Source organism: Undibacterium sp. Ren11W (assembly GCF_049340485.1).
Lineage (GTDB): Bacteria > Pseudomonadota > Gammaproteobacteria > Burkholderiales > Burkholderiaceae_D > Undibacterium.
This window is the reverse complement of sequence record NZ_JBMPPB010000003.1, coordinates 113524-344209: the sequence shown is the minus strand read 5'-3', so window position 1 is coordinate 344209 and position 230686 is coordinate 113524. Positions and strand designations below refer to the sequence as shown.

At 50.0% G+C, this 230686-nt stretch carries 208 protein-coding genes and 2 pseudogenes (1 of these 210 cut by a window edge); 111 read left to right on the top strand and 99 right to left on the bottom strand.

The annotated features are described in order from the left end of the window. The first annotated feature begins 276 nt into the window (after window positions 1-276). The gene (locus ACO0K8_RS10325; RefSeq protein WP_422946637.1) at window positions 277-1578 is read left to right on the top strand and encodes an NCS2 family permease; all 1302 of its coding nucleotides are present in this window, start codon (window positions 277-279) and stop codon (window positions 1576-1578) included. 244 nt (window positions 1579-1822) lie between these two features. Beyond that, window positions 1823-3868, top strand: coding sequence for a methyl-accepting chemotaxis protein (locus ACO0K8_RS10320; protein ID WP_422946560.1), 2046 nt, complete (start codon window positions 1823-1825; stop codon window positions 3866-3868). A gap of 140 nt (window positions 3869-4008) precedes the next feature. Here the strand turns inward: ACO0K8_RS10320 and ACO0K8_RS10315 are convergent, their stop codons facing one another. The 5 genes from ACO0K8_RS10315 to ACO0K8_RS10295 form a co-directional block, all read right to left on the bottom strand. After that, window positions 4009-4920, bottom strand: a complete 912-nt coding sequence (locus ACO0K8_RS10315; protein ID WP_422946559.1) for a Gfo/Idh/MocA family protein — start codon at window positions 4918-4920, stop codon at window positions 4009-4011. A 116-nt stretch (window positions 4921-5036) separates the two neighbouring features. Then, window positions 5037-5813 (bottom strand): hypothetical protein, encoded by a 777-nt coding sequence (locus ACO0K8_RS10310; RefSeq protein ID WP_422946558.1) that lies wholly within the window; start codon window positions 5811-5813, stop codon window positions 5037-5039. 93 nt (window positions 5814-5906) lie between these two features. Next, window positions 5907-6707: a hypothetical protein gene (locus tag ACO0K8_RS10305; protein WP_422946557.1), complete on the bottom strand. Its 801-nt coding sequence runs from the start codon at window positions 6705-6707 to the stop codon at window positions 5907-5909. A 1-nt stretch (window position 6708) separates the two neighbouring features. Then, window positions 6709-7596 carry a hypothetical protein gene (locus tag ACO0K8_RS10300; RefSeq protein WP_422946556.1) on the bottom strand — a complete coding sequence of 296 codons (888 nt, stop codon included), beginning with the start codon at window positions 7594-7596 and terminating at the stop codon, window positions 6709-6711. A 68-nt stretch (window positions 7597-7664) separates the two neighbouring features. Beyond that, window positions 7665-8084 (bottom strand): hypothetical protein, encoded by a 420-nt coding sequence (locus ACO0K8_RS10295; protein WP_422946555.1) that lies wholly within the window; start codon window positions 8082-8084, stop codon window positions 7665-7667. A 578-nt stretch (window positions 8085-8662) separates the two neighbouring features. On the opposite strand from ACO0K8_RS10295, the gene ACO0K8_RS10290 reads away from it, so the two are divergent. From ACO0K8_RS10290 to ACO0K8_RS10260, 7 genes are all read left to right on the top strand, one after another. Further along, the gene (locus ACO0K8_RS10290) at window positions 8663-9076 is read left to right on the top strand and encodes a hypothetical protein (protein ID WP_422946554.1); all 414 of its coding nucleotides are present in this window, start codon (window positions 8663-8665) and stop codon (window positions 9074-9076) included. An 86-nt stretch (window positions 9077-9162) separates the two neighbouring features. Continuing rightward, on the top strand, window positions 9163-9672 hold the full coding sequence (locus tag ACO0K8_RS10285; RefSeq protein WP_422946553.1) for a hypothetical protein: 510 nt from the start codon (window positions 9163-9165) through the stop codon (window positions 9670-9672). A 127-nt stretch (window positions 9673-9799) separates the two neighbouring features. Beyond that, window positions 9800-10057, top strand: a complete 258-nt coding sequence (locus ACO0K8_RS10280; protein ID WP_422946552.1) for a hypothetical protein — start codon at window positions 9800-9802, stop codon at window positions 10055-10057. A gap of 111 nt (window positions 10058-10168) precedes the next feature. Further along, a complete protein-coding gene (locus ACO0K8_RS10275) occupies window positions 10169-10468 on the top strand; it encodes a hypothetical protein (RefSeq protein ID WP_422946551.1) in 300 nt (99 codons plus the stop codon). A gap of 146 nt (window positions 10469-10614) precedes the next feature. After that, complete coding sequence (locus tag ACO0K8_RS10270) at window positions 10615-11034, top strand: DUF4288 domain-containing protein (RefSeq protein ID WP_422946550.1); 420 nt, start codon at window positions 10615-10617, stop codon at window positions 11032-11034. 271 nt (window positions 11035-11305) lie between these two features. Further along, the gene (locus tag ACO0K8_RS10265) at window positions 11306-11731 is read left to right on the top strand and encodes a pentapeptide repeat-containing protein (protein ID WP_422946549.1); all 426 of its coding nucleotides are present in this window, start codon (window positions 11306-11308) and stop codon (window positions 11729-11731) included. 396 nt (window positions 11732-12127) lie between these two features. Further along, window positions 12128-12784, top strand: coding sequence for a hypothetical protein (locus ACO0K8_RS10260; protein ID WP_422946548.1), 657 nt, complete (start codon window positions 12128-12130; stop codon window positions 12782-12784). Between the two features lie 177 nt (window positions 12785-12961). Here the strand turns inward: ACO0K8_RS10260 and ACO0K8_RS10255 are convergent, their stop codons facing one another. From ACO0K8_RS10255 to ACO0K8_RS10235, 5 genes are all read right to left on the bottom strand, one after another. Then, window positions 12962-14470, bottom strand: a complete 1509-nt coding sequence (locus ACO0K8_RS10255; RefSeq protein WP_422946547.1) for a peptide MFS transporter — start codon at window positions 14468-14470, stop codon at window positions 12962-12964. 491 nt (window positions 14471-14961) lie between these two features. Continuing rightward, complete coding sequence (locus ACO0K8_RS10250; protein WP_422946546.1) at window positions 14962-15696, bottom strand: suppressor of fused domain protein; 735 nt, start codon at window positions 15694-15696, stop codon at window positions 14962-14964. Between the two features lie 388 nt (window positions 15697-16084). Then, window positions 16085-16528 (bottom strand): SRPBCC family protein, encoded by a 444-nt coding sequence (locus ACO0K8_RS10245; protein WP_422946545.1) that lies wholly within the window; start codon window positions 16526-16528, stop codon window positions 16085-16087. 316 nt (window positions 16529-16844) lie between these two features. After that, window positions 16845-17699: an enoyl-CoA hydratase-related protein gene (locus ACO0K8_RS10240; RefSeq protein WP_422946544.1), complete on the bottom strand. Its 855-nt coding sequence runs from the start codon at window positions 17697-17699 to the stop codon at window positions 16845-16847. A 34-nt stretch (window positions 17700-17733) separates the two neighbouring features. Beyond that, window positions 17734-18432 carry a TetR/AcrR family transcriptional regulator gene (locus ACO0K8_RS10235; RefSeq protein ID WP_422946543.1) on the bottom strand — a complete coding sequence of 233 codons (699 nt, stop codon included), beginning with the start codon at window positions 18430-18432 and terminating at the stop codon, window positions 17734-17736. Window positions 18433-18542: 110 nt separating this feature from the next. Here ACO0K8_RS10235 and ACO0K8_RS10230 point away from each other — a divergent pair, with 110 nt between their 5' ends. Together ACO0K8_RS10230 and ACO0K8_RS10225 are read left to right on the top strand one after the other, a co-directional pair. Then, window positions 18543-19517 carry an NAD(P)H-dependent flavin oxidoreductase gene (locus tag ACO0K8_RS10230; RefSeq protein ID WP_422946542.1) on the top strand — a complete coding sequence of 325 codons (975 nt, stop codon included), beginning with the start codon at window positions 18543-18545 and terminating at the stop codon, window positions 19515-19517. Window positions 19518-19677: 160 nt separating this feature from the next. Next, window positions 19678-20787: a carbonic anhydrase gene (locus tag ACO0K8_RS10225; protein ID WP_422946541.1), complete on the top strand. Its 1110-nt coding sequence runs from the start codon at window positions 19678-19680 to the stop codon at window positions 20785-20787. A 135-nt stretch (window positions 20788-20922) separates the two neighbouring features. On the opposite strand, the gene ACO0K8_RS10220 is transcribed toward ACO0K8_RS10225, so the two are convergent. The 9 genes from ACO0K8_RS10220 to ACO0K8_RS10180 all read right to left on the bottom strand — a co-directional run bounded on the left by ACO0K8_RS10220 (window position 20923) and on the right by ACO0K8_RS10180 (window position 30401). Next, complete coding sequence (locus ACO0K8_RS10220; RefSeq protein WP_422946540.1) at window positions 20923-21333, bottom strand: cache domain-containing protein; 411 nt, start codon at window positions 21331-21333, stop codon at window positions 20923-20925. A 161-nt stretch (window positions 21334-21494) separates the two neighbouring features. Further along, window positions 21495-22754, bottom strand: a complete 1260-nt coding sequence (locus ACO0K8_RS10215; RefSeq protein WP_422946539.1) for a phenylacetate--CoA ligase family protein — start codon at window positions 22752-22754, stop codon at window positions 21495-21497. Next, on the bottom strand, window positions 22747-23100 hold the full coding sequence (locus ACO0K8_RS10210) for an MmcQ/YjbR family DNA-binding protein (protein WP_422946538.1): 354 nt from the start codon (window positions 23098-23100) through the stop codon (window positions 22747-22749). The genes ACO0K8_RS10215 and ACO0K8_RS10210 overlap by 8 nt, the downstream gene beginning before the upstream one ends. A gap of 15 nt (window positions 23101-23115) precedes the next feature. Further along, complete coding sequence (locus ACO0K8_RS10205; RefSeq protein WP_422946537.1) at window positions 23116-23973, bottom strand: ABC transporter ATP-binding protein; 858 nt, start codon at window positions 23971-23973, stop codon at window positions 23116-23118. A gap of 177 nt (window positions 23974-24150) precedes the next feature. Then, window positions 24151-25467, bottom strand: a complete 1317-nt coding sequence (locus tag ACO0K8_RS10200) for an ABC transporter substrate-binding protein (RefSeq protein ID WP_422946536.1) — start codon at window positions 25465-25467, stop codon at window positions 24151-24153. Between the two features lie 104 nt (window positions 25468-25571). Beyond that, window positions 25572-26630: a branched-chain amino acid ABC transporter permease gene (locus tag ACO0K8_RS10195; protein ID WP_422946535.1), complete on the bottom strand. Its 1059-nt coding sequence runs from the start codon at window positions 26628-26630 to the stop codon at window positions 25572-25574. A 103-nt stretch (window positions 26631-26733) separates the two neighbouring features. Further along, window positions 26734-27630 (bottom strand): branched-chain amino acid ABC transporter permease, encoded by an 897-nt coding sequence (locus ACO0K8_RS10190; protein ID WP_422946636.1) that lies wholly within the window; start codon window positions 27628-27630, stop codon window positions 26734-26736. A gap of 21 nt (window positions 27631-27651) precedes the next feature. Then, window positions 27652-28440: an ABC transporter ATP-binding protein gene (locus ACO0K8_RS10185; protein ID WP_422946534.1), complete on the bottom strand. Its 789-nt coding sequence runs from the start codon at window positions 28438-28440 to the stop codon at window positions 27652-27654. An 8-nt stretch (window positions 28441-28448) separates the two neighbouring features. Next, window positions 28449-30401 (bottom strand): AMP-dependent synthetase/ligase, encoded by a 1953-nt coding sequence (locus tag ACO0K8_RS10180; RefSeq protein ID WP_422946533.1) that lies wholly within the window; start codon window positions 30399-30401, stop codon window positions 28449-28451. 295 nt (window positions 30402-30696) lie between these two features. On the opposite strand from ACO0K8_RS10180, the gene ACO0K8_RS10175 reads away from it, so the two are divergent. Together ACO0K8_RS10175 and ACO0K8_RS10170 are read left to right on the top strand one after the other, a co-directional pair. Further along, window positions 30697-31419 carry a Crp/Fnr family transcriptional regulator gene (locus tag ACO0K8_RS10175; protein WP_422946532.1) on the top strand — a complete coding sequence of 241 codons (723 nt, stop codon included), beginning with the start codon at window positions 30697-30699 and terminating at the stop codon, window positions 31417-31419. A gap of 19 nt (window positions 31420-31438) precedes the next feature. Then, entirely contained in the window at window positions 31439-32290 is an 852-nt protein-coding gene (locus ACO0K8_RS10170) for a Rossmann-like and DUF2520 domain-containing protein (protein ID WP_422946531.1), read from the top strand. Window positions 32291-32293: 3 nt separating this feature from the next. Here ACO0K8_RS10170 and ACO0K8_RS10165 read toward each other — a convergent pair whose 3' ends face one another. Together ACO0K8_RS10165 and ACO0K8_RS10160 are read right to left on the bottom strand one after the other, a co-directional pair. Next, window positions 32294-33763, bottom strand: coding sequence for a sensor domain-containing diguanylate cyclase (locus tag ACO0K8_RS10165; protein WP_422946530.1), 1470 nt, complete (start codon window positions 33761-33763; stop codon window positions 32294-32296). Window positions 33764-33954: 191 nt separating this feature from the next. Then, window positions 33955-34503 carry a glycine zipper 2TM domain-containing protein gene (locus ACO0K8_RS10160; protein WP_422946529.1) on the bottom strand — a complete coding sequence of 183 codons (549 nt, stop codon included), beginning with the start codon at window positions 34501-34503 and terminating at the stop codon, window positions 33955-33957. Window positions 34504-34665: 162 nt separating this feature from the next. Between ACO0K8_RS10160 and ACO0K8_RS10155 the strand changes: the two genes are divergently transcribed. From ACO0K8_RS10155 to ptsP, 8 genes are all read left to right on the top strand, one after another. After that, the gene (locus ACO0K8_RS10155) at window positions 34666-35046 is read left to right on the top strand and encodes an MAPEG family protein (RefSeq protein WP_422946528.1); all 381 of its coding nucleotides are present in this window, start codon (window positions 34666-34668) and stop codon (window positions 35044-35046) included. An 18-nt stretch (window positions 35047-35064) separates the two neighbouring features. Next, window positions 35065-36078 carry an AI-2E family transporter gene (locus ACO0K8_RS10150; RefSeq protein ID WP_422946527.1) on the top strand — a complete coding sequence of 338 codons (1014 nt, stop codon included), beginning with the start codon at window positions 35065-35067 and terminating at the stop codon, window positions 36076-36078. 53 nt (window positions 36079-36131) lie between these two features. After that, window positions 36132-36434: an antibiotic biosynthesis monooxygenase family protein gene (locus ACO0K8_RS10145; protein WP_422946526.1), complete on the top strand. Its 303-nt coding sequence runs from the start codon at window positions 36132-36134 to the stop codon at window positions 36432-36434. A gap of 143 nt (window positions 36435-36577) precedes the next feature. Then, a complete protein-coding gene (gene gshA / locus ACO0K8_RS10140) occupies window positions 36578-37876 on the top strand; it encodes a glutamate--cysteine ligase (protein ID WP_422946525.1) in 1299 nt (432 codons plus the stop codon). Window positions 37877-37949: 73 nt separating this feature from the next. After that, a complete protein-coding gene (gene gshB, locus ACO0K8_RS10135) occupies window positions 37950-38885 on the top strand; it encodes a glutathione synthase (protein ID WP_422946524.1) in 936 nt (311 codons plus the stop codon). A 98-nt stretch (window positions 38886-38983) separates the two neighbouring features. Next, window positions 38984-39388, top strand: coding sequence for a PTS sugar transporter subunit IIA (locus ACO0K8_RS10130; RefSeq protein WP_422946523.1), 405 nt, complete (start codon window positions 38984-38986; stop codon window positions 39386-39388). 60 nt (window positions 39389-39448) lie between these two features. Further along, window positions 39449-39718, top strand: coding sequence for an HPr family phosphocarrier protein (locus ACO0K8_RS10125; RefSeq protein WP_126127135.1), 270 nt, complete (start codon window positions 39449-39451; stop codon window positions 39716-39718). Between the two features lie 243 nt (window positions 39719-39961). Beyond that, window positions 39962-41728: a phosphoenolpyruvate--protein phosphotransferase gene (ptsP, locus tag ACO0K8_RS10120; protein WP_422946522.1), complete on the top strand. Its 1767-nt coding sequence runs from the start codon at window positions 39962-39964 to the stop codon at window positions 41726-41728. 118 nt (window positions 41729-41846) lie between these two features. Here the strand turns inward: ptsP and ACO0K8_RS10115 are convergent, their stop codons facing one another. Then, complete coding sequence (locus tag ACO0K8_RS10115; RefSeq protein WP_422946521.1) at window positions 41847-42584, bottom strand: DNA/RNA non-specific endonuclease; 738 nt, start codon at window positions 42582-42584, stop codon at window positions 41847-41849. Between the two features lie 374 nt (window positions 42585-42958). Here ACO0K8_RS10115 and metX point away from each other — a divergent pair, with 374 nt between their 5' ends. The 6 genes from metX to ACO0K8_RS10085 all read left to right on the top strand — a co-directional run bounded on the left by metX (window position 42959) and on the right by ACO0K8_RS10085 (window position 52837). After that, window positions 42959-44086: a homoserine O-succinyltransferase MetX gene (gene metX / locus ACO0K8_RS10110; protein WP_422946520.1), complete on the top strand. Its 1128-nt coding sequence runs from the start codon at window positions 42959-42961 to the stop codon at window positions 44084-44086. After that, on the top strand, window positions 44083-44685 hold the full coding sequence (metW, locus tag ACO0K8_RS10105) for a methionine biosynthesis protein MetW (protein ID WP_422946519.1): 603 nt from the start codon (window positions 44083-44085) through the stop codon (window positions 44683-44685). The genes metX and metW overlap by 4 nt, the downstream gene beginning before the upstream one ends. 18 nt (window positions 44686-44703) lie before the next feature. Then, window positions 44704-45975: an AmpG family muropeptide MFS transporter gene (locus ACO0K8_RS10100; protein WP_422946518.1), complete on the top strand. Its 1272-nt coding sequence runs from the start codon at window positions 44704-44706 to the stop codon at window positions 45973-45975. A gap of 81 nt (window positions 45976-46056) precedes the next feature. After that, window positions 46057-46947, top strand: a complete 891-nt coding sequence (locus tag ACO0K8_RS10095) for a M48 family metallopeptidase (RefSeq protein WP_422946517.1) — start codon at window positions 46057-46059, stop codon at window positions 46945-46947. A 693-nt stretch (window positions 46948-47640) separates the two neighbouring features. Next, window positions 47641-51063 (top strand): carboxypeptidase regulatory-like domain-containing protein, encoded by a 3423-nt coding sequence (locus ACO0K8_RS10090; RefSeq protein ID WP_422946516.1) that lies wholly within the window; start codon window positions 47641-47643, stop codon window positions 51061-51063. A gap of 85 nt (window positions 51064-51148) precedes the next feature. Next, entirely contained in the window at window positions 51149-52837 is a 1689-nt protein-coding gene (locus ACO0K8_RS10085) for a bifunctional metallophosphatase/5'-nucleotidase (protein ID WP_422946515.1), read from the top strand. 131 nt (window positions 52838-52968) lie between these two features. On the opposite strand, the gene ACO0K8_RS10080 is transcribed toward ACO0K8_RS10085, so the two are convergent. Continuing rightward, entirely contained in the window at window positions 52969-53742 is a 774-nt protein-coding gene (locus ACO0K8_RS10080) for an exodeoxyribonuclease III (RefSeq protein ID WP_422946514.1), read from the bottom strand. 73 nt (window positions 53743-53815) lie between these two features. Continuing rightward, window positions 53816-54820, bottom strand: coding sequence for a glycosyltransferase family 2 protein (locus ACO0K8_RS10075; RefSeq protein ID WP_422946513.1), 1005 nt, complete (start codon window positions 54818-54820; stop codon window positions 53816-53818). Window positions 54821-55415: 595 nt separating this feature from the next. Between ACO0K8_RS10075 and ACO0K8_RS10070 the strand changes: the two genes are divergently transcribed. The 5 genes from ACO0K8_RS10070 to ACO0K8_RS10050 all read left to right on the top strand — a co-directional run bounded on the left by ACO0K8_RS10070 (window position 55416) and on the right by ACO0K8_RS10050 (window position 62922). After that, the gene (locus ACO0K8_RS10070; protein WP_422946512.1) at window positions 55416-56234 is read left to right on the top strand and encodes an ABC transporter permease; all 819 of its coding nucleotides are present in this window, start codon (window positions 55416-55418) and stop codon (window positions 56232-56234) included. Next, window positions 56224-57615 carry an ABC transporter ATP-binding protein gene (locus tag ACO0K8_RS10065; RefSeq protein ID WP_422946511.1) on the top strand — a complete coding sequence of 464 codons (1392 nt, stop codon included), beginning with the start codon at window positions 56224-56226 and terminating at the stop codon, window positions 57613-57615. Before ACO0K8_RS10070 ends, ACO0K8_RS10065 begins: the two co-directional genes overlap by 11 nt. 24 nt (window positions 57616-57639) lie before the next feature. Continuing rightward, window positions 57640-58719: an acyltransferase family protein gene (locus tag ACO0K8_RS10060; RefSeq protein WP_422946510.1), complete on the top strand. Its 1080-nt coding sequence runs from the start codon at window positions 57640-57642 to the stop codon at window positions 58717-58719. 121 nt (window positions 58720-58840) lie between these two features. After that, the gene (locus ACO0K8_RS10055) at window positions 58841-61921 is read left to right on the top strand and encodes a rhamnan synthesis F family protein (RefSeq protein WP_422946509.1); all 3081 of its coding nucleotides are present in this window, start codon (window positions 58841-58843) and stop codon (window positions 61919-61921) included. Between the two features lie 131 nt (window positions 61922-62052). After that, window positions 62053-62922, top strand: coding sequence for a glycosyltransferase (locus ACO0K8_RS10050; protein WP_422946508.1), 870 nt, complete (start codon window positions 62053-62055; stop codon window positions 62920-62922). A 129-nt stretch (window positions 62923-63051) separates the two neighbouring features. Here ACO0K8_RS10050 and ACO0K8_RS10045 read toward each other — a convergent pair whose 3' ends face one another. From ACO0K8_RS10045 to ACO0K8_RS10035, 3 genes are all read right to left on the bottom strand, one after another. Then, window positions 63052-64746, bottom strand: a complete 1695-nt coding sequence (locus tag ACO0K8_RS10045) for a GspE/PulE family protein (protein ID WP_422946507.1) — start codon at window positions 64744-64746, stop codon at window positions 63052-63054. 44 nt (window positions 64747-64790) lie between these two features. After that, window positions 64791-65297: a hypothetical protein gene (locus ACO0K8_RS10040; protein WP_422946506.1), complete on the bottom strand. Its 507-nt coding sequence runs from the start codon at window positions 65295-65297 to the stop codon at window positions 64791-64793. Between the two features lie 239 nt (window positions 65298-65536). Then, window positions 65537-67282, bottom strand: coding sequence for a hypothetical protein (locus tag ACO0K8_RS10035; RefSeq protein WP_422946505.1), 1746 nt, complete (start codon window positions 67280-67282; stop codon window positions 65537-65539). Between the two features lie 1189 nt (window positions 67283-68471). Here ACO0K8_RS10035 and ACO0K8_RS10030 point away from each other — a divergent pair. The 10 genes from ACO0K8_RS10030 to ACO0K8_RS09985 all read left to right on the top strand — a co-directional run bounded on the left by ACO0K8_RS10030 (window position 68472) and on the right by ACO0K8_RS09985 (window position 77660). After that, window positions 68472-69674, top strand: coding sequence for a type II secretion system F family protein (locus tag ACO0K8_RS10030; protein WP_422946504.1), 1203 nt, complete (start codon window positions 68472-68474; stop codon window positions 69672-69674). A gap of 133 nt (window positions 69675-69807) precedes the next feature. Further along, complete coding sequence (gene gspG / locus ACO0K8_RS10025; RefSeq protein ID WP_422946503.1) at window positions 69808-70269, top strand: type II secretion system major pseudopilin GspG; 462 nt, start codon at window positions 69808-69810, stop codon at window positions 70267-70269. Between the two features lie 7 nt (window positions 70270-70276). Further along, on the top strand, window positions 70277-70717 hold the full coding sequence (locus ACO0K8_RS10020) for a pilus assembly FimT family protein (RefSeq protein ID WP_422946502.1): 441 nt from the start codon (window positions 70277-70279) through the stop codon (window positions 70715-70717). Continuing rightward, window positions 70717-71157: a type II secretion system protein gene (locus tag ACO0K8_RS10015; protein ID WP_422946501.1), complete on the top strand. Its 441-nt coding sequence runs from the start codon at window positions 70717-70719 to the stop codon at window positions 71155-71157. Before ACO0K8_RS10020 ends, ACO0K8_RS10015 begins: the two co-directional genes overlap by 1 nt. Before the next feature lie 3 nt (window positions 71158-71160). Further along, window positions 71161-71826 (top strand): type II secretion system protein, encoded by a 666-nt coding sequence (locus ACO0K8_RS10010; RefSeq protein WP_422946500.1) that lies wholly within the window; start codon window positions 71161-71163, stop codon window positions 71824-71826. Then, a complete protein-coding gene (locus tag ACO0K8_RS10005) occupies window positions 71823-72845 on the top strand; it encodes a hypothetical protein (protein ID WP_422946499.1) in 1023 nt (340 codons plus the stop codon). The genes ACO0K8_RS10010 and ACO0K8_RS10005 overlap by 4 nt, the downstream gene beginning before the upstream one ends. Beyond that, window positions 72814-74049 carry a hypothetical protein gene (locus ACO0K8_RS10000; protein WP_422946498.1) on the top strand — a complete coding sequence of 412 codons (1236 nt, stop codon included), beginning with the start codon at window positions 72814-72816 and terminating at the stop codon, window positions 74047-74049. Before ACO0K8_RS10005 ends, ACO0K8_RS10000 begins: the two co-directional genes overlap by 32 nt. 1 nt (window position 74050) lies before the next feature. Next, on the top strand, window positions 74051-74701 hold the full coding sequence (locus tag ACO0K8_RS09995) for a hypothetical protein (RefSeq protein WP_422946497.1): 651 nt from the start codon (window positions 74051-74053) through the stop codon (window positions 74699-74701). A gap of 131 nt (window positions 74702-74832) precedes the next feature. Next, window positions 74833-75213 (top strand): hypothetical protein, encoded by a 381-nt coding sequence (locus tag ACO0K8_RS09990; RefSeq protein ID WP_422946496.1) that lies wholly within the window; start codon window positions 74833-74835, stop codon window positions 75211-75213. Further along, window positions 75210-77660, top strand: coding sequence for a secretin N-terminal domain-containing protein (locus ACO0K8_RS09985; protein WP_422946495.1), 2451 nt, complete (start codon window positions 75210-75212; stop codon window positions 77658-77660). Before ACO0K8_RS09990 ends, ACO0K8_RS09985 begins: the two co-directional genes overlap by 4 nt. A gap of 146 nt (window positions 77661-77806) precedes the next feature. Here ACO0K8_RS09985 and rfbC read toward each other — a convergent pair whose 3' ends face one another. From rfbC to ACO0K8_RS09960, 5 genes are all read right to left on the bottom strand, one after another. Next, entirely contained in the window at window positions 77807-78352 is a 546-nt protein-coding gene (gene rfbC / locus ACO0K8_RS09980) for a dTDP-4-dehydrorhamnose 3,5-epimerase (RefSeq protein WP_422946494.1), read from the bottom strand. Beyond that, entirely contained in the window at window positions 78349-79236 is an 888-nt protein-coding gene (gene rfbA, locus ACO0K8_RS09975; RefSeq protein WP_422946493.1) for a glucose-1-phosphate thymidylyltransferase RfbA, read from the bottom strand. The genes rfbC and rfbA overlap by 4 nt, the downstream gene beginning before the upstream one ends. 9 nt (window positions 79237-79245) lie before the next feature. After that, window positions 79246-80160 (bottom strand): dTDP-4-dehydrorhamnose reductase, encoded by a 915-nt coding sequence (gene rfbD / locus ACO0K8_RS09970; RefSeq protein ID WP_422946492.1) that lies wholly within the window; start codon window positions 80158-80160, stop codon window positions 79246-79248. Continuing rightward, window positions 80157-81224: a dTDP-glucose 4,6-dehydratase gene (rfbB, locus tag ACO0K8_RS09965; protein WP_422946491.1), complete on the bottom strand. Its 1068-nt coding sequence runs from the start codon at window positions 81222-81224 to the stop codon at window positions 80157-80159. Before rfbB ends, rfbD begins: the two co-directional genes overlap by 4 nt. Before the next feature lie 412 nt (window positions 81225-81636). Further along, window positions 81637-82413 (bottom strand): L-asparaginase, encoded by a 777-nt coding sequence (locus ACO0K8_RS09960; RefSeq protein ID WP_422946490.1) that lies wholly within the window; start codon window positions 82411-82413, stop codon window positions 81637-81639. Between the two features lie 233 nt (window positions 82414-82646). Between ACO0K8_RS09960 and ACO0K8_RS09955 the strand changes: the two genes are divergently transcribed. The 4 genes from ACO0K8_RS09955 to ACO0K8_RS09940 all read left to right on the top strand — a co-directional run bounded on the left by ACO0K8_RS09955 (window position 82647) and on the right by ACO0K8_RS09940 (window position 86059). Beyond that, the gene (locus ACO0K8_RS09955; protein WP_422946489.1) at window positions 82647-83144 is read left to right on the top strand and encodes an asparaginase domain-containing protein; all 498 of its coding nucleotides are present in this window, start codon (window positions 82647-82649) and stop codon (window positions 83142-83144) included. Window positions 83145-83172: 28 nt separating this feature from the next. Then, complete coding sequence (locus ACO0K8_RS09950) at window positions 83173-83670, top strand: hypothetical protein (RefSeq protein ID WP_422946488.1); 498 nt, start codon at window positions 83173-83175, stop codon at window positions 83668-83670. Window positions 83671-83684: 14 nt separating this feature from the next. Beyond that, window positions 83685-84575, top strand: a complete 891-nt coding sequence (locus ACO0K8_RS09945) for a Dyp-type peroxidase (RefSeq protein ID WP_422946487.1) — start codon at window positions 83685-83687, stop codon at window positions 84573-84575. Between the two features lie 191 nt (window positions 84576-84766). After that, window positions 84767-86059, top strand: coding sequence for a glycosyltransferase (locus ACO0K8_RS09940; protein WP_422946486.1), 1293 nt, complete (start codon window positions 84767-84769; stop codon window positions 86057-86059). Here ACO0K8_RS09940 and ACO0K8_RS09935 read toward each other — a convergent pair whose 3' ends face one another. Beyond that, window positions 86060-89077: an EAL domain-containing protein gene (locus ACO0K8_RS09935; protein ID WP_422946485.1), complete on the bottom strand. Its 3018-nt coding sequence runs from the start codon at window positions 89075-89077 to the stop codon at window positions 86060-86062. A gap of 97 nt (window positions 89078-89174) precedes the next feature. Next, entirely contained in the window at window positions 89175-89993 is an 819-nt protein-coding gene (locus tag ACO0K8_RS09930) for a substrate-binding periplasmic protein (RefSeq protein ID WP_422946484.1), read from the bottom strand. 254 nt (window positions 89994-90247) lie between these two features. Here ACO0K8_RS09930 and ACO0K8_RS09925 point away from each other — a divergent pair, with 254 nt between their 5' ends. Continuing rightward, complete coding sequence (locus tag ACO0K8_RS09925; protein ID WP_422946483.1) at window positions 90248-90562, top strand: metal-sensitive transcriptional regulator; 315 nt, start codon at window positions 90248-90250, stop codon at window positions 90560-90562. Between the two features lie 48 nt (window positions 90563-90610). Here the strand turns inward: ACO0K8_RS09925 and ACO0K8_RS09920 are convergent, their stop codons facing one another. Continuing rightward, window positions 90611-92161: a DUF4080 domain-containing protein gene (locus tag ACO0K8_RS09920; protein WP_422946482.1), complete on the bottom strand. Its 1551-nt coding sequence runs from the start codon at window positions 92159-92161 to the stop codon at window positions 90611-90613. A gap of 135 nt (window positions 92162-92296) precedes the next feature. Next, the gene (locus ACO0K8_RS09915) at window positions 92297-94024 is read right to left on the bottom strand and encodes a methyl-accepting chemotaxis protein (RefSeq protein ID WP_422946481.1); all 1728 of its coding nucleotides are present in this window, start codon (window positions 94022-94024) and stop codon (window positions 92297-92299) included. Window positions 94025-94503: 479 nt separating this feature from the next. Here ACO0K8_RS09915 and ACO0K8_RS09910 point away from each other — a divergent pair, with 479 nt between their 5' ends. Beyond that, complete coding sequence (locus tag ACO0K8_RS09910) at window positions 94504-94842, top strand: hypothetical protein (protein ID WP_422946480.1); 339 nt, start codon at window positions 94504-94506, stop codon at window positions 94840-94842. Between the two features lie 207 nt (window positions 94843-95049). On the opposite strand, the gene pyrE is transcribed toward ACO0K8_RS09910, so the two are convergent. The 5 genes from pyrE to gatC form a co-directional block, all read right to left on the bottom strand. Beyond that, a complete protein-coding gene (gene pyrE / locus ACO0K8_RS09905) occupies window positions 95050-95721 on the bottom strand; it encodes an orotate phosphoribosyltransferase (RefSeq protein ID WP_422946479.1) in 672 nt (223 codons plus the stop codon). Window positions 95722-95765: 44 nt separating this feature from the next. Beyond that, window positions 95766-97277, bottom strand: coding sequence for an Asp-tRNA(Asn)/Glu-tRNA(Gln) amidotransferase subunit GatB (gene gatB, locus ACO0K8_RS09900; RefSeq protein ID WP_422946635.1), 1512 nt, complete (start codon window positions 97275-97277; stop codon window positions 95766-95768). 118 nt (window positions 97278-97395) lie between these two features. Next, window positions 97396-97914 carry a hypothetical protein gene (locus ACO0K8_RS09895; protein ID WP_422946478.1) on the bottom strand — a complete coding sequence of 173 codons (519 nt, stop codon included), beginning with the start codon at window positions 97912-97914 and terminating at the stop codon, window positions 97396-97398. A 17-nt stretch (window positions 97915-97931) separates the two neighbouring features. Beyond that, entirely contained in the window at window positions 97932-99386 is a 1455-nt protein-coding gene (gene gatA / locus ACO0K8_RS09890) for an Asp-tRNA(Asn)/Glu-tRNA(Gln) amidotransferase subunit GatA (RefSeq protein ID WP_422946477.1), read from the bottom strand. Between the two features lie 10 nt (window positions 99387-99396). Then, window positions 99397-99699 (bottom strand): Asp-tRNA(Asn)/Glu-tRNA(Gln) amidotransferase subunit GatC, encoded by a 303-nt coding sequence (gene gatC / locus ACO0K8_RS09885; RefSeq protein ID WP_422946476.1) that lies wholly within the window; start codon window positions 99697-99699, stop codon window positions 99397-99399. A gap of 457 nt (window positions 99700-100156) precedes the next feature. Here gatC and ACO0K8_RS09880 point away from each other — a divergent pair, with 457 nt between their 5' ends. From ACO0K8_RS09880 to ACO0K8_RS09855, 6 genes are all read left to right on the top strand, one after another. Continuing rightward, on the top strand, window positions 100157-101200 hold the full coding sequence (locus tag ACO0K8_RS09880) for a rod shape-determining protein (protein WP_126127089.1): 1044 nt from the start codon (window positions 100157-100159) through the stop codon (window positions 101198-101200). A 204-nt stretch (window positions 101201-101404) separates the two neighbouring features. Beyond that, the gene (gene mreC / locus ACO0K8_RS09875; protein ID WP_422946475.1) at window positions 101405-102508 is read left to right on the top strand and encodes a rod shape-determining protein MreC; all 1104 of its coding nucleotides are present in this window, start codon (window positions 101405-101407) and stop codon (window positions 102506-102508) included. Further along, on the top strand, window positions 102505-103023 hold the full coding sequence (mreD, locus tag ACO0K8_RS09870) for a rod shape-determining protein MreD (protein WP_422946474.1): 519 nt from the start codon (window positions 102505-102507) through the stop codon (window positions 103021-103023). The genes mreC and mreD overlap by 4 nt, the downstream gene beginning before the upstream one ends. Window positions 103024-103077: 54 nt before the next feature. Next, a complete protein-coding gene (gene mrdA / locus ACO0K8_RS09865) occupies window positions 103078-105060 on the top strand; it encodes a penicillin-binding protein 2 (protein ID WP_422946473.1) in 1983 nt (660 codons plus the stop codon). 11 nt (window positions 105061-105071) lie between these two features. Continuing rightward, the gene (gene rodA / locus ACO0K8_RS09860) at window positions 105072-106178 is read left to right on the top strand and encodes a rod shape-determining protein RodA (RefSeq protein ID WP_422946472.1); all 1107 of its coding nucleotides are present in this window, start codon (window positions 105072-105074) and stop codon (window positions 106176-106178) included. Then, the gene (locus ACO0K8_RS09855) at window positions 106175-107305 is read left to right on the top strand and encodes a septal ring lytic transglycosylase RlpA family protein (RefSeq protein WP_422946471.1); all 1131 of its coding nucleotides are present in this window, start codon (window positions 106175-106177) and stop codon (window positions 107303-107305) included. The genes rodA and ACO0K8_RS09855 overlap by 4 nt, the downstream gene beginning before the upstream one ends. Before the next feature lie 123 nt (window positions 107306-107428). Here the strand turns inward: ACO0K8_RS09855 and rsmI are convergent, their stop codons facing one another. After that, window positions 107429-108361: a 16S rRNA (cytidine(1402)-2'-O)-methyltransferase gene (gene rsmI, locus ACO0K8_RS09850; protein WP_422946470.1), complete on the bottom strand. Its 933-nt coding sequence runs from the start codon at window positions 108359-108361 to the stop codon at window positions 107429-107431. A 41-nt stretch (window positions 108362-108402) separates the two neighbouring features. Here rsmI and ACO0K8_RS09845 point away from each other — a divergent pair, with 41 nt between their 5' ends. The 3 genes from ACO0K8_RS09845 (at window position 108403) to ACO0K8_RS09835 (ending at window position 110183) form a co-directional block, all read left to right on the top strand. Beyond that, window positions 108403-108789, top strand: coding sequence for a YraN family protein (locus tag ACO0K8_RS09845; RefSeq protein WP_422946469.1), 387 nt, complete (start codon window positions 108403-108405; stop codon window positions 108787-108789). Between the two features lie 109 nt (window positions 108790-108898). Further along, window positions 108899-109495: a phosphoheptose isomerase gene (locus ACO0K8_RS09840; RefSeq protein WP_126127082.1), complete on the top strand. Its 597-nt coding sequence runs from the start codon at window positions 108899-108901 to the stop codon at window positions 109493-109495. Continuing rightward, window positions 109488-110183 carry a BON domain-containing protein gene (locus ACO0K8_RS09835; RefSeq protein WP_422946468.1) on the top strand — a complete coding sequence of 232 codons (696 nt, stop codon included), beginning with the start codon at window positions 109488-109490 and terminating at the stop codon, window positions 110181-110183. The genes ACO0K8_RS09840 and ACO0K8_RS09835 overlap by 8 nt, the downstream gene beginning before the upstream one ends. Window positions 110184-110284: 101 nt before the next feature. Here ACO0K8_RS09835 and ACO0K8_RS09830 read toward each other — a convergent pair whose 3' ends face one another. The 4 genes from ACO0K8_RS09830 to ACO0K8_RS09815 all read right to left on the bottom strand — a co-directional run bounded on the left by ACO0K8_RS09830 (window position 110285) and on the right by ACO0K8_RS09815 (window position 112372). Beyond that, window positions 110285-110710 (bottom strand): BLUF domain-containing protein, encoded by a 426-nt coding sequence (locus ACO0K8_RS09830; protein ID WP_422946467.1) that lies wholly within the window; start codon window positions 110708-110710, stop codon window positions 110285-110287. A gap of 16 nt (window positions 110711-110726) precedes the next feature. Next, window positions 110727-111422 (bottom strand): GTP cyclohydrolase I, encoded by a 696-nt coding sequence (gene folE / locus ACO0K8_RS09825; RefSeq protein ID WP_422946466.1) that lies wholly within the window; start codon window positions 111420-111422, stop codon window positions 110727-110729. 125 nt (window positions 111423-111547) lie between these two features. After that, window positions 111548-111757, bottom strand: coding sequence for a zf-HC2 domain-containing protein (locus ACO0K8_RS09820; protein ID WP_422946465.1), 210 nt, complete (start codon window positions 111755-111757; stop codon window positions 111548-111550). Window positions 111758-111802: 45 nt separating this feature from the next. Next, window positions 111803-112372, bottom strand: a complete 570-nt coding sequence (locus ACO0K8_RS09815) for a sigma-70 family RNA polymerase sigma factor (protein WP_422946464.1) — start codon at window positions 112370-112372, stop codon at window positions 111803-111805. Between the two features lie 127 nt (window positions 112373-112499). On the opposite strand from ACO0K8_RS09815, the gene argB reads away from it, so the two are divergent. The 3 genes from argB (at window position 112500) to slmA (ending at window position 114850) form a co-directional block, all read left to right on the top strand. Next, a complete protein-coding gene (gene argB / locus ACO0K8_RS09810; protein ID WP_422946463.1) occupies window positions 112500-113423 on the top strand; it encodes an acetylglutamate kinase in 924 nt (307 codons plus the stop codon). A 73-nt stretch (window positions 113424-113496) separates the two neighbouring features. Further along, window positions 113497-114195: a pyrimidine 5'-nucleotidase gene (locus ACO0K8_RS09805; protein WP_422946462.1), complete on the top strand. Its 699-nt coding sequence runs from the start codon at window positions 113497-113499 to the stop codon at window positions 114193-114195. A gap of 79 nt (window positions 114196-114274) precedes the next feature. Beyond that, window positions 114275-114850, top strand: coding sequence for a nucleoid occlusion factor SlmA (slmA, locus tag ACO0K8_RS09800; RefSeq protein WP_422946461.1), 576 nt, complete (start codon window positions 114275-114277; stop codon window positions 114848-114850). Here the strand turns inward: slmA and ACO0K8_RS09795 are convergent. Beyond that, window positions 114824-116140, bottom strand: a complete 1317-nt coding sequence (locus tag ACO0K8_RS09795) for a diguanylate cyclase domain-containing protein (protein ID WP_422946460.1) — start codon at window positions 116138-116140, stop codon at window positions 114824-114826. The two genes, slmA and ACO0K8_RS09795, sit on opposite strands and share 27 nt — an antisense overlap. Window positions 116141-116321: 181 nt before the next feature. On the opposite strand from ACO0K8_RS09795, the gene pabB reads away from it, so the two are divergent. The 4 genes from pabB (at window position 116322) to ACO0K8_RS09775 (ending at window position 122987) form a co-directional block, all read left to right on the top strand. After that, window positions 116322-118193, top strand: coding sequence for an aminodeoxychorismate synthase component I (gene pabB, locus ACO0K8_RS09790; RefSeq protein ID WP_422946459.1), 1872 nt, complete (start codon window positions 116322-116324; stop codon window positions 118191-118193). A gap of 85 nt (window positions 118194-118278) precedes the next feature. After that, a complete protein-coding gene (locus ACO0K8_RS09785; RefSeq protein ID WP_422946458.1) occupies window positions 118279-120324 on the top strand; it encodes a TonB-dependent receptor plug domain-containing protein in 2046 nt (681 codons plus the stop codon). Then, window positions 120314-120850: a YfiR family protein gene (locus ACO0K8_RS09780; protein WP_422946457.1), complete on the top strand. Its 537-nt coding sequence runs from the start codon at window positions 120314-120316 to the stop codon at window positions 120848-120850. The genes ACO0K8_RS09785 and ACO0K8_RS09780 overlap by 11 nt, the downstream gene beginning before the upstream one ends. Then, window positions 120840-122987: a bifunctional diguanylate cyclase/phosphodiesterase gene (locus ACO0K8_RS09775; protein WP_422946456.1), complete on the top strand. Its 2148-nt coding sequence runs from the start codon at window positions 120840-120842 to the stop codon at window positions 122985-122987. The genes ACO0K8_RS09780 and ACO0K8_RS09775 overlap by 11 nt, the downstream gene beginning before the upstream one ends. Before the next feature lie 255 nt (window positions 122988-123242). On the opposite strand, the gene ACO0K8_RS09770 is transcribed toward ACO0K8_RS09775, so the two are convergent. The 4 genes from ACO0K8_RS09770 to gpmA form a co-directional block, all read right to left on the bottom strand. Next, a complete protein-coding gene (locus tag ACO0K8_RS09770; protein WP_422946455.1) occupies window positions 123243-124001 on the bottom strand; it encodes a HesA/MoeB/ThiF family protein in 759 nt (252 codons plus the stop codon). A 53-nt stretch (window positions 124002-124054) separates the two neighbouring features. Continuing rightward, on the bottom strand, window positions 124055-125557 hold the full coding sequence (locus tag ACO0K8_RS09765; RefSeq protein WP_422946454.1) for a S41 family peptidase: 1503 nt from the start codon (window positions 125555-125557) through the stop codon (window positions 124055-124057). Between the two features lie 88 nt (window positions 125558-125645). Beyond that, window positions 125646-127034, bottom strand: coding sequence for a murein hydrolase activator EnvC family protein (locus tag ACO0K8_RS09760; protein WP_422946453.1), 1389 nt, complete (start codon window positions 127032-127034; stop codon window positions 125646-125648). A 17-nt stretch (window positions 127035-127051) separates the two neighbouring features. Further along, window positions 127052-127798, bottom strand: coding sequence for a 2,3-diphosphoglycerate-dependent phosphoglycerate mutase (gene gpmA, locus ACO0K8_RS09755; protein ID WP_422946452.1), 747 nt, complete (start codon window positions 127796-127798; stop codon window positions 127052-127054). A 139-nt stretch (window positions 127799-127937) separates the two neighbouring features. Between gpmA and ACO0K8_RS09750 the strand changes: the two genes are divergently transcribed. The 5 genes from ACO0K8_RS09750 to ACO0K8_RS09730 all read left to right on the top strand — a co-directional run bounded on the left by ACO0K8_RS09750 (window position 127938) and on the right by ACO0K8_RS09730 (window position 131154). Then, window positions 127938-128339, top strand: coding sequence for a rhodanese-like domain-containing protein (locus ACO0K8_RS09750; protein WP_422946451.1), 402 nt, complete (start codon window positions 127938-127940; stop codon window positions 128337-128339). 13 nt (window positions 128340-128352) lie between these two features. Further along, a complete protein-coding gene (grxC, locus tag ACO0K8_RS09745) occupies window positions 128353-128616 on the top strand; it encodes a glutaredoxin 3 (protein ID WP_126127065.1) in 264 nt (87 codons plus the stop codon). Between the two features lie 219 nt (window positions 128617-128835). Then, window positions 128836-129330 carry a protein-export chaperone SecB gene (secB, locus tag ACO0K8_RS09740; protein WP_126127064.1) on the top strand — a complete coding sequence of 165 codons (495 nt, stop codon included), beginning with the start codon at window positions 128836-128838 and terminating at the stop codon, window positions 129328-129330. 88 nt (window positions 129331-129418) lie between these two features. Next, the gene (locus ACO0K8_RS09735) at window positions 129419-129865 is read left to right on the top strand and encodes an SH3 domain-containing protein (protein ID WP_422946450.1); all 447 of its coding nucleotides are present in this window, start codon (window positions 129419-129421) and stop codon (window positions 129863-129865) included. A gap of 302 nt (window positions 129866-130167) precedes the next feature. Then, entirely contained in the window at window positions 130168-131154 is a 987-nt protein-coding gene (locus tag ACO0K8_RS09730) for an NAD(P)H-dependent glycerol-3-phosphate dehydrogenase (RefSeq protein ID WP_422946449.1), read from the top strand. 43 nt (window positions 131155-131197) lie between these two features. On the opposite strand, the gene ACO0K8_RS09725 is transcribed toward ACO0K8_RS09730, so the two are convergent. The 12 genes from ACO0K8_RS09725 to ACO0K8_RS09670 all read right to left on the bottom strand — a co-directional run bounded on the left by ACO0K8_RS09725 (window position 131198) and on the right by ACO0K8_RS09670 (window position 143066). Next, window positions 131198-131428 (bottom strand): hypothetical protein, encoded by a 231-nt coding sequence (locus tag ACO0K8_RS09725; RefSeq protein WP_422946448.1) that lies wholly within the window; start codon window positions 131426-131428, stop codon window positions 131198-131200. Between the two features lie 38 nt (window positions 131429-131466). Continuing rightward, window positions 131467-131661, bottom strand: coding sequence for a hypothetical protein (locus tag ACO0K8_RS09720; RefSeq protein ID WP_126127060.1), 195 nt, complete (start codon window positions 131659-131661; stop codon window positions 131467-131469). A 27-nt stretch (window positions 131662-131688) separates the two neighbouring features. Then, window positions 131689-133047 carry an ATP-dependent protease ATPase subunit HslU gene (gene hslU / locus ACO0K8_RS09715; RefSeq protein ID WP_422946447.1) on the bottom strand — a complete coding sequence of 453 codons (1359 nt, stop codon included), beginning with the start codon at window positions 133045-133047 and terminating at the stop codon, window positions 131689-131691. 120 nt (window positions 133048-133167) lie between these two features. Beyond that, window positions 133168-133704, bottom strand: a complete 537-nt coding sequence (hslV, locus tag ACO0K8_RS09710; protein ID WP_126127058.1) for an ATP-dependent protease subunit HslV — start codon at window positions 133702-133704, stop codon at window positions 133168-133170. Between the two features lie 139 nt (window positions 133705-133843). After that, a complete protein-coding gene (locus ACO0K8_RS09705) occupies window positions 133844-135253 on the bottom strand; it encodes a hypothetical protein (protein ID WP_422946446.1) in 1410 nt (469 codons plus the stop codon). Window positions 135254-135815: 562 nt separating this feature from the next. After that, a complete protein-coding gene (dksA, locus tag ACO0K8_RS09700) occupies window positions 135816-136271 on the bottom strand; it encodes an RNA polymerase-binding protein DksA (RefSeq protein ID WP_170174882.1) in 456 nt (151 codons plus the stop codon). 177 nt (window positions 136272-136448) lie between these two features. Continuing rightward, window positions 136449-137516, bottom strand: a complete 1068-nt coding sequence (locus ACO0K8_RS09695) for a CobW family GTP-binding protein (protein ID WP_422946445.1) — start codon at window positions 137514-137516, stop codon at window positions 136449-136451. Between the two features lie 30 nt (window positions 137517-137546). Next, window positions 137547-138053, bottom strand: a complete 507-nt coding sequence (locus ACO0K8_RS09690; RefSeq protein WP_422946444.1) for a Fur family transcriptional regulator — start codon at window positions 138051-138053, stop codon at window positions 137547-137549. 76 nt (window positions 138054-138129) lie between these two features. Then, on the bottom strand, window positions 138130-139056 hold the full coding sequence (locus tag ACO0K8_RS09685) for a tyrosine recombinase XerC (RefSeq protein WP_422946443.1): 927 nt from the start codon (window positions 139054-139056) through the stop codon (window positions 138130-138132). A 1-nt stretch (window position 139057) separates the two neighbouring features. Beyond that, window positions 139058-139726 (bottom strand): DUF484 family protein, encoded by a 669-nt coding sequence (locus tag ACO0K8_RS09680; protein ID WP_422946634.1) that lies wholly within the window; start codon window positions 139724-139726, stop codon window positions 139058-139060. Window positions 139727-139745: 19 nt separating this feature from the next. Then, a complete protein-coding gene (gene dapF / locus ACO0K8_RS09675; RefSeq protein WP_422946442.1) occupies window positions 139746-140597 on the bottom strand; it encodes a diaminopimelate epimerase in 852 nt (283 codons plus the stop codon). A gap of 90 nt (window positions 140598-140687) precedes the next feature. After that, window positions 140688-143066, bottom strand: a complete 2379-nt coding sequence (locus ACO0K8_RS09670; protein ID WP_422946441.1) for a methyl-accepting chemotaxis protein — start codon at window positions 143064-143066, stop codon at window positions 140688-140690. A 309-nt stretch (window positions 143067-143375) separates the two neighbouring features. On the opposite strand from ACO0K8_RS09670, the gene ACO0K8_RS09665 reads away from it, so the two are divergent. From ACO0K8_RS09665 to ACO0K8_RS09650, 4 genes are all read left to right on the top strand, one after another. Continuing rightward, the gene (locus tag ACO0K8_RS09665) at window positions 143376-146957 is read left to right on the top strand and encodes an indolepyruvate ferredoxin oxidoreductase family protein (protein ID WP_422946440.1); all 3582 of its coding nucleotides are present in this window, start codon (window positions 143376-143378) and stop codon (window positions 146955-146957) included. 172 nt (window positions 146958-147129) lie between these two features. After that, window positions 147130-147516, top strand: coding sequence for a DUF423 domain-containing protein (locus ACO0K8_RS09660; RefSeq protein WP_422946439.1), 387 nt, complete (start codon window positions 147130-147132; stop codon window positions 147514-147516). Between the two features lie 246 nt (window positions 147517-147762). Then, window positions 147763-148350, top strand: a complete 588-nt coding sequence (locus ACO0K8_RS09655) for a hypothetical protein (protein WP_422946438.1) — start codon at window positions 147763-147765, stop codon at window positions 148348-148350. Window positions 148351-148571: 221 nt separating this feature from the next. Continuing rightward, window positions 148572-149210, top strand: a complete 639-nt coding sequence (locus ACO0K8_RS09650) for an esterase/lipase family protein (protein ID WP_422946437.1) — start codon at window positions 148572-148574, stop codon at window positions 149208-149210. A gap of 426 nt (window positions 149211-149636) precedes the next feature. On the opposite strand, the gene ACO0K8_RS09645 is transcribed toward ACO0K8_RS09650, so the two are convergent. Continuing rightward, entirely contained in the window at window positions 149637-150740 is a 1104-nt protein-coding gene (locus ACO0K8_RS09645) for a PepSY-associated TM helix domain-containing protein (protein ID WP_422946436.1), read from the bottom strand. A gap of 324 nt (window positions 150741-151064) precedes the next feature. Between ACO0K8_RS09645 and ACO0K8_RS09640 the strand changes: the two genes are divergently transcribed. Further along, entirely contained in the window at window positions 151065-151877 is an 813-nt protein-coding gene (locus tag ACO0K8_RS09640; protein WP_422946435.1) for a MipA/OmpV family protein, read from the top strand. A gap of 264 nt (window positions 151878-152141) precedes the next feature. On the opposite strand, the gene ACO0K8_RS09635 is transcribed toward ACO0K8_RS09640, so the two are convergent. After that, window positions 152142-152753, bottom strand: coding sequence for a glutathione S-transferase family protein (locus ACO0K8_RS09635; RefSeq protein ID WP_422946434.1), 612 nt, complete (start codon window positions 152751-152753; stop codon window positions 152142-152144). A gap of 287 nt (window positions 152754-153040) precedes the next feature. Between ACO0K8_RS09635 and ACO0K8_RS09630 the strand changes: the two genes are divergently transcribed. The 15 genes and pseudogenes from ACO0K8_RS09630 to ACO0K8_RS09560 all read left to right on the top strand — a co-directional run bounded on the left by ACO0K8_RS09630 (window position 153041) and on the right by ACO0K8_RS09560 (window position 165558). Next, complete coding sequence (locus ACO0K8_RS09630; RefSeq protein ID WP_422946433.1) at window positions 153041-153604, top strand: hypothetical protein; 564 nt, start codon at window positions 153041-153043, stop codon at window positions 153602-153604. 30 nt (window positions 153605-153634) lie between these two features. Next, window positions 153635-154669, top strand: a complete 1035-nt coding sequence (locus ACO0K8_RS09625) for a hypothetical protein (RefSeq protein ID WP_422946432.1) — start codon at window positions 153635-153637, stop codon at window positions 154667-154669. A 252-nt stretch (window positions 154670-154921) separates the two neighbouring features. After that, window positions 154922-155329: an FKBP-type peptidyl-prolyl cis-trans isomerase gene (locus tag ACO0K8_RS09620; protein WP_422946431.1), complete on the top strand. Its 408-nt coding sequence runs from the start codon at window positions 154922-154924 to the stop codon at window positions 155327-155329. A gap of 69 nt (window positions 155330-155398) precedes the next feature. Next, window positions 155399-155605 carry a MerR family transcriptional regulator gene (locus tag ACO0K8_RS09615; protein WP_422946430.1) on the top strand — a complete coding sequence of 69 codons (207 nt, stop codon included), beginning with the start codon at window positions 155399-155401 and terminating at the stop codon, window positions 155603-155605. A 288-nt stretch (window positions 155606-155893) separates the two neighbouring features. After that, a pseudogene (locus tag ACO0K8_RS09610) lies at window positions 155894-156472 on the top strand (NAD(P)H-dependent oxidoreductase). 117 nt (window positions 156473-156589) lie between these two features. Beyond that, on the top strand, window positions 156590-157885 hold the full coding sequence (locus ACO0K8_RS09605; RefSeq protein ID WP_422946429.1) for an acetyl-CoA hydrolase/transferase family protein: 1296 nt from the start codon (window positions 156590-156592) through the stop codon (window positions 157883-157885). 142 nt (window positions 157886-158027) lie between these two features. Then, window positions 158028-158780: a class I SAM-dependent methyltransferase gene (locus tag ACO0K8_RS09600; protein WP_422946428.1), complete on the top strand. Its 753-nt coding sequence runs from the start codon at window positions 158028-158030 to the stop codon at window positions 158778-158780. Window positions 158781-158982: 202 nt separating this feature from the next. Continuing rightward, window positions 158983-160380, top strand: a complete 1398-nt coding sequence (locus ACO0K8_RS09595) for a CoA transferase (RefSeq protein WP_422946427.1) — start codon at window positions 158983-158985, stop codon at window positions 160378-160380. A gap of 207 nt (window positions 160381-160587) precedes the next feature. Further along, on the top strand, window positions 160588-161274 hold the full coding sequence (locus ACO0K8_RS09590) for a DUF3313 family protein (RefSeq protein WP_422946426.1): 687 nt from the start codon (window positions 160588-160590) through the stop codon (window positions 161272-161274). Window positions 161275-161538: 264 nt separating this feature from the next. Then, window positions 161539-162027 (top strand): FKBP-type peptidyl-prolyl cis-trans isomerase, encoded by a 489-nt coding sequence (locus ACO0K8_RS09585; protein ID WP_422946425.1) that lies wholly within the window; start codon window positions 161539-161541, stop codon window positions 162025-162027. Window positions 162028-162035: 8 nt separating this feature from the next. Beyond that, window positions 162036-163541 carry a tetratricopeptide repeat protein gene (locus ACO0K8_RS09580; RefSeq protein WP_422946424.1) on the top strand — a complete coding sequence of 502 codons (1506 nt, stop codon included), beginning with the start codon at window positions 162036-162038 and terminating at the stop codon, window positions 163539-163541. Between the two features lie 56 nt (window positions 163542-163597). Beyond that, window positions 163598-163753 carry a hypothetical protein gene (locus ACO0K8_RS09575; protein WP_422946423.1) on the top strand — a complete coding sequence of 52 codons (156 nt, stop codon included), beginning with the start codon at window positions 163598-163600 and terminating at the stop codon, window positions 163751-163753. Between the two features lie 278 nt (window positions 163754-164031). Next, window positions 164032-164421 carry a DUF1924 domain-containing protein gene (locus ACO0K8_RS09570; RefSeq protein ID WP_422946422.1) on the top strand — a complete coding sequence of 130 codons (390 nt, stop codon included), beginning with the start codon at window positions 164032-164034 and terminating at the stop codon, window positions 164419-164421. Between the two features lie 13 nt (window positions 164422-164434). Continuing rightward, window positions 164435-164932 (top strand): diheme cytochrome c, encoded by a 498-nt coding sequence (locus tag ACO0K8_RS09565; RefSeq protein ID WP_422946421.1) that lies wholly within the window; start codon window positions 164435-164437, stop codon window positions 164930-164932. Continuing rightward, window positions 164929-165558 (top strand): cytochrome b/b6 domain-containing protein, encoded by a 630-nt coding sequence (locus tag ACO0K8_RS09560; protein WP_422946420.1) that lies wholly within the window; start codon window positions 164929-164931, stop codon window positions 165556-165558. Before ACO0K8_RS09565 ends, ACO0K8_RS09560 begins: the two co-directional genes overlap by 4 nt. Window positions 165559-165699: 141 nt before the next feature. Here the strand turns inward: ACO0K8_RS09560 and ACO0K8_RS09555 are convergent, their stop codons facing one another. Then, entirely contained in the window at window positions 165700-166158 is a 459-nt protein-coding gene (locus ACO0K8_RS09555; protein WP_422946419.1) for a hypothetical protein, read from the bottom strand. A 288-nt stretch (window positions 166159-166446) separates the two neighbouring features. Here ACO0K8_RS09555 and ACO0K8_RS09550 point away from each other — a divergent pair, with 288 nt between their 5' ends. Continuing rightward, complete coding sequence (locus ACO0K8_RS09550) at window positions 166447-168573, top strand: M36 family metallopeptidase (protein WP_422946418.1); 2127 nt, start codon at window positions 166447-166449, stop codon at window positions 168571-168573. A 164-nt stretch (window positions 168574-168737) separates the two neighbouring features. Here the strand turns inward: ACO0K8_RS09550 and ACO0K8_RS09545 are convergent, their stop codons facing one another. Together ACO0K8_RS09545 and ACO0K8_RS09540 are read right to left on the bottom strand one after the other, a co-directional pair. Continuing rightward, complete coding sequence (locus tag ACO0K8_RS09545; RefSeq protein ID WP_422946417.1) at window positions 168738-169607, bottom strand: AraC family transcriptional regulator; 870 nt, start codon at window positions 169605-169607, stop codon at window positions 168738-168740. A gap of 498 nt (window positions 169608-170105) precedes the next feature. Further along, window positions 170106-170621, bottom strand: coding sequence for a DUF6160 family protein (locus ACO0K8_RS09540; protein WP_422946416.1), 516 nt, complete (start codon window positions 170619-170621; stop codon window positions 170106-170108). A 525-nt stretch (window positions 170622-171146) separates the two neighbouring features. Here ACO0K8_RS09540 and ACO0K8_RS09535 point away from each other — a divergent pair. Both ACO0K8_RS09535 and ACO0K8_RS09530 read left to right on the top strand, forming a co-directional pair. Then, window positions 171147-171626 (top strand): thioesterase family protein, encoded by a 480-nt coding sequence (locus ACO0K8_RS09535; protein WP_422946415.1) that lies wholly within the window; start codon window positions 171147-171149, stop codon window positions 171624-171626. Window positions 171627-171630: 4 nt separating this feature from the next. Continuing rightward, a complete protein-coding gene (locus tag ACO0K8_RS09530; RefSeq protein WP_422946414.1) occupies window positions 171631-173127 on the top strand; it encodes a protein adenylyltransferase SelO in 1497 nt (498 codons plus the stop codon). A 45-nt stretch (window positions 173128-173172) separates the two neighbouring features. Here the strand turns inward: ACO0K8_RS09530 and ACO0K8_RS09525 are convergent, their stop codons facing one another. Together ACO0K8_RS09525 and ACO0K8_RS09520 are read right to left on the bottom strand one after the other, a co-directional pair. After that, window positions 173173-173469, bottom strand: a complete 297-nt coding sequence (locus ACO0K8_RS09525; protein ID WP_422946413.1) for a hypothetical protein — start codon at window positions 173467-173469, stop codon at window positions 173173-173175. 132 nt (window positions 173470-173601) lie between these two features. Next, entirely contained in the window at window positions 173602-175797 is a 2196-nt protein-coding gene (locus tag ACO0K8_RS09520) for a hypothetical protein (RefSeq protein WP_422946412.1), read from the bottom strand. 619 nt (window positions 175798-176416) lie between these two features. Between ACO0K8_RS09520 and ACO0K8_RS09515 the strand changes: the two genes are divergently transcribed. Next, window positions 176417-177019, top strand: coding sequence for a glutathione S-transferase family protein (locus tag ACO0K8_RS09515; RefSeq protein WP_422946411.1), 603 nt, complete (start codon window positions 176417-176419; stop codon window positions 177017-177019). Between the two features lie 280 nt (window positions 177020-177299). On the opposite strand, the gene ACO0K8_RS09510 is transcribed toward ACO0K8_RS09515, so the two are convergent. From ACO0K8_RS09510 to ACO0K8_RS09475, 8 genes are all read right to left on the bottom strand, one after another. Further along, window positions 177300-177776 (bottom strand): hypothetical protein, encoded by a 477-nt coding sequence (locus tag ACO0K8_RS09510; protein WP_422946410.1) that lies wholly within the window; start codon window positions 177774-177776, stop codon window positions 177300-177302. 349 nt (window positions 177777-178125) lie between these two features. Next, the gene (locus ACO0K8_RS09505; protein ID WP_422946409.1) at window positions 178126-180009 is read right to left on the bottom strand and encodes an alpha-amylase family glycosyl hydrolase; all 1884 of its coding nucleotides are present in this window, start codon (window positions 180007-180009) and stop codon (window positions 178126-178128) included. A gap of 861 nt (window positions 180010-180870) precedes the next feature. Then, on the bottom strand, window positions 180871-181929 hold the full coding sequence (locus tag ACO0K8_RS09500) for a hypothetical protein (protein WP_422946408.1): 1059 nt from the start codon (window positions 181927-181929) through the stop codon (window positions 180871-180873). Window positions 181930-182164: 235 nt separating this feature from the next. Beyond that, window positions 182165-183721 (bottom strand): glycosyl hydrolase family 18 protein, encoded by a 1557-nt coding sequence (locus ACO0K8_RS09495; protein ID WP_422946407.1) that lies wholly within the window; start codon window positions 183719-183721, stop codon window positions 182165-182167. 115 nt (window positions 183722-183836) lie between these two features. After that, window positions 183837-185276, bottom strand: coding sequence for a glycoside hydrolase family 19 protein (locus ACO0K8_RS09490; RefSeq protein WP_422946406.1), 1440 nt, complete (start codon window positions 185274-185276; stop codon window positions 183837-183839). Between the two features lie 88 nt (window positions 185277-185364). After that, window positions 185365-187737 carry a chitinase C-terminal domain-containing protein gene (locus ACO0K8_RS09485; protein ID WP_422946405.1) on the bottom strand — a complete coding sequence of 791 codons (2373 nt, stop codon included), beginning with the start codon at window positions 187735-187737 and terminating at the stop codon, window positions 185365-185367. 587 nt (window positions 187738-188324) lie between these two features. Then, window positions 188325-189017: a DUF1045 domain-containing protein gene (locus tag ACO0K8_RS09480; RefSeq protein WP_422946404.1), complete on the bottom strand. Its 693-nt coding sequence runs from the start codon at window positions 189015-189017 to the stop codon at window positions 188325-188327. Between the two features lie 432 nt (window positions 189018-189449). Further along, entirely contained in the window at window positions 189450-190388 is a 939-nt protein-coding gene (locus ACO0K8_RS09475) for an exopolyphosphatase (RefSeq protein ID WP_422946403.1), read from the bottom strand. A gap of 365 nt (window positions 190389-190753) precedes the next feature. Here ACO0K8_RS09475 and ACO0K8_RS09470 point away from each other — a divergent pair, with 365 nt between their 5' ends. Then, entirely contained in the window at window positions 190754-191821 is a 1068-nt protein-coding gene (locus tag ACO0K8_RS09470) for a phospholipase A (protein WP_422946402.1), read from the top strand. Between the two features lie 156 nt (window positions 191822-191977). On the opposite strand, the gene ACO0K8_RS09465 is transcribed toward ACO0K8_RS09470, so the two are convergent. The 3 genes from ACO0K8_RS09465 to queC all read right to left on the bottom strand — a co-directional run bounded on the left by ACO0K8_RS09465 (window position 191978) and on the right by queC (window position 194982). Next, window positions 191978-193411, bottom strand: a complete 1434-nt coding sequence (locus ACO0K8_RS09465) for a protein kinase domain-containing protein (protein WP_422946401.1) — start codon at window positions 193409-193411, stop codon at window positions 191978-191980. 1 nt (window position 193412) lies between these two features. Further along, window positions 193413-194201: a metallophosphoesterase family protein gene (locus tag ACO0K8_RS09460; RefSeq protein WP_422946400.1), complete on the bottom strand. Its 789-nt coding sequence runs from the start codon at window positions 194199-194201 to the stop codon at window positions 193413-193415. Between the two features lie 73 nt (window positions 194202-194274). Then, window positions 194275-194982 (bottom strand): 7-cyano-7-deazaguanine synthase QueC, encoded by a 708-nt coding sequence (queC, locus tag ACO0K8_RS09455; RefSeq protein WP_422946399.1) that lies wholly within the window; start codon window positions 194980-194982, stop codon window positions 194275-194277. 418 nt (window positions 194983-195400) lie between these two features. Here queC and ACO0K8_RS09450 point away from each other — a divergent pair, with 418 nt between their 5' ends. Both ACO0K8_RS09450 and ACO0K8_RS09445 read left to right on the top strand, forming a co-directional pair. Continuing rightward, window positions 195401-196633, top strand: coding sequence for a sulfite oxidase (locus ACO0K8_RS09450; protein ID WP_422946398.1), 1233 nt, complete (start codon window positions 195401-195403; stop codon window positions 196631-196633). Window positions 196634-196641: 8 nt separating this feature from the next. After that, window positions 196642-196974 carry a c-type cytochrome gene (locus tag ACO0K8_RS09445; protein ID WP_422946397.1) on the top strand — a complete coding sequence of 111 codons (333 nt, stop codon included), beginning with the start codon at window positions 196642-196644 and terminating at the stop codon, window positions 196972-196974. A 110-nt stretch (window positions 196975-197084) separates the two neighbouring features. Here the strand turns inward: ACO0K8_RS09445 and ACO0K8_RS09440 are convergent, their stop codons facing one another. The 3 genes from ACO0K8_RS09440 to ACO0K8_RS09430 all read right to left on the bottom strand — a co-directional run bounded on the left by ACO0K8_RS09440 (window position 197085) and on the right by ACO0K8_RS09430 (window position 200511). Continuing rightward, complete coding sequence (locus ACO0K8_RS09440; protein WP_422946396.1) at window positions 197085-198257, bottom strand: rhodanese-like domain-containing protein; 1173 nt, start codon at window positions 198255-198257, stop codon at window positions 197085-197087. 329 nt (window positions 198258-198586) lie between these two features. Continuing rightward, window positions 198587-199363, bottom strand: coding sequence for a DUF3108 domain-containing protein (locus ACO0K8_RS09435; RefSeq protein WP_422946395.1), 777 nt, complete (start codon window positions 199361-199363; stop codon window positions 198587-198589). 2 nt (window positions 199364-199365) lie between these two features. Beyond that, window positions 199366-200511, bottom strand: a complete 1146-nt coding sequence (locus ACO0K8_RS09430) for a DUF3108 domain-containing protein (RefSeq protein ID WP_422946394.1) — start codon at window positions 200509-200511, stop codon at window positions 199366-199368. 177 nt (window positions 200512-200688) lie between these two features. Here ACO0K8_RS09430 and ACO0K8_RS09425 point away from each other — a divergent pair, with 177 nt between their 5' ends. Further along, window positions 200689-201480 (top strand): PhaM family polyhydroxyalkanoate granule multifunctional regulatory protein, encoded by a 792-nt coding sequence (locus tag ACO0K8_RS09425; protein WP_422946393.1) that lies wholly within the window; start codon window positions 200689-200691, stop codon window positions 201478-201480. A gap of 13 nt (window positions 201481-201493) precedes the next feature. Here ACO0K8_RS09425 and ACO0K8_RS09420 read toward each other — a convergent pair whose 3' ends face one another. Further along, window positions 201494-202033, bottom strand: a complete 540-nt coding sequence (locus tag ACO0K8_RS09420; protein ID WP_422946392.1) for a PadR family transcriptional regulator — start codon at window positions 202031-202033, stop codon at window positions 201494-201496. Between the two features lie 289 nt (window positions 202034-202322). On the opposite strand from ACO0K8_RS09420, the gene ACO0K8_RS09415 reads away from it, so the two are divergent. Next, complete coding sequence (locus ACO0K8_RS09415) at window positions 202323-204338, top strand: FAD-dependent oxidoreductase (protein WP_422946391.1); 2016 nt, start codon at window positions 202323-202325, stop codon at window positions 204336-204338. Window positions 204339-204351: 13 nt separating this feature from the next. Then, entirely contained in the window at window positions 204352-204777 is a 426-nt protein-coding gene (locus ACO0K8_RS09410; protein WP_422946390.1) for a nuclear transport factor 2 family protein, read from the top strand. 61 nt (window positions 204778-204838) lie between these two features. On the opposite strand, the gene ACO0K8_RS09405 is transcribed toward ACO0K8_RS09410, so the two are convergent. Next, window positions 204839-205402 (bottom strand): glutathione peroxidase, encoded by a 564-nt coding sequence (locus ACO0K8_RS09405; protein WP_422946389.1) that lies wholly within the window; start codon window positions 205400-205402, stop codon window positions 204839-204841. A gap of 269 nt (window positions 205403-205671) precedes the next feature. On the opposite strand from ACO0K8_RS09405, the gene ACO0K8_RS09400 reads away from it, so the two are divergent. Further along, on the top strand, window positions 205672-206523 hold the full coding sequence (locus ACO0K8_RS09400) for a ferritin-like domain-containing protein (RefSeq protein ID WP_422946388.1): 852 nt from the start codon (window positions 205672-205674) through the stop codon (window positions 206521-206523). A 78-nt stretch (window positions 206524-206601) separates the two neighbouring features. Further along, the gene (gene rfaE2 / locus ACO0K8_RS09395; protein WP_422946387.1) at window positions 206602-207078 is read left to right on the top strand and encodes a D-glycero-beta-D-manno-heptose 1-phosphate adenylyltransferase; all 477 of its coding nucleotides are present in this window, start codon (window positions 206602-206604) and stop codon (window positions 207076-207078) included. Between the two features lie 106 nt (window positions 207079-207184). On the opposite strand, the gene ACO0K8_RS09390 is transcribed toward rfaE2, so the two are convergent. Beyond that, a complete protein-coding gene (locus ACO0K8_RS09390) occupies window positions 207185-209674 on the bottom strand; it encodes a sensor domain-containing protein (RefSeq protein ID WP_422946386.1) in 2490 nt (829 codons plus the stop codon). A gap of 364 nt (window positions 209675-210038) precedes the next feature. On the opposite strand from ACO0K8_RS09390, the gene ACO0K8_RS09385 reads away from it, so the two are divergent. Continuing rightward, window positions 210039-210791 carry an Hpt domain-containing protein gene (locus ACO0K8_RS09385; protein ID WP_422946385.1) on the top strand — a complete coding sequence of 251 codons (753 nt, stop codon included), beginning with the start codon at window positions 210039-210041 and terminating at the stop codon, window positions 210789-210791. Window positions 210792-211022: 231 nt separating this feature from the next. Here the strand turns inward: ACO0K8_RS09385 and ACO0K8_RS09380 are convergent, their stop codons facing one another. The 9 genes and pseudogenes from ACO0K8_RS09380 to ACO0K8_RS09340 form a co-directional block, all read right to left on the bottom strand. Next, window positions 211023-212123: a protein-glutamate methylesterase/protein-glutamine glutaminase gene (locus tag ACO0K8_RS09380; RefSeq protein WP_422946384.1), complete on the bottom strand. Its 1101-nt coding sequence runs from the start codon at window positions 212121-212123 to the stop codon at window positions 211023-211025. Beyond that, a complete protein-coding gene (locus ACO0K8_RS09375; protein WP_422946383.1) occupies window positions 212120-212614 on the bottom strand; it encodes a chemotaxis protein CheD in 495 nt (164 codons plus the stop codon). Before ACO0K8_RS09375 ends, ACO0K8_RS09380 begins: the two co-directional genes overlap by 4 nt. Window positions 212615-212636: 22 nt before the next feature. After that, entirely contained in the window at window positions 212637-213473 is an 837-nt protein-coding gene (locus tag ACO0K8_RS09370; RefSeq protein ID WP_422946382.1) for a CheR family methyltransferase, read from the bottom strand. Further along, window positions 213463-214062 carry a chemotaxis protein CheW gene (locus tag ACO0K8_RS09365; RefSeq protein ID WP_422946381.1) on the bottom strand — a complete coding sequence of 200 codons (600 nt, stop codon included), beginning with the start codon at window positions 214060-214062 and terminating at the stop codon, window positions 213463-213465. The genes ACO0K8_RS09370 and ACO0K8_RS09365 overlap by 11 nt, the downstream gene beginning before the upstream one ends. Window positions 214063-214991: 929 nt before the next feature. After that, window positions 214992-217169: pseudogene (locus ACO0K8_RS09360) on the bottom strand (MCP four helix bundle domain-containing protein); the annotation flags it as partial. A gap of 88 nt (window positions 217170-217257) precedes the next feature. Then, on the bottom strand, window positions 217258-219465 hold the full coding sequence (locus tag ACO0K8_RS09355) for a chemotaxis protein CheW (protein ID WP_422946380.1): 2208 nt from the start codon (window positions 219463-219465) through the stop codon (window positions 217258-217260). A gap of 101 nt (window positions 219466-219566) precedes the next feature. Continuing rightward, window positions 219567-219848, bottom strand: coding sequence for an STAS domain-containing protein (locus ACO0K8_RS09350; protein WP_422946379.1), 282 nt, complete (start codon window positions 219846-219848; stop codon window positions 219567-219569). 12 nt (window positions 219849-219860) lie between these two features. Then, window positions 219861-220229, bottom strand: a complete 369-nt coding sequence (locus tag ACO0K8_RS09345; protein WP_126128020.1) for a response regulator — start codon at window positions 220227-220229, stop codon at window positions 219861-219863. A 248-nt stretch (window positions 220230-220477) separates the two neighbouring features. Beyond that, window positions 220478-221689 carry a methyl-accepting chemotaxis protein gene (locus ACO0K8_RS09340; RefSeq protein WP_422946378.1) on the bottom strand — a complete coding sequence of 404 codons (1212 nt, stop codon included), beginning with the start codon at window positions 221687-221689 and terminating at the stop codon, window positions 220478-220480. A 407-nt stretch (window positions 221690-222096) separates the two neighbouring features. Between ACO0K8_RS09340 and ACO0K8_RS09335 the strand changes: the two genes are divergently transcribed. Beyond that, complete coding sequence (locus ACO0K8_RS09335; protein ID WP_422946377.1) at window positions 222097-222501, top strand: response regulator; 405 nt, start codon at window positions 222097-222099, stop codon at window positions 222499-222501. A gap of 98 nt (window positions 222502-222599) precedes the next feature. Here the strand turns inward: ACO0K8_RS09335 and trmL are convergent, their stop codons facing one another. Both trmL and ACO0K8_RS09325 read right to left on the bottom strand, forming a co-directional pair. Continuing rightward, window positions 222600-223070, bottom strand: coding sequence for a tRNA (uridine(34)/cytosine(34)/5-carboxymethylaminomethyluridine(34)-2'-O)-methyltransferase TrmL (gene trmL, locus ACO0K8_RS09330; RefSeq protein WP_422946376.1), 471 nt, complete (start codon window positions 223068-223070; stop codon window positions 222600-222602). Between the two features lie 150 nt (window positions 223071-223220). Then, the gene (locus tag ACO0K8_RS09325; RefSeq protein WP_422946375.1) at window positions 223221-223961 is read right to left on the bottom strand and encodes a phosphoribosyltransferase family protein; all 741 of its coding nucleotides are present in this window, start codon (window positions 223959-223961) and stop codon (window positions 223221-223223) included. A 100-nt stretch (window positions 223962-224061) separates the two neighbouring features. Between ACO0K8_RS09325 and ACO0K8_RS09320 the strand changes: the two genes are divergently transcribed. The 7 genes from ACO0K8_RS09320 (at window position 224062) to ACO0K8_RS09290 (ending at window position 229858) form a co-directional block, all read left to right on the top strand. Continuing rightward, complete coding sequence (locus tag ACO0K8_RS09320) at window positions 224062-224976, top strand: methyltransferase domain-containing protein (protein ID WP_422946374.1); 915 nt, start codon at window positions 224062-224064, stop codon at window positions 224974-224976. A gap of 209 nt (window positions 224977-225185) precedes the next feature. After that, window positions 225186-226361 carry a cytochrome c oxidase subunit II gene (coxB, locus tag ACO0K8_RS09315; RefSeq protein WP_422946633.1) on the top strand — a complete coding sequence of 392 codons (1176 nt, stop codon included), beginning with the start codon at window positions 225186-225188 and terminating at the stop codon, window positions 226359-226361. Window positions 226362-226378: 17 nt separating this feature from the next. Continuing rightward, window positions 226379-227983: a cytochrome c oxidase subunit I gene (gene ctaD, locus ACO0K8_RS09310; RefSeq protein ID WP_422946373.1), complete on the top strand. Its 1605-nt coding sequence runs from the start codon at window positions 226379-226381 to the stop codon at window positions 227981-227983. A 44-nt stretch (window positions 227984-228027) separates the two neighbouring features. Beyond that, window positions 228028-228135 (top strand): cytochrome oxidase small assembly protein, encoded by a 108-nt coding sequence (locus ACO0K8_RS09305; protein WP_422946372.1) that lies wholly within the window; start codon window positions 228028-228030, stop codon window positions 228133-228135. Between the two features lie 16 nt (window positions 228136-228151). Beyond that, a complete protein-coding gene (locus tag ACO0K8_RS09300) occupies window positions 228152-228742 on the top strand; it encodes a cytochrome c oxidase assembly protein (protein WP_422946371.1) in 591 nt (196 codons plus the stop codon). A gap of 3 nt (window positions 228743-228745) precedes the next feature. Continuing rightward, on the top strand, window positions 228746-228961 hold the full coding sequence (locus tag ACO0K8_RS09295) for a DUF2970 domain-containing protein (protein WP_422946370.1): 216 nt from the start codon (window positions 228746-228748) through the stop codon (window positions 228959-228961). Between the two features lie 36 nt (window positions 228962-228997). Continuing rightward, entirely contained in the window at window positions 228998-229858 is an 861-nt protein-coding gene (locus ACO0K8_RS09290) for a cytochrome c oxidase subunit 3 (RefSeq protein WP_422946369.1), read from the top strand. Window positions 229859-229956: 98 nt separating this feature from the next. Here the strand turns inward: ACO0K8_RS09290 and ACO0K8_RS09285 are convergent, their stop codons facing one another. Beyond that, window positions 229957-230157, bottom strand: coding sequence for a twin transmembrane helix small protein (locus tag ACO0K8_RS09285; protein WP_422946368.1), 201 nt, complete (start codon window positions 230155-230157; stop codon window positions 229957-229959). A gap of 65 nt (window positions 230158-230222) precedes the next feature. Here ACO0K8_RS09285 and ACO0K8_RS09280 point away from each other — a divergent pair, with 65 nt between their 5' ends. Continuing rightward, a protein-coding gene (locus ACO0K8_RS09280; RefSeq protein WP_422946367.1) for an SURF1 family protein crosses the window boundary here: on the top strand, window positions 230223-230686 show its 5' portion. The gene runs 220 nt beyond the window's last position; only the first 464 of its 684 coding nucleotides appear in the window; its start codon is at window positions 230223-230225; its stop codon lies beyond the right edge, outside the window.

The following is a 230686-nucleotide window of genomic DNA, read 5'->3' as shown; positions in this document are numbered from 1 at the left end:
TATTATTTTTAAGGCCAGCGTGCAGACTAAATGACGCTAGATTTTTTTCGTCAAATATCGGACGTCATAAGCAATATCAGATATCACGTATTGAAATAGCGCAGACTTTTATGCGAAGTTTTTAGGCTATTGTCTGAACGCTGACAAATAACAAAGAAAGTCTGTATCGACGTTTCGATGCAGAACCAAGCATAAAACGAGGAGATAGAAATGTTGGTCGCTGAAGAATCAAAATCAATACAACAGGGTGTAGCAACAGGTACTGAGGAGAGTAAGGTGTCGCTGCTGGATAAATTTTTTAAACTGAAAGAAAACGGTACCAATGTGCGTACCGAATTGCTGGCCGGTCTCACCACATTTTTGACGATGGCGTATATCATCTTCGTCAATCCATCCATCCTCGGCGATGCAGGCATGCCTAAGGACTCGGTCTTTGTCGCGACCTGTCTGGCCGCCGCGATCGGCACCCTGATCATGGGTTTGTATGCCAATTATCCTATGGCGCTGGCACCGGGTATGGGTTTGAATGCTTACTTTACGTATGCAGTGGTTAAGGGCATGGGAATACCCTGGCAAGCGGCTTTGGGAGCAGTGTTTATTTCCGGTTGCCTGTTTGTCGCGGTCAGCGTATTTAAATTGCGTGAGATCATCGTCAACGGCATCCCGCAATCGATACGCACCGCCATTACGGTCGGTATCGGCCTATTTCTAGGCCTGATTTCGCTGAAAAGTGCCGGTATCGTGGTCGCTAATCCTGCCACCATGGTCGGTATCGGCGATCTGCATCAGGCTCCCGTGATCCTGGCTGCCATCGGCTTCTTTTTGATCGTGACGCTTGATAGATTGAAGATTAAGGGCGCAATTTTGATCGGTATTTTGGCCGTCACTGTCTTAAGTTTCTATTTCGGTGGCAATACTTTCCATGGCATCGTGTCTATGCCGCCTTCGCTAGAACCTACTCTGTTCAAACTCGATATCATGGGTGCCTTGTCAGTTGGTATCCTGAACGTGGTCCTGGTATTTTTTCTGGTGGAATTGTTTGATGCTACCGGTACCCTGATGGGTGTCGCCAGCCGCGCCGGCCTGTTGGTCAACGGTAAGATGGAACGCCTGAACAAGGCCTTGCTGGCCGACAGTACCGCGATCGTGGCCGGCGCTTTCCTCGGTACTTCCAGCACTACTGCGTATATAGAAAGCGCGGCCGGTGTGCAAGCCGGTGGCCGTACTGGTCTGACTGCAGTGGCGGTGGCGATCTTGTTTCTGGCCTGCCTGTTTATTGCTCCTTTGGCCGGTGTCGTGCCTGCGTACGCAACCGCGCCAGCCTTATTTTATGTGGCTTGCCTGATGCTCAGCGAACTTAGTCATATAGACTGGAGCGATACCACAGAAAGCGTGCCAGCCGCGATCACCGCCCTGTTCATGCCTTTCACTTACTCAATCGCACAAGGTGTCGCTTTCGGTTTTATTTCTTACGCTGCGCTCAAACTGTTTACCGGGCGCGCCAGGGAAGTGAAGTTGATAGTCTGGGTGATTGCTGCGGTATTCCTGTTTAAATTTATCTATCTGGGCGCCGGCTAAAGGCTTAGATCCGGATTGCATCGTGAATGAAGCAATCCGGAGCGCAAGCTGGGAAAGAACCAGCCGGCTCGGTGAGTATCGGCGACGCAAGATACGCCTGTTTTAAGTAAAACAAGGCAAAAGCCTAAAGATGGGCTACAGTATTCGCTGTAGCCTATTTTTTTAAACTTCTATTTCTCAGAAAATGCGTCATCTCTAGTCAATTTGCGACCCTCGTGTCGTCCACCATATCCAGGAGATTCTTGTGAACCTTTTGCGTCGCTTTTCCATACAAAAAAAGCTCATGCTCAGCATGACACTGTGCCTGTTGTTGTTTGTGGCGATTTCTTCCAGCTTAAGTATCATGATGACCGGCCAGGGCATACGCGAACGTGTCGTTAGCCAGGAATTACCGGCCGTGGTGGGCGAGATTCGCAATGATATTTTGCGCCAAATCGGCGAACCGCTGGCCACCTCGCTGAGTATCGCGAATAACAGTTACTTGCTCGATTGGGAAAGCGAAGGATTAGCCGACGCCGGTGCCGCCAACTGGCAGCGTTATGCGACCCAGATCAAAACAAAATTCAAAGCCGCCACGGTGTTTTGGGTGTCCGGCGAGACCGGTAAATATTATACCGATGCCGGCCTCAATCGCACGCTCAGCAAAGCGAGTGCCGGCGACCGCTGGTTCTATGATTTTCTGACTAGCGGCAAACCCTACACGCTGGATATAGACAAAGATGCTGGCTCCAGTGCCTACATGTTATTCATCAATACGCGCTTCGATGCGCAAGGTAAATTGGGCGCGGCCGGTCTGGGGCTGTCGGTCGATGCTTTAGCCAATACCGTACGTTCTTATCACGTAGGCAGTTCCGGTTTTGTGTATCTGGTGCGCGCCAACGGCACTTTGCTGATCCATAAAGATCCCGCCCTGGTTGACGGTAAACATTTTCTTAAGGATCTGCCCGGCTTCAATCAGGAATTAAGCAATAAATTGCTGAGCGGCGAAAAGTTTGTCAGTTCCAGTTACGCCGGCTTAGGTGGCAAGCAAATCGTCGCCTCTTCTTTTGTGCCTGAACTCAATCTGTATGTGATTGCCGAGGTACCGGAGGCCGAAGTGCTGGGCAATGTGATGCGCAGCACCACGATCGCCGCGCTGGTGGCCGCTTTAGTCGGCGGCGGTGTCGGCCTGTTGCTGATATTGCTGGTTAGCCGTGCGATCGCCGCGCCGGTAGCACGCGCCGCCCACATGCTGGGCGAGATCGCGGATGGTGACGGCGATCTGAGTCGCAGCATGCCGGTCGAATCGCAGGATGAGATAGGCGCACTGGCCAATTCCTTTAATCGTTTTGTCGCCTCACTCAACAAGACGGTAGGTGAAATTCGCGTCAGTACTGATACCATCGCGCTGGCCTCTAGCGAGATCGCAGCCGGTAATCTTGATCTGTCCTCACGCACCGAGACCCAGGCCTCGAATCTGGAACAAACCGCCGCCACCATGGAAGAATTGACCGCTACCGTCAAGCAAAATGCCGATAACGCCAGACAGGCCAATCAACTGGTGGTGAGCGCTTCGGACGCCGCCACCAAAGGCGGCGACGTGGTCGGGCAAGTGATCTTGACCATGGGCTCGATCAAGGACAGCTCGCGTAAGATCGTCGATATCATTAGCGTCATCGACGGCATCGCTTTTCAAACGAATATCCTGGCCCTGAATGCGGCGGTGGAGGCGGCGCGTGCCGGGGAGCAGGGACGCGGCTTTGCCGTGGTTGCCAGTGAGGTGCGTAATCTCGCACAACGTTCGGCCGGTGCGGCCAAAGAAATCAAGGATCTGATCGGCGATTCTGTCGATAAAGTCGAGATCGGTAGCAAGCTGGTCGATGAAGCTGGCTCTACCATGGACAAGATCGTCACTTCGGTCAAGCAGGTGGCCGATATCATGAGTGAGATCGCTGCCGCCAGCCACGAACAGAGCGAAAGCATCGATCAGGTGAATCAAGCCGTCACCGAGATGGACGATACCACGCAAAAAAATGCCGCTCTGGTAGAGCAAGCCGCCGCCGCCGCTCAGTCTATGCAAGATCAGGCGGATCATCTGGCCAAAGTGGTCGGTGTGTTTAAGCTAGATAGCGCAACAACGGTGCAGACCGCCAAGCCGGCTGCGCAACGTCATACTAGCGCTGCGCGACCTGCCGTCGCGAGCGGCAGAGCGCAACTAGGGCATAGCGCCGCTGCGCGCAAACCTACTCCCGCCAAATCCGCACCAGTTAAGCCATCGAGCGAGTCCAAGGATGATTGGGAAGAATTTTAAGGTATAGGCCAACACGCATATTCTATGCGGGTCTCCAGCCTAGGTGCCGGCAAACCCGCATGGGATATGCGTGAGCGGGTAGGTGCTAGTGAATATCCGAGTAGCCTGGATTGCGGTAGACGTCTCTGCACTTGCGATGTCTACTCCAATGCCTTGACGATGCGCTCACACATCAAGTGAGTGGCCAGATCGCTATCGGCGGTCTCGCTTGTGAGCGTTGCTGGTGTCGTGCGCGCGCTGACGCGGCTTAAAAAATGCTGAATGATTTGCGGAAAACCGCGCCTATACAGCGCGCTATCCCAGTCTTTTAATGCCTGTTGAGTCTCTAAGCCTTGCGCATAATGGCTGGTGTTTTGCATCCCCGTGACGCGCCATTTTTGCCCCGGGCTCAGCACTTCCAGCACTTCTTCTGTGATCCCGCTATCTCTATGCATGATGCCGCTGGCACTGAAATTTTCGCCGCTTAAATGTAAGACGATATGACGCGTTAATCCGTCCACGATGTTGGCGCTCACTTGCATTTCACTTACCGCGGCAGGTGCCAGAAACAACAGGGTATCGACCACATGGATGAAATCGTCGAACACAAATTGGCGCAAAGGCGCAGGCTGAAACCTACGGTTCTTTTGCATCAAGATTACTTGCCGTTGCGGCTGGCTGGCTAGCGCCTGATACATGGGCGCATAACGACGATTAAAACCTGTCATTAGCAGGCGTCCACAGGCCTGGGCTAAGGCCAGTAATTGTTCGGTGTCGGCGGCATTGTCGGCGATAGGCTTGTCGACATACACGTCTATCCCTTGCTGTAACAGATAGGCCACGATCTCACGGTGGGAAGCGGTGGCGGTATGGACAAAGGCCGCTTGTACGCCTTGTTCTGCCAGTTTTCTGTAGTCGGTCTCGGTGGCAGCGATGCGGTATTTTTGTGCCAGTTGCTGCAACTGCTCAGCATTGCGGGTACACAAAACCAGCTGTACATTATCCAGACTAGTGAGTATCGGGAGGTAGGCTTTTTGGGCAATGTCGCCCAAACCTATGACGGCTATACGCATGCTGATTACGCTAAAGAGCGCCTGAGTCTGTGAATTAGCGTCATCATACGCAAAAAAGCCGGGACGGATCCCGGCTTTTGCTGATACTTAAAAAAATGCCTGAAACTATTGCCTGCTTAGGCTGCGCTAATGTCAGCCGGTTTTGCCGATAAACGGCGCAGTCTGTCCATGGTGCTTTCGCCGCTGGTGTCGCCCAGTGCCACAGATTTTCTGATGGCATCAATCTCTGCGGCCTGGTCTAGTGGCTTCTGGCCGATGTCGGCCACGATCTTCATGCCGGCTGCTTCATTGCTGACAGTTTGGGCGCGCTTGGTTAAGGCATTCAAGGCGCTGGAATGGCCTTGCAAACCGGACAGCCCGGCCAACTGGCTCTGGCGTTCTGCACGCAGCGCTTGCAAATCTTTTTGGGCATTCGCTGAGGCCAGAGTCTGCAAGGCTTTTTTGGCCGCTGCATCAAAATCAGCCAATTGCTTGGAGAACGCATCGACGATTTTTTGCAGTTCGTTCATGTAGTCTTGCGCATCCTGCTCTTCTTGCAGTTCTACCGGCAAGCGTGATTTATTCGCTTCCAGTTCGTCGCAGAACATGGTGACAGTCGCTTCCGAAATTTTGCCGGTGGCGAGGCGATCGGCCAATACTTCCAGCGCTTTTTCATCGGTGGCGATCAGATTACGCAGCTTGACCACATCCTCGTGTTCTTTGTCGAAAGAGGCACGCGCGGCCGCCAGCTTTTGCGCGGTTTGGCGCAGCGTATCGGCCAAACGGTCTCTATCTGCTTCGGTCGCAGTTTCCGGATCAAAATTGGCGATGGCTTCAGAAATTTTGTCGCCCAAAACACCGAAATGTTTAGAAATCAAACGCGCTGTCAGGCCCCAACCATTTAAATTACTCATTTTTACTTCCTCAAGAATTAGAAAATTATCCAGCTACTACATTTATCGGTGCAAAAATTTTTACCTGCTTACTGCTCGTGCTGCTGCTTTTTACTATTGAATCACGACACGGTCTTGCGCTAAAGGCAGGCCTATCATGAAGTCGACATGGATACCACGGCGTGTCGCATCGCCATCCTGATCCGCCACAATCTCGGTGCTGATCAATAAATATTCCGGCGTGCCGGCCACATCGCGGCTATATGGCATGAAGATGATTTGCTGCTTCAAGCCATGTTCGCCAGCCGCATCATCGATACGGGTTTCCGTGCCTTTAAACGGCGGCACAAATTCAGCCGCCGGGTTGCCAGCATCGCGCTGGTAAGTGAGGCTATCGGCATCGCCAAACACCGCGCCCAGATCGGCCTCATCCCAACCCAGCCCGGCTAGTTGTTCGCGCCACAGCGTATAGGTTTTATCGCCCAGACCATAGCCGGCGCTTCCCATGAAGGCCTCCTGATCTTCGGCGCTTTCCGGGATCATCCGGGTTAAGCGGGTGCAGTACATCAGTTCGCTAACCTTGCCTTCGCTATCCTGGTACAGCTGCAAAAACTTTTCCTGCGCCTGATCCGCAGCGCTGTCATCGTCACCGGTGGACAGGTAATAGCGATACAGCATGCCCTTCATATCCAGATCGACGCGGCTCACGGCCTTGATCAAATTGTCTGCCAATGCCGGTATCTGCATCAGCGAGCCACTGGTGTTGGCGTGAATAAACGGTGTCATTTGCATACTCAGTATGCCGCCTATGCGCGCGCCCAGAGGCAGGCTCTGGTCTTCGCGTTTTTCGCCTTCGGCGATACCGTGTCGTGCCGCTATCCCACGTACGTATTTGTAGGCATCGTTCCAAGCCATGTCAGACCTTTCCTAGTGAATAATTGGGGGATTTTTTCATACTCTTGCCGCGATTTAAAAAGCGATACAGGCCCCAGCCCAAGCCACCCAACACCGCAGTCCAAAATAAAATGCGCAGCATATGCATAAAACCGGATGGTTCATCTTGCTTGACGCTGGCCGGCAGTCGCGCTGCGCCCGCGGCCGCATTGACATCGGATTTATCATACGCAATCACGTCGCTACCATCGCTGCCGGCATTTGCATTGCGATTGTCGATCGGCTCCAGCCCGCCGTTGTGGCTAGTGTTGTTGCTCGGTGCCGGAGCCCGGCTATGCATGGATTGGCCTAACAAAAACCACATCCAGCCATTGCTAGAGCCGCCGCTATTGTTATTGATGATGATGGGCTGTTGCGCTATCGGAGGCGCAACCGGCGGTGAATACTGGCCGCCGTTAGCCGAACGTCCAAACTGCGTGTCGTTGCCGCGACCGCCGCTGCCCGCATTGTCGTAACCGCGATTGGCGTTGGCTGCGTTGCTGGCATTGGCGGCATTTCTGGCATCCATGGTTTTCAGCGCATTCGCGTTGGCCGAGTTGCGATCCAGATCCTTATTCAATGCCGAACCAGATTTTTGATCGCTGCCACTGCCAGAGCTAGCGCTGTCGCTACGTTTACCAAACGAACCAAACGAGGTATTTTTACTGCCACTGCTATCAGAGCTTGTGCTCGATGATTTACCCGCGCTACTGCCAGAGCTGCTGCGCTGCGACGAGAAGCCGCCCTTGAAAGAAGACGAGCTGCTAGATTTGCCCGAGCTGCTGCTCTTGGCCTCGGCCACGCTGGCAGCTGGCATCGCCAGCGCCAGGCTTAAGCTCAATAAGCTCAGGATAGTACGTAATTGCGTCATGGCGTTTCCAATGCGTTGGCAAGATTCATTGCGGTAGATCAGGCTGTTTTTGAGTCAGGACTAGCTGTTTAGTTCACACCGGCTTTGCCCTGGCTGCGCATAGAGCTTAAAAACAAGGCCAGACCGCCAAAAGCTAAAATCAAAATCACCAGCAATTCAAATAGCGACATATTGCGTAAATTAAAGTGCAGCGAGGCGATCACGCCAAACAACAAAGCCCCCAGCGAGCCTAGTGCTAACACCCAGCCGAGCAAACTCTTGACGTTGTAAAACACCATGGCGATGCCGAGTATGAAGGGAATCATGATCATGCCGCTGGTAATGCTGATGCTGCCACCGAAGGCTTGCACCCCGTACATGCCATAACCCATGCCAAAACTCGATTGCACCATGACTGCATTAAACAGCATATAAAAGCCGCCGCACATCATGAACAGGCCAATAAAAAATTTGCCTACGCCGCCTTCTGTTCCGCCTGCACCTTGCATTGTTTGCTCCCGATAAAAATATTATTCGATGTTTTATGCCAGCCTATGCTGCTAGCTGACCGAATTGTAGGCGAGATCATAGAAATCGCGTATGGTAATAGAAGCGAGAAATTACCATAGATAGGTAACTTATTGCCAACTTAATGGTAAGTACTTGTATCGATGGGATAAATTTTATAAAAATAGGGCGGGTGCAACCCGCAAGGCTAGAGCGGTAGGTGCGATTAGCAACGCGTAATCGCACGTATGTAGCTGCGCCGTAGCGGTTTTAGAAAACGACCTTGCCAACGCGCATATTCCATGCGCTTCTTCAAGCATGCTGGCCTGCGAGCCGCATTGGATATGCGTGCTGGCGCTGCCTGTATTTGGAATTTTATACGGCGGAATAGATGAAGCAAATTACGCCTTACAAAGTCGATTGTTAAATTACTAGCAATACCGCAAACGCATCGTTTACAATCCCCAGTGTGACCGCCACGGAGGCAGTTCATTCCTATAAGTGTGAAGCTGGCAGATTTTTTTTCGTTGCGGTGGGGCCGATACACGCTATTTGTTCGCAGTCAAGAGAGGCTCCATCAATGAGCAGTATTTTACGAATTTCCGGTGAGGCATTGGAGGTAGACGAGCTGCTATCGCAGTATCCGCTACCTGCCTATCGCATTTGGAAAAAAGGCGAACCTCGTATTATTAAAGGGAAATTCCATTGTGATTCTGGAGCCTGTTTTTTGGTCAGTGATGCTGATTTTGATGATTTTTCTCGACAGGTCGCAGATGCAATTGAATTTTTAAATATTCATGCATCATCGATCGCCCAAATGAGTTCGTTCTCGGGTGTACAAGATGCTGATCTTGATTTTGGTGTATCGATTTATCAAGGACACTATACCCAATTTTCTTATTTGCCTCCAAAGCTGATTCAGCTTGCCGCGAGTGCAGGTATAGGCTTAGAAGTTTCACATTACGGCTGCAGCAATGAGGATGAAGAAAGTTAACATGACATTCGAAAATGAGGCGCAAATCGACGTAACTCCAAAAAACACTGATCGGTGCGTGCGCCTTTCAATTCAATGTTGAGGCCATGAAAGCAATCGTTCTTGCGTCTATCGCCGCCATTTTTGTCCAGCCGCTGTGCTTCTTGGTGGTGTTTTTTGTTCCTACGCTTTTCAACGGTGCCGATATTCTGAGCATGGACGTACTCCGCATGTCTTTGTTTGCCTCCGTTATCGCCACTCCGTTTGTTATTCTGGTGGGTATTCCTTCTTTGCTTATCCTGCGCCGCTTAAATCGATTATCCAGCTTCATTTTCGCTGTAATTGGTTTTGTTGTTTCATCAGCCGCTGTCGCGCTATTGGGGTGGCCCGGCTTTACTTACAGCGGCTATTCCTCCGGTGGCAATTGGCACGGACGGTATGTCCATTTTGTAGTCGATGGCGTCACAACTACCTACGGCTGGCTCAACTACATTGAAGGTGTTTTAATGTTTGGATTGCACGGCTTGGTGGGTGCAATTGTGCTTCACTTTGTTTGGCGTTGCAGCATTGAGGGTAACAATTCATTCATGTTGTTACCGTTTCGCGGTGCGGCTTAATTTTGGCGCTATGCATCAAGCGATGGTTAGTAGCGTGCTATCCAATGAGATGGGATTTTCTTTTCGATACCGACACAATAGACTGCCGATCAACTCAGCGTCAAACATCAATAAGGAATAAGGGGTCATGATAAACAAGGAAGCCAATCCTGTTGAATGGGCGGGGTTAATGTACGAACTGGAAGACGCCCGCGAGCATTTAGCTGCGTTAATAGTCGATATTGAAAAAAATCCGGAATTCGACGAGACTGACTTAAGAATTCAGTTGGGACATGTTTTTTCTCATTTAAATCGTGTTTGGCATCGACGCGATCTGAATCGTGAGTTTTCTGAAAAAGAATGGACGCTCGCAAGCAAATTTCCAAATGACCTGGATCCAATATGAAGAGGCCTAACATAGCGTATTTAGGTATATCTATGCGCGCCAATTTTTCAAGGGCTCACTCTCCAGCTTCGACGCGTTGTGCGCATTACCGTGCCCAACGCGTTAACTAGCATGAGATACGTACTGCGTCCTGCCATCTGGTTGCTTGTCGTCGCGGCAGTTGCCGCAGGCATCTCCGCCGCTGCAGGGTGGCGCTTTTGGTGGGTCTTCGGCATCGTCGCTTTTATCATACTTGCCAATGGCTTGTTCGCCGCACTTGAAGATGACTTGCCTGGCGGTTTTAACAATCCAGACGGTAAATCCACGCCAAAATACGCGGTCATTGTGGGCTGGGTTGTTCGCGGGGGCGGTCTGTTAATTGGCGTCTTAATCGTCGCCATGCTTGGCCTACATTTCTACGGGGCGCGGTGAGTCGCATGCAAGCTAACCAATCTATCGAGCCGACTGGCGTCGGCAAAGCGGCGCTGCAAAAAGGTTCGGGAGTATTTTTTCGGAATGTTCCGCGACAAATGTCCGATTCGCCCGTCACGGTGAAGGGTATAAGGAGTTAGAAATCTATGAAGAATGGCATACCACATCGCAACCATACGCCTTACGGCTGGTGGATCGCCTCGTATATTGAACGTGCAGCTTGGGATGATGAGCCGAATCCTGCGCCGAATAGCCGCTGCCTCGCTTGGGAAAACACCATCATTTTGCAGGCACCAGATCGTGAGGCCGCTTATGAAAAAGCAGTTTCTTTGGCGACGCAGATTTCTTCTGAGTTTGAAGATGGGACTCGGCATGGTAGAAAGAGATCTTGGGTATTTGAAGGCCTTACAAGTTTGTTAGCGATTCACGATGAATTAAAGGATGGCGCGGAAATTCTTTGGATCGAACATAAAAATAGAACGGTTAAAAAAATACGTTCATTAGTCAAGAAAAAGGAAGAGCTTGAAGTATTTGACGACACGCCATCTGTCGGCGATGGCCTTTAACATATCATTCGAAAATGATACGCAAATAAACGTAACTCCAAAGAACACTGATCGGTGCGTGCGTCTTTCAATTCAACCTTAGCCACAACACATCAATGCCAATTAAGCGAGTAGGAAAATTTCTAGAAACCGAGGACTTAGGGTTTGTTCACTCATTGGGCATTGAGAGTGGGCAATTAGACGAATGTGTTTCTGAGATGGCGGCGATTCCCACAGCCCTGAATTGAGGTCTATTTATATTTATTGTTGTGACTGTTAGCCGGGAGTGAGCGTGGAATCGAATACCTATTTTCAAGGTTGTAATTTTAATGGCTGTGAATTGCGTGGTGCAATAATGCGGCATGCTTCTTTTGAAGCTACTGGCTTTGATGACGCCGATTTTTCTAAAGCAGATTTGTCGGGAGGCGACTTTTATTTAGTTCATTCATATTTTGGAAATTTTGAAGGTGCAATTTTACGTAACGCCAAATTTTCCGGGGGGAGTTTTAACGATACCAGTTTCGTCGGTGCGGACTTGACTGGTGCGTCATTCTTGGAAGATAACATGGGTGGGGCTGTGAATCTTTGTGATGTAGATTTCACCAACGCCAATTTGACAGGGGTTATATTTGGAGCCGCGTTTTACAACGACAATACAAAATTTCCAGAGGGATTTGTGTTTGATAAACCTGGTTTAACCAAGGGACCCAGACGGTGAACAAACGTAGGTACGATTAGCGTAACATTTGCCAGAACCCGGTAGTGCGGGTGAAACCCGCAACGCTAGAGCGGTAGGGGCGATTAGCTACGCGTAATCGCCCACTTATCTTTGCTCCCTAGAATATCTAAAACCGACCTCGGCCATCACGCATATTCCATGCGACTCGTAGGCCTATGTGCTTGAAGAAGCGCATAGAATATGCGCAGTGGCGCTGCAGATATTTGGAATTTCATACGGAGTATTAGATGAAGCCAAATAGGTCTCACTGATTTACCCAGGCTAGGCTTACTCGCAATACGGCAATGCATCGCTTACAATCTCCAGTGTGACCGCCGCGGAGGCGGTTTAGTCCAACAAGGTTTATCCGTCGCAAGTAGTCCGCGGATCTTATTTTTGCGTTCCGGTGCGGCGGATAAACGCTATTCGTTAACTGTCACAACAATTATGCGTAGCTTCGATTCATCATCCAATGCTGAAATAATGCTTGGCGTTAAGCTCAGGGGACAAGTTCACCTGGAAGTAAAGAGTGATATTGAGCACGCTTATACGTTAGCGAAATCCATTAAACATCCCTGGTACAGATGTCAAGCATTAGCACAAGTTGCTGATCACTCACCCCCTTCAACTACTCATTCTATTTTGGAAGAGTCTTTTAAAAGCGCTATGGAATGCCATGACGAAAATAGAAGGGTTTCAGTTGGATGTTTTCCGTTAGAGGCAGCTTTAAGACATAATTTCATGGATCTTGTGACTGTTTTTTTACAGGGGTGTATCTCTCAGATTAGTCATGAGATGGATCCAATAAGTAAATGGTGCTGCGTCGACGTGGTTCACATAATAAAAACAAACACTAGTCTTTTGGATGAATTCTATAAGACGTTTGTTAATGCAACATCGCAAGGTCATGGTTGGCGAGTCGAAAGGGACATAGAATATTTACTATCGGATCCCGATGTTAAGAAAAATCAGAAGTACATTGAATATTTATCAGCGCGAAAAAATAGTATTCATGAGTGGAAAAGAGATAATGCAAAAACAAAAAACAGTTAACATGACATTCGAAAATGGCGCGCAAATAAGTGTAATGTCAGATTCTGCTGATTTTCGTGCGCGCATTTCAATTCGGCGTCAATTGCGATTGGTATAGGGGAATCACACACCCGCCGCAGCATCTGAACATAAAAAAAGCGACCCGCAGGTCGCTTTTTTGTTTTCAAACGTATGCGCCTACTTCACGCCATGCATTAACTTCTGCACCAGTGGTGCGATCAATAGCAGTAATACGCCTGCGCCTAGCAGAGAATAAAAGCCCAGCGTGTAGCCGGCTAGTGCCGATTGTACTGACAGGCCAGAGTCGCCGCTAACGTGGCTGGCGAAGATGCCTGAGAGGTTGTTGCCGATGCCGGTAGAGAGAAACCAGCCGCCCATGCCTAGCCCGACCAGACGGCTTGGGGCCAGCTTGGTGACCATCGACAAGCCTATCGGCGACAGACAAAGTTCGCCTACCGATTGGATCACGTAGACCATGATCAGGGTCCAGAACGGGATCTTGTTGTTGGCGTCTACCAGCGACGAGAGGGCAAACATCAGCAGCGCAAACGCCATCGCGTTAAAGATCAGGCCGAGGCCGAATTTACGTGGTATCGATGGGTTGGCATTGCGCCGCCCCAGCATCACCCAGATGGTGGCGATCACCGGTGCCAGAGCGATCACGGCGATAGAATTGACGCTCTGAAACCATGCGGTAGGATAGATGAAGCCACCCAGATCACGGTTGACGATATGTTCGGCCAGGAAGGTAAACGAGCTACCGGCTTGCTCTAAAAATACCCAGAACAAGATATTGAAGGCGAAGATGATCAGCATCGCAATCGCCTTGTCGCGCGCCACTTTGCCGTCGCGTATCCCTTCCAGCAACAGCATTACCGACAAACCGACGAATAAAACGGTGAGCAGCATTTGTAATTTTTGGGCACCGACGGCGAGTAAAAAATACATCAGCGGTATCACGCACAGCGCGCCGAGCGCCACATACGCGACCCGCGCCAGGCTTTGCGCGCCAGCCGGTGGTGCGCCTATGCCTTTGAGCATCTTGCGTCCTAGCGCAAACCAGATCAGGCTGATCAACATGCCGATCCCGGCCGCGATGAAGACGATTTTGTAAGCAGGTGTGTCGCCGGTATTGAAGACTTTTTGCGCCAGTAATTGGGTCAGGATAGGGGCGAAGAAGGCACCGACATTAATGCCCATGTAAAAAATCGTGAAGCCGGAATCGCGCCGTGTGTCGTTCAGGCTATACAGCTTGCCGACCATGGTAGAGATATTCGGTTTGAACATGCCATTGCCGACGATGATGGTGGCCAGACCTAGCTTAAACACATCGGGATCGGGGAAGGAAATCGCGAACAAGCCGCAGGCCATGAACACCGCGCCGAGTAAAATCGAGCGTTGATAGCCGAGGTAGCGATCCGCGATATAGCCGCCAAAAAGAGCGCCGGCATACACCAGCGCCAGGTAAGATCCGTAAGTCAGATTGGCGACCGCCTGGCCGCTGGAATCGCCGCTGTAAAACTGGCTGACGATGTACAGCACCAGCGCCCAGCGTATTCCGTAGAAGGCAAAGCGCTCCCAGAATTCGGCCATGAATAACATCCACAGGGGCGCCGGATGCCCCAAAATTTGCTTAAATTCCGGTATTGCCACCTCGCGTTGCGGTGCGCTTGCAGTACTGCTCATGCCATACTCCTGTAGGTAGTCGATGAAGGGTTTTCATGAGAAAGCGGCAGTACACCCGCTGCGCATGGTATGCGCATGGATAAGAGAGATTCAGCCAGCGTTTCTATGGAGCGCATTTTAAGCTAGAAAAGCGGGCTCACTCTGGATGTGTGTGGCTATTTCTAAAAAAACCTGAACAAGGGCAAGCCAGAGACGTATATTCCATGCGGCTCGCAGACCAACATGCTTGAAGAAGCGCATGGGATATGCGTAGTGGCGGGGTGTGAATTGTTCTTTATTACCAGTTACTGTTCAGCCCGCTAGGAAAACTCCCTCGCCCGCTAGCGGGAGAGGGCAGGGGTGAGGGTGCTTGAGCAAGGTTTGCTTCCAAATAGCTGATGCGCTTAACACCATGAAAAATCAAACATTGCGCTCAATTTGGACCACCCTCATCCCAACCCTTCTCCCGCAGGCGGGAGAAGGGCTTTGTATAGCGGGATGAACAGCAACCATTACCATAGCCAAAATCGCTTGCTTGTTACATCAGGGCGGGCAATATCGACGATCTCACTGATACCCTTACGATCTAAGCGCTCCAATAGTTTGTTGCTGCCCGAGCGCAATTTGAAATCCATTTCGCTGGCATACAGCGGTAGTACCGCATAGAAGTTAATTGATTTTACGCCAGCAATGTCAAGCACCTGAAAGTCTGTGCAGGCCGGGGGTAATAGGATGGCGCCGCACAACTCAGTGTTCGGTGCATAAGCTTCTGCTGGATCGCCGTTTGGAACGGTGTGCGCAAATCCCAGCCACGTCGCATGTTTATGCGGCAGTCGCGCCAAACCCTTGAGTAGACGTATCGGCCAATACCAGGCTTCGTCTGCAAACGAGGCTTGATCGGTTTTCCAATTGGCGGGTAGCGTGATCAGCAACTCTGCAAATCTAGGGACATCAATACCTTCCGGGGTGCTCATGGGCAGGTCGCTCATACCTGAAGTAACTAGTCTGGTATAGGGGAAATCTAGCGTTGGTTTGACGACGTGAATATCGATGTGAACGGTGTCCGAGACAATCTCATGAAAGACGAAATCGACAGGGCCGAGGTGCTTTTCTATATGTGCCGCAATCTCTGCAATAAACTCTTCCCCAGCGGGCGCAGACCAGGGCGTAGCTTCACCGTGTTGATAAATAGGACTGCCGCTCATGGATAAAATTTCTGCAGATTTTTTGTTTGAAGTGAGGCTCATGGCTGGATTTATTTGATTGGGCGGGGTCGCCATATTTTAAATAATTTCGCGAAATAGCTAGCAACAGCCTAGCGTATTCCGACTCTGCGATTTAATTCTAGTCAGATACTGCGCATTTCCTGGCTAGGATACTGCGCTTTCTACATCAGACAGTGTCAATGAAAATCAAAATGCCACCTCTGCTAACACGCATATTCCATGCGGCTTAGCAGCCAGTGTGCCAGAAGAAGCGCATGGGATATGCGTAGTGGCGTGGTGTGCATTTCAGATCAAAGCTAGGGTGCGCCATGCGCACCACGGATGCAAAATCAGGCGCGGGTAATTTTCGGTGAATATCAGGTCACATGGTGCGCATGGCGCACCCTACGGCGTAGGCACGCTAGGCTGCTTATTGAACCTCGGCTTCTACCAGTTTGGCTAGCGACAGCAGTGAATCCTGCCAGCCCAGATAGCACATTTCTACCGGTATGACTTCCGGGATGCCTTCCTGCACGATGCTCAGATCGGTGCCGCAGGAAACCGCTTTCAGGGTGATGGTCACTTGTATTGTGCCAGGGAGATTGGGGTCGTCAAACTGGTCGGTGTAGCGTAGTAACTGGTTGGGAATCAGCTCCAGATATTCACCGCTAAAAGACTGGCTGTGCTGGGTCGCGAAGTTAATGAAGGACATCCTGAAGCTGCCGCCCACCTGAGCATCCATGTGATGCACGCTAGCCGTATAGCCATTCGGCGGTAACCACTTGCTCATCGCCTCGGCATTGAGGAAGGCGCGATACACGCGTTCTGGTGGTGCGCGTAGGACGCGGTGCAGATGTATCGTATTTCCAGCCATGATTTGTCTCCTTGTTTACGTAACTATGTTGATGGATAAGTGGGCACAGCTTTGCAACCAGCAAATCGCAAAGGCGCAAGCTTGCGGCCCAATTTTACTTGGGAGTGGCAATAGTGTGAATAAATTTGTGGGGGCTTGGGGGGAGGCGCGCCGGCTGGCGGCAAAAACTAAATAGTCGTTGACTCACACGCATATTCCACGCGGCTTACCAGCCAATATGGCTTGAAGAAGCGCATGGAATATGCGTAGTATGCGGATTGCATGGGCCCGATTTCGCTGTGCTTAATCGGGCCTGCGCGGATATTTTTTGGTCGCTTTACTTCAATTGATACGGTGCATCGGCGAACGAGCTGGTGGCAGGCAGGTCGGGGTAGTTGGTCGGGCGTCCCTGCTGTTTGGCCATGAAGGCTTCCATCAGGTTGGCGCTTTGCCAGATGCCCGATTGCAGCCAGCCCATTTGTTGCAGCGCGTCGTGGGTGGAATGGTCACGGGCGTAGTGGATCGCCTGTTTGCTGCCCCAGATGGCTACCGGTGGTTTTTGTGCGATTTCTGCCGCCATCAGCATGGCCGCTTCCAGCATTGCTTCCTGAGTTTCGAAGACTTCATTGACCAGACCCACGGCCAGTGCACGTGCGGCAGGCAGGCGGCGGCCGGTATAGGCCATTTCGTGGACTATGCCTTCCGGAATCAGCTTAGGTAAGCGTTGCAGCGTGCCCAGATCGGCGGTCATGCCGATATTGATTTCCTGTATGCAGAAGAAGGCATCTTTGCTGGCCAGACGGATATCGGTAGCACAGATCAGATCGACCCCGCCGCCTATGCAGCCACCGTGGATGGCGGCAATCACTGGCATGCGCAGTTGCTCGATCAGGTTAAACGATTGGTGCATGTCTTGCAGCACCAAGGAGATATTCGCACGGCCGATGGCGCTGGTATCGTCCAGTGTCATGCCGCCGCCGGCAAAGACGTCCAGCGCCATACCGGCGGTGAAATGCTTGCCGGTGGACGAGATCACCAGAGCGCGGGCACTGGCGTCGCGCTGCAAGCCTTGCAAGATGCTGACCAGTTCGCGGAAAAATACCGGTTGCATGGTGTTCATGCTGTCTGGGCGGTTCAATTGCAGGTGGGCGATCTTGTTGCTGATGTTGAACTCAAAACATTGGTAAGTCATGGCGGCTCCTGGTGGTTGTTAGGATTAATTAGGATTAGTTTTCTGGATGGACGAGTGAATACAGGACGGCGCGCACTGCGGCGCGATACAGCTCGTCCGAATGTTCTTTTTTCAGGTAATAGCCTTTTAGTTCCAGGCTGATCACGCCGTGCATGGCCGACCACAGCAGGCGCGCCGCCATGCCGGGGTTGGAGGCGGGCAGGCTACCATCTTGCATGCATTGCTCAAATTCGGCGATCAGCGGCGTGAAGGATTCCCAGGCCGCGGTGCGCGATTCCAGCGGCGGCACGAAGCCCGCAATGGCATCGCCAAACATTACCATGTAGTAGCTGGGATTGCGGCGCGCGTAATCGTGATAGCTGGCCGCGTACAACCATAGCCGGTCTATGCCCTGAGTGGCGGTGCTGCTGAGGCTTAGGCCTGACTGGTTGGCGTCGAGATTTTTTGTACTGAGATTGCTGGCGCTGAGATTATTTTGAAACTCGGCAAAATCTTGCTTGAAGCGGGCGAAGCCTTCCAGATATAGGGCATTAGACAAGCCATCCTTGCCGCCGAAGATGGAATACAACAGTGTGGTCGAGCAATTGACCGCGTCTGCCACCTTGCGCACTGTCAGTGCGGCGGCACCTTCTTCTACCAGCAAGCGTGAGGCGGCGTCTAACATACCCTGACGCAGCGAGATGCGTAGCTCGTCCTGAGCCTGGCGGAAATCGACGACTTTTATTTTACTCATAAAAAAACCATCTCATATTCAAAGTGAAAAACAACGTTTTTTCTGATAACATCATATCAGCAACAATTAAAATTACCAACTTAACCGCGCCACCAGACAGGAAATTGATTATGAGCAGTACTTCGCATTTGCCAAAAGCACTACAAAATTTGAGTATGCCGGTGATCGCTTCACCGATGTTTATCGCTAGTGGTCCTAAGCTGGTGGCGGCGCAATGCAAGGCCGGTATCGTCGGCTCTTTCCCTGCCTTAAATGCGCGTCCGGCCGAATTATTGGATACTTGGCTGACTGACCTAAAAGCCGAACTGGCAGAATTTCAGGCTGCCAATCCGGATGCCAAGGTTGGCCCGATTGCGGTGAATCAGATCGTCCATCAATCGAATGACAGACTGGCGGCCGACGTCGCCATGTGCGTTAAACATCAGGTGCCTATCATAATCTCGTCACTGCGCGCACCGCCAAAAGAGATGATGGATGCGATCCACAGTTACGGCGGTATTGTTTTGCATGACGTGATCTCTATCCGTCATGCGCAAAAAGCCTTAGAAGCGGGCGTCGATGGCTTGATCCTGGTAGCGGCCGGTGCCGGCGGCCATGCCGGTGGTTTGTCGCCGTTCGCGCTGGTGGGTGAAGTGCGTAAATTCTTCAAAGGCCCGATCGCCTTGTCCGGCTCTATCGCCACTGGTGACGCGGTGTTGGCAGCTTTGGCCATGGGCGCCGATTTTGCCTACATAGGTTCGCGCTGGCTCGCTACCGAAGAAGCCAACGTCGATCAGGCTTATCGCGATGCCATCATAGAATCCGCTGCCGTCGACATCGTCTACACGAATTTATTTACCGGTGTGCATGGCAATTACCTGAAAAAATCCATCATCGCCGCCGGCCTCGATCCGGATGACTTGCCAGTCGCAGACAAAACCAAGATGAACTTCGGTTCCGGCTCAGGTAGCGCCAAAGCCTGGCGCGATATCTGGGGCGCAGGTCAGGGTGTAGGCTTGATGCACGATGCACCATCGGTAGCCGAAATTGTCAGTCGCCTTAAGGAAGAATTCGAAGCCGCCAAGGCGCGCGTGCTGTCCAGCTAATCGCAGACTAAGTGTGGCAAATAATGGCATCCAGGTGATGCCATTATTTTTTTGTGAGCGTGCGCAGCGAGATGCCTCAAAAAATATTGCTCCGAAGAATTCAAGTTTTTGACTAGGGAGCCGTAACCAGACCATCTCCTCTTTTTTGATTGACCATTTTATGCGCCGTCTATCTGCCGTGTTGGTATCACTGCTGATCTGTGGATCGGCCCTCGCCAACGATCCGCCTGCTAAGCCCATCAAACAAGCTTCCTCCAAGGAAGACATGCCTGATAAAGAGGAAAGCAAGTCCAGTAGCAAAGACAGCAAAGAAGGTAAATCGAGTAAAGCGAGCAAAGACAAAGAAGCAAAATCGGCCGAAGCTGCGCGCGCTAAAGAGGCGCTGGCGGCCGATGAGCTGGCGGTGAAGATAGCTGAAAGATTGTCGATACTGCGCAAAGAAAAAGACGATGCCGCCAAAATGGCCCCGCGCCCGGTAGTCAGAAGCTATGCACCGCCAGTCAAGCGTACTGAGCATGCTGAAGTAAAACCTAAAGCTGCAGCCGAAGGACATGCTGCCAACGCCGCAGCTCTGGCCGGTGCCAGCGCGCATAGCGCCATCCACTGGAGTTATGAAGGCGAAGGCGGCCCTTTAAGCTGGGGCAAACTCAACCCGTCCTATGCCACTTGTGACAGTGGCGAGCGCCAGTCACCGATAGACATCCGCGACGGCATCCATGTCGATCTCGATCCGCTCACTTTTGATTACAAACCCTCGCGTTTTAGCGTGATCGACAATGGTCACACCGTACAAGTGAATATGGGCGCAGGCAATTACATCAATGTCTCGGGTAAAAACTACGAGCTTTTGCAATTTCATTTCCATAAACCATCTGAAGAGCGTATCAACGGCAAGGGTTTTGAGATGGTGGTGCATCTGGTGCACAAAGGCGGCGACGGCAAACTGGCAGTAGTGGCGGTCTTGATAGAGCGCGGCAAGGCGCAAGCTCTGGTGCAAAGCGTCTGGAATAATCTACCATTAGAAAAAAACGAATCGGTACAGGCACTCAGTACCATGGATCTGAATCAGCTATTGCCAACCAAGCGTGATTACTATACCTACATGGGTTCACTCACCACGCCGCCTTGCAGCGAAGGTGTGCTGTGGCTAGTGATGAAAGAAAACATAGAGATCTCGCCAGAACAACTGGCGATCTTCAGCCGTCTGTATCCTATGAACGCCAGGCCGATACAAAAAACTTCGGGGCGTTTGATTAAGGAATCGAATTAGGCTGGCTAAGCAATCCGCGCTGGGCATTAGCTGCTGAGGATGGTTTAAGCAATCTAGTGTTGCAGGTCGAAAAAAAACGGCAACTCATGAACGAGTTGCCGTTTTTTCGTTGCAGCGGGTGCTAGCGCTAACTGCCTATTTGTAAATTCCGCAGCCTATGATAGTGCCGTTTTCCAGCTTTTCTATGTAGGTGGATTTGTGTTCTATGTCTTTACTGATGGGGTGTGGCCATTTGTAATCGACCCAGCCTTTGCCTTTTTTGTCGGCTAGGGATAAAAAATCCTTGATAAAGTATTTGCCATCGGCGTCTTTCAGCTCTAACAGGCTTTTACCGATAAGTTTTGAATTGGCACCGTGCGCCAGGGTTTTTCCAGTGGCATCAAAGACAAATAGATACAGATCCCGGTCGACAAACTGCCCCTTGCTATCGCTGATGGCGGCGTAGGCTGCTTCCGCTCCATTTGCTTTGATCGCGGCCATGCCTTTTTTGACGAGTGCCACCGCATCTTCGGCATTGCCGCGCTCATTAGCTGCGATAGTCTGCATAGACAAAATGCTGCTAAAAAGGAATGCCAGAGTACATAGATAGTTTTTCATTGGAACCTTAAAAGCGAGGAAAGGAAATTTCATCATAGGCCGAATATTTCCGATTTACAATCAAGACAGTGGCATGTGTTGTTGATTGGAGAGTCGCCACACCCCACCCGCTATTCATACTTGCGTACATCATCTATCACCTTGCCGTCATTGGCCAGGCTGCCTGCGGCGACAAAGCTTACCTCGCCGCGGAGCTTGGTGACCTCACGTATGCTCGCCACCAGCTTCGCTTGCAGGCTCTCGTTTTCGGCTACGCTCTGGTTCACTAGCTCGCACTGCAGGGTCATAGCGTCGTTCGCCATTTCACCTGTCACCACCAGTCTAGCCTTGCCGATTTCAGGATGGCGCTTGATGATGTCGGCCACTTGTGAAGGGTGGACGAACATACCTTTGACCTTGGTGGTCTGGTCGGCGCGCCCCATCCAGCCCTTGATGCGGGTATTGCTGCGGCCGCAGGGCGAGATGCCGGGCAGGATCGCAGACATGTCGCCGGTGCCGAAACGCAGCAAGGGATAATCCAGATTAAACGAGCTGATCACGACCTCGCCGACTTCGCCCTCTGCCACCAGGTCGCCAGTACCTGGTCTGACGATTTCTATGATCAGATCCTCGTCCAATACCATGCCGGGATTGATCTGGCCATCGGTCGTGGTTTCATAGGCGATATTGCCGATGTCGGCCGAGGCATACATTTGCAATACCAGCGGCACTCCATGCTGCTGCAACCACGTGCGCAAGGAAGGCGGCAGCGCTTCGGCACCGACCACGGCGCGCTGCAAGCTAGAAATGTCTGCACCCAGTTCCAGTGCTTTTTCTATGATAATTTTTAAGAAGCTAGGCGTGCCTATATACGCATCCGGACGCAACTCTGTGATGGCTTGCACCTGCATTTCGGTTTGCCCGCTACCTGCCGGAATAATCACGCAACCGAGTTTGGCGGCGCCACCTTCTGCCATATACGCAGCCGGTGTGAAATGATACGAGAAACAGTTTTGTATCAGGTGACCGCTACGCAATCCGGCGGCGTACATGGGCCGGGCGAAGCGCCACCAATCTTGTGCGCGGCCTTCCGGATCAAAGATAGGGCCGGGCGACATGAAGATGCGTTTTAACTGCTGCGGCGCAGTGCTGTTGAGTCCGCCAAACGGACGCTGCTGGCGCTGTAAGGCTTGCAGATCTGATTTGCGCGTGACCGGCAGTTGCGCTAACGCGCTACGGCTACGAATGTCGGCGGCGTTCACGCCTTGCAATATGCTAGCCCAACCGGCGGCGCTTTGCGCTTGCGTTATCAGCTGCGGCAGGCGTGTCATCAAGGCTTGCTCGCGGCTGTGCGGATTGCGAGTCTCCAGGGCATCCAGATATTCACTCATGTGCTATCTCTCGTTGCAGTTTTTTGGTTAATTTTGAAAAAATGAGTTGGTAAGAATGCTGCAATAGTTCTTCTGCTTCAGCGTCGCTCATCGCCGTGGCATCGACCACTTGTATCCATTTGGCGCGTGCCATATACGGTGCCGGAATGATGTGCTGCCTGTCGGTAAACTCCAAAAAACGCTGGTCTTCTACCTTGAAACTGAAATTGCGTAAGACATCGTCTCTTAACCAACTCACCGCAAACATTTTTTTTCCGACCGAAAACACCAGATCCGAACCCCACTTGGTCTCGACTACAGCCCCCGGAAGCCTGCTGCAAAAATCACGTGCTAAATTGAAGTCCATGCGCGCTCTCCCGTCTTAAGCCAGCCAGCGCTTACGGCGACGATAAAATTTCATTTCACGAAAACTCTTGCGACCGGCGCTGGAGACACCCAGATAAAACTCTTTAACGTCTTCATTGGCGGCCAAATCTTTGGCATCGCCTTCCATCACGACCCGGCCGTTTTCCAGAATGTAGCCAAAGTCGGCATAGCGCAAAGCGGTATTGGTATTTTGCTCGGCCAGCAAAAACGAGACGTTTTCTTTGACGTTGAGACTCTTGACGATTTCAAAAATTTCTTCCACTAGTTGCGGTGCGATACCCATAGACGGTTCATCCAGCAAGATCATGGAAGGTTTAGCCATCAGGGCGCGCCCGATCGCACACATCTGTTGTTCGCCACCCGAGGTGTAGCCGGCCAGCGAACTGCGGCGCTGGCGTAAGCGCGGAAAATAGTGATACACCATCTCCAGCGATTCTTTCAGTTCTGCACGTGAAATCTGGCGCGTGTAGGCGCCTGTCAGTAGATTTTCTTCTATGCTCAGATGGGCGAAGCAATGGCGGCCTTCCATTACCTGCGAGAGGCCGCGCTTGACCAGTTCATTCGGGGTCAGATGATCAACGCGCTGGCCTTTAAAACTGATGTCGCCCTTGGTGATGTCGCCGCGTTCATTGCGCAGTAGCGTAGAAATTGCCTTGAGTGTGGTCGATTTACCGGCACCATTTGCACCTAATAAGGCGACGATTTTTCCTTGCGGTACTTGTAGCGAAATACCTTTTAACACCAGTATCACATGGTCGTAAATTACTTCGATATTATTCACGCTCAAGTAAGCCGGGGCGGCCGGGGCTGGCGGGCTGGCATTGCTAACATTCGCTACGATGGGGCTGGTCATGGTGTTCTCATCTATCTTCAAAGACGGGTCTTCAATATTTCATTAGCGGGTTTTCGCGCTTACTTATGGCTAGTTTTTGCAAGCTCAAAAACCCCCACTTCCACGCGGATGAACAAATAAAATCCGCTGCGGAGGTGAGGAAAACCCACTGGAAAACCTATTAAAAACTAATTAAAACTATTTCATACAGCCTGGAGTAATCTTTTTCTCAGCCGCATATTTGGCCGAAGACTCTTCTAGCAGAGCACGCGTCAATGCCTTGTCGCCGACTACCCAGTTAGGCGTGATGGCTTTCCATTTGTCGCCGGTCCATTGCTGAACCTTGACTGCGCCGGAACCTTCGTGATCGTCGCAAGACGTTTTAACCGGTGGGAACATGCCGAGCGCCCCCAAGGTTTTTTGACGCGCTTCATTCACGTCGAGATTCTCAAAACCCCAACGTATTTGCTCACTAGTCATCAGCTTGCCTTTGCCAAATTTTTCTTGCGCTTTCAGTATCGCTTCCGTCCACAAGATAGCAGCGGTCACACCGCGCATGTGGTAGACCGAGCCTACCCGTGATTTATCGCTTAAATTACCTTTGCCAGCGGCATACACCTTGGTACGGATCTCATCGAGTACCGCATAGTTGCCTGGCGTGTTGAAGGTCATGGTGGTGTAACCTTTGGCGGCATCGCCAGCCGGTACCGTGTCTTCTTCTGAGCCGGCCCACCAGACGCCCAGTATCTTGTCGCGTGAAAAGCCATTACGCTGGGCAGTTTTAAGCGCCACCGCATTCATCACGCCCCAACCCCATAAAATCACGTAATCAGGATTGGCCTGGCGGATTTGCAGCCATTGCGATTGCTGTTCATTACCCGGGTGCGCCACCGGGATCTTGATCAGCTCAAAACCATATTGCTTAGCTTGTGCTTCCAGGACTGGCAGAGGTTCTTTGCCGAAGGCGGAATCGTGATACAGATGGACGATTTTTTTACCCTTGAGTTTCTCCATACCACCGGATTTGTCACCCAGATATTTAGTCATGGCCGCGGCTTGATTCCAGTAACTGGTAATCAAAGGGAAAATGTAAGGAAAAACCTTGCCGTTGGCGGCGTCAGAGCGGCCATAACCCAGTGTGGTCATAGGGATCTTGTCTTCTGCCACCCTATCCAAAATACCGTAGGCGATGCCGGTAGAGAGCGGCTCGACTAGTGAGGCACCACCATTATTTTTCTTGAGGCGCTCGTAACACTCGACGCCGCGTGAAGGGTTGTATTCGGTCTCACATTCTTCCCAGGAAATTTTGACGCCATTCAGACCGCCTTTGGCGTTGATCAGATTGAAGTAATCGATGGCGCCGCCGTAAAAACCGGAACCACCAGCCGCATACGGGCCAACGCGGTAAGACAGGATAGGGATGTATTGTTCTGAGGTCTGAGCTTGCGCTAGTGGTACGGAGCCGAAAGCGCCTAGTATCGCAGTGCTTAAAATGACGGATTTAATCAGTTTCATGGTGTCTCCTGGTGTTGTTAACAGCGGGTTGGTAGTACCTGGCGCTTGATGGCTAAAATTCCCATTGCGCCTTTTTATAAAATGCGTAGAACGACGAAAAAAATTTAATGCGGGAAAGGCCAGAGCCGCAGTTTCTCTTTGGTGATTTGCCACAGACGCGCCAGACCGTGGGGTTCGACGATCAGGAAAAAAATGATCAATGCGCCAAACACCATCAACTCTAAATTCGAAGCCACATTGGTTGGTAAGGACAGCGCGTGTGCCAGCAAATTGAGGCCAATAGGCAGCAAGATGATGAAGGCCGAACCCAGGAAGGAACCGAGAATAGAACCGACTCCGCCTATGATGATCATGAACAGGATGCGAAACGACAGATCGAGATTGTAGGCCTCAGGCTCGACCGTGCCGAGGTAGGCGTAGGCGTACAGCGCACCGGCAATGCCACAATAAAATGAGGAAACCGCAAAGGCCAGCAGCTTGGTGCGCATTAGCCGAAAGCCTATCACTTCGGCCGCCACGTCCATATCGCGCACCGCCATCCAGGAGCGGCCGACATTCGAGCGCACCATGTTTTTAGCCAGCACTGCCATCACGCAAACGATGCTTAAGGTGAGTAAATATTTTTTTACCGGAGTGTTGATGCTGTAACCCCAGATCAGCATTTCTTGAGCGGTAATCACGCCGGACGAGCTGTAATTGGTGAACCACTGTATCTTGGTCAGGCACCAGACTACAAAAAATTGGGTGGCCAGAGTAGCGGCGGCCAGATAAAAACCACGTATCCGCAGCGATGGCAGACCAAAGGCTATCCCCACCATGGCGGCCGATAAACCGCCCAACACAAAACCGAGTAACAGCGGTATGCCGGGGATGCGCAAGATAAAGTTATACGAGGCAAAGGCACCGACTGCCATAAACGCGGCCGAGCCTAGCGACAGTTGACCAGCGTAGCCAGTGAGAATATTCAAACCCAGCGCGGCCAGCGAAAAAATCAGGAAGGGAATCAAAATCGCCGAAAAAGTATACGGTGAGGCGATCAGTGGCACCACCAGAAACGCCAGCGCCAGTAGCACAGCCATCGCTATCCTGTCCTGCCGGATAGGGAAGATCTGATTGTCTTCGGCGTAGCTAGATTTAAATTGACCTGCTTCACGGTAGAACATGGAATTCCTCTATTTCAATTTCGATTGCGCAATAAACATGCGGGTTTCCAGCCATTTATGCCCTGCAAGGCGCATGCCTATTGCGTACTTAAAAGCTGTATTTTCAAATTCTGCGTATGATTTTTTCGCCAAACAGACCTTCCGGACGTACTAGCAAAAACAGTAAGGCCAATACATACGGGAACCAACCTTCTATGCCGCCGCCTACTAAGGGGCCGATATACACTTCCGCCAGTTTTTCGGATGCACCTATGATCAGGCCGCCGACGATCGCACCGGGGACCGAGGTAAATCCACCTAAGATCAAGACTGGCAGGGCTTTCAGGGCGACAAAGGTGAGTGCAAATTGCACCCCATTGCGCGCGCCCCACAGCAAGCCCGCCACCAGCGCGACAAAGCCGGCCACTGCCCAGACTATGCCCCAGATCTGTTGCAAGGGAATCCCCACCGCCAGCGCCGCCTGATGATCGTCGGCCACTGCGCGTAAAGCGCGCCCGATTTTTGTTTTAGAAAACAGTAGCGCCAATCCTGTCACCAGCAAGGCGCAGATCAGGGCGGCGATCACATCAAATTGTGAAACGATGATGTTGTACTTTTCCAGCAGCCATTCGATAGGCACGTCTTCTATCGGCAGTTTTAGCTGATGCGGTTGCGAGCCCCACAGCAATTGCGCCAGACCTTCGATGAAAAACGTCAGGCCTATGGTGGCCATGAATAAAGTGATCTCAGGCTGATTGACCAGGGGCCGCAAGACGATGCGTTCTATTGCCAGCCCGAGCGCCACCATGACTAACATGGTCAAGGGGATCGCCAGCCACAAGGACAGACCAAATTCTTCGGTCAGACCGACGCAAGTCAAGGCCGCGAAAAATACCATGGCACCCTGAGCAAAATTGAAGACGCCCGAGGCCTTGTATATCAGCACGAAACCCAGTGCCACTAGCGCATACATCACACCAGATAGCAGGCCACCGATCAGGACTTCAAAAAAGAAATTAATGTTCATATGTGTGCTTTTCTTTTAATGGGCTACGCCGAGATAGGCATTGATGACTTCCTGATTCGCCAGGACCTCGTCGGGTGTGCCGTCGCCGATTTTTTTGCCGTAATCGAGTACCACCACCCGGTCGGAAATATCCATCACCACTCCCATATCATGCTCGATCAAGACGATGGTGGTGCCGAGCTGATCATTGACGTCCAGGATGAAACGGCTCATGTCTTGTTTTTCTTCGACGTTCATACCAGCCATAGGTTCATCGAGCAAGAGTATCTCTGGCTCGGCAGCCAGGGCACGCCCCAGTTCTACCCGTTTTTGCAAGCCGTACGAGAGTCGGCCTACCGGCGTTTTACGGATGTGCTGTATCTCTAAAAAGTCGATGATCTCTTCGACTTTTTCGCGATGCGCTATTTCTTCTTTTTGCGCCGGGCCCCAGTACAGCGCCTGCATCAAAAAATTACTCTTCATCTTCAGATTGCGCCCGGTCATGATGTTATCGAGCACGCTCATCCCTTTAAATAGGGCGATGTTCTGGAAGGTACGCGCGATGCCGCTCTTGGCCGCGGCGTAGGTGTTCATATCCTTACGGTGCACGCCGCGATACGTGATCTCGCCTAGTTGTGGTCGATACACGCCATTGATAACGTTCAGCATCGAGCTTTTACCGGCACCGTTAGGGCCAATGATGGCGCGGATTTCATGTTCCTTGACGTTGAAGGAGATATTCGTGAGCGCCTTAACGCCGCCAAATGACAGGGAAATCCCCTGCAAATCGAGTATTACCTCACCAATTTTTCTAGTCTGTGTCATCGCTGTCTTTACGCTGCTTGCTGGGCTGGATCGAAAGTTTTGACATCGACGATGCGCAAATCCGCAGCCACGGTGCCTTGTCGTCCATCTTCAAACTTGACCAGAGTTTCTATGTATTGGGATTGCCGGCCACTGTAAAGTGCGTCTATCAGAACCCGGTATTTTTCTGCCACGAAGCGCCGTCTGACTTTGCGGGTGCGGGTCAGCTCGTCATCGTCAGGATCGAGTTCTTTGTGCAGTATCAGGAAACGATGGATCTGGGTGCCGCTCATCAGCTCTTCGCTGGCCAGATCGGCATTCACTTTTTGCAGGCATTCGGCGATTAGATCGTAAGTCTCTTTTTTGGCTGCCAGATCGGTGTAGCCGGAATACGCGATGCCGCGCCGCTCCGACCAGTTGCCGACCGCTTCCATATCGATATTGATAAACGCACAGACCATGTTGCGGTCCTGGCCGAAGGCCACCGCTTCTTTGATAAACGGAAAAAATTTCAGCTTGTTTTCTATGTAGTTGGGCGCAAACATATCGCCATGGCTCATCTTGCCCACATCGGCAGCGCGGTCGATGATTTTCAGATGACCTTCATGGTCAAACAGGCCGGCGTCACCGGTATGGAAATAGCCGTCGGCATCGATCACCTCGGCGGTGGCGTCGGGGCGTTTATAGTATTCCTTGAGCATAGCGCAAGATTTCACCAACACTTCGCCGTTCTCGGCCAGCTTCACTTCTACCCCGGGCGCGGCCAGACCAACGCTGTCGAACTTGATATTGCCATCCGGTTGCAGGCAGACATAGGCACAGGTTTCGGTTGCACCGTAAAGCTGCTTGAGATTGATGCCGATAGAACGGTAAAAGCGAAACAGATCCGGGCCGATCGCCGCACCGGCGGTGTAGGCGACCTTGACACGGCTCAGGCCTAATACATTTTTCAAGGGGCCGTACACCAGCACATTGCCGATTGCATAGCGCAGCTTGTCCAATAGCGTGACAGGCTTGCCATCAAGGATATCGGCGCCGACACCGCGCGCCACTTCCATGTAGTGATGAAATAGAGCGCGCTTGATGGCGCTGGCGTCTTCCATGCGTATCATGACCGTGGTCAGCATGTTTTCAAACACCCGTGGCGGTGCAAAATAATAGCTAGGCCCGACTTCGCGTAAATCGCTTAGCACGGTGTCACCGGACTCCGGACAATTCACGGTAAAACCCGCGACCATGGCCTGCGCATAAGAGAATAGATGATCACCGACCCAGGCCATAGGCAGATAAGACAAAATATTCTCGTGCGCGCTCAATTTGTCGAAACTGATGCCACCTATGGCCGCACTCATGAAGGCTCTATGGGTCTGGCACACGCCCTTAGGTTTGCCTGTGGTGCCCGAGGTGTATAGCATGACAGCGGTATCGTCAGGCTGGCCCAGATTGACTTGCTGCATGAAAAACTCAGGATGGGCGGCATCATATTCTCGCCCCAGATCTTGCAATTTTTGGTAAGACACTAGACCAGACTGATGATAGTGACGCATGCCCTTGTGGTCATCGTAGGTGATGTTGGCCAAGGCCGGATAGTCTTGTTTGATGGCGAGTAATTTATCCACCTGCTCTTGATCTTCCACCACGGCAAAGCTGATCTCGGCGTTCTCCAACACGAAAATCATATCGGCGGCGGGGGCATCCTGATATAAGGGGACCGCGATGCCGCCCAGACATTGGGCCGCCGCCATGGCCCAGTAAAGACGAGGACGATTGTCGCCGATGATGGCCAGGTTCATGCCGCGCTGAAAGCCCTGCGCCGCTAATCCGCACGCCAGTGCCCGCACTTCTGCGTTGACTTGTTGCCAGCTCCAGGTTTGCCATATGCCCAGGTGCTTTTCGCGAAAGGCCGGGTGTTGCGCGCGCACTTGCGCATGCTGCAGCAAGAGCTTGGGGAAAGTCGTGTTCGCTAGATCGTTTTGGTTCATGGTCTCCACCAAGGTTCTTTTTTGACACCAGTCTCTGCAGCTAGGCTTACGGGATACTTACGCACCGGTGAATCTGCTCGTATCTGTTACTGTGCTGTTGTCTTTTATCTGCGATTGATGAAAAGCATCGTAGAGCCGATCACTTGTACTAGCAGTCGTACATAGTGGCTTACAATGTCTCGGTATCAATTTATATTTTTTGTTGGAATGATAGTAGAGGCTCGTTATTTCGTGTGCTGTCATTTAACTGACAATCTATCTGTATTTATCAACTATCGGTGGTGCGCTGCACAATATGATTGAACACGCAATGAATGGCAAACCGCAGCAAAGCAGCTGCCCGCAGGACCGTTTTGCCAAAAGCATGTGGGCCAGTATGCTGGCACCGGAACATCTGCAAAGGGTAGAGAGCGAAGTTGTAGAACGTTTTGTACCGGCTGGTGCCTATGCCTGCCGCAAAGGCGATAGCGTCGATCATTGGATGGGGGTGATAGACGGTTTCCTGAAGATGAGCAGCATTTCACCCGAGGGTAAAACCATCACTTTCAGTTGCATGTTAGCGGGCGGCTGGTTTGGTGAAGGCTCTATGCTTAAAACCGAAAATCGTAAATACGATGTGGTGGCCTTGCGCGATACCCGGGTTGCGTATATGCCGCGCACTACCTTCAACTATCTGCTCGATAACAGCATCCCATTTAACCGGTTTTTATTACAGCAACTCAATGAGCGTCTCGGCCTGTTTATTTCTCTGGTTGAATTTGACCGCATGTTAGATACCGACACGCGTGTGGCGCGCTGCATCGCCGCCATGTTTAATCCGTATCTGAATCCGGGTGGCGGCTTGCAGTTGCAAATCTCGCAGGAAGAAATTGGCTATATCTCCAGCGTCTCGCGCCAGCGCGCCAATCAAGCCTTGCAGTTACTGGAAAAGAAAAAACTTTTGTCGGTCGATTACGGTGGCATCACCATTCTCGATCTGCCCGGCTTGCGCAGTTTTTCCAGCCAGTTTCCTGATTAAATGTGAACCTACTATTGCGATGAAGAGTTTGACTAAGAATTTGACTAAGAGTTTGACGATTATTGGTGCCGGTAAAGTCGGGCGCGTCCTGGGACGGCAATTTGCTCAGCATCAGGTGTTTACGCTAGGGCAGGTATGCAATCGCAGCCTGCTATCGGCGCAACAAGCGGTGGACTTCATGGGTGCCGGTGCGGCGGTCAACGATATGGCGCAATTGCAGCCCGCTGATATCACCATGCTGACGGTGCCGGATGATCAGATACAGGTCAGTTGTACCGCCTTATTAGAGCGTGGTTTGCTGTTGCCCGGTAGTGTGCTTTTTCATTGTAGTGGTGCAAAAGCCTCGACAGAATTGGCCGCCGCCAGCGTTCTGGGCGTGCATATTGCCAGCCTGCATCCGGTGCGAAGTTTTGCCGATCCGGCAGTACTGGCGGCCAATTTTTCTGGCAGTATTTGCAGTATCGAAGGCGATGCTGCTGCTCTCGTAATCCTCAGTACCGCGCTGGCCGCTATCGACGCCAAGGTGGTCGAAATACAAGCGGAGAATAAATTGCTGTATCACGCGGGCTCGGTGTTTGCCAGTAATTATCTGGTGACATTGATCGAGACCGCCTTGCAGGCCTATCAGGCGGCAGGCATCCCGCGCGAGACGGCCTTGGCGATGGCACAACCTCTGGCTACGCTAAGCCTGGAAAACGTGTTCAAGCTAGGTACTGCGGCGGCTCTGACCGGGCCAATCGCACGCGGGGATATGCAGACGGTGGGCTTGCAACAGCAAGTGGTAGAACACTGGGATAAAGCGGCCGGAGATTTATATCAGGCTTTCTTACCGCCAACAATAGAATTGGCAGCACGAAAAAAAAAGTTGTAAGGCTTATTCTGAAAAATACACGCTGTTACGGCCGTTTTCTTTGGCTTGATACAGCGCCACATCGGCGCGCTCAAACACGCTGTCTTCATCCTCTTTATCTTTGCACAGCGCTACACCCATGCTGACAGTGATGGTCAGACGTGTTCTGGCAAGATCGGTGGTGCGGGAAAAATCATTATTGGCGATGGTCAGACGCAGATTTTCTGCGATCGCCGTGGCTTTTTCCAGGGTGCAATTTTTTAGCAGGATGACGAATTCTTCACCGCCCCAGCGGCAAATCACATCGCTCTCGCGCAAAGAGCGTTTGGCGATCATGGCAATTTCTTTAAGCACATGGTCACCGACCAGATGGCCATGCTTATCATTTACTTTCTTGAAAAAGTCGATGTCTATGATAGCCACGCACAGTGGTTGGCGCGAGCGTTCGCTGTCTAACAAGGCGTTTTCAAACACAAAATCGAAAGCCTGACGATTTGGCAAAGAGGTGAGCTGATCAGTCGCCGCCGTTTTTTCTATACGATTTTGGTAGCGACGCACGGTGATCAAGACCAAACTTAAGACGATCAGCGTAATTAAGGCACTGATACCAGCTCCCATTAGCAGGACGTCCTGTAATGGTTTGAGTTGCTCGTTCATTTCTTGTTCGACTATTAAATGCCAGCCCAATTCAGGAATATAGCGTGCATTGAGCAAGATTTTTTCATCGTCAATGCTGTACTCTAAATGCTGGGACTCGTTCTTGGTATTCGCCAGTATCTGAGTTGCGATAGTACTGATGCCGGTGGCTTTAACGATGCTAGAACCGAGACGTTTGGCGGCGCTGCCAGCGAGTACCAGATTGCCCTTGGCGTCGACGAAATAGATGTTGCGGTGAAAACGTGTTTGATAACTGTCTATCACGCGCTTCATGCTATCAAGGGTCAGGCCTATGCCGGTAACGCCTATGAATTTTCCATTGTAATCGAGTATTTTATGATTGATGAAGATCGTCATATTGTCGTGATTCGCCATGTCGGCATCGACATTGGTTTCATATGCGGCTTTCAATTTGCGCACCCTGAAGTACCATGCATCACGTGGCTCGGTTTCTTTTACCGTTTTTAGTGTGCCATCCGGATGGTAATACTGATGACTCACATCGGAGACCAAGAAACTGGAGACTGCATTGTTCTTGGTTTTAATTTCTTTTAGATATTTGCTTATCAGCGTAGATTCTTCTTCCCCGTTGATGATCCAATCACGGACAAAAGTATCTTGTGCCATTTGGGCCGAGATAAATACGGGACGTAATATGTCTTTTTGAATTTCGGAATAAACGCTGTCACCGGTAATCGGTAAACTTTTTTCTGCTATGCCTTGCTGTATGGAATCTTTTGAGACGATATAACTGGTAACTAAAATGGCTAAAAATCCTGTAGTCAGGATAAAAGTAAGCCAGATTAACAGACTGTATTGTCTTAAAAATTTTCGCATGGACCCTGGGAAGGAAGTTGGGCGTGAAGCTTAAGCTTTCAGCATGTTAATCTTATTGAGGCACGATCATACTATAAAAGCAGGGTATTTCCCGTCAATTTCTGTAGGGCTAGCCTCTGAAAAATGCGGATTTGCATGAAAAAAATGCCGCAAATCGCGGCATTTTTTTCCTACTCGTAAACTCTAAAACCTTAAGGACGTGGCGTCAGGGATACATGTAATTTCAGGCGTGAGCCTGGATCATACGGCATGATACTGGTGTAGCTGCGATTATGGTATTCGTAAGTGACGGCATAACCGGTGGTACGGGTTTCCCAGTTATCGATATTGCGACAGATACGCACCGGACGGCTTTCAGTGGTGGCTTGGTTGTTGTAATTATTGCCGTTATTATTATTGTCCACACGATCGCCGACGATCGCACCAGTCAGCGCGCCAACTGCTGCTGCCGCAATTTTGCCGTTACCGCCGCCGACTTGGCTACCTAATAAACCGCCGGCGATACCGCCAATAATTGCACCTCCGGCGCTACGTTCTGGCTCACGCGTCGGATAACGTGTGGTGTTCTCATATTCTGTGCGGCAGTCTTGCCGTGGTACGTTTATCTGTTCCACTTGCGGGCTGACATTGGTGACACGCGCGTAATCTTCAAAATCTGCCGCATACGCCTGCTGAGTGAGGCCATTGAGACTGAATACTGATGCTAATACCGCGACAGTAAGAGCTGTTTTTTTAATCATATTAAACCTCGATTTTCTGATGTAAGTGACATATTTAGTGCTTAACGCGCCTGACGGGCAAAAGGTCTACAGACCTTTTGTAAAGTATTGTTGCAAATAATTCTTGATAGTTGGGCTTTCAAGACCATATCTGTATTTTAGAAGAATATCTGGGGACAAAATATGCAATTACTATGGACATCTTGGGTCACAGTCGCAACTTTATGCATGTATTTCTGGATTATCGTCAACGTTGGCAGGGCCAGAATAAAATATCAGGTGCTCGCACCTTCGGTTGATGGCCCGCCTGAGTTTTTACGCAGCTTACGTGTGCAAATGAATACTGTAGAGCAACTGATTTTCTTTTTTCCTGCCTTATGGTTATGTGCTTATTGCTTAAATGATAAATTTGCAGCTTTAGTCGGTGTGGTATGGATAATCGGCCGTATCTGGTATGCCTTAAGCTATTACCGGGAAGCCGCCAAACGTGCTGCTGGATTTAGTATTGCAACATTCGCCTCGATCACGCTGTTACTCGGCGCCGTAGTTGGTTTATTCCGTTAAGATCTGGTGGAAAATTCAATGAATACCTCCAACAAGATCAGTATCCCTGTTCTCGCCTCCTATGTACTGGCCGCTCTGGCCTTATTCGTTGTGCTGAAAGCAGGCTTATTAGTGGCCTTGTATTCCGGCTTACTGGTGTATTCCCTAGTACATTTATTGACTCCAACCATAGAGAAAAAGTTCAATAATAAGCAAGCTCGCATGATTGCGGTGATACTTTTATCTAGCTTAATTGTTACTGGTATCAGCGTGAGTATTTGGGCTTGTCTGGTGTTTTTTCGTAGCGATGCTGGCAGTATGCAGAGCATGCTGCAAAAAATGGCTGGCATTATCGAGGCTTCGCGCAGTCAGTTGCCCAGTTTATTAAGTTCTTACTTGCCGGAGGGGGTTGATCCCTTGAAAGGTGTACTCTCTAACTGGCTACGCGAACATGCCGGCGAAGCGAAGTTACTCAGTCAAGAGGCCGGACACCTGATCGTGCATCTTTTGTTAGGCATGATTATCGGCAGTATGGTGGCGCTGCAGGATGTCAGTAGCAATAAGCACTATCGCGTATTCGCCGCGGCCTTGCATCAAAGGCTGGCGATCCTGGCTGAGATGTTTCAAAAAGTGGTTTTTGCGCAAGTACGTATTTCTTTGATTAACACCGTGTTTACCGGGATTTATCTGGCGATAGTACTGCCATTGGCCGGGGTCCATTTGCCACTGACCAAGAGCATGATTGCGATCACCTTTTTGGCTGGCTTGATCCCAGTGGCCGGTAATATCATTTCCAATACAGTGATTGTGATTGTCAGCCTGTCGCATTCGCCTCAGATGGCGGGGATCTCGCTGGCGTATATGGTGATTATCCATAAACTCGAATATTTTCTGAATGCACGCATCATAGGCTCTCAGATCAATGCCAAAGCATGGGAATTGCTCACCGCGATCCTAGTCATGGAGGCCTTATTCGGGCTGGCAGGCGTAGCTGCCGCGCCTGTGTTCTACGCCTATATAAAGAAAGAGCTTAGTGATCGGGATTTAGTCTAAAAGATGGCATAATCTCTTATCCCCCAATATTGACATCTTTATTTTAGAAAAACATGATACTTGAACTCGCGGATATACGCATACATGCAGGTCAACAGGCAGAGTTTGACATTGCTATTCAACGCGGCTTAGACGATGTAATCTCCAAGGCGAACGGTTTTTGTGGCTATAAAATCAATAAAGGGATGGAGTCGCCAGAGCGCTATGTCCTAATGATTTTTTGGGAAACGCTGGAAAACCATACGATAGATTTTCGCGAGTCGCCAGCATTTTTGGAATGGCGTGCCATAGTTGGCTCCTACTTTGCCTCGCCTCCGCTAGTCGAGCATTTTACGCTGCTGGGTAAGTCGCTCTAATTGTCGCTTGGGTAAGGGGCAGATACTGGCTTGAAGTTTGCCGTTTCATCCCAAATTAAGTGGGTCTAAACGTCCGTTAGCGTGGCCAGCCTGATACTCCGCCTGTTCTGCGCTCACGTGCATGCACAACAACAAAGGCTACTATGGTTCCGCATCTGGTTACCGCCCTCAACGGGCCGCTACTTGATCTTGAAAAAAAAATATTGGAAGCAACGCCAGCAATTGAGCGCTGGTTCCGCCTCGAATGGCAAGAACATACGCCGCCTTTCTATTGCTCGGTCGATTTACGCAATGCCGGATTTAAGCTGGCACCGGTCGATACCAATCTGTTTCCCGGTGGTTTTAATAATCTTGCGCCAGAAATGCTGCCTTTGGCAGTGCAGGCGGCGATGGCCGCTATAGAAAAATATTGTCCCGATGCTAAAAACCTCTTGCTGATACCCGAGGTGCAAACGCGCAACGCCTTCTATCTGCAAAACATCGCAAGACAGATGCAAATTTTCCGCCAGACCGGTCTGAACGTGCGTCTTGGCACTCTCGATGCAAGCATCAAGGAGCCTACCAATATCAATTTGCCGGACGGCACCCAGTTGACCCTGGAGCCGCTGCTGCGCTCGGCCAATGGTCGTCGTCTGGGCCTGAAAAATTTTGATCCTTGCACGATCTTGCTTAACAACGATTTATCGGCGGGGATACCGGCGATCTTAGAAAATCTGAACGAGCAAACCCTATTGCCGCCTTTACATGCGGGTTGGGCCATGCGCCGCAAGAGCAATCACTTTTCGTCTTACGACGACGTGGTCAAAAAGTTTTCTAAGATGGTCGATATCGATCCCTGGTTGCTAAATCCTTTTTTTGCCAAATGCAGCGGCGTGAATTTTCATGAGCGCACTGGCGAAGATACTCTGGTGGCCACCATCGATACGCTGTTGGCCAAAATACGTAAGAAATATAAAGAATACGGCATTAAAGATAAGCCCTTCGTGATCGTCAAAGCCGATGCCGGCACCTATGGCATGGGGATACTCACGGTGCGTGATTCTAAAGAAGTGCGCAATCTGACTGAAGAACAACGCGATAAGATGGCTGTCACCAAAGACGGCAAGGCGATCCGCGACGTGATCGTGCAGGAAGGCGTCTACACTTTCGAGCAAATCAATGATGCGGTGGCGGAACCGGTGGTGTATATGATAGACCGCTATGTGGTCGGTGGTTTTTACCGTGTACATGAAGGTCGACGTGTGGACGAGAATTTGAATTCGCCCGGCATGCATTTTGTGCCGCTGGCGTTCGCGCATCAGCACGCGGTGCCGGACATGCGCGCTAAGCCAGGTACTGCGGCACCGAATCGTTTTTATTTGTACGGCGTGGTGGCGCGTCTGGCTTTACTAGCTGCTTCGCTGGAGTTGGAAAAAACCGATCCGGATCCAGAAATTTATTAAGATAGTGGAATCTGCCAGGCGTTGCTGGCCTTATGCCGCTACAAATTTTCGCTTACTTTAGATAGTCTCCATCATGAAAATCGCCTTTCTGACCGACCCCTTGTCGCAGTTCAAGATTTACAAAGACACCACCTATGCCATGATGCGCGAGGCCGCCAGGCGCGGTCACAGTATCTATGCTTTCGGTCCCGAACACCTGGCTTTGGAGTCGGGTGTGGTGGTAGCGCAGATCAGCCAGGTAATACTGACTGGCGACAGTGAGGCATGGTTTCGGCTGGAGCCAGCCAGCTCGGTGCGTCTGAGCGATTTTGATGCAGTGCTGCAGCGCAAAGATCCGCCGTTTGACATGGAATACATCTACGCTACCTATCTGCTGGAACTGGCGGAGCAGCAAGGTGCACGGGTCTATAATAAACCGGCGGCGATCCGCAACCACAATGAAAAACTCAGCATTGCGCAGTTTAGCCAATTCACCACGCCTACCCTGGTGACGCGTGACGAACAGCGCATACGCGGCTTTCATGAAGAGCATCAGGACATTATCCTGAAACCGCTGGACGGCATGGGCGGCGCAGGGATTTTCCGGATTCGTGAGGATGGTATGAATCTCGGTTCCGTAATTGAGACTCTGACCCTGAACGGGACGCGTACCATCATGGTGCAACGCTATATTCCTGAGATCGTGCATGGTGATAAGCGTATCTTGCTGATCGCAGGCAAGGTCGTGCCATTTGCTTTGGCACGGATACCGCAAAACGGCGAAGTACGCGGCAATCTGGCCGCTGGCGGTGTTGGTGTAGCGCAAGAATTAACAACAAGAGATCTTGAGATTGCACAGACTTTGGCTCCCATCTTGCACCAGCGCGGCCTGTTGCTGGTAGGATTAGATGTAATTGGGAATTGTTTGACGGAAGTGAATGTGACTAGTCCGACTTGTTTCCAAGAGATTACGCAGCAAAAGGGCTTTGATGTCGCCGCAATGTTTATCGATGCGCTCGAAGCTGCCTAAGATTATTTTGTGATACTGGGGTAGGGTATTTTATTGTGCGCACGTGTTTATTGCGCAAACACTAGTATATTTACCTATACTCCCTAGGAAATGAACATATGGTAGGCATATTATTGATGACACATGCGCCCTTGGGAGCGGCTTTTCTGCAAGCGGCGGCGCATGTATTTCGTGGCATGCCTGAGCATTTTGAAGCCATCGATGTCGTCGCCGATCAAAATATCGACGAGGTGCATAGACTGGCACGCGCCGCTGTTGCGCGCCTCAATCAGGGCTCGGGTGTGCTGGTGATTACTGATGTGATGGGGGGCACGCCGTCCAATTGCTGCCGTCAGTTAGGCGAGCCTGATCAAGTGGCGGTGATTGCCGGCATTAGTTTGCCGATGTTGCTAAGAGCCATTACCTATCGACAGGATACTTTGGATGTGGTGGTCGAAATGGCGCTGGCGGGCGGTCAGAATGGTGCCATGCGTGTCGATAACCGGGTACGCGTTGCCTCTTGAGGCCAGCTCTCGCCACATAACTCGCTACATGAATAAATTTGATAAAAAAGTGAACTTAGCATGATCCAGCAAGACATAGAAATCATTAACAAACTCGGCTTGCACGCGCGTGCCTCGGCCAAACTCACACAATTAGGCGGCAAGTTTAAATGCGAAGTCTGGCTGACACGCAATAGTCGCCGCGTCAACGGCAAATCCATTATGGGTGTGATGATGCTGGCGGCAGGTAAGGGCAGTAAGGTGTTGCTTGAGACCAATGGCGTCGACGAGCAAGAATGCTTCGACGCGATTCTCGCCTTGATCAATGACCGCTTTGGCGAAGGCGAATAAACCCGGCTAGCTGGCTGCGCAACCTGCCGGCATAGCTTAGGATCAAGGAATTGAAAGTAGTCATACAGTCATACAGTCATACAGTCGTACATAGGGTAAAAACGGCATTAAGATTGCCGTCTTAGACGCGATCGTGGTTTTGCTAGCTAAAAATAGAGGACTGACGAAAAATTGTTCCAGTTAGGCGAGTGCCAGGCCGCCGGGGCAGTTCTGCGTAAGCCCTACATACAATAGGGACACAGCATGGCTTCATTCACACTGCAAGGTATTCCCATCTCACGTGGCATCACCATAGGCCGCGCCCATCTGCTGCATCCTGCTGCATTAGACGTGCAGCATTATCTGATCGCACAAGAACAAGTCGAAGCCGAAGTGCAGCGACTCAAAGACGCGATCGCCAAGGTACATAAAGACTTGCAAGCCATCTGGTCCGATTTACCGCCAGACGCGCCTACCGAATTAGGCGCCTTCCTCGATGTGCATGCCCTGATTTTATCCGACCCGATGATCTGCGAAGAGCCGCTGGACATCATACGCAGTCGCCACTACAACGCCGAATGGGCGCTGGTGACGCAAATCGATGTGCTGTCGGCGCAGTTTGATGAGATCGAAGACGAGTACCTGCGTGAACGCAAAGCCGATATTCAACAGGTCGCCGATCGCGTCTTGAAGGTGTTGACTGGCAGTGCGCATGACTTACCGCGCGCAGTTGGAGTCGATGAAAGTAATGCCAATATGATCGTGGTGGCCAGAGATATTTCACCGGCCGACATGATGCAGTTCCGTAACGTTGCCTTTACCGGTTTTGTTACCGATGAAGGCGGCCAAAACTCGCATACCGCGATTGTTTCGCGCAGTCTCGGGATCCCTGCCGTGGTCGGTATGGGGAATGCCTCACGCCTGATTCTGCAAGACGATTGGCTGATCATCGATAGCGATGCCGGAGTGGTGATCGTGGCGCCATCGGCACTCGTCATCAGCCAATATCGAGATCGCCAGGCGGTGTTGTTAAAGGCGCGCAAAAAACTCAATCGTCTGAAAAAAACCCAGGCGGTGACACTCGATGGCATCTCTATCAGCCTGCTGGCGAATATCGAATTGCCGCAAGATGCGCATGCTGCACTGGAAGCCGGTGCCAACGGCGTCGGCCTGTTTCGTTCTGAATTCTTATTCATGGGGCGCACCGGGCACGAGCACAAACTCCCTAGTGAAGAAGAGCAATTCGTCGCCTACCGCGATGCGGTGGTGGCGATGAAAGGCCGTCCCGTGACGATACGCACGCTAGACGTCGGGGCCGATAAGCCTATGGATAGCAGCGAACACAATATTCTCAATCCCGCGCTGGGTTTGCGGGCGATACGCTATTGCCTGCAAGAGCCGCAGATTTTTCTGACGCAGCTTAAGGCTATTTTGCGTGCCTCGGCTTTTGGTGAGGTGCATATTTTGCTGCCCATGATCGCCCACTCGTTTGAAATCGATCAGTCGCTGACGATGATAGAGCAAGCTAAGTCTGAGCTGGCGCTGGCAGGTATAGGGTTTGATCGCAAGATCAAGATCGGTGCCATGATAGAGGTGCCGGCGGCAGCGCTGAGTCTGCCTATGTTCGTTAAAAAACTCGACTTTCTGTCGATAGGTACCAACGATTTGATCCAGTACACGCTGGCCATCGATAGGGCCGACCATGAAGTGGCACATCTGTATAGCGACACTCATCCGGCTATTTTGCAATTGCTGCACATGACCGTAAGTGCGGCCGATAAGGCCGAAATACCGGTGGCGATCTGCGGCGGTATGGCGGGCGATGTTCGTTTGACCCGGCTGCTGATAGGTATGGGTTTTCGCGAGCTGTCGATGCCCGCCGCCTTGCTGCCGGAAGTGAAGCAAGCGATACTCACCAGCAATATCGAGAGTCTGCAAGTGCACATAAAAAAAATTCTGCGTTGCTACGACCCGGTCGTGATACAAGAGAGCTTGCAGCAGTTAGCCAGTGTCGGTAGCACGCTCCATTAAACCAGAATGTTAGGTAAGGCCAGCGCGCATATTCCATGCGCCTGTCCAGCCTATATGCTCGCAAACCCGCATGGATACTTCGCACTGGGCTTGCATAGCTTTCATTTTTGATTCAAAGCTACTGGGTCTGTCTAGATTGGCCAGGCATAAAATTGATGCCGGTACGCTCGACTAATTCGGCATAGCTGATCGGCTTGCCGGGTCTGGCTTCATCGGTATTTTCTAGCCAGTAGGCCCAGGATTTTTGGGTGCCTGGATCGTACACCATCTTGAACAGATGCGTGGGTACCCAGACCTTGTGCGGGCCTATGCTTTCCGGGTGTTTATCGAACACAGGACCGGTAATTACATACACATCGCCGCTGGCACGCATCACGTATTTGCGGGTGGCTTTCTCTATGCTGGCCCAAGCCTTGCGATTATTCTCTGGTGCCTGCGGCACCATATTGGCGAGCGAAAAACTTTGCGACATGGCGACGCTGGTGGCCATGTCGGCCGCTGGTGCCATGTGGCCGCGATCGTAACCTGAGCCTTTGAAATCCTCCAGTTCGGCCCGTTCTGAGCGGGGTAAGCGGGCATCGGAAAAGAAGTGATTACTGCGTTTATTTTCTTTGGCTTCGATCAGGGTTTCCTTATTCAGACGCTCGGCCACATACACGGGAGTGCGGCTTTTGCCAGAATGCAGTACCGCAAAGGAGGAGAAACACAGGGCGCGCAGCTGTAAATCGGGCGCAGCTGGCATTACCGGAGCGCTACCGTTGACGAACAAGTGGCGGCACTCAGAGAATTCTTGTACGGCGAGGGAGTTAGTTGAAAAGAGGAAAAATAAGCTAGAAACTAAGAATTGTTTGATCATGAAAAGAAGGAGGTAAAGCGCTGCAAGTAATGCGGTTAACAATGGCAGGTCTGCCAAAGGGGATGCAGAGTCTAGTAATCCGGTCTTCAAGTCAAGTCATGTTTAGCAAAATTTCCTTGAGGAGAGTCTTGGGATTTTGAACTTCAGGCTCTAAGGAGTCAGCGTTTGTGCCCGTGGTTTGACGTACTCGATAGAGTTCGCTATCCTTCTACCCTTAAGCGCCGATTTGAAATCAGCTTGCGGGCGCAGTTTTGGCGATGTCGAGACAAATAAATACGGCTAAAGCGAGCTTGAATGCCGCAGTTCTCCCTCCATTCAGCCTTTAGTCCCCTTGAACGCGTTACCAGAGATCGTCTATCTCACGGGAATAATGTATGCCATCCATAGGAATCGTCACGCCACAAGCGTATCGTTTCACCGAAGCTCTGCCTTTGCAGAGCGGTGCCAGCATCTTTGATTACACACTGATGGTGGAAACCTACGGCACGCTCAACGCCGATAAATCGAATGCGGTGCTGGTTTGCCATGCACTCAATGCCTCGCACCATGTGGCAGGTTATTACGCTGATCAGCCAAAAAATATAGGCTGGTGGGATAATATGGTGGGGCCAGGTAAATCGCTGGACACGAATAAATTTTTCGTCATAGGCGTGAATAATCTGGGCTCGTGTTTTGGTTCTACCGGCCCCATGCACACCAATCCAGCGACCGGCAAGCCCTACGGTGCCGATTTCCCGGTGGTCACGGTAGAAGATTGGGTCAATGCGCAGGCACGTCTGGCCGATGTAATGGGGATACAGCAGTTCGCGGCCGTCATGGGCGGATCGCTCGGCGGTATGCAGGCTCTGGCCTGGAGCATCATGTATCCGGACCGCTTACGGCATTGCGTAGTGATCGCCTCCACCCCAAAACTCTCGGCACAAAATATTGCTTTTAACGATGTGGCGCGGCAGGCGATTTTGACTGACCCAGATTTTCATGGTGGCGATTTTTACGCGCACCAGGTGGTGCCGCGCAATGGCTTGCGGGTGGCGCGTATGATAGGCCATATCACCTATTTGTCGAACGACGACATGGCAGAAAAATTCGGTCGTGAACTGAAAACCGGTGAATACCAATTTGGCTTCGGCGTCGATTTTGAGATCGAGTCTTACCTGCGTTATCAAGGCGATAAATTCTCGGATTATTTTGACGCGAACACCTATTTATTGATCACCAAAGCGCTCGATTATTTTGATCCGGCGCGTGCCTTTGGCGGTGATCTGAGTAAGGCGCTGGCCAATACCAAAGCTAAATTTTTTCTGGCCTCGTTTTCTACCGACTGGCGTTTTTCGCCTGAGCGCAGCCGTGAGATCGTGCAAGCCCTGGTCGAGAACAAACGTACGGTCAGCTATGCCGAAATCGACGCCCCTCATGGGCACGATGCCTTCTTGCTCGAGGATGAGCGTTACCTCAATTTAGTCGCGGCTTACTATGCGCGCATCGCCAAGGAGCTGGCATGAACTTTACCGAACTCAATACCTTAAGGCCCGACCTCGCTTTTATTGCGCATTGGATTAAGCCCAATTCGCATGTGCTCGACGTCGGCTGTGGCGATGGTGTGATGCTTGACTATCTGCAGAGCGATAAGCAATGCACAGGCTATGGCGTAGAGATTGCCGATGACAGGGTGCTGGCCTGCGCGCAGCGCGGCGTCAACGTGATCCAGCAAGATATGGAAAACGGTTTGGGCATGTTTGCCGAGAATGCCTTCGATACCGTGCTGTGCCTGTCTTCCTTACAGATGATGAAACACGTGGAGCCCTTATTGCGCGACATCGCCCGCGTCGGTAAAGAGGCGATCGTCTCCTTCCCCAACTTTGGTTACTGGCCACATCGCACGGCGCTGCTGCGCGGCAAAATGCCAGTCTCCAAGGCTCTGCCTTACGAATGGTATGACACCCCCAACGTGCGTTGCGCCACTATCTATGATTTTGCCGATCTGGCCGACGATGTCGGTCTGGACGTGTTGGAATGCATGGCCTTACATGAAGGGCAGCCGATCAAATGGTTGCCGAATCTGCGTGGTAGCCTGGCGGTGTTCCGTCTCAGAAAAAAATAAGCGATTAAAGTTCAAGCTATGACAAATATAAGCAGCTCCCAGATTATTCCGCCTGTTGCACCAGGCTGGCGTAGTTACCTCAATCGCCGCATGTTGACCCTGGTGTTTCTCGGTTTTAGTTCAGGTTTGCCCTTGTTCATTCTGATTAATCTGGTGCAAGCCTGGCTGTCTAAGGCAGGCCTGGACGTTAAGGCGATAGGACTGTTTACGCTGGTGATGTTCCCGTATCCGTGGAAATTTTTATGGTCACCTTTGATGGACCGCTTTAGCTTCGGTAGTCTGGGACGGCGGCGTGGCTGGATGGCCTTGACGCAGGCCGGTCTGTTCTTTGCGATTGGTAGCATGGGCATGCTCAATCCCCAGACCCAACTTTCCGTCATCATAGGTTGCGCCATCATGGTCGCCTTTTTGTCGGCCAGTCAAGACATCGTGATTGATGCCTATACCCGCGAAATTTTGGACGATAACGAGCAGGGCCTGGGGGCTGCCGTCAAGGTCAATGCCTACAAGATTGCCGGTCTGGTACCGGGTGCCTTGTCGCTGATTTTGGCTGATCATATCGCCTGGAGTTGGGTGTTCTGGATCACTGCGGCTTTTATCTTGCCCGGTCTGATCTGTACGCTGCTGGTCAAAGAGCCGCCTTCGTATGGCGAGCCACCCAAGAACATCAGGGAAGCGGTGGTCTTGCCGTTTCAGGAGTTTGTCACGCGTGATGGCTGGCTCAACGCGCTCTGGATACTTAGTTTTATTTTTCTGTATCGCCTCGGTGATAGCATGGCCGCGACCTTGGCGACCAAGTTTTTTCTGGATCTGGGTTTTCAGCTGACGCAAATCGGTGCCGTGGCAAAACTGACGCTATTCTGGGGCAGCATAGCCGGTGGCGTGGTTGGTGGCATCTGGATGATTAAACTTGGCATTAATCGCGCGCTGTGGATCTTTGGCGTGGCGCAAGCTTTGAGTATTCTGGGCTTTGCGCTGCTGGCGCATTCCGGCCCTAACTTGATACTGCTAGGCGTGGTTCTGGCATCGGAAGCCTTTGGTGTCGGCCTCGGTACTTCAGCCTTTATCGCCTTTATCGCCAGATCGACCGATCCGCGCTATACCGCGACGCAATTTGCTTTATTTACCAGTCTGGCTGCGGTGCCGCGTACCTTTACTACCTCACTGATCGGTTTCATCGTGGCAGAAACCGGCTGGTTTCACTTCTTCCTGATCTGCTTTGCTCTGGCTATCCCCGGCATGTTATTACTCTTTAAAGTCGCTCCCTGGAATGAAAAAAAATCGGCATAAAGTGCTTGCCGCACTTTAGTTTACGGCCAGTGCTACCATCTTGGTCTATACCAATTAATTGAAATTCGCAGGAGCATTGCCATGAAACACCCGCTTATCCACCTGGCTATCGGCAGTCTGTTTGTCGTGAGTGGTGCCGTTATGGCGCAAAATAACGCGCCGCAAGATGGCGTCAAGGTCGGAGAAATGTCGATTTTCCGTAAACTCGCCGGTACCGGTCAATTAGAAGGGCAGGCCGCCCAGCAATATGTGCAAACCATGCAACAGGCGCAGGAACAACACGCCCTAGCGCCGTCGAATAATCCGCAAGTGATACGGCTGCGCGCGATCGCCGCTAAGTTGATCCCGTTTGCATTGCGCTGGAATGAGCGTGCGCTGGATTGGAAGTGGCAAGTCAATCTGTTAGGCTCTAAGCAAATTAATGCCTACTGCATGCCAGGCGGGAAAATTGCCTTTTATACCGGCATCTTAGAAACCCTGAAACTTACCGATGATGAAGTCGCCATCGTCATGGGTCACGAAATCGCGCACGCCTTGCGGGAACACGGTGCCGAGCGTGCCGGTAAAAACATGGCCGCTACTCTTGGGGTCAAGGCGCTGGAATTATTTGCCAGTGTCAAGGGCTATGACCCGTCACTGGCGGGTGCAGTTGGCGGCGGCGTCGCCAAAGTCGGTATGTTGAAATTCTCGCGCGACGATGAAACCGAGGCTGACGTGGTTGGTCTCGATATCGCGGCGCGCGCCGGTTACGATCCGCGTGCTGGTGTCGCGCTCTGGCAAAAAATGGGGATGGCGAGCAAGGGCGCTCCACCGCAATGGCTCTCCACCCATCCCGCGGGTAGCGACAGGATCGCCGAAATACAGCGTCATCTGCCAGAAGTCATGCCGCTTTACGCGCATGCCAAAGGCTTGGATAGCAACGCGATAACGCCCTATAAAACCAATGTAAAAGGCATTGCTGCTGTCGATTAATTCGATATTGCATTGCAGCATAGTTTGCTGAAAATGTTCAGTACGCAGTCTCTCTGCGTGTCATTGATCCTAGCAGTGATGAGATAGTGCCAAATCCTTGTCATAAAAATTTTGACCTGGTCTGAGCAATTCATCCGTTGTTCTGACGTGTCATCAAGTTTTCATAATTCGCTGGCAAACTTCGGGCAATTGAATTTTCTGTGCTGAACTAAGTTTTACACTGTGTTACATTTGTCATATAGCTGGTAAGGCAAGACAGATCGCTAGTCAGTAAAAATTCAGAAAAATTCGTATAAATATAGGTGTTGTCATAGAGGCGCCTATTTTTTTGAGTTTCAATAGCAATCGTTTGCGCAAATAAAACTATTTTTTTGAAGTAACTAGCAATCGTTTGCGGAAACATAATTTCATATTTTAAGTGCTTGAAAATATCTCACGCTCGTTCATTTTGTTGTATATATGCAACGATTTGAAATTGTTAGTGAGATTTTTTATGAGCGGTATAAGCGAGAGCAATTTTCTATTTTAATTATCATAATGGTTACATTGTGATTTTTTTAAAAAATAGCAACCGCCGGAAAATTTATAAATAGTAATCATTAGTTCGTCTGTAAATATAGATTAGTAATTGATAGTAAGTATTCTTTAATTTTGATTTTAACTACAGCCCCACCTTTTTTTGGAGTCACTACCTTGATTAAGCACAGACAATTTCGACTAACTAAACTCACTTTGAGTCTGGCTCTCGCACTTTCATCAGCCTCAGCCTTATCCCAAAATACGACTTCGGGCATTAGTGGACTCATTACAGGTAATGACGGGATGCCAGTCAATGGTGCTAAAGTCACTATCGTTCATACCGAGTCTGGCTCCGTAAATAACACCTTAACCGACGCACAAGGTCGCTACACCGCGAGAGGTCTGAGGGTGGGGGGGCCGTATACCATTACGATTACGCGTGATGGTGTGAGCGAAAAACGGGAGGGCGTCTATGTGCAACTGGCTGAAACGGCGAACGTTGACGCGAAGATAGGTGAGGTTGCAGTTCAGGTAGTTGAGGTTACCGGTTCAACTGGACGGTCAGATAAGTTTAACAAAAGTAATATGGGTGCCGGTACCAATATCGGATCAAGAGAACTTGCCGCTTTAGGCTCGATACAACGCAATCTGGCTGATTACGCCCGTACCGATCCGCGTATTTCTCAAACGGATAAAGAACGTGGTGAGATTTCTGCTGGCGGTCAAAACTCTCGCTTCAACTCGATTACGATCGATGGCGTTGCTATTAACGATACTTTTGGTCTGGAATCAAATGGATTGCCGACGGCCAAGCAGCCGATTTCTATCGATGCGATTCAGTCCGTACAAGTGAATGTGTCTAATTATGACGTGACACAAAAAGGGTATACCGGCGCGAATATCAATGCGGTAACCAAGTCAGGAACGAATGAATTCAAAGGCAGCGTCTATTACGTTTTTCGCAATGATAAATTGGTAGGGCAGCGATATAACGCAACAACTGATACTTATTACGATGCACCAACCTTCCAGGAAAATGTTAAAGGCGTTACTGCTGGTGGGCCGCTAATTAAAGATAAACTATTTTTCTTTGCAAGTTTAGAGGAATTGAATAGCACCCGTGCTGCACCTTCTTTCGGACCAATTGGAAGTATGCAGACCAATGTGGGTATTACGCCCTCTTTGATCACCGGTTCGCAAACCATTGCGAAGACGAAATATGCAATGGATATTGGTAGTTCTGATGTTCCTGACGGAACTAAGCTTGTGGTCAAGGATGCACTGCTAAAAGTCGATTGGAACATTAACGATGATCATCGTGCTAGTGTTCGTTATTCTAAAACCGAGCAGACTGAGCCACAATTCCCGAACATTAATTCAACTGGTTTGTCTTTGAATTCGCAATGGTATACCCAGGCTAAGACGATAGAAACCACTGTGGCGCAATGGTTTGCTGACTGGTCATCAATTTTATCGACGGAATTGAAGGTTTCTTCGCGTAATTACAATAGCGTTCCGAGCAATAATTCTAATCTGCCGGCGATGAGTTTCGCGGTTGCCGGAGCTTTACCAGCCGGAGCACCAAGCACGATACCTAGTGGGACACGTTTCTTGAATTTTGGAACAGAACAAAGTCGCCAGAATAATATTCTTGAAACCAAGACTATCGATGCGTATTTCGGGGCCAATTTAATATTGGGTTCGCATGAACTTAAATTTGGCGGCGATTACAGCAAAAATGATGTTTACAATGCATTCTTGCAAAATGTAAATGGAAATTACACCTTCGGATGTAGTAACAGTACAACGACCTTGACTTATAGTTTTGGCGCGATTGACTGTGCGAAGGCAAGCGCAGCGCAAGTTGAAGCTGCGATGCTAGAGAACTTTAGTCGTGGTCGTCCAAATAGTTTTCAGGTTCAAGTACCAGTCGCAGGCGGCACATTTTCGAACGCGATCGCGGAATTTAGTCTGAAAAATTACGGTGCATTTCTGCAAGATACTTGGAAAGTCAATAAAAATTTGACCCTGATGTATGGCGTACGACTCGACGCCCCGCGTATGGATGACAAACCTTTAGCCAATGCTGCTGCAGCGGCACCTATGGTGGCCGGTAATGCCGCAACCAATACTCGTCAATCGGGTGGTTTTGGCATGGATAATACACAAACGGTTGACGGTGAAGATCTCTATCAGCCTCGTATTGGTTTCAACTATACTTTTGATGCCGAGCGAGCCACTCAACTCCGCGGGGGCGTTGGCTTATTCCAAGGTGCGGCAGCGAATGTATGGTTATCTAACCCATTCTCAAATACTGGTGTTGCAACTCGTATTATCGGCTGCGGTACCTCAGGGTTCTCGGCTTGCCCAGGAACCGATGGTACGTTTAACCCAGATCCAAGCAAGCAACCGACGAATTTTATCGGTGCTACGCCAGCAGCGAACGTCGATTTTTTACAACCTGGCTTAGGGCAACCAGCGGTCTGGAAAGCTAACTTGGCTTTTGAGCACGAGTTGCCTTGGTTTGGATTGGTATTAGGGGCCGAGTATTTGTACACAAAAAATAAAGTCGGTATTTATTATGAACATATGAATTTGGGTGCTCCAACTAAACAAGGGACAGATGGTCGCGATTTGTTTTACACCTCGCAAGGATATAACCCTGCTTGTTGGACTACCACAGGAAGTAGTTTGTCGAGTGGAGTTTGTTCCGGTTTCCGTGCGAAAGCCCTCAGCAATCCAAAGTTCAATAACGTGCTGGTCGCTGCTAAAACTGATGAGGGTGGCGGCAATTTGGGAACAGTGTCTTTGAGTAGCCCGCAAAAATCTGGTCTGGGTTGGTCTATGGCCTATACCTACACCGATGCGACTGAGGTAAGTCCGCTAACGTCTTCTGTCTCAAATTCCAATTGGGCAGCACGCTCATCATTCAATCCTAATGAACAGGTTGCTGCAAATTCGGCCGCTTTGGTTAAGGATCGTATTAATTTGACTCTGACTTGGCAGAAAAATCTAATTAGTAATTTTAAAACGACTTTTGGTATGTTTTATGAAGGTCGTTCCGGTAAACCCTACAGCTGGACGATCAAGAACGATTTGAATGGTGACGGCGTTGGTGGAAATGATTTAATGTATATTCCATCAGCAATGGGGTCGAATCAAGTCGTGTTTTTGGGTGATACTGCGACTAATCACGCTAACGAACAGCGTTTTTGGGATATTGTAAATTCTTCGCCTGAGTTGGCGAAGTCGGCTGGTGGCGTTACTAAGCGAAATGATAGCTTCTCGCCTTGGACCAATAGTTTTGACTTGCGTTTGAGTCAGGAATTGCCGGGATTTTTTGGCAAAAATAAAGGCGCATTTATTCTGGATCTGTTTAATGTTGGTAACTTGATTAATAAAAAATGGGGTCGCATTAATGAAGTATTGTTCCGCAGTAATGGTGGAGCGGCACGCAGCTTTGTCGATTATGTCGGTATCGATTCTTCTGGACGTTACATCTACAATGTAAAGAGTTCGGTTGAGTCAACCGAGGTTCGACAAGTAAAAGGCGAGTCTCAGTGGGCGATTCAAGCAACACTTCGTTATGAATTTTAATAGTTGTTGTTACTAAAAAAGCGGCTAGTGTTTACACTAGCCGCTTTTTTATTTTCCTTTTTAATCTGCTCTTGGATCGCAATTTATGATGTCATCGATAAAAATTTTCAGTTTGCTGTCCGTCCTAAGTTTATTGTTTTCTTGCGCGTCTGCGACTAAGCAACAAGGCAGCGCCGACATTACCATCTTCAGCTTTAATGATTTTCATGGCAATCTACAAGCCGAGCAGCCAGTGCCTTACATGGCTCCCGTGCACGATGCACACGGACATGCAGGCGCACCTACAGCTGCGGGCGGCTATGCGTATTTCGCTAGCATGCTTAAGCAACGTCGTGCCGCGGTGGGGCCTAGCATTCTGGTCGGCGCTGGTGATTTGATGGGGGCTTCACCTATCGCCTCGGCCATGTTGCGTGACGAACCTGTGATCGCCGCCTTGAATCAACTCGGTTTGTCGGTCACCGCGCTGGGCAATCACGAGTTCGACGCTGGTGGCGCTGCCTTGCAAGCCAAACTGGCCGGAGTCTGCCCGGCCAACGGCTGTGCCTTCCCTGGTTTTAGCGGTGCCAAGTACGACTACATCGCCGCTAATGTCATCAATAAATCGGATGGGCAGACATGGGTGAAACCTTATGTGATACGCCAGGTGGGTGAATTTAAAGTCGCATTTATCGGCGCGCTCACCTCGGATACCCCGAATCTGGTGGCCGGTGATGGGGTCAAGGATTTGCAATTTGAAGAAGAGGCGAACACCATCAACCGCTATGTGCCCGAGATCCAGCGCCAGGGTGTGGCGGCCATCGTGCTCTTGATACATGAAGGTGCTAGTTATCAGGGCGCTGCGAATGACGCTAGTTATGCCTGTGAGGGTTTGCAGGGGCCTATTATCGCCATCAGTAAAAAACTCGACAAGGCGATCAGTCTGGTGGTCTCCGGCCATACCCATCAAGGCTACACCTGCAAGATCGATGGCCGTCTGCTGGTGCAGGCGCGCAGCTATGGTGCTTACCTGACCGAGACCACCTTAACTATAGACCGCAGCAGCCAGCAAGTGATCAAGGCAGTGGCGAGTAATCATCTGATAGAGCAAAGCAAGCTCAGCGCCGACCCTGAGGCTCAGCAATTGTTGACTCAGGTCGCTAGCCTGACCGCAATGGTGCGCACCCGTCCGGTCACGCGTCTGAGCGCAGCACTGACACGCGCCAGTGAACCAGGCCAATTTGACAGCAGCCTGGGCAATGTGATCGCCGATGCCCAACTGAAATTTGCAAAAAGCGTAGGCAATGCCGATTTTGCCATGATGAACGCGGGCGGCATACGTAGCGATCTGGCCTTAGGCAAGCAAGGTCAGCCAGCGGAGATTAACTACGGCGACATTTACGCGGTACAGCCATTTGGAAATACGCTGATCAGTATGCGATTGAATGGCGAACAAATCCTCGCCTTACTGCAGCAACAATGGCAGGGCGGCAGCAAGGCCGCTCCGAAAAAACTGTTTGTCTCGGATGGTTTTAGCTATCGTTGGAAATTCGGCGCCGAGCCGGCAAACATGCTGCAAGATGTGCGCCTGCATGGCCAACCCTTGGATATTCAGAAACAATATACGGTGGTGGTAAATAGCTTTCTGGCGGACGGTGGCGATGGTTTTACGGTCTTCAGACAAGGTACTGAGCGCAGAGTGCTAGGGCGCGACCTGGAAGCGTTTGAGCACTACATGCACGCGCAGGGCGCAGATTTAACCGGACTGAAAACCGATAGAGTGCAACGCCTCGATTAAACCCTTAAAGCGATGATGGGGGGCTGAAAAATCAGATACTCCCCCTATTTTCAAAAAAAACTATGTCATTTGCGCACTATCTATATGCGCAATCAAAATTTACTAGGGGGAGTATCTATAATTGAGTGAAATTAAGCGTACTTGATAATCAAGGGCGCATGATCGCTAAAGCGTTGCTCTTTGTAGATAGAGGCAGATTGCGCGGTGCCGGCGATGCCTTTAGTGGCGACATGGTAATCGATGCGCCAACCGACATTATTCGCCCAGGCCTGGCCGCGATTGCTCCACCAGGTATACGCCTCACTGGTAGTCTCAGGATGCAGCTGGCGATACACATCGACCCAGCCCAGATCATCAAACAAGCCCGTCATCCAGGCCCGTTCTTCCGGCAAAAAGCCGGAGTTTTTCTGATTACTCTTCCAGTTCTTTAAATCGATTTCTTTGTGTGCGATATTCCAGTCGCCACAAATCACCAACTCGCGCCCCTCGGCAATCAAGCCCGCCAGATGCGGCATGAACAATTCCATAAACCGGAACTTCGCCTCTTGCCGTTCTGGCGACGAAGAGCCGGACGGGCAATACACCGAGATCACCGACAAATTACCAAAATCGCAGCGCACATAGCGCCCCTCGGCATCAAACTCAGGGCTGCCAAAACCGATATGCACGGCATCGGGCTTGCTACGGCTATACACGCCGGCACCCGAATAACCCTTCTTTTCAGCATAATGAAAATGCCCGTGATACCCATGTGGCGTCAAAAAGTCAGGAGTCATATCTGCCTCTTGTGCCTTCAACTCCTGCACACAAACAAAGTCGGCAGACTCTTTTTCAAACCACTCAAAGAAACCTTTTTTAGCAGCGGAACGTATGCCATTAAGATTGGCGGAGATGATTTTTGTCATGGGATTTAAAGTGGAAATTTGCTGGTTTATAATAACTGGAACTAGCTGCGCGAATAACAGTATCTAGCAATTCTTAATGTTGTACGCGAGAGCACTTACTCGGGCGTAAACGCTTATCTAATTGTCGCCATATCGCGCCAATTGTAACCACTCTATTTTTTTGTATGTGACGTCGTTTACGCCACATTTCAGGCAGTCCCAGACAAGCATCTCGCTTGGCCCGGAGTATGATTTTTCCATGGCCTCTAAAAGAAAATAAAATAATACTTACTAAATTTAGAGCAACATGCAGAGGCAAGAGTAACCAAAACAAAATGCCTGGCATATTTTTTACAAAAGTCCAGACTAGATTACGATGACCATGATATAGAGCGAAAGCGCTATGCTGACCACCGGTAGTACCGGACCCAATATGATGAGCCACAGACTCAGGCACATATAGACAGCGGTAACCGGCTAAACGTAGGCGGAAACCAAGATCGACGTCTTCTACATAGCAAAAATAATCTTCATCAAATCCACCAGTCTCACGCAAAACACTGCGTCGATATAGCGCGGCGCCGGCGCAAGGCGAGAACACTTCATGTACAGCTTCGACTTCGGTAGGCAATACCGCGCCGTGCCCCATGCGCCACACTAAGCCACTCATATGGTAGACATCTCCCGCACCATCGAGCAAGGTAGGATGATTAGCATTGATTAACTTACTGCCAAATACATCGAAACGCGGATTGGCGATGGTAGCGGCCATCAATTCTTCCAGCCAATGTGGTGTCGCAAAGGCATCCGGATTAATCAGCGCTATCCATTCAGAATCGGTAGAAGCCGCTGCTATCGCCACATTATTGGCAACAGCAAACCCAGTATTACTCTCTAATGCAAGCAAACGCACAGATGGAAATCGACGCGCTATCGCTAAGGATTGATCTGTACTAGCATTATCAACAAGGATAATTTCGTGAGGCGTATAGGTCTGATAAAGCAAAGCGTTCAAGCATTGCTCCAGAAACTGCTCACCGTTCCAGTTAACCACCACCACTGTGACTTTTGACACTAATTTTTGTTGCTGATCGTTCAAAAAGTCTCCGTATAAATTACCTCTAAGTCGACGCAATAATAAAATATTTCAAAGCGCATTAGTTGACGCATTTTTTTCTGGCTATATTATACCAACCTACACGCGACATACGAAAAATACATTATTTTGTAGTAACACTGGTTTATGTAACATGTATATTGATCAGCCTATTTTTTAGTTGTTGCGGTGAAAATTCCTCAAGCGGTCCATCTTTTATGGGCGCAACGTTTCGCCGGTTTGCTTTTCTTCGCCACTCAAACTCATTGATGAAAAATAGCGCAGACGATGTGACCACGTTGGACGCTCGTCCCTATGCATTGGCGGCATGCAATTTCTGCCTATTGTTTTGCTTTTCGATGAAACTGCTTAATCTGGTGCTAGGAAAAAGCTTGTTGAATGTTTCGTTTTTTCTTGCGTGTAAGCACCGTCACTCTAATGCAATTGTACCCAACCTTTAGCAGACTAAATTTATGTGTTGGTTAAATTTGGTACTCCTGTTCCAGAGCGCAAGCCTTATGATGATGCGACTTTTGAGTTATAATTCAGCGCACTAAATACGCAGAAAATTGTTTTTTAGATATGGAAAATTGATAAGATGACGAAATATTCTCTCTCACCTGTTCGTCTCTTGCGCTCATTGTGGCAACATCGACAGTTGATTGCCGATCTTGCTAAGCGCGATGCATTGGGAAAGTACAAAGGATCGAAGCTTGGTGTCCTGTGGTCAGTCCTGACGCCAGTATTTATGCTGACAATTTACACATTTGTATTTAGTGAAATATTTCAGGCGCGTTGGAATTCCGCGAGTGCCTCAAAAACAGAATTCGCGATTATATTATTTGCTGGCTTAATTGTATTTAACTTTTTCGCAGAAAACGTTACGCGTGCTCCGGCACTCATCTTGGTTAACGTTAATTTTGTGAAGAAGATAGTATTTCCTCTTGAGATACTTGCTTGTGTGACGATTTTATCGTCCTTGTTTCATATGATGCTTAGCTTGTCCGTGTTGCTGGTTTTCCAGTTATTAATAACTGGATACGTGCCAATGACGATTGTGTTTTTGCCTCTTGTGATATTTCCATTAGTATTGTTTTCTCTTGGACTTTGCTGGATTTTATCTGCGATAGGCGTATTTTTACGTGATGTTGGTCAAACTATTGGGCTTTTTGTTACTGGATTAATGTTTTTGTCACCTATTTTTTTTCCTCTTTCCGCTATCCCTGTTCGTTGGCAGGACGTGGCCAAGCTTAACCCGCTGGTGTTTCCTATTGAGCAGGCGCGTAACGTGCAAATATGGGGTCTCTCTCCAGACTGGAGTGCGTGGAGTATCTATACTATGACCTCTGCCTTAATTGCCTGGTTAGGATTTGTTTGTTTTCAAAAAACACGTAGGGGATTTGCTGATGTCCTCTGAGTTCGCAATAAAAGCAACAAATATTGGCAAATGTTTTCAGATTTATGAAAAGCCAAATGACAGGTTGATGCAGGGATTGTTTGGCTTGGCGGCAAGTCTGTGCCCCGTGAAAACATGGCGCTCCGTTCTTCAACAACGCTCGATTGCGTGTGCCAAGCAGTATTGGGCTTTGCACCAGATTAGTTTTGAATTAAGAAAAGGCGAAACCATCGGTATTATTGGTCGTAACGGCTCTGGAAAAAGCACTTTATTACAGATATTATGCGGAATTTTGAACCCGACTACTGGCGAAGTTGAGGTCAATGGACGTGTTGCTGCACTGTTGGAATTAGGCTCTGGTTTTAATATCGACTACTCAGGCCGTGAAAATATCTACATGAATGGTCAGTTGCTAGGCTTGAGCAAGCAGGAGGTTGATGATCGTCTGGAATCGATAATCGAATTTGCCGATATTGGTGAATTTATAGAGCAGCCTGTTAAAACATATTCAAGTGGAATGTTTGTACGGCTCGCTTTTGCTGTCATCGCGCATGTTGATGCAGATATTTTAGTGATCGACGAAGCACTTGCAGTTGGTGATGCATTTTTCACTCAGAAATGCATGCGTTTCTTGAGGAGCTTCATGGAAAAAGGCTCTATTCTTTTCGTCAGTCATGATACCGCTGCGGTTAAAAGCATTTGCCAGCGTGCTCTATGGTTGGAGAAGGGAAATTTGCAGGGATGTGGTACAGCAAAAGAAGTTTCAGAAAATTACTTACAGGCATTTTACGAGACCACGGCGGGTGCCAATCCGGCTCATGAAGTCAAGATGCGTCGGCAAGCCCCAAAATTCACCTCAAATCTTGAACGCAAAGATGCCCGTCTTGATTGGATTAATCGTAGTAATTTGCGCAATGATATTAAAGTCATTGAGTTTGATCAGAGTGTGTCCAGATTCGGCACTAAAGAAGCGCAAATTTTATCAATAGAATTTTTTAGTGAAGAAGGTTCCTCGATGAATTGGATCATTGGTGGAGAGCCTGTGGTCTTCGTTGTTCGTGCACATATTAATCAGAATATTTTTTCGCCAATCATCGGTTTTTATATTAAAGATCGCTTAGGGCAAATATTGTTCGGGGATAATACTTATTTAACCTATTACGATGCCCCTTTAGATGTTAAAGCGGACACGAATGTGACTGCTGAATTTCACTTTATTATGCCAATTTTGCTTAAGGGGGAATATTCAGTTTGCGTTGCGGTTGCTGCAGGTAGCAACCAAGAGCATACCCCGCTCGACTGGATTAATGATGCAATGATTTTGCAGTCTGAGTCCTCATCTGTCGTCACCGGTTTGGTTGGGGTGCCGATGCAGAAGATAGAATTCATGGCAGATATCTGACCATTTTTCTCAATTTATTTAAGCATGACTCATAGTATTCCCTACCTTGGTGCGTCAACGACGCGCATACCTGAACTCGACGGGATGCGGGGAATCGCAATACTGTTGGTGATGGTTTTTCACTCAAATCTTGCCATACTCAAAGGCGGTTTTATTGGTGTTGATATTTTTTTTGTATTAAGTGGTTTCTTAATAACCGTACTTTTGTTAGAAGAATTCGACGAAAATAATACAATCACGCTCAATGAATTTTATTTTCGGCGATTTTTAAGATTAGCTCCCGCGTTGTTGTTATTATTAAGTGCGGTAGCTATTCTCAGTTCTGTTTTTCTAAGTGGTGTTGATCGCAAGGATCAGTTTATAGATGTGTTGATTAGCCTGTTGAATGTCAGTAACTGGGCTAGGGCATTTTCCTTACACCCACCTACTTACCTTGGGCACACTTGGTCGCTGTCGCTGGAGGCACAGTTCTATTTTATTTGGCCCCTTGTATTTGCCGGCGTGTTAAAAACTAGTCGCTCCAGATGCCACCTGGTGCTTCTAGGCTTGATCGTGGGACTGTGGGGAAGCAGAATTTATCTTGCGTTGAATGGCACTTCGTTTGAGCGCTTATATAACGGACTCGATACCAGAATGGATATGCTGTTATCCGGCAGTCTTTTGGCAGTGCTTTTAAGGTCAAACCTCGTTACTTTTTATCAAAAAAAAATCGCGTTGGTGTTGAAATATATAGCACCAGTTAGTGCGTTGTTGCTGCTCTGGATCAGTGCAGTGGCAGACTGGCGTGAGTTGTCGTTCTACTATTGGGGTATGCCGGCCATTGAAATTCTCGTTTGCAGTATTATTCTGAATATACGTTTGGTTGAAAATAGTTTTTTGAAAAATATACTTTCGAATAAATTATTTGTTTGGATTGGCGGTATTTCTTATGGCCTTTATCTTTGGCATTATCCCGTATATGCACTGATGACTACGCTGAAATTTACCAACTTAACTATTTTAGTGGTTGGGTCAGCGATCACTTTTATCCTTGCTTTTTTGTCTTCTTGCTTAATTGAGAAACCAATTATACGGCGGGGGAAAAAATATCTAGTAATGAGTTGAATTATTCGATCGCCGCTAGCGATGCAGGTGTATAAATCTAACAAATGCGATCTGGAACTGCGGCAAAGACGTAAAAATTTGATGATATTTAATCAGAAAAACGAATGAAAGATTTGAAATAATGAGTCGATATGACTACGAGTTTGATGCCAATTCTGAGAGTATTGCCGCACGTGTAGTGCGTTTGGTTGGATACGATAAACGGGTACTTGAGTTAGGCTGTTCGTCGGGACACATGTCTAAGGTTTTTCGATCACATGGTTGTCAGGTTATCGGGTTGGAGATGGATCCCATTGCTGCCGGTGCAGCGCGGGAATTTTGTGAGGTGGTTTACGAGGTCAATCTGGATGATGCGAATTGGCCGGAAATCTTAAATAAGCAGACTAAATTCGATGTCGTTGTTGTTGCCGATGTTTTGGAACATTTGCGTGAGCCCCGTGCCTGTATCGGACAATTACGTCGCCTGCTGAGCGATGACGGCATGTTAGTCGTGTCAACTCCAAATATCGCGCACGGTGGAGTGATTGCCAGTTTGATGCAAGGAGATTTTCGATATCGTGATACCGGCTTGCTGGATCGGACTCACATACATTTTTTTACCGAAAGAAGTTTGCGCGAAGTCCTAGTCCAGGAAGATTTTTCGATTGATCATTTTGATGCAGTTGATGCAGGCACGGACCATCCTGAATTTGCCCATTATTGGAAAGAGATTCCGGAGGAGATACGTGAACAAATTCAGCGTATTCCTAATGCCATGGCATTTCAATTTGTTTTGGGTGCCTCCAAGTTCACGAATGATAGCAGATCAGATGCCTTGCGCGAAACGCAGCGTCAGTTTGAATTTGCTAAGCGTAGCATAGTCACGATTCAGGATCATGCAAAGGCGCTTGAAGTTCAGTGTGATAAAAGCCATACTGAAATTGCGCAATTGAGCCAGCGCAATGAGGAAAATTTGGTTCTGCAGCAGTGTCTGAATGCCGAAATTGAACATTTAAACCAGCGTACTGCAGCGCAGGAAATTGCCGCGAATAAAGTGATTGAGTCTCACGGACTTACGGTACAGCATTTGCGTGAGGAACAGCGACACTTGCAAGAGGAGTTGCACCGTACTCAAGATGCCTTGCATGCGATTTTGCAGACCAGTAGCTGGCGAGTGACTGCCCCGCTTCGTTATGTGTCCCGGCGAGTTCCGCTGACCTTCAAACAAGTGATTCGGACATTTTTGTTTCGCTCTTATGTCGTGGCCAAATTGTGCATGCTTGGTCCGTCTAAAGGCTGGCCCGAACTTAGTCGTCTGATTCGCAGAAGCGCTGCGACATGGTTCGGTAAACCAGGTAAAGCACTCACATTTATTGACGAAAAGTTAAGGACGATACAGGCTGCGGCTGTACCGGAGGCAGCTCGCGTGATAGAGATCGATTACAGCGCTTCTGTTCCCTTTAAGTTTGTCGGGAATGACAGTATAGAAAATGCTGGCAAGATCAAACTGGCTGCTGTTATACATCTTTTCTATGAAGATCTTGCCACAGAGTTTCACTCGTATCTGTCGAATAGTCCGCTTGCGATGGATATTTATATCTCAACCACTGATGAGTTTAAGGCTGAGGTTATTTCAAAGGCTTTTAAAAGCTGGAGCAAAGGCACGGTTGAGGTTCGCGTGGTCGCAAATAGAGGGCGTGATATTGCCCCCAAAATAATTACTTTTAGGGATGTTTATCAAAATTATGACTATGTGCTCTGCCTGCATGGGAAACGCTCGCATCATGCAAGCGTTTTATCGCCGTGGCGGCATTTTCTTTTAGAAAGTCTCATTGGCACGCCAGCCGTTGTACAGAGCGTTTTATACGCTTTTGAGACGAACCCACAATTAGGGCTGATTTCTTCGCAACATTTTGAACCTATGCGTCATTGGACCAATTGGGGTGGGAATTTTAAGTTTGCCAAGGATCTGGCCAACAAGATGGGTTTTTTGCTACAGCAAGATGATCCTCTGGATTTTCCTTCCGGTTCAATGTTCTGGGTACGATCGACTGCATTGCAGCCACTACTGAACTTACAACTAGAATTGACGCAGTTTGATGCAGAGTCTGGGCAGACCGACGGAACACTTGCGCATGCTGTCGAGCGCATTTTTTTCCACATTTGTGAGCATGCCGGCTTTGACTGGATGAAAATTGCCCGTCCAGAAATTTTTGACCATACACCGGCCATTATTGAACTGGAAAATGCGCAGGAGTTGCAGGAATTCTCAGGGAAATATGGTTTTAAGTTACTTCATCCACAGGGGGTGAAACCACGCCAAACCCATCCCGCTCCGGTGGCGCTGACTAGTGATAGTTTGTTTAATTATGTGCGTGACCGGATGCTGGGAGTTCATTTGCCTGTCAATCCGAACTCCCGCGTCGCCATTGGCTTGCTGACCTATAATAATCCGGAGCATGAATTAAGGTTTGCGGTCGCTGCGGCAAGGTGCTCACTTGAAACCGCCGGCCTTGCCGCAAATGGTAAATTGTTTGTGCTCGATAACGGATCCGATACCAGCTCTTGTATAGTTGCAAATGACTTCGTGCAGCGTCAGGAGACCCGGGGAAACATAGGTTTCGGAGCGGGACATAATCAATTGATGCGAACTGCATTTGCCGAGGGTTTTGACACGTATATTGCGATTAACCCAGACGGAGCTTTACATCCAGATGCGGTGAAAGCATTGATGCAAATGATGCAGGCCGCTTCGGGCAGGGCAATTATCGAGGCTCTGCAGTTTCCTTCTGAGCATCCGAAGCCTTATGATGAGCATACGCTTGATACTCCTTGGGTTTCTGGCGCTTGTCTGGTGATTCCGAAAGCAGCATTTGAAGATCTCGGCGGGTTTGATGATAATTTTTTTATGTATTGTGAAGATGTGGATTTGTCTTGGCGTGCCCGTGCGAAAGGTTATGCCCTCAAGACTTGTCCTCGCGCACTGTTTTTGCATGCAGTGACGAATCGTGAGATGCGCCCGGCTACCTTAAAAATGATCTTTGAATCGGCGCTTTTGTTGGCCAGGAAGTGGGGTTCAGTTGAGTTTGAGCAAGATGTCATACGTCATCTGAGTGCGCAGGGATTTTCTATTCCGGAGGGTTCTCCGGAGCAAGTTCCCGAAGAGTGGCGTAGGTATGCTGATTTTTCCCATCAATTCAGTTTCTCCTTGCCGCGCTGGTAAGCGAAGTAAGGGAAAAACCTTTGGCTATGTTCCATGTCCCCCTTGTCCACGCGGGGCGACTATGGAACATAAAAACTGGACATATTTACGCCATTAGGCGTGTTAGAAACAAATTTTTATGAATTTTTACTATGCTTGAACATCAAATTGATTGTATCGTGCGTTTCCATGATTTCAGTCGCCTGGCTGAACTTAATCGTTGTGTGTTTTCCTTGCTGGGACAAACGTATCGGCCATTAAATATTATTTTGGCAGTTCAAAGGTTCACCCTAGAGCAGCTTGCTGCGGTAAAGGCTTCGCTGGCGCCAATGCTGAACTTGCCCAATGCACCAAGTCTGCAAATTGAAAATTTAACCGATTCCTCGGTGCGTGATGCCAGAACCGAGTTACTTAATTTAGGTCTAGCTGCTGCGACAGGGCAATATGTCGCATTTCTTGACTATGACGATGTGCTATATCCGGAAGCGTATTCTATCTTGGCGCTCAGAATGCAAGCGAGCCAGGCTGCGATCTCCTTTGCCTCGGTTCGACTACTGAAAGTGGATATTTTTCCGCAGTTTATCCGCTCGGTAAAACGGGCTGTCGCGCCATTCCACGGCCATGATTTGCGCGATTTGTTCCGGGCCAATTTTTGCCCGATACATTCGTATTTGATTGACAGGTCGAAGATCGGCCCCACTACGCTGCGTTTTGACACATCACTGAGTTGGGAAGAAGATTACGATTTGTTGTTAAAAATTTGTGCAGCTTACCCGTCTGATTTTTCTGCGTTGGATAAAATCATCGGTGATTATTACTTTAAGTCCGATGGCAGCAATACTGTTGCAACCGGAAACTCCTTAGATCAAGCGCGTAATGATGAGTATAAGAGAGTCAGTGCACTGATAGAGGCACGTCGCCGGGTAACTTACGTTGCGCCAGCGGTTCAAAAACAGCTAGGCTTTGCAAGTATACTGCCTACCATGACAGTACGGGATGCGCTGTCGCTGATCCGCAAATAGTGCTACCCGCCCTAGCCTTAGCGCGGGTGGCCGATACAAACTAGCGCTCGTGCTAAGGCTACACTAATTCTCCCGGAAGCAAACAGGCCGGACTTCATGCCTGCGGTCTACATAGCGATAGCGGATTGGCTATCCGGCCAGGCTTAATACTTCCTCAACGGTTGTAATGCCCTGCCACACTTTGAGCATGCCATCGTCACGCAGCGAGCGAATATTGCTGCTACGTAAATATTTCAGCATATCGGCTTCACTGGCATGCGTTAAGATCTGATGCTGCAAGGTGGCATCGACCTCAAACAACTCATAAATCGCAACCCTGCCAGAAAATCCGGTTTGATTGCAGCTGCGGCAGCCGACCGGGCGTTTTAGGGTGGCGGTAATGGTGAGGGCGTCACACCATTGTCTGACCCCGTCTAGCAATAGCTGCTGGGTTTCCTGCGTGATGTTTGCCGGTTCGGCGCAATGCTGGCACAGGCAGCGTACCAGCCTTTGTGCCATCACACCTTTTAAGCTAGAGCCGAGCAAGAACGGCTCTATGCCCATATCAATCAGACGGGTTACGGCACCGGCAGCGCTATTGGTGTGCAAGGTGGAAAACACCAGATGACCGGTCAAGGCCGATTGCACTGCAATCGCCGCGGTTTCCTGATCCCGAATTTCTCCGATCAGCACCACATCCGGGTCATGTCGTAGGATAGAGCGTAAGGCCGCGGCAAAGGTAAACCCGATGTCCGCATTCACCTGAATTTGTGTGATGTCTTTTAAGCGATACTCGACCGGATCTTCTACTGTGATGATTTTGTTGAGGCCATCATTGCCTATATCCAATGCGGTGTACAGCGTGGTGGTTTTACCCGATCCAGTCGGTCCGGTGACCAGCACAATACCGTTCGGCATCTTAATCCAACGGTTAAATAGCTCGGCGTGGTCGGGCATCATACCGAGGTCAGCTAAATGGTAGGGCTTACGATCCTGGCGTAATAAACGCATAACCACGGATTCCCCCATTGCCCCGGGCAATACAGAAACCCGCACGTCAAATACCTCGCTATTGACACGTGCCGTCATGCGTCCATCTTGCGGCAGGCGGCGCTCGGCAATATCGAGTTGCGACAGGATTTTAATTCGGCACACGGTAGCATCAAATTTATCTAGCGGCATGTGGCTCAGTTCTTGCATTACGCCATCTACCCGTAGTCTGACCGCGAATTCGTACTCGCCTGGTTCAACATGGATGTCTGAGGCACGGCGGGTGACCGCCTGTGACAGCATGGTATTGACCAACTCAATGATGGGGCCTTCCTCCGCCAATTCGCGCAGGTGCATGACATCGCCGCTCATCACTGTCTTTGGTTCGTGTCGTTCTAAGGCCGCGTAAAAGGCATCGAAGCTCGATGGCCTGACCAGCGCATATTCAAGCCGTGTTCCTACAGGAAGTTTAAGGCGCAACACTTCCTGTACATTGGCGGCCAGCGCTTCTTTCGAGGCGCAATGTGTTACCGGGCCAGTATCCGGAGTTTCTTCGTTCTGCCAAAGTATCAAGCCTTGTGATTGACACCAAGCCGGTAATAAACCCCACTTCACCAAAGTTGCATGAAACACGCTTTGTGCCAAATGCAATTCATCGTCGGTGAGCACAGGCATGGCACTGTACAAAGCCATTTGTTGATACAAGACCTCTTCTGATAAGGCGCCTAAGCGTACCAACAATGCCGGTAGCGGAGTAAATTGTTCGCGCTGTAGCAAGCGCGCGTTGTCTAGCGTGGCGCTAGGTACGATGCCATTGCTGGCGAGATATTGGTCAAAAGTGAGTGCGTTAGTCATTGCAAAAGAAGTGGTAAGCGGTGCGGTATCATCAGTGAAGGAAACTATTTGGTGGCAATTTTTATTTCATTGCTGACACTATACCAGCGACCTCCAGCGCGTACGATGAAGAGCAGATCAGACGTTTTTTTTAGTTTGATTTTAATCCGCTTGTCGAGCTTGCCCAGATTGGGTATGGCTTGTGCAGCCAAAAAAGATGGTTCGTCTTTAGCCGGCGTATTGTTAAACAGTAAAAACAATTCGGTGCCGGGCAACTCGCTCATCAGATGTACGCTCAGGATGCCGGCGGGTGCGATTTGAGGTGAGTCGAGCAACAGATAATCGGAAGGCACTATTTGTGTCTTGTTGACGGCAGGCTTAAACAGCGTCAACACTTTATCGAGCGTATCTGCCTTGATTATGTCAGGGAGCATCTCTTCGATTGCGTTAGCGCTTTTTTTCTTTGCATCAATTTGGGCGTGACTGAAGCTTGCGCTAGACAATAGGCATACAGAAAGTAACAGATGGCTCAGTGGGATATGCCGCGTCAACGCAGTTAATGGGGAAAACATGAGGTACCTATTGGGTAGTAAGAAAATAATGAACGTATTAAGAATTCAGTCGCGGACACCTAGGGCCTGTCAAGTCGTTTATTGTACTTCAGACGGGCTAAGAACATCCTGATTCTTAGCTATTCAGGATGTCTGGAAGATAGATGGATAATTCTTTGAATAAAAAAAGGGGGCCTTAGCCCCCTTTTTTATTAGATTAATAAAAAATTAATCTAATTCGCATAACTAATTAAAAGATATTACTTCTTCAAACCAGTTTGTGCATCTTGAGATTGGTATTGACCTTCATTAACTGGTGCACGATCAACTGTACCGTCAAAGTCAACAGCTTGTGAGCTGGAAGCTTCGATGAAGTTTTGGCTAGCTGGGTTGTACAGATAGTTTTGTACGCGCAACGAACCTACGCCATCAGCAGTAACACGCAGACGATCACCGGCTTTGGATCCACCGTTGTCAACTGGACCACCAGCACCTGGAGTAACAGTAGTCGGAACTTTATTCAACAATGGGTTGATTTCAGCAGAGTTCATGTTAACTACAGCGCGTGGTGCCAAAGTAGCGATTTGACCCCAGTTACCGTACTTACCATCAGCGTGGATCAATTGACCATAAACAACTGCAGTGTTAGTTTCGCTAGGGTTGATCAGGCGAATAACACTCAACCAACCAGAGTTAGTCGCAGCTGTTGCGTAGTTGCGAACGTCGATCTTAACACCGCTAGCCAATGCGAACAATGGGCCTTTGCAGAAGTTGTTTTGCTCTGGGAATGGCAACGTACCTGCAGCTTTTGTCAGAGTCGCTACACCGGAGAATACAGAAGGTGTGACAACGGTAGTTGCAGCAGTAACATCGTAGCAAACTTGTGCTGTTTGAGCAGCAAAAGCTGGGAACGGTGCTGCAGCTACAGCGGCTGCTTTACCATACAAAGCAGCCAAGTTTGCGGTAGTGATAGGCAAAGTAACTGTGTTGCCAGTTGTTCCTGTAACAGTTACCGATGTACCAGGTAAGGTCGTGCTGCAATTTGGAAGCAGTGACAAGAATACTGTTGAACCAACTGCGAAACCTTGAGTTGCGTTAACAACTACTTTAACATCTGTAGCTTCAACCAGACCAGCGTTAGTAGTTGCAGTTGCTGCGCCTACTAAAGTAGTGCCGACGTTGTACACGTTAGCGAAGTTACTATCGTAACCATTGGCTTGTTGCTTCAAAGAAACTGAACCAAGGTTAGCCAAGGTAACAGATTGAGTAGTCGCATCTGCTGCAAGAGGAGCATTGAAACGGAACTGGTTTGCAGGATTAACTTTAGCTGCACCGGTAGAAGCGACTACGCCCAAATTGATATTAGTTGGGAATGTCATCAATACGTTGTTGTTGTTGGCGCCGTTACGTGCGCTTTCATCTTCAAACGCACCGTTGATGCCGTTCACTGCCAATGTTGTGCTGCCTGGAGCCACACCAGTGAAATGCTTGACTGTGAATGGCAATTGTTTGGAAGCCGTGTCACATTCAGCAACAGTACCAACAACAGTGAACAATTCTGTCAAGCTAGATTGAGTAACACCAACGCGGTTGAACGACAGAACCGGGGTTTTATGAACCAAACCATCAACAGCGTATGTCAAAGTTGCAAACAAAGTCTTACCATCGGCGCTTACTGTAGGCGTAACCGCTGCAACTGGAGCGATCAAAGTAGTACCGTTTGCTTCGAACAATTGGATCGAATTCAGAACGGTAGCTGTGTCCTTCCATTTACCGCCACCAGTCAATGTCAATTGAACTTGGATAGTCTGGATTTGTGACACTGTGTTCAAGTCACCTTGGAAAGCGTAAGACGCTTCTGGTGCCAGAACAACTTGCGTATCGCTAGTAACAACTTCGCGTGCCAACTGTGGATTTGACGAAGCAACGTTACCTGCGTATGCAACATTTGCTGCGAAAGCGGCAATCAGACTAGCTGCCAGGATGTTTAATTTATTTTGTTTCATTTGAAAAGCCTCTCTAGAAAAGACATTTAATTATTACTTATATTACAACACATGTTGATTACAAGTACTTGTCACATGAGTACTCATATGACTAGCCGATGAGGATTAAATCACGTTTTTACAATTCGGGCAAGTTACTGTGTGTAAATATCTTGGGAATTCATGATTTTGTTACGGTTTTGTCGAAAAATCAGTATTTAACTTTAATTCAACACTTTATATTAACTACTCAAGGCGGAAATTACGGAATATTTTCACATTGTTTTTGATTTTTGTCATTTTAAATGTTTGTTTGTCGTCTATCCGAGACGTATTTCATAGCTCGTGTAATTACTAGTGTTTTTTATTTAAGAATGTTCAATCTAGCACTGTATTTTTATTTGGCTGCGTTGATGTTTTCGGTCTTGATTGCCGAACTCTATAGCTTTGTTTTTTTTGTGTTGGCGGCCACAGCCGCCAACCTTTTTAGTGCATGCGCCTAAGCTTGGTTTCGCTACCTTGCGGGCATTTGTGGTTGCCGCCATGAATATTGCCTATTTTTGACAATTATCAATTAATTATTTAATAGAATAATTAGGTCGGGTTAATGTTGGGTCATGGGCACCAACCGATGCGTTGGTTTATTGAGTCATTGTCCACTGACTGCAATCGGCATTGCTAGTTTTTATAGTCAATCTGGGTTAATGCTCGCGCATTTTGTGCTTGCTGGTTATACAGCCTAATTATGTATATGTATTTATATGTTGGTTCAGTTGACATAGTTATGCGCTTGCTCTGGTAGTGCGCTGTTTTCGCTGTACTTGCAATACGGATGTCGGAAGACGGATTGCATGATCGAGGTGACTGCATGAAGGCAAAATTTGCTCTATTAGGAACACGAAAGACATGAAAAACAGAAAAAATGCGAAAAATGCGATCAGGGTCAGTGAAAAATGCATAGGCTCATAAGATGGAGCCGGCACATTAGTATTTTTTAGTGCTTTTCGTGACTTTCGTTTGCAAAATAAGGTCCTTTTAAACAGTCCGTCATTTCATACAATTGCCCTGATCGTATGATTACGGCTACAGGAATAGATCAATATATGAGATACTAAGGCGCTATAGAGTAATGCTTGACTAATTGATACTGTCGCGTGCTTATGTTTTTAAATTTACAATTGTGTATACATTGTTGTTGAAGTGAATTTTTATGCCTGAATTTCGTTATCAAGCAACTGATCCGCAGGGCACTGTTGTTAAAGGGGTGCTGACTGTTGAAAGCGAGAGCGAGGCAATGGCGCAATTGCAACGACGTGGTTTGATGGTGTTTGACATGCGGCTTGCGTCACCCTCGGGTTCGATAAGGCTGGCCAAGCCTAAGCGGGCCGGACGCGATGTCTTGCTGGTCGTATTGCAAGAGTTGGCGACTTTGCTCGATGCCGGCGTCACTCTGGCCGATGGTGTAGAGAATGTCGCGCGTGGCTATACCGACTCTCCTTTGGGAGTTGCCTTTAGTAAGATTTATGCGCAATTGCGCGGTGGTGTGGCGTTTTCCAGCGCGCTGATTGATGCTGATCTACGCTTACCCAACTATGTTATCGAGCTTTGCAAGGCCGGCGAATCAACTGGTAAGCTAGCCGGATCGCTGCGCTCGGCGGCTGAACAGCTGGAATTGGAGCAAAACTTCCAGAGAGAAGCGCGCAATGCCTTGATTTACCCTATGGTGCTGATGATCAGTGGGTTTCTCGCCACTTTGCTGGTATTTGTGTTTGTGGTACCAAAATTTGCCAATATTCTGACTAACCCCAAGGCAGATATCCCCACTTTATCTTTGTGGGTTCTGGGGGCGGGAATGTGGCTGTCGAAAAATAAACTTTTATTGGGCGCGGTTCTGGCTGGTGCCGCGGTGTCTGGTTATGTCTTGCTTCGGCAGGAAAAAATTCAGCAAAACTTATGGAATTGGGCTGCTGGCCTGCCTGTCATTGGGAGTTGGATCATGCATACTGAGATGGCGCGCTGGAGTTCTATGTTCAGTGTCTTGTTACAAAACCATGTTTCTATTCTGGAAGCGTTGGGGCATGCGCAAAATGCTTTGCGCGGTGATGCGTGGCGACATAAAGCAGCATTAATCTTGAGTGATGTCAGAGGTGGCAAGACGTTGGCAGAATCTTTGCAATTACATCAGTTTATCGATGCCACAGGCGTCAATCTGGTACGTGTCGGCGAACGCTCGGGGGCTCTGGCGAAAACCACGGCATCTCTGGCGACTATGCATCGCATGCATAGTCAGCAACAAATGCGCCAGTTTTTGATATTGCTTGAACCTGTCACCATTTTACTGGTCTCAGTTGTATTGGGCGGTATTATGATTTCTGTCATGTTGGCCATTACCAGTCTGACCAATGTCATTTAGTGCTTGATGAAGATGAGCGCAGTTTTTTATCTTATTGGGTAAAATTGCCCATCTGACGTCGTTTGAAATCAAAGTAATAGTAACTAGTAATTGAATGTTGTTGAATGAAGTTAGCTTAGGAAAAAAACTTATTATGAGCCGTCAAATATTTAAACAGTCTCCTGTCAAAAAAGTTTCTGGTTTTACCTTGCTTGAAATGCTGGTTGTCATGGTCATTATTGGTTTGTTGGCTGGTTTGGTCGGGCCGCGAATTTTTGGTAAGGTCGATTCATCCAAGGTGCAGACTGCCCAGACGCAAATAAAGATGCTCGAGAGTGCTTTGAATATAATGCGACTCGATGTGGGACAAACCCCGCCGCCGGAACAGGGTTTGCAGTGGCTGTTGTTGGCGCCGCTTGATCCTGCCTTGCAGCCATTGTGGAAAGGGCCTTATATCGAGGGTTCTATACCTATGGATCCGTGGAGCAATCCCTATCAATACATGACACCAGGAGTAGATAATAAGCCTTACTCGGTGTATTCGTTTGGCGCGGACGGCAAGCAAGGTGGCGAAGGTTTAAATGCCGATATCGGTTTAGGCAGTGCTGGCAAGTAGGCGAGTTGTGAAAGCTGTATGCGCTCATTGTCTGGTTTTGCGTTTGCGCACGATGTGTGGCTTTACCTTGATAGAAATGATGGCAGTGCTGACTCTGGCCGCGCTGATGGCAGGGGTGGCAATCCCTGCTATGCAGCGCTGGTTTGATTCGATCTCGGAGCGCGCGCAACTGACGGAGGTATCGATACAGTTTCAGCGGCTGGCGTCGCGCGCTGCCTTGCTGTCACAAACGGTTGCGATCGACAAGACGACTTGGTTCAATAAATTGGGTGATGGCGAGGCGGCATTGGCATTGCCAGATGGGTGGTCGGTGGTGAGCGAAAAAACGGTGGTTTTTTATCATAGTGGCGTCTGCGGTGGGGGTATGCTTGAGTTGTCCGGGCCACAACAGCGACGCTTGCGCTTGCAGATCACCAGCGTGACCTGTGAGGTGAGCATTATCCGCTAATGAAAACCAAAAAATTACCACCGCAGCGCGGTTTTAGCCTGATAGAAATGATCGCGGCCCTCACCATATTGGCGATAGGCTCGGGGGTATTGTTTAGCTGGTTAGGACAAACGACTACGCAACTAACGCGCTTTCAGTTGCAGGAAAAAGCCTCGCTGGCGCGCTTGCAGGCGATCGACTTTTTGTCCACCCAAAATCCGGCAATGTCCGCTGACGGCAAGCAGAGTTTTGATGGCTTTAGCATGGAATGGAAGAGTGAACCCGTCACGGAAGTACGTGATTCGATATCCCCCTCCGGAGGCCTAGGTCTGTATCGTATAAGCCTGTATCAGGTGCAGGTGAGTACCTTTGATCGTTCAGGGAGTGCATGGTTTCAGTTTCCGGTGAAGCTGGTTGGTTATGCGCAAGTGCGGCAAGCCTCTAAGGCAACCCCGTTTTAATTTATGGAAAACAGATTTGTTATTGATCCGTTGATGAGACGGCAGCGCTATATGGATGTGCCGGTATTGCATGGACAATCGGGGATGACCTTGATTGAATTACTGGTAAGCCTGGTGATTCTCGGTTTCGTGGTCAGCATTATGTCGGGTGCCTTTTTTCAGGTGGCACAGGTGGTACGGATTGCCGAGAATGTTAACGGCCAGTTTCAGCCGCAGTGGGTGCGTCTGCATGCCTTGACCGATCTGGTGGGGAACTTGGTGATTCAGGATGTCGAGCATCCGTTTGAGGGGAACTCGGTAGGTTTTTCCGGTTATTCATTGTCTTTGCCACAAGCGGACTGGGGTCATGTGCAGCAATTCCAAACCAAGCTAGAGAGCAATCCGCAAGGTGGTACTGATCTGATCTTAATTAGCGGTAGTGAAAAGCCGTTGGTGATCGCGTCCTGGACGGTGCCGGTGAAGCTGGAGTATCTTGCGACAGACGGTTCGAACCAGTCAATGTGGCCGGCGTTTGGCAAGGTAGTCAATGAGATGCCCGCCGGGGTAGTGGTGCGAGCTAGTTCGGGTGAGCAATTGGTACAGATGATCGCCCCGTATGCCGGAGCGCGCAAGCCTGAGCCGGATGCGAAAACTGATATGGGTAAATTATTTGGTTTGGATATCAAATGAGTTACTGTGGTGGCGTACGTACCCAAAATAGTGGTTTTGCCTTGGCGGCAGTATTGTGGCTGTTGGCGGGTTTGACCATACTGGCCGCCATGATCAGTCAGTCGAATCAGATTCTGGCGCAGCGCCAGGCTCAGCTCAAGCTCAGGGCTGATGCCGAGCAGGATTTTTTGTCCGGCCGTAGTGAAGCGCTGTATTGGCTCTCTACTAGCCGGTCGACGCAAGATGGGTTTGGATGGTCAAGCCAGTTATTGAGGGTCGATGGTCGTGGTTATGCCGCTTCAGGGAAATCTAGTATCTACGTACAGGATGTACGCGGGCTGTTGAGTTTGAACCGGCCGAAGCGGGATATGCTGGCGCGTTTTTTGGTCTATTGCGGTGCCGCGCCTTCGCAGACTGACGCATTACTTGATGCATTGGAAGATTATGCTGAAAAAGGGGAGTTAAAACGGCTAAATGGGGCGAAATCGTTAGAGTACTCGACCGCGGGGTTGAAGCCACCGCGCTTTGCTCCCTTACTGGCTGAGCCGGAAATTTGGCAGGTATTTGGCTGGAGGCAAATTGAGTCAAGCTGGAACGAAAAACAGTGCTCCGAAAGCGTGACCGTGGCGGGTGATAATCGTTTTAACCCGGGTACTGCGACACAAGCGGTACTGCTTGCCTATGGCATGAATGCCGAGCAGGTAGAGTTGATTGCGAAAGAGCGTCAGACGGGGGAAACTGTACTCATTGATTCACTGCAAAATCAGATTCAGGGTCAGGGTTTTATGGGTTTGACTGCCGGCCGATTCCCTGCCAATAGATTTCGGGTCACGCATGCCATGCCGGATATGCCCTGGGTGTTTCGTTACGAATTAGCACTCAAGACAGATATCGAAGGTGTACCCTGGGAAATCTCATCTCCTCGCCGTTTGCCTTTGGCATCGGTTATGATGCCGGCTGGTCGGGCAAACTGGCCAAAAATTGATCAAATTTCTGAAACTGATAAGAATGCCATTACGCAACCGATATTACCTTTCTGATGCATCTGCGGAGGCGGATGATGCAAGTAAGCACAGGATAGATGAGCAGCGCAACAATGCGGCTTGGATTAAACCTTTATGGATACTGCCTAGAGCCTGGTGTGTGACGACCTCTATGCAGGCAAAAGGTGTCCCTTCGCATAAGACAGCTGCTTTCGTTAAATTACATTTGGCTCGCTTAATGCCTTTTGTCGATTGCGGTGTCTATGCCTGCCGTTCCGGTGATTGGGTGCATTTGTGGTTCTGGGAAAATCAGCGGGTCAGAGAGTTTTGTGCCAGCAATGCGCTAGACTTTGAGTCTTTGCACCTGGCGCCTGAGAGTGTCTGTTTTCCTAAGCAAAAAGAAGCTGCGGTGTTGCACCAGTGTTTACAGGGCGTTGAGGCGCAGCTTTGGCATCAGGGTTTATTGCTCGATAGTGCATGGTGGCCGGAGATGATAACCGCTGCGACATGGCAAGCCTGGCGACCTAGTGCCGCTGCCGCTTCCGGTACCCGTGCTGCATTCGCGTCCTGGCCGGAATCCTTGCCATCGATGTTGCCCCAGCTAACGCCACGTGATGTCGTGTCATCGACTAATTTGGCGGAGCCCTGGGCTTATAACCTACTTGGGAAAAAATGGTGGCATGTCCTGAAAGAGATACGCAGCGATAAATTATTTTTGCTGGCTGCAGGCGGCATACTCGCCTGGGGTAGTTATCTGGCTGCCCAGTGGTGGGTTGTGCAAGAGCGGCAGCAGTTGGTAGAAATGAAAATTGATCTGCTCTCACCTAAAGTTGAGCCTTTGAATCTGGCGCGCAGCAAGGCGCTGGAGTCTCAGCAATGGGTGAGTAAGCTGACCGCTTTACGTAGCCAGGATAATGTGCAAGAGTTATTGGCAAATTTACAGCCTGTATTGCAGGAGCAAGAGGCGGCGATTCGTGAGTTTGAATATCTTGACGGTGAAGTGCGGCTGATGTTGGTACCGATCAACACCGAACTCAACTTAGTGACGTTGACGCAAGAGCTTGAGGCTTTACCTCAATTGAGTAATATCCGTTTGTTACCTGATAGTGACGGAAGGCTTACGCGTTTCTCGGTCAAGATGGTGCGTTTGGGTAAACCGAATGAGATAAAGGTACTCGGCCAGAAACAGGATATAGACAAGACGATCAAGACCCCTGGGATTGCAGTAGAGCGCAGCGGTAAGCGCGAGAAGGGAGAATAAAATGAAAACAGGAGAACGATTTTGGCAATTAATAGGATTTGTATTTGGCATCTTGAGTATTTACGGTCTACTAGAGTTTTCCGACGCGATCAATGCAAAACAGGCTCAGTTAGGTAGTTTGCAGCAATTGTTGTCCCGGCAAGAAGCATTATTGCGCGATAACCATTGGACTGAAAATTTAGACTCGGTGGAGAAAGTGCGTAAAGCGTGGACGAGCTATTTGCCGGTAGAGAAAACACCGACTTTTGCCAAAGCGCATCTGTTGAGCGATGTGCGTAATTTTGCCAAGGAAGCCGGCATCACTAATCTCACGGTGACGGCAACGGATGCGGAAGGTGGCGAAAAGACTGATGACAAGACAAGTTCTAAAGCCCAGCCAGCGGTGCGTTTCGCCGGCGAAAAAAAGAAGGAGGAGCCACTGCCAAAGGGAGTGCAGATGATTAAGCTGACTGTGACAGGTCGCTTTGATCCAGTGGCATTCTATAAATTATTAGAGAAGCAAGAAGAGGCTCAGCGCTTTTCGGTGATAGAACGATTGACCGTAAGAGGTGCTCAGATGGAGTTGGGCATCCGTTGTTATTGGCGGCTTGATCCTGGGCATAGTGCTGATGCCGGTAAGCCGGTCTTGTTGCCGGTAAAGAATGGACTTTAGTTAGACATATGGTAAATGTATATTTTAAATCACTATCTCGTCAGCAGCTGTTTGCCGCAATGGGCTTACTTGTTTGTGGTGCATTAGGTGCAGGTTTGGGGGCCGTTAGTATGTCAGTCTCAGTGAAAACGATGTCACCGCAAAAAACGTCAAAAACCGCGGAGCCTGAACCTGCATTTTTGGTTCCACCTATGCCTCCGCGAACGGCGGAGGCAGAAGAAGAAGTACTCGGCACTGATCCTGCTCAATTGCGGGTATGGGAGGCAGCAGTGCGTCAACCTATGTCTCCACGTAAAGAGCCATTGACACCGCCAGTCTGGCGTATCGTTGGAGTCACTGTGATCGGCAATGAAAAGAATGTATTGCTCCTGTTTGGCAAACAGCCCGCCACCGAAACCCGAAAAATAGGCGATCAATTACCTGGCGGTGCAAAAATCGTTCAAATTTCGCAAGACCATTTGCAAATTTCCCTGAATGGTCAACTCATGAAACTGAATCTACGTAAGCAATGAAAAATTTCTCCTTTCGCCTGAACGGCAAAACCTTGATGGCACGTCTCTTGCCAGTGTCGACAGTGTGTGCAATGAGCCTATTGTCCGGTTGCGCCAAAATCCCACTGATTGTTCCTCAAAAACTTGCTTTTGAGCGTAGTCAACAAGCAGTTTCTGCTACTCTCGTCGGTGAAGAGCAATTGCAGCGTAAATATAGCGAATCTGATACACCTAAAATGCCACCGGTTCGAAGTAGTAGCGGCGAAAAAAATGGTGGCAAACCAGCCGAGGCACTTAATGAAAAGAGTGAGTTATCTGTGTCATTTGACCAGATGCCCTTGCCTACCTTTATTCAGGCTGTGTATGGTGGCGTCATCAAGACTAACTATTCTATGGATGCCATGGTCGCAGCACGTACCGATTTGGTTACCTTCCATACCCCGCGCCCTCAAACGGCAAGCCAGATGGCAAATCTGGCGCGTATGCTGCTAAAAAGTTATGGTATTGCGGTACAGGACTTTGGTGGCGTGATTCGTATCGTGCCTGATTCCGCTTCCAGTAGTTATTCACCGCAGATCCGCCGTGGCCGCGCTCAGCCCGATACTCCTATGAGCCTGCGCCCGGTATTTCACTATGTAGAATTGGAAGCGATACGGGTCAGTGACTTCAGTAGTTTACTGCGTACCATGTTTGGTACGAAAATCCAGATGCAGGATGATCTGGGGAGAAATTCAATACTTTTGAGCGGACAGTCAGATGATATTAGTGCCGCTATGGAGGTAATACAGGTTTTTGATCAGCCAACGATGCGCGGTCAACGTACTAAACGTATTAGCCCGGTGTTCTGGACAGCGGATGAATTCAGCAAACGTTTGGTGGAAGTCCTATCCGCTGAAGGGTATGCTGCAAGCGTTAATATTGCTGCAGGAACACCTATTCTTGTCCTGCCAATTGCTCCATTAAATAGTGTAATTATTTTTTCTTCTTCTGAGACGATTCTGAATCACGCGCTGAAGTGGGCGAAGGAGCTGGACAAACCGTCCGAAAGCCAGGCTGGCGGGGCATTTTTTACCTATCCGGTGAAAAATGCAGATGCACAGGCATTGGCAAAAACCCTGTCGGAACTAATAGGCGGTGGTGCGACGACTCCGGTCGCTGCCGCAGGTGTCGCGCCAAGTACCAGTAAACTAGCCTCCAAGATCGTCGTCAACAATGCGACTAATAGCTTAATCATTAAAGGCGGTGGCCCCGATGAATACCGTCAATGGATGGCCTTGCTGGCTGAATTGGATAAACCGACTAAATCTGCCTTGATTGACGTGATGGTGGCTGAGGTGACGGCTGGGACAACTGATCAGCTTGGCGTTGACTGGAATTTTCGCGCTAAAACTGATGGTTATATACCTGGTAGCGTGGGTACGAGTAATGCCGGTTCTAAAGGTTTGACGTTCAATTTTCTTAATTCTGCCGGGTTGTTAAGGGCGGATATCAATGCCCTGGCAACTAAAAAAGATGCACAGATTTTGTCTAGTCCCAAATTAATGGCCCGCAATGGTGAAACGGCGACGATTCAGGTTGCACAGGAAGTGCCAATTTTGACCGGTATCACCACCACTCCCGGTTCTATTATTACTAATCCAACCACAACCAATACGGTGCAATACCGCACTGCCGGTATGATTTTGAAAGTCCGGCCAGTGATCAATTCGGGGAATCGGATTGATCTGGATATTTCACAAGAGGTTAGTGACGTTCAGGCGGCAATCGTAGGGGGCGTTCCGTCTCCCACCATTGGTATCCGTAAAGTCGAAACCAAGCTCACGTTAAAGGACGGTAGTACGGTAATGCTGGCTGGATTGATTTCTAATAATAATAATACCTCCGATAGCGGCGTACCTTTGCTCAAGGATATTCCAGGTTTGGGCAATTTATTTAAATCTCAAACGGATAATCGTAACAAGACCGAGCTGATTATTTTGATCACGCCTTATATTATTAATGATGATTTCGAGGCAGAGTCGATTACTAATGCTTTCCAGAGTTCCTTAGGTGATTGGGCAAGAGATCTCAAAGAACGCACCGATCTGAATAGATTGAAACGTGTGGTGCCGGTACTGGCAATTTCGGCGGTGGATAATAAGACCGCGCCTAAGCTTACGGTACCCGATGCCGTTAGCACGAAAACGATAGAGCAAGCGCAACCTGCCATAAATGAGATAGGTCAGGCGCAACCAGCGATCGAAGAAGTGGTACCGGAAAAGTCTGAGCCTGACTTAGGTTCTGATGTCGTTATGAGTAAGCCGTCAGTATCCGAAATATCGCCGTCGGCAGAAGTGGAAAAAAATAGCACAAGTAAGAAGTCTGTGGATAAAAAAAATACTTCTGTGCCGTTAATACCAAGCGGAAGCAAGGCGGTTACTGATTCAGATTTACTGGAAGAGTTAAAACGCGCTGTGCAAGGCAAGTGATAATGTAAATTACGTAAAAAAAGAGCTCACTTTTATATTGAGCTTTTTTTATCAGGCAGCGTTCGCCTAAACGGATGAATCGATTTTTTTCTTACCAGGACGTGATATACCTGTTTCTCGATGGGAAATTTGTGCGACGAAATGTTTTATTCAAAATGTTCCGCTTCTGCTAGTAGTTTGCCTTGTTGATCTTTAACCGACAGGGATGGCTCGCCTTGTATCGGCCACAGGATATTGATGGCCGGGTCGTTCCAGGCGATGCTGCGCTCGAATTCCGGGGCCCAATAGTCGGTGGTTTTGTACAAAAATTCTGCAGTGTCGGATAGCACGACAAAGCCATGTGCGAAACCTGGCGGCACCCATAGCATGCGTTTGTTTTCTGCTGACAGTTCTACGCCCACGTGCTGGCCGAAAGTGGCGGAGCTACGACGTATATCTACTGCCACATCATAGACAGATCCTTGCACTACGCGCACGAGCTTGCCTTGTGGTTGCTGGATTTGGTAGTGCAGGCCACGCAATACGTTTTTGGCTGAGCGCGAATGATTGTCTTGCACAAACTGGAGGTTTGTCCCAGTCAACTCATTAAAGCGGCGCTGGTTGAAGCTCTCAAAAAAGAAGCCGCGCTCATCACCGAATACCTTGGGTTCTATGATGAGTACATCGGCAATCGCGGTGTTGACGATGTTCACGGGTGTACGCCTTCTTTTAATAGGCGCAATAGATATTGGCCGTAGCCGTTCTTAGCTAGCGGCTGCGCCAGTTTTTCTAATTGCGCGGCGTCGATGAAGCCCTGGCGGTAGGCGATCTCTTCTGGACAGCACACTTTCAAACCCTGGCGATGTTCTATGGTCTGGATGAAATTACTGGCTTCTATTAGACTTTCATGGGTGCCAGTATCTAGCCAGGCATAGCCACGGCCCATCATTTCAACATTCAGTTGATTTTGCTCTAAATAGATGCGATTCAGATCGGTGATTTCTAGCTCGCCGCGCGCCGATGGCTTCAGATTTTCCGCCATTTTCACCACTTGATTATCGTAAAAATACAGGCCGGTGACGGCATAATTACTCTTTGGCGCCAGCGGTTTTTCTTCCAGACTGGTAGCGCGCTGTTGCGCATCGAAGGCTACTACGCCATAACGCTCTGGGTCTTGGACGTGGTAAGCGAATACGGTCGCACCTTGCTCACGTTCCATAGCTTGCTGAAGCTGGCCTTGCAGATCATGGCCATAAAAAATATTGTCGCCCAAAACCAGTGCACTTGGGGCATCGCCGATAAATTCTTTGCCTATGATGAAAGCTTGCGCTAAGCCGTCTGGGCTAGGCTGCACCGCGTATTGCAGATTGAGGCCCCAGGCGCTGCCGTCGCCGAGTAATTGCTCAAAGCGCGGCGTATCCTGCGGCGTAGAGATGATCAGTATGTCTTTGATCCCGGCCAGCATCAGGGTGCTGAGCGGATAGTAAATCATCGGTTTATCGTAAATCGGGAGTAGCTGTTTTGAGACTACTTTGGTGACCGGGTAGAGACGGGTGCCAGAACCGCCAGCGAGGATAATGCCTTTACGTTGTGTCATTGCTAGTCCTTAAATTTTTCTGTCGAGAATTTCGTTCAGCATGCGGCTCACGCCGGTTTGCCAATGAGGCAGATGCAGATTGAAAATCCTTGATAGCTTACTGGTATCCAAGCGCGAATTTTTTGGGCGTGGTGCCGGCAGCGGAAATGCGCTAGTCGGCACTGCTTCGATCGCGGCGGTGGGCAGTTTGATACTCATTCCTGCCTGTCGGGCAAATTCAATCACGAAATTGGCGTAGCCGTGCCAGGTGGTCGCGCCTGCAGCCACCAAGTGATATATGCCACTGTATCGTGCTGCCGGCTCAGGGTCTTGCGTCACTGTGCGTATCGCATGGGCGGTGATGTCGGCCAGCAGGTCAGCACCGGTGGGGGCACCGATCTGATCGTTGATGACGTTTAAAGTATCGCGTTCTTGTGCCAGTTTGAGCATGGTCTTGGCAAAATTAGCACCGCGTGCCGCATAGACCCAGCTAGTGCGAAAAATCAGGTGCTTGCATTCTGAGGCACGTATCGCGGCTTCGCCTTCCAGTTTGGTTTTACCGTAGACGCTTAAGGGCGCGGGCGTATCGGTCTCTAGCCAGGCCTGATCACCACTGCCGTCAAATACATAATCGGTCGAGTAGTGGATCAGCCAGGCGCCGATGCGTTTGGCTTCTTGCGCCAATACGCCGGGTGCCAATGCGTTGATCGTGCGCGCTAGTTCAGCTTCGCTTTCTGCCTTGTCGACAGCGGTATGCGCAGCTGCATTAACAATGATGTCTGGCATGACGCTACGTATAGTCTGCGCTATGCCTTCCAGATTGGTAAAGTCACCGCACAGATTCGTGCTGTGGGCGTCTAGTGCAATTAGTTCGCCCAAAGGAGCGAGGCTACGTTGCAATTCCCAGCCTACCTGTCCATCCATGCCGAATAAAAGGATTTTCATGCCTGGCGTTCCGCGTAATTTTTGGCGACCCAGTCGCGGTAATTGCCGGATAAGACATTGCCAACCCAAGCTTGGTTTTCCAGATACCATAAGACTGTCTTGCGTATGCCAGTCTCAAAAGTTTCTGCCGGTTTCCAGCCCAGTTCGCGTTCCAGTTTGCTGGCATCGATCGCATAACGGCGATCGTGGCCTGGGCGGTCTGTCACGTAGCTAATCTGTTCTGCATAGCTTTTGCCATCGGCTCGGCCGCGCAATTCATCGAGTATGCCGCATACAGTGTGGACGATCTCCATATTTGGTTTTTCGTTCCAGCCGCCGACGTTATACACCTCACCTACCGAGCCTGCGGCTAGTACTCTGCGTATCGCGCTGCAATGGTCTTTGACATACAGCCAGTCGCGGATTTGCTGTCCGTCGCCATAGACTGGTAGGGCTTTGCCCGCCAGTGCATTGACGATCATCAGAGGGATGAGTTTTTCCGGGAAATGATAAGGGCCGTAATTATTCGAACAATTAGTGGTCAGTACCGGCATGCCATAAGTGTGGTGGTACGCGCGAACCAGATGATCGCTGGCCGCCTTGCTGGCTGAATAAGGGCTGTTTGGCTCGTACTGATGGGTTTCGGTAAATGCGGGCTCATCCTTGCTCAGCGATCCATATACTTCATCGGTGGAGACATGCAGGAAACGGAAATCTTGCTTGGCATCGTCTTGCAAGCTACCCCAATAGGCGCGCGTCGCTTCGAGTAATTTAAAAGTGCCGACGATATTGGTCTGGATAAAATCTTCCGGGCCATGGATCGATCTGTCCACATGGCTTTCTGCGGCGAAATTAATGATGGCGCGTGGTTGGTGTTGTGCCAGTAAGGCGCTCACTAACGCAGTATCAGCGATATCGCCATGCACAAAAATATGTTGCTCGTTGCCTTCTAAGGAGGCTAGGTTTTCGCGATTGCCAGCGTAAGTCAAGGCATCTAGATTGATGATAGTTTCGTCAGACTGCGCTACCCAGTCGAGTACAAAGTTTGCACCAATAAATCCTGCACCGCCTGTGACTAAAATCATTTTATTTCCCTAAAAAAATATCGGTATTTCCTCTTTGAATTGATCAAAAGAGTATCTGCGCATTTCAATAAAAAGGCGAAATCATTTTTATTGGCATATCAATGTTGGCGTCGGTAAAACACAACAGCTATGTTCGGCGCAAATGCAAAACCCGAAATTATACCTCAGCTTGAGGGGGGATTTCTTAAAAAATGACTTAAATAACAATTAATTTACATTTAATACTATCTGTTTAGTTGATGTATACATACTATTTAAATTTCCGCTCAGTAACTATGCTATTCGCTGTGAAAACGATACTCCCACCCAGTATTTTTAGTTTACGCACTACGTATATGCGAAAACAAGGGTTTTATTTGTGATTTGTTGGGAGTATCGTAATTCAACGCATTATCGTAAGCGCTATGCGGTCTCAAAAGTCAAACGGTAAACGTATAGAGTTAGGAACGATGTCATGTCTTACTATGCTGCGCGGCTCGTGCTTGCCGGATAGCGCATCCGGACTCCAGATTCCTTGCCATCCAGGTGGCCAGGGTAAAGGTAATCCTGAGTAATCGGGCAGACGTTGACGTACTGAAATGATGGGTAAATGCGCCGGCAGCGGCGATTTGGGCTGATCCATGGCTAAGCTATATGCATAGTTGGGTAGCAAGGCATCGCAGATAGTGGCAAACCACAGGCTGTGATCTTCATCGCGCCCAAGGGCGTGCGCTAAGCCGACCGGGTCGAATTGTGCCAGCGCATGGATCAATTCTGTGCTGCTGGCACCGGGCGCATCGCCCCAACCCATTACGGGATTGAAATTGTATTCGGCACCTGAACCGTACCAGCCTTCGCGCCACGGTCTTTGTAACCAATGGCGCGGGCCGGTAAATAGCTGCCAGCGCCAGTGCAGGCCAGAGGGTTTGGGCCAGCTGTACAAATACAGTCTTTGATATCCGGCGCTATGCAGTTCCTTGACCATAGACATCAAGCGCGCATGCGGCATGCGTTCTGGCGGCATGCGGCGGAACAGGATTAGTTCGCCATCGGCATGCTGCAACTCATCATGCGATAAATCCAGATCCAGGGTGCGCGTTTCATCGCCAAAGCGCGCCGCCACCCAACCGGTGAGTAAATTGACGGCAGTCAGCACGCCATAGCCGCGATGACGATGAAAAATGACGGTTCCGGGAGCGATGGGTTTCATGATGCGATCTGCTTGCGCACAACAAGGACAAAACATCACTATAGCCTACACTGTGTGCTTCAGTTTGATCGCCTCGCTGTATGCGTCTGTTCGCTTAGTTTTTTCGAAAATTCCGATACCGGCTAGCGATGTTTCGTGTCTGCGCGTATGTCTGCGCTACAGCTAGCCTTAGCAAAATCACACAATCGCGCTACAATAGTCTATCCCCAGTCCCTACTTCAGAGAGCTTTAACATGACTTTACGCATCATCGCTACCGGCGGCACTTTTGATAAACATTATGATGAAATCGCCGGACGCTTGGCGTTTGGTGATAGCCATTTGCCGGAAGTGCTCAAGCGCGCCCGTCTGACTATGCCGGTGGCGCTGGAGGCGGATCATCTGATGGATTCTCTGGACATGACAGATGAAGACAGACAGCGCATTTTGCAGTCTTGCCAGCAAGCGAGCGAGCAAGCCATCGTCATCATCCATGGCACCGATACCATGCGCGAAACCGCCGAAGTACTGGGTGCGGCAGACTTGAATAAATCCATTATTTTTACCGGTGCGATGATTCCTTACGAGATCGCCAATTCAGATGCGATGTTTAATCTGGGTTTTGCCTGCGGTGTCGCCAAGCTCTTACCAGCTGGCGTGTATGTGGCGATGAATGGCCAGGTGTTTACCTGGGATAATGTACAAAAAAATCGCGTGGCCGGCGTATTTGCGACTGTAGAGACGACCCTTTAAATTGATCTGCGGACTTGGAGGTAAGGCGATGAAACGGCTACTCTGTTCTCTATTATTTCTGCTGTGGGCGACGCTGGCGCAAGCGGCGCAGCCGCGTTTTGATCAGGTGGTATTTTTCCAGACTGAGCAGGCGATGTTGCAAAAAGAAGTAAAATTTGAAGAAGTCGCCCGCTTTTCGCGCAAGCTGCAATCGAATGTCTGGAATGCCCTTAAAAAAGCCAAGCTGCCAGTCGCTAACGGCTACCTCGTGCTCGCGGTCCGTTCCGATGGTCAGGTCGCTGCCTGGCTCGATATGGAGCCAGCCTTGCATGAGTATTACGAGAACGAGGTACTGCAAGCTGCCATGAAAACGCCGCCGTTTTTTGTCGCTGAGGGTAGCGTGGTGTTCGGCATTAAGATGGCAATCGATACGCCCAAACATACCAGTAAAGCCAAGCCCGATCCCAAAGAATGGCAAGTCGCACGTAAAAAACTTGGCAACACGGATGACGTCGAAGCCGTGGTGCAGGCCGCTTGGCCAGAATAATTTAGGAATTACCCATGCTCCCGTTTCAACCCGGTATTTTGCAGGCATTACCGCAACACGCCAGTTTTTTAACATTCACTCTGAAACCTGCTGCAGATCAGACCAGCGCGATCAGTGCCCTGAAGGCGCTCAGTGTCTTGGTCGACGGTGAGCGTGTGGTGCTAGCCTTAGGCTCAAGTTTGTTGCAATTGTTGGGTCAGCAGATCGCTGGCGTGCATGATTTTGCCGGTATCTCCGGCAGTCTGGTGCCCTTGCCAGCCACACCTGCCGCCTTGTGGTGCTGGTGTCGCGAGAGCGAGCGCGGCGAGCTGGCCCACCAGATCCGCCGCTTAATTCAGGCTGCCGCTGGCGCGTTTCAATTACAGCAGGCGGTCGATGCCTTTAAGTACGATAGCGGGCGCGACCTGTCGGGTTACGAAGACGGTACCGAAAATCCTGAGGCTGACGCGGCCTTGGCGGCTGCCTTGGTGCAAGGGCAGGGCGCAGGTTTGGATGGTGCTAGCTACGTCGCGGTGCAGAACTGGCTACATGATTTCGACAGGCTGGAGGCGCTGTCGGGCGCGCAGCAGGATGATCTGATTGGACGCCACAAAAGCGATAATGCAGAGTTCGATGAAGCACCAGCGTCGGCCCATGTGAAGCGTACCGCGCAAGAAAGTTTTTCGCCTGAGGCCTTCGTCTTGCGCCGTTCTATGCCCTGGTCTGCCCAAGACAAGGCGGGTTTTCATTTTGTCGCCTTCGCCACCTCGTTTTACGCTTTCGAGGCGCAGTTGCGGCGTATGTGTGGTGCCGAAGATGGCATCGTCGATGGTTTATTTAGTTTCACCAAACCGCTCAGCGGGGCTTACTTCTGGTGTCCGCCTATGTGTGAGGGACGTCCGGATTTGTCGAGGATAGGACTGTAGTTCGGGCTGTGGTTAGAATTGTAATTAGACCTAAATTTTTTATATACTAGGTAGGGGTATGATATAAAACATCAGTCTTTACGCAATAACTACCTGCGTATATAAAATATACTCCCACTATTTGGCTTATATGCTAATTTGAGTGGCAGGCGCTTACACTGCGCCGATTTCCCCTGTTTTTTAAGGTTGGCATGCAAAAAATTCTGATCATAGGTTACGTCTGGGCCGAGCCCGGTTCTTCGGCTGCCGGTAGCCGCATGATGGAATTACTCAGCCTGTTTCGGGCTCAAGGCTGGCAGGTGCTGTTTGCCAGTGCCGCCGCTTTGTCGGAGCACCGCGCCGATCTATCTGCCCTACAGATAGAAGAAAAAAGCATCGCTCTCAATTGCGATAGCTTCGATCAGTTTATCGCCGACTATCAGCCGGATTTGGTGCTGTTTGATCGTTTCTTTACCGAAGAGCAGTTTGGCTGGCGGGTAGAGCAAGCCTGGCCCAGCGCCTTGCGGGTGCTCGATACCAGCGACCTGCACAGCCTGCGGTACGCACGCCATGCGATGCTAAAACAAGCACAACAAGCCTGCGTCAACGAGAGCGAGCGGCAGCAAGTGGCTGCAGTGGACACGGATTTCGAGGCTGCCTATCAGGTGATGGCGGGCGACGATATGGCGCAGCGTGAGATCGCCGCTATCTATCGTTGCGATTTGACGCTGATGATATCGCCGGCCGAGATGGCGTTACTGCAGCAGCAGTTCGGTATCCCGGCATTGTTACTGCATCACTGCAACCTGATGCTATTGCGTAGCGACACGCAAGCGCCAAGTTTTGCGCAGCGTCAGCATTTTCTGAGCATAGGCAATTTCCGCCATGCGCCCAATTGGGATGCTGTGCTGTGGCTCAAACATGCGATCTGGCCGCGCATCCGTCAGCAGTTACCGCAGGCGCAATTACAGGTAGTGGGCGCCTATCCGCCTCCCAAGGCAACGGCTTTACACAGTCCTCAACAGGGTTTTCAGGTGCTCGGTTGGGTGCCCGATGCGCATGCGGTGATGTCGCAAGCGCGGGTCTGTCTGGCGCCGCTGCGTTTTGGTGCCGGCATCAAAGGCAAACTGGCTGATGCCATGGCCTGCGGCACCCCCAGCGTCACCACAAAAATTGGCAGTGAAGGTATGGACGGTGACTTGCCTTGGGGCGGGGCGGTGGCGCAAGATGTCGATACCATCGTGGCTGCCGCCGTGACGCTGTATCAGGATCAGTCCGCTTGGCAGCAGGCGCAGCAACAGGGGTATGCAATTTTGCGGGAGTGTTTTGATCGTCAGCGGTCAGCAGCGGATTTAGTGCAAGCTTTGCTACAGACAAAGCAGCAACAAGAAGAAAACCGCAGTCGCAATTTTACCGGTGCCATGCTGCGTCATCATTTGCATAAAAGCACCCACTATATGTCGCAATGGATAGCGGCAAAAAATGCCGTCTCGGGCAAGCTTTGATTAGCCCAGAGTTTTAATTTCGCTGGCCAAGTCTTTGCTGGGGCTGAGTATCGGCAAGGTTTTTTGCAATGCGATCAAGGCCTGGAAGGCTTCTGCCGGTATCGGTTTTGAGAATAAATAACCCTGGAAGGAATAGCAGTGGTTTTCTATCAAAAAACTGCGTTGCGCGGCCGTCTCCACTCCTTCAGCGATGACGTTGAGACCCAGGTTGATACCTAGTGCAATGATGGCGCGCACGATGGTGGCGTCGTTTTCATCGAGATTAATATCGCGCACAAATGATTGGTCTATCTTAAGCTGATTCAGCGGTAAACGTTGCAAGTAAGCGAGGGAAGAATAACCGGTACCAAAATCATCCATAGAAAAAGCGATCCCTAATTTTTTCAGTTGATGCATTTTTTCGGTGGTGGAATCGACATTGTCGAGGATGGTGCTCTCAGTTAATTCAATTTTTAAGCGACTGGCATCGATCTGATGTTTGTGGACGATATGGCTGATGGTGTCGACAAAGTCGGCTTGCTTAAACTGCTTGGCACTGACATTCACGGCCAGACTCAGATCTCTGGTATCAGCCTGAGCTTCCCATAGTTTGAGTTGGGCGCAGGCGGTATCCATGACCCACAGACCGATAGGCACGATCAGACCGGTTTCTTCTGCTAGTGGGATAAATTCTGCCGGCGAGATAAAGCCGCGATCCGGGTGTATCCAGCGCAAAAGCGCTTCGGCCCCGATTAAATGGCCGTCGGCGTTGACCTGCACTTGATAGTAGAGCTGGAACTGATCCAGCGCCAAGGCTACGCGCAGATTCGATTCCAGCATCATGCGTACCACCAGCACCGCTTGCATGGCCGGATCAAAGAAGCGTACTGCATTACGGCCCGAGGTTTTGGCTTCGTACATCGCGGTATCGGCGCGCTTAAACAGATCCTTGACCGTATTGTCAGCGCCCTGAAACAGGCATATCCCTACGCTGGCTGAGCCATGGTGTTCAAAGTCCATGATCTGGTAGGGCAAGCTGAGCATTTCGCGTATTTTTTCACCGACCTTATCGGCCTGAGCGATGGCTTCATCGCGTATTGCGCTCAATTCTTCCAGTACCACCACAAATTCATCACCACCCAAACGCGCCACCGTATCGCTATCGCGCACGCAGGTTTGCAGGCGGCTTGCCGCTTCGATCAGCAGCAGATCGCCGGCATCATGACCGCGCGTGTCATTCAAGGTTTTAAAGTTATCCAGATCCAGAAACAAGAGTGCGCTGTGACTGGTATTGCGTTGACTGACCGAGATCAGATGCTGCAATCTATCCATCAATAAGCGCCGGTTCGGCAATTGGGTGAGCGGATCGTAAAAAGCCAGATTGCGGATTTCTTCCTCATAGCCCTTATGCAGACTGATGTCGGTGAAGGATCCTATGTAATTGCTGACCTCGCCCTTGCTATCGGTGATCGCCGTCAGGGTAATCATCTGCGGATAAATTTCTCCATTTTTCCGCCTACTCCACAGCTCGCCTTGCCAGAATTGTTGCGCCAACAGGCTGGCATCGATGGCATCAAAAAAGGCCTGATCTTGATGCTTGGTATGTAGACGCTGCACCGCAATGCCTAACAACTCTCCAGCCGCATAACCAGTGATGCGGCAAAAGGCTTGATTCACTCTGAGCATTTTCCAATGGCCATCGGCGACAAAAATACCTTCTTGCGATTCAAACGTGGTGGCGGCGATGCGCAGGTCTTGCTCTGCTTGCTTGCGTTCGGTGATGTCGGTCAGAAAACAATGCCAAAGTATACTGCCGTTGCCTTCTGCTTCCGGCAAGCCGTCTATGTACAGCCAACGGACACTGCCGTCTTGACGCTGATAGCGAAACTCACTTTGCCAGGTCGAAAATTCTCGGGTGGCGTGCGCTAGCGCTGCTTTGCCACGTTCTTGATCGCTGCGGTCAATACGTTTAAGTAAGGGGCTGGCGTCTTCCTTTAACTGGGCTTGATCAAACTCCAGCATACTGAGTATGGCGTCGCTGGCGTAAGGGACGCTGGCGCTACGGTCGGCTTTCACCCGGTATAGCAGAACCAAACCCGGCAGGCGCGAAGCCACTTTGTTGATGCGTTCAAACGAATCTTGCAAGTCGCTGGTGGCGGCAAGACGTTCTGCTTGCAGAGCTGCGATCAGCAGCGAGGACACCGTCATGGTACAGGCATACAGCCACAGCAAAAATAAATTGCCTTGCATGTCAGGGGATGAAAACGGGCCTTGGCCCTGGTAACTAGCCCATCCCGCAATACAGATTGAGCTCAGTACAGTAAACGAGGCCCAGGTAATGGCAAAACGCAAAGCGGCCCAAATCATCACGGCCATGGCGACAAAGCTCAGGTGCATGGTATTTTGGGCGGAAAAAAAGATCAGCCAGTGCGCCACTACAAAGATCAGAATAAATGTCAGCATTTCTGCGCGACGCTCGGCTAATTTCCGTATGCCGGAGTAGCTGATCGTGAGTAATAAAGGACCGGCCAATAGCACGCCAACCGCGTCGCCGGCCCACCAGCTAAGCCAGACTAAATCTGGTCGTGCAATCAGACCCTCTAGCCACAGCACCAAGCTGCCGCTGCTGGCCGAAATACTCATGCCCATCACGGCTGCAAGACAGAACCAGATGACGTCTTGGCGACGGGCGAATTTCGATGAAAATCCCTTATTTTTTAGGAATAGATAACAGAAATAGGGGGCAAGCGTATTTCCTATCGCGATACTAGCGGCGGCGAATATTGGCAAACCGCTGGCTAGATTGACTAGCAAGGCGGCCAGATAGATGCCCACACCCATCTTGGGCCCCCATCGCACCAAAGCCGCTAGCGCTATTCCGCTGGGTAACCAGATCAGGCTGACATTGGGTTTTATATAGGGATGGGCCAGGGCGAAGTAGCCAGTGATGACATACCCTAGTAGCACCAATAGCGAGCGGTAGCTTAATCTAGCTAAGTGATATTTGCTTATTGAATTGGGGTTTTCCAGCTTGTGCATGAGATATTTTCTATGCCAGTTCAGCTGGCTAAAAAAAGCAATAAATTAGGTCTGGAAAATTTTTTAAAGCCACCCCAAAGAGTTGCAATCGTAGGGGCTATTTCTCACTATAACGTAACTCTCTAGCGATTTCAGGTCCCACATGACGCTTGAAAATTTGTTCCAGGCTACCATCTTCACGCATGGAGATGATCGCTTTTTCGATTAATTGGTATTGATCCTGATCGACCAAGGTGCGCGAAAGAATGAGCGAGGCCACCACTCTATCGTGTGGCGACCAGTCTTTGATTTGCACTTTACCCAGCAGATTTTCACGCTTGAGCAAGGGCTGCCAGCCAGTCGGCAAAGCCAGTACTGCATCTACTCTGCGGATGGCGAACAGGCGCATCACACTTTCAAAATCGGGCCCCTCATGCACCCGATTTTGCGCCCTTAGCTTACTGATCCATTCATCATACAGGTCGCCGTGCCGGAAACTCTTGACGATCGCAATTTGTAGTTTTGGGTCTGCCAAAAAACCTTCCATAGTCTGCGCTGATAGAGGCGCATCCTTATGCAGTAAGGCATAGTTTCTGGTGGCGAAATAGGGGATGAAACGTGCAGCTTTTTCACGCTCTGGAGTGGCTATGCCAGAGACCGACATTGCCAGCGTGCCGTTGTTGAGTTGGGTCCAGATACGGATGCGCGACTCTAGCACCGTATTGAAATGGCAGCCAGTGCGACGCGCTACTTCTTCTACCACATCCTTGTCGATACCGGCATAGCTGCCATCGGCATTGCGGTAATACAGTGCGCCGTTTTCGTAGTAAGCAAGTGGTATGGTGCCGCAAGCTGCACGCGACAGATCAGCGGCGCGACAATTGAGTGCCGGAGTAGTAAGGAGTATTCCAAAGAACATCAAGCTGAAAAATTTCATTCTTGGATCCCGAGTGGCGCAACGATGCAGCAAAATAGCAGAGCTTGAGCGTAGCTTACCTAGGTAATAAACTCAATAGTCGAAACGACAAGGGAGAGCGGTCTGCGCGCTGGCCGATTTAAAGATGCCACGCTTGAATCCCGGCTCGGCCCATGTAATAGCGTCTTGCAGGGCCCGCAATTTGTACTATACTCAGTACAGTATAAGATTTTTGATATACTTTACGCACACTCAATAAGACTAGGAGCCGCATCATGTCAGATACTCCCCCCCTCAAGATAGTTTCAGGGACAGCGCTCACAGAGCAGCAAAAAAAGGATTTGTTACATCGCCTGGCGCGTGTAGAAGGGCAATTGCGCGGCGTGCAAAAGTTGATCGCAAAAGCCACAGAGCCTGGCGATTGCGATGGTATCGCGCAGCAAATGTCGGCCGCACGTAAGGCGCTGGATCGCTCTTTCGTGACCTTGCTGACCAGCTCTATGGTGACGCATGCTGAAAAAGCGACTAGCGTGGAAGAGGCAGTCGCTAGCGCCAAACATCTGAGTACTTTTTTGGATAAATACGTTTAGCCAAATTCGGTCAAAATCGGCCAAAATCAGCCCGCGTTGTTCAACAGATTAAGCCGCCAGATGGCGGCTTTGTCTTTGCGGCGTGGCTTTTGCTGCGGCGGTTTTGGCGGCATTGCTGGCTTCTGCAAGCTTAGCGGCCAGGGCTTTTTCTGCGCCTTGCTTGTGCTTGGCGTCGCCCGCGTAATCGCTAGAGACGATAGCCAGCACTTGGGCTACGCTCATGCCGCGTTCTTCTTGTAGCCATTTGCTGACCAGATTGGCCAGCCGGTCTAGCGCGATTCTGTGGGTAGCGTCGGTCTTGGCATAAATCCAATCGGATAAGTCCATGAAGTTTTCGAACGGTCGTTCGCCCAAAATCGCTGGCAGCGTATGGGTAAAACGTCCTGAGTTGGCGACCAGATCCCAATAGCGCGCAAAACGTATCAGTCTTTGCATCGCGGCAAACGGCACGTCCTTGTTAGCCAGGATGGTGTAAGGCGGGTAGGGATCAAACACCAGGCCGTATTCTGCGGTGTGGCGGATGATAGGGGTGCCACGCAGGCGTTTCAGGATGCCAAATTGGATCTCGTGCGGTTGTAAGGCATACAGACGATTAAAACCGAGCGCGAAACTCTCTACCGTTTCGCCCGGCAAGCCGGCGATCAGATCGACATGTAAATGCGCTGTCGAATGTTCGCATAACCAGCGTATGTTGTCGGCCGCTTTATCATTGTTTTGCTTGCGGCTGATGCGGGCCTGCACTTCGGGATTAAAACTTTGTATGCCCAGCTCAAACTGCAGGCTACCGGCCGGGAATTTCTTGATGCCGTCTTTCAGCGCATCCGGCAAATGATCCGGCACCACTTCAAAGTGAGCAAACACAGGATCGTCGGGATTGGCTTCTAGTTTGTCGAGAAAAAACTGCATGATCTTTAAGCTGGTCTTGATGTTCAGATTAAAGGTGCGATCGACAAATTTAAACAGGCGCGCGCCACGTGCATGGAGCTTTTCCATCTCTAGTAAAAACGGATCAATCTCAAATGGCCACGCGGTTTTATCCAGCGCCGACAGGCAAAATTCGCATTTAAAAGGGCAACCGCGCGAGGCTTCTACGTACAGGGTGCGGTTTTTGATATCGTCATCGGTGTACAGACTGTAGGGTAAGACCAGGTCATCGAGCTTGGCTTGTACTCCGGCATGCACTTTCATTAAAGGCTGGGGGCCGTTCAGTATTTGCTTGCACAAATCAGGGAAGGTGATTTCGCCCCAACCGGTGACGACGTAGTCGGCCAGTTTGATGATCTCTTGATCGGCCGTCTCATGCGAGACTTCAGGGCCGCCCAGTATCACCACCACCTCCGGCGCAACCCGCTTGAGCAGGGCTACCAGTTTGCAGGTTTCTTCTACGTTCCAGATGTAGACGCCAAAACCTACGATCAGTTTTTCGCCCGGTTTCTGACATGCCAGCAGCTTTTCGAGTAAATCGGTGGTTTTGGCGCCAATCACAAATTCCTGCATCTGGGTCTGCGCCTGCAACGGGCCCATATTGGCAAGTAGGTAACGCAAACCCAGTGAGGCATGGGCGTAGCGGGCGTTCAGGGTGGTCAAAAGTATGGTCATGGCGCTGCGAGAAGATCAAATAGAGCGCCATTGTACGCTGGCACAGCGCAGGGCATGCGTTAGCACTGCGTTGATTAAAAAAACCGCCAGGTCCAGGACTGAGCGGCTTGTTTCAACGCGAATACCGGGCAAGGCTTAGAACTCTTCCCAATCATCGGTGGCCGCGGTGCTGGCGCTGGCCGCTTTACCACTCGTTTTGCTAGAGGTGCTGGCTTGCAAGGCGGGGCGTTTGGCGGCGGGTGCTGCTTTAGACGTTACGCGCGCGGCAGGCTTGGCAGATTTGCCGGGGGCTGGCAGTGCCGCCATGGTTTGATATTCGCCACCTAGTTTGAAGATTGCCACCACCTGTGTCAGATTGGCGGCCTGATTTTGCAGAGTGGCCGCCGCCGCCGCGGCTTGTTCGACCAGGGCGGCATTTTGTTGAGTCACGCTATCCATTTGGGTGATCGCCAGATTGATCTGATCGATGCCGCTGGTTTGTTCGTGGCTGGCGGAGCTGATCTCACTCATGACATCGGTCACGCGGCGTACGCTTTCTACGATCTCGTTCATGGTGGCACCGGCTTGGTCGACTAATTTGGTGCCTATCCCTACGTTTTCTACCGATTCATCGATCAGGGTTTTGATTTCTTTGGCCGCTGCTGCCGAGCGTTGCGCCAGATTGCGTACCTCGGAGGCGACCACCGCAAAGCCACGGCCCTGTTCGCCGGCGCGCGCCGCTTCTACTGCCGCATTCAAGGCCAGGATATTGGTCTGGAAAGCGATGCCGTCGATCACGCTGATAATGTCGGTGATTTTCTTGGCCGAAGTATTGATCGCGCCCATGGTTTCCACGACTTGCGCTACCACTGCGCCGCCCTTGCTGGCCACTTCCGAGGCGGTGGCCGCTAGTTGGTTGGCTTGTCGGGCGTTGTCGGCGTTTTGTTTGACGGTGCCAGTAATTTCTTCCATCGAGGCGGCAGTTTGTTCCAGGGAGCTGGCTTGTGCTTCGGTGCGCGAGGACAAATCCATATTGCCAGAGGCGATTTCGCTAGACGCGGTAGCGATGGAATCGGTGCTGGCCCTGACCTGGCTGCAGACTTGGTTCAGGCTGGCGTTCATTTCTTTCAGGGCCAGTAGTAATTGCCCGGTCTCGTCTTTGGAGTTGACATCGATTTGCCCGTCTAAATTACCGCCAGCGATGCTTTGTGCCACCGCTACTGCAGCCTGGATGGGACCCGTAATGCTGCGTGCCACCCACCAGGCAAAGCCCAGGCCTAAGAATAATGCGGCCAGACTTAAGACGATCAATTGCGTACGTCCAGACTTGTAAGTGGCTGCGCTGTTCAGGGCGGTTTCATCAAACTCTTTTTCTTGCGCTTCATTCAGGTCGCGCAGGCTTGATGCAAATGTATGTAGTTCCTTATAAGTGTCGCCATAAGCGAGCTTACTGGCTTCTTCGCGATTGCCATCTTTTAATAGCGCCGCCACTTTGCCAAATGAGGCGACATAGGCGTTGCGGGCTTGCTTGGCTTTAGCCAGCAGCGCTTTGTCATCTGGATGAATAAACATCGGTTCCAGTTTATCCAGAGCTTCATTAAAGGCAGCGGTATTAGCCAAAAGCCTCTCTTGTGACTTGGCGATTTCTGCCGGTTCGGTGGCCGCCACTGATTGGAATACCCGTGCGATACTGCCGCGCGTATTGTCGAGTGCTTTGTTGGCCAACTTAGACTGCACCCAGTCCACCTTGACCAGAGTATCGGTGTCGACATTGAGACTGGCCATTTTAATCACGCCCAAACTGGCGATGATAACTAGCAGTAGCAGCAGCAAGCCAAATCCCAGGCCAAGACGCTGACCAATTTTTAAATTCTTGATGTTCATGTATTCCTCATCTGCTAGTAAGAATGACGTGGTGGGACGTATTTACTGAGAAACTACTGATGATGCGAATTCAATTGCAGGGGTGCGAAAAAAATGGCCTTGCCGGACTGGGCTTAAGCGTGCTTTGTATTATTGAGAATATCCGCTTAGTGTGTGTGGTTTTAATACGATGATAGGATAAGCCAATAGTTTTTGCTAGCAATTAAATCGGAATTGACAGGCGTTTTCTCAGGTAATTGAGAAAATTTCATTATGGTAATTTTTTACGCGTTTTTGCTCCAAAAAAATGCAGGCTAGGTCGCTCATTGCCAGAACTTTCTCTTGTCTAAATTTCCTTTTATCCTGCATTTTCGCAGTTTTGTATGTCGCTATCCTCCGTTTGTCGCATCTGCATGGCAGTACTTGCAGCGCTTGTCTACAGTGATGACATCGCCCCATCATCCATTTGCGCCTCACAGCGCCTCATCAGGAGAAGCAGCATGAAAACCGCGTTAAGTTCGAGTAGAAATCAGAGTAACAGCAATAACGGTAAATTAGGCGTCGTCAGCGCAATCTTAGTTGCCTTGTTGGGCGTGGCGGTTGGCGCGCACATGGCTATCGCCAGTTCGAACGAAAAAATTCCTACTGTGCATATCAGCGCCAAGCGCATGACGGTCGATGAAAAAATCGCCTACGATACCGCCGGGCAAATTATCCCTACGGTGGTGCTGACAGCGACGCGCTTAAGCACTGAACAAAAACTTGCGATGGATACCGCTAGACCTGGCACTCGTCCGGGTTTGCTGCGACAACTCGCTAAAGGTCGCCAGCATGGTTGATCTGTTTCTGCAATTACTGGGTAGGAGTATGAGTAAAAATAGCACCGTTTGCGCATATCTGGTACGCGCATGTAAAAATACTCCCTTATTTTCTACAAATAAGAGAGTATTTTAAGAGCCTTGATCAAAGCGTTTTCAGGCCCACGCTAGAAAGCATTTTGATCTGGGTTTTACCACAATTTTGCCGCAATTTTGCCGCAAGTAAGGCTAGCTGAGGCTGATGCCGTAACGCTGGCGATACGCCGCCACCGCTGTCTTATGCGCGCTCAGTTCGGTGTCGGCACCTGCGGCAGACAGATAGTCGAACAAGTCGTTCAGATTGCCGATAGAAACTACCGGCATGGCATAGGTGGTGCTAATTTCTTGCACCGCCGAGTTGGCCGACAACGCATCGTCTTTACCTGATTTTTCCATACGGTCGAGCGCGATCAAGACTGCGCAAGGTGTGGCGCCGGCAGCGCGTATCATGTCCACCGATTCGCGCACCGAAGTACCGGCTGAGATCACGTCGTCAATGATGACAACCTTGCCCTGCAATTTAGCGCCGACGATGGTGCCGCCTTCGCCATGGTCTTTGGCTTCTTTGCGGTTATATGCAAACGGCACATTACGGCCTTTGGCGGCCAGCGCCACAGCGGTGGCAGAGGCTAAGGTGATGCCTTTGTAGGCCGGACCGAATAACATGTCGAACTCGACGCCGGAATCGATCAGGGTTTGGGCGTAAAAGTCGGCCAGCTTGCCCAGATTAGCGCCGTCGCTAAACAAGCCAGCGTTAAAGAAGTAGGGCGAGTTGCGGCCGGCCTTGGTGACGAAGTCGCCAAAACGAATGACGCCAGCCTCGACCGAAAATTGTATGAATTCTTGTCGTAGATTTTTCAAAATATGCTCACAGATCTAAGTTATTTTTTTGGTGAGGTGGCGTATCAGCCAGCCAGTTTTTTCTTCAATAATTCATTCACTTGTGCCGGATTGCCCTTACCCTTGGTGGCTTTCATGGCTTGACCTACCAGCGAATTAAAGGCTTTCTCTTTACCGGCGCGGTACTCATCGACCGATTGCTGGTTGGCAGCCATGACTTTATCAATGATTTTTTCCAAAGCACCAACGTCAGAGATTTGCTTGAGACCTTTGCTATCGATGACCTGGTCAGCCAGATTGGCGTCAAACGATGGCGCGGCCCACATGGCGGCAAACACTTCTTTGGCGATCTTGTTGGAAATCGTGCCGTCGGCAATGCGTTGCAATAGCACGGCCAATTGGGCGGCGCTGACTGGGATCGCGCTGATCTCTATGCCTTCGCGGTTGAGGGTCGATGCCACATCGCCCATCAACCAGTTCGCCACTTGCTTGGCTTGCGCGGCTTTATCCCCATCAGGGCTGGCCTTGATGGCGGCCTCAAAGTATTCTGCGGTGGCTTTCGATTGCGTGACGATCATGGCGTCGTAATCGGAAATGCCGAATTGGGTGATGAAGCGCTGACGCATGGCGGCTGGCAGTTCTGGCATGCTGGCGCGCACGCGCTCTACCCAGTCGGCAGCTATACGCAAAGGCGGTAAATCGGGATCCGGGAAGTAGCGATAATCCATCGCGTCTTCTTTGCTACGCATGGTGCGGGTTTCTTTGCGATCCGGGTCGTACAGACGGGTTTCCTGCACTACGGTGCCGCCGTCTTCGATCAGCTCGATCTGACGCCGCACTTCGATGTTGATGGCTTCTTCCAGGAAGCGGAACGAGTTCAGATTCTTGATCTCGCAGCGGGTGCCGAATTCTTTTTGTCCGACCGGACGCACCGAGACGTTGGCATCGCAACGGAACGAGCCTTCCTGCATATTGCCATCGCAAATATCGAGCCAGACTACCAGCGCATGCAGCGCTTTGGCGTAGGCCACCGCTTCGGCGGCGCTGCGCATGACCGGTTCGGTGACGATTTCTAGCAGGGGTGTGCCTGCGCGATTCAGATCGATGCCGGTCATGCCTTGATAGTCTTCATGCAGCGATTTGCCGGCATCTTCTTCCAGATGGGCACGCGTCAGTTCTATCACCTTGACTTCGGATTTGCCATCTTTTTCAACTACGCAAGTGACGAAGCCGCCTTGCACTACCGGGATTTCAAACTGGCTGATCTGATAGCCTTTAGGCGAATCTGGATAAAAATAATTTTTACGCGCGAAGATCGATTCTGGCGCGATGGTGGCGCCGACGGCCAGACCAAATTGTATGGCTTTCTCGACCGCGCCCTTGTTCATCACCGGCAAGACACCAGGCAAGGCCAGATCGACCGGACTGGTTTGCGTATTCGGTGCTGCACCGAACTGGGTGGACGAACCGCTAAAAATTTTAGAGTGAGTCTTGAGTTGCGCATGTGTCTCAAAACCGATCACGACTTCCCATTGCATAATTTTTCCTTTTAATCTGGTACGGCAAACGTGCTCAATACCGGTGTTTATTTCATTTTTTATTGCTCTACGCAATATCCATGCGGGTTTTCAGCCATTTTCGCTCTGCGAGGCGCATGGATGCTGCGCAAGGCATTTCAATATTCTATGCAACTTACTACTCATCATAGTGACAGACGCCGGTCTGCAGATTCACCGTCAATGCGCTAAAGTTATTGCGTGATCCGCATAAAGTCGGGCAGCTTGGTTTGATACGCAATTGTTCGCCATCGCGCTCTAGCCGTATGCTGCATTGGCTGCCACGTTCGGTATCATAGCCGCGCCGCTGCCTTGCCGCCACCGCATCTTTAAGGCTAATGCGCCAGCCTTTTTCTGTCACTTCGGCTAGCGGCTCATCACTACTGTCGATACTGCATTCATGCCCATGACTGCTTCTGAACAAGCTAGATTCCCATTGCAAGGCCAGGATCTGCGCGCCCTTTATCTGGATCTGCGCCTGATCGGCATAGATCAGACGTTCGCCTTCGCCATCTTCTTGTCGCGTTTGGCTGCAAGAGAATTTCGCTTCCAGATCAGTCAAGGTCTGCGCTTGCACCTTGCCGTTAAACTGGCCCAAGAGCAGAGACAAGAGCAGAGACAAGAGCAGAGCCGATCCGGATAGTAACAGGCGTTTCATCGCTTATTCAGGCTAACTCAGACTGGTGATTTTTGATGCCAATCCGTCGCCAGCTGATACTGATGGGCGATATTGAGCAGCTTGGCTTCCTCAAAATAATTGCCTATCAATTGCAAGCCTACCGGACGCTGCGCGTTCTTTTCACCTTGGCCGAAACCGCAAGGGATAGACATACCAGGCAAGCCCGCCAGACTGGTCGATAGTGTGAAAATATCGGCCAGATAGTTGGCAACCGGATCGTCCGCTTTGTCGCCCAAATCCCAGGCCACGGTCGGTGCCACTGGCCCCATGATGACATCGCATTGCTGGAACGCAGCTTGGAAATCTTGCGCGATCAGACGGCGAATTTTTTGCGCTTGCAAATAATAGGCATCGTAGTAACCGTGCGACAGCACATACGAACCCACCAGGATGCGACGCTTTACCTCTTCACCAAAACCTTCGGCGCGGGTCTTCTTGTACATGTCGCTCAGGTCTTTGTAGTCGGCCGCCCTGTGTCCATAACGGACGCCGTCAAAACGACTTAGATTGGACGACGCTTCGGCTGGTGCAATCACGTAATACACGGGGATAGACAATTCTGTCTTAGGCAGAGAAATATCAACCAGAATGGCACCGAGTTTTTCGTATTCAGTCAAGGCTGCACGCACGGCTTGCTCGACATCAGGCGCTAAACCAGGACCAAAAAATTCACGCGGCACACCGATGCGCAGACCTTTGACATCTTTGTTCAGATCGCGATTGAAGTCTTCTGGTGCGCGTTCCAGACTGGTGGAATCTTTAGGATCAAAACGGATCATGGCGTTCAGTAGCATGCCGCAATCTTCCGCCGTTTGTGCAATCGGGCCGCCTTGATCAAGCGAGGAGGCAAACGCGATCATGCCGTAACGCGACACGCTGCCATACGTCGGTTTGATGCCGGTCACGCCACAAAAGGCGGCTGGTTGACGGATAGAGCCGCCGGTATCCGTGCCGGTCACGGCAGGGCTTAGGCGCGCCGCAATCGCTGCGGCCGATCCGCCAGACGAGCCGCCCGGTATCGCGCGCAGATCCCAGGGATTTTTTACCGCGCCGAAATACGAATTTTCATTGCTAGAACCCATCGCGAATTCATCGCAATTGAGCTTGCCTAGCGTGACCATGCCGGCTGTTTTGAAATGCTCAACGACGGTGGCGTCAAACGGACTAACATAATTTTCCAGCATGCGTGAGCCGGCTGTAGCACGCCAGTCGCGCGTTACAAAGATATCTTTGTGCGCGATCGGGATGCCGGTCAGGGCACCAGCGTCGCCGCTGGCCAGACGTTGATCCGCCGCGGCCGCTTGTTGCAGCGTTAATCCAGCTTCAACATGGGTGAAGGCGTTGAGTGAACTGGCGCCGATACGTGTCAGATAATGTTGTGCCAACTCGGTGGCCGACAATTGTTTGCTCTGCAATAAAACGGAGAGTTGTTTGAGGGTGTGCTTATGCATGTCTGAACTCTTATTCTATGACTTGGGGAACTAGATACAGGCCGTCCTGGGTAGCCGGCGCGACTTCAAGATAGGCCTCGCGCTGATTGATTTCGGTGACCACGTCGTCACGCAGGCGCAGGCAAAGTTCAGGCATCAGGGCCGCTATCGGATGGCTGAGAGGCGCAATTCCTGTGGTATCGACCGCTTTTAGCTGCTCAACCAGAGAGAAAATCCCATTCAGTTTTGCCAAGGTATCGCTGGCTTGGGTTTCTGAGAGTTCAAGTTGCGCCAGATTGGCGATGCGTTTCACATCTGATAGATCTAGTGACATGGTTATTAACGCGCAAACGCGTGCAAAAAAAATGGTGAATAGAAAGCAAGTCTAGCGAGCGCAATGCCACAAATAGAAAAGGCCAGTGTGGCGTCCGAAAATGGCAAAGAAAGCTGATTTAAACCAAGATGCTAGATTGCCTATTAATCCCAAGATTATAAGGTAGAATATAGGGTTAATGCCTTGAATATTAAGGCTTAAGCAAATACGCTAGCGAGATTTTATTAATTTCCAGGGTTTGTGCTACTCGGTCGTATTACGGTGCTGTCGTTTAATTGTAGTTAAAAACATTCTTTTCCATTTAAATTGCACTTAATTTTTCTGGTGATGTCTTTATTATGATAGCTCTGCTGTACCGGGTCACGCTATTTCTGAGAGCCTCGCTGGATGTTGAGCGGCACTACTTTTCGCGCTGTTTTCGGCGCATGACCACTACACAGAATACACAGGATTTTACATGTTCGGTTTTTTTCGCAGCTACTTCTCAAACGACCTCGCCATCGATCTTGGCACGGCAAATACTCTGATTTACTTACGTGGCCAAGGCATTGTTCTCGATGAACCTTCGGTAGTCGCGATCCGCCAAGAAGGCGGCCCTAACGGTAAAAAAACTATCCAAGCGGTAGGTAAGGAAGCCAAACAAATGCTGGGCAAGGTTCCCGGTAATATAGAGGCGATCCGCCCTATGAAAGACGGCGTGATTGCCGACTTTACCGTCACCGAGCAAATGCTCAAGCAATTTATCCGCATGGTGCATGACACGAAGTTTTTCAAGCCTTCGCCACGCATCATCATTTGCGTACCTTGCGGCTCGACTCAGGTAGAGCGCCGTGCGATCCGCGAATCGGCCTTGGGGGCCGGTGCGTCTCAGGTGTATCTGATCGAAGAGCCGATGGCAGCAGCGATCGGTGCCGGTTTGCCAGTGTCAGAAGCGACCGGTTCCATGGTGGTTGATATCGGTGGTGGTACGACCGAAGTCGGCATCATCTCCCTGGGCGGTATGGTCTACAAGGGTTCGGTACGCGTCGGTGGCGATAAGTTTGATGAAGCGATCGTCAACTACATCCGTCGCAACTACGGCATGCTGATCGGTGAGCAAACTGCAGAAGCGATCAAAAAAGGCATAGGTTCGGCCTTCCCTGGTTCTGAAGTGCGCGAGATGGAAGTCAAGGGTCGCAATTTATCCGAAGGTATTCCACGTTCTTTCACTATCTCCAGCAATGAGATCCTAGAAGCCCTGACCGACCCTTTGAATAATATCGTCTCTGCTGTGAAAAACGCGTTGGAACAGACTCCGCCAGAACTCGGTGCCGATATCGCCGAAAAAGGCATGATGCTGACTGGCGGCGGCGCCTTGTTGCGCGATCTGGATCGCTTGTTGATGGAAGAAACCGGTTTGCCGGTGATCGTCGCCGAAGATCCTTTGACTTGCGTGGTGCGCGGTTCTGGCATGGCTTTGGAGCGCATGGATAAATTAGGCTCGATTTTCTCCTACGAATAATCGCTACCTCTTAAAATCCAAGTAGCGGGCGCATAGCTTCGTCGGGTTGGCAAAATGCGATCCTCGCAATACTCATGTATTGCTGTGTTTTGCGCCTTGCTCTGCATCCCGCTACTTGAATTTTTAGAGGCAGCTTAGTAGATGTGATTCAATTTAATTCATTATTGACCTGGCTGTTATCCGCTACGATTTTGGCATAAACCTATGCAATACAGTCCTCCACCACTTTTCAAGCAAGGCGCGTCGGCTCGTGCCAAAGTGGTGTTTTTTGCGATATTTTCTATCTTCCTGCTGGTGGTCGATTCCCGTTTAAAGTCTCTGGAGCGGGTGCGTCTGGTGGTTGGCACCATTTTGTATCCGGTGCAAATGGTGGCGGTAGTGCCGCGCGATGTCTTGATGGGTGCGGCGAACTACTTCGTCTCGACTTCTAGTCTGGAAAAAGAAAATGCCACATTAAAGCGTCAGCAAATGACGAATGCCGATGTGTTACAGCAGACCACACAGTTGGCGCTGGAAAACGCACATTTGCGACAATTGCTTGATGCTCGCGATCGTTTGGCCGTGAAGTCGATTTTAGGTGAAATTATCTACGATGCACGCGATCCTTTCACCCGTAAGGTGATCCTTGATAAGGGCTTGCAGCACGGCGTCGCCTTAAGTCAGCCTGTGATTGACAATCTGGGCGTGGTCGGGCAAGTGACGCGGGTTTTCCCTTTGACGGCCGAAGTCACTTTATTGACCGATAAAAATCAGGCAATCCCGGTACAGATAGCGCGCAACGGCATCCGCAGCGTGGTCAGTGGTCGCGGCCAATCGAGCTATCTCGATATGCGCATGACCACCAATGCCGACGTACAAAATGGCGACATGCTAGTGACCTCAGGCATCGACGGCGTGTATCCCGCTGGTTTGGCGGTAGCCAAGGTGGTGAAAGTAGAAAACAAGGCATCGACCACGTTTGAGAATGTACTTTGCAGCCCAGCTGCTGGCATAGACAGACATCGACAATTATTGATACTGCTGGTCGAGACAAATCAATTACCGCCACCTGATACCGAAGAGGTGAAGGCGAAAAAAGAAAAAATCAATCGCAAAGTAACTCGCGATGCGATCAAAGAAGTACCTAAGACTAACGATGCTGGTGTTGAGCCTAGAGTGCCTGCACCAGTCCCAGCCGCTGCTACCGCGTCTGTGGCGACTACCGCCGCAACACCTACAATAGCGAAAGCATTAGAAATCAAGCCAGTCGTGCCAGCCTCGAGTAGCGCGTCCGCTGCCAAAGAAGCCAGCAAGGTTTTACCCAAATGAACAGCCCTCATTACATCTTGCTGCCGGTCAGCTCTTTATTTATTACTGTCAGTCTGATCTGCGCATTTTTTCTCAATTTTCTGCCAACCGGAGCTTGGGTAGGCATGCCTGATTTTGTCGCGTTGGCACTGGTGTTCTGGAGCATACATCAGCCGCGCAAGGTCGGTATCGGCGTTGCTTTTGTGATGGGCTTATTGATGGACGTGCATTCTGCCGTGCATCTGGGTGAAAATGCTCTGGCCTATACTTTGCTGTCGTATCTGGCGATTACTATTCATAGGCGCGTGCTGTGGTTTAAACCGCTGGCGCAATCGTTTTATGTGCTACCCCTGTTCATGTTTGTGCAAGCTGTGCAGTTAATCGTGCGACTGATTGTGGCACCAGCGGCGCAATTTCCAGGCTGGTTGTATTTTGCGGCGAGCATCGTGACGACACTGTTGTGGCCAGTAGTTACCTGGGTCTTGCTGGCACCGCAGCGTCGTGCTGTCGATAAAGACAATACGCGTCCGATTTAATGCCATATCTAATGCCATATCCAATGCTGCGCCCAAGTTGAGCAGACTTTCCCCATGACAGAACTTAAGAACGCTGAACGCGAGATTTATCTCTTTAAAACACGTCTGATTGTCATCGGTGTGTTTGCTTTCATTTGTTTCTCTTTATTGATCACGCGTTTCGTCTGGCTGCAAATTATTAAGCATGATGTGTATTCATTGCAAGCCGATGAAAACCGTATTTCTATCGTACCGGTAGTGCCGAATCGTGGCTTGATCATGGATAGAAACGGTGTGGTTCTGGCACGCAATTTTTCCGCCTACACCTTAGAGATTACTCCTTCTAAAATCAAACAAGATCTGGATGTGTTAATCGATGAATTGTCTGCACTGGTGGATATACAACCTAAACATCGCAAGCGCTTTCGTAAGTTGATAGAAGAGTCGAAAAGCTTCGAAAGTCTGCCGATACGCACCCGTCTAACTGATGAAGAAGTGGCGCGTTTTACGGCGCAGCGTTTTCGATTCCCCGGGGTAGATATTCAGGCCAGGTTGTTTCGCCAGTATCCGCTGGGCGACGTGGCCTCGCATGTGGTTGGTTACATCGGCCGTATCAGTCAGAAAGATGCAGAGCTGATAGAAGATATGGAAGACGGCTCCAATTACAATGGCACCGACTATATAGGCAAAGAAGGGCTGGAGAAAAGTTACGAGGGTATCTTGCACGGCACTACTGGTTTTGAAGAGGTCGAGGTTTCGGCCGGCGGACGTGCGGTGCGCACGCTGTCACGCAGTGCGCCTAGTTCGGGAAAAAATCTGATCTTGTCGATCGACATAGAACTGCAAAAAGTCATAGAAGAAGCCTTTGGCGACAGACGAGGCGCACTGGTGGCAATTGAACCTGTCACCGGCGATGTGCTGGCTTTTGTGTCGAAACCTACCTACGATCCGAATCTGTTTGTCGAGGGCATCGATCAGCAAAGCTGGAATGAATTAAACACCTCAGAAGACCGGCCGCTGTTAAACCGGCCATTGACTGGTGCCTATCCGCCTGGTTCTACGTATAAACCCTTTATGGCGCTGGCAGCGCTGGAACTTGGCAAACGCACCGCTAGCCAGACCATCGCCGATCAGGGCTTCTTCATGTTTGGCGGGCACCGCTTCAATGATGATATTAAAGGCGGTCACGGCATGGTCGATATGTATAAATCCATCGTCCAGTCTTGCGATCCGTATTACTACATGCTCGCCAATGATCTGGGTGTCGACGCCATACATAATTTCATGAAGCCTTTTGGTTTTGGTCAGATTACGGGGATAGATCTGGAACACGAACGCAAAGGCGTGTTGCCATCTACCGCCTGGAAACGCAGTGTGTATCGCAAGGCGGCACAACAAAAATGGTATGCCGGTGAAACGATTTCTCTTGGTATTGGCCAGGGTTACAACACTTTTACCCCCCTGCAAATGGCGCATGCGGTAGCCACTCTGGCCAATAACGGGGTGGTGATGAAGCCGCATTTAGTCAAGATGACAGAAGACCCGACCTCACGTGAAAAGACGTTGACGGTACCCAAGGAAAGTTATCGCATCCCGTTGAAGCAGGAAAATATCGATATCATCAAGCACGCCATGGTGGGAGTCACTAAAGAGGGGACCGGTAAAGGTGCCTTTGCCAATGCCGAATACGAATCCGGTGGTAAGACCGGTACTGCACAGTTATTTAGCGTCAAGAAGAACGAAAAATACGATGCCAAGAAACTGGCAAAAAATCTGCATGACCATTCTTGGTACACCGCTTTTGCACCCGCCGACAAGCCGCGTATCGCCATCGCCATCATCGTAGAAAATGGCGGTTTTGGTTCTACCGGTGCCGCCCCTATCGTCAGAAAGGCTTTGGATTACTATTTGCTGGGCAAGCGCCCGCGGGAAAAAGATACAACCCCGACGGTGAAGAGTGATGCGCTGGCAACCCGTGCCGAGTCTGAAGCGCAGGCCGATGCTGAATCTGAGGGCGGCCCGAAACCGGGCGGCGAAACTCAGGGCAATAAGGAGTGAAGGAGTGAGAAATGCAAAACAAGGGTATTAACTGGCAGCGGGTCCGTTCGCATATCATGGTGTTTGACGCACCTTTGGCGATACTGATTTTTTTGATTATCTGTACCGGTATCGTCACCTTGTATTCCGCAGGTATCAATTTTCCGGGGCGGGTCGAAGACCAGTTACGCAATATTCTGATCTCGTTTGTGGTGATGTGGGTGGTGGCGAATATTCCGCCTCAAACCCTGATGCGCTTTGCTATCCCTATCTACACTTTTGGAATTGCTTTATTAATTGCGGTGGCCATGTTTGGCATGGTTAAAAAAGGCGCGCGGCGCTGGATCAATGTCGGCGTCACGATACAACCATCAGAAATGATGAAGATTGCGACGCCCTTGATGCTCGCCTGGTATTTTCAAAAACGCGCCGCCGCTTTGCGTTGGAATGACTTTATTATCGCCGCCGTGATCTTGCTGATACCGGTCGCCTTGATCGCCAAACAACCAGATCTGGGGACTGCTTTATTGGTGGTGGCCGCCGGTTTTTCTGTGATTTTCCTGGCAGGCTTATCCTGGCGCGTCTTGCTCACTTTAGTACTCCTTGTCGCTGCCAGCATACCGATCGCCTGGCCCATGTTGCATGGCTATCAGCGTGATAGGGTGATGACGATGTTGGACCCGAGTACCGATCCTTTGGGGAAGGGCTTCCACATCATACAATCGCAAATTGCAGTCGGCTCCGGTGGCTTTAGCGGCAAAGGTTGGCTCAAGGGCACACAGGCGCATCTGGAATTTATTCCTGAGCACACTACCGATTTTATCTTTGCCGTTTTTTCGGAAGAATTTGGTTTTATCGGCAATTGCGTTCTGGTGGCACTGTACTTTTTGCTGGTGGTGCGCGGCCTGATGATCGCGGCCAATGCGCCGACCTTGTTTGCGCGTCTGATGGCCGGCGCTGTTACCATGATTTTTTTCACCTATGCGTTTGTGAATATGGGGATGGTCAGCGGTATAGTGCCGGTAGTAGGGGTGCCGCTACCCTTCATGAGTTATGGCGGCACTGCTTTGGTGACGCTGGGGATGGGAGCAGGAATCTTGATGAGTGTGCAACGTAATCGTAAATTGGTTCAGACATGATGCCCTATCTGCGCCTCGTTTATGCTAGTCCGATGTTGTTGGCTTTGCTCTTGTCGGCATGCGGTAGCGCCCCGAAAACTACGACGGATAGTGCGAAACCCAGCACTACCTCAGCCAGTTCCAAACCATCCAGCACGCATCAGCCGGTACTGCCGAAGGCCAATTCCGGGCGCGGTGCCTATTATAAGGATGATGGGCCTGGTGATGTCACTCCTCCCGATCTGGAATCCACCGTCGATCCTATTCCGGTAGTCGAGGCTTACTCGCGTTCAGGGAACAAGGCCTATGTGGTTTTTGGTAAAACCTATACACCCTTAACCGACATCAGCACCCCATTTAAGCAACGTGGCATCGCCAGTTGGTATGGCAAAAAATTCCACGGTCAAAAAACTTCATCGGGCGAACTGTACGATATGTACAAGATCACCGCTGCCCATCCTACTTTGCCTATACCTTCGTATGCGCGGGTCACCAATCTCGATAATGGCAAACAAATTATCGTACGCGTCAATGATAGAGGCCCATTTCATTCCAGCCGCATCATCGATCTGTCGTATACCGCGGCGCTGAAATTGGGCTATCTTGGCAAGGGCAGCAGTCAGCTAGAGGTTGAACGATTATTGCCTGACGATATAGAAAAAATGGCGGAAAACCGCAAGAACCAGCCGGCTGCCGTTGCCGCGAATCTCAGTCCGACTCCGCTCCTGAATCAGACTCTGACCCCAATGCCTGTTTCCTCACTCGCCACTGCAGCTAAGGCTACGCCTATTGCGCTGGTTAGCCCTGCAATTACGACAGTCGTCACTCCTGTTAAGTCAGATAGCATTTCTATGGACGAGCTTCTGGCAAGTTCAGAACACAAAGCACCTGAGAAGATGGACAATGCGGCGTCGATTCCTAGTTTCTATATTCAATTAGGTGCCTATGCAATACGTGCCAACGCCGAAGTCACGATGGAACGTTTGAAGGCGAAGGTGGCCAGCCGTCTGCCAGATTTTGATATTGTTCAGCAGGGCAGTTTATATCGCCTGATCAGCGGACCGTTCAGCACGCGCGCAGAGGCAACGATGGCGATCGCACAAAATAGCGATCTAGGCATCAGCAAACCGGTGGTGGTGCAGCGCTAGCCTTATTTAAAGGCATAGGGCTGGCGCACATATTCTATGCGGGTTTCCAGCCTATCTGGCCTGCAGGGCGCATGGGATATGCGCAGTGGCAGGGTCAATTTTTAAATTATCTCGATAGCTGGCTTAATCAGGCTGGTCCTGATCTGCCCCCTTCATTTCCAGCGCCAACTGATATAAGGCGTTTTTCTTTTGTCCTGTGAGTTGCGCTGCCAATGCAGCCGCCTGCTTGACCGAGCACTCCTTGAGTAAAATCCTTAGTACGCGCTTGGCCTCCAGATTATCGTCTGCCGCCGCCTCAGGCGCAGCTTCAATCAGTACGACAAATTCGCCTTTTTCTCTATGACTGTCGGCACTCAGCCAGGCACCTGCTTCGCCTAAACTGCAGCGATGAATTTCTTCAAACAGCTTGGTCAGTTCGCGCGCAAACACAATCTGACGTTCTGGGCCAAAGGCGGCCAGCATGGCGGCGGTAGATTCGATAATGCGATGTGGTGCTTCGTAAAAAATCAGGCTGGCGGCAGTGGCTGTCAAGCTTTGCAGTAGGGTGTCGCGTTGCCCGGCTTTGGAAGGCAAAAAGCCCACAAAGAAAAAACGGTCGTGGATTAAGCCACTGGCCGACAGCGCACTGATCGCGGCCGAAGCACCCGGCAAGGGCGACACCTGCAAACCCGCGCGTTTGACTGCATCGACGATCTTGGCGCCCGGGTCGGATACGCCGGGGGTGCCGGCGTCCGACACCAGCGCGATACGTTCGCCGGCTTGCAAGCGCGCGATGATCTTCTCGGCTACCTCGCGTTCATTGTGCATATGCGCAGCGAGCAAAGGCTTATGCAAACCATAGCGCGTCATTAGCTGTGCGGTATTGCGGGTATCTTCGCAAGCCACCGCATCGGCGATGGACAGCAAGTGCAGGGCTCGTAGACTGATGTCGCAAACGTTACCAATTGGTGTGGCAACTACATATAATGTGGCAGCCGGATAACTTTGTCTGGACACCGCCTCCATGATGGCGGCGTTCGCTGACAAAGGGGAAATTGCTGTATCTGGCTGGCTCATGGCGCGTTCGCTTCGATTGATCAAAGCAGGATTGTACGACAATGACAGCACAAAGTTGGATAGGAAAACGTTTGGCCAGTCTGCGCACGCCACGTCAACGCATCGGCGATGAGGGCGAGCAACAGGCTTTGCAGCATTTGCAGCAAGCTCACTTGCGCCTGGTACAGCGCAATTTTCTCTGCAAGGGTGGCGAAATCGATCTGATCATGCAAGATGGTGACAGTCTGGTGTTCGTCGAAGTCAGAAAGCGCGCCAGTGCGCAATTTGGCGGCGCGCTGGCCAGCGTCACTCCGGCCAAGCAAAAACGCATGGTGCACGCGGCGCAGGTCTACTTACAAAAAATTCATACTACCCCGCCTTGTCGTTTTGACGTGGTCGCGATACAAGACGGCGAAATTGTATGGCTGAAAAATGTGATAACCGGTTGAAGCTGTTTGTGTCAACCAGATTTGCCCGAATAGCTTGAATAGCTGTGCGATCAAGCTTACTTACACTCAATTACCTGTGCGCCAGGCTAGCTGCTTTATAATCACCCCTATGAAAAATCAACGCATCCTTTCGCACTTCCATGAAAGTGCCGAATTAAAAATCCAGTGCGCCACTGTTTTGGCGCGGCCTATCGAGCAGGCGATTGAACTTCTGTTCACGGCGCTGTCCAACGGTAACAAGATACTGGCTTGCGGCAATGGCGGCTCGGCTGCTGATTGCCAGCATTTTGCGGCCGAACTGGTAGGGCGCTTTGAACGCGAACGCCTGCCGTTGCCGGCTCTGGCATTGACTACCGACACCTCGATTCTGACCGCGGTGTCGAATGATTACAGTTTTAACGAGGTGTATGCCAAACAGGTGCAGGCCTTTGGCCAGGCTGGTGATATCTTGCTGGCCTTGTCTACTTCCGGCAATTCTGCCAGCGTGGTAAATGCTGTGAATATGGCACTGGAGCGTGATATGCGCGTGATTGCCCTAACCGGTAAAGGTGGTGGCGAATTAAAGAAAGTATTGACCGATGCGGATGTGCATATTTGTGTGCCGCATGATAGAACTGCCAGAATTCAGGAAGTTCACTTATTAACCATACACTGTTTATGTGACGGTATTGATACCGCACTATTTGGAGGAGATGCAGATGATTGAGATTTTGTTTAAAAAAATAGCACGGCCCCTGGCAAGCATAGGCCTATGCTGCGCTGCTGCGATCAGTTTGCAAGGCTGTGTCGAGATCATGGTGGGCAGTGCCGTAATGGGCACCTTCGCCGCCACGGATAGACGTACCTTTGGCGCCCAAACCGAAGATAAATCTATCGTGTTGAAAGGTGAGAGCCGGGTCGCACGTGTAGCTGGTAGTGCTGCCCATATTAATGTCAGTAGCTTTAACCGGCGCGCATTATTGACCGGCGAAGTGCCGGATGAAGCGACCAAGGCTGCGGCCGAACGTGAGATGCGCGCCGTCGAGGGCGTATTGGATGTCGCCAATGAATTGACCGTAGGGCCGGCTACCAGCTTTACCGCACGTTCGAATGACTCTTTACTCACCACCAAGGTCAAAGCCTCGTTTGTCGATACCAAGGATTTATACGGAAGTGCTTTTAAGGTCGTAACTGAAGACGGCAGCGTCTATCTGATGGGGCGGGTCACGCAGCGCGAGGGTAATCTGGCTGGTGAAGTGGCGCGCGGAGTAAGTGGTGTGCGCAAGGTCGTCAAAGTGTTTGACTATATCAGTGAGGGCGAATTGACGGCCATAACTGCAGCGGCGAAAGCACCTGCGAATCCAGCTGAAGTCACTCCCGCAAATTCAGGAGTAATAACGCAAGAAGTAAAATAAACTTGGGATGCTGTGAACTAGAATATAAAAAAGGGCTGATTCAGCCCTTTTTTCATACTATTCACTAGTGCCTAGCTGGCGGTATTCGCTGCGTGGCTGAATTAGCTGCGCCCGACGATCGCCGCCGTTACCATCAATTCCTCTATCAGAGCCAGCGACATTTTCCCCGACATCCGGTGCGGATTAAGTTCAGGCAGGGCGGAATACTTGAGCATAATCGATGGGTTGATCTTGCTTAAGTTGGCCTGCCCCATGGTCCAGCCCGAGTAGCGCCGCTCAGCAATTTCTTCGTAATGCAATAATACGACGTCAGTGTGGCGCGGATCGCGCAGGATCTTGCCATACAGAGTATTGATTGCCTCGCGCCCACCTTCTAATACCTGCATGAATACTTGATCGCTGTGGCACAAGATGCCAGTGATGCCATGCTGAGGGTTATGCTCACGTGATTGCTGGATGATACTTTGTAGCATCTCGCATAACTTGTCGTCGGTAGCGCGGCTGGCGTAAAGGAGGCGGACTAGCATAAGTTTCTTTCTCTATTCAGCGTTTGATCAAGGATAAAAATTCACGGCGCAGATTCGGGTCTTTGAGAAATGATCCGTGCATGACGCTATTGATCATCTTGGCGTCAACATCCTTGACGCCGCGCCAGTGCATACAAAAATGATCTGCTTCCATCACCACTGCCAAACCGTCTGGTTGCATTTTTTCTTGCAAAGCGTCGGCTAATTGCACCACTGCTTCTTCCTGAATTTGCGGGCGGCTCATGATCCATTCGGCGATCCTGGCGTATTTCGACAGTCCGATTAAATTCGAATGCTCATTTGGCATTACACCTATCCAGACCTTACCCATAATAGGACACAGATGGTGCGAGCAGGCGCTACGTACCGTGATCGGGCCTATGATCATCAGCTCGTTTAAATGGGAGGCATTTGGGAACTCAGTCACCGCGGGCATAGGGACATAACGTCCCTTGAAGACCTCGTTGATGAACATTTTGGCAACCCGACGCCCGGTATCCTGGGTGTTATGGTCGCTCTCCGTGTCAATTACCAGACTTTTTAAGACTTCTCGCAATTTACCTTCGACTTCGCTGAGTAACTCATTGAGTTCGCCCGGTTCTATGAATTGCGCGATATTGTCATTGGCGTGATAGCGCGTCTTGGTCTTGACGATGCGTTCGCGTATCCGTTGCGACATTGGTATCTGTACTGGCTTTAATTCTGTAGGCATGAAGGGTGTTCCGTCTAAGGTGCACGTATGCAGCAAAAGTGCTATGGTAACTGAATCAGCGCGATCTTGTTTTACCAGGCCAGTTGCTCAGTCGTCCAGACAGCGTGCAAGTGAATAAGGGCTCGTTATTTTGTCTGTTCTTTGCTATCGATAGAATCGCTGCGTAATTTGCGCATGGCCAGTCTGAGCGTCTGCATTTGCGTATTAAAGTTGGTGCAAGAGTCACATATACTCAAGTGGAGTTTCAGACGTGCGCGCTCCGCAAAACTCAACTCGCGGTCTAGTCCTTCAGATACCATTTGCTGCGCTTGTTTACATTTGTAGATGAGATGCATAAGTTTCACAAAAGAGAAATAGAAATATGTATGCTTAGAATATGCTTAGACTCTAGTCGCAAACCAGTTGAGATCCAGGCATTCGCGTAGGCGCAAACGCGCGCGATAGAGTAGTACCCAAAGATTAGACGTAGTGAGATCTAATTCCTTACAGATTTCTTCGGTTTCTAGTTCTAGCCACTCACGCATCATGAAAACACGCGCAGTTTTTGCGGGGAGTTTTTCCAGGCAAATTTCTAATATGCGAAAAAAATCTTTCTGTGAGAGCGTCGCATCCGGCTCGCCCCAAGCATGCGCATTCTCTATGGTGTGACCATTTTTTTTGAATAAGCTATCAATTAAATCCGCTTCTGATTCTTCATCTTCGATTGGTAATTGTTTTTCCTTGCCGGCCGCTCGTAGACAGTCGATGATCTTATATTTAAGTATGCCGGTAACATAGGTGCGTAATGATGATAGTCCGGCGAAACTTTCTGGTTTTTCTATAATTGCCAGCAAGGCCTCCTGTACGGCATCTTCAGCCTGAGCTTCATTTCTAAGCTGCAGCATGGCGAAGCGAAATAAGGCCGGGCGCATGCTTTCAAGTTGCTGGTGAAGGTCGGGTAGTGATGTCATTGCGATCTGAATAATTCTGGATTTAGGAGAAAAAACTGCATCATGCTTAGGCAAGTTCCCTGTAAAATTCAGGAAAGCTCAACAAAACTGAGTAATTCTAAGCAATTCTCCCTAGGATACCTCCATTATGACTAATGTGACCAATATAGCGCCAGAAACTATTAATAGATTAGCGGGTGTCGCTCCCGAAATTAAAGCGGAAATTCTGGCTGAGGCGCTGCCGTATATCCGTAAATTCCATGGCAAAACCATCGTGGTGAAATACGGCGGTAACGCGATGACCGAAGAACGTCTCAAACACGGCTTTGCGCGCGATGTTATTTTGCTCAAATTGGTGGGGATGAATCCGGTAGTGGTGCATGGCGGCGGCCCACAAATCGATGCCGCACTCAAAAAAATCGGTAAACAAGGTAATTTTGTTCAAGGCATGCGCATCACCGATGAAGAAACCATGGAAGTGGTCGAGTGGGTGTTGGGTGGCGAAGTGCAACAAGATATCGTCATGCTGATCAATCATTACGGCGGCCAGGCGGTTGGTTTGACCGGTAAAGATGGCGGTCTGATACGCGCCCGCAAAATGCTGATGCCAGATAGAGAAACACCCGGCCAATTCCTCGATATAGGTTTTGTCGGTGAGATCGACGCGATTAATCCAGCGGTGGTCAAAGCGTTGCAAGATGATGCCTTTATCCCGATTATTTCGCCTATCGGTTTTGGTGAAGACGGCCAGGCTTACAATATCAACGCCGACGTGGTGGCGGGCAAAATTGCCGAAATTCTGAAAGCCGAAAAATTGATCATGATGACCAATATCGCCGGTGTGCAGGATAAGCAAGGCAATCTGGTGACTGATCTGTCGGCGCGTGAGATTGATGAAATGTTCGCTGATGGCACCATTTCAGGTGGCATGTTGCCAAAAATTTCTTCTGCTCTGGATGCTGCTAAATCTGGCGTGAACACTGTGCATATCATCGACGGCCGTATCGAACATTCATTGCTGTTGGAAGTGCTGACTGAACAGGCTTTCGGCACCATGATACGCAGCCACTAGTCACATCGATAGCCGGCATCGCCTGTACGGGCGATGCCGGAAACTGCACCGCCCACCGGACCTAAACTAAAGCATGAGCAGAGCCACGCCGATCTGGCTATTTGATCTCGATAATACCCTGCACGATGCTGGTCACGCGATTTTCCCTGCCATCGCCGGCAATATGAATCGTTACCTGGCCGATTTATTAGGCGACGGTCTACAACCTGCCGATGAAGCAACCGTGAATGCAGTGCGTCAACAGTATTGGGCGCGTTATGGGGCGACTTTATTAGGAGTGGTAAAGCACCACGACGTGAAAGCGGAAGATTTTTTGCGGGAAGCACATCGTTTCGATGACCTGTCCTCTATGATCCGTGCCCAGCGCGGTTTGGCGCATCTGCTAGCTCGCCTGCCTGGACGTAAAATTTTACTGACCAATGGACCGCGCCAGTATTCGCATCAGGTGGTGCGGCACTTAGGCTTGCATAGACATTTTTCGCAGCATATCGCGATAGAAGAAATGCGGGTGCATGGAAAATTACAGCCCAAGCCTTCACCTCAATTTTTACGTAAATTGCTCGCGCAGTTAAAAGTCGATGCGCGTGAATGTATTTTGGTTGAAGACACACTAGCCAATTTGCGTGTAGCCAAACGCTTAGGTTTGCGCACTGCGTGGGTGACTGGCTACACGCAGCGCGCCGCGCATAAAAATTTTGCCGCTTGTGCGGATGTCACAGTAAAATCCGTACTTCATTTGGCACGACATTCTCGGCGCCTGTACCACCGCTGATCCCTAGTGACCACTCGCCGTTCATCGAGTGAGTTTGCATGACCCGATTTAGCGTTTTCTAGTAAAGCAGAATTAACACATGGCCACTACTAAACCTGGCGAGCGCAAGCTACAAATTTTACAAGCTCTGGCAGCGATGCTGGAGAATCCCAAAGGGGAAAAAATTACTACTGCTGCTCTGGCTGCAAAGATAGAGGTGTCTGAGGCCGCCCTGTATCGCCATTTTGCTAGCAAGGCACAGATGTTTGAGGGCCTGATCGAGTTCATCGAAAGCTCGGTGTTTGGCCTGATCAATCAGATCAGTCAGCAGCAAGAAGATGGCTTGGCACAAGTGCAGGCGATGACCTTGATGCTGTTAAATTTTGCCGAACGCAATCCCGGTATGAGTAAGGTCTTGATTGGCGACGTGCTGATGAATGAGGATGAGCGACTGCAACTACGCATGAATCAATTTATTGATCGTATCGAGTTGGCCTTCAAACAGTCTTTGCGCCTGGCCGTCACGCAGGGACAGATTGCAGAAACGGAAGTGGCCAGTCGCGCTACCTTGCTGAGTAGTTTTATCGTAGGCCGCTGGCATAGATTTGCCAAATCAGGTTTCAAAATTTTGCCTGGCGAACAAGCCAGCTTACACTTGTCTTTGTTGCTGCGTTAGGCGTACCGGCACAACGTTGGCGTGGGAAAACAGCAGGTAGGTATTTTTGCCGCTGGCCTTGGCATTTTTTAATGCCAGATCGGTATTGTTCAATAGTAGTCTGGCTTCCTTGGCATGCAGGGGGCAACAGGCGATGCCTATGTTGCCATTAACGACGATTTTTTTGCCGCGCAAGCTCATCGGACGATTGATCGCATGAATTAGACGCTCGGCTAAGGCCAGAGCCATTTCCGGACTTTCGATTTGCGGCAAGATGGCGGCAAATTCGTCGCCATCGACACGGCATAGAGAGTCGGTATTGCGTAGCGTGGCGCTGAGGCGATTGGCGATAGTGGCTAAGATTAAATCTCCGGCTTCGTAGCCAAATTGCTCGTTGAGCGCTTTAAAATTATCCAGATCGATGAACATCAAGGCCGCTAGTTGTTGCAACTCGCACGCCTCCTTGATGCAACTACCTAACAATTGCTGAAAATATTTTCGATTCGGTAATTTGGTCAGGCTATCGTGATTCGACAAGATATCCAGTCTGCGCTCTGCCTCTTGCCGTTCGCGCATCTCACTTTGTCTATCGGTTTCCCAGGATTCTATCCCATCCATGATTTGATTGAATTGCTGATGCAAGTGATTTAGCTCATGGCCTTCATGTAATCTGACCCGCAAACTATAGTCGTTCAGGGTGGCAACTTGATGGCTGACGGTATCGAGATCTGACAGCGGCGCGAGTCGGCGTAGTTGGCGCTTACTCAGATAAAAAGCGCTGATAAGACTGATGACGCACGCGGTGAATAATGCGCACAATAAGCTCAGCAGTGCTTGCAGATATAGCCAGCGTATGCTGCTACTCATTTGTATCTTGCCGATGATTTCATCTTCGTAGAACACCGGAATGTCGGTCGTTAACATCGCTATTTGCAGCTTGCTTTGGGCTTGATCGATTAATTCTGATGCTGGAACGCTGCTATTTTTTTCAAACTGCTTGAGATCGTTCCATGCCACCAGCGCCTGCGCATTTTTGTCGTAGACCAATACACTTAAAAAATCGGAATGCTCACTGGCTTTGAGTATGCTCGTTTCCAGCCCTTTTACGTCATTCATCTTAAGTTTGTAGGCCAGTTTCCCCGCCAAAACTTCAGCCTGATAGTGCGCGCTTAAACGAAGATTTTTTTGACCGAGATAGATACTCAATAAGGTGAATAACAAGGCCATGCTGAGACTGGCAAAGGCGATGCTGCTCAGATTTTCTCGCCATATCTTGCTTGCCATCGGTAATTTGAGAAATGCGAATTGCATGAATTTTCCAATGTGATAGGCAGATGGTTGAAAGTTAATATTAGTCTAACACTCAAATTGTGGTATCAGTGTTGTAAATTACACATAATAAATCGAGCTAATCTTCTTTTTCCTTTTATTGTGAGTGTCAAGGAAGATGCAAGGATGGCGCGGTGCGAGTAAACTGCGGGGATTCTGTTTAATGAGTTGTATTGTGTTGCCCTCCCATTCCCCTAGTGCTCGCTCTTTAACCGCTTACCAGCCTTGTTTTGCTTTGTTAGACGACGCCCACGGTGATCCCTCAATCTCGCGCCTATATACGGATCTGGTTGACACGCTGATGTGTTCTGATGCTGCTCTGTGGCCAGATTTTTTAGCGCGCACGCAGACCGCAGTCGCACAAGGCCTGCATGCTTTAGCGCTGTTTTCCTATGAGACCGGGGCGGCCTTGCAAGCGATCAGCCCACGCCAGGAAATCGCCTTGCCATCTCGGGTATTCTTGTTTGCCAATTGTGATTTACTCGACAAGCAACAAGTTAATACCTGGCTAGAGCAGCAGTCGCTGCACAGTGATCCTATCGCTGGTATCGTGGCCTTAGAGGCGAGCGTAGATCAACAGGAATTTTGCGCCGGACTGGCCGCCGTCCAAAGTTATATTGCGGCAGGTGATACTTATCAGGTGAATTTCACCTATCGCCTGCGTTTCCAGGCCTACGGTTCTGCCGTGGCTTTATACCGGCGTCTGCGGGAGCGCCAGCCGGTTCCTTATGGTGCCCTGATTTGTCTGCCCGATGGCGAGGCAGTGCTGTCTTTATCGCCCGAGCTTTTTGTACGGCATCAGCAAGGGCGTCTGTCAGCACGCCCCATGAAAGGCACGGCGGCGGCCAGTGGTGATGCTGGAGAAGATAGCCGGCGTGCTGAATTATTGGCCAATGACAGTAAAAACCGCGCCGAGAATCTGATGATCGTGGATTTATTGCGCAATGATTTGGGGCGTATTGCCGTCACCGGCAGCGTCAAGGTACCGCATTTGTTTGAAGTGACACGCTTTTCCAGTGTCTTGCAAATGACTTCCAGTATCGAGGCCAGCTTACGAGCTGATTTAGGTTTGGCCGAGATCATGGCTGCGCTATTCCCCTGCGGATCGATTACTGGTGCTCCGAAGCATCGCACCATGCAGATCATCCGCGAGCTAGAAAACGCGGCGCGCGGTATCTACACCGCTGCCATAGGCTGGTTTGATCCGCCGCCTGAGGGAAGGCAGGTTGGTGACTTTTGCCTCTCTGTGCCTATCCGTAGCTTGCATCTGCAAAAGCCAGCTCCTGATGGCCTGCGCCAAGGCGAGATGGGGGTTGGTGCTGGCATCGTGTATGACAGCGTGGCGAGCGAAGAGTTTGCCGAGTGTCAGTTGAAGGCTAGGTTTTTGACTGGCTTAGCGCCTCAGTTTGAGCTGTTTGAAACCATGCATGCCAGCAGAGACAATGGCTGCCGTCATCAGCCGCGGCATTTGCAACGTTTGCAAAACTCGGCGCACTATTTTGGTTTTGCCTTCGATCAAAATAGGATTACGCAGACGCTGCGCGGCTTTTGCGAGGATTTGCCGCCACAAGGCGCATATCGACTGCGTCTAGCTTTACAGCCGGACGGCCAAGTGACGCTGCAAAGCGGCGCATTGCAAGAGTTACCAGCACTGGTGAAGTTGTTGGTATCGCCCAAACCTAGCCATGCAGAACCGGTATTCTTAAGACATAAAACCAGTGTCCGGCAGGAATATGACCAGGCCTGGCAAGAGGCCGAAAAACATGGTGCTTTTGATATGTTGTTTTGCAATCAGGCCGGCTTTTTGACAGAAGGTGGACGTAGCAATCTGTTCATCTGTAAGCAAGGGCAATGGCTGACGCCACCACTGAGTGATGGCGTCTTGCCCGGTGTCATGCGTGCAGTTTTGCTCGATGATGCCAATATGCAGGCACGTGAGCAACAATTAACACTGGCTGATCTGCATGCCGCGGAGCAGATTATTCTGTGTAATTCCTTGCGCGGAACCCTCAGAGCGGAAATCCTCACATTGTGAGAATGTAAATATATCGATAATAGTGATTGATTAATCATTATTATTTGAACTACTATGAGGTGTCTAGCTCGTCGAGGATGCCTTCATGAATTCCAACGATTCCGGTACTTCCTGTCACACTGCGGAGCTAGTCCGCAAGGCTTTTTTTTTGCTATTTCTGAGTCTTTTTGAATCGCCCGCGCATGCCTCTGGCGAGGATCTGACTGATCTCTCGCTCGAGGATCTGATGAAGGTGGTAGTGGTAAGTGCCTCCAAATTTCCACAGTCTAGTGCCCAAGCGCCTTCTGCAGTACAAGTCATCAGCTCGGAGGAGATACGCCAGTATGGCTGGCGCACTTTGGCCGAAGCACTCAATAGTTTACCTGGTATGTACGCCAGCAGTGATCGGGCGTATGGCTTCCTTGGTGCGCGTGGTTTCAAAATACCGGGCGACTACAATATGCGTTTTTTATTGCTGCTGAATGGTCAGCCATTAAATGACAATGTGTATGGACAACCGAATCTGGGACATGAATTTCAGCTCGATATGGGGCTGATAGACAGAATTGAGTACGTTCCTGGTCCTGGGTCATCGATCTATGGTTCGAACGCGATGTTTGGCGTGATTAACGTCATTACCGCCAGCGCGGACAAATTAGCCAGTGTCACGCTGGGCGCGCGGATACAGGGTGATGGCTGGCGTGAATTGAATTTACAGAGTGCGCATAAGCTGCAGGGTGGAGGGCCAAATCTGGTGTTCGGCTTAAGTCGCGCGAATAAATCCGGGCGTGATCTGCGGTATCCGGATGCGATCGGTTTGGTGACGGCTGACGGGAGTACTTCACTTGATGGGATGGCGCGCAATCTCGATCAAATGATGGTGACCCGTAGTTTTTTTGAGATTCGCCAGGATGCTTGGGCCATCTTTGCCTGGGCCGCCAGACGCGATGTCCAGCCATCCTCTGCATTGTTTGGTAGTAATTTCAACGATGCTCGTTTGCGGCTAGTTGATAGTAGTTACGGTGTCAGCAGTAGTTATCAAATGCTGCTAAGTGATCAGCATACGATGAATTTTCGCCTGGCTTACCAGCGCATAACCTATAGCGCCGATGTGCCAACGACCGATGATGCGGGTAACACCAATGTCAATCGTGATCAGGCTCTCGGTAACTGGATGTCGGGCGAGGCGAGGTGGCACTATTCCGGCTGGGACAAGCATAAAATCATTAGCGGCATAGATTTTCAGTATGACTTCGAGACAGTACAGAAAAATTTTAACCTCAACGATGCCGCAAGTTCGCCGTTTTCTGTCACTACTCCACAGCGCAGGTATGGCGTGTTCGTCCAGGATGAGTGGAATTTTTTACCTGACTGGCGACTCAATGTAGGCCTGCGCAACGATGATTACAGTAATCGAAAAACCAGCGTCAGCCCGCGTTTTGGTTTGATCTGGAGTGCCACTGAACATGCCACCATTAAGTTGTTGGCCGGACGCGCCTATCGTGCCCCGAACGCTTATGAAGCTGGGTATGCACGTGCCCCCACTTTTATTGCCAATCCGAATTTATCTTCAGAAACCATACGCACCGTCGAGGCGGTCGCAGAGTACAGGCTAGCCGGGGCGCAGGAGCTCGGGGTCTCGGTGTTTGACTACCGTCTTACTGATCTGGTCAGTCAGGTTGATCTTGGTGGCGGCCAGTTACAGTACCAAAATCAGGCTGCCGTGTACGCGCGCGGGGTAGAAATTTTTTACAAATTACGCAGTAATCATGGACTAAACCTGATGAGCAGTATCGCCTTTAATCGTAGTCACGACAGTTCCGGGGCAAGCTTAAGCAATAGCCCGGACTGGATCGCTAAATTAAGACTGACTCAACCATTGTGGCAAGATAAGCTGACGCTGGCAGCCGAGCTCAATGTGATCGCTCCCAGGTCAGTAGTTTGGCAGGATGTGCAACGTGAATTAGCCACCCAGACTCAGATGAATCTGGCACTCAGTTCTAGCCGTCTATTGCCAGGTGTGGAATTGCAGTTGCGGCTGGTGAATGTTTTCAACACTAGGCTTACTTATCCGGCGTCGACCGATACCAGCGTCGCCAGCTTGCCGGCCGATGGTCGGCAATGGCAATTAGGATGCCGTTATGGGTTCTAGGCTGCTTGCTGGATTGACGATCGCGCTCGCTTTGCTATTGCCAGCGATGAGCCTATGCGCGCAAGAAAACACGGCTAACAACGAATATGCGGTCAAGGCGGCCTTTGTGTACAACTTTGCCTTGTACACCGAATGGCCTGTGGTGCCATTAACGACATATAATTTTTGTATCTTAGGGAAAGATCCGTTTGGTGCCCGATTCGATGCGCTGGCTTTAAAAACCTTGCAAGGCAAGGCGATACAAATTCATAGAATTGCCAGCTCGCATGACGTAAAAAGTTGCCACCTTTTGTTCGTTCCCGCTCGGGAACAAGAAAACTATCAGCGCGGCGCCTCCACGTTGAGTCAGCAAGCGATACTGACCATTACCGACGCCACACAAGTCGACGAGCGCTGGCCTATGATCATGATTAGCCTGGTGGCCGAGGGCGAGAGATACACTTTTGATATTAATCAGGCGGCGGCAAAATTAGTAGGACTCACTTTCAGTTCTAAACTTCTGCGGCTGGCACGCAGTGTCAGGTAAACCTCATAGTAGCGTCAAGAAAGGTGGCAAGGAGATGGAGTCCGGTTTGATCAAGCACACTCTTGAAAAAAAACTGACACTGGTCAATTTGACGGCTTTTAGTCTGGCGTCCACCTTCGGCTGCCTGCTGATCGTGGTGTATTTTTTCATCACTTTGCGCGCTGATTTACAACGTAATACCGAGATTACCGCGCAAGTTATTTCGCAAAATAGTGCGCCTGCATTTTTATTTATGGACGATAAATCTGCCAATGAGGTGATCAAGGCCCTGGCGCAAGATCAAAACGTCAGCGGTGCCGACCTGTATCTGAGCAATCAGAAGCTGTTTGCCAGTTACCGTCGCAAAACTAGTTCTGATACCGCCTGGAGTGGCCCTGCAATCGGGCAAACTCGTTCAGTCAGCACCATGCAGGCCCAGTTTTATAGAAAGTATCTGGAAGTGGTGACGCCAGTTTTGGCGGAAGGAAATCCGGTCGGCACTTTGTATCTGTATGTGGACCTGGCGGCCAGCAATCAACGCATTATTAATCTGGTGGTCATCGTGTTTCTGGGCGCCTTCGGTGCCGTGTTACTGGCGTGGGGACTCTTGAGGCGCTCCTTGCGCGGAATTTTAAATCCGATCAATGAGCTGGTTCTTACCATGCACGATGTCTCAAGTAACGATGATTACACTCAGCGTGCGAGCATCAGGAGTAATGATGAAATTGGTGAATTAGTCGAGAAATTTAATTTTATGCTGGAACAAATCCAGCGCCGCGATACTGCACTTGGTAAGGAGCTGGTGGAGCGCAAACGGGCTGAAATTCAACTTGATCACATCGCACACTACGACAGCGTGACCGGTTTGCCAAACCGGCACTTTTTCAACCGGCACACCACGGAATTAGATCAGAAGCAGGTGAGCTCTGGCGTTAATTTTGCGCTACTGTTCATCGATCTGGATAACTTCAAATACGTCAACGATACCTTTGGACATAGGGTAGGGGACTTGCTTTTGGTGGCCGTGGCGGAACGTTTGCAATCTGCGTTGAGGGCCCGTGATCTGGTGGTGCGTCTTGGTGGCGATGAGTTTTCGGTGTTGCTCGATGATCCTAAATATCTGGAGGTAGCGCTGCGTTTGGCGAATAAAATGCTGGCGGTCTTGAGTCTGCCTTTCAATTGTGAAGATCATGAATTTCTAGTCAGCGCCTCGATAGGCGTAGCCTTAATGCCTGAACATGCGAGTCGTTTTGATGAATTGCTCAGTTGTGCCGATGCGGCGATGTATGCCGCCAAGGCCATGGGTAAAAACAATGTGCAGGTATGGACTCCCGAAATGTCTAAGCGCACCGCACAGCGCTTTACCATCGAGTCTGGCTTACGCCATGCCATAGAGAACGGTGAGTTGGAAGTTTATTATCAGCCCATCATGCATCTGGCCAGTGAGCGTATTGCCGGCATGGAGGCTTTGCTGCGCTGGAAACATCCGGTACTCGGTTTTGTTTCGCCAGTAGAATTTATCCCTATCGCTGAAGAGAGTAAGCTCATTGTCAGTATCGGTGAATGGGTCTTGCAGCAAGCCTGTAGCCAGGCCAAACTGTGGCAGTCGCGCTTTGGCCATCTATTTATTGCGGTCAATGTCTCGGCCAGACAGTTCCGTGATCCTGGCTTTGCCGATAACGTAGAGCGTATCGTCAAAGAAACCGGATGTCCACCTAACGTGTTAGAACTAGAAGTGACTGAAACCATGTTGATGTCGCAGACCACTGAAACGATGATGATCTTGAATGATTTGTCGGGGCGAGGCTTTCAACTTTCTCTTGATGATTTCGGTACCGGGTATTCTTCTTTAGCGTATCTGAAGCGCTTTCCTATCAATAAGCTCAAAATTGACCGCAGTTTTGTTTCCGATTTGCCACACGATAAAGACGATGCCGCAATCGCACAAGTGATCGTTTCACTGTCCAATCATATGGGAATGCGGGTGGTCGCGGAAGGAATAGAGACGCCGGAGCAAGCCCATTTCTTGCGCGAATTGGGCTGCACATATGGTCAGGGATTTTTGTTTAGTCAGCCACTACCTGCAGGACGTTTTGAAGCCTTCGCTGAAAAAAATCTGGAGCTGCATGCGGCGACTCACATTAGCAGCGCCGCTTGATTTTTGAATTTCTATAAACTCCGGTACCCCATATTTTCGCTATTCCCAATAAAAGGCCACACTGCAGAGCTCGCCTAAGAGAAGGGGCGTTCTTTGCTGGCGGTGTGCTTCGGCACTGAGAAAGTTGGTTATTTTTAGAGTTTCCCGTTGGTAGTGCGCAATATCCATGCGCCTTCCAGCCCTTTTTCGTGCCAGAAGGCGCATGGATACTGCGCAAGAGCTTTTAGAAGTTCGCTTTTAGAATCTATTCAGATGTCAAACAGCATGCGCCTGACCGCAGACCAGGCAGGCTGGATTGCGCGCCACCCGTATCGTATTCCATTCCATGCTCAGTGCATCCAGTAGTAAGAGGCGTCCACTCAGCGATTTGCCTATGCTCATAATGACTTTGAGCGCCTCGGCCGCCTGCATGCTGCCGATGATGCCCACCAGTGGGGCGAACACGCCCATGGTAGAACACAGCGTTTCTTCAAATTGATCCGTCGGCGGAAACAGGCAGGCGTAGCATGGGGATTCAGAATCGCGCGTATCAAACACGCTGATCTGTCCGTCAAACGAGATTGCCGCGCCTGAGATTAATGGCACGCCGTGCTGAACACAGGCCGCGTTGATGGCATGCCGGGTGCTGAAGTTGTCGCTGCAATCGAGGACTACCGTGGCGCTTTCCACTAGTTGCGAAAGACGTTCTGCCGCGACTCTTTCCTGCAAGGCGACTATCGCGATCTCGGGATTAATTTGCTGCAGGGTTTGCCTGGCAGAGACAACCTTGGGCTGGCCCACGCGCTCTGTGGTGTGCAATATCTGACGCTGTAAATTGGTCAGGTCGACCTCATCGTCATCCACCAGAGTGATCTTGCCGACGCCGGCACTGGCCAGATAAAATGCGGCGGGTGAGCCTAAGCCACCAGCGCCGATGACTAGCGCATGCGCCTGGTTGATTTTTTCCTGGCCTTCTATGCCTATCTGATCGAGCAGAATATGGCGGGAATAGCGCAGCAATTGTTGATCGTTCATTGCGGGTTTCTACAGAAAAAAGCCGCATGGTCTGCGGCTTTTTTGTTCATCGATTATTTTTTCTTTTCGTCCGGCTTAGTGTCGGATTTAGTGTCGGATTTAGTGTCGGATTTAGTATCAGATTTTGGTTCGGACTTGTCGTCTTTGTCTGCAGATTCTTTGACCTCATCCGGTTTGGTGACTTTGACTGGCAAACCTTTCAGATGATTGAGCGCCTGCGCCAACTGGAAATCGTCCTTGCTGCCGTATTCTAGCGGCTTGCTTTTTTTCGCCAGTGCAAACAGACGCTGTTCTTCTTCCAGTTCATCGACTTTCAGTTTGGCTTGCTCTGCTTCCTTATCATTGCTCAAGTGTTTTTGCAGATCGGATTCACGGGTGCGCAAACCGTTAAAGCCATCGCCATCTGCTGTTTCTTCTACGTTCAGGTCGGGCACGATGCCCTTGGCCTGAATCGAGCGACCGTTCGGTGTGTAGTAACGTGCAGTCGTCAGTTTGACGGCGGTATCGGCAGAAATCTGGCGTATGGTCTGAACTGAGCCCTTGCCGAAACTCTGGGTTCCGATAATGGTGGCGCGCTTGTAGTCTTGCAGGGCACCGGCCACGATTTCAGAGGCCGAGGCCGAACCGGTATTGATCAGCACCACCATAGGCACGTTTTTGATTGCCTCTGGCAATTTAGCCAGCGGATCACCGATCGCACGGGTGCCATAGAATTCACGCTTGGCATAAAACGTGGCCTTAGAATCGGCCAATTGGCCATTAGTCGAAACGATCGCCACATCCTTAGGCAAGAAGGCGGCCGAGACCCCGATCGCACCAGGTAAGACGCCGCCCGGATCATTGCGTAAATCGAGTACCAAGCCTTTGATAGCGGGATCCTGCGCATACAGCGCTTGAATCTTTTTCGCCATATCTTCTACCGTAGGTTCCTGAAATTGCGAAATACGCAGCCAGGCATAACCGGGCTCTATCATCTTGCCCTTGACGCTTTGCTGCTTGATCAGTTCGCGCGTGATGGTGACGACGATAGGTTTATCTTCGTTTTTACGGGCGATGGTCAGGGTGATCTTGCTGCCTGGGTCGCCGCGCATTTTTTTCACCGCTTCGTCTAGCGATAGTCCCTTGATGGGCACAGAATCGAGACGGGTGATTAAATCGCCAGGTTTCAGACCGGCCCGATAGGCGGGGGAATCTTCTATCGGCGAAATGATTTTCACGTAGCCGTCTTCCATGCCCACTTCTATGCCCAGGCCGACAAATTTACCTTGCGTGCCTTCGCGTAATTCTTTAAAGGCTTTTTTGTCCAGATAAGCAGAATGCGGATCGAGCGAGGCCACCATGCCGGTAATGGCTTCAGTAAGCAGCTTATTGTCTTCTACCGGTTCGACATAATCTGATTTAATCAAGCCGAACACATCGGCCAATTGCCGGAGTTCTTCGATAGGTAGCGGGCCACTGGTATTTTTTTCTGCCATCGCAGAAAACTGCACACTGGCAGCGACACCGGCCACCATCCCCAAACTGATTAAACTGAAATTCTTAAATTTGCTACCCATGTCTCACCTTTTTGTTGCGGGAAGTACCCGCTGTTTTCTGTATTGCTATCTTGTGACGAATTAATTTATTTCGTTTTGTTTGCCAGAGCTATGGGTTTTTGCCTGTCCACGTCAAAGGGTCAAATACGCGACCTTGATGTCTAAGCTCAAAGTATAAACCTGATTCTTCATTCCCACCGCTATTGCCTGCACTGGCAATCACGTCGCCACTCTTAACGCTGTCGCCAGCATGCTTGAGTACCGCTTGATTATTACTGTACAGACTTAAATATTGGCCGCCATGATCGACGATGATCATATTCCCAAAACCGCGTAACCATTCGGCAAAGACCACTTTTCCGGCCGCGATCGCTTTAATTTCAGCGCCCTCTGCGGCCTTGATGAAAAGTCCTTTCCAGCTTGGACCATCACCGCGTTTGCTGCCAAATTTTGCAATCAATTCGCCTCTGACGGGCAAGCGCAAACTGCCTTTGAGGCTCTTAAATTCGCTGCCGTCGTTGTTACTCGCGATCGGTGTCGCTTCTATCTTGACGGCCACTTTGGCGGGTGGCTCATCGGCGTCTATCGGATTAGGATAGGTGATCTTGCCGGTTTTGCTACCGGGCTTGGTTTGTTGTGCAGCTTGTTTTTCGCGTTCTTTGCGGATTTTTTCAGCCACCTGTTTTTCCAGCCGCAGTTTTTCCGCCTGCGCAGCCCTGGCTAGGTCTGCTTTGGCCTGCTCTTCCATGATTTGATTCAGGCGTGAGACCAGACTGCTCAATCTTTGTTCATTTTTCTGCAGATTATCCGCTTCCTTTTTTTGCGCATGCAGTTTATCTGCCAGTTGCGTCAATAGGCTGGCCCTACGTTTTTTTTCGCTCTCTAGCAGAATTTTATGTTCATGCTCTTCTTTGGCAATATCGTCCAGATCATCCTTGGCTTCTTGTGCTTGCTGGGTATTTTTTTCGATTTCCAGCAGGCTCACTTTTAGGCTGGCGATCATCTTGGCCTGGGTCTGAGAGACATAGCCCATGTATTGCAAGTCGCGGTTGATACGATTCGGGTTATCACCGGAGAGCAAGAGTTTGATGCGGTCGCTGTCGCCGCGCATGTATTGACGGCGTAAAAATTCGGATAATTGGGTCTTCTGTTTCTCTACCTTCAGGCTCAGTTGGGCTTGTTGCTCTTTTAGCTGCCTAAGTTTTTCTGTGGTTTGCGTTTGTTCTGATTGCAGATCGCGCAAGGAGCGATTGGCATCTGAAATGGCTTGCTCCGAATCTTCCAGAGCGTCACTAGCCTTGTCTTTGGCCGATTCGGTTTTATTGATATCGGTTTTCAGCGCTTTTAGTTTTTGCTGTAATTCGGCGCGTTCGGCTTCTATTTGTTTTTTCTGTGCGGTGCGTGGCGTGGTCGCCGCTTGCGCATAGGAGAACGTCCCTGCCAGTAGCAGGGACGACAGCAGGCGCACTGCAAATGGAGTGCGCCTAAATTGTTGCAAGCTAAGCCTCAAGGTAATTATTTGGATTTTCCCTGGCTCGCTACCGCGTGCAAGGCCGCCGCGATCGCTGCCTGGTCGCCCAGGTAATAATGCTTGATTGGCTTTAAATCGGCGTCTAGTTCATACACCAGCGGTTGGCCATTCGGGATGTTCAGGTTGACGATATCGGCATCGCTAATGCCGTCCAGCATTTTAATCAGAGCACGCAGGCTGTTGCCGTGGGCTGAGATGATGATGCGTTTGCCAGCGCGGATGGCGGGCGCAATCGAGTCATTCCAGGCCGGGAGCACGCGTTCTACCGTATCTTTCAGGCATTCTGTCAGGGGAATTTGTTCGCGTTTCAAACCTGCATAGCGTGGGTCATTGTAGGAAGTACGGACGTCGTCTGCGGCCAGCGGATTCGGTGGGGTGTCGTAACTGCGGCGCCATACCAGTACTTGCTCGTCGCCATATTGGGCGGCGGTTTCGGCTTTATTCAGACCCTGCAAGGCGCCGTAATGACGTTCGTTCAGACGCCAGTCATTGATCACAGGCAGCCACATTAAATCCATTTCGTCTAAGGTGCCCCAGAGTGTGCGTATGGCACGCTTGAGTACCGAGGTGTAGGCCAGATCAAAGCTAAAACCGGCTTCTTTGAGTAGCTTGCCGGCTTGGGCTGCTTCGGCCACGCCTTTGGTAGTCAGATCGACGTCGGTCCATCCGGTGAAGCGATTATCGAGGTTCCAGGTGGATTCGCCGTGGCGCATTAATACGATTTTATACATGGTGGGGCAGCTATTCTAAAGAAAAATAAATGAGAAACAAATGAGACAATAAGCGAGAAAATAAGTGAGTCGAATGTAGTTGCGCCATCTATTTTATAATGACAGGCTTCTTTATAACCATACTAACTTCAGGAATACCGTGAAATTCATTATCGACAACATCTGGCTGATCGCCATTGCCTTGGTTTCTGGCGCTGCTTTACTGCTGCCTGGCTTGCAACGTCGCGGTGCAAAAGTGTCTCAATTGCAAGCTACTCAGATGATGAATCAAGGTAAAACCTTGGTTCTGGATGTGCGCGATGCAGCCGAATTTGCCACCGGGCACTTGCAAAATGCCAAACATATTCCTTTAAACGAATTAAGCACACGCCTGAAAGAACTGGAAAAATCCAAGGGCAACAACGTCATTACTGTTTGTGAACGTGGTGTGCGCTCGGCCAGTGCTGCTACTTTATTGAGCAAACAAGGCTTTACTCAAGTGTTTAGCCTTGAGGGTGGGGTTGCGGCTTGGAAGTCGCAAGGTTTGCCTACGGTTAAGTGAATAGGAGAAGATCATGAGTGTGCATGTTGTTATGTATAGCACTGCAGTTTGCCCCTATTGCACGATGGCGGAGCGGCTGTTGAAGTCTAAGGGCGTCAATGAGATAGAGAAAATACGCGTTGATCTCGATCCTCAGGTACGTGAAGCAATGATGCAAAAAACGGGACGCCGTACGGTACCGCAAATTTACATCGGTGACACCCACGTGGGCGGCTTTGATGATTTATCGGCTTTGGATAGAGCCGGTAAGTTGGATGCTTTGCTGGCGTCTGCGTAATTTAGCTTGAGTTGCCGAGCTTGAATTGCTGAGCTTGAATTGCTGAGCTTGAGTTGCATCAACTTGAGTTGTTAGATTGCTGTTAGTGTAAGCAACTTGTAAAATAGCGCGCTGTGATCTTGAAATGGCCGGAAGCGGCCATATCTTAACTATCTGCTGTGCTATCGCTGTTCTATCGTTGTCCACTATTAATCTCTTAGAATATTTAGAAAGTCTCACATGTCTGACGAAAATCTGCAGCCCGTATTTCAAATTCAACGCGTTTATCTGAAAGATTTGTCGCTTGAACAGCCGAACTCTCCAGCGATTTTCCTGGAGCAAGAAGCCCCAACCATCGAGGTTTCTCTTGATGTGGGCGCAGAACAGTTGGCCGAAGGCGTGGTTGAATCGACCGTCACCGTCACCGTCACTGCAAAGATCAAAGATAAAGTGGCTTTTCTGGTTGAAGGCAAGCAAGCTGGTATTTTCGAGGCGCGTAATATTCCTGCGGATCAATTGGATCCTTTGCTAGGTATTGGCTGCCCTAATATTTTGTATCCTTACCTGCGCTCGAATATTGCAGATGCAATTACACGTGCTGGTTTCCCACCGATACATTTGACAGAAATTAATTTCGAAGCCTTCTATCAGCAGCGTTTGCAAAATGTTGCTGAGCAACAGGCAAAATTGCAGGCAGAAGCAGGTGTTGAAGCCAGTTCTGCAACTACGCACTAAAAATCACCTGGCTAAAATTAGCTAGCAAATGATAAAGATCGCGCTATCCTTGAGGTAGTAGCGGTCTTTATTCACAATCGGATAGCTCATGATACGTGGTCTTTTATCTTTTTTGGCTCTGAGCACTAGCTTGCTGTGCGGCTTGGCGCAGGCACTGGAATTTAAATCTGTCGGTGCCAATCCTGTCATTTTGTACGACGCGCCTTCGCTTAAAGGAGGCAAAGTGTATGTTGCACCACGTGGTATGCCAGTTGAGTTAATACTCACTTATGGTGCCTGGAGTAAGGTGCGCGACATGGCGGGTGACTTGAGTTGGGTCGAGTCCAAGGATTTAGTGGCCAGACGCAATGTGATAGTGCGTGTCAGCAATGCCAAGGTGCGGGTTGCTGCCGATGAGAACGCGGCAATGGTGTTTAGTGCAGATAAAAATATCTTGCTGGAAATGGCAGAGCCGGTGGCCGGTGCCTGGATCAAGGTCAAGCATAAAGACGGACAGCTGGGCTATGTCAAGGCATCCGAAGTGTGGGGCATATAATCGGACTTAAGCAAAATCGCCCCATCGTTGTTGTATCCGCCTTGCTGTTCTAAAGCACTGTCTACGGCGGTACCCTTCGCGGGAGCAATTTTGCGCAATTCCTAATCATCATTAAGTGGCTGCTAGAAAAATATAAAAGGACAGTTTTCTGTCCTTTTTTTATATACTCCCCTAAAAATATGCGTGTATACGGGTGATTGCGCAAGACTGGTGCGCGATGCTTAAATATACTGGATGGAGTATGCTTTATTGCAATCTGCCCATGTGGGCTAAACCGGCTAAAGATCAACTCAGGCTTTGATATGAATATTACGATACTCGGCGCGGGGGCCTGGGGCACGGCTCTGGCACTCACTTTGGCAAGCAAAAATCAGGTGATTTTGTGGGGTCGTCATCCACAGATGATGCAAGAAATGCAGAGCTCGCGGAATAATCAAACCTATTTGCCAGGCTTTGAATTACCTCCGGCGATACAGGCGACTGCTGATTTTGATGCAGCGGTAAAGGCCGCAGATCTCGTGATTATTGCTTCCTCGGTTTCAGGTCTACGCCCTATTTTGCAACAGTGCCTAGCCTACCAGCTCAAACAGGTTGTGTGGTTGTGCAAAGGCTTTGAAGAAGGCAGTCAATTATTGCCGCATCAAGTGGTACGCCAGGTGCTGGGTGATCAGGTCATGGCGGGTGCACTGTCCGGGCCTTCATTCGCGCAGGAAGTGGCGCGCGGCTTACCCTGCGCCCTGACCATCGCATCGACCTCACCAGCCTTGTGTCAGCAAGTGGTGACGGCACTGCACGGTAATGCGATGCGCGTGTATTCGAGCAATGATGTGGTCGGTGTGGAAGTCGGTGGTGCGGTTAAAAATATCCTGGCCATCGCTACCGGGGTCGCCGATGGCTTGGGTCTGGGTTTGAATGCGCGTGCCGCGCTAATGACGCGCGGCCTGGCAGAAATTAGCCGGCTTAGTTCTGCCCTCGGCGGGCGCAATGAAACCTTAATGGGTTTAACCGGGGTCGGCGACTTGATACTGACCTGTACCGGTGATCTGTCGCGCAACCGAAAAGTAGGACTGGGTTTAGCGCAAGGCAAATCCCTGGCAACCATCGTGGAAGAACTCGGTCATGTGGCTGAAGGGGTGCGCTGTGCACAAGCGGTTAAAGCTCTGGCCTTGAAGTTGGGGGTGGAGATGCCGATTACAGATGCGGTGGCCGGGGTTTTATTTGATGGTGTAGCCGCGCCGCAAATGATAGAGCGCCTATTGGCACGCGATGCGCGGCAAGAAATTCATTAAGCTCTAGAGTTGCGTAACGACTCAAATTAGCAAGATGCCGCTATCAAGGTTTGCGGCGTTTTTGCGCTCTATGTAAGACGCGGGCGATTACGCTCTCAGAGACATTTTTTACGCGTAAAAACAAAGCTGCCTTACTGGCACCCAGAGTACTTGCATAGTGCACGCCTATATCCACCAGCATGCGGGTAATCTGATCGGCACGTCTGGATAGTTGCTGTGTCCTATGCTGATATTTCTCTAGATATTTGCGCTTGCGGCTTCTGTTACCAGGCACGGTAGCCCCTTTGAGTTAACCAGATGTATGACTAGAGTTTAATCTGGTTCGACCTCTATCGGGGTTTTTTTGAGCGCACGTTTGCCCGCTTGTCGTAGCGATGAAACGCTTTTCTGATGGCTACCGGCACCGCTCTTTTGCGCCGTGATTGCCACCAGATTCCTTGGCTTACTAAGAGACGGCGTTAGACGGAACACCAGTTTTTGCCGTGTGCTTAAAGTCTTTTTTGCCATACTGAGTTTCCGCCTTCACTCGTTTGATTACAGCACATAGCGCGATAAATCTTCGTCTACCGACAAAGCCTGTAATCGCTGATCGACGTAGCTAGCATCTATCACGATGGTTTTCCCGGTGTTTTGATGGGCGTCGAAAGAGATTTCTTCCAAGAGTTTTTCCATCACGGTGTACAGCCGACGCGCACCGATATTCTCTGTGGTTTCATTCACCGAGTAGGCGATCCCTGCCAGGCGCTGCACCCCTTCATCCGTAAAATCTATCGTCACGTCTTCGGTCGCTAACAGTGCTTGGTATTGCTTGGTTAAGCAAGCATCGGTGCCAGTCAATATGCGTTCAAAGTCAGCGATCGAGAGCGAATCTAGTTCTACCCGTATCGGGAAGCGCCCCTGTAGCTCAGGGATCAGATCAGACGGTTTTGCCAGGTGAAAGGCACCGGAGGCGATGAATAGTATGTGATCGGTCTTGATCATGCCGTATTTTGTGTTGACCGTGGTGCCTTCAACCAAAGGCAGTAAATCTCTTTGCACTCCGGCGCGCGACACTTCGGCACCGCCGCTGTCTGAGCGCGAGGCAATTTTGTCGATCTCATCTAAAAACACGATACCGTTTTGTTCAACGTTGTTGATCGCTTCTTGTTTAAGTTCGTCTTCATTCACTAGTTTGGCGGCTTCTTCTTCTATCAGTAGCTTGAGTGCCTCTTTGATTTTCAGCTTGCGCGCTTTTTTGCGACCATTTCCTATGCCGGAAAACATAGACTTAATTTGCTCAGTCATTTCTTCCATGCCGGGCGGTGCCATGATTTCCATCTGCGGACCAGCTTCAGCGACATCGATTTCAATTTCTTTATCATCAAGCAGACCTTCACGCAGACGTTTGCGGAAAGTCTGGCGCGTGGTATTGCCGGAAAGCTCGCTCTCGTTGGCCGTACCGCTAGTCGTGTCGGCCCTGGCGCTCAATGTAAGATCGCGTGCCACCGGCAGCAAGATATCTAGAATTCTATCTTCAGCGGCGTCTTCAGCACGGCTACGTACTTTGCGAGTAGCCGCCTCGCGCGTCTGTTTGATGCCGATATCGACCAGATCACGGATGATGGTGTCAACGTCGCGCCCTACATAGCCCACTTCTGTAAATTTGGTGGCTTCTATTTTGATAAAGGGCGCGCCGGCGAGTTTTGCCAGGCGACGTGCGATCTCGGTCTTGCCTACCCCGGTTGGTCCTATCATCAAGATGTTTTTTGGCGTAATTTCCTGGCGTAATGGCTCGGCCACCTGCTGACGACGCCAGCGGTTGCGTAAGGCAATAGCGACCGCGCGCTTGGCTCTATCTTGGCCGACTACATGTTTATCTAGTTCGGAAACGATTTCTTGGGGTGTCATATTCATCTTGTCGTATCTCTATGGGGTCGTTAGGCTTGCTGCAATCCTAATCGGACTTGCGCAAAACCGCTGCAGCGTCGTTGTACTAGCCTTGCTGGAACAATTTTGCGTAAGCTCTAACTAAGTTTATTCCAGCGTTTCTATGGTGTGCGATAAGTTAGTATAAATACACAGCTGTCCAGCAATGGTTAGCGATTTTTTGACGATATCGATGGCGGGTAAGTCGGTATTTTCATATAAGGCAATTGCGGCTGATTGCGCAAATGTACCGCCTGAACCTATCGCGCCTATGCCGTCGTTGGGCTCTAAGACGTCACCATTACCAGTAATAATGAGTGTGGTATCGCGGTCGGCCACCAGCAGCATGGCTTCTAACCTACGTAACATGCGATCTGTGCGCCAATCTTTAGCCAGCTCTACCGAGGCCCGCATCAGATTGCCTTGATGTTTCTCAAGTTTGGCTTCGAACCGCTCGATTAAGGTAAACGCATCAGCGGTACCGCCAGCGAAACCAGCCAACACCTTGTTGTGGTACAACTTGCGCACTTTACGCGCAGTGCCCTTCATGACGATGTTGCCCAAAGTAACTTGGCCATCGCCGCCTAGCGCCACAAGATTGCCACGTCTTACTGTCAGTATGGTAGTGCCATGAAATTGTTCCATGAATTCCTCAATATGAAAATCTCCTCAGTACTAGCGAAAGGAGGCGCGAAGAGGCGCACTCAGTCCGAGTAAGGAGTTGTTGCTGGTTTTAGAGGTGGGGATGTGAATCCCAAATTACAAGGCTTTAGATCGTAGAGATCTAGTGCTTGCGTGGGAAAATTGCAGCAACGTTTTTCAGGCCCATCGCATTAAATAGGCAGGTCACTAAGTAATTTACCTCGTGAAATTGTATGGTAATGCCTTTTTTTGCCGCTATTGGCACCAGACCGCTGAGTAGTTGCGCAGAGGCACCAAATTCAACACGCTCTAACAGAGAGCAATCAAGCAAAACAGCATTGTGTGTTTTTGCATGATCCGCGATTTGGTTGATTAAAGTATCGGTTCTGCCCTCGATGATGGCAGGCATCATGAAACGATTGCTAACTTCTTCTACCAATTGAATATCTGAAGTGGCTGTGATGACGCGGTTTTGAGGGGCCTCAAATGACGGTGGGGACACCTCAAATGTGATGCAATAGTCTATGCTGGCTTCTTCGAAAGCTTTTTCGAAATGCAGTAACTGTAAGATTTCTAGCAATAAGAGCCAGGGTGCTTCAGTCTCATCGCGTCTGCCGACTTCAAGAATGGCACGAATTTTCTCGGTAAGGTCTTGAGCCCCTACCAGTATCAATTCATGCTTAGTCTTTTTTAAATTTTTCAAGCTGCGCAGTAATAAACCGCAGCCTACGGGGTCGACTTGTTTAACTCGCATAAAGTCGAGTTTCAAGCTTTGGCTTTGCTTACTCAGACTTTGCAGTCTTTCGAGTAATTTGATGATCTCAGCATCAAGATTGGCCGGAAACGTTAAGTTTGGAGTAACTTCTACCGTTTGTGTATTGAGTAACTCACGCGCTTTTGAGGCTGCGCTATCCCAAATTGGTGGTGATGTTTCAAATTTGCTCGCGTAATCGAGCGACAGTTGTTCATAGGCGGCTTGATTATTACTAATTTGATATAAATCGAACAGCATATACCATGCCGTTTGTATGGCATTGCCTAAGTTGTCTTGCTCTATGGCCGATTGCAGCATCATCTCGGCCACTTCTTTTTGACCGCTAGCAAACAAAATAGCGGCTTCTTCAAGTACCGGTACTGATTCAGATTGCGTCAGTGTTGAGGCCGCTATATCTGGACTTTGCCCGAGTAGAAAATCAGTGGCTGGCAAAGTGCTTTCAAATTCTATTGTTGCTGGCTCTTCGTCTAACTGTAAGCTAATTGGTGACTTGACTGGACTGAGTGTTGGCGTATCGACAAAAGGCGTTTGATTTGGGATCGTTCTTTGCCTTCCCATATCCCGCGACATTTCAAATTCTATCGCGTCTATCTTGCGTTCAGTGGCTCGGGCGATGTGTCTTTGTGCCATCACAGATTGTGACAATGCCTCGTCATCCTGCGCATTAGGAGTGGCGTTATTGAGACTCTTGGATCTTGTTTTTTTGGAAGAAGTTTTATCCGGAGATTTTTTCTCCAGATCATTATTCTTCTTACCGAAAAGCGAAAAAATCCCCACGTTGACCTTGAATGTAGATGGAAAATACGGTTTGATTATTGTATAGCGTAGCGAGTCTTAAAAAGTAGATGAGCGCTAAATGTTTCTTTCGAAAGTATAGTCTGATTCAGGGTTTTTTTGTTAGTTTTGCTTGAGCGCCTTACTATTATTGCTTAGTTAAAACTATTCTTAAATTAGTGATAAGTGACGAATGCTGGAGCATCTTTAATGAGTATATCAGCGCTCTAATGCATCTTAATATCTGCTAATTTCGCGTATATTCTAAAAGTTCTATGTGTGAATTTTAGAATGTATTCTGCTTGGCAAGTGTTTCTAATTTTACACAAAATTACAATTCCATCCTAGCTTTTGCGTGGATGAGGCTTAGACACTCGGATATTCTGTGGCGTTAAGTTAAATTTTGCAATTGGTAGTCTTGAGATCTAGTCGAGATGCGTAAGTCTCACTGCTCAGTGGTTTGCATACTGAAAGGAAGCGGTTTCATTGCACCCAAAATAAAAAGCGCGCAGCTAAACACTGCGCGCTTTTTAGGAATAATCGCGTCCAGCCTACTGTAAACTACTCAGTCGCCATATAGCTTTTGCTTCATCTCACGTCTTTGCTGCGCTTCCAGCGATAAACTCGCCGTCGGACGCGCAACTAAGCGCGGGACGCCTATTGGTTCACCGGTTTCTTCGCACCAGCCATATTCACCGGCATCAATGCTGGCGATGGATTGCTGAACTTTTTTCAGCAATTTGCGTTCACGATCACGAGTGCGCAATTCGAGAGAATGCTCTTCTTCAATCGTGGCGCGATCAGCCGGATCGGGTACCAATACGGTTTCACGAAGATGTTCGGTTGTTTCGTCGGCGTTTTTAAGCAAATCTTTTTCAAGCTGTTGCAAACGGGCTTTGAAAAATGCCAGTTGGGCATCGTTCATATAGTCCTGCTCACCCATAGCAAGAATTTCTGCTTCGGTGAGTAGGGCTGCGGGTGCACTGACTGTAGCAGTCGATTTAGGTGATTTAGTTGCCACTTCGCTTACTTTCGATACAACGGGTTAATACACACAAATAATGGACAAATAAGATCAAAACTTAATTGAAGCACCATTATCCTCCCCTTGCCAATAAAGTAAATGGCAGATTTCGCCATCTCTTTCTTAGCTGGAACTGCGGAATTAAACTCCGCCAGTATCCATTAGGGCGCTAGTTTATACCAAACAAAGGCTTAATCCTTGAATAAAAATATCTTTTGGTAGATTTTTGCCAATAAATACCATTTTACTCTCACGCAATTCGTCATCTGCCCATTTTCCTGCGATGTCGGTACCCATAATCTGGTGCACACCTTGGAATATGACTTTGCGATCAGCTCCCTCCATGAATAGCACGCCTTTATAGCGCAACATGCGCGGGCCGAACACTTGCACCAGCCCACCTAAAAATTCATCAAGCTTGCCGGTGTTGAATGCCTGTGTACTTTTAAACACAAATGCGCAGATATCGTCGGAATGATGGGCATGATGATGGTTGTGCTCGGCCTCGTGCGTATGAGTGTCGTGACTGCAGTCTGCATCACACGCTTCGTGCTCGTGCACATGCTCATGTTCGTTAGACTCCTCCGCAAGTAAAAAATCGGGATCCAGTTCGAGTTTTGCGTTGAGATTGAAACCTTTTAAGTCTAGCACTTCGGCGATCGCGATTTTGCCGAAATCAAGCGACATAATGCTGGCACGGGGATTCATGCGCGTTAAGCGTTGTCGCAATACTGACACCTGCGCAGCATCCACCAAATCGGTTTTAGAGAGCAATATTTTGTCGGCGAATCCAACTTGCCTTTGCGCTTCTTCGTGCTCGTCGAGCGTCTGCATTGCGTGGCGCGCATCGACCACTGTCACTACTGCATCAAGCATGTAGTACATGCCGACTTCTTCATCCACAAAAAAAGTTTGCGCCACAGGTCCAGGATTGGCAAGTCCCGTGGTTTCTATAATAACCCGGTCAAATTCGATTTTTCCTTGGTTTTTTTGTTGTATCAATTTACTCAAGGCAACGATTAGGTCGCCGCGTACCGTGCAGCAAATACAACCATTATTCATTTCTATGATTTGCTCGTTACTATCTTGCAGCAAAATTTCGTTATCGATGTTTTCCTGGCCAAATTCATTTTCGATCACGGCAATTTTGTAACCGTGATTTTCTTGCAGTATGCGATTGAGTAGAGTGGTTTTGCCCGAGCCTAAAAAGCCGGTCAGTATGGTTGTTGGTATCAGTGCCATAGCAGAATGTGTATATTTCTAATTGAAAAGTTATTTGGAGCAATCCGCACACCAGCCTTTAATGGTTAGTTCTATGTCGTGATTTTTAAAACCCTTGGCTTGGGTGGTTTGCAAGGTGTCAAGTAATTGCTCTTTGAGGGAACTAGCACTTTGTTCTTCATCGAGGCAAAATATCTTTGCGCAAAGGCTGCATTTGAAATGTGCATGTTGATGTTGCACGCCGCGTACCGCATTATTGGTCTGCGGCTCATTGCCGGTACTGTAACGAAATACCCGATCGTCCCCTGTAATTTTATGTACAAGTCCGGCATCGGTGAGACAATCGAGGGCGCGATACAAGGTCACACGATCTAACTCAGGTAGCGCATCCTGTATCTCCAGATGCGACAGCGCGCTGGGCGTTTCCAGTAACATATCCAGAACCTTTAATCGGACATCGGTTACCCGTACTTGCGCCTGTCGGAGCAGATTCCCTGCGCGCTGGTGGCTTAGCTCAGGTGTCTCGGTTGATATAAGACTGATGCTACTGGTTTTCATGGTTCTAACAGCTTACGAACAAAATCGTATTATGCATCAAAATGCAATTGAGTTGCAAAAAGCGATAAGTCTAGGTTTATTTTTTTGCGCGTGGATGGGTGGCGTCGTAAACCTTCGCTAAGTGTTGGAAATCCAGCGAGGTGTATACCTGGGTGGCAGCGATAGAACTGTGTCCCAGCATTTCTTGTACTGCCCTTAAATCGCCCGATGACTGCAGCACATGTGAGGCAAATGAATGGCGCAGCATATGCGGATGAACATCCGCCGCAATGCCTATGCTTTGGGCGTACGCTTTCAGTCGCAACTGTACTAGTCGCACTGAAATGCGCGTGCCGCGTTCGCTCAAAAACAGAGGGTAGGAATCCGCCTTTATCAGGGGGGGGCGTAGCAGTAACCAATCGTGTACGGCTGCTAAGGCAGGTTTGCCTACCGGAACAATACGCTGTTTATTGCCCTTGCCAGTGACATGCACCTCCGCCTGTTCCAGATCTATCCAGCCCAGACTGTTATGATCTTTTTGCGCGATATGCCTGACATCTAAGCTCACCAGTTCGGATACCCGCAAGCCGCTGGAATACAATAATTCGTACATGGCGCGATTGGCACTAGGTGTGGCGTCATTACTGCCGGTTTGTGAAACCAGGCGCACCGCGTCATCCACCCCTAAGGCCTTAGGCAGAGATTTATTTTTTTTGGGCGCTTTGATGCCATCGACAGGATTCGCGGCAAGCGTGACTTGCTCGGCCAGCCAACGATAAAACCCGCGCCAGCAGGACAGTCTGCGTGCAATACTGCGCGCGTTCAGTCCCTCTGCATGACGCAACGAAGTCAGGCGGCGGATGTCGACATAACTAAGGGTAGCCAAATCGCGGCCATTGGCGAAATCCGCCAGATCGCTTAAATCGAGTTGATAACTGCTGATGGTGTGCGGAGATAAGCTGCGTTGGGTGCGCAAGACCTGTAGATAGGCATCCAAATAGCTCTCTTGCGCAACCTGGCTCATCTTAATCTATCATGCAGCTCAAAGCTGCACTACTGGTGTCCGCGATCTTGGCGAGGAAATCAGTGGCCATTTCTTTAGTAAAGCGCGATTCATCCGGTGAACCTAACACTAACAAACCGAAGGTCGGCGCATGCTCCGATAAACGCAAAGGCAGCATTGCTACCGACAGAATTTTTTGCTCGGATTCTATCCACGTGGCGGCTTCAAAATCCTGATTTTTTCCGCAAAATGGTGTGCTCAAACCCTTAGCAAGCAGTTGTACGTCCTCAGAGCTAGCTTGCGCGAACCAAGTGTGGGCGACATCCTTCGATACTTGCCATAAGCGCAGTGTGGCATAGGGTAAAGAAAAAATATCTTGTAAACCCTGGGTTAATACATGGGGTAAGTCGATGTCATTGCGAGCCAAGAGCAACGAGCGGGTCCAGATTTGAAATTTGGACGTGATGGCGTCGTTCTGTTGCGCCAGTCGCATTAATTCTGACAGTCTCAATTCGAGTAATTTATGTTTTTCACGGACCACTTCCATTTGCCGCTCTTGCAAGGAAATGGCGCGACCAAGTAGTGGACTACTGAGTTTAACTTTAGAAAGCAGTTCAGCGTGTTCTTCGAAAAAATGTGGGTTATTGCTTAGATACTCAGCGATGTCATTGGAATTCATTGGGGCTTCTATGGTTTTACTTTAATGTTGATTAAATGTCGATTTCACCGTCAAAGACAGATACAGCAGGCCCGCTCAAAAATACAGGAAGATCAGGACCTTGCCACGCGATAGACAATTCACCGCCATGCATGCTGACACGTACGGGCGATGTCAGCAGACCGCGCAGTATCCCGGTAACAACTGCGGCGCAAGCACCGGTGCCACAGGCCAGAGTTTCGCCCGCACCACGTTCAAAAACGCGCAGACGGATATGCTGGGTATCGAGTATTTGCATGAAACCGGCATTGACGCGTTTTGGAAATCGCGGATGATGCTCTATCTGTGCACCATCTAGCAATACCGAAAACGTTTCAGTATCGTCCACCACTTGTACTGCGTGCGGATTGCCCATAGAGACCGCTGAGACATACACCGTTTTACCGTTGATGGTGAGCGGCCAGGACAAATCATCCGCCTGTACTTTAGCTTCGAGACCAACGGCATCAAATGGTACTTTGGCCGTATCGAGAACAGGTGCGCCCATATTCACAGTAATGCTGCCATCTGCCTGTAGCAGCGGCTCAATGATGCCTGACATGGTTTCTACGCGTATTGCGGTTTTATCGGTGAGCTTTTTATCGATCACAAAGCGCACGAACGCACGCGAGCCATTGCCGCATTGCTCAACTTCGCCACCATCGGCATTGTAGATGCGATAGCGAAAATCTACACCGGCACTGATAGGCCGTTCTACCACTAAGATTTGGTCTGCACCTATGCCAAAGCGGCGGTCGGCCAGATGTTTCCATTGCTCAGAGCTGAAAGTAATATCTTGATTGATCGCGTCGATGACGATGAAGTCATTGCCGGCACCATGCATTTTCGTGAATTTAAGTTTCATCTTGCCATTATATCCGCTACTTGGTAATTTCCTTGTGCGTATGCCACTTATCACGTTTCTTTATAGAGTCTAATTGTGCTCTATGGTGTTCTATACTGACTTATACACGCCACATCCAATAACAATATCTTCGGTGATTGGTTCCAAATATGACGTCTTGGTCTCGATTTTTTTTGTCAATGGATTTACGATCGTGTAATCCACCCAGCCACCAATTGCTCCGAGAGCAAACGCGTCCTCCACCAATTTACGACCATCAAGCCCGCTGACGTTCATTAAGTTCACTTCCAGTTTGGCGGCGTTACCGGCAAACGCCAGGTATTGGCCAGCACGATTAAACGCAAACACATACATATCGCGGTCGGCAAAAACTTTGTCATGATCATCGGTAATTCTTTGTAAAATAGACATGCCATTTACGCGAAACAGGGCCATGGCTTTTTTGACTAATGCGTGGGCTTCGTCGGCGGTTCCCTGGCGCAACTTGAACATGGATACTGCTTCGGTAAGTGCCTGTGCACGCGTTCCCAGTTCGATCGAGGCATCCTTGGCTTCTTCTGCCATTTTGCCATTACTTTGCGTGATTTCATCCAAGTGACGAATAGCTTCAGAAATCTGCGCCAAGCCATTGCTTTGATCCGCCGAGTCAGTAGAAATCGAATTGGTGTTGCGAGCCAGATTTCGGATGCCGCCAACGATGTCGGTTAAAGTGAGATTAACTTCGTTAATTTGTTCGACGCCAGTTTCTACTTTAGAAACCGCATCATCAATCAGGCGACGGATTTGGCGTGCAGCATCGGCAGTGCGTTGCGCCAGTGCTCGTACCTCATTTGCCACCACAGCAAAACCCAGCCCATGGGTGCCAGCATGTGAGGCTTCAACGGCCGCATTGAGCGCCAAAATATCGGTCTGAAATGCGATTCTATCGATCATACTGACTATCTCTTGCATCTTAATGGCGCTCGTATGTATTCCTTGCATACTTTCAACTGCCGAATGCATGATCTCGCCACTAGATTCGGCAATTAAGCGCACATTCGAGGCCAGATTGTCGGCTGACTTTGCATTGTCCGCATTCTTTTTGACTGTCGCTGCGAGATCTTCGACGCTGGCAGATGTCTGTTCCAGACTCGATGCTTGCTGTTCGGTACGTACCGACATATCGCTGATGCCAACTGCTAAAATCTGTCCAAGTTGCGAAACCATGCTGGCATTAGTTCGGACATTCGCCACTAGTGCCGATAAATTCAGATTCATCTTTTCTAGGGTATTCCCAGTATTTGCTAATTCATCTTTGCCATCGATGTGAATTTGTTTGGTTAGATCGCCTTTCGCTACCGATAGTGCGGAGGTGCCAACATCGGCCATTGCCGACATAAAACTCCGATAGAAGCCGAATACCAGATAGCTGGTGGCTAACAGCGTCGCGAGCATGGTGAAAATGATTAGATTGCGTTGCAACTTGAGCGCGCTGATGCGATCGGTGAGTATGCTGCTCAATCGGTTCTGCAAATGCGTCTGTAAAAGTACGGTTTTTTCTATGGCAATTGTACCTTGCGCGAAGTAGGCGCTAGCTTCGCCGACTATGCTCTCGGCTAGCAAATTTTTTCGTACCACTGCGGCGAAATCTATACTGGTTTTGACTGCAAGTTGCTGCTCCGAGCTAAGTGTCTCTCCAGCTCGCTTCAAGGCCTCGTCCATTTCTGTCACGGCGGCAATGGCTGACAGCATGCCATCCAGGCGCGAGATCAATGCCACTTTCCCGGAAAAGTCTATGTTGCCTGATTTTATAAAACCTGCGCCAACGCCACGCAAAATAGCCAGGTGCTCTATCCATACCGGTATCTTTTGTATCGCAACATCCATTAACAAATAGCTGGCTGCTTCAGGATCAAATAACAAGCCACTTTTTTCATTATTTAAATTCGAAAAACTTAGTATTTGAGCGATCAAGCGGCTATGTTGCGCCAAATTGTCAGCACTGTTGATGGCGATCTTCCCGGCGCTCAATTGCCGTAATTCATCCGCAGTCACTTTCCATGGGCTGGATAGTTCGAATTCTGAGTAGAGCTCTAGGGATGCATCAAGTTTAACCAAACTTTGGTTGAGCGCAGTTCTGACCGTCTTTAAGCTCGCTTCGGTATCCTGACCTGAAAGTTTAAGATTGACCAGCCCACGATGTTTTTGTGTCTGGATCAAAATATCCATGATTTGTCGTGATACCAGTACCCCCTGTAATTCTGCCTTTGCAGTGTTCAAGTCTGTACTTTGCTTGAGCACTGTATACGTGCCTAGTACGATGATGGCAGCGATGAAGGTGCCAAACATACATAAGAGCTTGGTGCGTAGAGATAATTTGCTCATTAGAATGGAGCAGGGACGCATCACGCGGTTAATCAGTTCATCCAGGGATTTTGGTAAGGATGAGGCGCAAATGCTGGCAATCAGATCTTTGATATTTTGTTGCATATTGCGTTCTTCCTTTGGGTCTACCTGCGGGAATGCTGGATTCTATTTTCTCAGATTTTTATGGACTTGAAATAACTAAATACGAAAAGTGATGTATTTATCTTTAATAAACATTTTCCGTGTCGCAACCAGTACACTTTGTGTAATTGTCAGTCATACTGTACTGGTCTTTTTGTTGCTTACTGTCCCTAGCGTTCGGCAATACACAATGTTAATGTGCCAGCCATCCTAAAAGGATATGATTCATTTACAAAGTGATTCAGATCTGTAGCGTACATCCTCGCCACACAATAAAAGCACGGAGACACCATGAATGCACCGAATAAAGCCGAACAGCAGGCGCTGGTCGACAATACTATTTCACTAGACGACAAATTCAGCTTAGAGCGCGGCCGCGCTTTTATGACTGGTACTCAGGCGCTGATACGCCTGACCATGCTGCAACGTCAGGCCGATGAAAAAGCAGGCTTGAACACCGCTGGCTATATCAGCGGTTATCGCGGCTCCCCATTAGGTAACGTCGATCTGACCGCCGCCAAAGCCAAAAAATATCTGACCAAACATCATGTGAAATTTCACCCCGGTGTAAATGAAGACTTAGCTGCGACCTCGGTCTGGGGCACACAGCAAGTGAATATGTTCCCTGGCGCCAAATACGACGGCGTGTTTGCTATGTGGTACGGCAAAGGCCCTGGCGTGGATAGATGCGGCGACGTGTTTAAGCACGCCAATCTGGCCGGCACCTCCAAATTTGGCGGTGTTTTAGTGGTGGCGGGTGATGACCATGCCGCTAAATCGTCTACTGCGGCGCATCAGAGCGAACATATTCTCAAGGCTTGCGGTATTCCGGTACTGTACCCGTCTTCAGTACAAGAGTATCTCGATTACGGTCTGCATGGGATTGCGATCTCGCGCTACACGGGTCTCTGGGTGGCGATGAAATGCGTGACTGATATTGTTGAATCCGGTGCCGTGGTCGAGATCGATCCGGATCGCGTCCAACCTATCATTCCGACCGATTTCGTGTTGCCTGCCGACGGTGTAAATATCCGCACCCCCGATCCGGTGCTGGCGCAAGAAACCCGCATGAACAATTACAAATGGTATGCAGCGTTGGCCTATGTACGTGCGAATAAACTCAATAAAATTATCTGGGATAGCCCGGTTGCCAAGATCGGTATTATCACCGCCGGCAAATCTTACCTCGACACGCGTCAGGCGTTGGCGGATCTGGGCATCGATGAACAGGTCGCCAAAGATATCGGCATCCGTCTGTACAAGATAGGCATGACCTGGCCATTAGAATCGGAAGGTGTGCGTGAATTTGCCACTGGCCTGGAAGAGATTTTAGTGGTCGAAGAAAAACGCCAGATCCTCGAATACGCTTTAAAAGAAGAGCTGTATAACTGGGAAGATAAAGTGCGTCCGCGCGTGGTTGGCAAGTTTGACGATAGCGGCGAGTGGAGCAATCTGCAAGGTTCCGGCCACGGCGAATGGCTGCTGCCGGCCACCTATGAACTGAGTCCGGCACAAATCGCACGCGCCATCGCCTCACGCATCAGCCGCTATTTCGCCGGTCATCCGGTCGAGCAGCGCGTCAAAGAGCGGGTCGCTTATCTGGAAGCCAAAGAGGCCATGCTTAATGTGGTGAGTAAACCGGATCCGAATAAAGACCGGATTCCGCATTTCTGCTCAGGCTGTCCGCACAATACCTCCACCAAAGTACCGCAAGGAAGTCGTGCGCTGGCCGGTATTGGTTGCCATTACATGGTGACCTGGATGGACCGCGAAACCTCGACCTTCACCCACATGGGTGCAGAAGGCGTGACCTGGGTCGGCCAGGCACCGTTCACCACCGAGAACCACGTGTTTTGTAATCTGGGCGATGGTACTTATTACCACTCCGGCTTGCTGGCGATCCGTGCTGCAGTCTCTGGTGAAGTGAATATCACATACAAAATCCTGTTTAATGATGCGGTAGCCATGACCGGCGGTCAGCCTTTCGATGGTCCGCTCGATCCTGGCATGATCTCGCGCCAGATCGCCGCCGAAGGCGTGGGCCCTATCATTGTCGTCACTGATGAGCCAGAAAAGTATCCTGCCGATTATCCTTGGGCCGCCGGCGTCACGGTGCGTCATCGTAGCGAACTCGATGCGGTACAACGTGAATTGCGCGTCGCTAAAGGCGTCTCCGCGATGATTTATGATCAAACTTGCGCCTCGGAAAAACGTCGCCGCAGGAAGCAAATCGACAAGAATGGCAAGCCAGGTTTCCCTGACCCAGCCAAACGTGCGGTCATCAATGAAGCCGTCTGCGAAGGCTGCGGCGATTGCAGCGTGCAGTCGAATTGCCTGTCGGTAGAACCGCTGGAAACCGAATTCGGTCGCAAGCGCCAGATCAACCAATCGTCGTGCAACAAGGATTTTTCTTGCGTTACCGGCTTCTGCCCGAGCTTCGTCACGGTAGAAGGTGGCAAATTGAAGAAGCCCGCCAAGGCCAAGATAGAGCCGGGTAAGGCCCTTGATGTCGCTAGTTTGCCGCAACCGGTATTGCCGAGTACGGCACAACCCTTTGGCGTGCTGGTCACTGGCGTCGGTGGTACCGGTGTGGTGACTATCGGCCAGATCATGGCGATGGCTGCGCATCTGCAAGGCAAGGCTTGTTCGGTATTGGATATGACAGGCTTGGCGCAAAAAGGTGGTGCCGTGATGTCGCATGTGCGCCTGGCAGACAAGGCCGAAGACATACAATCGACCCGCGTCGGCACCGGCATGGCCGATCTGGTGATAGGCTGCGATCTGATCGTTACCGCCAGCAAGGATGCCTTGTCACGCATGGGAGAAGGACGCACCTTTGCTGCCATTAATACCAATGGCACGCCGACTTCCACCTTTATCAAAAACCCTAATTGGCAATTCCCTACCGAATCGGCCGAAGACGAGATTCGTAAAGCGTGCGGTGAAGACCGGGTAGATCTGGTTGATGCCGGTGCAATTGCTACCGCCTTGATGGGCGACACCATCGCCACCAATATGTTCATCCTTGGTTACTCGTGGCAAAAAGCTTGGGTACCCTTGACCGAGGCGGCGCTGATGCGCGCGATAGAACTCAATGGCGTGGCAATCGCATTCAATAAAGAAGCCTTCAACTGGGGTCGTATCGCCGCCAATGACATGGCAGCGGTTAAACGCCTGATCACGCCATCGCAAGTGATAGAGCTCAAGCGTGCTCCTACCTTGGACGACACCATCAGCAAGCGTATCGCCTTCCTGACTGAATACCAGGATGCGGCTTATGCGCAAGCTTACAGCGACTTTATCAACCAGGTAAAAGCGGCGGAAAACAAGATCGCTGACGGTAAACCTTTGCGTCTGACCGAAGCTGCCGCCAAATATCTGTTCAAGCTGATGGCTTACAAGGATGAATATGAAGTGGCGCGGCTGTATACCGATGGCAAGTTCGAGAAAAAAATTGCCGACATGTTTGAAGGAGACTATGCGATCAACTTCCATCTGGCACCGCCGCTGTTCGCCAAGCGCGATACCCAAGGTCATCTGATCAAGCAGCAGTTTGGCCCGTGGATGATGAAGGCCTTCGGCCTGCTGGCGAAGATGAAGTCCCTGCGTGGCGGTAGCTTTGATATTTTTGGCTATACCGCAGAGCGTAAGATGGAGCGTGCACTGATCGGTGAATATCGCCATACTTTGAATCAGTTGCTGCCGCAACTAAACGCAGACAACTTGTCCAAGGCGGTGGCGATCGCCAGCATTCCTGAAGATATCCGCGGTTATGGTCACGTTAAAGAAAGACATTTGAGCGCGGCCAAGACCAAAGAAGCGAGCTTGTTGGCTGAGTTTAAAGCACCGCAGTCGGCCCAACAGGCAGCTTGATGGACGCAATGATGGACGAAAGTGAGACTGTTTTTTGAATAAAAAAATCTGCAAAAAAGCTTGATAAAAAATGGCCGGAATTGTTCCGGCCATTTTTTTCGTCCTGTTTTACAATGGCGGCATTCACAGGACGCTTTGTCCAACAATAGACACATTTCACCGAAAGCACCCCATGCCAGAACGCCGTTTTATCTTCGCCGCCGCCAGCAATATGCTGATCGCGGTCGCCTGCGGTGCCTTTGGTGCGCATGCGCTGAAGCAAATTCTGAGTAGCGAGATGCTGGCCGTCTGGCAAACCGCGGTGCATTATCAGATGGTGCATGCGCTGGGTTTGCTGGCGGTTGCGCTGTTGATGCCTAGATTAGATTCACACTGGTTGCCGCGTGCTGGCTATTGCATGTTGGCAGGGATTGTTATTTTTAGCGGCAGCCTGTACGCGCTGGCGCTGAGTGGCAACCGTCTGTTGGGTGCGATCACGCCTATCGGCGGTCTGGCGTTTCTGGTCGGATGGGCGATGCTGGCATGCGCAGCCTGCCGCCCATCTGAAAATTTAGAATAGGCATAGGCCCAGCGCCATATTCCATGCGGGCTGCAGGCCAGATAGGCTGTAGACGCGCATGAAATATGCGCTTTGAGGCAGGGCGCATAAAATAGTAGGTAAGTTTGCTGTCTTGGCGATTGCATTGAAATACTAAGTTACAAATCAATTTTTAACTGCTGTCAGCGCAAGCGCCAGTGCTTCGTTATAGCTAGCAAGGCGCAACACTGTCGTTACGCTGCTAACTCAAAATACTCAGGAGTCGCTATGAAATTACCCCAGTTATTAATGGTATTAGTTGCTAGTTTGTTCGCCAGTGCGAGTTTTGCGCAGACCGCTGCCAGTGAAGTGCAGCGCGATGTGAATCAGCAACAGCGTATAGAAAATGGTCTGAAATCAGGCCAGCTTAATACCAAAGAAGCCGCACGGTTAGAAAAACAAGAAAAAAATATCAGCAACGCTGAAGCAAAAGCCTTAAAAGACGGCAAGCTCAGTCAGGCCGAAAAACAGCATATCGATCAGATGCAAAATAAGGTCAGTAAAGACATACAAGCAGAAAAACACGATGGCCAAGTGGGTAATCCAAATTCGCCAACTAGCCAACGTATGCAAGCCGATGTGCAGCGTAATGTCAATCAACAGCAACGAATAGAAAATGGCGTGAAAGACGGCAGCCTGAGCAATCATGAAGTGGCCAAACTTGAAAAAGGTCAGGCTAAGGTCGATGGCAAAGAATATAAAGCAGGTAAAGACGGTCACGTAGGCCAGCACGAGCAGCAGAATATTCAGCACGCAGAAAACAAACAGTCACACAAAATCCACAAGAATAAAACAGATGCCCAGAATCGTAGCTAATTGAGATTTTGGTATCGTAAAACGGCGCAATTTGATTGCGCCGTTTTACATTGGACATTTGGATAAGAGGCAAGCCCGGCGCGCATGTCCGACGCGGTCTGCAGGGCAGACCGGTCGCAAAGCCACAGCACTATTGCGTGCTGGTTGGCGCCACTCGTTGGTCTGGACAGTGCCTGGTGGGCTAAGTACACTGTGCATCGTCAGTCTTTTGAGAGAACGATGTGGAATGTGTGTTGATACACGGTATGGGGCGTACCCCGGTTTCTATGCTGGTTTTGCAGCATAGATTGCGGCGCGCTGGTCACCGCGTGCATTTGTTGGGCTATCTACCTACGCTGGATACTTTAGATGCTGTCAGCATGCGCCTGCAACGGCTGTTGGCAACCCGGGTCCAGGCGAAACCGTATGTGTTGGTTGGCCATTCGCTAGGTAGCGTGATCATCCGTTATACCGTCGCTCAGCTTAGTTCGCAGCGGCCTGCGGCCTGTTTTTTGTTGGCGCCACCGATGATCGCTTGTCGTGCTGCGAAATATTTTTCGCAGTTTTTTTTGTTCCGCTGGCTTACCGGTGAAATGGGGAAGTTGCTGGCGCAAGAGGCGTTTATGCAGCAATTACCCGTGCCGGAAAACACCACGATTTACGCCGGTATCGGTGGCCCCAGAGTCGCCTGGCTACCGTTTGGCAAGTCGCTTAATGATGGCATACTCTCGCTGGAAGAAGCCTGCGGCGATGGCCGTAGCAGCGTGCTTGAGTTCAGCTGCGGCCATACCTTTATCATGAATTCTCGTGCAGTTTGTGAGAATATGCTGACTGCTTTAAACAAATTAGAAGAGCAGAAAATAAAAAGCAGCTCAGTGTGACTGTCCTGCCAGACTCATCTTTACCGAGTAAAAAAAGAAGACTATGCGCCCAACTGTAACGAATCCAAACTGTCCTGCTTGCCTGCGTCCACTGCAATTTCGGACGTTTCAATCTTGCGCCTGGTGCGGACATGCTATCCCCGCCGCATTGTGGTTCCCTGTAGAACAAATAGCTGAGACCGATGCGCGCGCGTCGATTGTGAAAAAGGCGCCTGCCGCTATGTCAGCTCAATCAAAGGGCGGCTTAGCCTCGGGATCCGCAGACGTGGGCGATGTCATCGATGCCATTGGTGTGGCAATAGATCTGAGCGATCTGTTTTAACCTTAGGACTTACGCAAAACCGCCCCAGCGTCGTTGTATCCGCCTTGCCGTACTGAAGTACTGTGTTCGGCGGCACGCCTAACTGGGACACTTTTGCGTAAGTCTTATCTACGCCTGCTCAGATACATCGTCCAGCCAGTGACGGCAAGAACCGGCATCAGCAATGCTACCAGCATCATGATCAGCATACCGGCGCTACCAAAAAAACTTCCTGAATGCAGGGCATACAAACTGGCCATTAATTTTGCACTTGGACTCTTATCGGCATAGCGTTCATGTGTTTGCAGTACTCCACTGGCGGCATCGAAGACCATGCGATTATTCGCATACGGGTGCGCTGCTTGTTTGTCCAGATACAGGATTTGCACCGTGCTAGCTGAGCCGGAAGGCAGTAGCAAAATCAGCTTCTGATAGTGCGGCACCTCGGTTCGAAAACTAGTCCAAACCGCTGCCAGGTCTAATGCCTTTGAGGGCGACTGGTTAGACGCAGCGCGCGATGCATTGGCTGTTTTGCTGATCGTTGCGCTGTCGTTGCCTAGTAAGGCATTTAGCCCCTTGCGATACCACTCGTAAGACCAGCTCAGGCTAGTCAGTGCAAAAACTAAATACGCCAGCATCGCGATTGTGGCTAGCACCACGTGCAATCTACTTAGAAAATCCCTGCCACTTAAACGCCAGTCCAGATATAACCAGGAACGCCAATTCAGAGATTTTGTAGTCGGCCAGCGCAGATACATGCCTGAGATTATCAGCAGCAATAAAGCCAGGGTGGCCGCACCGGTGAGCGCTTTTCCACCTTGATCCAGAGCCAGTTTTCTATGCAGATTGAGTACCACGCGGAAAAAATCTTCGGAGGCCGGCTTACCTAATAATTCTGCTGTATAGGGATTGAGATATTGCTGTTCAAATTTTTTGGCGCCGCTGTCGGCTTGCGGCGTCATGAAGCCGACGCGGGCGGCTTGCTCCGGGTCATCGCTGAGGCTCAGCGACGACACGTAAGGGCTGTGTTGGCTGATTTTTTCCAGCAAGATCGCGGGGCTTAAAGCGGCTGCGTTGCTGGGACTGACGCGGGTTATTTGCGGATCAATCAGCTGTATCAATTCACTGGAAAAGCTATACATGCCGCCGCTTAAGCCCATGATTGCTAGGACCAGTCCGGCGCTGATCCCAATCAGCCAGTGCAGTTGCAAACAGATGCGTCTAAACATGAAATTCCCATAATAATTACCAGCGCGCACTATAGCCCAGCTCGGGCTGCTATGGTTGCTTTGGCATGTACAGAGTTGCATTTAAAACCTGCGCCTGCGTGCGCTATTGTGCGCAAAAATAAGTTCAATTTGGTGCCGGTTTTAGTAAAAGGTGGCGTATTGCAGTACCAATCGAGGCGTAACTCGCCGCTTCTCAGCTAATTTTGGTGCTTTCAGAAAAGCCCAATTAATCTTCGTTCCGAGCTTGTAGCTGGACCAGAGTCTGTATTACTCAAGCCCAGTTCAGCTTCAAACGTTCACATTACATACTAAGGAATACCGAACATGAAATCTCATTTTTTAGCCTTACTTACTTTGAGCACCGCCTTTTTCGGTTTGCCAGCGATGGCACAAGAGAGCGGCAATCTGGCATCAGGTCGCGCCAGTCAACGTTCCAATGAACAAGCCGAGCAAGTGCTAGGCGTCGGTGTCGGTTATGGCACACCTTTGTTCAGTGATAAAAAACAATGGGCCGCCGGCTTATTGGGTGAAGCGAATTTTTCTAATGGCGTATTTTTGAGCACAGTAGACGGTATCGGTTATCGCTTCCTGAATAACGCCAATGGTTTCTCGGCTGCAGCCAGCTTGGGTGTGAGCCCTTGGCGTAAAGAGTCTTTCGGCGACAGCGATGGCAAAAACCGTTTGACTGGCATGGGCGACGTGAATGCACGTGCTCAGGCGAATTTGTTCCTCAATTACGATATGGGTGCTTTCCACTTCAACACCGCTGTGCATCAAACTATGGGTGACCGTCACGGTACTTCGGTTGATCTGATAGGTCGTTACGATGTTCTGTCTACTAAGACAGATTTGGTTGAGGTGTCCGCTGGTGTGAATTTTGGTAGTAGCACGCAGAACCAGACTTTCTTCGGTGTGACCAAGGCGCAGTCAGCCAACAGTGGTAACGCCGTATATAAAGCCGATGCCGGAATAACAGGTACGGGTGTGGGCGTGACATGGCGTCATTCCATCAACCAAAATTGGGTCACTTCGGTCAGTGCCGGTGCAGTCCATCTGAGTAATGTGGTGAGCGATAGCCCATTGACGGATAAGCGTACCGTGGCCGGTATTGGTGCTACTGTCGGTTACCGCTTCTAACTGCTAACTAGCGGCTTGTCAGTTTCAGAAATGAATTTGACATAGCACAGAGACGCACTGTTCATGCGGGTCTTCAGGCATAGTTGCTGAAGACCCGCATGGCTATTGCGCACTGGCTTGGGGGAACTTCTAAAAACCCCATAATCGTGCGCATCGCAGCGTTGCAACTCCTCGCAATACCGACGTATTGCTCCGGTTTGCGCCGCATCCCGATTAAAGGTTTTTTAGAAGTTCCCTTGGCATTAAATTGCCATTCATATACGATTAGGCGCCGTGCTTGGCAATCGCCCTTTGGTAGGCTGGACGTGCTTCTAGCATATCGACGAAGCGCGTCAGATTTGGATAGGCATCGCGCCCCGCACCTTTCACCGCCATCTGGGCGATGAAGGATATTTGCACATCGGCACCGGTGAGCGTGCTGCCGACAAAATAATTGCGGTCTTCCAATTCACTGTTCAAATAACCCAGATGATTTTTCAGCTCGCTTTGTATGCGAGGCTGTAGCGGTGCACCAGCTTCACCCAGCATTCCCACATACAGTTTCAGCATCAAAGGCAGCATGGCCGAGCCTTCGGCATAGTGCAGCATCTGTACGTAGCGGTTGTAATCGCTAGTGCCAATGGTGGGAGAGAAATTTCCCTTGCCATACACGCGCACCAGATACTCGATAATCGCACCCGATTCGATCAAGACCTCGCCACCGTCGCGCACTACCGGTGCCTTACCCAAAGGGTGGATATTCTTTAGCTCTGGCGGTGCCAGACGGGTATTCGGGTCGCGATCGTAATTGATCACTTCATATTCCAGCCCCAGCTCTTCCAGCATCCAGGTAATGCGGCGCGAACGTGATTCTCTTAAATGGTGAACTTCTATCATGGCGTGCTCTCGCTAGTGTTGAGGTCTAAGTGGGCACTCATTATGCCTAGTTTTGGCGGGTACTGCTGTGTTGTTCAACGTTCACACAAGTTAAAGGTTGTAGGTCTCTATCGGACCTGCCTGGATAAATTTTTCGTGCATACCGAATCGGGTAATCTAGGCAACGAGAGTGAAAAATAAATAATATAATAATTATTGATCTAAATTCAACTCCGTTACCACACAGTGAGACATAGATTAGTTTTGCAAGTATCATGGCAGGATGAAGCTTTCAAAAAAGGAAATACATGTTTCGATTTAACGTTGTTTTAACTGCCTTTTTGATTGTGGTATTGAATACTGGTTGTTCAGTCATGGCACCACAATATAATTTATCTGTAGATAACGTCCAGTTACTAAAAAATTCTGGAACGTCTGTTGTTAAAGTTGGCGAATTTAGTTCGAAAGAAGCTCCAGGAAATGCTAATCCTATCTCGATTCGTGGCTCGTCTCTTTCTTCGCCTTATCAGAATTCATATGCAAATTACTTGGCAGAAGCTCTCAAGCAAGAGCTGACCATCGCCAAAAAAATATCTCCAAATGCCATTTCGGAGATATCTGGCGTTTTGCTGAAAAACGACATCGATGCGAGTGTTTCTAGCGTCGGTTCAACTACCATTGAAGCGCGTTTTTTTGTCAAACAAAATGGCAAAGTAAGCTATGACCAAGTGAAATCGATAAAGCATGAGTTTCCGTCTGCTTTTGCCGGCGCTGTAGCACTACCAAAAGCTATTCAGGAATACACCTTTGCAGTTCAAAAGTTGCTGGCATTGCTTTATTCAGATGCTGCGTTTGTGCAGGCAATCAAATAATATCCCATATCCATTATTGAAATAATTCTCATGCGTATCTCAAATTTAATTAGCTCTATCCTTGTTTTTGCTGTGCTGACAGGTTGCGCACACCCTATCGTTATTTCACCGAATATTGAAAAAATCGGGATAAATACAAGTAATCAGACCATCAATAAAAATGTGGCTTATTACATTGCTGATGATGTCCTTGCTAAGGCTGTCATTACTCCCGGTGGCGGCGGCGATAAAGTAAGTTATCAACCTTACCGCGACATAGAAACAGGATTCTATAAAATGTTGTCCAGTGTTTTCCCCAACGTCATCAAGTTAAAAACACTTAATGATGTCGCAGCAATTAGTAAAAATAGTGTGAGCTATATTATTTCTCCAGTATTAGTTACCGACTCGTCATCTCCAAGCCCGTTTACTTGGCCGCCAACAAAATTTAGTGCTGAGTTAAGCTGCAACATTACAGATGCTGTGGGAAATACGGTTTTAAAGACTACCGTGCGTGGCGAGGGGGCGGCGGAATTTGATGAATTCAAAACAGATTTTGCTATGAGTGGGAGGCGCGCAACGGAGGACGCATTGCGGAAAATGCAGAATGCATTACTCAGTGCGCCTGAATTACGCGGCCAAGTGTCTGGTATCCCTGCAAATTACGGTAATGCGTTGGCACCAGCGACAACCCACGCAGTAACCGCAGCCCCAACTCTGGAGCAATCGGTCGTCAGTTCACCTGCAGTTAGTGCACCGCTCGTTTCGTCTAAAGCTGAGGTTGTACCAGCAATCGCTCCAGCGCAAGCAACGATAATTGTGCCAGTGGAAGCTGCTGTTTATAGCCAGTCACCGATGGTAGCTAGCAGCACATCAAACAATAACGCGATGGTGCAAAATGTAGAATTTCGTGTTGGCGCTTCTTCGGTGACGGTGGAGAAAATGGCAAAACAGGCAGGTTGCGTTGGTGGTAAAGGCGCTGGCTTGATGACACCTAAGGGATCTGTTGAGGTATATCGCATGGCTTGCGACAATGGTAGTCATTTCGTCGCTAAATGTGAAATGCGCCAATGTAGCGTGATGTAATCTCTGCGGCATACTGAAGCTGAGAAAAAGCCATCTGACTAAGTCGGATGGCTTTTTTATTTCTGGTAGCGCTGGACTCAATTTTACTTAGTGGTTAAGGGGCATGGTTTTTCTGAAATGAAGTGCCAACGAAAGCGATTGCCCACGCTCCGTGAGCACACTATAATCGCCCACTCTTACCTCTATCCCAAAAGCACAATGAAACTTTCATATTCCTACTCCAGGCTTGCTACTCTCGTGTTAGCTACTGGTATGTCTTTAGGCCTCAGTGCCTGTGGTGGCGGTAGCAGCACAACCAGTGCGCCCGTGGTCGATACTTCTGGTTCGTCTGCCGTCGTCGCACTTAAAACCATTGATACCGTGGTCGGTACCGGTGTCGCCGTCAATACCAATAACAAGGTAACGGTTAACTACACGGGCTGGCTGTATGACGTGAAGGCGGCAGATTTACATGGTGCAAAATTCGATAGCGGTAAATACAGTTTCACTATCGGTGGTCAGGTGATTGCTGGCTGGAATCAAGGCATACCCGGCATGCAGGTAGGCGGCAAACGTACCTTAATCATACCTAGCTCCTTGGGCTATGGTGCCCAAGGCTATAGGACAATTCCCGCTAATGCTGCCCTGGTGTTTGATGTGGAATTAGTCAGCATCGACTAAACACTAAGGACCTGGCGCTATCTCTGCCGGATTCCTGATTTGCACTAGTCGTGTCACTCCGGAGCCTCTATGTATATCGGTGAATTAGCCAAATTAAGTGGCGCAACGCCTAAGGCGATACGCCATTATGAGGCGCTGGGCTTACTTGGCAAGGTAGCGCGCAGCGGTGTGTATCGCAGCTATGGTGCGCAAGAATTGGCGCAGATCAAGCTGATCAAGCAAGCCCAGGTTTTGGGGTTTACATTATCTGAAATGGTTGCTACGTTTTCCACCTAGGCAGGGCAGCCAGACTGGTTAGGGCTGAGCCAGCAGATACTGCAAAAACGACTTGCAGTGCAGGCAGAAATACGCAGACTCACTAGCCTGTATCAGCAATTGGACGAGATCAATCTAGAGATACTTTCTTGTCTGGCGGGCGAGGTGGCAAAGTGCTAGCACGAAGCACCGTGCAGCTTGTCGCAATCGTCTGACCGCAATTCTTCAAAAAATAGATCAACATGTGCTTGACTCTGTCCTTAGGGGCAGACTTATCCTGAGTTTTTTTCATTGCAGGAGTCTTATGCCATGAGCAAAAAAATACTCGTCATACTTGGTCATCCAGCACACAGCAGTTTTTGCGCTGCTCTGGCTGACAACTATGCATCTGCAGCACAAGCCGCCGGACACCAGATTAAAGTTTTGCGCCTGGCAGACTTGACGTTTGACCCTGTTCTGCATCAAGGCTATAAAGAAGTTCAAGCACTAGAGCCGGATCTACTGCAAGCACAGCAAGACCTCCTATGGGCCGAACACCTATGCCTGATTTATCCGATCTAGTGGGGTGGTATGCCAGCATTACTTAAGGGCTTTCTAGACCGGGTATTGTTGCCAGGTTTTGCTTTTAAATTTAGCCCCGGCTCCGCATTTCAAGAAAAACTCTTGAAGGGGCGCAGTGCGCATATCTTAGTGACGATGGATACGCCGCCCTGGTATTTCAAATGGGTGTACCGTATGTCGCCGGTGGCGCAGATGCAAGTCACCACTTTGGAATTTTGCGGCATCAAAGTACGCCAATCCAGGGTGTTTGGCCCTATGCTCAATTCCACACAGAAACAAAGAGACAGCTATCTGCAACTAGCCAGCACTCTGGCAAGTAAGTTGTAGCACGTCGCAAGTAAATATCTCCTTAAATGTCATTCGCATGACTGCGCAGCACGGCTATCGCGCCTATGATCGTTGTCGCAGTCGGTATTTGACTGAAAGTTCAACAGGGAGCGTAGCGTGTCAGTTCAAGAGCTTTACCGTAAAAAACTTTGTAGCGCGGCAGATGCCATAGGCCAGGTTCAGAATGGCGACTTCATCGTTGTTCCTACCGGTGTCGGCGAGCCGCCCGCGCTGCTGACGGCTTTGTCAGAGCAGCGCTTGCGCTTTCGTGATGTCAAGGTTGGTCAGATTCTGGCGGTACGCAAGTTTGGCTATTTTGATCCTGAGACGGTTGAACACGTGCGGCATGTGGCATTTTTTTACGGTGCCGCTTCGCGCGCCGGCGGTCAGGCTGGCTGGATCGATTTTATTCCCAGCTACTTTTCCGAAATGCCTAGTCTGATACAGCGCGGCCAGATTCCCGCTGATGTGGTGTTCAGCATGGCTTCTCCTATGGATAATCACGGCTATTTTTCACTGAGCCTGGGTGCCGATTACACCATGGCGGCAGTGGCCAAAGCGCGCGCACTGGTGCTGGAGGTGAACCCCAATGTGCCTTTCGCCTACGGCAATTGCCACGTGCATATCTCACAGGTGGCAGCCCTGGTCGAAAGTAGCGAGCCGGTGATGGAGGTCGGTCTGCCCAAGATAGGCCCGGTGCAGGAAGCGATCGGCAAGTATGTGGCCGACATGATAGATGATGGCGCTACACTGCAGATCGGTTACGGTGGGATTCCCGATGCGGTGGTGATGCAATTAACCAGCAAGCACGATCTGGGCATCCATACCGAAATGATAGGCGACGGCATCCTGACTCTACTGGAAAGCGGGGCTGTCACCAACCGCAAGAAAACCTATATGCCGGGTAAGATGATCGCCACCTTTGCGTTGGGATCAAAAAAATTGTATCAGATGATGGATAGAAATCCAGCGTTGGAAATTCATCCTGTCGACTTTACCAACGACCCCTATCTGGCCGCAAAAAACGATAAGCTGATGGCGATTAATGCCACCTTGCAGATTGATCTGTTGGGACAGTGCGGCTCTGAGAGTCTGGGCCCAGTGCCATATTCAGGCACCGGTGGCCAGGTCGATTTCGTGCGCGCCGCCAATCGTTCTAATGGGGGTAAGGCTTTTATTGTGCTGCCATCGACCGCCAAGGACGACAGCATTACCCGTATCGTACCTACCCTTAGCCCTGGCACCCACGTTACTACCGGTAAAAACGACATCAATTATGTGGTCACCGAGTTTGGTGTCGCGCAATTACGCGGCAAGAGCGCCAAACAAAGAGTCGCCGAGATGATCTCCATTGCTCACCCGGATTTTCGTGCCGAATTGCGGGCGGCGGCGCAACAAATGCGTTTGCTCTAAATTGTATTTTGTTGTATCAGTGCGCCTTTTCTACTAGTTGTTGCTTCGTCAAAGTCGTAAAATCATCCTCAAGAAGGTATGATATCTGCACAAATTTACAGGTGTTTGATTTGTATCGGTATCAGTATCAGCGGATGACTCTTTGGATGATGAAAAGGTGTACTCGATGGCGCAATGTAGTTTATGTGGACAGATAGAATCTTCACCAGTAGGCGAAAAACAGGGTTCAGTTTTTGTAAAATGCAAAGCATGCAGTCTGATACGTATAGAGCCACATCCGACCGATAAAGAGCTGGAAGTCTTTTATCAAAATTATGTGTACACCGAACGTGTCGTTAATCCCAGAAAAAAATGGTTGCGTTTTCGCTTGCGAGTCTGGTTACTGCGTCTGTTGGCACCAGGAAAAAAATTTCTCGATATCGGCTGTAACGTTGGCAGCATGGTGTCGGCCGCGCACGCCATGGGTTGTGATGCGGTCGGCATCGACGTCGGCCCCAGCGCCATCGCGCATGCCAAAAAACTCTGGCCAGACTGCCGTTTCTATAACGAGACTTTAGAAGCGTTTACCGCCCGCGGTGAAAAATTCGATATCGTGTTTTGTACCGAAGTGATCGAACATGTACGCGATCTGCACGGCTTTATGCAAGCCCTGACCGAGGTCTTGAATCCGCACGCCATCCTGTTTTTTACCACACCCGATTCCGGTCATTTCCGGGTCTCTAAGACGGACCTGATTTCATGGTCGGAGCTGCGCCCTACCGAACATCTGGCGATCTTTAACAAGGCGAATATCCAGCAATTATTTCAGCAACATGGATTTGGCAGTTTTTCTTTCGTACCCATGCACCGCGCCAATTTACGCTTCTACACGCGCTATCAAGCACTGGCTAAATAGAGTTCTAAAACAGGCAGCGCCAGTGCGCATATGCCATGCGCCTGCTGGCGGCATCTACCCGCAAAGCCGCATGGGATATGCGTGAGCGGGCAGGCGCTGCTACACTTCTTAAAACGGGTCAGCTTAAGCACCGACTTTGTATTTTGCGGGGCTTGAGTGACACAGTTCTCAAACGTATTGATTGTCATTGAGAGTCTAGAATATGTCAGCAACGAGCACACTGCAATCGCTCTGGAAATTCGCCGGGGCCGATCCTGATTTTTTACAATATCTGCAATTTACCGGTGATAGCGCACAATTGCCTTCGGTGTTTCAGGTCGGTGATCTTGCCTCGGCCAGTATCGCGGCGCAAGCCTTGATGGCGGCGCAGATCTGGCATAGTCGCAGCGGCGCCTTGCAACAAGTCTGCATAGATCAAAGACATGCGCTGGCGATGTTTCGCAGTGAGCGTTATCTGAGAATAGATGGTCAAGCGCCCACCGATCTGTGGAGCCCGATCGCTGGCTATTACCAGTGTGGTGATGGGCGCTGGATACAATTGCATACGAATTTTCCGCAGCATCGCGACGGCGTGCTTAAGCTCTTGCAATGCGCTGATCAACGCGATGCCGTGGCGCAAGCGATCGCTGGCTGGCAGGCCGCCGAACTCGAAGCGCAACTGGCTAGCGCGGGGATGTGTGCGGCCATGATACGCACGCCGCAAGAGTGGCAGGCGCATGCTCAGACGAGGGCGATTGCAGCCTTACCCTTGTTTGAAATTGAACGCATAGGTGATGCAGCGCCACGGCCTTTTTCCGATATTTCTGCATTACACAATGCGCGGCCCCTGAGCGGGCTGAAGGCGCTTGATTTGTCGCGTGTCATCGCGGCACCGGTGGCGGCGCGTAGCTTGGCGCAACATGGTGCCGACGTGTTGGCGATTAGCGCCGCCCATCTGCCGAATATTACGCCGCTGGTAATCGATACCGGACGCGGAAAACGTTCGGCGCAACTCGATTTGCGTGAGAATAATGGACGGGCGCAGTTGCATCATTTGCTGCGGGATGCCGATGTATTTTTACAGGCCTATCGCCCCGGTGCTTTAGCCGAGTACGGTTACTCAGCGCAGGAGATGGCGCAGCAGTACCCGGGCATCATTCACGTCAGCCTGTCGGCGTATGGTCATGTCGGGCCGTGGGCCGAGCGGCGTGGCTTCGATAGTCTGGTGCAATCGGCCAGCGGTATCGCGTTTGAAGAAGGGCAGGCGGCTGGCTTGGCCGGACCGGGTAAATTGCCCTGCCAGGCACTCGATCATGCCACCGGTTATCTGGCGGCGTTCGCGACCATGCTGGCGCTGCAAAGGCGCGCGCAAGAAGGCGGCAGTTGGCAAGTCAGGGTGTCGCTGGCGCAAACCGGGCACTGGCTGCAGAGCATGGCCAGACGCGGCTTGCACGAAAATGCGGCAGAACTAAGCCCGGCCGAAATTGCCGCCAGCTTACAAGTGAGCGACAGCGCCTACGGCCAGATCAGCGCAGTGAGACCGGTCGAGCAGATGGCAGCAACGCCAGCGTATTTTGATAAGCCGCCAGCGCCCCTAGGGACACATGCGGCACAGTGGTAGCTGCTATCTTTAGTAGATTGATGGGTATGGATCTCAATACTATGCATCATGCCTTAGGGCATTTGCGCATCTGAAAAACATGACTTGAGTTTGTGAATGGCTGGAGTTATATTTTTGCTTGTGACTAGATCGGCGTATGCAGCAACCTGGCGACCAGCACATAAAAACGGCACATTAATCAACAGGACATAACACAAGGATATGGCTATGAATAAGCGCTTTCTCCCATGTAAGATCGTTTTTCTTTCTTTGATGTTGGTAACGGCAAGTTCTTTCGCAGCGAGTAATAAGGCACTCGATGAGGTGATGAGTCATGATGGACTGCAGCAAACCAAGTTGAAAGGCGTCGATCTGGCCTATGCTAAGCCGGGCGCTAGTCTGGCAGCTTACACACAGATCAAATTAGACCCAGTCGAGGTGTCGTTTAGCAGCAATTGGGACCCGACTCGCACCGGTAGCAGATTTAAACTCGACGCCGAGGAAAGAGAAAATATTCGTAGTGGGGTCGCTAAAGTGGTCTATGAACGGTTTGCCAAAACCTTGCAGGCCAAGGATGGCTACAAAATTGTCAACGACGCCGCTGCCGATGTTTTGCGCGTCAAAGCGAGCATCATTAACCTCTACGTTAACGCCCCTGACACGATGACTGCAGGCCGCAGCCGTACCTATACCGTATCGGCGGGTGAAATGACCCTGGTGCTGGAGCTTTATGATTCAGAAACCGGCGCAGTGCTGGCCCGCATCGTTGATCGGCAGGAAGCGCGTAACAGTAGTGGACGCTTAAGTATCAGTAATAGTGTCATAAATTCTGGCGAGGCCGAATCGATTGCCGATGGCTGGGCTAGCATCCTGCGTAAGAGTCTCGATAAGGCACATGGGATCGGTAAAAAATAATCGCGCTGAGCTCAACTAAACTTACATTACCGTATGCTGGTTTTAGTCCGCATGCGGTAATTTTTTTTATACAGACTCACAGACTCACAGACTCACAGACTCACAGACTCACAGACTCACAGACTCACTGGATCACTGAAGTAAAAATCTCAGCCATATTTCGCTACACGCCAGCACCTGATTGGCAAGCCCTCCGCATGAGAGGTAAAATGCGCATGCAATTTTAGTTGTTAAGGCCGCATGCCCATTTTGAAAGCGATTTAAATGAAATCTAGTCTATTTTTTTCTGGCCTCGTCTGCGCTAGCGCCCTCGTCAGCACTAGTTTGCGGGCGCAAGATAATCCTGCTGCAGGTGCGGTCAGCGCCGCCAGTGCTGTCGTTGCTGAACAGCCGGCTGCACCTAAAAACGTCAGCTCCCTGATCAAGACCGATACCCTGGTCGGCACCGGCACTGAAGCTACTTATGGCGCGAATGTAGAAGTGCATTACACCGGCTGGATCTATAACAATAAAGCGCCCGATTTACACGGTGCGCAGTTTGATAGCTCGCGTAATGGCGGTGCGCCATTTGCCTTTATGTTGGGTGCGCGCCAGGTCATCAAGGGTTGGGATATGGGCGTGCAGGGCATGCGGGTTGGCGGCAAACGCACCCTGATCATTCCTAGTTACCTTGCCTATAGCACCAACGGCTCTAACGGCATCCCACCGAATACCCATCTGGTGTTTGATATAGAACTGCTCAACGTTAAGTAATAGCGACCGTGAGCGACATCGCAGCTTTGCTACAGCAAGCTCTGACTCTGCATCAAGCGGGCGACTTGCAGCAGGCGGCGGGGCTGTACCGGCAGGTGCTGGCAAGACAACCGCAGCATTTCGATGCCCTGCATTTATTGGGAGTAGTCGCCAGGCAAAACGGTGAGGCGCAGGCCGCTGTTGAGTTAATTAGTCAGGCTCTGGCAATCGACGCCAACCAGGCGCTAGCGCATTGCAATCTGGGCGCGGCGCTGCAAGACTTGGGCCAGTCTGAGGCTGCGCTGGCCAGCTACCAGCGCGCTATCGCTCTCAAGCCCGACTATGCGATGGCACTACATAATCGTGGCAATGCCTTGCGCATCCTGGGCCGCTTAGACGCCGCACTACTTAGTTACGACGCGGCGCTGGCGATCTCGCCCGATTATCCCGAAGCATTCTACCATCGTGGTCTGTGCTACCAGGCTTTAGGCCAATCGCAAGCGGCGCTGGACGATTATCAGCAGGCCCTGCAACTGCGAGCGCGCTATCCGCAAGCGCTATGCGCCAGCGGTGTTGCTATGCATAGCCTGCGGCAGTATGAAGCGGCCATAACCTATTATGAGAGCGCCCTCAGGCTACAGCCAGACTACGCTGAAGCATGGTGCAATCGTGGTAGCGCCCTGCATAAATTGCAAGAGTACGAGGCGGCGCTCGATAGCTATCAGCATGCGCTTGAAATCCGTCCTGATTACGCCAAGGCGCATGAATATTGCGGCAATGTCTGGCGCGCACTGGAACAGCCGCAGCAAGCGATCGCAGCGTATCAGCAAGCGCTGCCCTGCGGTGGCGACGCATCTCACCTCGATTACCTGCTGGCCACGCTAGGCGTCGGTGCCACGCCAGCGACCGCACCGTCTGCCTACGTCAGGCAATTGTTTGATCAGTACGCGGGACATTTTGATCAGCATCTGCAAACGGTGCTCGGCTATCAGCTGCCCGCTTTGTTGGATGCGGCAATCACGCGGCAGCGGCCGGCGCAGCAACTCGCTACTCTCGATGCCGGTTGCGGTACCGGCTTGTGCGGGCCGTATCTGCGGCCTTATTCACATAGCCTCCGCGGCGTCGATCTGTCGGAAAAAATGCTGGAGCAAGCGGCGCAAACCAGCTTGTACGATGAGCTGACGTGCGCGGAGTTGAGTGCCTACTTGCTGCAGCAGAAAGCGCGTTTCGACCTGATTGCGGCGGCCGATGTGCTGGTGTATCTGGGCGACTTAACACCGGTATTTTACGGTGCCAGCCTGGCTTTGCGTAGCGGCGGCTTGTTTGCGTTTTCGGTAGAACAGGGCAGCGCCACGCAAACTGACGATTTTCATTTGCAAGCTTCGCACCGTTACGCCCATAGCGCCGGCTATCTGCAGCGTCTGGCCGTTCAGCATGGCTTTGCGGTCGCCGAAATGCAAGCGGCAATCGCGCGCCAAGATAAGGGCGAGGATATACATATCTGGGTAGTGGTGCTCAAGGCCAGAGAGTTTTAATCGGCCTGGAATCTATCGCCGCGGTTGGTACATCTCTGGCGTTTTGAACTTTCAACATGGCACTGGCCCAACGCGCATATTCCATGCGCCTGTCCGGCTATGCAGGCTGCAAAACCGCATGGAATACGCGTGAGCGGGCTGCCTCCAAAATTATTCTGAGTAACAAAGTCGGCGTAGCGTTCTTTAGCTTGAGCGGATCGCGCATGGTATAGCCCATCAGATTACTGGTGAGGTCTACTCCACCACGCACGCCTACGTCGCGTCCAAGCGCGCCCGCCGGCCGCGCAACATATAGTGGAGCAATAATCCTAGAGATGCGATGCTGCACAAGTTTTTTTGGTCTATTCGTCCAGATGTTTGACATTCGACAAAAAGGCCATCAATTTAAATTTCTAGGTGTTCCCATTTGATAAGAAGCTCTTAAGAATTAGCGCACACTATGATGACGTTGCCACCAATGATGTCGGCTCTTTTTTAACTAGGAGTAATCATGAAAAAAACTTTATTCTCTTTCTTAATGCTGGCATTTAGTCTTGCATTTAGTCTGGCCTGGGCCGATAGCCCGGTCGACATGCAAAAGTCGTATGAGGCGCTTTCTGGCAAAGCATCGGCCGTGCGTGGCGAACAATTTTTCAACAGCAAGCATGGCAAAGAATGGAGCTGTGCCAGTTGCCATACGACACAACCGAACAAGGTAACAGAACATATAGTGACCGGAAAAAAGATAGAGCCGCTGGCACCGGCTGCCAACATCAATCGCTTTACCGATGCCGCAAAGTCGGAAAAATGGTTCAAGCGTAACTGTAAAGACGTACTTTCCAGAGAGTGCAGCGCGCAAGAAAAGGCGGATGTGATCGCTTGGCTACTCACCATTAAATAAAGGCGGAACTACCATGAAAAACCTCTTGCAAGCACAGGTTGCGGCAACCTTCGTCACATCTGGACTGAGCACGGTGCTGGCGCTGTGTATTTACGCCCCAATGGCGATGGCCGACGATGTCGGAATGCCGGTCAGCGTACCGAAAGCCTATACGACGGAATGCGCCAGTTGCCATACCGCATATGCCCCCGGCTTGCTACCAGCCAAATCCTGGCAAAGCATTCTGAACACACTAGAGAAGCACTATGGCAGTGACGCCAGCGTTGATCCAAAAGCGCTGAAAGAGATCTCTGCGTGGTTGCAAAACTATGCCGCTAGCTCACGGAAGTTTGCCGAGCTGCCACCGGAGAACCGTATCACCAATAGCGAGTGGTTTAACCGCAAACATCGCGAAATTAAGAAAGACGTGTGGTTGCGCGCTTCCATCAAGAGCCGCTCCAATTGCATGGCATGCCATCAGCAAGCCAGCAAAGGCGATTTTGATGATGATAGTGTCAGGATTCCACGATGACTACGCCTCAAAAAAACAGCGGGCTGGTGTGGGATCTCCCGCTGCGCCTGTTTCATTGGTCGCTGGCGCTGTGTTTTGCCGGCGCCTGGTTGACTGCTGAAAGTGAAGTCTGGAAATTATGGCATATCAGTTTCGGGTATTCGATGGGGCTACTGGTAGGTTTTAGGCTGATCTGGGGTGTGCTAGGGACACGGTATGCCCGCTTCTCTGAGTTTGTCAAAGGTCCATCCGCGGTAAAAGCCTATTTTCTCTCGCATCTGCGCGGTCAGAACGGACAGGCAGAGCAGCATGTCGGGCATAACCCAGCCGGTGCATTGGCGATCATCGCCATCTTGCTCACTACGATAATCATTGTTGTGAGCGGCTATCTCACTTATCAGGAGATCGGTGGTGACTGGTTGTCGGAAGTCCATGAAGTCATGGCTAGTCTGCTGATGGCGATCGTGGTCTTGCATATCGCAGCGGTTGTGGCGACCAGTGTGCTCCAGAAAGAAAACCTGGTGCGTGCCATGCTGACCGGCAAAAAGAAGCTCACCGATGGCGCTGCAATACAGCAGTCCAGACCTGTGCTTGCCTTGCTATTGTTGGCAGCGCTGATGGCAGTGTGGTGGGGCGTGTTTCGCTAGCGGTAGTGTACCAAAAACGATGCCAGTGTTTGAGCCAACTGTGATCGGGGAGTGAGCGCGCATTGTTGTCCTGTCTTAACGGCCCCGCGCTGCTCAAATTTTTACAAGAAAAGCTTTGATAGAGCGAAATGCGAAGCAATTCTACTCAGGAATTATCTGTAAATAATCGACCTTGCCGCCCTTATTAAAATGGATATCAACTAACACGGTTTCTTTACTATAGCGCGCACGGTAACGGTAGTTGCGATCTTCTCCATCGACTTTCCGTGCGAGTAATTGCAAGCCGATCAGCTTCCCGTATAAGGCAATTTCTGCGCCGTTTTCTTTTGCTGCCTTGGGAAACATCAGAGCGCGTGCCTTCTCTGTAAAGCTTTCTTCTGGCAAGCTGCCATCGGCGTATTGCAATAGCAGTGCGCGTACTTGTAGGGTGACCTGTGGCTCGACATCGGGAATGGCTTTGGCCGCACCAGGTACCGGCGTCGGGAGAGACTGATCGACGCTAAGCTGAGCCCTAGTGTCGGCTTTGGCGCTATCAGAAAGCATAAAACCCAAGACCAGCAGCGGAGCTAACAAGAAGCAAATGTTGCGGCATTTAAGCATGGGCGCCTATTGAAAAAAGTTTAATTGATTTTGTAAATGATAACGCCAGTTCGCGCATAAGACTAGCCCAAGCTGCATCTGCTTAGTATCGTCAATTTATCTTTTTACATCGTCATATTGTCTTTGTATTTGTCAAATTACTGTCAAAATGTTCACTATTAATGGACAAATTTAGCTCCTATACTGGTGAAACGTTGTTTGATTTGCACAGCCCGGCGGGGCTGCTACATGGCGCGTCGCGAGACGCAATAATCTTGAAAAACATCATAATTTCTGGAGATACATAACATGCAGCATCATTCACGTTCTATTTTGGCTTCTCTCATTCTTTTGGCTTTTTCTGGTGCGGCGCAAGCGGCAAGTAGTCAGACGACCCAGAATCTCACGGTATTTTCCGCCACCAAGGCCGGTACTGCGCAAGATGTCTTACGCCAGCACGCCGCCCGCTTTGCTTTGCCTGCGTCTTTGGATAATCTGGTCCTTACGCGCACGCAGGAATCTTTGCTCGGTACGCATTATTATTACCAGCAAATGTTACGCGGCCTGCCAGTCGATAGGGCCGAGATTATCGTCTCCATAGGACGCAATGGTGACTTGCTGAAGATCTTCAATGAGACCAAGCACGTCTCTGAAAAAGCCGACGCCAATGCGGTCAATCAGTTGTATGTGCAGACACAGATCACTAGTGAACGCGCACTGGATGTGGCCTGGAATAATATGAAGGTGCAGCATCCTTTGGTGAGTACCCCGAGTACCGATCTGGTATGGGTCGCCAACGGCGATAGTTTTCAATTAGCGCATAAAGTACAGATCGCCGCGCAAATGCCTACCGGTGGTTTTGTTCAATACATCAATGCGCAAAACGGCGCGCTGCTGGAATCGCATTCCACTTCTTTGCCACGCACCAATAAAGGCGGTGAGCGCAGCATAGCAGCACGCGCTGCCATCACAGGAGCAACCCTAGACCGCCAAAGCGCCACCAAAGCCAGCGCTAGTCTAGCGCCTATGCAAAGCAAGGCCGCGGCGGTAGCGGCGGTGGCCTCCGGGATTAATGGTAGCGGACTGGTGTTTGATCCAGATCCGCGCACAGTCTTAAACACCGACGCCTTGACCGATACCTCGCCGGCTTCGGCTTTCGATGCTGCCTATTCGACCAAAACGCTGGCCGATCTGACGGTGACAAACGGCGTGTATAAATTAAGCGGACCTTACGTCAATATCACGAATATCGAGGCTCCGGCGACCGCACCTAGTACTACCAGTAACGGGGTTTGGACTGCCAAGCGCGGCAACAATGCCTTCGACGATACGAATGTGTATTTCCACGTCGATCAAAATCAACGCTATATCCAGTCGATGGGATTTACCGGCACCAAGTCCATCATTAACCGTCCTCTAAATATCGACACCGACGGCGTGAATGGTGATGATAATTCGCATTACAGCGGTGGCTCTAGCGATTATCTGGCGTTTGGTCATGGTTGCGTGAACGACTCGGAAGATGCCGACGTGATCTTGCATGAATACGGGCACGGGATACAGGCCAATATCAATCCTAACTGGAGCGGTGGCGACACCGGTGGTATGGGTGAAGGCTTTGGTGATTATTGGGCGGCTTCGTATTCGTATAGCACCCCGAACGGCAAAATCTATCATCCGGAATGGGCGTTTAGCTGGGATGGTCACAGCGCTTGCTGGGGCGGCCGCATGATGAATCGTACCGATGCCAAATACAATAGTGCCAAAAGCTATCCTGCGCATGTCTCAGTGACAGAAAACGGGGTGACTTTTCAGTCGGATGAATTGTGGTCGGCACCGCTGTATCAAGCCATGGTCAGCCTGATTGCCGCTGGCAAGCCGCGCGCGAATATCGACAAGATCATCCTCGAAGCGCATTTCGGTCTGGGAGCCAATGTCAAGATGCCAGCCATGGCGACCGCCATCGTGAACGCCGCGCATACCCTGTTTCCGGCCGATGTGACGTATGAAAACACCTTCAGGGATAAGTTCGTGGCACAGAATATTCTTGGCGGTGTGGTGCCACCGGGTATCATCATGAACGAGACTGAAAGCAATAATACCAGTGCCACTGCCAATCTGGTCGCCTCTTCCAATACCACGGTCAACGCCACTATCTCGGCCAGCACCGATGTCGATTACTTTAAGGTCAGCCTGCCCGCCGGTAAAACCTTAAAAGTGACACTGACACCAAATGCCAGCTCTGACTATGATCTGGAATTGTATAGCAGCACCAATGTCAAACTGAGCTCCAGCGTGAACGGCACGGGCGCGGTCGATACTGTGACTAAGGCAAATACCGGCAGCACGGCCATGGTCTTGTATGCAAAAGTGATTTACTACAGCGGCGGCGTAGGCGCAACTAGCGGCAAATATTCTATGCTGGTGGGTTGGTAATCTGTAAGGTAACAGGGGTGTTGTAGAAATTTAAAAACACGGCACCCGGTTCACGCATATCCCATGCGCCTGTTGGCGGCATCTGTCCGCAACGGCGCATGGGTGTCTGACTTAGGTGGCCGGCTTAGATGGCAAATCTGGCATTGGGTTTGCGTTTGGGTCTATCAACGCAACGGCAAATAAATATTCGTCAGTAATTCTGTCGGCGCGGTGTCGCGCGGATTGTTCAGGTACTCTTCAAATATTGGTTCATCGGCGGCTTCTTGCCCTGAGCCTGGCAGCCAATTTCCATATAGCCATTGGTACACGGCGGCCATATCTGAATACGGCCCTTTGTAGTGCAATACCGCATATTTTCCGCCCTTAATTTCAGCGCTGCTGATTGGTGCTTGCAAGCTCTCTGGCGTTAATTGGGGCGGTTGGCTGATGCAGGCTAAGGAGCGTAATTCGGCTTCTGCTACCGAACAAGGATCATCCAGAAACACGCCAAACCAGCGCGTCTCGGTGCTGAATAAATTGCGCGAACTGGCGCAGCCCTTCAGTGTGTCGAAAGCTTGCGCGATGCCGAGATAGGCACCGCTATGTGCGACACAAATGACAGGGATCATGGGGGTGCTGCTGATTTCAACTGGATACATGTGGGCGCTCCTCGATGGGCTGGGTGGTGAAAACTGGATGTGGCTGCCGGCTTTACGATAGCGGGCCGGCGGCAAGCCATATACGGCGGAAAACGTACGCGTGAAAGATTGCAGGTTCGGGTAACCGGATAAGCTGGCGATCTGGTCTATCGTCATCTCACTGCGCGCCAGATAGGTCGCGGCGCGTTGCAGACGCAAGCGTTTGACCGCAGCGACCACGCTCTCGCCATGCACCGCCTGATAAATTCTATGCCAGTGATACGGCGACATACAGGCCACTTCGGCCAGTTTATTCAGATCGAGATCTTGATCCAGATGCGCATGCAGATAGGCAGTGACACGGCTGAGCCTGCGCTCATAATGACTAAAACTTTGGGTACTTGATGACTTTTCCATAGACGATAAATGCCAGGTTCTGCTGCAATGAGGTTGGACCACTAGCTAGACGAAACAATAACACGGAGCGATTTGACAAATCTTGCGGAGTTGTGCGGCAGAGGTTTAAATATTCTAAAAAGGGAACTTCTAAAAACGTTTGCGCAATCTGGATGCGCCTTGCAGCCCGATATTGGCTGGAAACCCGCATGGATGTTGCGTATGTTGTTTGGGGAACTTCTAAAAACCCTTTAATCGGAATGCAGCGCAAGGCGCAAACCGAAGCAATACGTCGGTATTGCGAGGATTTGTAACGCCGCGATGCGTCCGATTATGTGGTTTTTAGAAGTTCCCTTTTTATTTTGAATTGATGCGAGGCAGGATGTGAATCCAGAGCGAATTATGCGCATCATCGTGATAGGCATGCATGGAAAAATACCGTCTGCAGCAGAGACAAAAAAACGGCAGCGGGGAAGCGCTGCCGTTTTTTTTACAAAAGAATTTCAAACAAATTGAAGCTTAGTGTGCCCAGATATAGGCAGTAGTGCCTTGCAATTTGATGTCGTTCAGAGCGGTAGAACCGAAGGATGCATTGCTATGACCCATCTTGATGCTGGCAACACTCATGTTCAACTCATGACCAGCCGCAACGGTGATTTGTGGAACAGCGATTTTAACCACATCGCCAGCTGGCATAAAAGCAGCTAAACCAGCACCACCAGTAACACCCAATACTGAGTTAGGGCCACTTGCGGCGCTTGCTTCAGCTTGGAAAGTAGCATTGTTGATGATGTCGATAGTCGCAGCCAGGGAACCAGTGATAGAGATGTTGTTGTGGCTGATAGAACCACCAGTAGCATCGGTGTCTGTGTAGACGAAAGAACCGATGTTGATGTTCAGATTAGCGGCGATAGACACACCGTCTTGACCGCTGACTTGGCTCAGGTCGGAATCTTCGATAGTCGACATGGCAGATGCCGCCATTGCGAAAGAAGACAAAGCTGCTGCGAGGGCGAGTTTTTTGATCAGTTTCATGGTAAATCTCCAGTGGTGAATTAATTATTTTTATGTGCGTTGAAACTTAACGGAGGACTCGCTCGCTGATTATTTCAGCGTAGTCGAGGCCCGGTAATACGGTACTTTTGAATGGGGTCAAGAGCGCTGCATCACGGAATAAAGAGTAAATGAATTGCTTTTTTTCTTACAGAATATATTTAGAATCTTTATTCGATTTTGAATAAAAAGCAGCGGATATGAGGCCGTTTTCTGGCGGAAAAATACGCATTAATTGACCACGTATTGATGCTTATTTTGCTATGAAATATAAAGTCTTTGTGCACACTGTCATCACAGTGAAATTTCAGTTGGAAGAGCTGCGAGTAAAAAAAACAACGGATGAAAAATAGCACGCGACGGAAGTTTCTCGTCGGAATTTATATGGAAAAAATTCGAGAGAAAGTTCATCTGATACGCCCCAAATATGCAGTGCTTAGGTGGCAGGGGTGAGTAAATGTTAGAGTGACGCATATTTTAAACATTGATCGCAAGGATATCCCCGGCATGACCCAGCACATTATTCAAAACCCAGAATTTCAGGCTTTGCTCAAGCATGTTATGGAGGAGAAAATCCCTTTTTGTCAGCTGCTGGGAATTAAGCTGAGCAGCTTTGATCCTGATAATCCGCAGATTAGTATCGATATGCGTGAGCAATTGCTGGGTAATTTTTCCAAGGGCATGTTGCATGGTGGCGTGATCGCCTCAGTGCTCGATAGCATGGCCGGTTTTGCGATCTTGCTCAAGATGGCGCAGCATAGTCCTAAGGACGATGCGATGTCGCAGCTCAAAGAATTTTCACGCATGAGTACCATTGATCTGCGCATCGATTATTTGCAACCGGGGTTGGGCAAGACCTTTACCGCCAGCGCCGAAGTGACGCGTCTGGGTAAGCGCATCGCCAATGTACTGATGACGCTCAAGAATGAGAAAAACGAATTGATTGCCACTGGTGCCGCCGCCTTTATGTTGCACGAGAAAGCGTAATTTTATGACGACTTCCAGCACAATAAATTCTGCAGGTTTGGTATTTGATAATAGCTATGCGCGCGAACTCACTGGGCTGTATGCGCCATGGCAAGCGGCACAGGTGCCGCAAGCGAGTATGACTAAATTGAATCTGGCGCTGGCGGCAGAACTGGGTCTGGATGCGGCAGCCTTAGGCACTGAACTTGGCGTCGCGATTTTCTCCGGTAATCAGGTGCCGGCAGGCGCAACGCCCTTGGCGCAGGCCTATTCTGGTCATCAGTTTGGGCGTTTTTCACCGCAATTGGGCGACGGGCGCGCACTATTGCTCGGTGAGGTGATCGATACGCTAGGGCAGCGCCGCGATATCGCCTTCAAAGGTTCCGGTCGTACACCTTTTTCGCGTGGTGGTGACGGTAAGGCTACGTTGGGACCTATGCTGCGTGAATACCTGATCAGCGAAGCCATGCATGCCTTAGGTATCCCGACCACGCGCGCACTCGCTGTAGTGAGTACCGGTGAGGCTATCTTGCGTGAAGGGGTCTTGCCGGGAGCGGTATTGACGCGTGTCGCCAGCAGTCATATCCGGGTCGGTACGTTTCAGTATGTTTCGGCACAAGATAAAGATGAGCTAATCCGTCAGTTAGCCGATTATGTGATTGCGCGCCATGATCCAGCCCTGAGTTCCGCAGAAAATCCCTACTTGAGTTTTCTGCAAGCGGTGAGCGAAAGGCAGGCTGCCTTGATCGCGCAATGGATGCTGGTGGGATTTATTCACGGTGTAATGAATACCGACAATATGACGATCTCGGGCGAGACTATCGACTACGGTCCTTGCGCCTTCATGGATAGTTACGACTCCGACACCGTGTTTAGTTCTATCGATAGACAGGGACGCTATGCGTATAGCAATCAGCCGCAGATCGCACAATGGAATCTGGCGCGTCTGGCCGAAACTCTATTGACCCTGATCGATCCGGACCCGGAACGCGCCGTGCTGCTCGCTACTGCAGTGTTAGATAGTTTCCCGCAACGCTATCAGGCGCATTGGCTGGCTGGCATGCGCAATAAGCTGGGGTGGACTGGCGAGCAGCCGGCTGATATGGAATTGGCCAGGGATTTTCTGGCGAGCATGGAGGGGCAGGGCGTCGATTTTACAATGGCGTTTCGCCGTCTGGCCGACCTGGTAGAGAACGGCGATGCGAACGGCCTGCGCGATTTGTATGACGACGCCAGTCAGCTAGATACCTGGCTGCCACGCTGGCGCGCCCGCTTGGCTGTCGATGCCCTGGATGCGCCGCAACGCGCAGCAGGCATGCGCGCCGTCAATCCTTTGTATATTCCGCGTAATCACCTGGTCGAGCAAGCTTTGAATTCCGCCTTGCAAGGCAATATGCTTCCCTTTGAGAAGTTGCTGGAGGTGTTACAAAATCCGTATCAGGAGCAGGCCGAATTGGCACTCTACACTGAGCCCGCTAGTGCAGCAGCGGCAGTTGGCTACCGCACTTTTTGCGGCACCTGAACCAGGCGATATCTATCTAAATTTTATGCCGTGTATCCGATGGGCTCATAACATCGGGCACTCAGATTTTGATACGCGAATTTCGAGCTGATTGTCGATGATCCAAATCTCGATAAATGGCGTTTCACTGATCTCGATTTGTACGCTTTGCTTGGGCCTGCCAGTAACTGCCACTGCGAGCTGTGCGATACTTTGTTCGACCTCGAGTTCTAGCGAATCTGCAAAGGAAATCGTCAAATCGCTGCTCAGCGCCGTGCGACGATAAATTTCTTTTTCGTCTAGCGTTAGCACCACCTTGTCGTCTTTGAAGCCGTCGCGTAATTTGATCGTTAAATGCGGCATAGTGAAGTTTTCCTATTAGGCTGAAAGAAAAATACCAGCGTGCTGGGCACGCCGGTATCAGACGTCGATGATTGCTAACTATTTATTAGAAACTATTAGCAGCTATCGCACATTATCACGCATTGTCAGCCCTCATTGCCGCATGCCGTTCCAATAGGACGGATCGCTAAAACTATCGGCCATTGCAGCGGAAGAAATTTTCTTCGTTTTGTCTTTTCCTGGTGACGATGTTTTAATTGCCATCGCACTTAGTTTGCTTAAGGTCTCTTTGGCGGCGTCTTTATTACCGGCTTTTTTATGGACATCAACCAGAGTAGAAAGTGTCATCAGGTTTGTCACATGGTCGAGTACCCCAGAAATGGATGCCGCCGCTAGCAATTCTGCGCTTTCTGTTGTTTGTGCGTGTCGGACGCTGACCCGGTTGATCTGATCATTGTTGATTGTTTTGAAGTCGCGACTAGCATTGACGCCTTTTAGCAGACGCACATAATTGGCCATAGGATGTTTCGGATATTTTGACAGAACCAGGTCAAACGCCTCATTCCCTTTACGTAGGGATTCGTCATCAGAGCCGAGTAGATAAAGTAGGGTTCCTTGTTCTTCTCCTATGAAGAGATCGGCCAGCTCTTCTTCTGCAGCCGTGACCGGATAGCTCACTCTCACGTCGACGATATTCGATAACACCTCAGAGCCATCTATGGCCGCATACGAGGCACGTATTTGGTAATTGCCGGGTTGATCAAAATAGAAGCCATCTTTTCCAAATCCTATGTAGGCGCTATCGCGTATCACGTCGTCACGACCTATGACGCTTTCGCGCGCGCCCACCAGGTGCTCTATCAGTGGTTCATAGGTGGTTACGATGCCATTTGGTTTTGCAATAATCACTTTCACCAAATTACAGTTAGGATGCAGCCATGTATGGACTCGATGGCCGCCGGAATCACTGGTGCCTAACATCAACTGCAAGACTACCGGTTCGCCAAGCGCAAATTTTCTTTGGTGGGTGGATATCTTGAAAGTCAGACCGCTATCATTGCGTACCGGATCTGCCATGATCTCGCGACCAAGAGCGGATCCCACCGCGAAATTGCTGCCACCCATAATAATGTTGTTGCGGAAAGCATGCCGTAGATGAATGATTTCTTCATTGTCGAACTGAAACGCGAATTGACTCCAGTAGGTTGATTCGCCGCCTGGCGCCGGGTAATTGAATGGATAATTCATCCACGATAAAGCCAGCGGGCGATTTGGAACTGCAGGCGTTGCTAAAGATTTTTGCCATGAATGCAGCAGGTTGAAGCCATGGCCCAATTCATGCACATAGGTATATAACTGCAAGCGCAATTTTTCAGGTGTATTGCCGCCTATACCTTGATGAAATACTGCGCAGCCTTGCCTTTGCTTGCCTTGCTGATCAAACATAATGCCATATAGACCCGGACCTAAATCATGCAGTTGTGCAGCGACCTGCCATACGGCCCACTGCGGGGTATCTTTCCATACTGAAAAATGTGCTTGCATGGAGGCGTGTAGCTCGGCATTGCTCCATTTTGCCCCGGCACCGGCTTCGCCAATATTAATCACATCCGCGCCTGCGGTTGGCAACATTTCTATGCCAGCTTCAGCGTAGGCATTGACGACACTTAAACTACGGTTCGGCCCACCTGATGGCAGAGCTGCTGTGTTGTAGCTACTAAACACCGGCGTACTAACATCGGAAACTCTATCGGTTTCTATGCGCACTGTGCGAAAGCCAGTCGATTCAAATACGCAACCGTAGATCGTGCCTGGCGTTCCTGTAGTAGAAAAAAATTGTAGAGTCGCTGCCGCTTGTGATTGAAAGATAGTGCGTCTGGGTATCGTCACTTGTATCACTGGATTACCGGCCGTAAACGTAAAATTTCCCAGACCTTTTATCAACACTTGGCTCGCACTAAACTGGATGCTCGGCGCATTGACGACGAAGGAGCCAAAATAGCTAGTGGTCGCGCCTGTTATCTGATACAAGTCGCCACTGATGCGATTCATAGGTCGGGTGCGATCAACGTCCACTCTGAGTTCGAGCTGAAATGCACCTAAGCTGCCACGATAGCGCCCGCTTACCGGACGTTTTACGATTGGTATCGGACCCGGTATGATTTTTTGTACATTTGCGGTGGACGCGTCTCCCGCAGTGTAATCGCTGGTTTGCCCGGCCGCAGCTAGGCTAGGGTCGGCAATTTCATTCTGATAAATGAAGGAGGCTGCGTTGTCTTCGAGTGACATTTCACCGGGCCAGAATGCTGTATTCGCTTCTTCCATACCGGTAGGATCTTGTTGTGACATGTTCAATTCTCCATGAAGTAATTATGTGAAAACGCCTATTCACCTTGCAATTGACAGCGGTGTACTGAGCTTGCGAGCCAGATATCAGCTATGCGCTTGGAATCAAAACCAATACTAGGACTTACGCACATGGGTTCCAGCAAAGGCAGCGCCAAAGACTGTATTTTCGGTACGCCGAGGCGAGACATCGATGCTGCTGCGCTTATACGTAAGTCCTATTCCCTAATATTTCGGAAAAGCGAGTGCCACGGTCAAAATGACCGGAGAAATTTATCAGTGAAAATGCGAAGAATTTATACTTTTTCAAGCAGCACTAAACGCCATCAATTAGCGATAGCTAATCAACCGCCCGCAAAGATTTTTCTTTAAGGCTTGCTCCGCTTCAAGTTTCATTTGAATAATATAAAGGCAACTATTCATAGATATTGTAGACGCCGGATTTGGGAAATCAAGGTAATTTTAAGATGTTTTTTTAGGCAGTTTTTTTTCGGAAAAACGCTGGATGATCAGTGGTTTCTTGGAGTTTTCCATCGGAAATTATCAGCGTTTTTTTTGAGAAATAGCTTAGACTTGACGGCTCCAGTGCTAGCCCCATTTTCGTTTTTCAAAAAGGATCACCATGCTACTTTACGGCAGTACCGACTCCGGTCACTCCTACAAAATCCGCTCCTATTTATTGCTCAGTGCTTGCCCGCATGAATATCAATGGATAGATCTGGCGCAGCCGCACGATGACCGATTGCCAGCCTTCGTGGCGGCCAGTAAATTTGGCGAGGTGCCGGTATTGGTAGACCGCGGACGATCGATGTGTCAGTCGAACGCAATCTTGATGTATCTGGCACAGCACGTGGGCAAACTGGCGGGTGCTGAAACGGAATGGCAGAACGTGCTTGAGTGGCTGTCGTGGGAGACCAATCGCATCGGTTTTAGCGTTCCCAATCTACGTTATGCGCTACGTTGGGGCGCGCAGCCAGCCGAAGTGCTGCATTACTTAAGGCAACGCGTGCTGGCCGATCTTGCCAGCTTGGATGCAGCCTTGTTTAACCAGGATTTTTTGCTGCCGTCCGGCCCCAGTATTGCCGACATTAGTTGTTCTGCTTACCTGTTCTGGCTAGATCAGATAGCTATCGCAGAAAGCGAATATCCGCATCTGCAGCGCTGGCTGGCGCGCTTGCGCGCACTTCCGCACTGGCAGCATCCGGATGTGGCGATGCTGGCGTAACTCTGTGCATCGCATATCTGAGATCGGGAGATCAAGCTGCTGCTAATCAGAATTTTTTGATGCCAGGCTCAGCGCGCATATTCCATGCGCTTGTCCAGCCTGCCTGCCCGCAAAGCCGCATGGGATATGCGTGAGCGGGCCGCTGCCGAAAATTGTTGGCACCGCTATTGTTGGCGTTTTCAAGAGCCCGTCAGAAAAAAATCCCCCGCTCTATCGCGCAAGAGCAGGGGATTTTTTGGTGTAGCCCAGCGATAAGTCTAGGCTCTAGGTTTAGGCTAGCTTAGAAATTGTAGCCGGCCGTCAGACCGATGCCGTAGGTCATGCCGCCTCTGTAATAGGCGGGCACGTTTTGTTTGCCGCCGTATAGACTCGCACCCAGCATCCATGACTTTTGATTAAAGCCAGAAAAATGATAGGTGTAATTTGCCGCAAGACCGACAGTGTTGTAATCCCCGAAATAGTATTTTCTATGCGAAATGGTGCCTATCGCGGCGCCGATAGTGTGATACTCATTCACAATGGCATGGTCGAAACCAATGACAAAACTTGCGGTGCCAGAATGCTTGTCTGAGGGCATGCCGTCGTCCTGATCGATCAAATATCCGACTCCACCAAAATATTTTGTACTGTCATTTCCAATCGAAAATTTCGCTCCTAAACCGCCATACGGCATCACTAGTCCCAGAGAAAAACCGTTATTCTCGGCCTGCGCCAGTGATGAGGCGAGTAGACACGCGAGTAGCACTAATTTGTTCATTACGTCCTTTTTTAGCTTGAATTAATGGATCAAAAAAATTGAAGCTGAGAGTGTGCCTTAGCTGAGGATCTAAAGTAAAGATATTTAGGGCCGTAGCGCTCATGCTTAGTGAGCGCACGTTCGGCTGGTGAATGCCACTATCAATAATCGAGAGGCAGCACAAGTGGCCACAATGAAGAAAATATTGTCGTGAAAATTTACTGGTTCGATGTTGATCGAGTGAGGAGGTTTTTGGTATTTATTACGTGTTGTCGAGTCAGTTATAGATTTGCCCCGCGTTCTTTGCCGTTTTTCATTACAGGGCGACCTATATCTTCTGGACGCCCTGTATAGAAAAATTACCTAACAATTAAAACTGAAAGCTGCCGACATCAAGTACCAGTGCCGCTGCGTCGCAAGCCTGGGTGCTGGCCTCGCGATTGCCGCTTGCGGTGCTTTGATTGCGCTCCCACACATCGCTGCCGCCACCGCTCTTCATGAACTTAAACTGTATGCTGGTAGATGGTGGTAATTGTATGGTTTTAGACCAAGGCACATTGGCACCGCTACCTTGTATCGTCAGGGCGTTAACGCTGCCTGCCGACCAATTTCCCAATTCACTACGATTGCCCTCCACATACAGGTTTTGGCCCAACGTGGTGTTGGCATTGGCGACTCGGAAGGTCACAGGCACAGAAGTGCAAGTGCCGCCACCGCCGCCGCTGAGTTTTTGGTTGAGGTGCAAAGCGATTGCCGGTGCCGTGGCACCGCCATTAGCCGCAATGCTGACAGCAATCGTACCGTTGGCGGCGACTACAACGGCATCGCTGCTGCAGGCTGTTTTGGCTGGATTGAGGGGGCCATGAATGACGTTGCAGTAAGTGCCGGCCGGTAGCAGGGTCTGAAAAGTCGCGTTCCACACTGAGGCTTCATTGTTAATCGCCACAAAGCCCTTGGTGCCGCGGTTAAATGCGATCTGATTGCCAGTGCCGCTGGTAAAGTTATCGACGCCCTGGCCGCTCACTGTACTGCGAAACGCTACCATGTTCGCTATATCCGACCAGCGGTGAATGAAGTCCCAGTCTTGATTAATCTTGGGATTGCCACTGCTATCGAAGGGGCTGGCAGCCGGGGCATCGCTTTCCTTGTTGCTGAAGTTAAAGCCTGAATGCACTTGTGCTTCGCCATAGGGCCAGGCCAGCATGAAAATGTTCGCCAGATCATAGCGCTTGGTGCCTTGGGCATCATTGGTGATACCGCTGTGGTTGCTGGCATTCATAGAGTCGCCATTGCGTTCGGTATCCCAGTTATTGATGAAGACGGTTGCCTTGCTACTGTCGCTAATGAAGCCCCATGTGCCGCCCCAGTTACCGGGCGTGCCCATGATGTTGCGGATCTGCGAAATATTGGCACCGTTTAGATTGCGAAAAGTTTCTCGCATCGCGCTGGCATATTTGAATTCATTGATGGTGCCGATGGAGAGATAAGAATTCCGATCGACCGTGCCATCGGTAATGATTTCTTGTGTAATCCAGAGCGGCTCACCGGCAGTCGTTACATGCGTAACGCCGTTGACGATAGTCTGTAATTCCACCTGCTGGATATGCTTGGCCGCGTCAAAACGAAAACCGTCCACGCCCATTGCTATCAAAGTATTGAGATAGTTCTTTACTTGTCCTTGGACATAACTCGATGTGGTGTTCAGATCCGGCAAACCAACCAGGCGGCATTGCGTCACGCCGTTGCGGTTATTGTTGTAATCACTGCCTAAAATATCGCAATTGGCATGAAAATCATTGGCACTAAAGCGTGGATAGGTCAGCGTGCTAGCGTTCCATGTCGCTCCATTGGTCGCAGTGCCGCTGCCCGCTGCCATATGATTGACCACGATATCGGCATACACGCGCACCCCCGCTGCATGGCAGCTGTTGATCATGCCCTTTAGCTCAGCTTCATTTCCCATTTTACTGGTGAAATTGGTGTAGTCGACAGGCTGATAAATATCCCACCAGTTGCTACCCCGATTGGCTGCGCTAGGCGGCGAAATTTGTACTCCACCATAACCTTGCGGCCCCAGAAAGCTACTGCATTCTTTGGCAATATCGATCCATTTCCAGTGGAACATCTGCACCGAGGTGTCGCGCGCATTGAAGCCGGCTGCGGCTGCCTGGGGCGCACAAGTGATGCTGCTCAGAGCCAGTGCGATCGCTGTCAGTTTTCCGGGTAGCGTCAAGTGGTTAAAATTTTTCTTCATGTCATCTCCTGTTGTTGATCACTGCCATTCGCGATGCGATGAGCCTTGCCGTGATCTGACTCCAGTCTTCGCCGGGTCGCCACTTTATCTTCAGGCTGATCTGCATTGCGGCGAGCATGGATCCTTGTTATTTAGATCATTGGGTTTGCTAATAATGATTTCCAGCATGCAGGACTGGCTGGGCGACAGACGCTTACTCAGTGAGTTGAGTAGCGTCGCAGGCAAAAAAACACCCGATCTACATCAGCTGAGTAAGAATTATTAGATGATGAGATGGCATTATGTTTGCGTAGTTTTACTACAAAAGCTATTGAAAGTTTACTATTTCTGTATTGCGCTGCACAATGTATCTCGTTTAAAAGGCGAAATTATTACCGTTGTTATAGTGAAGATGGCTACGCCTACGCATAGGGTGTAAAGGTTTTAAGTTTGTTGTTTTAAGTAGTAATGCTACTTATTCGTTTGAGGGTGCCGCGCGGTTTCAATTTTTCTGTCTTGCGCTTCTTAGCTCATGGACCAGTGTGCTTAAACCAGCCAATTGCCGTCGCCGCATTTAACATTGGAATCTACAGGAAGGGTTGAATCAAAAGGGGTTTAGCCTCGCATTAAAAATCAAACACGCATATTCCATGCGCCTTTACGAGCAAAAACAGGCTGGGAGGCGCATGGAATATGCGTGATGGTTTTTGAATTTGCAGGGAGGATACGCTAATCCTTGTGTCACAGTCTAAGAAAGGCGGCAGTAAGATCATCTACGCCGGCGTGAAAGAAGTAGACAGCAACGGCCGGCGTTAGCACCGTCAAAATCTAAGACCCGGCGGTATCGGGGTAGAGATCGAGCGCGGTACGGCAGCGTAGCAATCAGACCACCCAGTTGCCGTCGCGGTACACCACTTCATCGTCCAGCATTACCGTCTCGGTAACGGCGAAGACGTCGACGTGGTGCTTGCCGTCGCCGCGTTTAAAATTCGGTTTGCCGTAGATGCCGTGTTTTGCACCCAGCGATAAGTGGATGCCGCACATGCGCTCGTAAGTGCCGATGTCGCTGACTGTGCGGTCTTTGGTAAACGAGCGGTTCATCCCAAAGCCAAGTTCGCGTACCCAGACCACACCGCCTTCATCGGCGCGAATATTCGCCAGCACCTGATCGAATTCCGGCGTTGAATCGAGCGCGCTTACCACCTGACCTTGTTCCACTACCAGGGTGATAGGCTGGGCCGGTTGATTAACGCTGAAAGTGGTGTCGCCGAAGACGAAGATGCGTACCCGGCCACTAACTGCTTGCAGATCTTTGGCTTCGGTAAATACTTCACCGATGGGAAATTGACCGCCGACGTTTTTCATTTCGCTATAGTCGCCGATATTCAGTTTGGCCGATTCGAATGGCGAGGCGAAGATCAGTTTTTCACCTCCGCTATCGACTACGCCATGGCTGGCGGCATCGATCTTTTGTTTTAGCGCATTGCCGACGCCGCGGTAGTAGGCTGGATCGTAAGCCAGAGCATCGATGTAGTACGCCACTTGCTCGCCGGGCATACGGCCCAGATGTGGATGTTCGATGACCTTGAGTTCACGCTTGAATAGTTCGACCCGGATACGGAAGGCATCCATACGAAAGTTGGTACTTTGTATCAGTACCACCAGATCGGAGGCGACTAGCGGGGCCAACATTGCCAATACCGCTTCCGGCGTGCTGGTGTCAAAGTCGATGAACTGCGCCTTAGGCAGGGCGCAGCGATACGCCGCAGTCAAGGCCAATGCCAACTCGCAGCGGGTATCGAACACCACCACGGCAGCGTGGCTGTCATCATGCTTAAATGCAAAGCTCAAAATATCGCTGAGATGGCGTGCTGCGGTTGCGATGCTAGCGGGTGTCTGAGCGTGCATAGTGATGGCGGTGTTGGCGTTGGCGTATATCATTGGGAGTAGCAAGAGGGAGTGGAGCGTTTGAATCAGCAGTTTAGCCAGGTATTTTCAAGCTAATGCGCTATTTTATAGAAGTGTCGCCAGATACGCACGGCTTGGACGCTATTACTGAACTTTAGTTTGTGTTAGCGCAAGTGTAGTCGGACACGCTAAAGAAAAAGTTCCCTCACTGAGCGCACTGAGCGAGGGAACTTTTAAATAAAAGAATCTAATTGCTTGTTAAACTGAATTATTGTCTGACGACGCTAGTCGCATTGAGCAGAGTTCCTTTGGCATCATCGCCATCCAGCGACCAGCTAAACAAGCCCCCCAGCCCTTTATCTTTGACAAAGGCAGCCTTGGTGGCGATCACGCTAGGGTCGTCGTAGCTCCAGAACTCATTGCCGTCGTAAGACCACAATTGTTTGGTGACGGGATGGGTGTAGCGGTTGCCGCGTTTCAGATTGAGTACTTTGAAATCTTCTATTCCTGACTCATAGGTGCCGGCCGCAGCACCGGTGGCAAGCTGATACAGGCCGTCTGCTTTTGGTCCTGGGCTTACCCCTTTCCAACCACGTCCGTAAAACGGTATGCCTACAATGATCTTGGATTTTGCCATGCCGCCTGCCAGCAACGTGGCAACCGCATCGTCGATATTGTATTTGATGGCGTCGCCAGTGGCAGGTCCGGCCGGATCACGGTACAGATTAGATTGGAAATTGGTTTTTCCTGTGGTTTCCCAGCCGCCATGGAAGTCATAGCTCATGACGTTGATCCAATCGAGGTGCTTGCTATACAGCGCAGGATCAGTGTTGCGGATTTTATCGACACCAGAACCGATTGCTGCTGTCAGGTAGTAATGGCGTTTATTCGTCACCGCCAGGGCGTCTAACTGAGCGCGGAACTCTGCCATGAGTAAAGTGTAATTCTGCTTGTCATTGGCATTGCTAGTATTGGTGGGCAGACCACCGCCGCCCGGGTATTCCCAGTCAATATCGATACCGTCAAAAATTCCTTTCGCCGTGCCAGCGCCACCGGTGCCGTCAACTAAGGGTAAATTACCTTTGACATACAAATTGATACAGGACGTCACCAGGGCTTTGCGGCTGGCGTCGCTGGCTGCTGCGGTACTCATGTTTTTCGACCAGGTCCAACCGCCCAGAGAGATCATGACTTTCAAATTGGGATTGCGCAGCTTCAGTTTTTTGAGCTGATTAAAGTTGCCTTTCAACTTGCTATCCCATGCATCGGCCACGCTATCGACCGATTCGTTAGCGGCAAAACCACGTTGGTAATCGGCCCAGCCATCGCCGCCATCACCGTTGCCGGCTTCCGCCTTAGTCACGATATTACATTTGCCATCGGCGTAGACATTGCCAAAAGCGTAGTTAAGAAAGGTGAGTTTTCTGTCGCCGCCGGTATCGACCAGATTGCGCAGTTTGTAGTTGCGGCCGTAGATACCCCATTGCGCAAAATATGAACCAAGATGTTTGCCTACCGTGGGTGTGGGTTCTGGAATGCCGCTACCGTCGCCACCTGTGCCGCCGCCATCCGGTGGGGTGACGACGCCGCATTCGCTAGCCGGGCGCTCTTCCCAAGGCCCCCATTGATTGGCACCAGGTTGTTCATTTTGCGTCCACCATTTGGCGCGCCAGGTCTTACCGGCCGCCAAGCTGTAATTTCCTTGTGTGTACACGCTTGCTCCGCTCCAGGCGGCGCAACTATTGGCAGCTTGTGCGGCACCGATAAAGCTCAGGCCTAAAGCGATAGGCAATAATCTCAAAATAACTAATTTTTTAAGTTTCATAGTTCTCTCCGTAGGGGGTAATTATTCTTGCTATGATTAATTCGCCCGATCGCGCCGTGCGCAAAACCGGGCCAGATTTAAAGCGTGCGCACGGCGCACTTTGTAAAGCGACTGTCTACTTCAATACGACATTAAAAAAATGCTCGACACAGCGCACGTAATCGCCGCTCTTGAGCGCGCTATACGGGGTTTGATAGCCGACCAATTTGCAGGCATAAGTCTTGCCATCAGCGCGGCTTGGGTCGTAGCTCCAATCCTGTTCCCAGCTAATCAGTTGGGCGCCCGCGCCGCCAGCCGGGAAGGGGGCCATCTTGGCGCAGCTGAGCGCTTCGCCGCGATCGATAGGTACTGCAAAAAAGCCCGCCATACTTTGGTAATAACTGATGCGATTTAGCGCCTGCTGTTTATCCGTTCCCTGTCCACACTCGATACCGCCATTGATGATGCTGATGCTGGCACCAAAACCTGCGGTGATATTGGCCGCCTGATCGGCTGCATTCGGTTTCCAGGTACCGTCGACGACGTGCAACATCGACGGCTTAGGCGGTTGCGGATAAACATAGAAAAATACTGCCGAAGCTAAATTGAGCCAGGTATCCGCCACCAGTTCTGGCTTGTCTAACAAAGTGCGTACCGTGCCAAACATGGCATCGGAAAACGGGCCATAGTTGTAGTTGTATGACAGTTGCTTGGCGCCGCGCCCGAAGTATTTTTTGTAGCTGCCATCGGCTTGTTTACCGCATTGCCAGACTTGACCTTGCCAGGTGGCCGGATCGCATTCTGCGTTATAGCCGCAACCGGCACCCGTATCCGAGCAGCCCGCTTCGCGCAAAAAATACAGGGCTTGACGCCATTGCGGAATCGCAGAATTAGGATCGTGCGCCCCGGTTTCCTGAGCGAAGTGGGCGAACATGGTGGCGAGAGTTTTACGACAGATGGCGTCGGCATTGCGACCATCGGTATAGTCATCACAAACTGCCGGGAACTTGGCCATTGCCTGCAAAAATCGTACGTAGCTGTAACTGGCATCGCGCATAGGGAATAGCGTCTGCCAGTCGTTCACATTCAGAATTTTTTCTATACGTTTGACATTCATCGGATTGGCCGCGCGTCCCGCTTGCACCAACTCGACCGCGGCGCTGTCCAGAGTCCGGATCGAGGCTTTGATGTTTTGAAACAGCGGGCTGGAAGTCTTGCTAAGCTCATCGGCCTGGACTTGTTTTAAAGTCGGTATGCCCTTAGGTATAGTGCCGCCAGTGTCGCCGCCACCGCTACCTGCGATACACTCGCTAGCGGCCCTTGCTTCCCAGACTGCGCTAGTGCCAGGGATCTCGTTTTGGGTCCACCATTTGGCACGCCATACGCTCTTGTTGGACAGAGCATAATTGCCTGCTGTGTAGACTTTGCTGGCTAGCCAGGGATCGCAACTTGGCAAGGCAGCCGCCGTTCTATTGCTATTTGCCGTCACTTTGTTTGACGCTGGGTTGGCGGCAAAGCCTAGCGCGCTGCTTCCCGCCAAGGCGTAGACCAGCACTAACATCTGTTTGAGATTCATGAAATACCTCGTAGTTTTTTATTTTTCAGAAAATTTCATCAGAGTCTTTTTGTGAGAGACCCTGATGAATTTTTGTATGTAGGCTGACTTATTTCACGTAAGGCATATATGGCTGTTCGGCACGGATCGCATACGCTTTGCCATTGATGTTGACCGAGAAGTTAGAAGGCCCGGCGATCGGCAAGTAATACACCACCTTGATTGTGGTACTGGCGTTGGGTGCCAGACTAGACCAGCCCGGTAGTTTCACCGAGACCCGGTGCAGATCACCTTTCAGACCACCGATATTGTTACCGCTATGACCGCTGCTGATGACCTGCATGCCAAAACCGGATTGGTCTGTCATGCTGTTGGCGGTCGAGGTCGGTATATCAAATTGAAACTCGGTTCCGCCAGGCAGGGTGTAAGTCGACATATTTTTGACTGTCAGGGTAGGGCTGATAGGATAATTACTATCGCCCAGCGCATATCCTGAAAGTTCAAAACGTACATCGATGGCACCACGTGGCGCAGCTTGCTTACTACGTAGATTGCCGTAAGGCGCGGCATTCAAAAAGGCATTGTAGAAGCTACGGGTTAAGGTGGTCCCCATGAAATATTCGCCCTTGCCATTGTTGCGGCTGGCGTTCCAATCGTAATCGCCAGCGAGCTCCCAAAACATCACGCCACCTACGCCATGATCAACTATCCACTGGGCTTTTTTCTGTACCGATACCTCGTCTTCGGTAGAAATGAAGACTTTTTTCTGGGCATTCCATAGCCACGGCGCAGCCAGAGTCGCATCGTAAAAACGCGTATACGTTCCGCTCATGACGTCATCCGGGTCCGTGGTCGGGGTCAATCCATAACTGGCGATATAACTACCGGCCTGATTGCGTTCCAGATTTTTGGCGTGCCACATAGGATTGCCACCGCCACCCAGCTCTTTACCTTGTTCATCGAGGTCATGCCAGAGATTGTCTATGCCGACTGCGCCATCGCCACACAGAGGTAAGCCGGTCGGGCAAGTTTTTCCTGAAGATTTGCCCCAGAGACCGTTGTTGCCTCCACTGACGTTACGCCAACCGCGGGTGTAGTAAGGGACGCCGACATTGATGCGGCCAGATTGCAAAGCACCGCGGAAATAGTGGTAAGCCCAATCGGTATTGAGATAACCGATACCGCCGTATTGCGGTGTGCTGTAGACACTCCAGCGCGCCAGTTCTGCATCTTTGCCATCGTCAAACAAGGCGGCGTTGGGGCCGACGAATTCATTCCAGGCACCATGCAAGTCATACGACATCATGTTGACGAAATCGAGATATTGCAGCGCCGAGAAATTTTCCATGCCGCGCAATAAATAGCCGGAAGCTGGCGCTGCGACCGTCACTTGATAGTAGTGATTGTCCTGGGCTGCGGCGCTATCGAGTTTCTCGCGCAAGGTTTTAAGCAACGTTGAATAACTGCGCATCAAACCGGCGCGACGGCCATTCGAGAGTGTCCAATCGACAGGGTTGCCGGCATCTTTCATCGAGGTCGGATATTCGTAATCGATATCGACACCGTCGAAGCCATATTTGCGCAAAAAGCTCACCACAGAATCGGCGAAGGCATTGATGCCTACCGTATTTACTGAACCATCAGGGTTGGTCGTCATGCTGTAAAAACCGCCGCTATTGACGCGTTTGCCACTGGCATCGAAGTAACCACCAGTCTCGGCCCAGCCACCCACTGAGATCAGAGTTTTAACATTGGGGTATTGTTTTTTGAATTTATTGAGAAGATTGAAATGTCCCTGGTAGGGGTAGGCCGGGTCCATTTCTGCACCTGCTACACCCGGCCATAACATGCCGATCGCCGAATTATTTTTATCTGCGGCGTCGCCGATAGAAATGCGATTGCTGGCATCCACGTGGGCAAAGGCAAAGTTGATGTGGGTGAGCTTATCCCAGGGGATATTGTTGGCAAGATAGGCGGGGCTGCCATCTTTGCCGGTACGCCAACTGGTGAAATAGCCGATTACACGACGCTTCACCGCACCGAGTTTTTCGCGGCCATTGCTGTCGTAAATTTGGCAATACGGCGCGTTGACGCCTGCGGTAATCGTCATGCCATCCGGGCGGCACAGCGCGCTACCAGGCGGGAGTGCAACTGGCGTCAAGGCTGGATCGCCGCTGCCAGGGTTGCCGCCATCGCCGCCCCCGCAAGGCCCTAACAGTTTCCAGGGGCCGTCGGGATTATTGCTGGGGGCGTTCCCCTGAGTCCACCATTTGGCGCTCCATTCCTGATCTTGGTAAGAAGCCTTGCTGCCGCCGGTATACACGCTGGTGGCATTCCAGGCTGCAGCGCTACAGGTTGCAGCCAGACTTGCTTTTGCCGTGTTTTGGGTGATTTTATTGTTGCTGGTCGCAGCTAGCGCCCCCGCTGTAGCTTGTAGCGCGAGTAGTAGTACGGCCAGGTCGATTCGACTAATTTTAGACATGTGATATTTCTCCATTTTTTATACCTACCTGGTTATTTGAGTTGCCAGGTTAGTCCAAGAAAACATCTTATTTTTGTAGGCCAAACATCAAAGTATGCAAAAGATTTAGACGTAGAACAGCCTTACGAGAACGCCGTAGCGTCGCGATAAAATGACTACTTTTTTTGCTTGCTGTATTACTGTGGTCTGCTGCTGGTCTTACTTTGGTATGTGGTAGAGCTAGTCTAGTCTATGAATATTCAGCGACAAGTGATTTTTATTTTTATTACATTTTTTTGTGTGAAGTTACGTTTTCACTATAAAGGCGAGGAATGTTTTACTTACATTCTGAACGGGATTGATAAACTGGTCTTATTGATATTGACCAGCTGTTAAGAAATTTTTTGTGTTGGCGATGTGCCAGAGTTAGCTTAAATCTGGCTTTAATCTTGCGTTTTCCGGGTTATGTCGCAGTAATCAGCGTGCGCTGATTTTGCTACGATGACAGATCATCCACATCGATGCCGATAGCTTGTTCCAGCGCGATTTTTGCCAATCGGCCAGGCAGTGATGGTGTGTCGTAAAGCGTGAAATGCTGTGGCGTTCGCTTACACCCCAAAGTGATAGTGCTTGAGCAATCTGAAATCTGCCCCTGGCTCATCTTCACAAAACAGTGCGATGCCCTTGATACACATGCTCTCTGTAATCTGAAAATGTTTAACGGCCGCATCGCGTAAAGTATTGGTATGCGCATCGTCGCAGTAAGTCATGGCGTCGCTTAGGGTGAGATGGAAACGATATTCTTCTTCGGTATAGGGGTAGCCCCAGCGCTGCATTAATTCTTGCTGACGCAAGCTGAGCGCCTGGCTATTGTGCCTGGCCATTTCGGTGTGGTTGAGCGGTGCGCTCAGTTCTGCAAAGTGCCGTACACAGCGCATCGCCAGAGCATCGAGCGAAGGGCATTCGCAATTCGGGCGTAAGCTAAGAAAACTACCCATCCATAAGACTTGCGGTGAAGGCACAATGACGGGGCGTTGCTGGCTGCAAAAGCTAAGTAATGCCTGCTCTAAAGCCGGCAGCGTATGGCTTTGAGTCAGACGAAACGGCGCTTTTAAGGTGGCATGAAAGCCGTAACGACGTGCATCTCGGGTGTAATGATGGACTAATTCTTTGCTCAGCCCTGCGATAGCGGGTTGCGCCAGCGCGCGCGAAGAGGCGCTATCCCGTCCCAGCCATTGGCTGCCCGCCAACCACCATTGGCTACCGGTTTCAGGGGCAAAATAGAGTGCATAACGTGCCATGTTTAAGTCTTTCTTAATGGAAAGAGTACTGCACTATTTTCTGTTAGCGATTGTTAGCGAGATAGATTAAAGCGAATAAGCTGTGATACCGTGAATTGCCTTCCTCTATCTTGTCTTTGTTTTTCTATGAAATCAAGCATCAATCACTTATTTGTTAAAAATGCACGCATTATTGCTGCCAATGCTTTAGTGGATGCATCACTGATCAGCCCTAAGAGCTGACTTTATCCGGATTCGTATGCATGGGAAAATACCGGTAGTCGTCCGAGTCTGGAAGGAGGGACGCAAGATAGGCTAAGCGAGAGAAAAATTGAACAGAAAAAGTAAACAGAAAAAGTAAACAGAAAAAGTAAACAGAAAAAGTAAAAGCCCAAGCCTGATACAGGTTTGGGCTTTTAAAGCGGTTGACGATCGCAAGGCTTGATTTGCTATTCAGCCATCCAGGCAAATTCTCGCGGTCAGGATGCTCAGTACGATTTCTGCATTTTCATTTTCTACCTGGCAAGTACCGGCATTTTCGTGACCACCTCCACCATATTCCAGCATCAATGGGCCGATATTGGTTTTGGAGGTGCGATTGAGTATGGATTTGCCGGTGGCAAATACCGTGTTCTGATTTTTTAGGCCCCACAATACGTGGATAGAGATATTCGTCTCTGGAAATAGTGCGTAGATCAGGAAGCGATTGCCGGCGAAAATAGTCTCTTCCTTGCGTAAATCGAGCACAACTAAATTTTTATGTACGGTGGCGCAGCGCAGGATTTGTTCTTTGCATTTTGCTTCGTGTTCAAAATACAGATCTACCCTTTCTTTCACATCGGGAATCTGCATGATCTCGTTTATCCCGTGATTTTTACAGAACTCGATCAGATCCATCATCAGATTGTAATTGGAGATTCTAAATTCGCGGAAACGTCCCAAGCCGGTTCTGGCATCCATCAGAAAATTCAATAAATCCCAGCGCTGCGGGTGCAACACTTCATCGCGGTTAAATTGGGCGGAGTCGCCTTTATCTACTGCCGCCATCATCTCGTCCCACGAGGCCGGGAAGGCATTCAGCCCGCCGTAATAGTTGTAGACGACTCTGGCCGCGGATGGCACATCCGGTTGTATCACATGGTTGTTGCGTTCGCCGCTGTTGCGCAGGGTTTCGGATAGATGGTGATCAAAGGCCAGATGCACGCCTTCAACAAAGGGGAGATTGGTCGAGATGTCATTCTCGGTGACAGTAATTTTGCCATCCTGCATGTCTTTTGGATGGACAAATAAGATCTCGTCTATCAGATTCAGATGCTTGAGCAATACGGCGCAGACCAGACCGTCAAAATCGCTGCGTGTGATGAGTCGAAATTTTTTTGCATGTATAGACATCATGGTCCCCGAGGTGTGGTTGATGAAACATAAAAAAACGGTCAAAAACAGCCTCAGGAGTCTTGCACTTGCTTTGCCGCACTAACGACCGTTTTCAGTGCAATGTCTGGCAAGAACAATTTACCTAAGTGCTCAATACTCAGCGATACAAATTACTCGTTTTTGGATGGGTTTGTTTTGCTTGCGCTGTTGCCGATGCAAACTCACTGTAGCCAATTTTTTTGCGCATGTCTATGAGTCCTTGTTGCAGAACTCAGCCGGATTTGCATAGACTTGCCCATATGCAAAATTGAGATGATAAAATACTATGTATATATCCTTCCTTTCATCATCGCCGTCAGGCAAAAAATAAGTAAAGAAACTGAATGAAGAAATTACTCTGCCCTACCACACTATTCGTGCTCACTATGCTCTCCGGGCAGGCGACGGCGATTGACACGGGATGTAAGCATATCCTCAAGGATAGCGAGCGTTTGGCTTGCTATGACCAGGCCAGCGGCAGATTGGCACCGGTTTCGATTTCCGCACCGGATCAGGCGGATGAGAGAGCGGTCAGTGAGGCCAGCAAAGAAGCGGCTAAAGAAGCGCAATACGAAAAAATCCGTCAAGAACGGGTAGGCTCAAATATGGTGGATCGATGGGAGCTCGATTCTAGCAAATCGACCGGGAGTTTTTTGCCGCGCGCCTATAAACCCATGTATGTGCTGCCATTAACCTATACCAGTGACATCAACAATAACCCAAGCTCACCGGCTGTGAATCATACCGCCACCAATACCGGCCCGCCTTTGAGCCCTTGGGAGGCAGAATTTCAGATTAGTTTGAAAGCCAAACTATGGGAACATCCTATGGGGCTCGATGCTAATTTGTGGGCTGGTTATACGCAGTCCTCGCGTTGGCAGGTGTACACGCCAGCCTTGTCACGGCCTTTCCGTGAAACCAATTACGAGCCGGAAGTGATGGCGGTGTTTCATACGCCATATGAGATTTTGGGTTGGCATGGCCGCATCGCCGGCGTCAGTCTGACCCATCAATCGAACGGCAGAGCACAACCTTTGTCGCGTAGCTGGAACCGCGTGATAGGCGAAATCGGTATGGAAAAAGGCGACTGGAGTCTGAGCTTACGTCCATGGTGGAGAATTAAAGAAGCTGGCTCAGCTGATGATAATCCAGGTATAGAAAATTACATTGGGCGTGGCGAACTGTTACTGACACGCGTCATGGCGCACCATGTAGTGACTTTACGCGGCCGACATAGTCTTAAAGCTGGTGCCGAATCGCGTGGTTCAGCGCAGCTCGATTGGGCCTTTCCGATTGGTAGTGGAGTGCATGGCTATCTGCAACTGTTTAGTGGCTATGGCGAAAGTTTGATCGATTACAACATCAAACAAAACAAGCTTGGCCTGGGGATCTCTCTGGTCGAGTGGCGCTAACATATTGTTCATTCAAGGACAAAAAAACCTTCTGCGCTGATACCTCTGGAGGTTTTTTTATGCACCCTGCCAGCGCGCATATTCCATGCGCTTCTTCAAGCATGCCGGCCTGCAGCCCGCATGGAATATGCGCATTGGCGCTATGCCATTTTCAATTTATTTGCTGTGTGATTTAACCACGGTGACGGTGCATTCGGCTTCTGCCACCACCTGTGCCGAGACGCTGCCCAGATAACGCCTGATGCTAGAGCTGCCGCGCGACCCGATGATGATGTGATCGACCCGGTTATTCTGTGCATAGTCGATGATGGCAGCAGCAGGATCATGCGCTTCCAGTACGTGGAAGGTGATTTTGTCTGGGCTAATATTGAGTGGGCGAGCCCAATGCTTGAGCTCCACCAATTGCTTGACGTGTACGTTTTGCCCTTGTTGCACGATGCTCTCATCCATCCCTATGCGGCTGGTTTTGCGTATCGTCAGGCAAGCCAGGCGTGCGCCCGGTTCGGTTTGCAACATCCGGCGGGTGATATCGCGCAGTTTGTCCGCCAGGGCACCGGCACCATTTGTCAGGTCGAGCGCAGCCACAATAATGGGGGCTTGCGATAATTGTTCAGAGACACTGTGCTGCAACACTGGTTCAGAGCCGGCTGCATGAAAGCGCCGTTTCATGACCGCCATATAGCCGTCCTGAGCGGTTTTTTCGGCGCGTGCGGTGAGCTGGATTTGCCCGGGGTTTTGCAGCATAAAAGCCAGTTGGGCTGCAGTATCGAAGCGCGCCGCCGACTCCACTTCTAGGCAGCGCAAGATCACTTCTTGCAGCCATTTCGGGATCGCCGGATTATGGCTGCGTGGTGGTATAGGATCGCGATACAGGCGCTTCTTTAATCCTGACACCGAGGTTGGGTGGCCGTAAGGTCGCTCGCCAGTGGCCAGGTGATACAGCAAGACACCGAGCGAAAACAAATCGCTACGCGGTTCATTGCGCACCCCCAAGACTTGCTCGGGCGAGATATACGGGCCGGTGCCCATAGGCAGGCGGAATTCTTCATCGAGTAAATCGGGCAGCTTGTCATGTCGCGACAGTCCAAAATCGATCAGCACCGCGGTGCCGTCAGGGCGGAACATGATGTTGCTGGGCTTGATGTCGAGATGGATCACATGCTGTCTGTGCAAATCTTGCAAGGCATGGGCGATCTTGATGCCGGTGCTGACTACTTCTTCTATCGGCAAGGGCGCCGCATCGAAACGACTGCGTAGTGAGACTCCGGCAATCTGCTCCATCACGATATAGGCTTGGGCGTCAAAATCACCGGCACCAAAGTAGCGCGGCACGTGCGCGCCTTTTAGTTTGGGCATGATCATTTGTTCGACTTCGAAGGCGACGATCGCGGTCGGGTCTTCGGTCGAAAACAGCAAAGGCACTTTCATGATCAAAGGCGGCAAAGCTTGGCCAGGGTCTTGTTGGTGGCGATTTTTTAAGTCGGTGACACTCCACAGCGCGGCCATACCGCCAGTGTGAAGTTTCTCTTCCAAACGGTAGCCGTCAAATTCCATGCCGGCTTGTAAGCTGCGATGGCTGACCTGACTCAACTCAGTCTCCTGAGATTAAACGCTGCGCCAGACTGACCGGTAAGCCAGCGGCGATAATTTTTTCAGCGGCGCTCTCGGTATCGTAAGGAATCCGATAGTAGGTCAGCTCTAGTGTGACGGTGTCGAAGGTGGCGTAACAGGCTGCCGGATTGCCGTCGCGCGGTTGTCCTACCGAGCCCGGTATTACCAGCCAGCGTCTTTGCTTACTGAGTGGGATGCTGTTTTCCGGAGTCGGTAAGAATTCGCCGGTTTTGCCAGTCAGTGTCATGTGATACAAGGTGGGCAGATGCACGTGACCGCAGAAAGTGACGTGCGCCTTGGTCGCGTGCATGCTGCGGGTGGCTTCCATGCTGCCTTCTACGTATTCCCATTTTTCCGGTGCCCAGGCATTGGCGTGCACCATCAGCAGGTCTTGGATCTCAATGCGATAGGGCAGATTACGGATGAAATTGAGGTGTGTTTCGCTGAGCTGGGAGCGGGTCCACTCCACCACTTGAAACGCAATCGCGTTCATACCTTTGCGCTCTTCCTGTATGAGCGCAATATCATGGTTGCCCATCAAAACATAGGCACCGCGGCTGGCATAATCCATCACGGTGTCTAGCACCCAGACCGGGTCGGCACCGTAGCCGACCAGATCCCCTAAAAACGCGTATTGGCTAACTTTTTGCTGTTGCGCATGCGCTAAGCAGGCGCTGACGGCTTCGCGGTTGGCATGGAGGTCGGTCAGCAAGGCAATCAGCATAGGGAATTTCTGTAGTGTGGTCGGACGGAAACGCGCTGCTTTCATGTTGCACGCGCGCCATTTTGTTTATATTCAACTGATACCCGCTTAATACTAGACCGTGAAACTAACAGCAAGCTTACAACGCCGCTGCGTATTCTTCATAGCCTCGGGCGCGTAAGGCGCAGGCTGGGCAAGTGCCGCAGCCGTGACCCCAGGGATGCAGCGTGCCGCGCTCGCCCAGATAGCAAGTATGGGTGTCGCTGCGTATCAGATCGACCAGATGGCTGCCGCCTAATCGCTCGGCCATTTGCCAGGTCTGCGCTTTATTGATCCACATTAGCGGTGTCTCTAATTTAAGACGGGTCGCCATACCCAAATTGAGCGCCACCTGTAAGGCCTTCATGCTGTCATCGCGGCAATCCGGGTAGCCGGAAAAATCAGTTTCGCACATGCCGCCGACCAGTACATTGAGTCCGCGCCGGTAAGCCAGCGTCGCCGCCACCAGCATGAACATCAGATTGCGGCCCGGCACGAAGGTATTCGGCAGACCGTTTTCTTGCATGGTAATTTCTATTTCTTCGGTCATCGCGGTGTGCGATAACTGCGAAATCAGGCCTAAATCTAGCATGTGATCTTCGCCTAACTTGGCATGCCAGTCATCGGAAAATCCGCGCATTTTCGACAGCAGGCTAGGGCGCATGGTCAGCTCTATCGCATGCCTTTGTCCGTAATCAAAGCCTATGGTTTCGACATGGCGATAGTGCGCCAAAGCCCAAGCCAGGCAGGTAGTGGAGTCTTGTCCGCCGCTAAATAAAACCAGGGCGCTGTCGTTGCTGGTATTCATATGATCTGTAGCTCCTGTAGAAATCGGATACTGAGGGTGAGTATAGGTAATATTTTACACATTGCGCAGATACTACGTGCGTAATCCCGCTATCGATCGTGATACTCCCTCTCTATTGTAAATAGAACGGAAAAAGGCCGCGCTCTATGGTGATGCTTTGCTTAACTAGGCAGGCGTTTTTCTAGCAAACGAGGCGGCGTCAAGCTAGACTTAATTTTAATCCGTCAGGAGCAGAGTGCAAGCCGAATCGGCAAGTAGACATTTACATAAAATTATTATTGTCCAAAACCAAGATAACTTGCATAATCCTTCAACTCTTGCCAAACAGATCACGGGCTAGCAAGGATCTACAAGAGTACCGCTTAAATCAGTGCACATTGAGACTTTGTTTTTATACCTATCCTTAGAAGATGAAACCATGAAGATCCAACATCCGCCGAGTAATCCTTCCCGCCGCCAACTGCTTACCGGAAGTGCTGTGGCACTGGCCGCGACAGGCATGGCTGGATTAAGTAAAACCGCCTTGGCGCAAGCTGCCGCCAGCGTAGTACCGGCAGCCGCCAAACCTTTGCCAGCCTATGTTGCCTGGAAAGACCCGGCCGCCATGATAATACACACGTCCAGCACTCTGGAAACCAAGCGCAGCGCCTTTGGCACCAGTGTCATTACGCCAGCCGAGCAACTGTATATCCGGAATAATTTACCGGCACCGGACGCCTCCATCGTCGCTGATCGCGATGCCTGGGAAGTGCAGATAGACGGCGTGAAAAATCCGCGCCTTCTGAATCTGAAGCAACTCAAGGGCATGGGGCTGGAAACCACCGCCATGGTATTGCAGTGTTCAGGCAACGGACGCGGTTTGTTCCCGACTAAGGCGAGCGGTACCGCATGGGCGGTCGGCGCGGCCGGTTGTGTGGTTTGGAGTGGTGTGCCGGTGCGTGATCTAGTGGCAGCACTGGGCGGCGTCACCGATGGTATGGTGTATATGACAGGCACCGGCGGTGAGAAAATCCCCGAAGGTCTCGATCCTAAGAGCGTGATGGTAGAGCGTTCGGTGCCTTTGAAAGCTATGGGTGACGCCTTGCTGGCATGGGAGATGAACGGCGCGCCTATCCCGTTGGCGCATGGCGGCCCTTTGCGTCTGATCGTCCCTGGTTACGCCGGTGTCAACAACGTTAAATACATCAAACGGCTGGCATTTACCCAAGAGCAAACCGAGGCAGCGATCCAGAAAACTGGTTACCGGTTGTCTCCACCAGGTCAAAAGGGTGATCCTAGCCAGCCCGCCGTATGGGAGATGGCTGCCAAATCCTGGATCAACTCGCCAGCACCCGACTCTGGCGCAGTGCCTGCTGGGCATACCCTGATCAAGGGCATCGCCTTCGGTGGTATGCAGGCGGTCAAGAGCGTGGAAGTGTCGATTGATGGTGGTGCGTCTTGGTTGGCGGCCAAATTTGTTGGCCCCGATCTTGGTCGCTATGCCTGGCGTCAGTTTGTAGTGAGCGTGCAACTAGCGCCCGGCAACTACACCATTGCCAGTCGGGCGACCGATGCCTTGGGTACTATCCAAGCCGAACTGAGTCTGGAAAATACCGGCGGTTATAACAACGCGAGTTGGCGTGACCATGCTTTAAAAATCAGTGTTATTTAAGGAATATCATGATGTACCCAAGCTCGAAAAAATTACTGAAAATCCTGATGCTGGCAGCCTTAGTGTTGCCCGCTCAGACCTTGCTGGCGCAGGATACTCTGGAAGCCGGTAAGAAATTGTTTAACGAAACTGCGGTGCCCGCTTGTGCACTCTGTCATCGCTTGAAACACGCCGATGCGGCCGGAGAAATAGGGCCGGTACTCGATGAGTTAAGGCCGGATGCTGACAGGGTAGAGAAAGCCATACGCAATGGCATAGGGCAGATGCCCGCCTTTACGACGCTCAGCGAGAACGAGATTAAATTGCTGGCAAAGTATGTCTCAGAGGTGGCTGGTAAGTAGGCTTAGACGCATAGGCATGTGAAAAAAAACGGAGCGCACCCTAGGTGACGCTCCGTTTTTTATGGCTTTGGTGTTGCGGCTACCGTGCAAATTTTATCCGCCTGACCCACTTATAATTTCTGCATCACCGGCAAAGATTTTTCACGCCATTCGGGCATGCCGCCACGATACCAATGAATTTTTTTAGCACCTTTGGCCTGTGCTGCGATTGAGGCCTTGTACGATTTCCAGCATTCAGGGCCGTTGCAATAAAAAATTAAAGTCTGGTCCAGGGATAGTTTTGAGAGTGCCGAAAAGTCGTCCAGTGTGCCATCGTACTCACGGTCTTTCAGGCTCTTTTCGAGATAGGGGGCGTGTACCGCGCCGTTAATATGTTCGCGTTCATATTCCTTGGCACCGCGCGTGTCTACTGCCACCGCACCGGCGGCCAGCAATTTCACTACCTGATCTGCATCCACGCGGGCAATCCCGGGAATACTCTCAGGCGTCAAAATGCCTAGCGATGCGATGTAGCGGTATTGTTCTTCATCGGCCGTGCTGGCGCTCTGGAATTTCGCAAAACCGCTGGCGCTGGCATCGGCTGAGGCTAACCACTTCAAGAGCTTTTTTCTATCGCTATCGGGCATATCTTTACGCACCATCATGGCAGTCCCGGAAGGAACAGCACGTGTCGCTTTTAGAATTTTGGCGACATTCGGATTGCTCTTCAGCCAGATCTGCGCCTCCTCTTGTTCGGCAATGGTGACGTCCGCCAGATTGGATGATATTGCCAGCAAACCGGCACCGCTGGTTTTGCCAAACGTGGTTTTCTGGAAGGATTTCATACTCACTCCCATTTCTGTCAGCAAGCCTTTGGCCAGGTAAGTTCTGGCGGAGTCTTGCTGAGTCAGATACAAACGTGCGCCCTTCATTTTCGCGGCCGTGTCGATTTCTTTGCGCGCGACCAGCACATATTGCGTATTTTGTTTATTGCGCGCCAATAAATCATAACTATGACTAATCGCTGATGCGGTGACATGCGGCGGGCCGATCAGGATATCGTTTTCCTGAGTGCGAGATGCACGCATAACGTCGGTCAGATCTGCGGTTTGTTTGAGAACTACCTGCGACCCCAAGGCTGCAGTCAGTGTAGGGGTAGGCGAGGCCTGCATGGATTGCTGCTGTTTGGCGCTTTCATCTGCAGGGTCGCGGCCGATTAATACCTTGATTTCGGCTTGCGCCAGGAGGGGGAGTGCGATAGTAAATGCAACTGCATACAGCCTTAGATGTTGAGACATACCCATAATTATTTACGATGTGAGGAAGCTGGAAAAAAGGTTCACCGCCAAAAGCCGTGAGAAATATGCAAGCAGAAAACAAAAAACTATTGCCGTGCATTAACATATTTATATCACGCAATACTATTGCAATGCAACATTAATTGCTTTTGATTAAATATTTTCGCTAATGAAATAGCTGAAAATCAAGCATTCCAGCGCGCGATCCTGCTGCGACTTTCAGACCGGCAAGGCAGAACACCCGCAGTGGGATTGCGCGCTGGCGTGGACAGCCAGCGTCGAAAATGAGGTGGTTTTTGAGGTGTGCTGCCGCGTTTGCGACTTACTTATTTTACTTATTCACGCTGCTTATTGATGCTGCTCAGGGTCTGGTCGACGATGTCGCCATCGGCATCGGTAAACTTCAGGCGCACCGGATACCATTCTAGCTTGGGTGCCAGCCAGATTTCTAGCTGCTGGTCTTTCGAGTCGGGGGGCGGTGCTTTAATGATGTGGACGGTAGAGAACTCGCCCAGTGCGGTGTTTAAAGTGACTACTTCAGCCACTTTAAACGACCAGGCTTCGGCATCGCGCCGGCCAGCCACAAACATTTTCCATTCGCTGCCAGGACTAAATTTATCTCCCGCCGCTCTGGCCAGTGCCACCAGTTGCCAGGTTGCGCTGCTGCGATCTTGCTCGCCACCTTTGATAGCGTAATTGTCGTTCGAGGCGGTAAATTGTATGGTTTTTTTGTTGCGGTCAAAACTGGTGGTAGTGGCGTCCTTACCGAAACGTTTCTCTACATATTTATCGGGTGCGACCCCAAATTCGTCGATATTCCCGTAGCTATTTGCTTCCAGAATTTTGCCAAATAACATGACCCGCGTTTCGGTCAGTAAGGTATAGGTTTTTTTGTTTTTTTGCTCAGCCAGCTGCCATTTCACCAGGGCTTCGCCGCTGACCGATAAGCCTTTTTGTCTGGCTTTGATGGCATATTGCAGATCCACCGAGGGCGGTAAATTGATGGCGCTGTCGGCGTAGGCCAGACTGCAGGCAGCGAAATTCGCGATCAGCACTAAGTGGCGCAACAGAGGGCGCAACTGAGGGCGTAGGTGAGTAGTTAAAATGTGCATGTTTAGTGGGGCGGTAAGTTTTTTTGGATGATCTCGGTCACGCTCTGAGTCGTGACCGTACCATTGCTTTCGGTATTGCGGATTTGTATCGGGTACCAACCAGTAGACGGCGCCAGCCAGATCTCCAATTGTGAACTATACGCGCCCGGGCGCGGTGCCCGGACTAAATGCCAGGTGCTAAATTTCCCCAGCTTGGTGCTGAGTTCTTCTTTTTCTAAAATAGTAAAAACAAAGACGCTGAGTTCTTTTTCTTCCGCTACTTGAAAAGCGATTTCTCGGCCAGCGACAAATTGGCTAGGGTCACCCTTGCCTATGCTGGCCAGTTGCATCAAAAAACTAGCCTTATCTTGGGCGCCGTCTTGTATCGCCAGTTTTGCGCTAGATGAAGAGAAGCTGACGGTCTTGTCTTCATTGTGAAAATGGGTCGCAGTTTTGGCGCGGGTTCTTCTCGCTTCGGTACTCAATTCTGGTGCCAGACCAAAACTATTGATGCCGCCTTCACTGGTGAGGCGGTATAGATTGATGGAGGTAAATAGCATGTCGAGTCCGGCCTCAATACTCAATTTATACGTGTCGCCATCTACGCTCCAAACAATCGCACCGACGCCGTAAATCGGTGCGCGGTTGCTGTCTGGCTCGGTGCGCAACAGCGTCATCTTCAGCTCTACCGATTCTGGTAAGGCTAGCGCATACGTGGCGGGTGCTGCGGAGCTGGGTTCTGGCTCAGGTTCTGGTACTGCTACCGGTTTTGTGGACTGTTCAGCCGGCCTGGGCGGAAAGTCGTTGGATGCGCTTCCCGGGCCTATATCCTGAATCTCTGCTGCAGTTATTTCTGGCGCGGGCTCAGGAATCACAGGCTGGTGTGGCTTGGGCTTGCTCTCCCGTTGCTTGAGCACAGGCGGCGGGCTAACTGCCGGAGCTGGTATCTCTTGTACTATTGGACTCGGGCTTAGGTTGATCTGTACTACCTGCTCTAAGCGCGGTGTGGGCATGTTATGCCAATTCGGTATAGCGCTCGCCTGCAGCAGTAAAACGTGCAGCAAAACGGTTAGCAAGGCGGCGACAAGGCTAGTGCGGTTCTGTCGCAGTTGCCGCTTCAGTTGCCGTTTTAAATGAGTAAATGTGGAGGCCGGCGTCGGTGAAATCATGGCGTTAGTGTAAACCTTCTGCGCGGGGCTTGCGCTAATAAGTCAATTTTTGTCTAAGTAAATGCAAACCCTAGCGCTGCAAGCATGCGGATCGCTTGACGCTAAAGCCTGGCTGATGCACCATGACCTTAGATGTGTTTCATTTTCTTTTGTTCAGTTTTTCTTAGGAGTAAAAGTATGACTTCCCCGTTTCAAAATAGTGACAATCCGGCGATGGCTGCGATGAGCGATCCATTGAATTTCGTTAAAAATTTATGGGGTGGCATGCATGTGCCCGGTATGGTGACACCGACGGTATCGATCGATGAGTTGGATAAAAAAATCACCGATCTGAAAACAGTCGAATCCTGGCTAAACGTAAATATGAGCATGTTAAAAGGCTCGATCCAAGCTCTGGAAGTGCAACGCGCCACGATCGCTACCTTAAAAGCCATGGGCGAGAGTTTTGCTGAACAAATGAATCAGGTCAAATCTGGCGCAGCGACCGCAAGTAGCGAAACAAAAACCAGCAACGATGCCTGGCCCATGCATGCCGCAAGTGCTGCGCCTAAGGCCGAAGCACCTGCCGCGAGTAAGCCGGAGGTCAGCAAGCCAGAAGCGGCGAAATCAACGGCCGCTGCTGCTGCCAGTAAGCCAACGGCGGAGGCAAGCTCAACTTCAGGGTTCGGCAATCCAGCGACGATGTGGAACTTGCTACAGGATCAGTTTAAACAAGCGGTGAGCAAGGTGATGGAGGGTGAGCAAGCTGCCAGTGCCATGGCAAAGGCTGCCACTGCCGGTGTGATGGGAACTGCTGCGGCAACCAATAGTGGAGCTAAAGCACCAGTTAAATCGGTCGCTAAAGCAAACGCCAAGGCAGCCCCCAAAACCGCTCAAAAAACGACTGCCGGTGCCGCATCCAAGGTCACTCCTAAGGCGAAGCTGGCACCCAAGAAAACTGCTAAAGTCGTGAAATCGCCTGCCGTTTAAAAATTTCGCTGATTTAATCTGTAGCTAGCTGGAGCAGGGTCTGCAAGGCGTCCTGCGTCCAGCTGATCTGACTCTGCTCGAAGGCGATCCCTGCCTTGAGTATCAGATAATGAATTTGCTGCTCCCGGTTGAGCTTAGGCTGTTTAAAATCCCGAGCCTCAATTTTTTGGTAGGCGAGTAGTTTTTCCTGGTGTAATTGCAGGCGGCGCTTCAGTTCTTCTGGTAAGCCCAGCGGGCCGAGGCTAGCGTCAGCCCTTAATTTGACCATCATTTCATCACGTAATTGCATCGCTTCGCTAGGCGCTCTGGCCCAGCGGCGTAGTTCTTGCTGTCCGGCGGGTAGTACCTCAAACAGGCGCTTGCCAGCACGACCGCCATCCACTTCTCTAGATACGACCCAGGCTTGCGCCTCCATGCGTGCCAGTTCGCGGTAAATTTGCTGGTGACTGGCATGCCAGAAATAGCCTATCGATTTGTCGAAACGGCGCGCCAACTCATAGCCGGACGAGGGTTTTTCTAGTAGCGAGGTTAATAAGGCGTGTTGTAATGACATGGGCGTTGCATATGGTGGTTGTGTGTTTGTTTACACGCATTTTATATGCAACTGCTTGCATAGTTGAAAAAATGTCGCTATAGTTTTATGCAACCAGTTGCATATTTAGGACTTACGCAAAACTGCCCCAGCGGCCTTGTATCCGCCCAATCGTACAATGAGTACCAAAGTACTGTCTTCGGCGGTACGCCTAGCTGGAACAATTTTGCGTAAGTCCTAAAATGATTTGCTTGCTGTCGTTTTTGCTACACGCCTATTTATTCATCGCTTTAGTCAACCAGGAAACGTCATGTCCTTCTATCCTCAGCTTAGTAAACCACTTGATTTGGGATTTACCACTTTGCCCAACCGTCTCTTAATGGGTTCCATGCATGTGGGGTTGGAGGAAGTTGAAAACGGTTTTGAACGCATGGCAGCCTTCTATGCAGAGCGCGCGCGTGGCGGGGTCGGACTGATCGTGACTGGTGGTATCGCACCGAACGAGCGCGCACGTCCGATGAAGGGCGGTGCCATGCTGACTACGGAGGCGGAAGCCGAACATCATAAAATAGTCACGGCTGCTGTACATAAAGAGGGCGGAAAAATCGCCATGCAGATACTGCATTTTGGTCGTTATTCGTATCAGCCTTCTCTAGTGGCACCGAGTGCATTGCAAGCGCCGATTAATCCCTTTGTGCCGCATGCGCTGAGCACAGCAGAAGTCGAACAAACCATAGACGATTTCGTGCGTTGCGCCGCGTTGGCGCAATCGGCTGGCTACGATGGCGTTGAGATCATGGGTTCGGAAGGGTATCTGATCAATGAATTCATCGCGGCGCGCACTAATCAGCGTGAAGATGCCTGGGGCGGCGCGTATGAAAATCGTATCAGGTTCCCTTTAGAAATCGTGCGTCGCACCCGCGAGAAGGTTGGTAAAAATTTCATCATCATTTATCGCCTGTCTATGCTCGATTTAGTGGAGGGCGGCTCGACCCTGGATGAAGTGATACAACTGGCCAAAGCGGTAGAGGCAGCCGGTGCCACCATCATCAATACCGGGATAGGCTGGCACGAGGCACGCATACCAACCATTGCAACCAAAGTACCACGTGCGGCCTACGCCTGGGTGACGCAAAAGCTCAAAGGTCATGTCTCTATCCCACTGGTGGCGACTAATCGCATCAATACCCCGGAAGTGGCCGAGCAATTGTTGGCAGACGGCTTTTGCGACATGGTGTCGATGGCGCGACCTTTGCTGGCGGACTCGCAGTTTATGCGTAAGGCAGAGCAAGGCCGTGCCGATGAAATTAACACCTGCATAGGTTGCAATCAGGCCTGTCTGGATCATACGTTTGCCGGTAAAGTGACGTCTTGCCTGGTGAATCCGCGCGCCTGTCACGAGACTGAGTTGGTGTATGCGCCCCTAGCTGCTGCTAAACGGATCGCGGTGGTGGGCGCCGGCCCGGCCGGCCTTAGCTTTGCGAGCGTTGCTGCCAGTCGTGGCCATCAAGTAACTTTGTTTGATGCCGCTAGCGAAATTGGCGGCCAATTCAATATCGCTAAACAAGTGCCGGGTAAGGAAGAGTTTTACGAAACGCTGCGCTATTTTGGCAAGCAATTGAGTTTGCTAGGGGTGAGCGTCAAGCTCAATACCCTGGCCCAGGCCAGAGACTTAGAGGCCTACGATGAAATCATTCTGGCGACCGGCATTACGCCGCGTGTGCCAGCTATCCCGGGTATAGCTCATCCTAAAGTGCTTAGCTATCTGGATGTATTGCGCGACAAAAAAACCGTGGGTAAAACGGTGGCCATCATAGGTGCTGGCGGCATAGGTTTTGATGTGGCCGAATATCTGAGTCATAGCGGCATTAGCCCTAGTCTGGATAGCAAAAAATTCTTTGCCGAATGGGGCGTTGACACCAATTATCAGACTGTAGGTGGTTTGTGCAAGCCCGAAGTCGAGGCGCCGGCGCGACAGATATTTTTGTTACAGCGCAAAGCCTCGAAAGTTGGCGACAATCTCGGCAAGACTACGGGCTGGATTCATAGAACTGGCTTAAAAAATCGCCGTGTGCAAATGATTGCCGGGGTTAGTTACGACAAAATTGATGATGCTGGTTTGCATATCACGGTGGCGGGCGAACAAAAAACTATTCCTGTGGACAACGTGGTTCTATGTGCGGGGCAAGATCCTAAACGCGATTTACTCGCCGCGCTCACAGATGCGGGCAAATCCGTGCATCTGATCGGTGGTGCAGATGTGGCCACCGAACTCGATGCCAAGCGCGCTATCGATCAGGGCGCTCGTTTGGCCGCAATTATTTAATCAGGAGAAAATTATGCAGCAATTACATCCTCAGGTTGCCAAATCGCTGGCCAGCTGGCACCAAATGATCGCCGACAAAAATTTAACTCATTTGCCAGCCATGGTGCATGCCGATGCAGTGTTTCGCTCGCCCATGGCATTTCAGCCCTACGCCAGCGCGCAGGCGGTGGTGCTGATTTTAAGTACCGTGGTGAATGTCTTTGAAAATTTTGTGTATCATCGTGAATTGGCGACGGAAGACGGCCTCAATGTTGTGCTGGAATTTAGTGCCACGGTCGGTGATAAGCAGCTCAAGGGCATCGATCTGATACGTTTTGATGAGGATGGCAAGATCGTCGAATTTGAGGTCATGATACGACCTCTGAGTGGCTTGCAGGCGTTGGGGCAAGAGATGGGCGCGCGCCTGGCGCAATATCTGCCCGCCTTTAAAAAAGCCTAAAGCTAAACGGCCTAGCTAAGCGCTAGGCCGTTTAGATGTCGTGTTTGATATCTGGTCTGGCTTATTGCGCCAGCGCTTTTTCTATATCGGCCACCAGGCCCTTGTCCTCGGGTGTGGTGACGCTGGTGTAAGAGTCGACCACCTTGCCAGTACGATCTATCAAGTATTTGTAAAAATTCCATTTAGGCGCGGTGCCGCTGGCCTTGATCAGCTGCACATACAGGGGATTGACATCTTTGCCCTTGACCGAGGACTTAGAAAACATAGGGAATTTTACCCCATAGGTGTTGAAGCAAAAATCCGCGATTTGTTTGTCATTGCCAGGTTCTTGTTTGCCAAAATCATTGGTAGGGAAACCGAGTATCACCAGACCTTTGCTCTGGTACTTGGTGTACAGCTTTTCCAAGCCCTCATACTGACTGGTGAAACCGCAATAACTGGCGGTATTGACTACCAAAACCACTTTGCCTGCGTACTGACAAAGATCTTGCGGGCTTTCGTCCTGTAGACGATTAAAGCTGTGCTTGAGCACCTCTGGGCAACTGGCACCCTCCGCCATCGCGCCACCTGCAGTTGCGAACAAACATAGTCCAATGACGAGAGCGCACTTCTGAAAAGGGGACATGATGATTCCTGAGAAAATGAAGCGCTAATCTTAGCCTATCTTTTTCTCTCGCATATAAAATTTTATGTTGCAACGCACGCTAGAAATGAAAACTGCACCCATGGCATGCCCAGCGCGCATATTCCGCGTGGCCTGCAGGCCTGCATGGCTGCAAACCCGCACGGAATATGCGTGAGCGGGCAGGTGCTTGTGAGTAGGTTTGCCAGCTGTCTTTAAACGGTCATATGCAGGGAGTAAGCTAAAGAGAATTTTTCTCTTAGAAGGCTAGCATGCTCTATCCTGAATTGTTTAACTCCCTGGAACAAGTACGTTGGAATATGCAGACCGATATTCCCTGGGATAGCTATGCTGCGGATCAGCTCACCGCTGAGCAGGCGCAGACCATCAAGATGAATGCGATTACCGAATGGTCGGCCTTACCGGCGACCGAGATGTTCCTGCGTGACAATCGTACTGACAGTGATTTTTCCGCCTTCATGTCGATCTGGTTTTTCGAAGAGCAAAAGCACGCTCTGGTATTAATGGAGTATCTACGACGCTTCCACCCGGAGTTGGTACCGAGCGAGGCGGAGCTGCAAAATGTGCGCTTTGAATTTGATCCTGCCCCGCCTTTAGAGACCCTGATGCTGCATTTTTGCGGAGAAATACGCCTGAATCATTGGTACCGCTGCGCCTCGGATTGGCATACCGAGCCGGTCATCAAGCAGATTTATAAACTCATCAGTCAAGACGAGGCCCGGCACGGCGGCGCGTATTTGCGTTATATGAAAAAAGCTTTGAATCAGCAGGGTGATGTTGCGCGTGCTGCCTTCGCCAAAATCGGCGTTTTGATGGCATCCTCGCGGCGTACTCAGCAGGCCTTGCACCCGACTAATTTGCATGTGAATCTCGCTCTATATCCCAATGATACGGTACAAAGCCGGGTGCCCGATCCGGTTTGGCTGGAACGTTGGCTGGATCAGCAAATTAAGTTTGATGCGGTCTGGGAGCAAAAAGTGATACAGCGCATTTTGCATAACTTGTCGCTACTGTTTGAGCAGCCCTTTGAAACGGTGCAAGAGCTGAACCGTTGCCGTAAGCAGCATGCTAGTGGCACGACCCCGACTTTAATCCATGTTTAAAATGCTGTTGGGAGTGGGTTTCACATAAAATACCGCCTGAGTGTAACTATTCATCGCTTCCATTTTGTAGAAACCACCATGCCACACTTTGAAAATAAATTGAGTACCCCCGCCACCTTGTCCGCACAGCTGGCGGCTTTGCCAAAACCTGTCGTCATGACCAACGGGGTGTTTGATATTTTGCATCGCGGCCATGTCACCTATTTAGCCCAGGCCAGAGCGCTAGGCGCATCGCTGGTGGTGGCGGTAAATACCGACGCCTCAGTAAAACGTCTGGGCAAGGGCGATGATAGACCGCTCAATACCTGTGCTGACCGGATGGCGGTGCTGGCCGCCTTAGCCGCGGTCGATCTGGTACTGGAATTTGACGAAGATACGGCCCTGCAAGCAGTGCAGGCGGTGCATCCGGATATTTACGCCAAGGGCGGCGATTACGAAATGAATGCTATTCCGGAAGGGCAGGCGGTGCTGGCCTATGGTGGTCAAGTAGCGGGGATCAACTTTGAGCACGATAGATCGACTAGTAAGCTGCTAGCCAAGGTCAGATCACAATAGGGATAGGACGGTCGCAAAACCGCCCCAACGTCTAAAGTACTGTCTTCGGCGCTGCGCCTGGCTGGGACAATTTTGCGACAGCGTTAATTAAGGCAGACGCAAAATGTTAAGTGGGTTGCTGCTGCTGGCGCTGCAAGAGTAGTTCAAATTGTTCGGCCGGCATAGGCTTGGCGAATAGATAGCCTTGTGCAAAGTCGCAGCCGGCAGCGCGCAGTATTTCGCTTTGTGCGCTAGTTTCTACTCCTTCTGCGACGACTTTTAAACCGAGTTTATGTGCCATCACGATGATCGCCTCTGACAAGGCCAGATCGCTGTCATCGCTGCTCAGATTGCGCACGAAGCTTTGATCGATTTTCAGATAATCGATATCAAATTTTTTCAGATAAGACAGGGACGAGTAGCCAGTGCCAAAATCATCCAACGCCACCTGTATCCCAGCATCGCGCAATTGCCAGAGCTTTTGGCTGATTTTGGTGCTGGCGTCTAGCAACAAACCCTCGGTAATTTCTATGAAAATGGCCTGACCAGGCAAGCCCTGTTGTTGCAATTGTTCTACCCAGCCCAGATAACGTGCGGCGTCAGCTTGAAACTCCAGAGGAGATTGATTGATGCTGATTTGAAATTGACCCCGATACTGAGTACGCCATCTCTTTACCCAGTGCAGTGATTGCTGAAACACGAAATCACCAATCTGCGCTATCAAGCCAGAACTCTCAGCGATAGGAATAAATTCAACCGGGCTAATCATGCCCAATTGCGGATGCGGCCAGCGGATCAGTGCCTCGGCCTTGTCAATTGTTCCACTTGCCAGATTCACGATGGCTTGAAAATGAACTTCCAATTGTTTCTCGGTAATCGCGCTACGTAGTTCGCTGGTCAGACGCATGCGTGCCAGCGCGGCGGTTTGTAATTGCGAAGTAAAGTAGCTAAAACGATTGCGACCGCTCTCTTTGGCGGCATACATGGCCTGGTCCGCATGCTTGAGTAGATTTTCCAGACTTTGCGCATCATTCGGGTACACGGTAATCCCTATGCTGGCAGAGAGAAAAATCTCTTCATTCCCCAAGTGGAAGGGTTCTGCCATTCTGGCAATAATGTTTTGGGCGATCGCTTCCACATGTTCGGGGTCGTGTTGATCAGGCAGAGAGACCGTGAATTCATCGCCACCGAGGCGCGCTACGGTGTCCGATGCCCTTACGCAGGCTTGTAATCTGTGTGCTGCTTCGACCAATAATGCGTCGCCTATGGCGTGCCCCAAGGTGTCGTTGACTTCCTTAAAGTGATCCAGATCTATGAAAAATACCGCCAGTGGTAAGCCGCTGCGTCGGCTTTTTTGTAGGTCGTGCTCCAATCTGTCATTGAACATGCGACGATTTGGCAATCCTGTGAGTGCATCGATATTCGCCTGGCGCCAGATCAAGGCTTCTGATTTTTTTCTCTCGGTAATATCGAGATGCGTACCGAGCATCCGTAGAGGCAGATTTTTCTCATCGTATTCGACAATCGCACCGACCGAGAGTATCCATATCCACTCTCCATTTTGTTTTCTCTGGCGAAATTCGACTCTATACTCGCTCGTTTTTCCATTCAGATAATTGTGATAGGCGAGCAATGCCGTGTCTTTATCCTCCGGATGTAAGCGGCTCAGCCATGCCTCATTGCTTTCATGGAAATTTGCATGATCAAAACCGAGCATCGTCGCATATTCGGCATTGACTATCGTTACCCCGGTCTGTAGATTGGAATCGAATAGGCCCTGCTGTGAGGCAGCCAGTGCCATGCGCAAACGTCCTTCGCTCTGACTGAGCGCTGCTTCAGCATGTTTGCGCACTGAAATATCTGTATGCGTACCTACCACACGTACCGGCTTGCCCTCGTCGTCTCTTTCTATCACGGTGCCGCGGGTGAGTATCCATTTCCATAGACCATCTTTGCATTGCACTCTGTGCTCATTGGTATAGATGGGCGTGTTGCCATCAAAATGGGCTTGTCTATCGCGCCGCATTTGCTCGATATCATCGGGATGAGTACGTCGATCCAATTCGGTGGACAAATCGGCGATCTCGTCTTCCTCATAGCCATAGATTTCTTTGAGGCGTTTAGAAAAAATTTCTACCCCGGTTTTCGGATACCAATCCCACACACCATCTCCTGCGCTTTCCAGCGCGTGTTGCCAGCGCTGCTCCTGTTCGCGGGCGATTTGTTCTAGGTATTTTTTCTGAGTAATATCTTCCAATATGGCGTAGCAGCCGAGCACTGTACCGTTCTCAGAAAAGACCGGTATCAACTGCGCATTAATGTCTCTGGCCCCCCCAGACAGATACGGCACATGCGCTTGGTAACTCGTGTTTTGGCCTGCCAGTGCTTGCTCTACATACGGCAAAACCAGCTCAAAAGCGGCTGCGCCTATCACTTCAGGCAATAATCGCCCCAGTACCTCATTTGACGTCAGTCCAAACCATGAGAGGTAGGTCTGATTGATGAATTGATAGCGAAATTGCGCATCTAAAAACGAAACGCACATAGGTAGCGCATTGAGCAAGGCAAGCAGCTGTGCCTGATCTTCCTGAAACGGACGTGGGTTGGTTTTTTTCATGAGAACCGCGCTGCGAGCGCAGCGCTAGTGGGATTCATGATGAGTAGCTGCTGTGCGTTCAAAGTCTGAGCCTATCGAATAGGGACATGAATGTTGCGAGAGCCAAGTGAAAACTAGTCTGAACCAGCCTGAATTTCCGACTATTTATCCTTTTACACTAAATTAAACAAATTGGGCGTACAAAATACAAAAGTAAGTATCACTTAACAGGAGTGCTGAGTCGGGTTAATGCTAGAACGTAAATGGAAATATGATAGCAAAACTGAGTAAAGTTTAATCTGTTTTTATACCTAATATTTCATACTCATTCGGTCCTATAATTACGTTACCAATTCGCGACGCTACTTTTGAAAGTGAAAGTGCAATGGATCAAGTAAAGGCAATGCTCAATGCATTGCGGATAAATTATCTGACGGACTTTCCTACGCACATCGACGAGTTAGAGCAATTATTGCTAGAGCTTGAGCGGCATGGCTATGGGCTAGAAATCTGCCGTGACCTATACCGCCGTGTGCATAGCTTAAAAGGCAGTGGCGGAACTTACGGCTTGCATGTACTTTCTGATATCTGCCATCCGTTTGAAGATTTACTTTCTCATCTGCTCGAAAATAACGATTTACTCAAAGAGAATTTTACAGAAATCGCCTTGTTGTATGTCGATCTGTTGCGACAGACGCACAGCGTGTATACCGATGGGGTCGAACCGGGTGCCGAAATACACCGCGCGCTACAAGGTATCCGCAAACGCAGCACTAAATCCTCGCACTCGGCGCTACTGGTCGAATCTTCGGAAGTGATACTTGGCCTCTTGAAAGACGTCTTGAGCTCCCAGGGATTCCGAATTGAAGTGGTCAATGATGGTTATCTGGCACTAGGGCGTGTGCTGGCCGAACATTTTGATTTATTGATCACTAGTCTGGAAACCAAACGTCTGAATGGCTTGGCACTGATCAGTGCAGTGCAAAAATCCGGTGCTCGCGGCCACAAGACCAAGACCATTTTGCTCACCACCAAGCAATTAAATATAGTTGGTGAGCAACCAGATTTCATCATAAAAAAAGATGCACATCTCAAAGATAAATTCAAAGAAATCGTACTTGAGAATATTTCTTCTTAGCGCTTTCCTGAAGTTTTTTTCGCGGATCAGCTTTTTGAATATTTTAAATTGCATGCGCAATCTAGATGCGCCTTGCAGCCTGTTTTTGGCCTGGAAGGCGCATCTAGATTGCGCAGAGCAAATTGGGAACTGCTAAAAACCCATGAACCGTGATGCTAGCAACTCCCAGGGACAAGTTTCGCCTCGGCGGCGAGCAAAGTTTTTGTTTTTAGATTTTGAGAAGTTTTCAATTCAGCCGTGCTTGCGACCGTATGCTTCTATTAATCCCGCGATATTGCCTAAAGCTGTGATCTTGTCGATAGCGCCCAGTTTGACGGCCTCTTTAGGCATGCCATACACCACGCAAGTTTTTTCATCCTGAGCGATGGTTTCGGCGCCGGCGTCGTGCATCTCGCGCATTCCTATTGCGCCGTCATCTCCCATGCCGGTCATGATAATGCCCAATACATTGCGGCCAGCGCATTTGGCGACCGAACGAAATAGCACATCCACCGAAGGTCGATGCCGGTTGACAGGCGGTGCATCGATGACCTCGACATGGTATTGCGCGCCACTACGCTTAACCTGCATATGCCGTCCGCCAGGAGCGACCAGCGCGCGACCAGGAATAACCCTATCGCCATTCTTTGCCTCTAGCACTTCAATCTGGCAAATACTATTGAGTCTATCGGCAAAAGCGGCGGTAAATTTTTCTGGCATGTGCTGCACTATCACAATGCCAGGCACGGTACGTGATAACTGTTTCAGCACCATCTCCAGCGCCTGAGTGCCGCCAGTAGAAGTGCCGATTGCGACTAATTTGTCGGTAGTGATCGCCATGGCAGATAAGGACGTCTGACTAGTATCACTATTTGGCATGACTTGATCGATACTTAGCTTTGGCGCAGGGACAAGTCCTGCCATCGTCATCGCTTTTACGTGCCGCATATTGGAGGACGCCGCAGCTTTGACTGCCTGTACGATGTCACCTTCATCCAGTTCTAAAAAATTCTTCAGACCTGCTTTAGGTTTGGTAACGATCGCCACTGCACCGGCCGCCATTGCCTGCATAGAAGTGGCCGCACCTTTTTCGGTGAGCGTCGAACAAATCACCACTGGGGTGGGGCGGATAGACATGATTTTTTTCAGGAAAGTAATGCCATCCATGCGCGGCATTTCGACATCCAAAACGATCACATCGGGCCACTGTAGATTCATCTTATCCATGGCAAAGATGGGATCGGGGGCCGATGCGATCACTTGTATGGCCGGATCTTTGCCCAATAGAGCGGCCAGAACTTGTCTGACCACCGCAGAATCATCGACCAACATGACCTTAATTTTTCCACTCATGGTGTCAAGACCTTCTCTACGTGTTTCACCCAGACGTCGCCGGACCAGACATCAAACATGATATTTCTGTGGCCATTGCCGCCCATATGCTCAGACTTTATTTTAAAGCCATGCTGTGCCAGCAGTTGACGCCCGATTGCTACATTTTGATCGGACACCGAAAACACCCGTTTATCCTGGTTCGGGAATTGATTGCCACCACCGAATATCTTTACTTCGTAGTCATGCGGATGCGTATTGGCTTTTTTGATCTCATGCATAAATAGATGTATCGTGTCCTCCGCATATTTGCCGTCGAGTTGCGCGTTATGTCCGTGTCGTTTGTTTTTGGGAAGCATGTAGTGGCACATGCCGCCTATGTGTTTTTTTGGATGCCAAAACGTGATGGAGACACAGGAACCTAAGATGGTGCGTATCCGTGTTTCCCGGTCGCCGAAGTAAAACTCTCCGGGTTGCAGAAATATATCAATATAGAAACCTGGTTCGTTCATAAACTTTCTTTACTTTGCAGACCTAAGAGTCTTTGCGGTAGATGGAGGGGCCGACGAGCTTTAACAATGAATTGATGCCATTTAAAGTCTCAGAGTGACTGATAATGAAATACCCGCCCGGGCGGAGTTTTTCGTATAGCCTTTGCACCAGTTTTTTCTTGGTTTCCATATCAAAATAAATCATCACATTACGTAAAAATATCACTTCAAACAGGCCAAGATCAGGCAAATTTTCTATCAGATTGACGGAGCTAAAGTGGACTTTTTTGCGCAATATACTGTCGACTAAAAAAAAGTCTTCAAATTCTTCTAGTCCTCGCAAACAATATTTTTTGAGTAAGAATAGCGGGATTTTTTCTGCTGCCGACATAGGGTAGAGCGCGCGCTGTGCTTTTTCTAAGACGCGGGTAGAAATGTCGGTTCCTATCACCTCCCATCCGTCTGCGGGGAAATGCTCGGCTAAAGTCATCGCGATCGTGTACGCCTCTTCGCCACTAGAGCTGGCGGCGCTCCATATCCGTATCCCACGCAGACGTGCGTATTGTGGAAAAACGGTTTTTTGTAAAAATTCAAAATGTTTCGGTTCGCGAAAAAAATACGTCTCATTGGTGGTCAGCAGATCGATTGCTGCGGTGGTTTCATCCTCATAACCAGGGCGTCCGAGTAGTGCAAAATAGGCAGAATAACTGGTGAGATTTCGTTTCCTCAGTCGTTTGTCAAGCCGCCCCATGACCAGGGCTTGTTTGCCATCGTTGAGGGCGATTCCAGTGCGCTCATACAGAAATTTAGAGATCCATTCAAACTCTTGTTTTTGTAGTGCCACCGGCGCCAGGCTGCGTAGCTTGTTGTTAACTTGCATTCTCCGACTCCGCCACTGGCGCCGCATTCGCGCCATGCAGTGTTTGGCCTAAAGCCACCATCTCGTCCATCGATAAGACCCGATCGAGATTGAGTACAATGATGAAGCGTCCGGTTTGCTTGGCCATGCCGCTGATAAAATCGGGCCGTATCTTTGCCCCGAACGAAGGGGGCGGCTCAATCTCGGCGGCCGCGATGTCGACCACTTCGTTGACTGCATCGACCATGATGCCTATGCTCTGGCTTTCGTTTTCCTCGCTCTGTGCCATCTCAATAATGACGATACTGGTGCGACGCGAGACGCTGGTGACGCCACGCCCGAAGCGTGCCGCCAGATCGACCACGGGCACTACCCGTCCACGTAAGTTAATCACCCCACGGATGAAAGAGGGCATCATCGGCACTTCCGTTAAATCACCGTATTGGATGATTTCTTTGATGTTTAAAATGCCCAGTGCATACACCTCGCCGCCCAAGACGAAGGTGAGATATTGGCCAGAATTCTGCGCCGCTTCCAGTTGCGCTCTGGCTGCCGTTTCCGCCGGCGTTTCAGCTCTCTTTGCTGCCATTGATCCTGTGTTGCTAGCCATGGTCGCTCCTAGAATCGTTCAAATTTGGCGTCGTCGAAACCGGTATTGGTGACCGTATTGGCGACCGTCCTGCTGTGTTTTGGTGAGCTTTGACGTTTGGCAGGCCTGGTCTCGGGCCCGCTCTGACGGTTGGGTTTTCCTTGCTGTCCCAGGTTAAAGAAACCGACCAATTCCATTAGCTGTTCGGCCTGACTGGTCATTTCTTCTGCAGTGGCGGCAAGTTCTTCACTCGATGAGGCATTTTGTTGCGTGATCTGATTCATCTGGTTCATGGCCGTGTTGATTTGTCCTACCCCGGCAGATTGCTCTTGCGAGGCGGCAGCGATCTCTTGCACCAGATCCGAGGTGCGACCTATGCCTGGCACAATTTCATCGATCAGTTCACCGGCACGCTCGGCGGTCTTAACGCTACCGCTGGCTAAGTCGCCGATTTCTTTTGCGGCGATCTGGCTGCGTTCTGCCAGTTTACGCACTTCGGCCGCTACCACCGCAAAACCTTTACCGTGTTCACCCGCGCGCGCCGCTTCTATCGCCGCGTTTAAGGCCAGCATATTGGTCTGGTAGGCGATGTCATCGATGATGCCGATTTTAGAAGCGATCTCTTTCATGGCCGAGACCGTGCGTTTGACGGCATCACCACCTTCGATGGCTTCTTTGGAGGCCTTACCGGCGATGCCGTCGGTGACTTTGGCGTTCTCGGCATTTTGGTTAATGCCAGCGGCCATTTGTTCTATGCTGGCACTGGTTTCTTCGACGCTGGCGGCTTGTTCACTGGCCGCTTGCGATAAGGCTTGTGAGGTGGCCGAGACTTGTTCAGACGCGTTAGAGAGCGCATCGGTGGCGTTGATGACGTCGGTGACGATTTGTGACAATCTGTCGACGGTTTCATTACTGGCTTCTTTTAAGGCACCGAAGGTTCCCTGGTAGTCTTTTTCTATGGTTTCAGTCAGGTCGCCTTTGGCCAGGGCACCGAGCACTCGCAGCACTTCGTTGAGACCCTGATCACTGGTTTCCATCAAGCGGTTGACGTCGCTACTGAGCTTGGCGAAGAAGCCGGTTTTGCCTTCTTCAACCAGCCTTGTGGTGAAGTTACCGTTGACTGCCTGTTCGACGATATTGCCGACTTCTTTTTCTACCGCCACTTCGGCCGAGCGATCCAGCCATTCGACCACGCTGCCTAAACGTTCGCCATTATTATTGATGACGGGATTGGCCGACAAAGCAAAGGTGCGTACACCCACCACAATTTGCGCCTTGTAGTTACTCGTAAAAGTGGCGAGTAAGTTCTTTTGATGGGCGGGGTTTTTATGGAATTGATCAATATTCGAGCCGATTAATCGTGATGCACTAAAAGTAGGTAACACTTTGCGCAGATCGGCTTCTGCGTTGCTGAGCATATCGACCACCGATTTATTTGCGTAAATAATGTTGCGTTCATTGTCAGCGATCATGACGTTGGTGGCGCAACCGTCTAGCGCTATTTTGATACGTAAATTCTCTGCCGCTAGTTGTTCTGCTGCTTTTTGGGTGATCAGTTGCTCGGTCACGTCAGCCCATTCGACGACGCTGCCAAGACGTGCGCCAGTTTGGTCGATGACCGGGTTGGCCGAGAGCGTAAAGTCGCGCACGCCAACCTGGATTTGTGCTTTATAGTTAGTGGTAAAGGTAGCAAGCAGTTGCTGCTGATGCGCCGGATTTTTATGGAACTGGTCGATGTTGGACCCCATCAAATTGGCCACGTTGAAATTCGGCAGTACCTTGCGCACATCAGATTCTGCCTTGGTGAGCATGTCAATGATGGATTTATTCATGTAAATGATGTTGCGATCGGTATCGGCGATCATGACGTTGGTGGCGACGTTGTCGAGCGCGATCTTGACACGCATGTTTTCTGAGGCGAGTGCCGCCACGTTTTCTTGGGTGACTAGCTGCTCGGTAATATCGCCCCACTCAACGACACTGCCTAAACGCTCTCCGGCATCATTGATGACAGGATTGGCCGATAAGGTAAAGGTGCGCACGCCTACCTTGATCTGGGCTTTGTGATTGCTGTTAAAACTGGCTAACAGGTTCTTTTGGTGCGCCGGGTTTTTATGGAACTGGTCAATGTTCGCCCCCATCAGTTTGGAGACATTAAAATTCGGCAGTGCCTTGCGGACATCGGCTTCCGCCGTACTTAACATCTCGACGATGGATTTGTTCATGTAGATGATGTTGCGATCGGTGTCGGCGATCATGACGTTAGTGGCAACGTTGTCCAGTGCTATCTTGATGCGCAGTGTTTCTGCGGCGGTTTTCGCCGCTTCTGCGGTGCGGTTTCTAATCGTCTCGACCATCGCCATCAAATTGGCGGCGATGCTGGTCTGGTCATTGTCGCGTAGTTCGATACTAGCTGACATATCGCCTGTAGCCACCTTGTTGGCAAATGCGACGACACGACCCGGTTCACCGCCAATTTCTTTCGTGAGGGAGCGGCTGATAAGAATACTCGCCGCAATCGCAACTAATACTGCAATCAAGCCAAACGTGATCATTTTCAGGCGCGTAGATTCATAGGCTTGTTTGCTAATTTCGAGCTTATCATCGGCAATTTTTTGTTGGAAATCGACAAAGGAGCGTACATTCGTCACCAAAGTTTGTAAGGCCGAATATGCGTCTCCATTTGCGTATCGGGAAGCCTCCTCTTTTTTTCCCTCATCGATTAGAGTAACGACTTTTTTTGTCAGTCCAAGATAGTCCGTTGCGGATTCTCGCGTCTTTGCCATTAAGGCTTTACCTTCAGGCAGAGCAACCAGAGGATCAAGTTTGTCGAGTCCATCCATGAAACTTTTACTATTTGCTTCCAGCCGTTCTTTCGCCTTAGCCACCTGCTCCTTGTCTGGCGCTGTTGCGATTTGCAATACGCGCGCTATACTGCCGCGCGCATTGTCTAAGACAAGCATGCTTAGTTTGGTTTTGGCCATTTCCTTCTTTGCGATATTTTCTAAATTTGCATGGGATGCGCCCAACTCATTTAGCGACATCGTCGTCATGCCAACCAGCATCAGAAGAATAATTCCGAAACCTAATCCCAAGCGCTGAGCAATGGGTAGTTTTGCGATGTTCATTTTGTTTCCTTCAGTAGGGAATGTTTATGCGCTAAATTTATGTATTGATCCTGTTTTATTATGCTTAAGTGTGATCAATCACATTCATTTACCCGCTCGCTGGCAGAGACAGATGCTGTTGTTGTGCGCGCCGCGTATATTGCTGCAACATGGCGCTGATACTTAGAATCAAGGCCACCTCGCCGCTACCTAAAATGGTAGAGCCGCCTATGCCTTGCAAATGCACAAATAGTTTCCCCAGTGGTTTAATGACGGTTTGGAATTCTCCCATCAAGCGATCAACTACCAGGCCGGCTTTATTCCCGCCATAGCCGACTACGACGACATTTTGACGACGTGGTAAATCGCCTTCGATATCGAACAGATTGCGTATCCGTATGAAGGGTAATACTTCTCCGCGCAAATCCATGAAGTCGATATCGGCACATTCTCTGGGCAATTCCAGGCACTCAATCACATTGTCGAGTGGCACCACAAAAGAGGAGTTACCAACGCCGACCAGAAAGCCGTCTATGATGGCCAGCGTCAGCGGCATACGTATACGCATGGTGGCGCCAACTCCAATTTCGCTATCGATTTCTATGCTGCCACGCAATGAGGTGACGTTGCGTTTGACCACATCCATACCGACCCCGCGTCCAGATAAGTTCGAGACTTGATCTGCCGTAGAAAAGCCGGGCTCAAAAATAAGCGCGTAAATTTCTTTGTCGCTTAAACTGGTGCCGGCGGGGACTAGTCCACGTTCTATCGCTTTGGCTAGAATTTTGTCGCGATTGAGTCCTCCACCATCGTCACTGACTTCGATCACGATACTGCCAGATTCATGGTAAGCATTCAGACGCAAAATGCCTTGCGCTGGTTTGCCGCGCGCCGCACGCATGGACGGCGCTTCTATGCCGTGGTCCATAGAGTTGCGCACCAGATGCATGAGCGGATCGCCAATTTTATCCACCACTGATTTGTCGACTTCGGTATCGCCACCGCCGATTTCCAGCAGTATGTCTTTACCTAACTCTATGCTGACATCCCTGACCACGCGCTGAAAACGACTAAACGTGGTGCCGATAGGAACCATACGTAATTGCAAAGCGCTATCGCGTACTTCTTCCACCAGGCGCATGACTTCGCTGGTTGATTCCAGCAACGCAATATCATTTGATTTGCTGGCGCGCAAATTGGTGCCCGCACCGGCAATCACGAGTTCGCCCACCAGGTCTATCAGTTTATCGAGTCTATCGGCATCGACCCGGATGTTTTGCTTCTCACGTGCCTTGGTGTCTTTAACCTGTTGTTGCTTATTTAAGGCTGCATTTAAGATGGGTTGCTGCAACATTTCCTGATCAACTAAAATTTCACCGATAGGTGCTTCTTTAGTCTGACCATCGTTAGTCGCGTGTTTTTTCGCTTGCAGGCGCAGGCACTCGTCAAGTTCATGTTTGGTGAGTACGCCACTCTTGATTAAGATCTCTCCTAGCAATTCGTTATCATCGGGTAGGGCATTGATGATATCGATGTAGTCGTCCATTTTGCTGTTCGGCGGAACGATGCGTATCACGCTGTCTTCTCGCACAAATTCAAAGACGTTTTCGATCGCTTCTTTGTTGGCACTACTTTTTAACACGACCTCAAAACCGAGATAACAGGTTTCTGCATCCATTTTGTCAATCAGAGGAATCTTGTCCGTGATGGTGATGAGGTTGACCACATCGCCTAAGGTACTCAGATAACGAATAAAAGACAGCGGATCCATACCGTTGCGCAGGCAATCCGGGCCGAAGCGCAAAGATAGATACCAATTGCCGTTATCGATGGCACCGCCGCCGCTAGCTTTGGACGCTGTTTCAACGTGATGATGGGCCAGTTCAGAGCCGGTGCCCGCAGCGTTCTCTTCGTGATTGAGAAAACGACGTAAACGTACATGCAAGGCTGCGCCTGTGCTGCTTTGCTCGGGTGTTGCCTGCATCGCTCCGGCGGCAACGCCGTCAATTAAAGTACTAATATGGTCGCGGCAAGGGAGTAGTACGGCGATCAGATCGGTGGATACGCTAATCTCATCGTTGCGCAGCATATCGAGAACGCTCTCCACCACATGGGTAAATTGCACGATATGGTCCAGGCCAAATAAGCCGGATGAGCCTTTGATGGTGTGCGCCGCACGAAAGATGGCACCGATGGCATCGGCAGGATTGTCGTCATGCTCTAGTCCTAGCAAGCCGTCCTCCATGTCTTGGAGTAGCTCTCGGCTCTCGACGACGAAGGTATCTAGTGCTGCCCTCATTTCTTCTTCGAAATTCATGCGTCCTCCGTGAGAGTACGACTACATCATTCGGAAATTATGCTGATTTTTTTCGGCAACATAAGTAAAAAGGAAGAGATAAAAATGGTATTTACAACTAATTAAGTCAATACGACCTGATCGCCAAAATGGCTCGTCATATTGCTCATTTCGAGTACTTCTAAGACGGCTTTGCTGTGCATGGCGTAGCGTAATTTTTTGTTGCGGCGTGCAGCTTCTTGTTTTAATACGATCAACACTTGCAAACCGGCGCTATCCATTTCTGATACCTGGGATAAATTGAGTTCGAGATCGTCACCCGTTTCTAAAAAAGCCTGCAGATTTTGCTTCTCACTGGCTGCTGTGTAGATCGTTAATTCACCTATCACCGTAAGCGTCTCCATGGCAGACTGCGCTTAAGGTAATATTAATTTAGAGACTGCGGCCAGCATCTGAGCTGGTTGAAAGGGCTTGACTACCCAGGCTCTGGCTCCCGCCGCCTGACCCTGTAATTTTTTGCCTTCTTGCGACTCGGTGGTGAGCATGATAACGGGGGTAAATTTGTATAAGGGGAGTTTTTTTACTTCGGTGACGAAGGTAATTCCGTCCATATTCGGCATGTTGACATCAGAAATAATCAGATGGATTTTCTGTCCCTTGAGTTTGGACAAGGCATCGACACCGTCTACGCCTTCGATCACGGTATAGCCTGCGCCTCGCAGCGCCAAGCCTACGACTTGCCGCACTGATGCAGAATCATCTACCACCATCACTGTCTTGGACATAATCTTCTTCCTTAAGCGTCGTTTAAAATGAAAAAACCACAAATTTTTCTAGCAGATACGGGGCCGCAGCGTCTCTTGATTTTTTTATGCTGCAATTGTGCAAAAAAACCAGTAGTTACAAATCGATTCAACTAAAAAAAGTGGCAGGCCCGTTGCGCAATCCCCATGCGGCTTTCCAGGCTGCCACCGTTGCAAGCCGCGCCGGCATTGCGTCTTGGGCGTGCCGCTTGCAGTTTTATAATGTCACTTCAAAAAAACGTAATGTCTGCGTCCGCACTGGCTGTCTGATCCGGTGCTCCCTTTGTTCGAGCGTGGCTGTTATGCTGATCGTCCATGGTGTAGTAGGTTTCCAGATCCGCCATCCATTGTGCGGTACTTGGTGTGGGGGTTTGCTCCGCCATGGTCTTAAGCAGTTTGCCAATGTCGCGGTCTAGCACATCGAGTATTTGACTGACTCTATCTTGGTATTGCAGCGTCACCAGCAGGTTTTCTACGTCATTGCGTATCACTTCACCGCGGCTACGCATCTCTTCTGCTGCGTCGCCCAGGCTTTGCACATGGACTAAGACTTCTTTCACTACCAGGCCCGATTGCTTCATCACCTTTCTATCTTGTTCATTGGTTTTTTTTGCTGTTTTTAGCGTCGACTTTACGACGTCATTGATCTGGCTGACGCGTTCGCCTATGGTCTTACCAGTTTCGCCAGAAATGAGTGAGAGGCGACGCACTTCTCCTGCCACCACGGCAAATCCTCGACCGTGGGCGCCAGCCCGTGCCGCTTCGATGGAGGCGTTGATCGCGAGTAAATTGGTTTGTGCCGCAATGACACCCACGCTATGCGCCATGTCTTTCAGATCCGCTACCGATTCTGCCAGCACATTAATGGCATCGAGTAATTCGCTCTTACTGTTGATCATTTGCTCCAGATGAGCAATAACTGGCTCTAAATCCTGTTGGCAAAGATTGATCAGGCGTATCGTGTCCTGATGTTTGTCGGAATTTTCGCCGCTAGCCTTACTACTAAACCCAGCTTCATCGAATTGCTGGATCAGAGAGCTAAAACTAGTGATTAATTGGATGACCGCATTTTCAGTTTGCGATTTGACCGTCAGTACATGATTTTGCCAAACGGGTAGTACGGTGTTGAGAAGCTCGGTAGGTAACTGTTCCGACACTAAGGTGACCGATTGCGGCGCAGCAAAGACGTGGCTAGCATGCGCTTTGTTCGATTCTGCGATGGCGAGCGCCTCTTCAGCCTGAGCATCTTTTTTGTGATTTACCCTGGTCCAGATCACAAGTACCAGCAAGATGGCGACAAACGAAATGATCGCAGGTAGCGGTTTTTTTGAGAATACTGGAAAACTGGCGAATATCAATATCAGGACGGGGAATGCATAGGCAAGCTTGATGGCGCCGCGCTGGCCTGAACCGAAAGCTAATTTGGACCCTGTCACTTGCATTGAGTTGCCTCGCAAAAAAGCTACTGATATGTCGCAGAATTAGTGTGTTACTTTATTTAATACAAGAATGTAAGTCCCAATAAAATCTAGTATTTCATAGGCTTTTGAAGCTAGATAGTAGGTCAGAACAAGTTTCGCGTAAAGATAAAAATAACAATTGTAATTGGGTATTTAAAGTTGACGATAGTGAATCTTATAAGGGAAAAGATACTACTATTTTTGGCAGAAAGGAACGCTTATTTAGGAGAAGATAAGAAATTGCCGTATCGCATGTGTTTTAGCAACCAAATGGCAATGTCTGTTGACAATCACTGTGCTTGCGCGTAAAGATATTAGCTAATAATTAGGCTAAGCGAGCTAGCGCAATACCCTTTGTTATTCTTAATTTTTTTGAGGCTAAGACGGCGATGGAAAATAAAATCAGGGTGGTGATTATCGATGACTATGATATGACACGCTCATTGTTGAAGATTATCTTGAGGGGCGAGAAATTCGACATCGTCGGCGAGGCTAGCGATGGCCAATCTGGCGTTGAGATGTGCCTTGCACTGAAGCCTGACATGGTATTGCTCGATGTTGTAATGCCTATCATGAATGGGATTGAGGCTCTGGAGAAAATCCGTCAAAATTTACCGGAAACTTTAGTCATGATGGTCACCGGCAATGATGACCATAGTGTGGTGAACGAGGCGATCAGCAAGGGCGCTAGTGGTTATATCGTCAAACCTTTTAATACCGCCAGCGTCATCGAGACCATGAACCAAGTCAGGGAGAGGTTTATTTTGTGCCATCCGGCTGGAGTGCAGTATTAAGTTTCGCTTAGTTAGAAATCAAATAAAAAAAGCATAGTGAGTTGTCACTATGCTTTTTTCTGGCTGACAGAGATTCTGAAACCAAGAATCAGCTAAGCTTAGGAGCCGCCGATAAAACCGTTTTGGCGCCAGGCTTCGTACACCACCACGGCCACGCTATTGGATAGATTCAGGCTGCGGTTGTCTGGGCGCATAGGCAGGCGTATGCGTTGTGCCAAAGGGAAAAAATCGCGTATTTCAGGTGCCAGACCACGTGTCTCCGCACCAAAGATGAAAAAATCTCCTGCTTTGAATGTCAATGTTGAAAACGTACTGGAACCATGCGTGGTCATGGCAAACATGCGCTCAGCTTGCGGCTGTTCTGATGCCAAAAATGCGGCCCAGGATTTATGCACTTTCATCGTCGCATAATCATGGTAATCCAAACCAGCACGCTTCATCTTGCTGTCATCCAAAGGAAATCCTAGTGGCTCAATTAAATGCAGTTGCGCTCCAGTGTTGGCGCATAGACGGATAATGTTGCCCGTATTCGGTGGGATTTCTGGTTCAACTAAGACGACGTGAAACAAAGTTATTTCCTTTGGGTGGGATCAAGATTTTTTGAAATTTTCGATAGCTTAGTGTAGTGCTTTCCCTGTGTAAAGCACAAGCTGAGGAATATGCTGAGGTATAGCTGAAACTGTTTTTTGCTGTGTTAATGGGTATTCTGTGTGGAACGCTCAGTGACGTGGGGTTCTGGCAAAGACGTAATTGCTTACTTGCGCCGCGCCAAAACGCTTTAAGAGTTGAGCGATTTCGTTCAGGGTGGTACCTGTGGTCATGACATCATCGATTACCCCTATGTGCTTACCCTTAACTTTGTCAATAAAGTCGGCGTTAAGCGCAAACGCTTTATGGACGTTCTTCTGTCTGGCATCAGGGTGCAGACTGCTTTGCTGTACGGTCTCCCGGCTGCGGATCAGCATCAGAGGTGCTAAGCTTATCCCCAGGTGGGCAGAGAGTGGCTTTGCGATCTCAAGGGACTGATTGTATCCGCGCTCTTGAAGACGGCGTCGCCCCAATGGCACTGGACAAAGAAGTTCTGCTAACGGTAGTTTAGGATCTTGCAATAATGCGTCACGCAATAAGTCAGCAAATAAAGTTGCTAACGCAAGTTTCTGTCCAAATTTCAGGGCCAAAACCATTTGATCGATCGGCGCTGCGTAATCGCCGGCGACCAAGGTGGAATCATAAGCCGGCGTCAGACTTAGACATTCACCGCAGATATGCTGTGCATCATGAGCTAGTAATGGGATGGCGCATTGCCGACAGCGTGATTGGTTTTGTTTGAAAAATTGATGGCGGCAATCTCGGCATAGCAACTCGTTGCCGGACGTGCCGCACAACGGGCAGCTAGAGGGAAGCAGTGATGCTAAGCCTATGTTTAATCCACGCAGCAAGTAGTGTTTGTAGGATGGCATGTAGATTCTCTGGCGAGCGAGGATGACAAACGTGTAAACTGCTTCATTATTGCACTTCACTCCGGTATTTGCCGTCCTACTGTCTACCTATCACCAATTTATGCTTAGCGCTCCTATTGATTTGCAACGTGTTCGTCAGATTTTTTCACGCGTAGACCGTATAAAAGCCTCAGAATTTTTACGCAGAGAAATTGCCAGTCGCATGCGCGATAAACTCGATTTAGTCAAAATTGAGCCAGATCGGGTCTTAGATGCGGGATGTGGTGACGGCACCGAGATCTTGCAGTTGCAAAAGCGCTTTCCTAAAGCGCATTTAATCGGTGCCGATGGTTCACAGGCTGTGCTAAATTTAGCATTGCGACAGCAACAGTTAGCGAAAAATGCTGTGGATAGGATGATGCATAAATGGTTGCCAGCCTCTCTGCAATCCGGACGCAATTCTGGCTTGATTTGTGGTGACTTTGCCCAATTGCCACTGTCTGCCGCTAGCGTCGATTTGGTCTGGTCGAACTTGGCATTGCACTGGCATCCGCAGCCCGATCTTGTATTTGCGGAGTGGCGTCGAGTTTTACGTACCGATGGCTTGTTAATGTTTTCTTGTTTTGGTCCCGACACTTTGTCTGAATTACGCCTTGCGTTTGCCGGTATAGATAGTGCGCCGCATACCCTGCCGTTTGTCGATATGCATGATTTTGGTGATATGTTAGTCAATGTCGGTTTTGCTACCCCGGTGATGGATATGGAAAAATTGACCTTAACCTACGATACAGTAGATAAATTATTTGCTGATGTGCGGGCACTTGGTGGTAATCCACTTCTTACTCGTCGCCAAGGCTTGATCGGTCGCCACGCTTACCGTTCTTTGTGTCAAAACTTGGAGGCAATGCGTAATCAAGACGGACGTATTCCCTTAACCTTTGAGGTGATTTATGGACATGCTTTTAAACCTATGCCCAAGAAACTAGCGTCTGGCGAATCTGTCATTCGTTTGGATTTCCCCAAAAAAAACTCTTAATACATATCAAGACTTGCTTACTTTACCGAGTTTGCTTTAGCTAAATAGCCCTTGGTTTGCGCCAGATCATGGTCTGCATGTGCACAATCTGCTTGATTTTTCCTTGATGCGAGAGGGCTTTTCCCTTTATACTCTCGCAGTTGTAGAAGTTGCCAGTATGTATTTTGTCGCTTCTAATAAAAAATTTAAACAGGGTTTTTGGGGAAATCATGAAACATGCTAAGCGATTACAGTCGTTAATGCTGGGTGCTTCGCTCATGGCAGCAGGAATGCCAACGTGGGCGGCAGTAAAAGATAGCCAGGGTGGTCCGGCTGTTCTAGAGATGAATTTGCAAACGCCAGCGACACAAATCGCTGAGCAAATTTATTCTTTGCATAATTTGATGCTCGTGATTTGTCTGGTGATTTTCGTCGCCGTTTTCAGTGTGATGTTTTATTCCATTCTGAAGCATCGCAAATCAGTTGGACACAAAGCGGCGACTTTTCATGAAAGTACTACGGTCGAGATTTTATGGACGATAGTCCCTTTCATTATCGTGATTGGTATGGCTCTGCCTGCTACCAAGACTTTGGTTTCAATGAAAGATACCTCAAACGCTGATATCACCATCAAAACTACAGGTATGCAGTGGAAATGGGGTTATGACTACCTGAAAGGTGAAGGCGAAGGGATTTCTTTCCTCTCTACACTGAAAACTCCAAGAACCCAAGTCGGTGCTCCTGGTGTGCAAGCAACGGAAGCGCGTGGCGACAATTATTTGATGGAAGTCGACAATGAAGTCTACGTGCCAGTCAATAAGAAAATACGCCTGATTACAACGGCAAATGATGTCATTCACTCGTGGTCGATTCCCGCCTTCGGCGTCAAGCAAGATGCTATCCCAGGTTTTGTGCGTGATACTTGGTTTAAAGTAGATAAAATCGGCGTTTATCGCGGTCTATGTTCAGAATTATGCGGGAAAGAACATGCGTTCATGCCTATCGTGGTGAACGTCGTTTCCGATGCTGACTACAAAAAATGGGTAGATGCTAAGAAAAAGGAAATGGCTGCGAATGCGGACGATCCAAGCAAAGTTTGGACCGTAGACGAGTTAAAACAGCGTGGTGAAAAAGTGTATGCAGCTAATTGCGTCGCTTGTCATCAGGCGACTGGTAAAGGCGTTCCAGGTGCGTTCCCTGCACTGGATGGTTCTGCAGTAGTGACTGGTGCAAAAGCCGGGCAAGTAGCGATTTTACTGAACGGAAAAAATGCAATGCCAGCATGGAAAGCCACTTTGTCTGATACAGAAATTGCTGCGGTGATTACCTATACCCGTAACAACTGGACAAACAAAGCCGCAGAAAATATCGTCCAGCCAGCCGAAGTTTTGGCTGCACGTAAGTAATTGAACAGGAGATTGAGATGAGCAACACAGCAGTCGATCACGCACACGATCATTCTCATGGTCACGATGACCACAGCCACGACGAGCCGCACGGCTGGAGACGGTATTTATTGGCCACTAACCATAAAGTTATTGGTAACCTCTATTTGATTTTCGCTTTCACCATGCTAATGGCTGGCGGCGTCATGGCACTGTTGATACGCAGTGAGTTATTTCAACCAGGTTTGCAGTTCATGCAACCGGAATTCTTCAATCAACTCACTACAATGCACGGCTTGGTGATGGTTTTTGGCGCGATTATGCCAGCCTTCGTTGGTTTTGCTAACTGGATGATACCGCTGCAGATTGGCGCCTCTGATATGGCGTTTGCCCGTATGAATAATTTTTCATTCTGGTTAATGCCTCCGGCCGCTATTCTGTTGATGGCTTCCTTCTGGGTGCCAGGCGGTGCTACTGCTGCCGGTTGGACCTTGTACGCACCATTATCAACGCAAATGGGGCCTGGTATGGATATGGCGATTTTCGCTGTGCATATCATGGGTGCTTCATCCATTATGGGTTCTATCAACATCATCACTACTATCCTCAATATGCGTGCTCCTGGCATGACCTTGATGAAGATGCCGATGTTTTGCTGGACTTGGTTGATTACTGCGTATTTGTTGATCGCTGTGATGCCAGTGTTGGCCGGTGCGATTACCATGACTTTGACTGATCGCCATTTTGGCACATCCTTCTTTAATGCTGCCGGTGGCGGTGACCCTGTGATGTACCAACATATTTTCTGGTTCTTCGGACATCCAGAGGTATACATCATGATTCTGCCAGCTTTCGGTATCGTTTCTCAAATCGTTCCCGCATTTGCCCGTAAGCCTTTGTTTGGATATGCATCAATGGTGTATGCAACCTCTTCGATCGCGATTCTGTCATTTATCGTTTGGGCTCACCACATGTTCACTACGGGTATGCCAGTTACTGCACAATTGTTCTTCATGTACGCCACAATGTTGATTTCGGTTCCTACCGGTGTGAAGGTATTTAACTGGGTGGCAACTATGTGGAAAGGCTCAATGACTTTCGAAACGCCTATGTTGTTTGCAGTTGGTTTTATTTTCGTGTTCACCATGGGTGGTTTCACAGGGTTAATCTTGGCCGTAACACCAATCGATATTCAATTGCAGGATACTTACTACGTGGTTGCTCATTTCCACTACGTATTGGTGGCAGGTTCTTTATTTGCCTTGTTTGCCGGTTACTACTACTGGAGTCCAAAGTGGACAGGTTTCATGTACAACGAAACCCGTGGCAAGATCCATTTCTGGGGCTCTTTGATTTTGTTTAATATTACCTTTTTCCCTATGCACTTTTTGGGTTTGGCGGGTATGCCGCGTCGTTACGCAGATTATCCGGCGCAGTTCACTGACTTCAATATGATTGCTACAGTTGGTGCTTTCGGTTTTGGTTTGATGCAAGTGTATTTCCTGCTCTTCGTTGTGATTCCTTGTATTAAGGGCGGCAAGCCAGCTCCGGCTAAGCCTTGGGATGGCGCTGAAGGATTGGAATGGACAGTACCAAGTCCTGCCCCTTTCCATACATTTGAAGAGCCACCAGTCGTTAAATAAGCTTTAGGTAGGAGGTGCGACGCGAGTCGTACTTCCTGTAAAAAATGAAAAATCAAAAAAAACCGAATAATCTTAGAACCGCACTCATGTTGTTCTCTGTCGTCTTGGTATTTTTTATTGGTGTGTTTGTTAAGCAGACTTGGTTACGTTGACGGACCATAGAATCTAATGTCCGAAGAAACGAAACAAGTGGTGGCAGAACGGCAGTCTGGCACGAAGAAGCTCAATCTCACTATGCTGAGCAAACTATTGGTGATTGCCGTGGTGATGTTTGGTTTTGGTTACGCTTTGGTGCCGATTTACAAGCAAATTTGTGAATTGACCGGGGTTAATATTCTTACTCCGAAAGATATTTCGATCAAAGAAATATCTAATTCTCAGATAGATAGAACGCGTGAAGTCACTGTTGAGTTTGATGCCAATACGCAAGGGCCTTGGCGCTTTCGGCCTACTGTGTCCAGCTTAAAAGTACATCCGGGCGAGATGGCGCAAATTATGTACGAGGTAGTGAATAAGCAGGCGTATAAGATGGAAGCGCAAGCGATACCGAGTTATGCGCCGCAACAGGCCGCAGCGTACTTTAAAAAGATGGAATGTTTTTGTTTTAAGCAGCAAACTTTGGAAGCAAATGAAGCGAGGCAAATGCCTGTGGTGTTTTATATAGATCCTAGTTTACCAAAAGATGTAAAGACAATTACCTTGTCATATACATTTTTTGAGGTGGGCGGGAAACCTAAAACCACTGCAGAAGGCGTGTAAATAATGGACGAATTGAAGCAAGCAAGTAAACGAAAAGCCTCGTTTCTAGCAACAGCCAAGGCAGTATTTTGGTCTTTTTTAGGCATACGAAAAAAAAGCGATTATGAACAGGATGCGGCGCAGCTTAATCCGCTCCATGTGATCATCGCAGGTGTAATAGGTGCATTAATATTCATTGCGACACTGATATTTATTGTTAAAAGTGTCGTTGCAAAATAAAGAAATTTAGTTTAAAAATTGTATCGGGAGATGGAAATGAGTTCTCACAGCGCTAAGGCACCTTATTATTTTGTACCTGGTCCATCTCAATGGCCAATCTTGGGGGGCGTCACTTTGTTGCTCACTATGTTTGGCGCATCTGCATGGGTCAATGGTATTAGTTGGGGTATGTACCTCAACTTTACAGGCATTTTTCTCACTTTGGTGGTGCTCTATAAATGGTTTGGGGATGCTATTTCCGAATCTGAAGCGGGTCAGTATAGCGCTCGAGTTGACGTATCTTTCCGTTGGAGTATGAGTTGGTTCATTTTTTCTGAAGTCATGTTCTTCGGTGCTTTTTTTGGTGCCTTGTTCTATGCTCGCAGTATCAGCATGCCTTGGTTAGCAGATTTGGATCATAAAGTGTTGTGGCCCGATTTTGCAGCACAGTGGGGCAATACGGGTCCAGCGGGGACTATAGAAGCGTTCAAAACGATGACACCGTTTCCTATTCCAACAATTAACACGGCCTTATTGTTGACTTCTGGCGTAACTTTGACGATTGCTCATCATGCCTTGCGCGAAGGACATCGTGCCAAAACGGCGATTTGGTTATTCGCAACGATCTTGCTAGGCGCAGTGTTCATGGGCTTTCAGGCTTTTGAATATATCGAAGCATATTCAGAATTGAACCTGAAACTGACCTCAGGCATTTATGGATCGACCTTTTTCATGTTGACTGGTTTCCATGGCTTCCATGTGACTATGGGCGCAATTATGTTATCAGTAGTTCTGTATCGCGTTTTAAGAGGCGACTTCACTCCTGAGCACCACTTTGCGTTCGAAGGTGCTGCTTGGTATTGGCATTTTGTCGATGTGGTTTGGCTCGGTTTGTATGTCGTTGTATATTGGCTCTGATTTGCTTTAGAAACTCCATCACATCTAAAGAAAAAGCCGCACACTGTGCGGCTTTTTTTTATATCTATCTTTCGATATTTAATCTGTAATAAAGTGCCTTAACGAATACCGGTAGGTTGTATTAAGCCGAAATGATGTGCGATCAGAATTAAAACAAAAAGAGCGATGGAAAATCCCACTCGAAACGCCAAAGCCTTCACGGTCCGATTGCTCTTGCCTTTGTCTTTCATCATATATACCAAGGCAGATCCTAGACTAATGAAGATGAGTAAAAAAGCGATAGCCACAAGAATTTTCATACCCTAAGCCTATATAGAAAACCTCTATTGTAATGCCATATTCCTTTCGCTTTCGTCTGATTCCAATGATGCTCACAGTCGCGCTGTGCGCGTTAGGGATAACTCTGGGACAATGGCAAACTGGCCGTGCGTTGGAGAAAGAGAAGATCGCATCGGCCACGTTTGCACGAGCAAGTTTAGCTCCCGTACAAACGCATGAACTGATTGGCGCTAGCACTGAGTTAGTATTTCGAAGGGCATCTTTAAGCGGGGAATTCGTTGTGGGTTGGCCTCTGTATTTGGATAACCGTCCATTACATGGTGTTGCAGGTTTTTACGTGATGATGCCGTTCAAAATTGCAGGAAGTGATCGATATATTTTGGTGGCGCGCGGATGGCAACCAAGAAACCCGAATAATCGTACTCTAATGCCTTCGTTGAACACGCCAGTAGGGACTATTAATTTGGACGGTGTTTTGAGAGGCAGTATCGATAAAGTTATGCAACTAGGCCAGGCCACACCCTTGGTTCCTGGGGCTATCGTGCAAAA

Coding starts and splice junctions, on each gene's coding strand:
- ACO0K8_RS09340 (WP_422946378.1), bottom strand. CDS start 221,689: ATGCAAGTGACAGGGTCCAAATTAGCTTTCGGTTCAGGCCAGCGCGGC.
- ACO0K8_RS10010 (WP_422946500.1), top strand. CDS start 71,161: ATGGAAAACAGATTTGTTATTGATCCGTTGATGAGACGGCAGCGCTAT.
- ACO0K8_RS09495 (WP_422946407.1), bottom strand. CDS start 183,721: ATGAAACTTAAAAAATTAGTTATTTTGAGATTATTGCCTATCGCTTTA.
- ACO0K8_RS09995 (WP_422946497.1), top strand. CDS start 74,051: ATGAAAACAGGAGAACGATTTTGGCAATTAATAGGATTTGTATTTGGC.
- ACO0K8_RS09295 (WP_422946370.1), top strand. CDS start 228,746: ATGGACGAATTGAAGCAAGCAAGTAAACGAAAAGCCTCGTTTCTAGCA.
- ACO0K8_RS10095 (WP_422946517.1), top strand. CDS start 46,057: ATGAAACACCCGCTTATCCACCTGGCTATCGGCAGTCTGTTTGTCGTG.
- ACO0K8_RS09630 (WP_422946433.1), top strand. CDS start 153,041: ATGTTTCGATTTAACGTTGTTTTAACTGCCTTTTTGATTGTGGTATTG.
- ACO0K8_RS09960 (WP_422946490.1), bottom strand. CDS start 82,413: ATGAAACCCATCGCTCCCGGAACCGTCATTTTTCATCGTCATCGCGGC.
- ACO0K8_RS09405 (WP_422946389.1), bottom strand. CDS start 205,402: ATGTCCCCTTTTCAGAAGTGCGCTCTCGTCATTGGACTATGTTTGTTC.
- ACO0K8_RS09375 (WP_422946383.1), bottom strand. CDS start 212,614: ATGAACGAACCAGGTTTCTATATTGATATATTTCTGCAACCCGGAGAG.
- mreC (WP_422946475.1), top strand. CDS start 101,405: ATGCAATACAGTCCTCCACCACTTTTCAAGCAAGGCGCGTCGGCTCGT.
- ACO0K8_RS10065 (WP_422946511.1), top strand. CDS start 56,224: ATGTCCTCTGAGTTCGCAATAAAAGCAACAAATATTGGCAAATGTTTT.
- ACO0K8_RS09300 (WP_422946371.1), top strand. CDS start 228,152: ATGTCCGAAGAAACGAAACAAGTGGTGGCAGAACGGCAGTCTGGCACG.
- ACO0K8_RS09485 (WP_422946405.1), bottom strand. CDS start 187,737: ATGTCTAAAATTAGTCGAATCGACCTGGCCGTACTACTACTCGCGCTA.
- ACO0K8_RS09410 (WP_422946390.1), top strand. CDS start 204,352: ATGCAGCAATTACATCCTCAGGTTGCCAAATCGCTGGCCAGCTGGCAC.
- ctaD (WP_422946373.1), top strand. CDS start 226,379: ATGAGCAACACAGCAGTCGATCACGCACACGATCATTCTCATGGTCAC.
- ACO0K8_RS09335 (WP_422946377.1), top strand. CDS start 222,097: ATGGAAAATAAAATCAGGGTGGTGATTATCGATGACTATGATATGACA.
- ACO0K8_RS10170 (WP_422946531.1), top strand. CDS start 31,439: ATGAAGAGTTTGACTAAGAATTTGACTAAGAGTTTGACGATTATTGGT.
- mreD (WP_422946474.1), top strand. CDS start 102,505: ATGAACAGCCCTCATTACATCTTGCTGCCGGTCAGCTCTTTATTTATT.
- ACO0K8_RS09720 (WP_126127060.1), bottom strand. CDS start 131,661: ATGGCAAAAAAGACTTTAAGCACACGGCAAAAACTGGTGTTCCGTCTA.
- ACO0K8_RS09305 (WP_422946372.1), top strand. CDS start 228,028: ATGAAAAATCAAAAAAAACCGAATAATCTTAGAACCGCACTCATGTTG.
- ACO0K8_RS09835 (WP_422946468.1), top strand. CDS start 109,488: ATGATTGAGATTTTGTTTAAAAAAATAGCACGGCCCCTGGCAAGCATA.
- ACO0K8_RS10180 (WP_422946533.1), bottom strand. CDS start 30,401: ATGAACCAAAACGATCTAGCGAACACGACTTTCCCCAAGCTCTTGCTG.
- ACO0K8_RS09380 (WP_422946384.1), bottom strand. CDS start 212,123: ATGAGTGGAAAAATTAAGGTCATGTTGGTCGATGATTCTGCGGTGGTC.
- ACO0K8_RS09670 (WP_422946441.1), bottom strand. CDS start 143,066: ATGCAACAAAATATCAAAGATCTGATTGCCAGCATTTGCGCCTCATCC.
- ACO0K8_RS09470 (WP_422946402.1), top strand. CDS start 190,754: ATGAAGAAATTACTCTGCCCTACCACACTATTCGTGCTCACTATGCTC.
- ACO0K8_RS09770 (WP_422946455.1), bottom strand. CDS start 124,001: ATGAACGATCAACAATTGCTGCGCTATTCCCGCCATATTCTGCTCGAT.
- rfbD (WP_422946492.1), bottom strand. CDS start 80,160: ATGAAAATCCTTTTATTCGGCATGGATGGACAGGTAGGCTGGGAATTG.
- folE (WP_422946466.1), bottom strand. CDS start 111,422: ATGCCTACAGAATTAAAGCCAGTACAGATACCAATGTCGCAACGGATA.
- ACO0K8_RS09505 (WP_422946409.1), bottom strand. CDS start 180,009: ATGAAGAAAAATTTTAACCACTTGACGCTACCCGGAAAACTGACAGCG.
- ACO0K8_RS09325 (WP_422946375.1), bottom strand. CDS start 223,961: ATGCCATCCTACAAACACTACTTGCTGCGTGGATTAAACATAGGCTTA.
- ACO0K8_RS09615 (WP_422946430.1), top strand. CDS start 155,399: ATGTATATCGGTGAATTAGCCAAATTAAGTGGCGCAACGCCTAAGGCG.
- ACO0K8_RS09400 (WP_422946388.1), top strand. CDS start 205,672: ATGCTCTATCCTGAATTGTTTAACTCCCTGGAACAAGTACGTTGGAAT.
- ACO0K8_RS09645 (WP_422946436.1), bottom strand. CDS start 150,740: ATGTTTAGACGCATCTGTTTGCAACTGCACTGGCTGATTGGGATCAGC.
- ACO0K8_RS10175 (WP_422946532.1), top strand. CDS start 30,697: ATGATTGAACACGCAATGAATGGCAAACCGCAGCAAAGCAGCTGCCCG.
- ACO0K8_RS09385 (WP_422946385.1), top strand. CDS start 210,039: ATGGATCAAGTAAAGGCAATGCTCAATGCATTGCGGATAAATTATCTG.
- ACO0K8_RS10285 (WP_422946553.1), top strand. CDS start 9,163: ATGAAAGCAATCGTTCTTGCGTCTATCGCCGCCATTTTTGTCCAGCCG.
- ACO0K8_RS09930 (WP_422946484.1), bottom strand. CDS start 89,993: ATGAAATTTTTCAGCTTGATGTTCTTTGGAATACTCCTTACTACTCCG.
- ACO0K8_RS10310 (WP_422946558.1), bottom strand. CDS start 5,813: ATGAGTAATTTAAATGGTTGGGGCCTGACAGCGCGTTTGATTTCTAAA.
- ACO0K8_RS09950 (WP_422946488.1), top strand. CDS start 83,173: ATGAAACGGCTACTCTGTTCTCTATTATTTCTGCTGTGGGCGACGCTG.
- ACO0K8_RS09655 (WP_422946438.1), top strand. CDS start 147,763: ATGAAATTACCCCAGTTATTAATGGTATTAGTTGCTAGTTTGTTCGCC.
- dapF (WP_422946442.1), bottom strand. CDS start 140,597: ATGAAACTTAAATTCACGAAAATGCATGGTGCCGGCAATGACTTCATC.
- ACO0K8_RS09430 (WP_422946394.1), bottom strand. CDS start 200,511: ATGATTTCACCGACGCCGGCCTCCACATTTACTCATTTAAAACGGCAA.
- hslV (WP_126127058.1), bottom strand. CDS start 133,704: ATGGAACAATTTCATGGCACTACCATACTGACAGTAAGACGTGGCAAT.
- ACO0K8_RS09365 (WP_422946381.1), bottom strand. CDS start 214,062: ATGGCTAGCAACACAGGATCAATGGCAGCAAAGAGAGCTGAAACGCCG.
- ACO0K8_RS10295 (WP_422946555.1), bottom strand. CDS start 8,084: ATGCAAGGTGCAGGCGGAACAGAAGGCGGCGTAGGCAAATTTTTTATT.
- ACO0K8_RS10270 (WP_422946550.1), top strand. CDS start 10,615: ATGAAGAATGGCATACCACATCGCAACCATACGCCTTACGGCTGGTGG.
- ACO0K8_RS10280 (WP_422946552.1), top strand. CDS start 9,800: ATGATAAACAAGGAAGCCAATCCTGTTGAATGGGCGGGGTTAATGTAC.
- ACO0K8_RS10200 (WP_422946536.1), bottom strand. CDS start 25,467: ATGAAACTGATTAAATCCGTCATTTTAAGCACTGCGATACTAGGCGCT.
- ACO0K8_RS09795 (WP_422946460.1), bottom strand. CDS start 116,140: ATGCAATTCGCATTTCTCAAATTACCGATGGCAAGCAAGATATGGCGA.
- ACO0K8_RS10005 (WP_422946499.1), top strand. CDS start 71,823: ATGAGTTACTGTGGTGGCGTACGTACCCAAAATAGTGGTTTTGCCTTG.
- ACO0K8_RS09475 (WP_422946403.1), bottom strand. CDS start 190,388: ATGTCTATACATGCAAAAAAATTTCGACTCATCACACGCAGCGATTTT.
- ACO0K8_RS09910 (WP_422946480.1), top strand. CDS start 94,504: ATGAAAACCGCGTTAAGTTCGAGTAGAAATCAGAGTAACAGCAATAAC.
- ACO0K8_RS10275 (WP_422946551.1), top strand. CDS start 10,169: ATGAGATACGTACTGCGTCCTGCCATCTGGTTGCTTGTCGTCGCGGCA.
- ACO0K8_RS09390 (WP_422946386.1), bottom strand. CDS start 209,674: ATGAAAAAAACCAACCCACGTCCGTTTCAGGAAGATCAGGCACAGCTG.
- ACO0K8_RS10050 (WP_422946508.1), top strand. CDS start 62,053: ATGCTTGAACATCAAATTGATTGTATCGTGCGTTTCCATGATTTCAGT.
- ACO0K8_RS10220 (WP_422946540.1), bottom strand. CDS start 21,333: ATGCAGACTATCGCAGCTAATGAGCGCGGCAATGCCGAAGATGCGGTG.
- ACO0K8_RS10070 (WP_422946512.1), top strand. CDS start 55,416: ATGACGAAATATTCTCTCTCACCTGTTCGTCTCTTGCGCTCATTGTGG.
- ACO0K8_RS09785 (WP_422946458.1), top strand. CDS start 118,279: ATGAATTCCAACGATTCCGGTACTTCCTGTCACACTGCGGAGCTAGTC.
- slmA (WP_422946461.1), top strand. CDS start 114,275: ATGGCCACTACTAAACCTGGCGAGCGCAAGCTACAAATTTTACAAGCT.
- ACO0K8_RS09530 (WP_422946414.1), top strand. CDS start 171,631: ATGACGACTTCCAGCACAATAAATTCTGCAGGTTTGGTATTTGATAAT.
- rsmI (WP_422946470.1), bottom strand. CDS start 108,361: ATGAGCCAGCCAGATACAGCAATTTCCCCTTTGTCAGCGAACGCCGCC.
- ptsP (WP_422946522.1), top strand. CDS start 39,962: ATGGCTTCATTCACACTGCAAGGTATTCCCATCTCACGTGGCATCACC.
- ACO0K8_RS09550 (WP_422946418.1), top strand. CDS start 166,447: ATGCAGCATCATTCACGTTCTATTTTGGCTTCTCTCATTCTTTTGGCT.
- mrdA (WP_422946473.1), top strand. CDS start 103,078: ATGACAGAACTTAAGAACGCTGAACGCGAGATTTATCTCTTTAAAACA.
- ACO0K8_RS10100 (WP_422946518.1), top strand. CDS start 44,704: ATGACAAATATAAGCAGCTCCCAGATTATTCCGCCTGTTGCACCAGGC.
- ACO0K8_RS09855 (WP_422946471.1), top strand. CDS start 106,175: ATGATGCCCTATCTGCGCCTCGTTTATGCTAGTCCGATGTTGTTGGCT.
- ACO0K8_RS09555 (WP_422946419.1), bottom strand. CDS start 166,158: ATGCTTAAATGCCGCAACATTTGCTTCTTGTTAGCTCCGCTGCTGGTC.
- ACO0K8_RS09355 (WP_422946380.1), bottom strand. CDS start 219,465: ATGAATTTCGAAGAAGAAATGAGGGCAGCACTAGATACCTTCGTCGTC.
- ACO0K8_RS09940 (WP_422946486.1), top strand. CDS start 84,767: ATGCAAAAAATTCTGATCATAGGTTACGTCTGGGCCGAGCCCGGTTCT.
- ACO0K8_RS10040 (WP_422946506.1), bottom strand. CDS start 65,297: ATGTTTTCCCCATTAACTGCGTTGACGCGGCATATCCCACTGAGCCAT.
- ACO0K8_RS10155 (WP_422946528.1), top strand. CDS start 34,666: ATGCAATTACTATGGACATCTTGGGTCACAGTCGCAACTTTATGCATG.
- ACO0K8_RS10290 (WP_422946554.1), top strand. CDS start 8,663: ATGAGCAGTATTTTACGAATTTCCGGTGAGGCATTGGAGGTAGACGAG.
- ACO0K8_RS09620 (WP_422946431.1), top strand. CDS start 154,922: ATGTCTTTAGGCCTCAGTGCCTGTGGTGGCGGTAGCAGCACAACCAGT.
- ACO0K8_RS09765 (WP_422946454.1), bottom strand. CDS start 125,557: ATGGGTAGCAAATTTAAGAATTTCAGTTTAATCAGTTTGGGGATGGTG.
- ACO0K8_RS10165 (WP_422946530.1), bottom strand. CDS start 33,763: ATGCGAAAATTTTTAAGACAATACAGTCTGTTAATCTGGCTTACTTTT.
- ACO0K8_RS10125 (WP_126127135.1), top strand. CDS start 39,449: ATGATCCAGCAAGACATAGAAATCATTAACAAACTCGGCTTGCACGCG.
- ACO0K8_RS09660 (WP_422946439.1), top strand. CDS start 147,130: ATGCCAGAACGCCGTTTTATCTTCGCCGCCGCCAGCAATATGCTGATC.
- ACO0K8_RS09595 (WP_422946427.1), top strand. CDS start 158,983: ATGTCAGCAACGAGCACACTGCAATCGCTCTGGAAATTCGCCGGGGCC.
- ACO0K8_RS10055 (WP_422946509.1), top strand. CDS start 58,841: ATGAGTCGATATGACTACGAGTTTGATGCCAATTCTGAGAGTATTGCC.
- ACO0K8_RS09990 (WP_422946496.1), top strand. CDS start 74,833: ATGTCACCGCAAAAAACGTCAAAAACCGCGGAGCCTGAACCTGCATTT.
- ACO0K8_RS09285 (WP_422946368.1), bottom strand. CDS start 230,157: ATGAAAATTCTTGTGGCTATCGCTTTTTTACTCATCTTCATTAGTCTA.
- ACO0K8_RS09730 (WP_422946449.1), top strand. CDS start 130,168: ATGAATATTACGATACTCGGCGCGGGGGCCTGGGGCACGGCTCTGGCA.
- ACO0K8_RS10080 (WP_422946514.1), bottom strand. CDS start 53,742: ATGACAAAAATCATCTCCGCCAATCTTAATGGCATACGTTCCGCTGCT.
- ACO0K8_RS10255 (WP_422946547.1), bottom strand. CDS start 14,470: ATGAGCAGTACTGCAAGCGCACCGCAACGCGAGGTGGCAATACCGGAA.
- grxC (WP_126127065.1), top strand. CDS start 128,353: ATGAGTGTGCATGTTGTTATGTATAGCACTGCAGTTTGCCCCTATTGC.
- ACO0K8_RS10300 (WP_422946556.1), bottom strand. CDS start 7,596: ATGACGCAATTACGTACTATCCTGAGCTTATTGAGCTTAAGCCTGGCG.
- gatA (WP_422946477.1), bottom strand. CDS start 99,386: ATGCATAAGCACACCCTCAAACAACTCTCCGTTTTATTGCAGAGCAAA.
- ACO0K8_RS09695 (WP_422946445.1), bottom strand. CDS start 137,516: ATGGCACTGATACCAACAACCATACTGACCGGCTTTTTAGGCTCGGGC.
- ACO0K8_RS09985 (WP_422946495.1), top strand. CDS start 75,210: ATGAAAAATTTCTCCTTTCGCCTGAACGGCAAAACCTTGATGGCACGT.
- ACO0K8_RS09735 (WP_422946450.1), top strand. CDS start 129,419: ATGATACGTGGTCTTTTATCTTTTTTGGCTCTGAGCACTAGCTTGCTG.
- ACO0K8_RS10245 (WP_422946545.1), bottom strand. CDS start 16,528: ATGGCTGGAAATACGATACATCTGCACCGCGTCCTACGCGCACCACCA.
- ACO0K8_RS09915 (WP_422946481.1), bottom strand. CDS start 94,024: ATGAACATCAAGAATTTAAAAATTGGTCAGCGTCTTGGCCTGGGATTT.
- ACO0K8_RS09525 (WP_422946413.1), bottom strand. CDS start 173,469: ATGCCGCATTTAACGATCAAATTACGCGACGGCTTCAAAGACGACAAG.
- ACO0K8_RS09420 (WP_422946392.1), bottom strand. CDS start 202,033: ATGTCATTACAACACGCCTTATTAACCTCGCTACTAGAAAAACCCTCG.
- ACO0K8_RS09440 (WP_422946396.1), bottom strand. CDS start 198,257: ATGGGTATGTCTCAACATCTAAGGCTGTATGCAGTTGCATTTACTATC.
- gspG (WP_422946503.1), top strand. CDS start 69,808: ATGAGCCGTCAAATATTTAAACAGTCTCCTGTCAAAAAAGTTTCTGGT.
- ACO0K8_RS09820 (WP_422946465.1), bottom strand. CDS start 111,757: ATGCATCTCATCTACAAATGTAAACAAGCGCAGCAAATGGTATCTGAA.
- ACO0K8_RS10185 (WP_422946534.1), bottom strand. CDS start 28,440: ATGACACAGACTAGAAAAATTGGTGAGGTAATACTCGATTTGCAGGGG.
- ACO0K8_RS09520 (WP_422946412.1), bottom strand. CDS start 175,797: ATGTCACAACAAGATCCTACCGGTATGGAAGAAGCGAATACAGCATTC.
- ACO0K8_RS09925 (WP_422946483.1), top strand. CDS start 90,248: ATGTCAGATACTCCCCCCCTCAAGATAGTTTCAGGGACAGCGCTCACA.
- ACO0K8_RS09845 (WP_422946469.1), top strand. CDS start 108,403: ATGACAGCACAAAGTTGGATAGGAAAACGTTTGGCCAGTCTGCGCACG.
- ACO0K8_RS10035 (WP_422946505.1), bottom strand. CDS start 67,282: ATGAAACAAAATAAATTAAACATCCTGGCAGCTAGTCTGATTGCCGCT.
- coxB (WP_422946633.1), top strand. CDS start 225,186: ATGAAACATGCTAAGCGATTACAGTCGTTAATGCTGGGTGCTTCGCTC.
- ACO0K8_RS09635 (WP_422946434.1), bottom strand. CDS start 152,753: ATGATAGAAGTTCACCATTTAAGAGAATCACGTTCGCGCCGCATTACC.
- ACO0K8_RS09370 (WP_422946382.1), bottom strand. CDS start 213,473: ATGCAAGTTAACAACAAGCTACGCAGCCTGGCGCCGGTGGCACTACAA.
- ACO0K8_RS09480 (WP_422946404.1), bottom strand. CDS start 189,017: ATGGCACGTTATGCACTCTATTTTGCCCCTGAAACCGGTAGCCAATGG.
- ACO0K8_RS10230 (WP_422946542.1), top strand. CDS start 18,543: ATGAGCAGTACTTCGCATTTGCCAAAAGCACTACAAAATTTGAGTATG.
- ACO0K8_RS10225 (WP_422946541.1), top strand. CDS start 19,678: ATGCGCCGTCTATCTGCCGTGTTGGTATCACTGCTGATCTGTGGATCG.
- ACO0K8_RS09935 (WP_422946485.1), bottom strand. CDS start 89,077: ATGCACAAGCTGGAAAACCCCAATTCAATAAGCAAATATCACTTAGCT.
- ACO0K8_RS09460 (WP_422946400.1), bottom strand. CDS start 194,201: ATGAAAGCAGCGCGTTTCCGTCCGACCACACTACAGAAATTCCCTATG.
- rfbB (WP_422946491.1), bottom strand. CDS start 81,224: ATGATTTTAGTCACAGGCGGTGCAGGATTTATTGGTGCAAACTTTGTA.
- ACO0K8_RS09450 (WP_422946398.1), top strand. CDS start 195,401: ATGAAGATCCAACATCCGCCGAGTAATCCTTCCCGCCGCCAACTGCTT.
- rodA (WP_422946472.1), top strand. CDS start 105,072: ATGCAAAACAAGGGTATTAACTGGCAGCGGGTCCGTTCGCATATCATG.
- ACO0K8_RS09565 (WP_422946421.1), top strand. CDS start 164,435: ATGAAAAACCTCTTGCAAGCACAGGTTGCGGCAACCTTCGTCACATCT.
- secB (WP_126127064.1), top strand. CDS start 128,836: ATGTCTGACGAAAATCTGCAGCCCGTATTTCAAATTCAACGCGTTTAT.
- ACO0K8_RS09320 (WP_422946374.1), top strand. CDS start 224,062: ATGCTTAGCGCTCCTATTGATTTGCAACGTGTTCGTCAGATTTTTTCA.
- ACO0K8_RS09920 (WP_422946482.1), bottom strand. CDS start 92,161: ATGACCATACTTTTGACCACCCTGAACGCCCGCTACGCCCATGCCTCA.
- ACO0K8_RS09545 (WP_422946417.1), bottom strand. CDS start 169,607: ATGGAAAAGTCATCAAGTACCCAAAGTTTTAGTCATTATGAGCGCAGG.
- ACO0K8_RS09585 (WP_422946425.1), top strand. CDS start 161,539: ATGAAATCTAGTCTATTTTTTTCTGGCCTCGTCTGCGCTAGCGCCCTC.
- ACO0K8_RS09840 (WP_126127082.1), top strand. CDS start 108,899: ATGAAAAATCAACGCATCCTTTCGCACTTCCATGAAAGTGCCGAATTA.
- queC (WP_422946399.1), bottom strand. CDS start 194,982: ATGAATACCAGCAACGACAGCGCCCTGGTTTTATTTAGCGGCGGACAA.
- ACO0K8_RS10060 (WP_422946510.1), top strand. CDS start 57,640: ATGACTCATAGTATTCCCTACCTTGGTGCGTCAACGACGCGCATACCT.
- ACO0K8_RS09830 (WP_422946467.1), bottom strand. CDS start 110,710: ATGCTAGTCCGCCTCCTTTACGCCAGCCGCGCTACCGACGACAAGTTA.
- ACO0K8_RS10315 (WP_422946559.1), bottom strand. CDS start 4,920: ATGCGTATAGCCGTCATAGGTTTGGGCGACATTGCCCAAAAAGCCTAC.
- ACO0K8_RS10130 (WP_422946523.1), top strand. CDS start 38,984: ATGGTAGGCATATTATTGATGACACATGCGCCCTTGGGAGCGGCTTTT.
- hslU (WP_422946447.1), bottom strand. CDS start 133,047: ATGAATATGACACCCCAAGAAATCGTTTCCGAACTAGATAAACATGTA.
- ACO0K8_RS09625 (WP_422946432.1), top strand. CDS start 153,635: ATGCGTATCTCAAATTTAATTAGCTCTATCCTTGTTTTTGCTGTGCTG.
- ACO0K8_RS09780 (WP_422946457.1), top strand. CDS start 120,314: ATGGGTTCTAGGCTGCTTGCTGGATTGACGATCGCGCTCGCTTTGCTA.
- ACO0K8_RS10215 (WP_422946539.1), bottom strand. CDS start 22,754: ATGAGTGAATATCTGGATGCCCTGGAGACTCGCAATCCGCACAGCCGC.
- ACO0K8_RS09415 (WP_422946391.1), top strand. CDS start 202,323: ATGTCCTTCTATCCTCAGCTTAGTAAACCACTTGATTTGGGATTTACC.
- ACO0K8_RS09945 (WP_422946487.1), top strand. CDS start 83,685: ATGCTCCCGTTTCAACCCGGTATTTTGCAGGCATTACCGCAACACGCC.
- ACO0K8_RS10085 (WP_422946515.1), top strand. CDS start 51,149: ATGATGTCATCGATAAAAATTTTCAGTTTGCTGTCCGTCCTAAGTTTA.
- ACO0K8_RS10240 (WP_422946544.1), bottom strand. CDS start 17,699: ATGACTTACCAATGTTTTGAGTTCAACATCAGCAACAAGATCGCCCAC.
- ACO0K8_RS10045 (WP_422946507.1), bottom strand. CDS start 64,746: ATGACTAACGCACTCACTTTTGACCAATATCTCGCCAGCAATGGCATC.
- metX (WP_422946520.1), top strand. CDS start 42,959: ATGCCATCCATAGGAATCGTCACGCCACAAGCGTATCGTTTCACCGAA.
- ACO0K8_RS10030 (WP_422946504.1), top strand. CDS start 68,472: ATGCCTGAATTTCGTTATCAAGCAACTGATCCGCAGGGCACTGTTGTT.
- gpmA (WP_422946452.1), bottom strand. CDS start 127,798: ATGTATAAAATCGTATTAATGCGCCACGGCGAATCCACCTGGAACCTC.
- ACO0K8_RS09345 (WP_126128020.1), bottom strand. CDS start 220,229: ATGTCCAAGACAGTGATGGTGGTAGATGATTCTGCATCAGTGCGGCAA.
- metW (WP_422946519.1), top strand. CDS start 44,083: ATGAACTTTACCGAACTCAATACCTTAAGGCCCGACCTCGCTTTTATT.
- ACO0K8_RS09690 (WP_422946444.1), bottom strand. CDS start 138,053: ATGAAAACCAGTAGCATCAGTCTTATATCAACCGAGACACCTGAGCTA.
- rfaE2 (WP_422946387.1), top strand. CDS start 206,602: ATGCCACACTTTGAAAATAAATTGAGTACCCCCGCCACCTTGTCCGCA.
- ACO0K8_RS09685 (WP_422946443.1), bottom strand. CDS start 139,056: ATGAGCCAGGTTGCGCAAGAGAGCTATTTGGATGCCTATCTACAGGTC.
- ACO0K8_RS09955 (WP_422946489.1), top strand. CDS start 82,647: ATGACTTTACGCATCATCGCTACCGGCGGCACTTTTGATAAACATTAT.
- ACO0K8_RS09895 (WP_422946478.1), bottom strand. CDS start 97,914: ATGAAACGCCTGTTACTATCCGGATCGGCTCTGCTCTTGTCTCTGCTC.
- argB (WP_422946463.1), top strand. CDS start 112,500: ATGACTAATGTGACCAATATAGCGCCAGAAACTATTAATAGATTAGCG.
- ACO0K8_RS09665 (WP_422946440.1), top strand. CDS start 143,376: ATGAATGCACCGAATAAAGCCGAACAGCAGGCGCTGGTCGACAATACT.
- gshA (WP_422946525.1), top strand. CDS start 36,578: ATGGTTCCGCATCTGGTTACCGCCCTCAACGGGCCGCTACTTGATCTT.
- gshB (WP_422946524.1), top strand. CDS start 37,950: ATGAAAATCGCCTTTCTGACCGACCCCTTGTCGCAGTTCAAGATTTAC.
- ACO0K8_RS09590 (WP_422946426.1), top strand. CDS start 160,588: ATGAATAAGCGCTTTCTCCCATGTAAGATCGTTTTTCTTTCTTTGATG.
- ACO0K8_RS09445 (WP_422946397.1), top strand. CDS start 196,642: ATGATGTACCCAAGCTCGAAAAAATTACTGAAAATCCTGATGCTGGCA.
- ACO0K8_RS09815 (WP_422946464.1), bottom strand. CDS start 112,372: ATGACATCACTACCCGACCTTCACCAGCAACTTGAAAGCATGCGCCCG.
- pabB (WP_422946459.1), top strand. CDS start 116,322: ATGAGTTGTATTGTGTTGCCCTCCCATTCCCCTAGTGCTCGCTCTTTA.
- ACO0K8_RS10305 (WP_422946557.1), bottom strand. CDS start 6,707: ATGGCTTGGAACGATGCCTACAAATACGTACGTGGGATAGCGGCACGA.
- ACO0K8_RS09570 (WP_422946422.1), top strand. CDS start 164,032: ATGAAAAAAACTTTATTCTCTTTCTTAATGCTGGCATTTAGTCTTGCA.
- rfbA (WP_422946493.1), bottom strand. CDS start 79,236: ATGACACAACGTAAAGGCATTATCCTCGCTGGCGGTTCTGGCACCCGT.
- ACO0K8_RS09640 (WP_422946435.1), top strand. CDS start 151,065: ATGAAATCTCATTTTTTAGCCTTACTTACTTTGAGCACCGCCTTTTTC.
- ACO0K8_RS09510 (WP_422946410.1), bottom strand. CDS start 177,776: ATGAACAAATTAGTGCTACTCGCGTGTCTACTCGCCTCATCACTGGCG.
- ACO0K8_RS10000 (WP_422946498.1), top strand. CDS start 72,814: ATGCCATTACGCAACCGATATTACCTTTCTGATGCATCTGCGGAGGCG.
- ACO0K8_RS09290 (WP_422946369.1), top strand. CDS start 228,998: ATGAGTTCTCACAGCGCTAAGGCACCTTATTATTTTGTACCTGGTCCA.
- ACO0K8_RS10195 (WP_422946535.1), bottom strand. CDS start 26,630: ATGTTCTACCGTGAAGCAGGTCAATTTAAATCTAGCTACGCCGAAGAC.
- ACO0K8_RS10160 (WP_422946529.1), bottom strand. CDS start 34,503: ATGATTAAAAAAACAGCTCTTACTGTCGCGGTATTAGCATCAGTATTC.
- ACO0K8_RS09515 (WP_422946411.1), top strand. CDS start 176,417: ATGCTACTTTACGGCAGTACCGACTCCGGTCACTCCTACAAAATCCGC.
- ACO0K8_RS09805 (WP_422946462.1), top strand. CDS start 113,497: ATGAGCAGAGCCACGCCGATCTGGCTATTTGATCTCGATAATACCCTG.
- ACO0K8_RS09350 (WP_422946379.1), bottom strand. CDS start 219,848: ATGGAGACGCTTACGGTGATAGGTGAATTAACGATCTACACAGCAGCC.
- ACO0K8_RS10150 (WP_422946527.1), top strand. CDS start 35,065: ATGAATACCTCCAACAAGATCAGTATCCCTGTTCTCGCCTCCTATGTA.
- ACO0K8_RS09425 (WP_422946393.1), top strand. CDS start 200,689: ATGACTTCCCCGTTTCAAAATAGTGACAATCCGGCGATGGCTGCGATG.
- ACO0K8_RS09535 (WP_422946415.1), top strand. CDS start 171,147: ATGACCCAGCACATTATTCAAAACCCAGAATTTCAGGCTTTGCTCAAG.
- ACO0K8_RS09575 (WP_422946423.1), top strand. CDS start 163,598: ATGGCACTGGCCCAACGCGCATATTCCATGCGCCTGTCCGGCTATGCA.
- ACO0K8_RS10205 (WP_422946537.1), bottom strand. CDS start 23,973: ATGACCAGCCCCATCGTAGCGAATGTTAGCAATGCCAGCCCGCCAGCC.
- ACO0K8_RS09880 (WP_126127089.1), top strand. CDS start 100,157: ATGTTCGGTTTTTTTCGCAGCTACTTCTCAAACGACCTCGCCATCGAT.
- ACO0K8_RS09500 (WP_422946408.1), bottom strand. CDS start 181,929: ATGATATACGCCAACGCCAACACCGCCATCACTATGCACGCTCAGACA.
- ACO0K8_RS09560 (WP_422946420.1), top strand. CDS start 164,929: ATGACTACGCCTCAAAAAAACAGCGGGCTGGTGTGGGATCTCCCGCTG.
- ACO0K8_RS10235 (WP_422946543.1), bottom strand. CDS start 18,432: ATGAGTAAAATAAAAGTCGTCGATTTCCGCCAGGCTCAGGACGAGCTA.
- ACO0K8_RS10145 (WP_422946526.1), top strand. CDS start 36,132: ATGATACTTGAACTCGCGGATATACGCATACATGCAGGTCAACAGGCA.
- ACO0K8_RS09435 (WP_422946395.1), bottom strand. CDS start 199,363: ATGCACATTTTAACTACTCACCTACGCCCTCAGTTGCGCCCTCTGTTG.
- ACO0K8_RS09490 (WP_422946406.1), bottom strand. CDS start 185,276: ATGAATCTCAAACAGATGTTAGTGCTGGTCTACGCCTTGGCGGGAAGC.
- ACO0K8_RS10210 (WP_422946538.1), bottom strand. CDS start 23,100: ATGGACTTCAATTTAGCACGTGATTTTTGCAGCAGGCTTCCGGGGGCT.
- gatC (WP_422946476.1), bottom strand. CDS start 99,699: ATGTCACTAGATCTATCAGATGTGAAACGCATCGCCAATCTGGCGCAA.
- ACO0K8_RS09540 (WP_422946416.1), bottom strand. CDS start 170,621: ATGAAACTGATCAAAAAACTCGCCCTCGCAGCAGCTTTGTCTTCTTTC.
- ACO0K8_RS10115 (WP_422946521.1), bottom strand. CDS start 42,584: ATGATCAAACAATTCTTAGTTTCTAGCTTATTTTTCCTCTTTTCAACT.
- ACO0K8_RS10250 (WP_422946546.1), bottom strand. CDS start 15,696: ATGAGCCTCACTTCAAACAAAAAATCTGCAGAAATTTTATCCATGAGC.
- ACO0K8_RS10015 (WP_422946501.1), top strand. CDS start 70,717: ATGAAAACCAAAAAATTACCACCGCAGCGCGGTTTTAGCCTGATAGAA.